We start from the raw sequence: 230,686 nt of genomic DNA on the forward strand, positions 1-230,686 counted from the left end.
GTCGCGGGACCCGGCACCCCGGCGTCGCGGGACCCGGCACCCCGGCGTCGTAGGACTCAGAGCCCCGCGCGGTACTCCCGCAGGATCTCCCGCGTGCGGCGCGCCGAGGCGGCACGGGCCGTCATATGGTCCAGCACCTCCAGATGCGCGGCGACCTCCCGCCGCGCGTCCAGGTAGAGGGCGCCGGTCAGGTACTCCGTGAACACCATGTCCGGCAACTCCGGTTCGGCGAACCGGAACAGGGTGAACGGCGCGTACGTCCCCGGGTGCGGGCCCGCCGCGAACTCCGCGATCTGGAGCGTGACGTGGTCCCGGTCGGCGTACTCGATCAGCCGGTCCAACTGGTCGCGCAGCACGTCGGGGGAGGTGCTCACCGGGCGACGGAACACCGTCTCGTCCATGATCACCCACAGGTGCGGGGGATCCTCGCGCTCCAGCAGTCGCTGCCGCTCCATGCGCAGCGACACATGCCGCTGCACGGACTCCGGCTCGCTCTGCCCGATGGTCCCCGCCTCCAGCACCGCCCGCGCGTACGCCTCCGTCTGGAGCAGGCCGGGCACGAAGTGCGGCTCGTAGGAGCGGATGATCCGGGCCGCGCCCTCCAGGCTGACGTAGAGGCTGAACCAGTCGGGCAGCACATCGTGGAACCGCTGCCACCAGCCCGGCTGGTTGGCCTCCTCCGCCAGCCGCACGAACGCGGCCGCCTCCTCCCGCGCCACCCCGTAGGTCTCCAGGAGTACCTGCAAGTACGGTATTTTCAGTCCGACTTCGGCCGTCTCCATGCGCCGTACCGTCGCCGCCGCCACCCGCAGGACCCCGGCGGCCTCCTCACGGCTGAGCCCCGCGGCCTCCCGCAGTTCCTGCAGCCGCTTGCCGAGCACCACCTGACCCACGGTGGGTGCAGCCCGCCGCTCACTCACGCCACGCCCTCCCCTGCCGTCTTCGGCGCGCAGCAGTCTGTCACGGGACTCCGTTTCGCACAGCGGATCGAGCGGAAGCGAAGATCACAGGATCGTCAACCCTCAAGTCCCTGGAGGTACTTGGCGGTCGCCGGGTCGGCCGGCAGGAAGGTCTCGATCGCCAGTTCGGCGACGGTGACGTCCATCGGGGTGTTGAAGGTGGAGATGGACGACACGAACGACAGGATGCGGCCCTCGTGCTCGATCCGCATCGGCAGCGCGAAGTACGGCACCGGCTCTTCCGGTTCCTCGCCCGGCGCGTCCCCGGCGACCGGATAGGCCGTCACCTCCTCGTACAACGTCCGGAGTTGGTCCGAGCGGTGCAGCGCGAGCTGGCGCTCCATCTGCGCCACGAGATGCCCGCGCCACTCCCGGAGGTTCCGGATCCGCGGCGCGAGGCCCTCGGGGTGCAGCGTCAGGCGCATCGCGTTCGGCGCCGGCCGCAACAGCTTCTCCGGCACGCCGTCCAGCAGCATGGTGATCCCCCGGTTGGCGGCGACGACCGTGTACCCGGCGTCGACCACCAGCGCCGGGTAGGGCTCGTAGCCCTGGATGAGCCGCTCCATCCCGTCGCGCAGGGCGTCGAGCGCGGGATCGTCCAGCGGGGTCTCCGGGTAGCGCGGGGCGTAACCGGCGGCCAGCAGAAGGGCGTTGCGCTCCCGCACGGGGACGTCCAGATGCTCGGCGAGCCGCAGCACCATCTCCTCGCTCGGCCGGGACCTGCCGGTCTCCACGAAACTGATGTGCCGGGCGGAGGAGTCGGCCCGCAGGGCCAGCTCCAGCTGGGAGATGCGGCGCCGCTCCCGCCAGGCACGGAGCAGCGGACCCACCCCCCTGGTCTCGGGTGCGGCGGTGGACACGGAAGCTTCGGTGGCGACCATGGTCATACCTCGACCCTAAACGAGGAGTACGCACCACAACGACCTCGCGCCCGCGGACGCGCCCGGGTCGGGCGGGAAGAGCGGTGCGGCCCCGCCGGTATCGGCCCGGGCACGGACGCGTCGACCGGCTGTCCAGGCCCGGCGCGTGGCAGGCTGGGCGCAGACCCGCCCCCACCCCGAAGGGAGCCCGCGCCATGGCCGTCGCACCGCTGTCGCAGAAGGAGATCGAGGACCGGCTCGCCGAACTCCCCGGCTGGTCCGCGGACGGCGACCGGCTCACCCGCACCTACCGGCTCGCCTCGCACTTCGCCGCGGCCACGCTGGTCATGCACATCGCCGGCATCCAGGACGAGCTGGACCACCACTCCGACTGCACCCTCGGCTACCACTCCGTGGAGCTCGCCATCACCACCCACAGCGCCGGCGGAGCGCTCACCGAGAAGGACTTCACCCTCGCCCGCAGGGTGGAGGACATCGCCCCGGGCCACGGCGCACACTGAGCGATGTGCTGGACTACGACAAGGAAGCCCGTGTCTACGACGCGTTACGCGGCGGCGAGGCCCGCGCCGAAGCCGCCGCGGACGCCGTCCTCGACCTGATACCCGACCGCCCAGGCCGCCTCCTCGACCTCGCCTGCGGCACCGGCATCGTCACCCGCCGGCTCGCAGCGGCCCGCCCCGCGCTCCGGGTGAGCGGCGCGGACCTCGCCCCCGGCATGATCCGCCGGGCCGCCGTCCGCCTGCCCGGCGCGGTCGTCCGCGCCGACAGCCGCCGACTGCCCTTCCCCGGCGCCACGTTCGACGCCGTCATCAGCATCTGGCTGCTCCATCTGCTGACCGATCCGGACGATCTGCGTGCCGTCATCGCCGAGTGCGCCCGCGTCCTCAGGCCCGGCGGGGTGTACGTCACCACCGTCGACAAGGCCGCCGCGCACGACGTGGGCAGCGACATCGAGGCCGCCCTCGCCGGCCGCCCGATCCGCCCGGCCGCGGACGCCGCCGCCCTCGTCGCGGCGCACGCCGCCCGGCACGGACTCGCGCCCGCGGGGCGCTCCGCCTTCCGCGGCGTCGGCCAGGGCCGCAGCCCCCGCAGCACCATCGCCGATCTGCACCGGGGCTGGTTCAGCCAGCTGCCGCCCGGCGATCCCCGCAGGGAGACGTTTTCCGCCCGGCTCGCCGCGCTCCCGGACCAGGACCGCCCGCGCGCGGACCCGACGTTCACCCTGCACGCCTTCCGTAAACCCTGACGGGCACGAGCGGGCGCGAGGATTCGGTGGGCCGTCGCCGTCGCCGTCGCCGTCGCCGTCGCCGTCGCTGCGGCTGCTGCTGCCGGTATCGCTCTCGCTATCGCCCGAGCCCTCGGCGGATGGCCGACTCCACCGGCGAGTACGCCCCGTCCGGCCGCTCCAGCTCGTACGGCACCGCCGGCTCCAGCGGAGGCTGGGCCATGAAGCGCGGCCGGGTGCCATGGTGCGGCTGCGCCGCGTGCACCAGGAACGGATGGCACAGATAGACATCGCCGGGGCGGCCGGTGGCCAGGACGAGCGGCCGGTGCTCGCTCGCCGTGACCAGCGCGGGTGCGATCTCCAGCCCCGAGACACCCGCCTCGCCGTACGGTTCGAGGATCGGCGGCACGTCCAGATGCGAGCCGACCCGGATCCGCGTCGGGGCGTCCTCCTCGGTCACCTCGCTGAACAGGAACAGCATCAGCAACGCCCGGTCCCGTGAGCGCAGATTGGTGTGGAACCAGGTCGCGCCCTCGGGCAGGTAGCTGCCCTCTATGTGCCAGCCGGCGTCGCCCGGGTCGTCGGGGTGCGGGAAGCGCAGCGGGAACGTGCCCAGCGAGTACCGCGACAGCCACCGCCGCTCACCCACCAGCAGGTCGAACGCCTCGTGCAGGACGGGGGAGTTGGCGGCGGCCGCGAACGGGCCCTGCGCCATGCCGCCGATCCGCACCACCGGTTCCTTCCAGGTGCCGGGGTCCTCGGGGTCGTACCCCGTCTCCCGCCACAGCAGCCGCGCGCAGTCCTCGGCGACCCGGGGCGGCACCGCGCCCTCGATCTTCACGAACCCGTCGGCGAGGAACCGCTCCACCATGTCGTTGCCCATACGGATGATGGTGGACGAGGGGAGCGGCCCGGGGCATCGGGATTTCCCCGGCCGCCAGGCCGGGGATTTGCCGGGTCGGCAACGGAACTGGCCCCCGCCCGGTGTGCCGTCGCACCCTGACGGCATCCGGAAGAGAGGCTGACCACCATGGCGCACGACCACAACAGCGATCACGGCCACGGACACGGCGACGGACAGGGCCGCGACCAGGGACCGGGCCACGGCCACAAGCACGGCCACGGTCACGGACACGGCACGGACATCGACTGGAACGAGATGGCCCCCCTCCTGGAGGCCCAGGCCGAACTGTTCACCCCCCTGTACCGGCAGGCCCTGTCCTGGCTCGCGGGCGAGGTCGCGGAGCCGGGACTGATCGTGGACGCGGGCAGCGGGCCCGGGGTCCTCTCCTGCCTGTTCGCCGAGACCTTCCCCGGCGCCCGGGTCATCGCCGTGGACGGCACCGCGCCGCTCCTCGACCGGGCCCGAGCCCGCGCCGGCCGCCAGGGCTTCGCGGACCGCTTCGGCACCCTCGCCGGTGAACTCCCCGAGGTGCTCGACCAACTGGAGAAGCCGGCCGACCTGCTGTGGGCGAGCCGCAGCCTGCACCACCTCGGCGACCAGCGGGCCGCGCTCACCGCCTTCGCGCAGCGGCTCGCCCCCGGTGGCACCCTGGCCCTGCTCGAAGGCGGCCTGCCCTCCCGCTTCCTGCCCCGGGACCTCGGCATCGGCCGCCCGGGACTCCAGGCGCGGATCGACGCCCTGGAGGAGGAGTGGTTCACCCGCATGCGCGCCGAACTGCCCGGCTCCGTCGACGAGACCGAGGACTGGCCGGCGCTGCTGACCGCCGCGGGCCTGCGGCACACCGGCACCCGCAGCTTCCTGCTCGATCTGCCCGCCCCGGCCGACGACCGGACCCGCGCCTACGTCACCGCCTCCCTCACCCGCCTGCGCGAGGGCCTCGCCGAGGGTCTCACCGCCGAGGACCGGGACACCCTCGACCGGCTCCTGGACCCCGCCGACCCCGCGAGCGTCCACCAGCGGCCGGACGTCTTCGTGCTGTCCGCCCACACGGTGTACACGGCCGTGCGCCCGTCCTGACCGTACGGGGCACTTGACTTCGAGAGCGCTTCAAGTGGTGGACTTCCCCCCTCGTCCGACGACATCCAAGGGGGAAACCATGAACGACTCTCCGGTCGCGCTCGTCACCGGCGGCGGCAGCGGCATCGGGGCGGCCGTCGCCCGGCAACTGCTGGAGGCGGGGCACCGCGTCACCGTCACGGGCCGCACGGAGCGGCGGCTGCGGGACTTCGCCGAGGGCCTGGGGAATCCCGAGGCGCTGCGGACGGTCGTGGGTGACGCGGCGGCGTACGACGACATGCGGAACGCGGTCGACGGGACGCTCAAGGCGTACGGCCGACTGGACACCGTCGTCGCCAACGCCGGCGTCGCCACCCACGACTCCGTCGCCGAGGGCGACCCGGCCGGCTGGTCCGAGATGGTCCTCACCAACGTCCTCGGCCCGGCCCTGCTCATCCGCGCCTCGATCGACGCGCTGAAGGAGACCCGCGGCCGGATCGTCCTCGTCGGCAGTGTCGCCGGGTTCGTCAACACGCCCGGCAACCTCTACGGGGCGACCAAGTGGGCGGTCACGGGACTCGCCGAGAACACCCGGCGCCAGGTCACCGAGTTCGGTGTCGGGGTGACGCTGATCGCCCCCGGCCGGGTGGAGACCCCGTTCTGGGACGGCTACGGCAGCCTGCCCCCGGGGCACCTGCTGACCGCCGACCAGATCGCCGACTCCGTGGTCTGGGCGATCCGGCAGCCGGCCGGGGTCGACGTCAACACCGTGGTCGTACGTCCGCTGGGTCAGCCCAACTGACGTACTGTCGGCGTCAGTTGTTCGCTATGAACTGCTGGGCCAGCTGATCGCCGAGGGAGACGGCGGCGCTGTGGCTCTCGATGGGGGAGACCTTGGAGTTCTTGAACAGGATGTAGGTCACGCCCGAGTCCGCGCCGCCGGTCGCCGGGTCGGGGTCGATCCCGAGCGCCTTGGCGGTGGCGTACGACGCCTCGCCGATGATCTTCGTGGGACCGGTGTCGCCGACGACGGCGTACTCCACCTTGTTGTCGTAGATCACGGCGACCACACCGCCGCCCTTGATCCCGGCGTTCGAGTAGTTCCAGATGCTGCTGGTGCTGGGCACCACCACATAGGGCAGCGACTCGGACTTCAGCGGCTTGCCGTCGGACTGGTGGAAGGCGGTGTCGTCCTGGAACCAGGGGTCGCGGTCCTCGTTGCAGTTGGTGGTGCGCTGGCCGTCGCAGTCGATGTCCATGTCGGCCTTCCAGAACACCGCGCCGTTCTTGCCGCACACCGGGACCGTGGCCGAGGTCTCGTCGTCGGTCTTGTACTTGCCGTTGGAGATCTGCGAGCAGGACTTCACCTTGGCGAGCAGGTCGGCCGCGCTGACCGAGCCCTCCCGGGCGGCCTTCGGCGCCGGGGTCGCGAGCGCGTGTGCCGGCATGAGTCCGGCGGCGAGCAGGGCGGCCCCGGAGGCCGCGGCGAGGGTCAGTGATCGAAGACGCACTGTGGGGGACCCTTCTGTTAGGAAACTTTCCTTACCGGGCGGTTCCACGGTGGCGCAGGCGCCATGTGCGCGTCAACCCTGGTGATGGTGAACGCGCGAAACTCACGCGTATTGCGGTGGTTTGCGCCCATGGTGAGACTGGAGTGACGGGAGGGATCGGCGTCATCCGCGCCCGGGAGGCGAGGCTTCATGTTCGTGCGCACCGTGTACACGACCGGGGATCCGGCCCTGCTCGGCTCGGCCCTGCGGGCCGTCAACAGCCGGGGCCACGAGCTGCTGGAGGAACGGCCCGGCTACCGGGGTGCGGGCGTCTTCGTCGACCGTGAGCTGGGCAAGCTGCTCACGGTCAGCTGGTGGGAGTCCGAGGAGGCGCAGGCCGACAGCGACGAGGTCATGCGCGAGCGGCGCCCGGCCCTGCTGGAACCGTTCGCCGCGTCGGTGGCGGTCGAGCACTATCGCGTCGCGGTCTTCCACGCGCTGCCCCGGCCGGTGGTGGGCGGCGCGCTGCGCGTCACCCGCCTGGAGTTCGACCCGAGGGACGCGGACCTGCTGGCCGACACCTTCCACGCGTCCGCGCTGCCACGGCTGGAGACGGTGCAGGGGCTCGCCCGCACGGCGCTGTTGCTGGACAGCGACCGGGGCAGGGGCATGGTGGGCACGGTGTTCACCGACCGCCGCGCCCTGTCCGCGTCCCGCGCCGCGCAGTCCACGATCCGCCGGTCCTGGACGGCGAAGGCACACGTCGCGGTGGTGGCGCTGGAGGAGTTCGACGTGATCCACGCGGACCCGCACACGCTCTGACCGCGACAGGCCCCTGGGGCGTCGCCGTGGTCCGCGGTGTCCGCCGTGGCCGGTCGCGCGGCGCCCCACGTCCCGGGGAACCGCGGCGCCGCCGCCCGCGCGGCGCCCCTGGCGCCGGCCCCGCGCGTCAGCCCATGTCGAACGTCGCCGGGTCGGGGCCGATCCGCCGGTCCTCGTTCAGCGCGCCGATCGCCGCCAGGTCCTCCTCGTCCAGGCTGAAGTCGAACACCTCGATGTTCTCCTTGATCCGCGACGGCGTCACGGACTTCGGGATCACGATCGTGCCCTGCTGGATGTGCCACCGCAGCACCACCTGTGCGGGAGTGCGGTTGTGCTTCTGTCCGATCGCCACGATCGCCGGCACCTCCAGCAGCCCCTTGCCCTGCCCGAGCGGCGACCAGGCCTCCGTCCGGATGCCCTGCTCCGCGTGGTACTCCCGCGCCGCGTGCTGCTGAAGGTGCGGGTGCAGTTCGATCTGGTTGACCGCGGGGATCACGGACGTCTCGTCCGCGAGCCGCCGCAGGTGCTCCGGCAGGAAGTTGGAGACACCGATGGCCCGGACCCGCCCGTCGGCGTACAGCTTCTCCAGCGCCTTGTACGTGTCGACGTACAGGTCCCGCGCCGGCAGCGGCCAGTGGATCAGGTACAGGTCGAGATGGTCGAGCCCCAGCTTGCCGAGCGACGTGTCGAAGGCACGCAGTGTCGCGTCGTACCCCTGGTCGCTGTTCCAGAGCTTGGTGGTGACGAAGATTTCCTCGCGGGGCAGACCGGAGGCCGCGATGGCCCGGCCGGTGCCCTCTTCGTTGCCGTACGCCGCGGCCGTGTCGATGCTGCGGTACCCGGCCTCCAGCGCCGTACCGACGGCCCGCTCGGCCTCGTCGTCCGGAACCTGCCACACGCCGAAGCCCAACTGGGGCATCTCGACGCCGTTGTTGAGGATGATCGGGGGGACCTTGCTGCTCACGAGCTGGTGATCCTTCGCTTGTCGACAACGTGGTACTCCATCGTCAACGATCACACACGGCGATCCATTCCTGACCCGCCCGGGATGTCAGGATCTGTACAGAGCCTCGACCTCGCGCTCGTACGCCTTTTCGATCGCCTTCCGCTTCAGTTTCAACGACGGTGTCAGCAGACCGTGTTCCTCGGTGAACGGCTGCGCCAGTATCCGGAACGTACGGATCGACTCGGCCTGGGAGACCAGCGTGTTCGCGGCGACCACCGCGCGCCGCACCTCCGTCTCCAGATCCGGGTCCCGCACCAGCTGCGCGGGCGCCATCGGCGGTTTGCCGCGCATCTGCAGCCAGTGCTCGACGGCCTCGTGGTCGAGCGTGACCAGGGCCGCGATGTAGGGGCGGTCGTTGCCGACCACGATGCACTGGCTGACCAGCGGATGATCGCGCACCCGCTCCTCCAGCACCCCGGGCGAGACGCTCTTGCCGCCGGAGGTCACGAGGATCTCCTTCTTGCGGCCGGTGATCGTCAGATAGCCGTCCTCGTCGAGGGAGCCGAGGTCGCCGGTGGCGAGCCAGCCGTCGTGCAGCGACCCGTCGGTCGCCTTCGGGTTGTTCAGATAGCCCTGGAAGACATTGCCGCCGTACAGCCAGACCTCGCCGTCGTCCGCGATGTGCACGGTCGTCCCGGGGATCGCCTGGCCGACGGTGCCGTACCGGGTGCGCTCGGGCGGGTTCGCGGTCGCCGCGGCCGTCGACTCGGTCAGGCCGTAGCCCTCGTAGATCTGCACGCCCGCGCCCGCGAAGAACAGCCCGAGCCGGCGGTCCATGCCCGAGCCGCCGGACATGGCGTTGCGGATCCGGCCGCCCATCGCGGCGCGGACCTTCGCGTACACCAGCTTGTCGAACAGCTGGTGCTGCATCCGCAGGCCCGCCGACGGCCCCGGCCCGAGTCCCCACGCCTTCGCCTCGACGGCCTCCGCGTACCGCACCGCGACGTCGACCGCCTTCTCGAACGGCCCCGCCTTGCCCTCCTTCTCCGCCTTGCGCCGGGAGGCGTTGAACACCTTCTCGAAGATGTACGGCACCGCCAGGATGAACGTCGGCTTGAACGACTGGAGGTCGGGCAGCAGGGCGGCCGCGTTCAGCTGCGGCTGGTGGCCGAGGCGCACCCGGCCCCGGATCGTGGCGACCTCCACCATGCGCCCGAAGACATGGGCGAGCGGCAGGAACAGCAGGGTGGAGGCCTCGTCGCCGCGCTTGGAGTGGAACACCGGCTCCCAGCGGCCCACCACACTGTCCGCCTCGAACATGAAGTTCCCGTGCGAGAGCACACAGCCCTTGGGGCGGCCGGTGGTGCCCGAGGTGTAGATGACGGTGGCCGCCGAGTCCGGGGTGACGGCCTGGCGGTGCCGGTGCACGACCTCGTCGTCCAGGTGCGCGCCGGCGTCGTACAGCTCCTGCACGCAGCCCGCGTCCAGCTGCCACAGCTGGCGCAGCCGTGGCAGCCGGCCGATGACCGTGGCGATGGTCATCGCGTGGTCCTCGTGCTCCACGACCGCCGCGGTGACCTCGGCGTCGTACAGCATCCAGAAGCACTGCTCGGCCGACGACGTGGGGTAGACCGGCACCACCTGGGCGCCGATCGTCCACAGGGCGAAGTCGAACAGCGTCCACTCGTAGCGCGTACGGGACATGATCGCGACCCGGTCGCCGAACCGGACCCCGCTCGCCAGCAGGCCCTTGGCCAGGGCGAGGACCTCGTCACGGAACTCGGCGGAGGTCACATCGCGCCACTCTCCGGCGGCGTCCTTGCGGCCGAGGGCGACACGCCCCGGATCCGTCAGGGCGTGCTCGAAGACCACATCGGCCAGACCACCCACCGGCGGTGCCGACGTGAGAGGCGGGTTGGTGAACTCGCGCAATCCTCGCTCCCCGATCCTCGCTGCCTGAACGCGCCGGTGATGCTCGGCACAGCGCCGTGAAAGCTACCTCACACCCTGACGGGAGGGGAGGGGGGCGGAAACAGAGCAAACCTCGCCTTCCACCCGAGCGTTGTCCGGAAAATGCCCGCACATGGGGAAGGGACGGACACAATACTGACGGGTCAGTAGGTTTCGGCGCCGTAATCTCCACTGAATCTGTACGCGCCGATTACCCCCCTGTACAGGGCGGTTACGGCCAAGACCACGGCGTGTGCGGGGCGGCGCCGCCCGCGGAACCCGCAGCCCCCGGGGCCCCCGGCGTCCGGGCCGCTGCCCGCACCCCTGTGAAGCGCGCCACACTGCCGTCAGCCCCCGTGGCGCCGCAGCCGCTCCCCGCCGGCCAGGACGGCCGCCGCCAGGGCGTCCGCCGCCTCCCGCGTCCCGGGTCTGCCCCGGCCGTGCACGAGGACGAAGTCGACCTTGCCCAGCTCCGGCAGCCCGGCGCGCTCCGGCAGCCGGATCAGCCCCGGCGGGACCAGCCGGCGGGAGTGCGCCATCACCCCGAGGCCCGCGCGGGCCGCGGCGATCAGCCCGTTGAGGCTGCCGCTGGTGCAGGCGATCCGCCAGTCGCGCCCCTGCCGCTCCAGCGCCTCCAACGCCCGCGCCCGGGTGATGCCGGGCGGCGGGTAGACGATCAGCGGGACCGGTCGGTCGGCGTCCAGGCGCAGCCGCTCCGCGCCGATCCACACCAGGTCGTCGCGCCACACCAGTGCCCCGCGCGGGTCCTCCGCGCGCCGCTTGGCCAGCACCAGGTCGAGCTTCCCGGCGGCGAGCCGCTCGTGCAGGATCCCGGACAGCTCGACCGTCAGCTCCAGATCGACCTCGGGATGGTCGGAGCGGAAGTCCTCCAGGATCTCCGGCAGCCGGGTCAGCACGAAGTCCTCCGACGCGCCGAACCGCAACCGGCCCCGCACCCGGGTCCCGGTGAAGAACGCTGTCGCCTGCTCGTGCGCCTCCAGGATCCGGCGCGCGAAGCCCAGCATCGCCTCGCCGTCCTCGGTCAGCTCCACGGAGTGGGTGTCCCGGGCGAACAGCGGCCGCCCCACCGCGTCCTCCAACCTGCGGACGTGCTGGCTCACCGTGGACTGGCGCACACCGAGCCGCCGGGCCGCCTGGGTGAAGTTCAACGTCTGGGCGACCGCGAGGAAGGTCCGCAGCTGGGTGGGGTCGTACACGCCCTCAGCGTACGCGGCTATCGCGTCTCATGATGACAGTGAGAATGGTGTGCTGGTTTCCCGATCGAGGCGGGGCGGGGGATCATGAGAGGGGTCCCACGGGGCCCGGACCGGACCGCCGTCGCACACCCATCGGAGCACCGTGACACGCCTGCGCTGGCCGAGCTGGATGCCCATCGACCCGTACATCGTGCTGCTCCTCGGCACGGTGGGCCTGGCCGCGCTGTTCCCGGCCCACGGCACCGGCGCCACCGTGGCCTCGGGCGCCTCGACCGCCGCGATCGCCTTCCTCTTCTTCCTGTACGGCGCCCGCCTGTCCACCCGCGAGGCGCTCGACGGACTGCGCCACTGGCGGCTCCATGTCACCGTCCTGGCCTGCACCTTCGTCGTCTTCCCCGCGCTCGGCCTGGCCGCCCGCGCCACCGTCCCGGTGCTGCTCACCCAGCCGCTCTACCAGGGCCTGCTCTTCCTGACCCTGGTGCCCTCCACGATCCAGTCGTCCATCGCCTTCACCTCCATCGCGCGCGGGAACGTGCCCGCGGCGATCTGCGCCGGCTCCTTCTCCTCCCTGGTCGGCATCGTGGTCACCCCGCTGCTGGCCGCCGGACTGCTCGGCAGCAGCGGCGGCGGCTTCTCCGCCGACTCGCTCGTCAAGATCGTGCTGCAACTGCTGGTGCCGTTCCTCGCCGGGCAGGTACTGCGGCGTTGGATCGGCGCCTTCATCACCCGGCACAAGAAGGTCCTCGGACTGGTCGACCGCGGCTCCATCCTGCTCGTCGTCTACACCGCGTTCAGCGAGGGCATGATCCAGGGCATATGGCACCAGGTCAGCCCCGCACGGCTCGGCGCGCTCCTCGCGGTCGAGGCCGCGGTGCTCGCCGTGATGCTGGTGGGGACCTGGTACGGCGGCAGCGCGCTGGGCTTCGGCCGGGAGGACCGGATCGCCATCCAGTTCGCCGGCTCCAAGAAGTCCCTCGCCTCCGGCCTGCCCATGGCGAGCGTCCTCTTCGGCGCCCACGCCTCGCTGGCCGTCCTCCCGCTGATGCTCTTCCACCAGATGCAGCTGATGGTCTGCGCGGTCATCGCCAAGCGCCGCGCCCACGACCCGGGGGCGGACGCCGAGGCCGCCGACGGGAGTGCCGGGGCGGAGGACGACGGCGCCGGCGGGGCTGAGGCGAGCGGCGCCACCGGGGGCGAGGAGCCGGGCACCGCCGGGCCCCAAGCGGGCGGTGACGCCGAGAAGTCAGCCGCTCACCCGGTCCAGGGGCAGCCACAGAACCGTGTCCTTCGGTGACCGCAGCGTCTTCGGGTCCGCCAGCTCCTCGTCGGTCAGCGCCCGGTCCCACACGTGCGCCTCGTCGATCGCTCCTGTGAAGAAGGCCCGGCTGTCCATGCGCTGACCTATGTGCACGCCGAACGGCGAGTCACGGCTCACCGAGCCCGGTACGTCGGCGACCGAAGCCCTCGTGGCGTCGACGAACAGCGACAGCGTGCCGCCGCCGCGGCGTAGCACCGCGTGGTGCCACCGGCCGTCGTTGTACGCCGTGCCGGTGCGCACGTACACCGTCCGCGGCGCCGCCGCGCCGTCGCGCACGGTGATCAGCCCCTGTATCCGGTGGTTCGCCGGCTCCCCACGCAGCCACACCTGCGGCTCGCTGGTCCCTGTCCCGCCCATCCACAGCAGCGGCTGCTCACCGGTCGTCGCCGAGTACCGGAACCACAGCGACGCGGTGAAGTCCTTCGACCCGAGCGGCAGGCTCGCGCGGTACGGCAGACGTACCGCGTCGTCCGTGCCGTCGAAGGCCAGCGCGCCCCCGAAGACGCCGTCGGTCTCCTGCGGGCCGCCGAGCACCGCGGCCGGCCGGGCCCGCGGGGTCAGATCCGGGGTGACCGGGTCGGGGCTCCGGCGCGGGGCGAGCCAGTCCTCGGTGAACCGGGCGAAACGGATCTCGTCCCGCGCGTCCACCGCCCCGCCCTCGTAGAGCAGGCCCACGGTGTCCCCGGTCGTCCGCACCAGGTCCGAGTAGCCCGACCAGTCGGTGGTGACGACCGTGCCGCGGTCCACGCTGTCCCAGGTGCGGCCGCCGTCGTAGGAGGAGCGGATCATCATGGTGCGGCGCCGGTCGGGGTCGGCGGGGCAGGCCAGCAGGATGCGGTCGCCCAGGCGCAGCATCGACCCCTGGACCTGCGGGGTGTACAGGTCGGGCAGGGCGTGGAACGGCGCGGTGAAGCTGTCGCCGCCGTCACGGCTGAGGGCCTGGGTGCGGTGGCCGAGATCGGTGCCGTCCGTCTCCCGCCCGTTGACCAGGATCGAGCCGTCGCCCCGCTCGGCGAGGGCCATCTCGGACGGCTTCTGCCGGAAGGTGCCGTCGTCCGCGATGGGCCAGGTGTCGGTGGCGCCGATCCGCCAGTGGCCGCCGTGGTCGTCGCTGACGACGAGCGCCGCGTGATCGGTGGTGACCCGGCTGCCGTTCCACGTCTCGGCGTTGACCCCGAACACCAGCCGTCCCGCGTACCGCCCCTTGGTCAGCTGTATCCCGTGCACCGGCCCGGTCGCGTACCAGGAGTTCCAGTCGGCGGGCAGGATCTCGGGGCTCAGATCGCGCGGCGCGGACCAGGTCAGTCCGTCGTCGTCGCTGTACTGCAGATGCGGGGTGCGGTCGCAGGGGACCGGGCAACTGGCGCTGTCCGTGCGGCCGGTGCTGTACGTCTCGGCGATCCAGACGCGGCCGGTCGTCCGGTCCACGACCGGCGCCGGGTTGCCGTGGGTGTCGCCCGCGCCGTCGTCGACGACGCGCAACGGGCTCCAGGTGCGGCCGTCGTCGGTGGATCGCTTGACCACGATGTCGATGTCGGCGGCGTCCCCGCAGTTGAGGACCCGGCCCTCGGCGAAGGCCAGGAGGGTGCCGTCCCTCGTCCTGACGATCGCCGGAATACGGAAGCAGGTGTACCCCGGGTCCTGGGACGCCCGGAACAGCACCTGCTGCTCGAACTCGGGGGATCCCGCGGCCTGCCGAGCCTGCTGGACCTGCCGGGCCGGTTGCGCGTGGGCCGGGTGGGCGGACAGCGGGGGCGCGAGGAGAGCGGCCGTCATGAAGGCGGCCGTGGCGAGTACGGATCTGAGTCGGGCGCGAAGACATGACGGCACGTGCGGCCTGCCTCTCGTCGGCCGGACATCTGGACGTCCGGACATCCCATGTCCAAGGTGCGCCCTATCGAAGGTAGTTGGGCCTTTGGTGTCATACAAGAAGTGTGCCGGGAGACGGCGCGGCAGACGATGGAGCCTCCCACCGGAAGCTTCCGGGGGTTTTCCGCAGGGCTTCCGCAGGGCTTCCGCAGGGCTTCCGGAGGGCTTCCGGAGGGCTTCCGGAGGTCATGGGCGCAGCACGACCTTGCCCAGGTTGGACCGGGTCTCGATCACCGCGTGCGCCCGCGCCGCCTCCTCCAGGGCGAACTCCGCGTGCACGACGGGCCGTACGGCACCCTCGGCGAACAGCCGCCACAGCTCCAGCCGCCACCGCTCGTACAGCTCGGGCCGGCCGCGGGCGATCAGCGCCATCTGGAAGCCGATCACCGACTTGGCGCCCACCAGCAGGTCGTACGCCCGGACCGTGCCGCCGCCCGAGCTGTAGGCGACGAGCCGGCCGTGCGGGGCGAGGGCGGCGACGGCGGGGGTGAGCAGGTCGCCGCCGACCGCGTCCAGGACGCAGTCGACGGGGTCTCCCCAGTTGTCGTCGGCGTACCGCACGCAGTCGTCCGCGCCGAGGGAGCGTATGAACCCCGCCTTCGCCGGATCGGACACGGCCCCCACCACCCGGCCCGCTCCCCGCGCCCGCGCCAGCTGGACCGCCAGGTGTCCCACCCCGCTCGCCGCCGCCGTCACCAGCACCGACTCGCCCGGCTCCGGGCGCGCCGCGCACAGGGCGCCGAACGCCACCAGCCCGCTGCGCACCAGCGCGACCGCGTCCACATCGGTGGCGCCCTCCGGCACCGGCGAGACCATGGCCTCCTCCAGCACCGCGTAGTCGGCGTACCCATGGCCGAAGCACAGCCCGGTCACCCGGTCGCCGGTCCGGAACCGGGTCGTTCCCACGCCGACCGCCACCACCTCGCCCGCCAGTTCGCCGCCCAGCGGGATCGGCGCGGCGCCCTCGGAGACCTTGCGGACGACCGGCAGCGTGACCCCGACCGCCGTGCAGCGCACGAGCAGCTGCCCGGGGCCGGGTTCGGGGACGGCGGCCTCCTCCGTGAACAGGGGACCGCCGGGGCGGTCGTACCGGACGCGACGCATCGCTACCTCCGTGGCCGGGCACACCGGCGTGATCGGTCGCGGGGAGGGGAGACCGAGGGACCCCGCGAAATCGTTGGGGGCCCCAACGGTAAAGCGAAATTCATGGGGACGTCCAACGATTTCTCGGATAGGCTTCCACCCATGGCCGCCGACCCCCGCCCGACCAGCGACCCCCGCCCGACCGCCGAACCGCCGCTGACCGCGATCCGCGCCCTGCCCAGCTGGATCCTCGGCCGGGCCGCCGCGCGGGGCCGCGCCCTCGTCGCCGAGGCCCTCGCCGCCGAGGGCCTGAAGATGTGGCACCACGTCGTTCTCTCCGCCGTCCGCGACCTCGCCCCCGTGGCCCAGGCCGACCTCGCGCGGGGGATCGCCCTCGACCCCAAGGACCTCGTCGGCGTCCTGAACGACCTGCAGAGCGCCGGACTGGTCGTCCGCGCGCCGGATCCCCGGGACCGCCGCAAGAACGCCGTGTCCCTCACCGAGGAGGGCGGCCTGCTCCTCGAACGCTGCGAGCGGGCCGCCCGTACGGCCAACGAGGAACTGCTCGCCCCCCTCTCCGCCGCCGAATGCGAGCTGTTCATGCTCCTGCTGACGCGGATCTCCGACGCGGAAGGCTGACGGGGTGCGGGCGCAGGCCGGTCCGCCGGAGGGCTCGACCGGGGCGACGGGTCGACGGGCCGAGGGGCCGGTTGAGTCGACAGGCCGACAGGCCGACTGAGCCGACGGGTCGACGGGCCGATCGGGCTGGCTGGGCCGACGGGTCGACGGGCCGATCGGGCTGGCTGGGCCGACGGGTCGGCCGCGCCGGCTGGGCCGCCCCGGCCGGTTGAGTCGACCGCGCCGGCTGGGCCGTGGAGCCCCTTCTCAGGCCAGCGTCCCGCCCCCGTCCACGACCACGACCGAACCGGTGCTGTAGCCCCCGCGCATCAGATACAGATACGCCTCCGCCACGTCCGCGGCCTCGCCCACCCGGCCCACGGGCAGCGACGCGGCCGACGCCGCGTACAACCCCTCGCGCTCCGCCTCCGGCAGCTCGCGCCACAGCTCCGTGCGGACGACGCCGGGCGCGACCACGTTGACCCGCACCGGCGCCAACTCCACTGCCAGCGCCCGGGTCAGCGACTCCATCGCCCCGCACAGCGCCGACACCACGCTCGAACCCGGCAGCGGCCGATGCCCCGCCGTCCCCGTGGTCAGCACCACCGAACCACCCTCCCGGATCGACCCGGCGCCGTACTTCACCGCCGTGTACGCACCCCACAGCCTGGTGTCCAGGAACCGCTGCGCCCGCCCCAGTTCGGTCTCCGCCACACTCGCCAGCTGCAGCGTCTCGCCCGCCGTGTACACCAGGTGGTCGAACGCGCCGAGCCGTTCGAAGAACCCGCGGACGGCGGCCTCGTCCGTCGTGTCCAGCACCTCCCCCCGCGCGCCCTGCGGCAGCCGCTTCAGCGCCGCGTCCACGCTCTCCTGCCGCCGCGAGGCGACGACCACCTCGGCGCCCTCGGCCGCCGCGCCCTCGGCCACCGCGAACCCGATACCGGACGTACCGCCGAGCACCACGACACGCTGTCCCCGCAGACCCATGGGAACTCCTTCTCCGCCCCTGTCGGACGGTTTCTCAGCCTTGTAAGGACGACCTCGCAGGACGGCCTTTCGGATGCCTCCCAGCCTGCGGTCCGGGAGACGGGTCCGTCCAAGACCTCTTCCGGCCGTGGCGATACCCTGACGGCATCGCCACCCGGACGACGGAAGGGGCGGGCCATGGACCTGGATCTGCGCAAGGTCCGCTACTTCACGGCAGTCGCCGAACTGCTCCACTTCGGGCGTGCCGCCGAGCGGCTGCACATCGCCCAGCCGGTGCTGAGCCGCCAGATCCGCGCTCTGGAGAAGGACTTGGGTGCCGAACTCCTCGTACGCGACAGCCACGGCGTGCGGTTGACCGATGCCGGACAGCAACTTCTCGACGACGGGCGGCAGTTGCTTGCCTCGGCCGACGGGGCCCGGCGCCGTGTGCTGCGTGCCGCGCACGGGTCCCGGCGGCTCCTCGTCGGCTTCCGCGCGGGCGTCGTCGTCGCCCCCGCGCTGCGTGCCTTCGCCGAAGCCCACCCGGACGCGCAGGGCAACGCGCGCCGGGTCGAGTGGGACGACCAGGAGCGACTGGTCCTCGACGGCACGGTCGACATCGCCTATGTACGACGGCCGGTCCGCGAGGAGGGGCTCCGGCTGCGGCCGCTGTACCGCGAGCCCCGCGTGGCGATGCTCCGGGAGGACCATCGGCTCGCCGGGAAAAAGGAGTTGAGCCTCGCCGACCTCGACGGCGAGCGGTGGCTGCGGTACTCCGATCCCCGCCCGGGGGATCTGCCGATCCGTACGATCGAGGAGAAGTTCGAGTGCATCGCGGCGGGCAGCGCCGTCACGCTCGTGCCGCGCTCGGTCGCCGAGCAGTACTCGCGCCCCGACATCAGCTACGTGCCCGTCACCGACGCCGAGCCCGACGAGGTGCTGCTGGCGTGGGCGGAGGGCCGGTGCTCCCCGCTGGCGGCGGCCTTCGCCGAGATCGCGGCCGAGGTGCACGAGGGAGCCGGTGGAGGTCGGGGGGAGGCCGGTTGAGATGCGGGGGAGCCGGTTGAGATGCCGGGGGGAAGCCGTTGAGATGCCGGGGGAAGCCGGTTGAGGGGTCAGCCCTCGGTCGTCTCCTCCGCCAGGACGATCCGGTCGTCCCCCGCGTAGACGTTCATCGAGCTGCCCCGCAGGAAGCCGACGAGCGTCAGGCCGGTCTCCGCCGCGAGGTCCACGGCCAGCGACGACGGCGCCGACACGGCCGCCAGCACCGGAATCCCGGCCATCACGGCCTTCTGCGCCAGCTCGAACGAGGCCCGGCCGGAGACCAGCAGGACCGTCCGGGACAGGGGCAGCTCACCGTTCTGCAGCGCACGGCCCACCAGCTTGTCGACCGCGTTGTGCCGGCCCACGTCCTCCTTGATGTCCAGCAGTTCGCCGTCCTCGCTGAACAGGGCGGCCGCGTGCAGGCCCCCCGTGCGGTCGAACACCCGCTGGGCCGCCCGAAGCCGCTCGGGCAGCTCGGCCAGCAGCTCGGGCGTGACGCGGAGGCGAGGGCTGTCGGCGATCGGCCAGTGCGCGGTCGTACGCACCGCGTCCAGGCTGGCCTTGCCGCACAGTCCGCAGGAGGAAGAGGTGTAGACGTTCCGTTCGAGGCTGAAGTCGGGCAGGGAGACGCCGGGCGCGGTCCTCACGTCGACCACGTTGTAGGTGTTCGAACCGTCCGCGGTCGCCCCGGCGCAGTAGACGATGTTCTCCACGTCGGACGCGGCGGCCAGCACGCCCTCGCTCACCAGGAACCCGGCCGCGAGCGCGAAGTCGTCGCCCGGGGTGCGCATGGTGATCGCCAGGGGCTTGCCGTTCAGCCGGATCTCCAGGGGCTCCTCGGCGACGAGCGTGTCCGAGCGGGTGGAGAGCGCGCCGTCCCGGATGCGGAGGACCTTGCGTCGTTCCGTGACTCGTCCCATGTCCTGATCAGCCCCGGTTCCTTTGCGTGCTGGTGGCCGCGGCGGCCCTTGATGCGGAGATCCCATTGTCCCGCACGGGCAGGGCGGCGCCGCGGCCCGCTGTGCGCAGGGGCTCGGTGGTGCTGAGGGGAGCCGACAATTCGTCTGCCCGTTTCCTGTGGCTTCACGTGCCGTCGTACTGCTGAGTCACTGACCAGACTGTGGATCCCGTTCACCGTGGCAACAAGGGGGGACCTCCGTCATGCACGGCTCACGCATCGCCGCCATCGGCCACTATCAGCCCACCCGGGTACTCACCAACGAGGACCTGGCCGGCATGGTCGACACCAGCGACGAGTGGATCCGCACGCGGGTGGGCATCCGCACCCGGCACATCGCCGGCCCCGACGAGCCGGTGGACGAGTTGGCCGCGCACGCCGCCGCCAAGGCCCTCGCGGCCGCGGGGCTCGGACCCGCCGACATCGACCTCGTCCTCGTCGCCACCTCCACCGCGATCGACCGTTCCCCGAACACCGCCGCCCGGGTCGCGGCCCGGCTCGGCATCCCGGGCCCGGCCGCCATCGACGTCAACGTGGTGTGCGCCGGCTTCACCCACGCCCTGGCCACCGCCGACCACACCGTCCGCGCGGGCGCGGCCACCCGTGCCCTGGTGATCGGCGCCGACGAGATGTCCGCCGTCGCCGACTGGAGCGACCGCAGCACCTGCGTCCTCGTCGGCGACGGCGCCGGGGCCGCGGTGGTGGAGGCGTGCGCGCCGGGGGAGGAGCCGGGAATCGGGCCCGTGCTGTGGGGGTCGGTGCCCGAGATGGGCCACTCGGTGCGGATCGAGGGCACGCCGCCGCGGTTCGCGCAGGAGGGCCAGAGCGTCTACCGCTGGGCCACCACCCGGCTGCCCGCCATCGCCCGTCGGACCTGCGAGCGCGCCGGTCTCGCCCCCGAGGACCTCGCCGGTGTGGTCCTCCACCAGGCCAACCTGCGCATCATCGAGCCCCTCGCCGAGAAGTTGGGCGCCGTCAACGCCGTGATCGCCCGCGACGTCACCGAGTCCGGCAACACCTCCGCCGCGAGCATCCCCCTCGCCCTCTCCAAACTCGTCGAACAGGGCACCCTGCCCAGCGGCGCCCCGGTGCTCCTCTTCGGGTTCGGCGGAAACCTGTCGTACGCGGGTCAGGTCATCCACTGCCCGTAGGAACGCCGCGCGCTTGTCCCGGAGGGACCCGTGATCACTCCGCGCGCACGGGTTATCGCTCCGCGTACAAGGCTGCCGCCCCACCCCGGCTCCCCGTCCGCCGGGCGAAATACGCAGGTGAAACGCACTCCGAAACCTTGGTATTGTTGTCCATGTCGCCGCGAGGGAAGCCCTCCGCAAGGCGGCAGACACCTGGTCCGGGTGGCGGAATGGCAGACGCGCTAGCTTGAGGTGCTAGTGCCCTTTATCGGGCGTGGGGGTTCAAGTCCCCCCTCGGACACAACCGTTGACGACACGGTGACGAGGGCCTCGACCTTACGGTCGCGGTCCTCGTTTCGTGTTCGTAGCCGACAGTGACGCCCCAGGGCTCCGTAGAGCGGGCCCTTTCTCGTCGTCGGCGGCGGCAGTCTGGATGCGTTGTGCAATACCTCCAAGACTCTCAGCGATCTGCCCGATCTGTCGCGTGTCGAGTGCTGATTCCTTCTCCCGGGGGGCGGGGCGCGCGTCGAGCTTCTTCTGTGTCGCGACCTTGTCCCGCTGAGCCTCGTCGATCCAGTGGGTGACGACGGCGGGGTCGGCTCCGGCGTCGAGGGCGGCTTGGCAGCGGGCGAGTCGGCGGCGCACGATGCCTCCCGCAGGTAGCCCGAAGCTTTGAGGGCGGTTCCGGCCGAAGTGGGCTGCCGTACTGGGAGTTGACGCGGCGATTGTTCAAGTACACAACTGAGACTCGCGCCAGGGGTGAAGGGCTTGGAGACCCGGTTCCAGTGCGGGAAGCCCGCGGGCAACCTCCGCCACCACGGGAGAGCGGAGGCGACGACGAAGCGGACATAGTCGGTGAAGGCGGACGCGGCCGTCGGCGCGGCCGCGCGTGGTGTCGGCGGCGGGGAGGTCTGGCAGGGCCAGGCGGCGACGAGCGCAGGAAGTCCTCCCGCGGACGAGCGCTCGTCCACCTGGTTCGCTTGTTACTTCGGTCCATCGCCTCGCAGGGTGTCGTCGCGCAAGGCCTTGTCCGTGGCCCGTCCGATGACAGCAGTCGCTCCCGCGTCCACAGCCCCTCCGACGAGGCCTCCCAGGATCGGGACCGCCTTGGCGAGCGTGATCGCAGCACGCTGGGTTCCATACTTCGCGAAGAGGAAGAATCCGACCTTCTTGTTGATCGCCCGGAGCATCGCAATCGGGATCTTCTTGATCATCTGCTCACCGATCTTCTGACCGACCTTCACCCCGAAGGCGGCCAGGACGCTCTGCGTGCTCATCCCGATCGCGAGCATCATCGCGACGGTCCGCACGTGTGGATCACGTATGTCCCACCCCCGAAGGTGCGCGATGGAACCAGCCATCCGCATGTTGATAGCGAAGGACGCGGCCACGTTCGCAGGGATCGTCACGCCTGCAGTGAGGAGACCTCCGAGCCCGGTGACGAACCCCTGGGTCCCGGCCGCGGCCACGGACTCCTTGATGAGGCGGGCGACGACCGCATCGATGTCATCCTTCATGTCCTCAGGAGAACGGCGCTCATCGTCGCCGGGTGCCCTGTAATCGGCGCCCTGCCGACGCGAAAGACGGTCCTCGGCCCAGGTCGCCGACCCCGTGAGTGGCCCAACACCGTGCACCATGACCTTCTCTGCGAGATCGGCGACCCATTTCCCCGCCTTCTCGGCCCCTCCTTCATCAGGAGTCTTCACGCCAGCCATCACAGCCCCTTCCGCGAGTGCCTCATCGATGGGCACCCCGCACTGCCGGGGGCAGGAGAAGGATTCCGGTTGCAGGCACCCCCGGCAATGGCTCGGGCGGTTGAACCCGCATCCCCCCTCGCTACCGCCCGTCCACCCCTTCGCGCCACGACGTCCTTCGCCGCGCCGCCTTCACGAGCTGAAGCGACTACAGCTTCGCATGCGAATGAAAGCACCGTCAAACAATCTTCGTTAGTTGGCGTCCGCTTATTCCAGGCATGGTGAGCGGACCGTGTCGGCTACCCAACCCCGCAGCCCGCCTCCACCAGGAACGGACTCGGCTCGCCCGACCACGACACGTACAGGCTGTCGCGCGCTCTCGTGCAGGCGACGAACAGCAGGCAGCGTTCCGCCATCAGGTCCGTCTCGTGCTGCTTGGCGTCCAGCTCGGCCGGCGTCACCGCCTTCGCGAACGGCACGGCACCGTCGTCGGCGCCGATCACCGCGACGCAGCGGAACTCGAGTCCCTTGAACGAGTGCATGGTTCCGACGCGTACGGCGTCCGCCGCGCCCGCGGTGTCGGCGGACCGCAGTGTTACGGCGGGGATGCCGGCGGCCTTGAGATGAGTCACCGCCTTGGCGCAGGTCTTGTTGAACCGGGTGCTCACCCCTATCTCCTCGGCGCCTACGCCCGCGTCCAGCCACGCCCGCACCTGGGAGACCAGCGCCGCGAGTTCGGCGTCCTCGTCCGCCGCCCCGAGCACGGCAGGCCCGTCGCCGTGCAGGGCGGAGCGGTAGCCGAGCAGGGTGTCGTCGCGGCCCTCGTCCTCCAACTGGGCGATGGGGCGGCCGATGAGCAGGGCGGTGGACCAGCGCAGGATCTCCTGGGTGCTGCGGTAGTTCTTGCGCAGCTTCACCGACCGCCCGGTGACCTTGATGCCCAGCGACTTCAGGGACACCTTCGAGTCGTAGATGCGCTGGTGCGGGTCGCCCGCGATGAACAGGTCGTCCGGGCGGGCGGGTACGGCCGCGCGCAGCAGACGCCACTGCGCCGGGTGCAGGTCCTGCGCCTCGTCCACCACCACATGCCGGTACTGCGGCCCCTTCTCCGCCAGCAGCCGCGCCGCCTCCGCGCAGGTCTGCAGCCAGGTGCGGGCCCCGTCCGCGGCCAGTCCGTCCGTGAACCGCTCCACCGTCTCCCACACCAGCGGCCGTTCGGCCGCCGTCAGCCGGCTTCCGCGCCCACGCCGGTCCGCCGACTCGTACTCGGCGAGGCTTCTGATGTCCTGGGCGAGGACGACGTGCCGGTACTCCTGGGTGAGGAACTGGGCGCTGCCGGGGAACCCGGTCGCCTTGGCGGCCTTGCCCCAGCGGCTCTCCTCCTCGTTGTTCATCAGCGGCCGCAGCGCCACCGCGCCCGGCGCCTCGGCGACGACCCGGCTCGCGAAGCCGTCCACCGTCGAGATGTCCACCCGCCCGCGCAGCTCCGGGTCCTCCACCAGTGACTCCAGGCCGGAGCGGAGCGCGTTGACGAGCGCGTTGGTGTAGGTGGTGAGCAGGATGCGGTCCCCGTCGCGCAGGTGCCCCAGCAGGTGCTTGACGCGGTGCAGGGCTACGACGGTCTTGCCGGTGCCCGGCCCGCCGGTGACCTGGGCGGGCCCCGAGTACGACGCCCGGTAGGCCACCTTGCGCTGCGAGGGGTGCAGGAACACCCGCCAGGCCGCGAACGGCTTCTCCAGGATGTCCCGCAGCTCCTCCGGCGCCGTGACCAGCGCGATGCGCGCCCGGGTGTGCCGGATCGCCGTCTCGTAGTCCTGCGTGTCCACCGGCCGCGTCGACGCCTGCAGGGCGGGCGCGACGATGTCCTGCCACACCTCCTGGATCGGGATCCCTTCGGCGAGGTACTGCAGCACCTCCCGCTGGTCCTGCGGCAGCAGCGGCGCGAACACTTCCAACTGCTCCTTGTCGACGAGCGACCGCGCCTGCCGCAGCGTCTCGTCGTCGATGCCGAGCGCCTTCAGGTCCCCGTCGGAGAACTCCGCGAACAGCCGCTTCTTCGGCGATCCCTCCGCGACCCGCTCGTACGCCGGCGTGAGCTCGTCCAGGGTCGCCGCGTCCCGGATCTCGACGGCCCGCGTCACCTCGTTGATGCTGGCCTTCTGCTTCTTCGCCCAGGCGATCGCCTTGTCGTGCTGCATGACCCGCAGCAGGATGAACGTGTCCCCGGTCGGCGGAGCGAGCACCACACCGCGCCAGAACTGGTCGATGCGGATCGTCCGGATCTGCTTGTCCTTCGCGTTCGTCAGGCTCTCCAGCTTCAGCCCCGGATCCTTGAAGAGCTGGTCGAGGGTGAGCCGGCCGAACTTCTCCCAGGCCTCCAGCACGCCCTTCCTGACCGGCGGCTGGAGCTTGGGGAGTTCGGCGAAGAAACCGATGTCGAAGGCGAGCTGCGGCATGAGGGGATCCTAGGGCCGGGCGGAGTGCGGTGCGGGCGGAATACCAGGTCAGGAGGAGGCGCCGGGGCTGCTGCCGTCGAGATCCAGACGGATCACGGCCAGCGTCTCGGCGACCTCGGCGGTGAGTTCGTCGTCCGGGCCGAACACCATGCACAGGTCCTCGTGCAGTGGTTCCAGGACGGCGAAGGCGTCCGAGGCCCGGCCCTGCGCGAGCAGCAGCATGCCGATGTCGCGCCGCAGTTCCACGGCCGTCTCGCTCACGTCGCCGTCCACGGACCGCACGACGTCGAGGACATCGTGCAGCCCCGCCAACGCCTCCGTCACCTGGCCGAGTTCGCCCCGGCAGCGCGCCGCCTGCGCCCGGCTGTCCAGCGCCTCCTCACTGCCCGGGCCGCTCACCCGCCCGTAGGCGTCGGCGAGCGCCTCGAACTCGGGCAGCGCGGCCCGGTGGTCGCCCGCGAGCTGGCGGCTGACCGCCCGGCGCATGCGCAGCCCGAGGACCGCCTTGTTCTCCGAGCCGAGGGCGCGCGCGGCGGGCTCGATCATCTCGCCCACCACCTCGGCGGCCTGCGCGTACCGCTCCTCCTCCAGCAGCGCTCGGTAGTGCGCGTGGACCTCCCGGATCCGCTCCCGCAGCGCCTCCCGCTCGGCCGCGGGAACGGCGGGCGGCACACCGGGCCCGGCGGCGGCCCCGGCGGGCCGCGCGCCCGCGGTGCCGGCGCGCGAGCGGGGCGCGTACGGGCGGCGGAAGATCCCGGTCGGGTCGGGCGTCCCCGCGGGCCCCGCCTCCTGCGGCGCGGACTCCTCGCCGGGCAAGGGCAGGAAGGGCCGCAGCCGCTCGTACACCTCCTGCACGTCCGCCGGGCGCGCCTCGGGCGCCTTGCGGAGCAGGTGCAGGACCAGGGCCTCCAGCTCCGCCGGCACCTCGGCCCGCAGGTGCCTCAGCGGCGTCGGGTTGGCGTTGACGTGCTGCATCATCAGCTGCCACTCGCTGTCCCCGGCGAACAGCGGCCGCCCGCAGAGCAGTTCGTGCAGCACACACCCCAGCGCGTACAGGTCGGCGCGCGGCGTGACCCGCCCGCCGCGCACCTGCTCCGGCGCCATGTACTGATGCGTCCCGATGGGGCTGCCGGTCGCGGTCAGCTTGGTGACGTCCGTCCGCAGGATCGCCGCGATGCCGAAGTCGAGCACCTTCACCGTGCCGTCCCGGGCGACGAGGATGTTGCCCGGCTTCAGGTCACGGTGGACGACGGGCACGTCGTGCGCGTACGACAGCACGGTCGCCACCTGCGCCGCCACGGCCACCGCCCAGCTCACCGGGAGCGGCCGCTCCGGGTGCACGTACGCGGTCAGCGGCACGCCGTCGACCAGCTCCATCACCAGGAACAGCTGCTCGTACGACTCGTCGAGCACTGCGTCGTACACCTGCGGCACGCCCGGGTGCTGGATCCGCGCGGTGATCCGCGCCTCGCGCCGGAACCGCCTCTCGAACTCCTCCGCCAGATGCGGCGACGCCACCGCCTGCGGGCGGATCAGTTTCACCGCGACCGGCCGGTCCAGGACGGCGTCGTAACCCCGCCACACGTCCCCCATGCCGCCGTGGCCGAACTGCTCCAGCAGCTCGTAGCGTCCCGCGATCCGCCGTGGCTCCGGCACCTGGTCCCCGCCCCCGCCCCCGTCGAGTTACCGAAGTGGTCTTCGATGCGCTGGGGAGCAGTTTCGCGGGTGCGGGTTCCGCGCGTCCAACCGGGTCGCGGGCGACCTACGTGATCAGGTCACGCGGAGTGGCGCGGTCGGCGGCGCACTCCGCCCAGACGGTCTTGCCGGGCCCACCCACGGCGCGCGGTGAGCAGCCCCACCGGTCGGCCAGCGCCTCGACGAGCAGCAGGCCGCGCCCGCCGTCGCCGCCCTGTGCCGTGGCGGTGGGAATGCGGGGGAGGCGTTCACCGCGGGTGTCACTGACCTCGATCCGTACGGTGCCGGTGGCCGGGTCGGCAGTGAGCAGGACGTGGAAGTCCCGGCCGGCGACGTGTCCGTGCCGGACGGCGTTGGCGCACAGCTCCGCCACGACGAGGGTGACGACATCGTGCGCATCGCTGCCGTACGGGATGCCCCAGGCATCGAGCCGGGTCCCGCACAGCCGCCTGGCCAGGCGGGCGCCGCGCGGGGTCGAGCTGAAGCACATCGCGAACTTGTGCACCGTGAGGGGTGATTGTGCTGCGGTCATGCACTCACGGTGGCGTCTCGTGGCATAGCGTCACCAGGGGTGACGCGCTGACGTCAGCTCTTCGTACGGGGCGGATGCGGGCGCTGTACGCGGACGTACTCGGGGGAAAGGCGGGTGGCAGGACGGTGACTGTGGTGCGAGATGCGCGAGACGAGGAGCCGGAGCAGCGGCCGGAGGACGAATCGGGGACGGGCGTGGTGATCGCGTTCGGGCGGCAGTTGAAGCTGCTGCGGGTGCGGGCGGGGCTGGACCGGGTGGAGTTCGGCAAACGGGTCGGCTACTCGGCGGACACGGTGGCGTCGATCGAGCAGGGACGGCGAATCCCGCAGGCCCGGTTCATCGAGCGGGCGGATGAGGTGCTGGGGGCAGAGGGGTTGCTCACGGCGTTGAAGGAGGAGCTGGGGCGGGCTCAGTATCCGGCGTTCTTCAGGGACATGGCTCGGCTGGAGTCAGAGGCGGTCACCCTGCACGTCTACGGTGCGTTGGCCATTCCCGGCCTGTTGCAGACCGAGGACTATGCAAGAGCCGTCTTCACCATGCGTCGTCCGCTTCTCGATGAGGAGACCGTGGAGCAACGCATCGGAGCGCGTCTGGCCCGCCAGGAGATCTTCTCGCGGAGGCCGCTCCCGACGCTGAGCTTTGTCGTCGAGGAGTCGGTGTTGCGACGGCCGGTTGGCGGACGGCCGGTGCTGCGCGGGCAGTTGGAACAGATCCTTCTGATTGGGCAGCGGCGGAACGTGGAGATTCAGGTCATGCCCACCGATGTGCAGGAGCACTGTGGATTGGCCGGACCGTTCACCTTGATCGAGAACCGGGACGGACGGAGGATGGCGTATGTGGAGGTGCAGCGGACCAGTCGCCTCTACACCGAGCGCGCAGAGGTACGAGATGCTGAGGAGCAGTACGGCATCCTGCGGGCTCAGGCCCTGACTCCGCGCGAGTCGCTGGCCTTCGTCGAAGGACTCCTGGGAGAGAAATGACCCATCGGGTGAGTGTGCTGACGGTTCCCGAGTCGGCGTGGTTCAAGAGCAGCTACAGCAGCGGCGAGGGCGGGGAATGCGTCGAGGTCGCCGCACATCCGGCCACTGCCGTAATGGTGCGGGACTCCAAGCGTCCCGCAGAGGCCCGGCTGTCCTTCGGGCCCGAGGCATGGGCAGGCTTCCTGCGCATGGCCACCGGCCGCTGAGGCGGTGACGTGGGCCCGGTGCAAGCGTGCTGCACCGGGCCCACGCCCCGCGTCAGATGTCGTCCAGCCCCTCCTCCCGGCGGATCATCCGCCAGGCCGCGCGGCGGGCGCTGCGGTCGAGATTGGACTTGAAGTCCCGGTCCGTACCGAAGTACCGCTTGCCGAGGGTGTCGATCGTGGAGACATGATCCATCATGTTCTCCTCGAACTTCTTGTCGAAGACGATGCCGAAGTTCTCCTCGTCGTTGACGAGGGCGGCGGCGCGGACCTTCGGGTCCTTCTTGGTGGCGTTGAAGGCCGGGAGGACATCCTCCTCGGTGAACTCCGTGCCGAACTTGGCGTTGAACTTCTCGATCAGCTCGGACAGCAGTGACTTCTCGGAGTCCTTCGCGCCGCCCGCCCCGTCCCCGAAGCCCTTGAGTTCGGCGGGGCCCTCCGGGTTGAGGGACACGTCGTACTCGCCGGTCTTCTCGACGCGCAGGTGGCTGAGGTCCACCTCGCCTATGTCGACTCCGCCGTCCGCGAGGCGGGGGAGCCGGTTGAGCAGGTAGCGCCCGTAGAGGTACAGGCGCTCCAACTCGGCGTCCTGGTAGGGCACGATCTGCGCGAGGAAGCCGTACTTGCGGACGTAGTCGTTGAGGTTGGCCCGGAAGTCCTCGGCGGCCTCGACGTCGTCCTCCTCCTCGCCCTCCAGGAGGTGGGTGAAGCGGGTGACGGCGGGGGAGAGGAGCCGGTACAGCTCGGCGTGCAGCTTCTCCCACTTGGACTGGGAGCCGGCGGCCTTCTCCTGCGCCTCGAAGTACGCGGCGACGAACTCGTCCATGTCCTGCTCCGAGATGACCGGGGCGGACATGACGCGGCTCTGGGCCGAGTACAGAAGGTTGGGGTCGGAGGGCAGGGTCTGCGCCTCCTCGAAGTACGGGCGGAACGCCTCCCTGATGTCCTCGGCGTCGTTGACGAAGTCCAGGACGGCGAGGTCGGCCTGGGTCTTGCGCTCGGCGGTGCGGTTGAGGCGTGAGAGGGTCTGCACGGCGGCGATGCCGGTCAGCGTCTTGTTGACGTACATCGTCGTGAGGAGCGGCTGGTCGAAGCCGGTCTGGTACTTCTCGGCGACGACGAGGATCCGGTACTCCTGTTGCCCCTTGCCGCCGGCCTTCGCTGCCTTGTCGTCGGCGCGGGTGTAGCCGAACGCCTTCGGCAGCGCGCTTTCCGACAGGCCGCCGTTCTCCTTGCTCTCGGTGGTCTCCTCACCGTCGATGGTGAGGGACCCGGAGAAGGCCACCAGGACACCCAGGTCGGGGTACTTGGTGTCGTACTCGCGATCGGCGATGTAACTGCGGATGGCGCGGGCCATCTGCACGGCGGAGAGGCGGGAGGCCGTGACCACCATGGCCTTCGCACGTCCGCCGAGCCGGCCGCGAGTGTGGGCGACGAAGTGCTCCACGATCACCTGGGCGTGCTGGGAGACCGTGTGCTCGTGCATGAGCGCGAACCGGGCGAGCAGGCTGTTGGCCTTGGAGGGGTCGACCTCCTTCTCGTCGTGGTTGAGGTTCGCGAGCTTCCAGTAGGTGTTGTAGGTGACGTAGTTGCGCAGCGGGTCGAGGATGAAGCCTTCCTCGATGGCCTGGCGCATGGAGTAGGTGTGGAAGGGGCGGTAGACGGTCTTGCCGTTCTCCACGCCTTCCGTACCGAAGAGTTCGAGGGTCTTGGACTTGGGTGTGGCGGTGAAGGCGAAGTAGGAGAGGTTGGTGGCCCGGGAGCGCGCCACCGCCTTCGCCTTCAGTTGGTCGTCCAGGGTGACCGTGGTCGCGCCCTCGTCGTCCGAGTCGGCGTCCAGGCCGAGGTCGCGCAGGGCGGACTTCACGGCGGTGGCGGCGTCGCCGGACTGGGAGGAGTGCGCCTCGTCGACGATGATCGCGAAGCGGCTGCCCTTGATCTCGGTGGGGTTGCGCTTGATGTAGTCGAGCAGCGCCGGGAACGAGTGCAGGGTGACCGTGACGATCTTCCCGGTGTCCCGGGAGAGGGCGCGGGCGAGCTGCTCGCTCTTCGCCCCGTGCTTCTCGTCGACCTTCACGACCAGGCCGTCGGTCTGCGAGAAGCTGCCGACGGTCGCCGAGAGCTGGGCGTCCAGCGCGCGGCGGTCGGTGATGACGATGACCTTGTCGAAGACCGGCTCACCGGGCTTGATGCGGCCGTCGGCGAGGGCGTCGGGCCTGAGGACATGCGGATCGGTACGGGCGTGCAGGTCGCTGAGGCGGTGGGCCAGCCAGCCGATGGTGTTCGACTTGCCGGAGCCGGCGGAGGCCATGACCAGGTAGTTCTGGCCGGCGCCGTGGACGGACGCGTGCGCGGTGAGTTTCCGGACCACGTCCCACTGGTGGAAGCGGGGAAAGATCGTCGACTTCGTGGTGCCGCCGCCGGGCGTCTTGTGCTTCTGCTGGTGCACGAAGCGCTGGAGCAGGTCGAGCCAGTTGTCCCGCTCCCAGACCTGTTCCCAGAGGTAGGACGTGGCGTACGTGCCGTGTGCCGTGGGCGCCGGGTTTCCGGCCCCGCCGGGCTGGCCGGGGCCGTTCGAGCCGGTGTTGAAGGGCAGGAACTGGGTGCTCTTGCCGCGCAGTTGCGTGGTGACGAATACCAGGTCCGGGTCGACGGCGAAGTTGGCGATGACGCGCCGCGTGAAGATCAGCTCGGTCGGGTCGCGGTCGGTCCGGTACTGCTCCTTGGCCTGCTCGACACCCTGCCCGGTCAGCGGGTTCTTCAACTCGGCCGTGGCGACCGGGATGCCGTTGAGGAACAGGGTCAGGTCGAGGCGGTGCCCCCAGTCGGCCTGCTTGGTGGCGTAGGGGAGTTCGCGGACGACGGTGAGGCGGTTGGCCCGGTAACCGTCGAGGACCGAGTCCGCGGAGATCAGGTTGGGCTTGAAGTAGGCGACATGGAGCCGCACACCGCGGTCCTTCACGCCGTTGCGGAGGACGTGCAGCAGCCCGTCATCGGCGATGGCCCGGTCGAGCCGCTGGGCGAATCCGCGCTGCGCCTCGTTGGGGTTGCCACCGTAGACGGTGAGCAGTTCGTCCCACTCGTCGGGCTGAGTCGCGCCGATGAAGGTGAACAACTCGTTGGTGTCGAGCCCGAAGTCGGCCTGGTAGTCCTCGGGGCGTGCTTCACTCCAGCCGCGCTCGCAGAGGGCAGCGACTATGGCGGACCCGAAGGAGGACTCGTCGTGCACGGGGCTCATACGGCGACTCCTTCGGTCACGTTGCGACCGCTGGCGGTGGACACGTCGAACTGGCCGGTTACGGCGGCGGTGATGAGGGCCTGTCGGCGCTCGGTGGCCAGAGCTTCAGATTGCCCGACTGCTCCACGAAGGGGGCGCAGCCTGGTGATCCATTCGCCGATCTCGTGTTGCTCTTTGGAAGGCACGGCAGGGATGGAGATCCGTCCGAAGAGGTCCCAATTTCGGAAGTCGACTGCCCGCTCACGCGTGCTGGTTGCGAAGTTGCCGAGGTACCCCTGGAGAGCCAGCAGGCGGAGGAGCCTGCCGAGGAAGCGGGAGTCGCCGTCACCCACGGGGACACACACGTGATAGACCGGGCTGCAGTTGCCCACGGCTTCGGAGGTTCCGATAGCTCCTGCGAAGCCATCAAGTCCGTGTACGACAACGTCACCCACCCGGACGCTCTGCCCCTGCGGGTCTGCGGAAGCTGAGAGTGTGTACCCCTCGGCCCGCCTCAAGCCTCGCTCGGTCACTTGCCCGTCGCGGTAGGCGGTGATCACGCCTGCATTGGCGAGGGCGGGTCGGACTACCTTGGTAAGAGCTCGACGGATGGGGAGTGCGGGATTACCCATTGAAGGGTGCACCAGTTGGCTGGCGCCAACGTGCTGGAGAATACGGCTGTCGATGCGCTCATCAAGGAGGGAAATGAGCTGGTGTTTCCTGGAAAGTAGGTCGTCGATCTTACTGATCTCGGCGTCCAGAAACTGGGTGATGCGTCGCTGTTCCTGCACTGAGGGAACCGGGATCCTTATTTCGCGCGCCATTTCTAGATTGATGCGCGCGCGGGTTGAACCTCGGGTCAACGTCGATACCTGATCGCAGACGAATGACGAGCTCAGCGCCCAAGCTGCATATCGATGAGTTAGTCGACTTTCATCGAGTCGTGCACGGAAGCAGTCTGCTTTGACGATGGCCGGTCCCAAATTGTTTGGTGCCACGCAGGCTCGACCGACAGGGTGGTTTCCATCGCCGAGTCCTGCAATGAGCAGGTCCCCGGGATGTACCTCATGGCGCCGCAAGTGCGCGAAATATTGCAGTGGGATATAGGCGGCATCGGCATCCTTGAAGTGGGCAAGTCCGATGTTTCCGAGGCGAATAACTCTTGCCCCATTGTCGGAGTAGTGGCTGCTGGTCAGGGAGCTACCGAAGGGGCCATCTGTGATCTCATAGATGTAACGCCTCAGCGCGATCTGAGGGAAAGCGACATGGGCTACCCCGGTCATCCTGTCACCTCGCCCAGCAGCGCCTGAATCTCCGCTTCCAGAGCCTTCAGATCTGAGTCGATCTCCGCCAGTGGCCTCGGAGGCTCGTACACGTAGAAGTGACGCGTGACCGGGAGTTCGTACCCCACCTTCGTCTTGCTGTGGTCGATCCACGCATCCGGCACATGCGGGTGGACCTCCCGCACCAAGTACTCCTCGACGTCGTCACCCAACGGCACGTTCTCGTAGTCCCGAAGCTCCGAATCCGGCTCAGGCTGCCCCTTGACGGTCTGCACCTCGCCCTCCGGGTCCCGCACCCCCACAACCTCCCGCAGTGCCTTGTTGAACGGCGCCCCCGTAGGCCACGTCCCGCCGGCCTGCACCACCGCGTCCTTCAACGCGAGCCAGGCCTCCTGCTTCGTATCCCAGCTCGTGCCCATCAGGGACTTGAAGGCCTCCGCCAGAGCCGCAGCCTGCGGAAGCTTCTGGATGACCTTGGAAGCCTCCAGCGCCGCCAGCGTCTCCTCCGTCACCTCGAACCGCAGCTTCAGCGGCCGCTCGACGGTGATCCGCTGGTACCCGAAGTCCTCGTTCCAGAGGACCTTCACCTTGCCGTGTAGCGGATGCTCCGCATCGCCCGCCACCGCCAGCGCCTCGCCGTACAGCTTGACCACCGTCGCGATGTGGTCCTTGCCCAGAGCCTTGCGCTTGTCGCCCAGCGACTTGCGCATCTTCTGCCACTGGTCGCGCGCGTCCAGCAGCACGACCTTGCCCTTGTGGTCCGGGCTCTTGCGGTTGGTCAGGATCCAGAAGTACGTCGAGATACCGGTGTTGTAGAAGAGCTGATCCGGCAGGGCGACGATGCCCTCCAGCCAGTCGTTCTCCAGGATCCAGCGGCGGATCTCCGACTCACCCGAGCCGGCCGCGCCCGTGAACAGTGGTGAGCCGTTGAAGACGATGGCGAGGCGCGAGCCGCCCCCGCCGTTCACGTCCACCGGCTTCATCTTCGAGATCATGTGCTGGAGGAACAGCAGTGAGCCGTCGTTGATGCGCGGCAGTCCCGCGCCGAAGCGGCCGGCCTCGCCGAGCGCCTTGTGCTCGTGCTCGACCTCCTCCTTGACCTTCTTCCACTCCACGCCGAACGGCGGGTTGGCCAGCATGTAGTCGAAGGACTTCCGCGCATGGCCGTCGTCGGAGAAGGAGTTGCCGAAGGCGATGTTCTCCGGGTCCTGGCCCTTGATCATGAGGTCGGACCGGCAGATCGCCCACGACTCGGGGTTGAGCTCCTGGCCGTACACCTCCACCGTGGCGTCCGGGTTCAGCTCCTTGATCAGGTCGTCCATCGCGGAGAGCATGCCGCCCGTGCCGCAGGCCGGGTCGAGCACCGTACGCACCGCGCCCGGCAGGTGCAGCGCGTCGCCGTCCGGGGCGACGAGCAGCCGCACCATGAGCTGGATGACCTCACGCGGCGTGAAGTGCTCACCGGCCGTCTCGTTGGACTGCTCGGCGAAGCGACGGATCAGCTCCTCGAAGATGTAGCCCATGTTGTGGTTGGGCACGACCTCGGGGCGCAGGTCCAGGTCCGTGAACTTGCCGATGACCTGGTACAGCAGCCCGGCGCCGTCCAGCCGCTTGATCTGCTGCCCGAACTCGAAGCGGTCCAGCACGCCCCGCGCGTTGTCCGAGAAGGCCCCCACGTACACCATGAGGTTCTTCGCCGCATTCTGCGGGTCGTCCGCGATCTTCTTCAGGGTCAGGCCGGACCGGTTGTAGAAGGAGTGGCCCGAGGCCCGGCGCAGGAAGCGGTCGGGGTCGATGCCGCTGTCCTTGTGCTGCTCCGCGATCTCCGTGACCTTCTGGCGGGTCGGCTCCAGTACGCACTCCAGTCGCCGCAGCACCGTGAACGGCAGGATGACCTTGCCGTAGTCGGACTGCTTGTAGTCCCCCCGCAGGAGGTCGGCGACGGACCACGCGTGGTTCGCCAACTCCGTGTGCTTACTGCTGTTCAACTGGATCCCCGGATTCCTTCCGAAATGTCCCAACCCCACCGTCCGGTCCGAGCCGGGCCGAGTCGATCGGCCAGCCGGCCGGGACGGTCCGACAAGTGTGGTCTATGCGTGACAGGACGCGTGCCTAATGGGGTGAATCGCCACCCCGTCCGCCCGCCTTCGCAGGCTCCGCCGCCCCCGCGGGCTCCCGCGACGGCAGCAACTGCCCGCCCGTGAGCCCGCTCGCCAGCAGCCGTGCCGTCTCCTCCGCCAGCCGTGTCGCCCGCCGGGCCTCCGCCCGCAGTTCGTGCACGTGCCGGAACGCCTTCCCGTACTGCCGCTGCTCCTCCAGCGGCAGCAGCGGCACGCGCAGTCGGCCCGGGTTGACCGTCAGGACGGTGCTGCCGGTCGACGCGCCCACGATGTTCTCCTCCGCGCCCAGGAACCCGGCGAGGAACCAGGGGTCCAGGCGGGCCGGGTCCGGACGGAAGAGGTGGACGTGGGGGCCGAGCAGCGCGCCGGCGTCCGCCTCGTCCGCCACTCGGGCCATCGGGCCGTCCGTGCCGGCCACCGCCCGTACGAGGACGTCGCCGACGGCGATCACGGGTGCCGTGTCGTCGTACAGCCCCATCGGGTCCCCGCTGGGGCCTGACCCGGTGGCGATGTCGGAGCTGGTGAGCACCGGCCGCGTCTCGGGCATGCCGCCCCCGCCGGTCCCGCCGCTCGCGGCCTGCGCGCGGGTGCGCACGCTGTCGGGCAGGTTCCGCAGCAGGGTGAGCGCTCCGCCGCGCGTGAGGTCGGACGCCGTCGCCGTCCGCCACGGGCGGGCCGTGACGCCCGCGGCGCTCCACCCCTCCTGACCGGCCGTCCGCCCGAGGGACTTCGCGGCCTCGACGAGACTCCGGCGCGCGGCGTCGACCTCGGCCGACAGCTTCGCCGGGTCGACCTCGGCCCGTGACGCCCGTACGAGTCGTGGCGGCGTCAGGTCCACCACGTCGTCGAGCAGGTCCACCACGCCGACGGCGCGCGCGACGCCGGGCTCGCCCTCGAACGTGTCCGGGCGCTCGGTGAACGCCCGCCAGGCGTTCAGGGCGCGCGCCGTGAGCCCGTCCCAGTCCAGGGCGGCGGACCTGCTTCCGCCCCGCGTCCGCGCGGGCACCGCCGTGCCGCCGGGCCCGGCCGCTGTCGCCGGTGTTGCTGTCGTCGTGTCGACGAACAGGACCGACTTGCGTTCGGGGCCGCCCGGTTCGGGTCGTTGCAGGAGCCAGATGTGGAGGCCGATGTGCAGGGGTACCGACGCGCCGGGCGGCAGGGCGATGACCGCGCGGAGGGCGCCGCTGCGGACGAGTTCGGCCCGTACGCGGCGGCCCGATGCGCGGCCCGCGGTGGCCGGCGGGAGGAGCAGGGCGGCGTGGCCGCCGGGGGTGAGGTGGGAGAGGGCGTGCTGGACCCAGGCCAGTTCGGGTTCGGCGCGGGGCGGTACGCCGTAGGCCCAGCGGGGGTCGTAGGCGAGTTCGTCGTGGCCCCAGTCGCGGTCGCCGAAGGGTGGGTTGGACAGGACGGCGTCTGCGAGGAGGCCGGGGAAGGCGTCGGCGCGGAGGCTGTCGGCGGCGCGCACCGTGACCGTGGCCTCCGGGGCCGTCAGCGTCAGGCTGACGGCGCTGCGGCGGGCCTGCACGGGGAGGGTGTCCTGGCCGTACAGCTCGCTCGCGCCCCGGCGGGCTGCGGCCGCCAGGAGGGTGCCGCTGCCGCAGGCCGGGTCCAGGACGCGGGCGGGGGTGCCGGGGATCAGGCGGGCGAGCAGGCCGGCGAGCGGGGGAGGGGTCTGGTAGGCGCCGGAGGCGGCGCTGTCCTCCAGTTCCCGTTCCGCGAGCACGGCCAGGGCGGCCTGGCCGCCCTCGTCGCGTACACACGCGTACAGCGCGCGCAGCACCGGCGCGTCGGCCGGCTCGAAACGGGCGGCGGGCTGCGTGGCCGGTACGGCGTCGGCCGCTGCGGCCGCGTCGAGCCGGGCGCGGGCGGCGAGGTCCGCGTCCGGCAGCCGCACGGCGGCCGTCAGATCCTCCGGTGAGCGGCCGGCCGCGGCGAGGACGAGCAGCAGCAGGTCCTCCGGTGTGCCGCCGCCGTCGTGTGTGTGCAGGCGCAGGGTGGTGCGCAGTTCCTCCGCGGGGCTCGCGGCCGAGGTGTGGCCGCGGGAGGCGAGCCAGGAGCGCACGGCCTCCAGGTCGTACAGCGGGCTGCTGTCCGTGCCGCCGGACGGTACCGGGAAGTCGTCGTGCCGACGGCGCCAGTTGCTGACCGTGGCCCGGGTGACGCCCGCGATGCGGGAGATCTCGGCGGCGGTCACCTGGGCGGGTGACGCGGATGACTGGGGCATGGGTGGAGTCCCTGGGCCTCTCGGGAGCGGACGTCAACAATCTACAGCACCCGTCAAATCCGTCGAGGCGTTTGACAGTGCTTTCACTGGCCTGCTTATCTGGTTGCGCTTGCTTCGGGGGAAAGCGTGAAACGGCCTCGTCCGAGAACTGATCCACTGACTGTTCGTCACTGTCCGGTTTCTGATAGTTGTTTCAGCGGGGTACGGGCCTATGCCCGTGGCGGTGTTCCCAGGCACCGCAGGGAGGACGCACATGAGCACCACGACTCGGGACGAGGTCCTCGCCGGCGAACAGCGGGCGGTGGACCACGCGTACGACTGCTACACCAGGAAACTGGCCGAACTGAGCGGCACTTCGGCCGCCACCGCCTCGGCGAGCGGCAAAGACGGAATCGCCAACCGGGCCGGGGCCGAGGCTCACGCAGAGGCATACGGGGGGCTCGGCGACGAAGCCCTGGTATTTGTCCGCGTCGACGCGCCGGAGGACCCGGGAGGAGACCCCCGTCCCTGGTACATCGGGCGCCGCGGCGTGCGCGACGCCTCGCACGAGCCGGTGGTCCTGCTGTGGACCAGCCCCAAGGCGAAGAAGTGGATCGAGACCCGGCCCGAGAACCCGGGCGAGGTGGTCCTGCGTCGGCAGCTCCGTTGCGTACGGCAGATCGTCGAGGGTTACTTCGACGAGATCTCCTTGCCGATGCCTGCTCCCGTGCCCTTGGCCGTACCCGAGCCTGCCGCCGTACCGGAGCCTCGTAAGGCCGCCGACGACAGCGTGGCGGGGGAGACAAAGGCGCCCCCCGCCCCGGAGAGTGCGTCGGCCCCCACGCCCGGCGATGTAGTACGACATCAGCGGCGGAAGGCGCTCCAGCCGGACGACTTCCTGCTGCGGGAGCTCCAGCGGTCGCGTGGCGGCCGGATGAGGGACATCGTCGAGACCATCCGCCGTGATCAGATGGAGCTGGTCACCGGCTCGCCCTCGGACATCCTCGTCGTGCAGGGCGGCCCTGGTACCGGCAAGTCGGCGGTCGGTCTGCACCGAGTGACCTGGCTCGTCAACAACGAGCACTTCAAGGCCCAGGACATCCTCGTCATCGGCCCTCATCAGCGGTTCCTCGACTACGTCGGTCAGGTCCTCCCCACTCTCGGCACCCGGGACGTCAACGCCGTCCAGCTGGATCGGCTGTGGGAGGGCGAGATTCTCGGTGCCGACTCGCCGAAGGCGCGTCTCGTGAAGTCGGACGAGCGCATGGCGGCTGTCCTGCGGCGTCGCGTTGAGAGCGACTACCGACCTGAGGCTCTCGATGCCCTCACCGTCGACCCTTCTTTCGAGGGCGATGAGCCCGCGATCGTCGTCACTGCCGGTAGTACGACCCTCCGCGTGCCCAAGTCCGAGGTCCTCGCCATCCTTGACCGGGCCCACGCCGGCGACGGGTCCTTCCGGGAGCGGCGCGACCGTTTCCGAGGCCTTTTCGTCGACCGGCTTCTCCAGGAGCTCGCCGACATCGCCCCACGTCGCGGGCAAACCGGCACGATCCGCCGTGACCTGGAGCGCAACCGCCGGGTTGAGCGTCTCGTCGAACGTCTCTGGCCGTCCCCCGGCCCCCGGGAGGCCCTGCGCAGCCTCTACGACTCGGCCGACCTTCTGCGGAACTGCGCCGACGGCATCCTCGACGAGGACGAGCAGGCGGCCCTGTTGCGACCCCGCGCCGCCAGCGCCGACGCCGACCCGTGGACCCTCGACGACCACGTCTGCCTCGAAGAGCTCAGCCTGCTGATCAGCGGCGATACCCCGCCGAGATACGGCCATATCGTCGTGGACGAGGCTCAGGACCTCACGCCCATGCAGGCCCGCTCCCTGCGGCGTCGCTGTGCCGTGGGCGGCTCTATGACCGTCCTGGGCGACCTCGCGCAGGCGACGGGTGCCCACATACCGACGAGCTGGGACCTGCTCGGCGCACTTCTCTCCGACCACGGCGACTGGAGCGTGGCTCAGCTCACCACGAGCTACCGCGTTCCCGCCGAGATCATGGAGTTCGTTGCTCCGCTCGCGCATGCGATCGCTCCGGCCCTGCCGTACCCGCAGGCTGTCCGGGAGGCGGGAGCGGACGCCGTACAGACTGTGGCGACCGAGCCGTGGAAGCTGCTCGACGACACCGTCGCCCATGTGGCCCGGCTGATGGACACCAGCGATGGCAGCACCCCCCGCTCTGTGGCCGTCGTCGTCCCTGACGACTCGGACTGGCTGGACGTCATCAGCCGCAGGATCGCCGAGGACGGCGACATCGGTGAGCGGAACGGCAAGGCTGTCTCCGTACTGGCCGCGGCTCAGGTCAAAGGCATGGAGTACGACCACGTCGTGGTCGTCGAGCCCGCCACGATCGCCGACCGCGGCCCCGCCGGTCAGCGCCAGCTGTACATCGCCCTCACCCGCAGCACCCAGAGCCTGACCGTCCTGCACACCGCCCCGCTGCCGGAGGCGCTCACTGGCGCCGGGGACGCCCAGGCTCCGACGGTGCCCGAGGCCGAGTCGGAGGGTGGCGGAGCCGGAAGGCTTCCCCGGATCGGCACCGACGTCCGGGTCGAGGTCGTGGACCGGGCCCCGGGCGGTCGCTTCAAGGTCAAGCCGTTGTCGCCGGTGATCGACCGTCCGCTCGTCCTCACCGTCCGCCATGGGTCGGTTCCCCCGCTGCGGGGGGAGAAGCTGGACTGCTGGGTGTTCGCCAACGAGACGACCCAGACGGTGCTTGCCGCCGACCAGCGTGGTCGGTCGCCCGTTTCGGAGCGGATGGCCGGGCGCTACCTCGCGGCACTGGACGTTCTTGGAGAACTGACCGAGAGCGGCAGCGACGTCCCCGACGCCCGCAGCCGTCTCTCCGAACTCCAGGGCATGGCCAACCGCATCCTTCGACGGGACCAGGCCGACTGGGTCGACGTGCTTCACCTGTTCGGCGATCCGGACAGAGAACGACTCGGAGTTCTTCGCGACCTCGCCGCGACGACCAACCGCGCGCTCAAGGAGGGCACTTTCGACGCGGGCCGGCTCGCGGAGGGGTTGGCGGCTTCCGGCTGGGCGGGGCCCCTTGCTGACGCGCGGCGAGAACTCCAGGAGCGCTTCGGCATGACGACGAAACCGAACTCCGACGGCGCGGTCCCCGCCACCCCGACGCAAGCCGACCAGAAGGAAGAAGTGCAGATGACCACCGCGGACACCACCGCCACAACACCAGCTGCGACCGCGAAGGACGGCTTCCTTCGCGCGCTGGAGACGGCCGCCGGCACCGACCGCGCGTGCAAGAAGCACGAGGCGGTTCGTCACGCGCTGAAGGCATCACTCCTCTGGGCGGACCTCCAGCCGGCCGACTCAGTGATCGTCGACGTCAGCTGCGTCACCCAGCACGGTCTCTTCCTCTACGAGGCCTTGGGCGCAGGCTGCTCCACCTATGCGGACCTGCGATCGGGCGCGACCCGTCTGCTCGAGATCAACCACACGCTGCCTGAGCCGGCTGACGGCCTCTACCTCGTTCTTGCCGAACCGCCTGCTGAGGACTGGTCTGTAGACATGATCCGCGACATCTTCCGTGTCCATGTCATCTGGCGCAGCCCGACCGGCTGGGGCGGCGAGAACGCAGACGTCGTTCTTGGAGCCTCTGGATGAGTTCCCCGCCAGGTGGCCGATGCGCCCGCCGCCTCTCAGTGCCACTGGCGGTCGGACGCCGGGCGTGGGCCGTGGGGGCGGCCGAGCCGGCCACGTTCCCGGATGCCCGGGAGGAGCTGCGCGGCGAGGCCGGTGCGTGGGAGTGGTCTACCTGGGCAGTCGAGAGCTACCTGGGCGCTCTTGAAAAGGACAGTCAGCCGCAGGCCACCTCTTCATGTGCCGACTTGCGGCTGACGCATGGCGTACGCGGACTTCGCGTAGCCGCGGTAGTAGGCGACTTCCGGTTCGCGCTCCATCCAGATGCTGCCGGTGGGGGTCTCCGTTGTTGCGTTGTCGGACCAGTCGCTCTGTTTCCGCTGCGCTCTTCGAGAGGCACGACGAATGGATCCCCTTACCTCGCAGCGACCTCCCCGAAGGCGATATGGGTGATATCCGCCGATACTCTCTTTTGGTTCCTCCGTGCTACCCAACGCACCGCAATGCAACCGCCAGTTGATTCCCAACACCAGGACGAGGGACACTACCTGGCGGATGCGTGTTCCCGGCCGAGCGGCGCTCGCTTCGGTATCCTCCCGTGCAGGTCATCGCAGGCCATTTACCCAAAGAGTACTGGGCAGTTGACCTCACGGTTTCGTGGTAGCGTCCTTGTTCGGAGGGACAGTGCAACCTGAAAGGGAAATCGTGAACACGGAGAAGATCGCCGCTCGCCGCCTCTCGTTGGAAGAGGTGACGAAGCTCGGCGTGAACGACAGGATCTTCGTTTCCGCCGACACGGCAGAACTCAAGCTTCCCGACTGCTATGTCCCTGCTTTTCTGACCAAGTCCGGTGAGGATTTCGAGGGCGGTTCGATCACGGCGAGAACCGTATTCCAGGAAGAGGTCTCCTGCCTTCCCGACGACGAGAATGAAGCCGGAATCTACTTGGCCGACGAGAACGGCTCGGTGACCATCGAGGTCATCCGGTCCGCCGGCGTCGTGCTGGACCTGGCGCTTTTCGTCCCTGGTGGGGACAAGGGGGCCCTCACGGCCCTTTACGCCGCGGCCCGGCAGGCGTTCGGCGCCGACGTCGTGCAGATCTGGCGCCAGGGCCTCAAGGAGGTTCCCGACGTGAAGGTCGACATCTTCGAGGAGCAGATTCCCCGGGGTCGCAAGGGGGGCGACAGCCCCAAGCGTGACCGTCGCGCGATCGACACCTACCCCACCCGTGCGGACTTCATCGAGTTCTCCCCGGGGTGGAAGCCGGTCGTCGAGATTCACAGGCCGGTTGTTGACGACACCCCGACCATCTGAGGCGGCGTTACCTCTCGGTCTCGGCCTGAGAGAACACCGAGAATGCATCCGCCGGACCCGGTCGACCCCTGAGCGGTCCAGGGAGCCATTGGGAAGACCAAGATCAAAGCCTGAGGTTATTCTGCGGCAGCCTCAGGCTTCGGCGTAGTCGATTGACGTCCATTTCGTGCTCGGGCGAGGCCGAGGAGCGTGACGGGTCGGCGGGCGTCACGCGCATTGCGGCGACGGCCGGAGGCGATGTTCTTCGCGCCGTTCAGTCGCAGGGCGCCGACCGCGGGGTTGCGCCAGGTCGCCGGCGCGGGGTGCGCTGTCGGTCCGTCACCGCGCCCGCGGTCAGGTCGAGGCTCGGGGTAGGTGTACGAGCACAGCAGGCTCCCCGGGTTGTCGTTCACGACGTGCCCTCGACTTCGAGATCGCCCGGCCGATCCACGTCGACAAGGCCGCCACGTCACGCAGATGGTGGCCGTCTCCCTCGGGATGGCGATGGAGACGACCGACCACGATCCGCAGAAGGCCGCCGAGCGCGACCGGATCGCCGCCAACCGCACCCCCGAGGAGCGGGAGGCCCAGAAGCGGCAGGCGTTCAAACCCCAGCCGAAGTTCGACCAGGGCGTGGTGGTTCGCACGCCGCTGCCGACGTTCAAGACGCTGCCCGACCGCGATGTGCCCCGCCTGGCCGGGTCGATCTTCCCCCAGCCGACGGCCACCGACGCCGACGGCGTCGAGATGCTGCTCGACGACGCGACCGGACAGGGCTGGCGGATCCTCACCTGGAACAACGACCCGACGGCGTTCCTGTCGGGCCCCCGGCGCGCCGCGCTCGACCGGCTCGGCGCCCGCCTCGTGCAGGTGGTGCCGAAAGCGCAGTTGCCGTGGGCGCGCAAGCATGCCACGGCCGGCGTCACCGTCATCGGCGACCTCGGCGGAGAGTCGGGCCTGCAGGCCTGGTTCGACGCGCGCCCGGTCGGCGCCGCCATCATCCGCCCCGACCATGTGATCGCCGCCGAGTGCCTGGCCCAGGAGCTCGACGACGTCGTTGCCCGGGTCCTCGGGGCCGCCTGCATCGCGTAATCCCGGTACGTCCCGGAGAGAACCCCGAACACGACGGAGGGTTGATGGCCGATCCGAGCGAGGCGGCCCCGATCGACGACGTGTACCGGCGTGACGAGCGAAATCATCGCCGCCGGCGTTGTCCGGGAGACCCTTCGGTCGATCAGGATCACGAGGCCGGTCGGGTCCGGCGCGAGCACTTGGATGAGCTGCCGTACCAGCAGGTTCGCCGCGTCGTGGCCCTCGGTCGCCCAGCAACCGGGCGGGCGGCCGTACCGCTTGCGGAACGCCTGGGCGACGGAGCGGACCTGAGCCGCGCCGGGCCCGATCGCTCCGGCCACGACCGTCCGGCCCGCCGCGCTCTCCTCGGCGGCGAACCGGGGGGTCGAGCGCGGGTTCGGCCGCGTACTTCGGCCCGCCGGAGCCGGCCGGCAACAGGCGTTGTGGCCGGTGGCCGGACCATCGACAGGTGATCGACGGGATACTGCACCGGGTGCGGACCCGGTGTGCAGGGGCGGGACCTGCCCGAGCGGTTCGGGCCGTGGAAAGCGGTCTGCGAACGACACCGGCTGTGGTCGGCCGACGGGTCCTGGGAGCGCCTCCTTCAGCAGGTCCGGGCTGAAGCGGACGCGGCCGGTGAGGTCGACTGGGACATCTCGGCCGACTTCACCACCGTGCGCGCCCACCAGCACGCGGCCGGCTCGCAGCAGATCCTGAGGCTTCCCTGGCCCAGCCCGCGGCCGGACCCGAGGCACGGAACGTGCGCCGGTAGGCCGAAGGGGAGACCCCCGCTTCGGCCGCCAGGTGCCGCCGCAGCGAGGTGGCGGTGGCGAAGCCGACCTCGTGGGCGACCCGTTCCACCGGCAGGTCGCTGGACTCCAGCAGGTGCCGTGCCCGCCGCAGCCGCTGCTGGGTCAGCCAGCGGACGGGGCTCAGACCGGTCTCCTCCCGGAAGCGCCGGGCGAAGGTACGGGTGCTCATCGCCGCGTGCGCGGCCAGGTCGTCCAGCGAGAGCGGCAGGTCCAGCCGCTGCAATGCCCAGTCGCGGGTCGACCCTGTGCCGGTTTCGCCCGTCGGCGGCAGCGGCCGCTCGATGTACTGCGCCTGCCCGCCGTCCCGGTACGGCGGCACGACGCAGCAACGGGCAACGTGGTTGGCCACCTCGCTGCCGTGGTCCCGGCGCACGAGGTGCAGGCAGACGTCGACACCGCTCGCCGCCCCCGCAGAGGTCAGCACGTCACCGTGGTCGATGAAGAGCACGCCGGCGTCCATCTCGACCTGGGGGAACAGTTCCTGGAAGTGGTCGGCGAGCGCCCAGTGGGTGGTGGCTCGGCGCCCGTCCAGGAGACCGGCGGCCGCCAGCAGGAAGGCGCCGGTGCAGATGGACACCAGACGGGTGCCGGGGCGGACGCGGGACAGGGCGGCGAGGGCCCGCGGGTCCGGGGCGGTGGCCGAGGCCCGGGAGATCGCGTACGGAGGGATGACCACGGTGTCCGCCTCGGCCAGCACCTCGGGACCGTGCCGGGGGGTGACGGTCAGGTCCGCGTCGGTACGCACGGGCTGCCCGTCCACGCTCGCGGAGAGCACCTCGTAGCGGCCATCGGCGGAACCCAGGACCCGGTGCGGGATGCCGAGTTCGAAGGGGTAGACGCCGTCGAGGGCCAGGACGACGACCTTGTGGGAGCCAGGCCGGGGGGCGGGGTGCATCCAGCGGTCCAGCTCCGCCGCGCGCTCGGCCAGGTCACAAGCCCGGAAGGGCGCGACGGCCGCGGGGCGGGCGGGGGGAGTGTCGATGGGCATGGCAAGAATGTATCGGAGGCTGACTTTCTTGCCATCGCCCCGGCCGGACCGTACAGCCAGGATCGAGGCATGACTTCGACGGAGACCCCTGAGAACCTCAACTCCCCGAACCCGGCCGCCACGGGCGCAGCGGACCCCGCCGCCTCGAACGGCGCCCCGGTGATGCTCGCCCTGCACCAGACGGACCTCGGCGGCCCCGAGGTCCTGCAGATGACCGAGCTTCCGCGGCCCACGCCCGGCCCCGGCGAGATCCTCGTCGCCGTGCACGCGGCCGGACTCAACCCCACGGACTTCAAGCACCGCGCCATGCGAATCTTCCTGCCGCCCCCGCCGCTGACCCTCGGCTGGGACGTCTCCGGCACAGTGGTGGAGACCGGCTTCGGCGTGGCCCTCTTCCGGCCCGGTGACGAGGTGTTCGGCATGCTGCCCTACCCGTACGGGGCCGGCTCCCACGCCGAGTACGTGACCGGCCCCACCCGCGCCTTCGTCACCAAGCCGGCCGGGATCGACCACGTTCAGGCGGCCGCTCTGCCACTGGCCGCGCTCACCGCCTGGCAGGCCCTCGTCGAGACCGCCGACCTCCAAGCCGGGCAGCGGGTGCTGATCCACGCAGCAGCCGGCGGCGTCGGTCATCTCGCCGTACAGATCGCCAAGGAGCGCGGCGCACACGTCACCGGGACGGCGAGCGCCCCCAAGCACGGCTTCCTGCGCGAGCTCGGCGCGGATGCCTGCATCGACCACCGCGCTGAAGACTTCACCGACACCGAGGAGCGCTACGACGTCGTGCTCGACGCCCTCGGCGGCCAGACCGCCACCCGGTCCGTGAGCGTGCTGCGCCCCGGCGGCGTCCTCATCTCCCTGCTGCCGGGCGCCGAGGACACCCTGGCCGCGGCGGAGAAGGCACAGGTCCGCGCCGTCACCCTGCTCGTCGAGCACGACTAGGCCGGGATGCGCGCCGTCGCCGAGCTCGTCGACCGGGGCAGGCTCCGCGCCCACGTCTTTGCCACCTTCCCCCTCGCCGAAGGCGCCCGCGCCCACGTTCAAGGAGAGACGGGTCGCACCACGGGCAAGCTGGTCATCACCGTGCGCTGAGGCGGGAGGGCCCGGGGATCGTTCCCGGCCTTCGTGTGAATGTCCGTGATCGCGCGCACGGATGAGCTGGGCGCTCATCGCCGAGCGCACTTCGGACGCTTCGAAGTCATGTGCGGTACGGCCGAATGGGCCGTAGGCGTGTGCGCGACGGACGGCTTCCGAACGGCGGACGCAGCGGCGGTCGTCCCGCCGCAATCGGCCCTGCCTGCGTGGACGCGGGATCAAGGCAACCATCCCGGTCCCCGCAGACCGCGTCCGCAACCGGCAGAAGCGAGGGTCCCGCGGCGGTCGTCCGTCGAAGTTCGACCTCCGAGCGCAGCGCGCCGCCGTACCGGCGCTGCGGATTCGACAGCCCGGACGAGCTCCTCGAACAGCCCGTCGAGCCCAGCTGAGCGAACCCATGCAGAAACTGCGCGGACGATACGAGGGCACCCAAGATCAGTCTGTGACGAACGACTTGGACACCCTCGCGACCGCACCCGACGGATCAGTTCGGCGGCCGTGCGCAGCCGCTTGTGCAGCCGGGCTCCTTCCGCCCCGGTGACGGTGCCGCCATTCGGGGGGGGCGATCCCCGGCCGGTTCCTCGCCGCAGCCGGCTCGTGTCACAACTGCGGGTCGGGCCGGTCCACGACGCGGGGCGGCAGCGCGAGCGAGCGGGTGTGCCGGGCGATGTCGGCCAGCGGAGCGAGCCAGGTGTCGGCGCAGCCTGCCACGCGTTCCACGAGTTCCTCCAGCGCGGCGGCCCTGGACGGGCGGCCGCTCAGGAAGGGGTGCGTCGTGAGGACGAAGCAGCCGCCCTCCTTTCTCATCGCCTCGAACTCCAGGGTCCAGATCTCCAGCGCCTTGCGAGGGCTCTCGATCAGCCCCGTCCCGGAGATGTCCGGCAGGTAGCAGTACTGCTCCCAGTCGTCCAACGCCCACTGGACGGGGACCTCCACCAGGGAACGGCCGCCGGGGACGGCCAGTTCGTAGGGCGTGTCGGCGTCCATGAGGCTGCTGTCGTAGAGGAAACCCCGGTCCGCGAGCAGGCCGGGCGACCGGTGGGTGATTTCCCACATGGGCGCCCGGTAGCCGACGGGCCGTACCCCGGCGACCTCTTCGAGCGCGTCGAGCCCCTTGTCCAGGAAGGACGCCTCGGTCGCGGCGTCGGTACCGGTGAGCGGTTCGTGCAGATAGCCGTGGTGGGCGATCTCGTGTCCGGCCGCGACGATGGCCCGCACGGTGCCGGGGTGGCGGCGCGCGGTCCAGCCGGGCACGAAGAACGTGGCTCGGACGCCGTGCCGTTCCAGCATGCGCAGGAGGCGGGGTACGCCGACCAGCGGGCCGTACGACTGATGACTCATCAGCGACATGCGGTCGGCGGCCTGCGGGTGGGTGCTGAGCACGGCCGATTCCGCGTCCACGTCGAAGGTGAACGAGGCGGCGGCCCGCTTGCCCGCAGGCCAGGTGACCGGCGGGGCGGGGGCGGGGGTCACGCGTCGGCCCCGGGGCGCAGGGCGGCCAGGGACACGAACTCGTAGGCGAGGTTGGCGGCGGCGACACAGGTGATGTCGGCGTGGTCGTAGGAGGGTGAGACCTCCACGACGTCGGCGCCCACCAGGTTCAGCCCGCGCAGGCCCCGGAGAATGCCGAGGAGTTCGCGGCTGGTCAGCCCGCCGGCCTCCGGGGTGCCGGTGGCGGGGGCGTGGGCCGGGTCGAGTACGTCGATGTCGACGGAGACGTACAGCGGCGCGTCGCCGATCCTCTCGCGCAGCAGCGCCACGACGTCGGCGACAGTGAGCCGTTCGAAGTCGGCGCAGTGCACGATGGTGAAGCCCAGTTCGGCGTCGTCCGTGAGGTCCCCAGGGTCGTAGAGCGAGCCCCGGATGCCGACGTGGGCGCTGGCCCCCGGCAGGAACAGTCCCTCCTCCGCGGCGCGGCGGAAGGGGGTGCCGTGCGTCAGTGGGGCGTCGTAGTAAGTGTCCCAGGTGTCGAGGTGGGCGTCGAAGTGCACCAGGGCCACCGGACCGTGCACCCTGTTCATGGCCTTGAGCAGCGGATAGGCGATGGTGTGGTCACCGCCGAGGGTCACCAGCCGGGCACCGTCACTGATCAGTGCGTGGGCGCTTTCCTCGATCTCCTTGGAGGCGGTGGCGATGTCGTACGGATTGCAGGGCAGGTCGCCCGCGTCGACGACCTGCTGACGGCCGAAGGGCAGCACGTCGAGTGCCGGGTTGTAGGGCCGCAGCAGGCGTGATGCCTGGCGGATGTACGAGGGGCCGAAGCGGGCGCCCGGCCGGAAGGTGACCCCGGCGTCGAAGGGCACCCCGGCGACGGCCACGTCGTAGCCGTCGACGTCCTCCAGCCGGGGCAGCCGGGCGAAGGTGGTCAGGCCCGCGTAGCGGGGGCTGGTCTGGCCGTCGGTCTGGCCGACGGGCGGGGTCATGCGCGGCACCGGCTGGTTCCTCCGTTGATCTGCAGTGTCTGGCCCGCCAGGGAGCCGATACGAAAGTCGGTCAGAAGAGCGACGGCCGCCGCGATCTCCTCCGGGCGCCCGATCCTGCCCAGCGGGATGCCGGCGGCGTAGGAGCGGCGCATCTCGTCCAGGGACAGGCCGGCCGCTTCGGCGTCCACCCGCAGTTGCGGGGTGTCGGTGACGCCCGGGGCCACGGCGTTGACGAGGATGCCCTGGGGTGCCAGCTCACGGCCGAGGTTCTTGGTGAGGGAGATCAGCCCGGCCTTCGATGCCGCGTAGGCGGTGGCCCCGGGCCAGCCGGTGACTCCCCACTCCGAGGACACCACCACGATGCGCCCGCGCCCGCGGCGCCGCATCCCCGGCAGCACGGCCTGGATGACGTGGAAGGTGCCGGTCAGGTTGGTGTCGACGACCTTCCACCAGTCGTCCTCGTCGTGCGTGGCGAGGTCGCCCATGGTCATGTAGGCGGCGTTGCACACCAGGACGTCGATGTCGCCGATCTTCTCGCCCAGCCGTGCCACGAGGCTGCGGACCTGGGCGCGGTCGCTGACGTCGGCGGGCGCGCACACGCCGCCCACGGCGGCCGCCGCCTCGTCCAGGCGGGGCCCTGGTACGCGGTCGTTGACGGCGACGAGGGCCCCGTCGGCGGCCAGCCGTGCCGCGATGGCACGACCGATGCCCTGGACCGCTCCCGTCACCAGGGCACGGGTTCCGACGTGCGGGCGCTTGGACTCGGTCGGTGGAGCCCCGGCCGGTGAGTTCACGGCCGGTGGGGTCCGGGTCGGCATCAGATCACCGCTCCGCTGTTCGGGGAGAGTACTTCTCCGGTGCAGAATGTGCCCTCGTCGAGCAGGAAAAGGACACAGGACGCGATCTCCTCCGAACGCGCGAGACGCCTGGTGGGCAGCGTCTCCAGATAGGCGGGGGCGCGCCAGGGCGAGTCCGGGGCGAGCAGTGGCGTGTCCGTGGGACCGGGCGCGACGGCGTTGACCCGGATGCCCCGAGCGGCCGTTTCGGCGGCGAGGCTGCGCACGGTTCCGATGACGGCGCCCTTGGCCGCCGCGTAGTGGGCTCCGTCCTCGCCTCCTCCGATGGCGAGTTCGGAGGTGATGGCCACGATGCTGCCGCCCCCGCGCTCCGTCATTCCGGGCAGCAACGCGCGCACCGGATTGACCAGCCCCCCGAGGTGCACCCGGAGCATCCGGGTCCACTGTTCGGGTGTGATGTCGTCGACGGCGGTGGCCTCGTAGTGGCCGGCCGCGGTCACCAGGGCGTCGACCGGGCCGAGCCGGGACTCGGTCAGGCGGACCGCTTCCCGCACCGAGGCCGGGTCGGCGACGTCGGCGGTGAGCGTCAGGGCGGTCGACTCCCCGGAGGAGCTGTGCAGGTCGAGGCCCGCGACGAGCCATCCGGCCTGTGCGAGGGCGGCGGCGCAGGCCGCTCCGATGCCGCTCGCCACGCCGGTGACCAGCGCGGTACGGCGCCGGGATGGTTCGAGGAATGCTGAGCTCATGGCTGCGCGGGCTCCTCGGCGGTGGACGGTTCGGCGGCGACGGGGGGCGCCTGCCTCGGAACCGCCACGGGTTCCGGCGCGGCGGCCAGGCGTTCGGCCAGCGGCTCCCTCATACGGGAGCGGACCGACAGGAAGACGACCACACCGACGGCGGCGAGGATCCCGGTGGTCAGGACCATGCTCCAGCGCAGGTACCACTCCTGGCCCATCGAGGCACGGGGCCAGGCGATGTTGACGGTCTGGGCGATCGTCCACAGCGCGGCGAGCACCGTGACGGGGGTGCCCCACCGGCCGAGGCTGAAGGCGCCGGGCCGCCAGGTGCCGCGCAGCCGGGCGATGAGGGCTCCGACGACGGGGATGGCGAAGGAGACCTGGAAGCCCATGGTGGTGAAGTTCACCAGCACGCTGTACAGCTCGGATCCCGCGACGAGGGTCAGGACTCCGGCCACCAGGGCGGTCAGCGCGATCGCGTTGACGGGCAGGCGTTCCGGGCCCGCGAGCCGGGCCAGCCAGCGCGAACCGGGCAGCGCGTGGTCCCTGGCCGAGCCCCACAGGCAGCGGGAGACGGCGGCCTGCACGGCGAGGAAGCTGGAGACGAAACCGATCACGAACATCAGCAACAGGGGCCGCCCGACGGCCTCACCGAGATGGCTGGTCAGCGTGTACGTCACCGGGTCGCCGGTCTTCTCGGCCATCACCCTGCCGAGGTCCGGGATCGAGAGGATGATCGCCATGCTGGAGAACATCACCAGGGCGGCGACGGACAGCAGGGCCAGGATGATCGCCTTGGGCACGTTGCGCTCGGGGTTCTCCACCTCCTCGGCGATCGCCCCGGCCGACTCGAAGCCCACGAACGACCAGCCGACGAAGGCGACGGCGATGAGCATGGGGCCGCCGAGCCAGGAGCCGGTGCCCTGGGTGCCGAACCCGTCGAAGAGCACGCCGACCGGGTTCACCCGGTGGAAGAGGAGCAGATAGGTGCTCAGTCCCACCGAGCCGACGATCTCGCACAGGATGCTGGCGATCACCATGACCTTCAGCACCTTGCGGCCGATCATATTGGCCAGGCTGCCGATCGCCAGGACGGCCAGCGCCGTGCCCGCCGTCTGCGCCCGGCTCGGTGCTTCCACCCCGAGCGCCTCAAGGAGGAACCCGGACGCGCCGTAGGCGAGGGTCGACAGGGCGATGGTCAGTCCCCAGGCATAGGCCCACGCGGCCGCCCAGCCCCAGGACGCGCCCCGCACGTGCCGTGCCCACTGGTAGACGCTGCCGGCGAAGGGCCAGCGGGAGGCCATCTCCCCGAAGACCAGGGCGACCATCAGCTGGCCCGCGAGCACGACGGGGAACGCCCAGAAGAACGCGGGACCCGCGGTGAACAGACCGAGTGTGAAGATCGCGTACAGGGCGACGATCGGCGACACGTCGGCGAAGGCCAGGGAGAACGCGGAACGGAAACTGAATCCACGGTTGAGCTGTTGCTCTCCGGCTCCGGCTCCGGCTCCGGCTCCGGCTCCGGCTCCGGCTCCGGCTCCGGCTCCGGCTCCGGACGCGGGAGCGCCGTCCGCACCCGCCACCGCTGGTGATCTGTTGCTCATGGGGTAGCTCCTCGTGTCGTCACTGGTCCTCGGTGCGAGGGTGGTCTGCGGTGGTGAGCAGTGTGATCGTGCTGGGGCCACCCGATCCACGAGGCGATCGCAAAGTCCGGGGATTGCTCTTTGAACGATCACATAGGAGTATTTCGGCGAAGAAACAAGCCAGGGGAAGTCAGGTAAGCCGGGGGCGATCATGAGGACGAGCGTCGCGGACCTCCTAGGGCTGCCCCACCTGCGCCTGAGCCTCTTCGCCGGCGGTGAAGGGCTCGGCCGCACCGTGTCCTGGGCGCACGCCTCCGACCTGGACACGGCACGGGACTGGATGGCCGGCGACGAACTCCTGATGCGCAACGGGTTCACGATGCCCTCCTCCGGTCCCGAACAGGCCCGGCTGCTGCGGGGGATCGCGGACGCCGGGGCCAGCGGCCTGGTCATCGGTGAGGATCCGCGTACGCCCCCGCTGCGCAATGAACTGGCCGTGGCCGCGGAAGCCTGCCGCGTGCCCGTCCTGATCGCCCCGTACGCGGTCAGCTTCGCGGCGATCTCGCGGGCCGTCGCCGACGCCAACTCGCGCGCGGACGCGGCACGGGTCGCCCAGGTGGAGCGCGTGTACGCCGCGGTGCGCGACGCTCTCGGCGGCACTCCCAGCGAGTCACCCGTCGTCCGCGTGGCGCGGGAACTGGGGTGCCGGCTGCACCTGCTGGACCCCCGCACCGGCCACCCGCTGGGCGCCTCCCGGCCGGAGCCCGCACCCGAACTGGTCCGGGCCGTGCTCGACGCCGTGCGGGAGCGAGACGGGAAGATGCCGGGTGTGGTGCACCTGCCGCTCCCCGGCGGGGCCCGTGCGCTGATGGTGGAGATCCCGGCCGCGGAGCCCACCGTGCTGGTCGCCGTGGACCTGCCCACCCCGGCGTCGGACACCTCGCTGCTGCACCACCTGGCGACCGTCGCGGCCCTTGAGGTCGCGCGGCACAGCATGACGATGGAGCACCGGCGGCGCATCGGGGCCGAGTTGCTGGCCCACATGCTCGATGCGCGGACCGACGAGGCGACCGCGGAACGGGAACTGGCGGACTTCGGGCTGGAACCGTCGGGCTGCGTGCTCGTGGCCGTACGGCGTGGCGACTGGGCCGGGCAGCGCGATCTGCACCTCATGTTGGAGCGGCACTGCATTCCCTGGCTCCTGCTCAGCCGGGCCCCGCTGCTGTACGCGCTGCTACCGGACGAGGACGACGCTCTGGCCGCCGTGCGCCGCAAGCTCGGGGACTCGGCGGTCTTCGGCATCAGCGACCCCCTCGGCACCACTCGGCGGATACCCGCCGCGCAGCGCGAGGCCATGTGGGCACTGACGGTGGCGGCGTCACGGCCCGACCGAAGCGCCCGCTACGGCGACGACCACGGGTACACCGTGCTGCGCGGCGTCGACGAGGCGCGCCGGCAGGTGGAGCGGACCCTGGGTCCCCTGCTGGCGTACGACGAGCGGCACGGCACGGAACTGGTGGCCTCCCTTGAGGCGTTCCTGCACTGCCGCCGGTCGTGGCAGCGCACGGCGGCGGCGCTGAGCGTGCACAAGCAGACCGTGATGTACCGGATGCAGCGGGTCGAGCAGATCACGGGCCGCACCCTGGCCGAGACCGCGGACCTGGCCGAACTGTGGCTCGCGCTGCAGGCGAGGGAACTGCTGGACGGCCCCTCCCGGCGATGGCCCGCCGCGCACGAACCGGACTGACCGGGCCCCGCCCGCCCCGGCGAAACGGACCGCCCCGCCCGCCGCGACACGAACTCGCCCCGGAAACGGTCATGTGACGTCACGTCATCATGGGAGCGGCATATCGTGGCACGGGGGTTGACCTTGGGGAAGTCACTGAACGCCTGAAGCCGTTCGGAGATTCGGATGTGACGATCAGCCAGTTCGGCGGTGCGAACAAGGCCTACCTGGAAGTTGGATTTCCCGACAGCCTCTCCGACATGCAGCGCGCAACGCTAGAGGGGCAGATGTCGGAACTGCCTGGTGTTGGCAGGGTCGCTCTGTGTCCGGTGCGCGACTGCGGATGAACAGGAACCTGTCCAGCCCCCGTTCTTCGAGCACATCCGCCGCCAGCCCGATCCGGTGCGCGACATCGGCGGCGCCCGGGTGCTGGCCGTACTCGGCGACTTCGTCACCACCGTCCATATCTCCCCGGTCGGCGCCACCGAAGCCGACTCCCCCGCGGGTGCGTACCTGCGCGAACACGGGGTTGAAGCAAGGGACTTCAACTTCTACGGCTCCCGACGCCGCAACCACGAAGTCATGAACCGTGACACCTTCGCCAACATCCGCCTGTGCAACCAGCTCGCCCCCGGCGCCGAAGGCGGCTTCACCCGCCACGTGCCCACCGGCGAACAGACCACCATCTTCGGCGCCGCCACCCGCTACGCCTCCGAGGGCACCCCGCTACTGGTCATCGCCGGCGAGGAGTACGGCTCCGGCTCCTCGCGCGACTGGGCGGCGAAGGGCACCGCCCTGCTTGGCGTCCGGGCCGTCCTCGCCGGGTCCTTCCAGTGCATCCACCGCTCCAACCTCATCGGCATGAGCGTCCTTCCCCTCCAGCTCGCCCCGGCGAGAACCGCGAAACGCTCGGCTTGACGGGCGAGGAGACCTACACCATCCACGGCCTGGCCGACCTGCCCCACGAGGTCACCGTGACCGCCGAGGGCCCTGCCAGCACCATCCGCTTCACCGTACGCCTGTGCATCGACACCCCCACCGAGGCCGACTACTACCGGCACGGCGGCATCCTGCCCTACGCGCTGCGCGCCCTCCTGCCGTCCTGACCCTCCCCGGTGGACCTCCACGGAGGGGCACCGGGACACCGGGGCGGTGACGCTGCCACACTCTCCGCATGCAGAAGTTCTCCCTGGAGGCACGGGCCCGTGAACAGCTCGAACGCGCCAGAGCCAACCCGGCCGGCCGTAGCGCCGAGACCGTCTACGGCGGCCACGAGCACCACCTGCGCCAGACCCTGCTCGCGCTGACGGCCGGCACCGAGCTGGCTGAGCACGACAGCCCGGGCGAGGCAACCGTCCTGGTCCTGCACGGCCGGGTCCGGCTGCTCAGCGGCGACGCCTCCTGGGATGGCATGGCCGGGGACCTGCTGGTCGTGCCGCCCGCCCGGCACAGTCTGCAGGCCCTGGAAGACGCCGCCGTCCTGCTCACCGTCGCCAAGGCGTGACGCCGCCGTCATCGGGGCCGCACGAGGCACCCGGCGGCGCCCCCGCCCGCGGACCGAGGCTGCTGACCTTCGGCCACGGGACGGCCGACCGCGCGGAGCTGACAACCCTGCTGCACGGCGCGGGAGTGCGCGCGGTCGTGGATGTCAGAACGGCCCCCGGCAGCCGCCGCAACCCCGACGCGAGCCGGCAGGCACTGTCCACCTGGTTGCCCGAGCAGGACATCGACTACCGGTGGGAGCGGCGCCTCGGCGGCTTCCGCAAGACGGCTCCGGACTCGCCCGACACCTTCTGGGAGAACGACTCCTTCCGCGGCTACGCCGGCCACACCCGCGAGCCGGAGTTCCTGGCGGCCATGGACGACCTGCTGAACCAGGCTGCCACCGCCGTGACCGCCGTGATGTGCGCCGAGACCCTGTGGTGGCGCTGCCACCGCCGGATCATCGCCGACTTCGCCGTCCTCATCCGGCACACCCGTGTCGAGCACCTCGGCCACGACGGCCGGCTGACCGAGCACCACCCGACCCCGGGTGCCCGGGTCCGAGCGGACGGCCTGCTCGTCTACGACCGCTGAAAGCCAACTCGCTCGTCATCTGAGTGGGCAACAGCAGAACCCGCACCGCGACAGAAGGTACGGCCGCTCAGGAGACGGGCATCAGCGGTCAGCTGACGATGGTGCCGCAGAACAGCAGGGCGGCCATGTCCTGGATCTGCATCTGCACCTGGTCGACGCCGCGTGGATCGTCACCCCGTCATCGAGCTCCGAGCCGATGCTCGGCGTCTGGCCCGGCCTGCCCGGACGGCCGCACGTCATCCACTCCGCGCGCGACTGGCTGACGAAGCTCCAGCCGGTGGCCGGCGGCTTCGGCGTGACCACGGTGCCGTCCGCGCTCTCACCGGTGCTGCCGCCCGGGGTGAGCCTGCTGCGCGTCGACGGCGCGCCTCCCGAGAAGCGCCGGGTGCTCGTGGCCCGCCTCTCCGGTCACCCGGCCCCGGCGATCACGGCCGTCACCCGGGCGTTCATCGCGACCGCCTGAACAGCCGTCGACCAGGGGCCGGCCCACGTCGGCGCCGGTGTGTGCCTGGGGACCATGGCCTCCGGCGCGAAGGGGGAGTCGAGGCTTCCGGTGCAATTTGTTTCAGCAACTTGCGGATGTGCCAGCCGCTGGCCTGGCGCTGGTCGCCGCCCTGTCCATGCCCGAAGCCCGTGAATCTGATCCTGCGAAAGCTCTTTACGCCCCTGTGGCGAGCCGGTAACTTCCCGGCGTGCAAGAGCTTGCAGCAATTTTCTCCTCTCCTTTCCTCTCGGTGAGGAGCTGCCGCTCGCCACGAAGCTGCGGCTCGCCAGGGCTCCCCGGCGGGAGATCCACACGGGGCAGCCTGCGCGGCCGCTCCGCCCTGTCGGTCACCGCGGCCTCGGCCGCGCGAACAGCTGGAGTCTTTGCGTGAGACGTTCCCTACGATGGCGTCTGAGACGGCCGCTTGCCGCGCTGCTTGCCGCCGTGGGCGCGGTCGTCCTGCTGACGGCGGCGCCTCGGGTCAGCAGCACGGTCACCGCATCCCCCGCGGCGGCGACGGCGGGCAACACGGCGACGGTGTTCTACTACACCAAGACCCGCAACTGGACCCAGTACTACCTGCATTACGCGCCCGACGGTGCGTCCTGGACCCAGGTGCCCGGCGTCGCGATGGACGCCGGGTGCACGGACTGGGTGAAGAAGACCGTGGACCTGGGGTCGGCCACGACCTGGCAGGCCACGTTCAACAACGGCAGCGGTACCTGGGACAACAACGGCGGGAAGAACTACGCCCTGGGCACGGGCACGATCACCGTCAAGGACGGGGTGATCGCGCACTCCGACCCGTGCGCGGGAGGTGACGGAGGCACCGGCACACCCACTCCGACCCCCACCGCCACGTCCGGCGGCACGGCGACGGTGTTCTACTACGCGCAGACCGTCGGCTGGTCGACGGTCAACCTGCACTACGCGCCGAACGGGGGCGCGTGGACGGCCGTCCCCGGGATCGGCATGGACCAGGTGTGCCCGGGGTGGTTCAGGAAGACCGTCGACCTCGGTGGGGCGTCCGGGCTGGCTGCCACGTTCAACAACGGCAACGGGACCTGGGACAACAACAACGGCGCCAACTACGCCCTGTCCACCGGCGTTTCCACGGTGAAGGACAAGGTGGTCACCGAGAACGCCGCGGACCCCTGCGCGTCCGTCGTGCCGGACACCACGCCGCCGACGGTCCCCACGGCGGTGAAGGCCACCGCCACGGACACCTCGATCGTGCTGACCTGGGACCCCTCGACCGATGACACCGGTGTCACCGGCTACCAGGTGACCCGTACCGGCGGCACCAAGGGCAGCCAGGTGACCACCGTCGGATCCACCGTGCTCAGCGAGTCGGGCCTGGAGGCGAACACCACCTACGCCTACACCGTGAAGGCCCTGGACGCCGCCGGCAACGTCTCGGCCGCCTCCGCCTCGGCGTCGGCGACCACCGGCAGCGCGCCGCCACCGGCGAAGCCGGGTACCCCGATCGGCACCGACCCGCGCAAGGACCCGATCTACTTCGTGCTCACCGCACGGTTCTACGACGGCGACAGCTCCAACAACCGCGGCGGCAACCAGGACGTGAAGTCCGGCAACGCCGCCAACAACGACCCCATGTTCCGGGGCGACTTCAAGGGCCTGGTGCAGAAGCTGGACTACATCAAGGCCCTGGGCTTCTCCGCGATCTGGATCACCCCGGTCGTCCTCAACCGCTCCGACTACGACTACCACGGCTACCACGGCTGGGACTTCTACCGTGTCGACCCGCGCCTGGAGTCGGCGGGCGCGTCGTACCAGGACCTGATCAACGCCGCGCACGCCAAGGGAATCAAGATCTACCAGGACGTCGTGTACAACCACAGCTCCCGCTGGGGCGCCAAGGGCCTGTACGTGCCGACCGTGTACGGGGTCCGGGACAGCCAGTGGTCCTGGTACTACGACCAGAAGCAGGACGGCTTCGAGTACGACGGCCTGACGATCGACCCCGCGACGGGCAAGTCGTACTACAACGGCGACCTGTGGTCCACCGCTGAACCGTCCGGGAACACCTGCATGAACTGGGGCACGCCCACCGGCCAGAAGAGCCCCGAGGGCTACACGCTCTACAACTGCCAGTGGCCGGGTCCCACCAACAAGCTCTTCCCCGCCTCGCTGTACCACCAGTGCTGGATCGGCAACTGGGAGGGCGAGGACTCCCGTTCCTGCTGGCTGGCCGACGACCTGGCCGACTTCAACACCGAGAACCCCACGGTGCAGAACTACCTGATCGGCGCGTACAACAAGTACATCGACATGGGCGTGGACGGTTTCCGCCTCGACACGGCCGTGCACATTCCACGGGTGACCTGGAACCGCCGCTTCCTGCCGGCGATCCAGCAGCGGGTGCTCCAGGACTGGGGGCAGGACAAGGCGCAGAACTTCTTCGTCTTCGGTGAGGTCGGGGCCTTCGTCAACGACAAGTGGAACCGCGGATCGGTCAACCACTCCGCGCAGTTCTACACCTGGAAGGAACGCAAGCAGTACACGGACGACGACGTCCAGGCGGCGCTCGACCAGTACACCTACGAGGAGCAGCTCGGCACGGCCAACCAGCCCACCTCCACCAACGCCTTCCTCCAGGGCAACAGCTACCACACCCCGGACCACTCGCAGTTCTCCGGCATGAACATCATCGACATGCGCATGCACATGAACTTCGGGGACGCGCACAACGCCTTCTTCAACGGCAAGGACTCCGACGACTCCACCAACGACGCCACGTACAACGTGGTCTACGTCGACAGCCACGACTACGGGCCCAACAAGTCGTCCGTGCGCTACGACGGCGGCCAGGACGCCTGGGCCGAGAACATGGCCCTGATGTGGACCTTCCGCGGCATCCCGACCCTCTACTACGGTTCGGAGATCCAGTTCCAGGCGGGCAAGACCATCGACTGCGGGCCCAGCTGCCCGCTGGCGACCACCGGCCGCGCCTACTACGGCGACCACCTGGAAGGCACGGTCACCGCCTCGGACTACGGCGTGGTCTCCGGCGCCTCCGGCGAGGTCGCCAACACCCTCGCGCAGCCGCTGGTCAAGCACCTGCAGCGGCTGAACATGATCCGGCGGGCCATTCCCGCGCTCCAGATGGGCCAGTACAGCACCGACGGCGTCAACGGCGGCATCTCCTTCAAACGCCGCTACACCGACGCCACCTCCGGGGTGGACAGCTTCGCCCTGGTCACCGTCACCGACGCGGCCACCTTCACCGGCATCCCCAACGGCCGCTACGTCGACGCCGTCACCGGCGACGTGCGCGACGTCACCGACGGCACCCTGTCCATCACCGCCCCCGGCAAGGGAGACATGCGGGTCTACGTCCTCGACCTGGGCGGCAAGAACGCCGCGCCCGGCAAGATCGGCACGGACGGCCCCTACCTCAAGTAGTCCCGCCTCCCCCCGATCCGTCCCCCACCCGGCCGTCCGGGTGGGGGACGGATCGGGGCTGCCCGATCTCCCGAACCATCCCGGGTTCGTGGCGGATCAGGATGACGCCGGATCCGCTGCGGGAGTGCGGACGCCGCCGTCGCCGCCCGGCCTTCCTGATTCCGGACCGTGCGCCGCGCAGATGTCGCGTACCCGCTCCATGCGGAGAACCTCAACGCCGCTGATGGTCGGCGTTCGGACTCGTGCACAGGGCGTCGTCGACCAGCTTGCTTTCGGCCTGTTCCACGTGCAGGACGTCGTCCGCCGATTGGGCGAACACGCCCGACAACGAGACCGTGACGCTGCGCCGGCCGTCGGCGGTGACACCGTCGGCGGTGATCCACCCGGAATCGCCGCCCTCGTGGCCCCAGTACCTGCCGCCGCACGACAGCGGGCGGGAGAAGAGCCCCAGCCCATCACGGACGCCCGGCATGAGCCGCTCGAACTCCTTGCTGACGGGGATGGTCTGTTTCATCTGCGTCAGCTGCGCCGGGGGCAGGAGCCGGCCGCCGAGCAGGGCACGGAAGAACCGGTTGATATCGGCGGTGGTGGAGACGAGTCCGGCCTCTCCGTTGGTGCCCGAGCCGACCTGCTCGGTGACGTCCACGGGCGGTTCGCCGGGCTCGAACCTTTGGTAGGTCTCGGCGTGTGGCTGGGGCAGCGTGGGAGAAGTACCCGGCCAGAAGGTGTGATCGAGGCCGAGCGGCCGGATGATCCGATCCTGTACCTCCTGATGCCAGGGGTGCCCGGTGGCCCGCTGGATGATCACGCCGAGCAGGACGTAGCCGGTATTGGAGTAATTCCAGTCCTTGCCGGGCTTGAAGTCCGGGCGGTGGCGCATCGCTCGGGCGACGGTCTGCTCGGGTGTGTAGGTGTCGTCGCGATGCTGGTGGAAGTTCTTCGCCGAGGTGTAGTCGGGGTAGTCGTCGTGGATGCCGCTGGTGTGCTGGAGCAGTTGGCGGATGGTGATCGCGCGGCCGTCGTTGCCGTTTCCGGACACCACGCCGGGCAGCCATCGCTCGACCGTGTCGTTCAGGGAGAGCTTGCCGTCGCCGGCGAGTTGCAGGATCACGGTGGCCACGAACGTCTTGGTGACGCTGGCTATCCGGAAGTGGCCGTTCGAGGGGACCGGCCGGCGGGCCGTCAGGTCGGCGACGCCGCTGGTGGCGGTCAGGTTCCGGCCGTCGGAGGTGACCAGGCGGGCCTGCACTCCCTTCACGCCGAGTGCGGTGATCGCGTCGGCGTCGCGCCGAAGCCGGGCCTGGCCGTCGTGGTGTCTGGCGGCGCTCGCGCCGGACGTGCAACTGGTGGAAAGGGTTCCGGCCATGATGGCGGCCAGCGCCAGGTTTCGTCGGATGGACCGGCCGCGTCGCCGTGGCGAACGAATCGGTGGAGTCGTCATGGGCGTTGACGCTAGGTCTGGCCGAGGTGCGCTGACGGTACCGCTCACCGGTGGGAAAAAGGGGTAGCGGGCTGTAGTGCCGGGCGCGACAGCCATGGCTCAGACTTTTGCGAATGAACTACCTTGAGGCCAGTCGCCTTTCGGCGATGTGGCGCGGTCTGGGATATCTGCTGGGAAGCCTGTTCACCGCTGCGGTCGCCCTGTTCGCGCTGCCCGTGCTCGTCGTCCCGAAGATGGCTCGCGCCTGGGCGTCGTTACATCGTCGCCGCGCCGACCAGCTACTGCTTTCTCCGTGTTCTGGTCCCGTCCGTGTCGGTACGTGGCGTGTTCTCGGGTGGCTGTGCACATGCATCGTGAGCAGTCTGGCGTTCGGGCTCGTCGTGGTGCTGTGCGCGGGTAACGCGGTGGCCACGGCCGTTACGGTGCCCTTGTGGTGGGCGTTGCCCGCCGGCACCCGCGCGGGCGGCTTCGCCGTCGGTGTTCCACTGTCCGGGTGGGGCACGGCGTTGACCCTGGGGACCGCGCAAATAGTCGTCTTCGCGGCCCTGACCTACTGGCTGGTTCCACTGCTGGCGCGCCTACACGCCCGGATCTGTGTCGCGTTGCTGTCCCCCTCGGCAGCCGAGAGGCTGGCGCAGCGTGTGGAGACGCTGACCGAGACGCGGGCCGGCGCCATGAACGCGCACGGCGCGGAACTCCGCCGGATCGAACGCGACCTGCACGACGGCACCCAGGCCCGGCTGGTGGCCATCGCGATGCGGCTGGGCGTGGCCCGTGAGTCGCTGAGCGAGGACCCCCAGCTGGTGGCCAGACTCCTGGAGGAAGCGCATGAGAGTACCGAGGAGGCCATGGCGGAGCTTCGTGCGGTGATCCGGACGATCTACCCGCCGATCCTCGCCGATCGCGGCCTCGCCGGGGCGCTGGCCGCGCTGGGGACCCGATCGGCGATCGACACCACCCTCGATATCGGCGACCTCGGCACGATCCCCGCCGCGGTCGAGGCCGTGGCCTACTTCACGATCGCCGAGGCGCTCACCAACGCTGCCAAGCACAGCCAGGCCACTCGGACCACCGTCCGCGTCGCACGCGACGGTGACCGGCTGTCGATCGAGGTCACCGACGACGGAGTCGGCGGCGCCGACGAGACGCTGGGTACCGGCATCGCCGGAATCCGCCACCGTGTCCTGGCGCTCGACGGCACCGTCCACATCCACAGTCCCAGCGGCGGCCCGACCACGATCACTGTGAGCCTGACGTGCGGGTCGTGATCGCCGAGGACAACGTCCTGCTGTCCAACGGGCTGGAACTCCTGCTGACCGCCAAGGGCTTTCACGTAGCCGCGATCACCCAGGACGCCCCCGGCTTCGTCGCTGCCGTCACCGAACACCGACCGGACGTCACCATCGTCGACGTACGGCTACCGCCGACCTTCCGCGACGAGGGCATCCACGCTGCCATCCACGCCCGCCGCCGGCACCCCGGCCTGCCCGTGCTCGTCCTCTCCCAGTACGTCGAGCAGCAGTACGCCGGCGAGCTGATCTCCGATGGACGCGGCGGCGTCGGCTACCTTCTCAAGGACCGGGTGAGCCGGGTGAGCGAGTTCATCGACGCGCTGCGGCGGGTCGCCGCCGGCGGTACCGTCATGGACCCCGAGGTGATCGGGCAGCTCCTCACCCGTCACGTCCACGACCCGATGGCCGCCCTCACGCCACGCGAACGCGAAGTTCTCGCCCTGATGGCCGAAGGAAAGGACAACGCCACGATCGCGGCCCGGCTCGTCATCACCGAGAACGCCGTCCACAAGCACATCGGCAACATCTTCGCCAAGCTCGGCCTCTCGCCGGCCGACAGCGGCCACCGCCGCGTCCTCGCAGTCCTCACCTATCTCAGCCGTCAGTAACCAAGTGGTTCGCCTTGGAGGTCATTCGGGGGTTGCCCCCGGAGCCGGCAGCGTGCTGTCGCTGTGTCAGATGCCGAAGGCGACGAGGTAAAGGCCGCAGGCACGATCCAATCGCGGGCCCAGGCCGCGAAGAAGACTTGACCCGGGCCGGCTGCACAGAAGTGCTGAACACTTACCCGAACGAGTGAAGATCGCTGTGCTCGTGCTGTGACCGGGATGGTTCACCGTGATCGGAAGGCGGCTCGTGGGACGAGCGCACGCGAAACGACTGGTATTACTGGGACATGCAGGAAGAGACCGCACGCTCCGCGATCGACACGTTCATCTCCGCGTTCAACGCCTCGAACGACAGTTATGTGACTGCCCTGCTCTCCCAGGCCCTGACCTCGGACGTGGTCTTCTGGGGACCGTTGGGTCGCAGCGAAGGAATCGCGGCGGTCGAGCGGTTCGTGCTGGACATCCGGCGCCACCCGGCGGGGACCGGCACGATGGTGCGCTGCTCAGCGGTGGACATGCCTGACGAATGGGCCCGGTACCAGTGGGTCTTCACCACGCCTGGTGGAGGCCCCCGCCTGGCGGGAACGGACGTCGTCCATCTGCGAAGGAGCCTCATCGACCAGGTCATCGTCTTCGCGGGGGAGATCGAGCCCTTCGCCTCCTGAGTCATCCTTCTGTCGCTGTCCTTCTCCTGAACTGCCCCGTCGGCGTTCGGGGGCTGCGGTTCACGGTTGGTCAGGCTGCGGGGTCGAGGGGGCGTCCGCCGCAGCGGATGCCCTTTTCGCTTGCACGGTGGTGAGTTCCGGGCCGGCGCGGAACTCACCACCGTGGCCGACCCCGGGCGGCGTCAGCCGTCCAGGGCCTCCCGCACCGCATTCCGCAGGATTTCGACGTACCGGCCGGTCCAGGATTCGACCGTCTCCCGGTCCCAGAGATCCGAGGAGTACTCCACGGCCCCCTCCAGCACATCCCCTGCGGGGGTGAGGACGACGATGAACTCGGAACGTGCCGCGGCGGGTGCCAGGTCCTCGACGGACGTGGTGACCCCGGGGAGGGACAGCCCGGTGTCCAGCGAGCTCTGGTAGGCGAACCCGAGGGGCAGCATGGCCGGCATCTCCGCCCCCGTGCGCTCGCGCATCGCGGGCGCGATGCGACGGGCCGGCAAGGCGTGGTCCATGCCCCGCAGCGCGGTGAGGGACACCCGGTCCACCAGGTCGCCGAAGGGACCGGCGGCCGCGTCCCTCACCCGCAGGGTGAACCCGGTGACCGTGCAGGCCACCAGTGCCTCGTCGTCAGTACTTTCCCGGTTGGCGTAGGAGATGTTCAGCAGAACGTCGGCCGCGCCGGTCTCCCCGGCGATCGTGCGGCCCAGGGCGGCCGCCGTCACCGCGAACGGGGTGGTGCCGCGCCGCGCGGCCAGCCGCTGCACGTCGGCCCGCACCTCGGCCGGCACCGTGAACGTCACCACGCCGCCCTGCCCGCTCAGGGTCTCGGGGCGTCGCCGGTCCGGTGGCACGGTCGCCGAGAAGTCCGCCCCGTCCAACTCCCGCAGCCAGTAGTCGAGCCGGCGCCCGAAGGTGGTGGCGTCCCGTTCGGCCTGGCGACGGGCGTGTTCGATCTGCTGGGGCGCCGACGGCAGCCCGTGGTCCGTGCCGTCCAGGAAGGCCCGGTAGAGCACGGCGAGTTCGCGCAGCAGCAGACTCACCGACCACCCGTCGCAGGCGCAGTGGTGCAGCACCAGCAGCAGCGTCCGCTCCCGTTCCCCGGCGCGCAGCAGCCTGGTGGACAGCACCTCCCCGGTGGAGGGGTCCAGCGGTGTCTCGGCGGCCCGCTCGGCCGCCCGGCGCAGTGCGGCCTCGCGGTCCGCACCGGACAGGCCGGTCAGGTCCTCCGTCGGCATGTCCACCGGGCGCGGGGCGAGCACCTCCTGCCGCCAGGCGCCGTCCCCGTCGCGCACCAGCCGCGTGCGCAGCGCCTCGTGACGCTCCACCAGCCCGTCCAGGGCGCGGCGCAGCACGTCCTCGTCGAGCGGTCCCCGGAGGGTGATCCGCAGGCCGACGTTGAACACCTGGGGCCGGTCGTGGACGGCATGCAGTTCGGCGAACCGGGCCTGCGTCTCGGTGGCCGGGCCCTCGCGCAGGGCGGGGGCGGCACTGCTCCCGGCGAGGCGGGCCGCCATCGCGCCGAGGGTGGGTTCCTGGTAGAAGAGGGCCATCGGGTAGTCGTCGCCCCACTCCTCGCGGACCCGGTTGACCAGCCGCATGGCGCTGAGCGAGTGGCCGCCGAGGTCGAAGAAGTGCGCGTCGGCACCGAGCTGTTCGGGCGGGAGACCGAACTCCTGGGCCCACAACTCCCACAGCCGCCGCTCGATCCGGCCGCGTTTCCCCGTGCCGGGCGTGCGTCCGCTCTCCGTGGTGCCGCGCTCGCCGTGGGAGCCGGTCGTTCCGTGCCCGCCGGCGTTCACCGGCTCGGTGGCCTTCACGAGCTCCGCGGGGCTCGTGGACCGGGCGGGGCTCGCGGGCCGGACGGCAGGGGTGACCAGGTCGGGCGCGGGAAGGGCGTCGCGGTCCAGCTTGCCGGTCCCGGTCAGCGGGAGCACCGGGACGATCCGCCAGGCGCGCGGAACCAGATGGTCCGGCAGGCGTGCGGCCAGCTCCGCCGCCAGACGTCCGGCGAACGCCTCCCGCTCCGGGCGGTCGTCGCCGAGCGCGCGGTCGGGTTCCACGTACGCGGCGAGATACGCCTCACCGTTCTCCCGCCGCAGCCCGAGGACCACGGCGCGGGCCACACCGGTCAGCTCGTTCAGCGTTCGGGCGGCCTCCTCCGGCTCGACCCGGAAGCCGCGGATCTTGACCTGGTCGTCGCGGCGCCCCACGAACTCCAGCCGCCCCAGGGGCGTCCACCGCACCAGGTCACCCGTGCGGTAGAAGCGGTCGCCCGCCGTGTCCCCGCCGACGGGGTCGGCCGTGAAGCGCTCGGCCGTGAGGACGGGAAGCCCGCGGTAGCCGAGTGCCAGCCCCGGTCCGCCCACCAGCAGCTCACCGACCGCGCCGACCGGGACCGGCTTGTCCGCGTCGTCCACCACCCGCAGGCGCACGTTGTCGGCCGGGCGGCCGATCGGGATGGGACCCTCGCCGTCCGGGGCGACCGTGTCGGTGGTGCACAGCACGGTCGTCTCGGTGGGCCCGTAGATGTTCACCGTCTCGTAGGGCGCCTCCGGGCGCGGTCTGGTGCGCAGTGCCTCGCCCCCCAGCATGAGGACCCGCAGCGGCGGCTGGTCCTCGGCGGGCAGGCGCAGCACCTGCTCACCGAGTGCGGTGGGGAGGAAGGCGACGGTGACACGCTGGGCGGCGTACCAGCGCGCCAGGTCGCGCGGGTCGCGACGGACCTCGTCGTCGGCCACGGCGACGGACGCCCCGGCCGTCAGCGCGGGCCACAGTTCAAGCAGCGAGCCGTCGAAACTCTGGCTGGAGACCAGCGCCGAGCGGTCGGTCTCCCGGAGGACGAACCGCCGGTGGTGCCACTGGCAGAGGTCGACGAGGCCCTGGTGGGTGAGCACCACCCCCTTGGGCACGCCGGTACTGCCAGAGGTGTACAGGACGCAGCAGGGGGAGGCGCCGTCCCGGGCCTGCGGGACGTCGGACACGGTGGCGCCGACCGGTCCCGTGGGGCCCGCGTCGGGTGGTACGACGGCGACCGTGGCAGGCAGACCGAGTTCGGCCGCGGCCTCCGGCCGGCACACCACCGCCCGGGCCCCGCACTCGGCGATCACCTGGGCCGCCCGAGCCGCGCCCAGGGACGGGTCGAGCGGCACATAGGCGCGGCCTGTCCTCAGCACGGCCAGTGCGGCGACGACCAGGTCCGCGGAACGGGGCAGCCGGACGGCGACCACCGCCGCCGGGTCGTCCGCGAGGGGGCCCTGCTCCCGGAGCGCGGCCGCGAGACGGCCCGCGCGCTCGTCCAGTTCGCGATACGTCAGCACCGAGCCGCGGTCGAGGACCGCCGGCGCGTCGGGCCGTTCGCCGGCCCGGCGTGCCACCCAGGCGTGGAGGGTGGTGGCGTCCACCGGACGCTCCGCCCCGTGCTCCCAGCTCTCCGGTACCGGGTCGCCGTCCGCCGCCGTCCGGACCGCCGCGGAGAGCGGGGTGTCCGGGGCGTCGACCGCCGCGGTGAGCAGATCGTCGAGGACCCGGAAGAAGCCGTCGACGGTCTCCGGGTCGAACAGATCGCTGTTGTACTCAAGGTGGCAGCGGATGCCCTGCGGCTGGTCGGTGAAGTAGACGGTGAGGTCGGTCAGCGCCTTGTCGGGGCCGGCGTCCAGCGGGGTGGCCGCGATCCCCGGGAGATCGAAGCGGAAGGGCTCGGCCGGCTGGAATTCGGCGAGCACCTGGAACACCGGGGTCCGGTCGGTCCGGCGTTCGGGAGACAGTTCCCGCACCACCGTCTCGAAGGGGACCCCCGCGTGGTCGTAGGCGTCGAGGGCCACGGACCGGACCCGCCGCAGCAGAGTGCGGAAGGACGGGTCGCCGGAGAGGTCGAAACGCAGGGCGAGGGTGTTGACGAAGAAACCGATCAGCCCCTCCGCACGCTCCGGCCGGTCCGAGACGGGCGTGCCCACGACGATGTCCTCCTGACCGGTGACCCGGCTCAGCATCGCGGCGTACCCCGCGAGGAGCGTCATGAACAGGGTGCTCCGGTTGGCGCGGCTCAGCTCCCGCAGCCTCCGGGACAGTCCGGCGTCCAGGGTCCGGAAGACGGCCCGGCCGTGGGAGGTCATCACCGGCGGGCGTGGACGGTCCGCGGGCAGGTCCAGCACCGGCAGCGGACCGCCCAGGACGCTCCGCCAGTGAGCGAGGTCGGCGGCGGCCGAGGGGCCGTCCCCGGCAGCCCGCCGTTCGGCCGCGTGTTCGGCGTAACTCCAGGTCAGAGGGGCGAGTTCGGCCTCCGTGCGGTCACGAGCGGCCTGGTACAGGGCGGAGAGATCGCCGCTGAGCACGGTCGCCGAGGCGGCGTCCACCACCAGGTGGTGGAAGGAGAGGACCAGCACGTGCCGGTCCGGGCCGGTGCGCACCAGGCGGGTGACGAACAGCGGGCCCTCGGCGAGGTCGTGGCGGCGTGCGCTCTCCTCCGCCAGGACGCGCGCGACGGCGGCGTCGCCGTCGTTCCCGCCGTCCACGACCGCGAAGTCCGGTTCGCCCGCCTCGCGGACCAGCTGACGGGGTTCGCCGCCGGACTCGCGGAAGACGGTGCGCAGGCTCGCGTGCCGGGCGACGAGCGCGCGCAGCGCCTCACGCAGGGCCGCGGTGTCGAGCGGGCCGTCGAGGCGGACGGCCTTCACCTCGTTGTAGGCGGTGCGGCCGGGCAGCAGGTTCTCGTGGAACCAGATCCGTTCCTGGCCCGGGGACAGGGGCGCCTCGGTCTCCGCGGCCCGCTGCCGGGTGCGGCGCCGAAGGGCGTCGAGGTGCGGCAGCCCGGACCGCAGCAGGCCGGGCGGGACGCCGAAGTCGACAAGCGCCACGATCTCGTCGGCGCCCGCCGCGGCGACCGCGTCCACCACGGGCTGCACGCTCTCCACGGTGCCGATCAGCGACCTCTGGTCGCAGTAGCGCCCGTAGGCCTGCCGGAAGAGGGCGTCGAGGTCGGCGTCGCTGAAGGTGGACAGGTCGACCTGGTGCCCGAGGCTGTTGGTCACCCCGTTGAACAGTGACAAAGACGCCCGCATGTAACGGGCCATCGGCTCGAACGCCTCGGCGCGGGCGGTGTCGTGACACTCCCCGAGGTAGGTGTGGAGAAGGACCGCGACCCGCCCGGCGTCGGGGTCGAGCCCGTGCTGCTCGCGGGCGTCCCGGTAGCGGGCGATGTTCTCCGCGAGCTGCTCGACGCTCTGGGTCATCAGGTTGGTGACGATGCCGAGGTCGTGGCGGGCCGCCTGCTCGTAGGAGGCCGGGTTGCCGACCACGGCGGTGTACAGGGGCGGGGCGTCCTGCACCGGGCGGGGGAAGAGCCGGACCTCGCGATCACCGTCCCCGGTGGCCCGCAGCAGGGGCTCGCCGCGCCAGAACCGGCGCACCTCGTCCAGCTGCCGGTACATCTCCTCCTTGTGGCGGCCGAACCGCTCGGGAAAGAAGACGAAGTCGTTGGCGTTCCAGCCGCTCGCCACGCCGAGGCCGACGCGGCCGCCGGAGAGGTTGTCGACCATCGACCATTCCTCGGCGACCCGGATCGGGTCGTGCAGCGGCAGCACCACGGAGCCCGCGTTGAGGCGGACCCGCCGCGTCTCGCGGGACAGGGCCGCGGCGAGCACGGCGGGGTTCGGGAACAGCCCGCCGAAGGAGTTGAAGTGGCGTTCGGGCATCCAAAGGGCGTGGAAGCCGTGCTCGTCCGCGAACCGGGCGGCCTCCAGCAGTAGTTCGTAGCGCCCTTCACGGTCGCCGTCGGAGGGCTGGGGGTAGTCGCCGAAGAAGTAGAGGCTGAAGTCCGGTGTGGTACGGCGGTGTTGGCGTCGGCGCGAGGGCGAGGACGGCGTCTCCGCCTCGGTTGTCGAGCCGGATCGCGGCGCGGCCACGGCCGGGACGGATGCGGCCGGGACGGATGCGGTGGCCGAGGCGGGCTCGGCGGCCGAGGGAGACGCGGAGAGCGAGGCAGGATCGGAGGGCGAGACAGGCGCGGGAGTCGGCGGCGGGGCGGGTGCCGTCGGCTGGGCGGGCGCCGGTGCCGGGGCGGGCGCGGGCTCGGCGGCGGGCGGCGTGGCGGAGCTTCGGTGGGCCGTCGGCGCGGAGGCGGACCCGAGCACCGACGCGGTGGCGCGGGGAGCCTGTCCGGAGGCGGCGGGACGGCGGGTGGGGAAGAAGCCCGCCGCTCTCAGCTCGCGCAGGGAGTCGCGGACCGCGTCGGCGACGAAGGCCACGTCCTCGTCCGTATGAGCCGTGGACAGGAAGAAGTTGCGCCATTCCCAGACGTACACCCCGCGCAGCAGCAGGTGGTGGTACAGCAACTCCATGTCCGCGTGGTGCTCGAAGCGGAACTGCGAGCCGAACCACCGTACCCGCAGCGGGAACTCCTCCTCTTCGAAGAAGGAGTTGAGTTCCGTGCCGAGGGTGGCGGTCCGGGCGTTGAGCCGTTCCTGCAGAGTGGGGCTGTGCTCCTTGAGGTGCCCCAGGACGGCCCGCGCGGCGGTCATCGAGACGGGGTGCTGGAGGTAGGTGCCGCCGAAGAAGGTGGTGTCGGCCGGTGGTGTGCTGTCGTCGCCGTAGTCCCAGTAGCCGCCGTCGACACCGTCCAGGATGTCGGCGCGGCCCGCGATGGCGCCGATCGGGAAGCCACCCCCGATCAGCTTGCCGTAGGTCGCCAGGTCGGGGACGACTCCGTAGAGCTCCTGCGCGCCGCGCGGCGCGGGCCGGAATCCGGTGAGCATCTCGTCGAAGAGCAGCACGATCCCGTGCCGCCGGGTCAGTTCCCGTAGCCGACGGACGAACTCCACCGGCTGCAGGGCCGGGTGGCGGCTCTGCACCGGCTCGACCACGACCGCGGCGATCCGGGAGGCATCCCGTTCGATCGCCTCCAGCGCCTCCTCGCTGCCGTAGGTGAGCACGGTGAGGTCCGCCACGGCGCTCTGCGGAATGCCCCGGGAGACGGGGACGGTGCCGTCGCCGGACGGGCGGCCCAGCACGTTGTCGGCGTGCCCGTGGTAGGCGCCCTGGAAGGTGACGACGCGGTCCCGGCCGGTGGCGGCGCGGGCCAGCCGGATGGCGGCGGCGTTGGCCTCCGTCCCGGAGTTGGCGAAGGCGACCCGCTCCATCCCGGTCAGCTCGGCCAGCAGTTCCGCGGCCTCGCCGGTCTCGGTGCTGCGGGGCCCGAGCCGGATGCCGCGTGCCAGGTGCTCGCGGACCGCCTCGCGGACGAAGCCGGGTTCGTGGCCGAAGAGCAGGACGCCGAAGCCCATGGTGATGTCGACGTAGGAGTTGCCGTCGACGTCCTCCAGCCGTGATCCGCTCGCGCCGCTGCCCGCCAGGGGGTACAGCATCTCCTTGGTGGCCCGGCGGAAGCCGACGACCGCGCGGCTGTCGGCCAGGACGCGGCGGTGACGGGCGGCGATGCTCTTGGAGGTGGGGGTCTTCGCGGTGAAGCGGCGGACCAGGTCGTCCAGGTGGGCGCGCTGCGACTGGGGCGAGGCGTCCCGCACCATGCCGGAACCGGGGGCGACGGTCACCCGGGGGCCGTGCACCTCGGCGGCGGGTGAGGTGGACGGTGCCTGCGGGGCGGGAGGTGCGGACGCGGGCGTGCCCAGTTGGCCGGCGATGTGCTCCGCCAGGTCGGCCATGGCCGCGAGGTCGCGGTCCAGGGAGGCGGTCAGTCCGTCGAGGTCGCTCACCGGGCCACCTCGGTCGGCCGGCCCGTCACCGCGGCGGCCTGCAGAGCGAGCAACTGCGAGAGCTGGGACATCATCTGCAGCTGTATCTGCGACAACTGTGTGACACGGCGGGCGAGTTCCTCCAACTCGCCGCGCGTCACGAAGTCTCCTGCGACCGGAGCGGGGACGACGCCCTGCGCGACCGGAGGGGCGGCCGCCGCCGTGGCCGCGGCGACGGGAGCCGGTGCCGTGACGGGAGCCGGTGCCGTGACGGGCGGTACGACCGGAGCGGAGGCGGTGGCCGGGGCGGGAGCGGGTGGCGCGTACGAGGCCGGGGCGTCCGTCGGGGCGGGGCCCTCCGCCGGCGCCGGCCCCGCCGCGGCCGTCAGCGCCCCCGCCGGGACACGCTCGGCGATGAGCCGGGCCAGCAGTCGCGGTGTGCCCGTCTCCTCGAACAGCTCCCGCATGGTGACCTTGACCTCGAACTCCTTCTCCAGCTCGCGCAGCACGTTGATCATCTGCAACGAGTCGGCCCCGAGGTCGAAGAAGGTCGTGTCGGCTGCCACCGCGGAGGGATCCTCACCGAAATTCCGGGAGGTCGACTCCACGATGGCCCCGAGTATCCGCTCCACCAGAGCCTCACGCTGTACCTGCTCCGCTGCCACGGCGGGTTCCTTTCCTGTGGTCGTTCCGTCCTGCGGGGCCCCGGGCCGGGGCCCCGTCCAGTGGTTCCGGTGCTGGAACCGGTAGCCGGGCAGGGGGATCCTCCGTCCGCCACAGCCGTCGAGGAACAGCTCCCAGCGGACGTCCGCACCCGCGCAGTGCAGTTCCGCCGCCGCGCCCCACAGCGCGCCGAGGCCGTCGCCCCGGCGCAGTGACGGGGCTGTGCGCACGTTCGGCAGGGCGCGCCGGGCCAGGGAGCTGAGTGTGCTGTGCGGCCCGATCTCCAGCAGGATGTCCGGCGACAGCTCGCCGACGGCGCGCAACGCCTCGTCGAAGCGCACCGGTTCCCTGGTGTGCCGCACCTGATGGTCCGTGTCGGGGACCCAGCCGGCGGGGCGGGCGATGCCGTCGAGGGCGCTGACGAACGTCAGACGCGTCGGCGCGAACGGCACCTCGTCCAGCACGGCCCGGAACGCCTCCAGCATCGGCCGCATCTGCTCGGTGTGGAAGGCGCGGTCCACCAGCAGCCGCTCGTGCGGGGTGCCCTGCGCTTCCAGCAGCGAGCACAAACGTTCCACCACGGCGACGGGCCCGGCGAGTACCTGTGCCCGCGCGCCGTTGGTCACGGCCGGCTCCGCTCCCGGGACCGACGCGGTGAGGGCGGCTGCGGAGTGGCGGTCGAGCGCCGCCGCCACCATCGCACCGGGCGGACACAACCGCCGCATCAATCGGCCGCGAGCGGTGACCAGCCTCAGGCCGTCGGCGAGGGGCAGCGCCCCCGCCGCGTACAGGGCGGCGTACTCGCCGACACTGTGACCGGTCACCGCGTCGGGCACCACGCCCGCCTCACGCCAGAGCCGCACCAGCGCGCACTGCAGCGCGAAGAGCGCGGGCTGCGCGAGATCGGTCCGCCGCAACGCCTCCCGGACGCCTGCCCCGTCCTCCAGGAGCACGGGCAGCAACGGGTCCCCGGTCTCTTCCCGGTGGGCGCGGTCGCAGACCTCCAGCACCTCCCGGACCACGGGGAACCGGTCGTGGAGGGCGGCGGCCATCCCCGGGTAGGGGGAGCCCTGGCCGGTGAACTGGAACACCACCCGTGGCGCGCCCTCGTGGGGCACCGCCGCGGTCGTGGCGCGCCCGGCCGCCGAAGCGGCCGCGCCCTCCAGCCAGGCGTCCAGGGCCTCGGCCAGCGCGCCCGGCCGGTCGCCGCGTACGGCGGCGCGGTGACGTCCGTGGGTACGGCCCAGCGCGGCGGTGGTCACCAGGTCGGCGGTCGGCAGGGCGGGGCGTTCCCGGAGCCGGTCGCGCAGCGCGCGGGCATTGTCGGCCAGGGCCTCGGCGGAGCTCCCGGACACCAGCAGCACGTCCGGGGCGGCGTGGCGTGCGGTGCGGGGCGCGGGGTCCGGGGGTTCCTCCAGGATCAGGTGCACGTTGGTTCCGCCCACCCCGAGCGAGGTGAGACCCGCACGGCGCGGGGTGGCGCCCTGGCGCCACGGCGCGGCCTCACGGGGGATGCGGAACGGGCTGCCGTCCAGGGCGAGCAGCGGGTTGGGCTCGCTGAACCCGGCCATCGGGGGGATCACACCGTGCCGCAGCACCAGGAGGGTCTTGACCAGTCCGGCCAGCCCCGCCGCGACGTCGAGGTGCCCGATGTTGGCCTTCACGGCGCCGAGCGCGCAGTAGCCGGTGCGCTCGGTGTCCTCCCGGAAGGCGGCGGTCGCGCCCTCGAACTCGATCGGGTCGCCCTTGAGGGTGCCGGTCCCGTGGGTCTCCAGGTAACCGATGGTGTCCGCGCCGACCCCCGCCCGCGCGAGGGCGTAGCGGATCGCCTCGCGCTGCCCCTCGGTGCTGGGCGCGGTGTACGCCCGCTTCCGGGAGCCGTCGTTGCTGACGCCCCAGCCCCGGACGACCCCGTGGACGGTGTCGCCGTCCGCCAGTGCCCGTTCGAGCCGTTTGAGCACCACGGCCACCACGCCGGTGCCTCCGACGGTGCCGTCCGCAGCGGCGTCGAAGGCACGCAACCGCCCCGACTTGGAGAGGATCGAGCCCTTGACGTAGTGGTAGCCGAGGACCTGCGGCAGGTGGATCGCGGTGGCGCCGGCCAGCGCGATGTCGCAGTCCCCCGACAACAGCGACTGCGCCGCCAGTTGCACGCCGACCAGTGAACTGGAGCAGCCCGTCTGGACGTTGACGGAAGGGCCGGTCAGGCCCAGCCGGTAGGAGGTCCGGGTGGCGGTGAAGTCGGCGTAGTTGCCGACCATGACCTGCATCCTGGACAGCCAGTCGGTCATCTCCCGGTCGGGAAGGACGTTGTTGAGCAGGTAGTTCTGCATGGAGTACAGGTGGTAGCCGGTACTGGCGAACACCCCGATCCGGGTGCCGCCCCGTTCGCCGGGGTAACCGGCGTCCTCCAGCGCGTGCTGCGCGCATTCCAGGAACAACCGATGCTGCGGGTCGGTGAGTTCGGCCTCCCGGGCGCTCATCCCGAAGTGCCGGGCGTCGAACCCCGCGATGTCGTCCAGGATCGCCGAGGCGCCGACGAAGTCGTCGCGGGTGTACAGCTCCGGCGGTACGCCGGCGGCCGCGAGTTCCTCCCGGCCGAAATGCGTGATGCGGATCTCGCCGTCGCGGACGATCCGCCACAACTGCTCGGGCGTGTCCGCCCCGGGGAGCCGGAAGGCCATGCCGATGACCGCCATGCGGGGGTCGGGGGAACCGCTCATCGGCCGGACCCCTCCGGCGTGGCAGTCCTCGGCAACCGCTCGGATCCGTCCGCCGCGAGTTCCCGCGGGACCGGCCGTCTGCCGCGGACGACCAGCCAGGCCAGCAGGGCGAGACAGAGCACGATGGCGACTCCGTGCAGCCAGGCCACCACCGTCAGCGGCGCGAACGACTCCATCAGGGCGCCGCTGACCAGCATGCCCAGGCCGAAGCCGCCGTTCTCGGCCGAGGCCGAGAGCCCGAACAGGCGCCCGCGCTGCTCGTCCGGCGCCGCCTGCAGCCGGGAGACGTACACCACCTCGGTGAACCCGTCCGCGCCCCCGGCGACCAGCGCGGCCGCGACGGCCGCGAGGGTGGGCAGCGAGCAGAACACCAGGATGAAGCAGGCCGACATCACACAGGCACCCAGCGCGAAGGCGCGTTCCCCGGGCGTCCGCCCGGAGCGGCGGGTGAGCACCGCCAGCACCTGCTGGGTGACGAGGTTGCCGATCGCCCAGGTCGCCCAGAACTGGCTGACGAAGGTGGCCGGGTGCGCCGGGTCCAGCATGCTGGAGTACACCGGCAGGGCGACGTTGTGCGAGGAGGAGCCCAGCCCGTCCACCGCGCGCACGGCGATCATCGCCAGGAGCACCGGACCGACCTCCCCGACCAGCAGCCGTGTCCGGCCGCCGGTCGGCGTCGCGCCGCCCCCGGCCTTCTCCTCGCCCGCGGAACCGGAGGCGGCCGCCCGGGTGCGGATCGGGAGCAGGAGGAGGACGGTCGCCGAGACCGCGAACGTCAGGGCGTCCAGGGTGAACGCGAAGTCGTAGCCGAGTCGGGCGACCGCCACACCGGCCGAGGCGAAGCCGGCGATCATGGCGAGCGAGCGGCCGGTGACCAGCAGTCCGTTGGCCCGGGTCCGGTGCTCCGCTCCGACGATCTCCGGCACGCTGCTGCGCAGCGCCACCTGGGACAGGGTCGAGCAGCAGCCGGTGACGAGGGCAAGGCCGTAGAGCAGGGCGACCCGGGCGCCGTCCGGAGCCAGCAGCAGCACCACCAGGGCGGCGCCCTGGCAGACGTCGGCGCCGACCATCAGCCGCTTGCGGTCGAACGACGACACCAGGCGTCCGCTCACGAATCCGGAGGCCACTCCGGACACCAGTCGAACGGCCATGAACACCCCGGCCGCCAGGGCGCTGTGCGTCACGTCGTAGACGAACACGTTCAGCGCCACCATGTTCAGGTAACTGCCGTAGGCGGATATCGCGTTGCCCGCGACCAGCAGCCGGAAGTACCGCATCCCATCCCCCCTCTTTCCACCGACACGGACCCGCGGTCGTGTTCGTCGTCCGTGTGTCGCGCCAACATTTCCCATGGGTCACGCCGTTCACACCCGGCGCACGGGAACGGGTCCGACTTAAGGCCAGGTAGTCAAGGGGCCTGGTCGGGGGAGGGGAGCGGCCCGGCATCGCACGGCGAGACCGTCGAACTCAGCGAAGCAGAGATTGCGAAGACAATTTGTGGCCGCGGGACTTCCTGCCCGCTCGTGCCTGTGCGGTCGCTGCGGGGACCGCGGACGGGCGATGCGGTGGCGAATGCTCCGCCGGCGCGGCCATCGGCGCGGGTGGGTCGTACCCGTGCCCTCGTCCGCATGCGATTTCACCGATCGCCGACGCCCCGGGGCCGTCGTGAGACCGAGGTGGTGCGATCGCAGCGTGCTTGATAGTTGGCTGGAAAGTGGCTTCGGCTCTTCGGGGCCCGTGTCTGGATAGTGTCTGTTTATCGCGTTCTGACGCGGCCTCCGACGCGCTCCGTGCCTCTGCCGCACTGGTCAGGAGGTTGAGGGGGCCCGCCATCTCCTCTACCACAACCGGAAGTTGGAGCGGCTGGTTCACGACGAACTCGGGTTATCGGCGCACTGCGCAGCTAGTCAGATCTTCTCGCGCGCCAGTGTGGCTAGCATGAGCAGGTACCCGGTCGGAAGATCGTCGTCCTCTTGGCGCGCCCCCGTTCCGACCCGCGGCTGCCGTGAGTCGGCTGCCCGTTTCTCCTGATCTCATGGACCGAGGGACCGCAGCATGTCACTCCCCGCACCACTCAGTCAGCAACGGCCGACGAAGCCGCCGCGCACCTCGCCGACCATGCCCTTGGTCGTGCTGGTGCTTGGTGCCGCGGCCGGCGGCGTGGCTGTCGCCCTGGCGCCGTCCGGCGCCGGCGTCTGGGCGCTGACCGTGGTGGCGGTCGCCTGGGGGTGCGTGGCCGCGGCCGTCCTCGTCGGCCACCGGCTCGTCCGGCAGGCCCGGTGCGCGGCCGCCGCGCAGACCTCCGAGACCGGCCGTCTCAAGGCGCAGGCGGCGCAGCTGTCGGCGGAGACGGCGCACCTGGGCAACATGACGCTGCCCGCCGTGACCGACCGTCTGCGAGCCGGCATGAGCGCGGTCGACGCGCTGGGCAGTGTCCCCCAGCCGTCCGACCCGCAGCTGGGCCGGATCGTGTACTCCTTCGCCGCCGCCGTCGAGGAATGCGTGCGGCACGCGGCCGTCCTGGACGGCGAGTGCCGGCAGGCCCGGAACGAGTTGAACGAGGCGGTCGCCGCGCTGGAGCGGGTGACGCGGGAGACCCTGCCCGCCGCCGTCGCGGGACTGCGCGAGGGCCGGTCCGCCGACACGGTGCTCGCCGAACTCGACCTGCCGCGGCTGCCCATGGTCCGCAGCGCGACCGAGTCGTACGTTCGCGAACTCGCCCGCAGCGAGCGGCGCGCCGCCGCGGCACAGGCCGCCTCCGCCAAGGCGCTCAGCCGCGTCCAGGCCAAGTCCGTCAGCATGCTCGCCGACCTGCGCGACATGCAGGAACGACACGGTGAGGAGGTCTTCGGCGACCTGCTGAAGCTGGACCACAGCACCTCGCAGCTCGGCCTGATGACCGACCGGCTCGCGTTGCTCATGGGCGGACGGTCCAGCCGCGCCTGGAACAAGCCGATCGTGATGGAGAGCATCCTGCGTGGCGCCGTCGGCCGGATCGCCGCCTACCAGCGGGTGCGCCTGCACTGCTCCACCACCGCCGCGATCTCCGGCTTCGCCGCCGAGGGCGTCATGCATCTCCTCGCCGAACTGATGGACAACGCGGCGAACTTCTCCCCGCCCATCGACGAGGTGCACGTCTATGTCGAGGACCGCAGCGCCGGACTGGTCGTCACCATCGAGGACAGCGGCCTGAAGATGGCCGACGCGGCCATGCGTCGCGCCGAGGAGGCGGTGTCCGGCCGCATGACCGACCTCGCCTCGCTTCAGGGGACCCGGCTCGGCCTCGCCGTGGTCGGACGGCTCGCGGTGAAGTACGGCATCAGCGTCAACTACCGCCCCTCGTCGCGCGGCGGCACCGGCGTCGTCGTCCTGCTGCCCCCGCAACTGATCGCCCAGCGGCGCGACGCGGTGTCGAGCGGGGCTGTCGGCCACTCCGCCGCGGGGACCGTGCCCACGCCGGGCCCCGCCCCCGCCGCCTCGCCCGCCCCGGCCCCGGTACCCGAGCCCACCTCCCGCCCCGGCGTCCCGGAGCGGCCCGCCGCCCGGCCGGAGCTGACCGAGCAGGGACAGCCCCCTCGTGCCGCCGCCTCCACCCCGAACGGCCTGCCGGTACGCGCGCCCGGCCGCACCATGGCCGAGGCGGAGCGGGAGCGCGAGCAGCGCCGGTCGGCGTCCCCCGCGGTATCCGGGGCCGCGTCCGAGACGGCGGACGGAGACCGCCCGGAGCAGCGCCCGGCACGCGACGCCGGCGCACGGTTCGGCGCCTTCCACCGCGGGCGCCGGTCCGCGAGTGGCGCCGCCGGGCCGGACGCCCGGACCGAGTCCGAGCCGCCGCCCGCCCCGTAGCCGACGACCCCTTCTCCGCACGGCGCCCAGGGCGCCGGCGCCCGCTTCCCGCCCGAGTTCCTGAGATTGGAGGAACGGGCCGGTGACCGGTCAACCGGGTACCACCGTCCCCTCACCCATCATGCAGACCACCGACAACAGCCTCACCTGGCTCCTCCAGAATCTCCTGGAGCGTACCCCCGGCACCCGGCACGCTCTGGCGCTGTCCCGGGACGGCCTGAAGCTCTGCTGGACCGAACACCTGACGCTCGACCAGGCAGACCAGCTGGCGGCGATATGCTCCGGCATCCAGGCCCTGTCCCAAGGCGCGTCCGTGGAGTTCGGCGACGGCACCGGCGGCGTCCGGCAGTCCATGACCGAGTTCCACGGCGGCCTGCTGTTCATCGTGGAGGCCGGCGAGGGAGCGCACCTGGCCGTCCTCGCCGAGGAGGACGCCGACCCCGGCGTGGTGGGCCATCAGATGACGGAGCTGGTGGAGCAGATCGGCGAACACCTGCGCGCCGAGCCCCGAGAGCCCGTTCCCGGGAGTGCCGCGTCGTGATGCGCAAGCCCGTGGACACCGGTGACCCCGACCGGCTCTACACGGTCACGGCCGGCCGGAGCCGTGGCGACGACTCCTTCGACCTGGTCACCCTGATCGTCAGTGAGTGCCGGCCCACGGCGGGAATGCAGTCGGAGCACGCCCGGATCCTGGAGCTGTGCCAACACCCCACGGCCGTCGTCGAGATCGCCGCGGAGCTGAAACTGCCGATCACCGTGGTGCGGATCCTGCTCGGGGACCTGCTCGACACCGGCCGCATCACCGCCCGCCGGCCGCGTGCGGCGCGGTCCGTCGCCTCGCTTCCCGACTCCGCCTTTCTCAAGGAGGTGCTCCATGGGCTCCGCAACCTCTGAGCTTCCGTCCCACCGCACGCCACTGGCCGATGCGGCGGAGACCGGACTGAAGATCGTCATCGTGGGCGGTTTCGGTGTCGGCAAGACGACCCTGGTCCGCTCGGTGAGCGAGATCCGGCCGCTGAACACCGAGGAGGTGATGACGCAGGCCGGCATCGGCCTCGACGAGACCAGCGCGGTCGCGGCGAAGACCACCACGACGGTGGCGTTCGACTTCGGGCGGATCAGCCTCAACGAGCGCATGGTGCTGTACCTGTTCGGAGCGCCGGGCCAGGAACGCTTCTGGTTCCTGTGGGACAGCCTGTTCTCCGGAACGCTGGGTGCCGTGGTGCTCGTGGACACGCGTCGGATGAACGACTCCTGGTACGCGATAGACCGGCTGGAGCACCACAAGACGCCGTTCGTGGTGGCCGTCAACCGGTTCGACGACGACACCCACCGGTACTCCCTGGAGGAGATCCGCCAGGCGCTCGCACTGTCCGAGCGGGTGCCGATGGTCGACTGCGACGCGCGGGTCCGGCAGTCCGGCAAGGACGTGCTGATCACCCTCGTGGACCACCTGTACGAACTGGCGATGGCCCAGGAGGCGACACCGTGACCGATCCCTCTTCCGCGCGACAGGCTCCGCCGGGCTGCCCCGCCCACCCCGACGCGGTGCGGCTGGCGGGACTTGAGTACCAGCAGACGCCCTCGCAGATGTACCGCGCGCTGCGCAGCGAGCACGGCACGGTCGCGCCGGTGCTGCTCGACGGGGACATCCCGGCCTGGCTGGTGCTCGGCTACTCCGAAGTCACGTACGTGACCAGCCACGACGAGCTGTTCGCGCGGGACTCCCGGCGTTGGAACCAGTGGGAGAACATTCCGGCGGACTGGCCGCTGCTGCCGTACGTCGGCTACCAGCCCTCGGTGCTGTTCACCGAGGGCGACGAGCACCGGCGGCGGGCCGGAGTGATCACTCAGGCGCTGGAAGGCGTCGACCAGTTCGAACTGGCGCGCAACTGCCAGCTGATCGCCGACCAGCTCATCGCCGCCTTCGCGGGCAGCGGTCAGGCCGAGCTGATGACGGGATACGCGCACGCCCTGCCGATGCGTGCCGTGGTGCAGATGTGCGGGATGCCGACCTCCGGCGAGGACACCCGGCGTCTCGTCGAGGACCTGCGGATCTCGCTCGACGCCGCGGAGGGTGACGACCCGGTGGCCGCGTACGGGCGGGTGGGCGAGCGGCTCCGGCAGTTGGTGAAGGACAAGCGGGAAAGCCCCGGTCCGGATGTCACCTCGCGCATGCTGCTGCATCCGGCGGGACTGACGGACGAGGAGATCGTCCAAGACCTGATCTCGGTGATCGCCGCGGCGCAGCAGCCGACCGCGAACTGGATCTGCAACACGCTGCGGCTGTTGCTGACGGACGAGCGGTTCGCGGTGAACGTGTCGGGGGGCAGGCTCAGTGTGGGCGAGGCGCTCAACGAGGCGCTGTGGCTGGACACGCCGACGCAGAACTTCATCGGGCGCTGGGCCGTTCGGGACACCCAGCTGGGCGGGCGGCAGATCCGGGCGGGGGACTGTCTGGTGCTGGGGCTGGCCGCGGCCAACACCGATCCGCAGATCTGGCCCGATTCGCACGTGGGCGCGGAGAACTCCGCGCACCTCTCGTTCAGCAACGGTGAGCACCGCTGCCCCTATCCGGCACCGCTGCTCGCGGACGTGATGGCGCGGACGGCGGTGGAGACGCTGCTGGAGCGGCTGCCCGACCTGGTGCTGTCGGTCGAGCCGGAGACGCTGACGTGGCGTCCGTCGGTCTGGATGCGAGGGCTGACGGCGCTGCCGGTGCGGTTCACGCCGGTGGTGCAGTAGGGCGGGCGCTCGATGATCAGGTAGGACGGGCGCCCTGTCCCGCCCGGCGGTTGCGGCGGCACGGGCACATGGGCCCCTGGGCGGGGCCCATCGCCTCGGCGGTGGCGCCGGTCAGGCGGCCGTCACGGGCGTGAACCGCACCGGCAGGCGCTGCGGTCCGCGGGTGAAGACGCCTTCCTCGACCGGGTCGAAGCCGTCTGCGAGACGCATGTCGGGCATGGCGTCCAGCAGTTGGCTGACACCGATCTCGACCTCCGCCTTGGCGAGCAGCGCGCCGACGCAGAAGTGCCGGCCGAGCGCGAAGGCGAGGTGGTCGGCGGCGGCGGAGAAGGCGGTCGTCGTGGTCAGGTCGTCACGGAAGATGTCGAAGCGGTCGGGATCGCGGTAGCGGCTCTCGTCCCGGTTGGCGGCGCCTATCAGGCAGGTGACGGTGACGCCGGCGGGTATGGTGCCGCCGCTGAGCTTCACCTCGGTCGCGGACTGCCGCATGATCATGTGGACGGGCGGGGTGTACCGCAGGGTCTCGGCGAAGGCCCGCGGGATCAGGTCGCGGTCCGCGCGGACGGCGGCGAGCTGGTCGGGGTGGCGGAGCAGGTTCGCGAAGATGCTGGCGATCGCCTTGTCGGTGGTCTCGCCGCCGGCGGCGAGCAGCAGGCTGCAGAAGGCCTTGATGTCCTCGTCGCTCATCCGCACTCCGTCGACCTCGGCGGTGCACAGCGTGGACAGCAGGTCGTCGCCCAGGCTTTCGCGACGCTCCCGGATGATCGGCAGCATGTACTCGGCGAACTCGACACGGGTCCGCTCGCCCGCCGCGGCCACCTCAGGGTCGCCCGAGAGGTTGCCGAGGAAGGCGATGACGGTCGTGTACCAGCGGTGGAAGCGCGCGTGGTCCGCCTTGTCGAGCCCCAGCATGTCGGCGATCACGTTGACCGGGAAGCGGGTGGCGTAGTCGTTGACCAGGTCGGCGGAGCCGGAGTTCCGGAAGGCGTCGATCAGTTCGCGCGAGTTGCGCTCGATGACGGGGAGGAACTTCTCCTGGAGGTCGGCGCCGCGGAAGGCGGGAGCGACGAGGGCGCGGCGCACGGCGTGCTCACGGCCGCTGAGCTGGAGGATCGTCCTGCCGTGCACGGGCTCGATCTGCCAGTCGTAGTTGTCGGTGGTGAACTCGCCGTTCTTGTCCTTGAAGACGCGCTCGACGTCCTCATAGCGCGAGATGATGTAACTCTGCGTCGCCTCATGCCAGATGAGGGGCGCGGCGTCGTGCATCAGACGGTACGCCGAGTAGGGGTCCGCGGCGAATTCAGGCGAGAGGATGTCGGGCACCTGCGCGGTGGGCATGGGGCTCCCTCAGGGTCAGTGACTGGTGTGCGTCACACGGTAGTTGAATAATGATCAGCTGAAGCGGTCCTCACCGCCACCAGAGTCGGAGAGATCCTGGAACCGACAGGGAGGACCCCGACGATCCGTCCCCCGGACACCGCCCGCTCCGATCCCGGACGTGCGGGCGATGCGAACCGGCCACCGCCCGAACAGGACTGCCGTGTGCTGTGCCGGGTTTCCGGTCGGGCGGTTGCGGCGAACGAGTGTGTGTGCACGCCTCCAGGGGCGGTTCCTGTCGCCCTCGCTGGCGCGTTCGACTCGCCGTCCGTCCGAAGTGGCACAGCGTGTTCCGCTTCGCCGCACCGGCCTGGCCCCAGAACGATCGAGAGCGGCGCGGTCCGGCTCGGCTTCTGGATCCGGCGGGCCCGTGCCGCACCGTCGACGAAGGCTCGCTGCCGGATCCGAGAAGGGCACCATGCATTTCAGTCCCCATGAGCAGGAGCGCCTGCTGGTCCATGTGGCGGCCGGTGTGGCGCGGCAGCGCAGGGAGCAGGGCATCAGGTTGAACTATCCGGAGACGATGGCGTTGCTCACCGCCCACGTCTACGACCAGGCCCGGATCGGCCGGAGCGTCGGCGAAGGGGCTGGTCGACACGCAGGTCTTCGTCATCGACGTCGCGAGCGGTGACGACATCCCGCGCAAAGGCGGTCCCGGCATCACCACCGCCGACCTCCTCGTCGTCAACAAGACCGACCTCGCGGCGTACGTCGGCGCCGACCTCGGCGTCATGGCCCGGGACGCTGCCGAGCGGCGCGGCGGCCTCCCTGTCGTGTTCACCTCCCTCACCGACGACGACGGCGTCAGGCCCGTCGCCGACTGGGTGCTCGAACGTCTCGCCGCTTGGCGCCGGGCGACCACGTGGCCCGAACCCGCCGTCACCGCGCACCGACCGGGCCGGCAGGAGAGATGAGTACGCTCGCCGACGACCGCATGACGCCCCTCACCGCGGCCTCTTCGGACACCTCCGGCGTCGTGGCCACCGCACGGGTGCGTGCCGCCCACAACGGCCGCACCACCACCCTCCCGCTGCTCAGCGGTGACGGCCCCTTCCACCTTCAAAGACTCCGCCCCCGCGGCGACCTGGCCCGCGTCGACGTCATCGGCGCCATGAGCGGACCTCTCGGCGGCGACCGGCTCGCCCTGCACACCGACGTCGGCCCGCGTGCCCGCCTTCGGATCACCTCAGCCGCTTCCACCATCGCCCTGCGCGGCCCCACCGAGGACGCCGCCACCTACGACATCCGCCTCACCGTCGGCGACGACGCCACCCTGCACTGGCTGCCGCGGCCCCTGATCAGCACCGCCGGCAGCAACCTCCGCCAGACCTGCACCGTCGACCTCGCCCTCACCGCCCGTCTCATCCTCAGGGACGAACAGGTCATCGGCCGCACCGGCGAGACCAGCGGCCGGCTGAGTACGCGCCTCACCGTGCGCCGCGCCGGCCGCCCCCTGCTCGACCAGCACACCGGCTACGGCGACCCGCACCCCGCCTGGGACGGCCCGGCCGTCGTGGGCGCGTACCGCGCCTGCGGCCAACTGCTCGTCGTGGACCCGTCCCTCACCCCGGGGGCCTTCCCTCCGGTCCTCCTCGGCGACCCCGGCACCGAGGCCCGGGGCGTACTGGTCCCCCTGGCCGGCCCGGCCCTGCTCGCCACCGTGGTGGCCGACACGGCCACCGGGCTGCGCCGCCTCCTCGACGAGGCACTGCGACGAGCGCTCACCCCATAGGAGAGGAAGGGCGCAGACCTTGAGCCGGTGCGCCGACCCGGGCAAGGGGGAGCAGGAACGGAAGGCTCGGGTGAAGTCCGTCCGGGACGCGTGAAGTTCGCCGGGAGGGACGAACACGGGTCCACCAGGGGGCGACAGCCGTCGGCCGGACGCGTCGGCGCGGTGCCGAACGACGCGCTGCGAACTTCGCTCCCGAAAACTGCTGTTGACATCGTTGACAGGTCGTAAGCCCACGGGCTTCACTCGACACTTGTGGATGGCAACGTTGTCAGGGTGTTCGACCGAGCTGCCCGGCACCGTGGCCCCTCACGACGTCCCTGTCCTTCGGCACATCAGCACCTGTGCGAAGCACGAAACGCTGCGGAGGCAACCCGATGGTCCGACCCCGACGTTCAGCCGCGCCACGTAACCGAAAGAGACTTCGCCAACGCCTGGCCGTGATCTCCGTCCTGGGGATCGCGGCACTCCCGCTCCCGGCGATCGGGGACGCCCATGCCGCGAGTGCCGCACCACCGGCCCTGGTGAAGGATCCCGCGTCCCTCGTCAACCCCCTGATCGGCACCTCCGGAGAGGTGGACACCTTCCCCGGCCCCGACATGCCGGCCGGGATGGTGCAGTGGGGTCCGGACACGACGCCGGACCGGCCCTCGGGCGGCGGATACGAGTACAACGACAACAAGATCTCGGGCTTCAGCCTCACCCATGTCTCCGGACCCGGCTGCGGCGTCGCGGGCGACCTCCCGGTTCTTCCGGTGACCGGCACGCTCTCGGGCAACCTCGGCAACGCGTCCGCGGGCTTCCGCCACGCCGACGAGCAGACCGGCATCGGGTTCTACAAGGTCACCGACGCGAGCGGCGTCACGACCCGGCTGACCGACACCACCCGCGCGGGCCTCGGCTCCTTCACCTTCCCGGCGGGCAGCCGGGCGAACCTGCTGTTCAAGCTCAGCGGGGGTGCCACACAGGTGGACGGGACCCGCGTCCAGGTGGTGAACAAGAAGGAGATCAGCGGCGCCGTCGACAGTGGTCACTTCTGCGGTGCGAAAAACCGGTACACCCTGCACTTCGACATCAAGTTCGACCGGCCGTTCACCAGCAGCGGCACCTGGATCGGCGGCACCATCAACCCCGACGCGACATCCTTGAAGGCCGGCAAGGTCCGGCAGGAGCTGCGGACACACCCGTCGAAGCGGCTGAAGGAAGAGCACTTCACCGTTCCCGCGGCCCCGTCCCCGACCGTGCACGACAACGCCGGCGGGTCCTCCGGTACGCCGGCCCCGGCCCCGAGCGCCGGCGCCACGCCCTCCACGTCGGCCACGGGCAAGGCCGCCCAGCCGCCCACCACGGGCGCGAACGGGATGTACCTGACCTTCGACACCTCCTCCGACCCCACGGTGAGAGCGAAGGTCGGCATCTCGTACACCAGTGACGCCAACGCGGCGGACAACCTCACCACCGAGATCAAGGGCTGGAACCTCGACGCGGTGGAACAGGCGAACCACGACGCCTGGAACGCGGTGCTGGACAGGGTCCGGATCGGCGGCGGCACCCCGGACCAGCAGGTGCAGTTCTACACGGCGCTCTACCACGCGCTGCTGCACCCGAACGTGTTCTCGGACGCCAACGGCCAGTACATGGGCATGGACAACCAGATCCACAAACTGGCCAAGCACCAGCGGGCCCAGTACGCCAACTACTCGGGCTGGGACACCTACCGCTCCCAGACCCAGCTGATGGCGCTGGTCGAGCCCAGGGTCGCCGACGACGTCGTCACCTCCATGCTCAACGGCTACGACCAGACGGGTCTGCTCCCCAAGTGGGCCTCCAACAACGGCGAGAGCTACGTGATGGTCGGCGACCCGGCGGCCGGCATCATCGCCGGCGCGTACGCCTTCGGCGCCCGTGGCTTCGACACGGGCAAGGCCCTCGCCGCCCTGCGGCACGAGGCCACCGCCCCGAACAACGACCGCCCCGGCGAGTCGGTGCGGGACGCGAAGGGCTACCTCCCGCTGGACGAGAACGACTACGGGTGCTGCAACTTCTACGGCCCGGTCTCCACGCAGTTGGAGTACGATTCCGCCGACTACGCCCTCGCCGCCTTCGCCAAGTCGCTGGGCAGGACGGCCGTCTACCGGAAGTTCGCCACCCGTGCCCAGGACTGGATGAACGTCTTCAACCCGCAGACCGGCTATATGCAGGCGAAGGACAAGGACGGTCAGTTCGCGGGCGGTTTCACCCCCGGTACCTCCAGCGGCTTCGTCGAGGGCACGTCCGCCCAGTACACGCCGATGGTGCCGTTCAACCTGAGGCAGCTCATCCAGGCGCGGGGCGGTGACAAGGCGTACTCCTCCTTCCTGGACAGCCTGCTCGACAACATCACCGATCCCGGCAACACCGATGCCAACCTGAGCAACGAGCCCAGCGTGGAGATCCCCTGGGAGTACGCCTACACGGGTCAGCCGTGGAAGACCCAGGAGGCCGTCCGAGCGGCCCAGCGGAACCTGTACTTCAACGCCCCGGTCGGCTCGTTCGGCAACGACGACCTCGGCGCGATGAGCTCCTGGTACGTCTGGTCCGAGCTGGGCATGTACCCCGAGACCCCGGGCACGGACACCCTGGTACTCGGCAGCCCGGCATTCCCCGTGGCGAAGGTGACGCTCGCGGGCGGCAAGACGGTGCGGATCAACGCACCGCAGGCGGCGCCCGACGCCCCGTACGTGCACTCCCTCGACGTCAAGGGCAAGGAGTGGAGAACCTCCTGGCTGACGTACGAGCAGTTCAAGGGCGCGGGCACCCTGGACTTCACCCTCGGCACCCGTCCGGACGAGTCCTGGGCCTCCGGCCCGTCGGCGGTGCCACCGTCGGACACCACGGGCGGGGACCGCGTCCTGGCCGCGGCCGGCCCGTCCAGCGACGGCCTGGTGCTCCAGCCGGGTACGTCCGGTGACGGCACCCTCGACCTCACCAACCTCGGCGGCGAGGACGCCACCGTCGACTGGAAGGCGACGGCGCCATCGGGCGTCACACTCGACCCCGCGTCCGGCTCGGTGAAGGTGCCCGCCTCGGGCAGCGCCGAGGCGAAGGTCCATGTGACGGCGGGCGCGGGCGAAGGGACGTTCCCCGTCACCTTCGCGTTGACCGACCACGGCACCGGGGCGGCGCTGAACGGGGCGGCCCTCCGGGTCGCAGTGGCCAAGGCCGGCGAGCTGTGGCCGTACGACACCAACGAAGGCGTCTACCCCGACGGCGCGACCTTCTCCGGCGGCTTCGACAACGGCGGCTGGGCCTTCTCGCAGAACGCGCTGTCGGCGGCCGGAGTCACGAGCGGCTCCACCATCACGGTCGACGGCGTCTCCTACACCTGGCCGACGGTGGCGTCCGGTCGGCTGGACAACCTGGAGATGGCCGGCCAGACCATCCCGATGCCGGCCGGTACGTCGGGAGCGTCGCTGGGCCTGCTGGGCACGGCGACCGACGCGCCGACCGACGGCAGCGGAGTCTCGGGCACGATGACCGTCACCTACACCGACGGCACCACGTCCGAGGCGACGGTCGGCTTCTCGGACTGGACGCTCAACGCCGGTTCGAGCAAGCCGATGGCGGGTGACACCACGGCCGTCACGACGGGCTACCGGAACACCGGCAGAGGCGGCAGGGACGGCGTGAAGACCTACGTCTTCGCCACCAAGGTCCCGCTCGACGCGTCCAGGCAGGTGGCGTCGATCACCCTGCCGGTGACGGGCTCGACGGGCAGCGCCCATCTGTTCGCCTACGGCTTCGGCCGGTGAGACCGGGCAGACGCTGACGGGCCGGTTCCCGCGGTGCGAGCCGCGGGAACCGGCCCACCCGGCGTGTGAGCCGTGGCCGGGGAGGCCGTACGTCCTTGCTCGGCCACGCCCTTGACGGAGCGTGAACAGCGGGGTGCCGTCCCGTCGGGGCGCCGGCGGGCCGGCTCATGTCCGTGCGTCAGTGGCCGGCTTCGCGTCCGGGTGCAGGGCGGCGCGGGTGAGGGACGTCGCGGTCGCCACGACGCTGGCGATGGCGTCCTGCGGGTCCAGGCCGTACAGGTCGGTGAGGTTGAAGAGCGCCTCGGCGCTCACCACCACGGCAAGGCCGCGTCTGAGTTGCTCCAGCGCGGGGGGATCGATCGCCGCGGCCACCGCCTGCGGGGCCAGCGCGTGGTCGATCAGCCCGAAGCGCAGGCCGGGCCGGGCGGACCGTTCGGGCCGGGCGATGGTTCCGGCGATCATGGCGCGGACCACGCCCTGCCGGGCCAGCACGTGGCGCAGCAGGAACTCGGTCGCGGCGGCGACGCGTTCCACCGGATCGGTGGAGTGCTCGACACCGGCGAGAGCCTCGTCCGGATCGGGGAGCTGGCCGGCCATGGCCTCCTGCAGGAGGCTGACGAGATCGGGGAAGTAGCGGTAGGCCGTGGCCTCGGAGACGAGGGCCGCCACGGCGATTTCGCTCATGGTGACCTCGCGTCCGGTGCGGCTCAGTTCGGCCGCGGCCTGGACGATCGCCCGACGCGTACGCAGCTTCTGGTTCGCGCGGCCGGTCATGCCGGAGGTCGGCGAGGTCGGCGAAGTCGGCGGGGACATGGATCCACCTTTCGGTCCGCGGCGGGGAATCGTCCTTCCTGTGAGGAAGACTTGCATCATACGATGCGACCAGCCTATTTTCATGCGAGCTAACTCTCATGAAGGAGCCTGGTCATGAACAGCGTCGCGATCATCCCTCCTGACGGCGGCGAGGTGATCCAGTTGGGGCCGGCGAGGATACGCATCCTGGAGGACGGCGGCACGACCGAGCACCGCCTCGGGATCGGCGAGATCACTCTCGCCCCGCGCAGCGCCGGCCCGCCCCAGCACCGCCACGCCGAACACGACGAGGGCTTCTACGTGGTCTCCGGCACGGCCCGGTTCACCGTGGGCCACGACGAGCACGAGGCGCCCGCCGGAACACTGGTGATGGTCCCGCCGGGCGTACCGCACACCTTCGCGAACCCCGGCGAGGAGCCGCTGGTGATGATCAACACCTTCACCCCCGACCTGTATGTGCAGTACTTCCGGGACCTGCGCGACGCGGCGACGCGGGACGGGGAGCTGACGGGCCCGGCCACCGTGCGCGTCATGGCCCGGTACGCGACCGCGCCCGCCGCGGAGTACGACTGACCCGCCGCGGCCGCCGGCCCGTGCGTGCGGTGCTCCCGGGGGCCCGGCGACGCGGTCGGGTTCAGGCCGCGGCCGACCGGTTCGCCACGGTCTCGGCGAAGTCGCCGATGGCGCCGAGGGTGCGCCCCGGCTGCTCGATGTGCGGGAAGTGCCCGGCCTCGGGGATCGACGCGAAGTGGCCGTTGGGGAAGGAATCGGCGTAGTCGCGGCCGTAGGTTGCGGAGGCGATACCGTCCTGCTCGCCCCAGACGACCAGCACCGGCACGCCGACACGATGCAGGCGACCGCGCAGCTTCGGGTCGTGCGAGAACTTCTCACCCCCGTAGAGCGCCAGGGCCCGCTGGTTGGCGGCCCCCTGGGCCCGCTGCTCGTCACTGAGGGAGGAGAAGTCGGGGCGGAGGGCCGGATCGGCGAATGACAGCTCGGCGATCTCGGCCGGCGCCAGGGCGCGGGTGTCCACGACCGCGTCCTCCTTCCGCGCCGCGTGGATGCCCACCGCGTTGAGCAAGGTGAGACTGCCTATGCGGGCCCTGGTGTCGCGCAGGGCCATCTCGGAGGCGACCCAGCCGCCGAGCGAGCTGCCGATCACCATGACGTCGCTCAGGCCGAGGGCGTCGAGCAGGTCCAGGTAGGCGACGGCGAGGTCGGCCGGCGTATCGCACCACTCCGGGCGGGGCGTCCCCTGGAACCCCGGGTGGGTCGGGACGACGGTGTACGCGTGCTCGGTCAGCGCGCTCGCCAGGCCGGTCATCGTCCGGGGGCCCGCGCCGCCGTGCAGCAGGAGGAAGCCCCTGCCCCCGGAGTCGCCGCCGCGCTCTTCGATGGTCACGGACAGGCCGCCCGGGAGGTCGACGGTCCGGGTGTCGCCGGTGGGAACAAGAGAGGTCATTGCCGCGCCCTTCGTGAGAACTGACTCTCATGAATATAGACGGGTCGCATTCGTGATGCAAGTCGACTCTCATGACGAGGGTGCCTTCCCGTTGGTCGTATGGGGGTCCTCCGCGGGGGCGTGCCGGGGGAGGAGGCGGACGGTGGGGCGCAGGGACGGTGGGGCGCAGAGGGTGACGGCGGCACGGCGCCCGGCCGCGGACCGGGCGTTCTCGTGTGCTGTTCGTGGCGGGACGGCCATCGGCTACGGTTCGGGAACCGTCGGCGGCGACGGGGGATGTCAGGGGGCGTACGTGCGGGAGCTGGGACCGGGTCGGGTCAGACTGCTCCGGGCGTGGTCGCAGGGCGTGGGGGGCGCGTGGCGCGCGGCGTCCGTGGCCGCTGTTCTGGAGCGCTGTCTGGCCGTGCAGGCGCAGGATCTGAGGGCGGCCGCGCTCGGGGTCAGGGCGCGCGGCTCCGGGCTGACCGAGGCGGACGTGTACCGGGCGCTCGGCATCGAACGCACTCTGGTCCGGGGCTGGTTCATGCGCGGCACGCTGTACCTGGTCCCGGCCCGTGACGCGGCCTGGCTCCGCGAACTGCTCGCTCCGCTACTGCTGCGCCGCAGCGAGCGCCGGTACCGGGAGCTGGGGCTCGGACCCGCCGAGCTGGAACGGGGGGAGCGGGTGATCGCCGAGGCGCTCGCCGGCGGTCCGCTGACCCGGGACGAACTCGCGGCGCGGATGACCGAGGCGGGCCTCGACGCCTCCGGGCAGGTCCCGTTCCACCTCGTCCGCCGATCCGCTCTCCTCGGTACCGTCTGTTTCGGTCCGGTCCGGGAGGACGGCTCCGCCACCTACGTCCTCGCGAACGACTGGCTGCCCGCCTTTGCCGGACCTTCCGGCCCCGCCGCGGTCGAAGAGCTGCTGCGCAGGTATCTGGCGGCCCACGGACCGGCGACCGCGGCCGACTTCGCCACCTGGTCCGGGCTCGGCCTGCCCGCCGCCCGCTCCGCGTGGCGGGAACTGCTCGGGGCCGGTCTGATCGAGCCGTGCCGCGTCGGCGACCTGGACGGGCACGCGCTGCCGGCCGGCGCGCCGCCCGGCCCGGAGCCGGTGGGCGACGTCCGCTTGCTGCCGGCCTACGACAACTACCTGGTGGGATTCACGGATCGCCGGCTGTCCGTCGAGCCCGAGCACGAGCGCAGGGTCTGGCCGGGCGGCGGTCGGATCAGCCCCACCATCGTGGTGGACGGCCTGGTCCGCGGGGTCTGGCGCCGGGACCGGACACGTGCCGTCGCCCTGGAGCCGTTCGACGGCGTTCTGGACGGTGCGGGCCCGGCGGCCCTCGACGCGGAACTCCACGACATCGCCCGGTTCCTCGCCGCATGACCCCCGGCCAACCGCGCGGGACCTCCTGCTGCCCGAGCCGCCGCGCCCCTCGGCCCGGGTGAGCACGGCCGCGTCGGTCGCCGCCCCGGCTCCGGAGGCCGTCGAGGAGACCGCGGCTCCGGGGGCCGTCGTCGACGGTACGGCGCGGTACGGGGAGGCCGTCGCGAGAACTGGGCGGGATCGGGGGGCTACCGAAGGCACTGGGCCGGAGCCGGGAGCCGTCGAGGACACGTTCCCCCCTGCGGAGACCGTCGAGGACACGGTCCCCCCTGCGGAGACCGTCGAGGACAGCGCGCCGGAGTTGCCGGAGCGGGTCCGGCACGTCTGGCGGGAGGTCCTGGGCACGGACGACGTGCGTCCGCGCAGCGACTTCTTCGATCTGGGCGGCCACTCCTTCGCCGCGCTCAAGGTGCGCCGGCTGCTCGGGGGCGGCGTACCGCTCGCCGAGCTGTTCCGCCACCGGACCGCCGCCGCGCTCGCCGCCTACCTGGCCGACGGGGCGCGGCCGTCGACCGACCACCTCCTTTTCCGGCGTGCCGACGGAGCACCGCCGCGCCCCCGGACGCGACGGCGGCCACCCCACGACCGCGAACCGGTCCACCGCCTCCCGGAGATCAGGCCGGAGGCCGGCGTCGCCGGCCTCGACCCGGCGGGGTCACCGCCCACCTCGCCCCGGCCCGACTCCGGCGAGGTCCGGGCGGTCAGGTCCGGGCGGTCAGGCGGCGCAGGTGGCGTTCCAGGCCGTGGTGGACCGCCGCGGCGTGCTCGAAGAGGTAGAAGTGGCCGCCCGGGAACTCGGTCGCGCCGAGGAACTCGGCGCAGTGGTCCGTCCAGGCGGCCATGTCACCAGGGGTCACGATCGGGTCGGTGGTGCCGCAGTAGGCCGCGACCGGGCAGGGTGCCGGTTCGCCGTCCTCGCGCAGGCTGCCGGCGGCCAGGAAGTCCGCGCGCAGCGCCGGCATGATCGAGGCCAGGGTGGCCGCGTCGAGTGCCGTCCCCTCCGGCATCAGTCCGAGCCGGGCCACCCGGGCGAGGAGCTCGTCGTCCGACATGGTGGCGACCCGGGCGAGGTCGGCAGCCGGTTCCAGCGCCGGGGCCCAGGCCGAGACGCCCAGCAGCGCGGGCGCCGGCAGGCCGTCGGCCGCGGCGGCCACGGACAGGCGGTAGGCGAGCAGAGCGCCGAAGCTGTGGCCGAACAACAGATACGGGCGGCCGTCGAGTTCGGCCTCGAACGCCGTCAGCAGCGCTTCCACCAGGGGTGTCACATCGGTGAACGGCTCCTCCCCGAACCGCTCCTGACGTCCGGGCAGTTGCAGGGTGCGTACCTCCATGGTGGAGGGCAGGGTGGCGGCCCAGGCCTGGTAGGCGGGGGCCGTGCCGCCGGCGTGCGGGAAGAGGAACACCTGGTGATCGGCGTTCGGATCGGCTCCGGAGCTGGTGAACCAGCGGGCGCGCCGGGTGGTTTCGGTCGTCATGGGCTCTCCTGATCCGTCTGGCGGGCCTTGGACACCAGGACGTCCGCGAACTCCCGCAGGTGGGTCTCCGGTCGCAGCGATCCGATGCGGAGCACGATGTGGCGGGCGCCCGCCCGCACGTAGTCGGCGAGGCGCTGGGCGCAGTACTCGCTGGGGCCCCAGGCGTAGGTCTGGACGGCGGACATCTGCTCCAGGGTGCGGCCGTAGCAGAGCTCCAGGTAGTCGTCGAGTTCGACCCTGGCCCGCCGCTCGTCGGGGCCGACCGTGACCGTCAGGTAGAGGGCCGGGGTGACCGCGCCGGCCGGGCGTCCCGCGCGCCGGCACAGGTCCTCCAGGCGCCGCCGGGCACCGGCGTAGGCCTCGGCCGAGGTGCGGAAGGGCAGCCAGCCGTCGTAGCGGCGGGCCGCCCGCTCCAGCCCCCCTGCGGTGTCGTCGGCGGCGAGCCACAGCGGCGGCCCGTCGGGTACGGCGGGGCGGACCAGCCGGTCGAGGCCCTCCGCCCGCCAGTGCCGGCCCGCGAAGCGGTTCGGCGCGCCGGGCCGGGTGCTGCTCCAGGCCGTGCGCCACAGCTCGGTGATCTCGTCCAGCCGGCCCGCCCGGTCGCCCGCCCCGGCGCCGACGGCGGCCAGTTCCTCGTCGGTCTCCGGCGCCGGGAAACCCGCACCCACCCCCAGCACGAGCCGGCCGGAGCTGACGTGGTCCAGGCTGCTGACCATGTTCGCCGCCACGAGCGGGTGCCGCAGCGCCGGCGTCAGGGCCGCGGTGCCCAGGAGCACGCGGCGGGTCACGGCGCCCACGGCGGACAGCGCCACCAGCGGGTCGAGCCGAGGGCGCGCGGTGAGCGAGTCGCCCGTCCACAGGGAGTCGAAGCCGAGGCCCTCGGCCCGTCGCGCGAAGTCCAGCAGGGGCGAGGCGCCGTACTCGCCGAGGATCGCCTGCTCCCGGGTCGGCAACAGCACCCCCACGCGGAGCGGCTGACGGGCTGCCCCCATCGCGCACCTCTTTCCCGGATCGTGGTCAGCGGTCCCGTCGATCCAACCCGGCGCGCCTGACAGATTCCTGATCGACCGATGAAAGAAGGGCGCCCGGTGCGGTGGCGCCGAGACGGGTGATGAACCGGTCGCCCGCCCCGTCATATCAATTACCTGCGGGGTATTCGGAAAACCGTTAATGCGCTGCCTGAATCGGCCATGGCTAGGCTCGATAACCCGCACGTGGGCGTGGTCGACGCGTGCGTTTGCTGCCCGAGATGCACCGATCCGTCCAGATATAAACATCGAAAATCAGCTTCGTTGCAGTGGACATGCACTGGCCTGGATGCGACGACTGTCTCTTCTTGGTACTTGCGGCTGCGAACATGTCCGGAGTCAATAAAAGGAACCGCGCACGGCAGGGGAGAAAAAGTGATCAATTATTCGCAGTTAGAGGACGAGCAGCCGAACAACGGTATGAGAGTGCCGTCCGGCTCCCAGGTGCCGGCCACTTCCGGGACCGCTCCGGTCTTCACGTTCCTGGGGCCGCTGGAGGTGCGCGCGGGCGACCGTACGCACACCGTCGGCGGGAACCGGCAGCGCGCCCTGCTGGCGGCGCTGCTGGTGAGCCCGGGCCGCCCGCTGGCCGCCGAGCAGCTGTACACCGAACTGTGGGGGGAGAACCCGCCGCCCACCTTCGAGAACTCGCTGCAGGCCCACGTCTACCGGTTACGCCGGACCCTCCAGCAGCTGGCGGGCCCGCACGGCCGCGCACCCGAACTGCTCACCCGCTCGTCGGGGTACGTCCTGGAGCTGGGCGGCCAGGAGACCGACGCCGCGGCCTTCCGCCGGCTGGTCGGCCAGGCCCGCGCCCGCGCACGGCACAGCCCCGAGGAGGCGCACCGGCTGCTCGGCCAGGCGCTGGCGCTCTGGCGCGGCGCGCCCTTCCAGGACGTCAACCAGGGTCCGATGTCGCAGAGCGTGGCGCTCGCGCTGGAGGAGGAGCAACTGTGCGCCGTCGAGGACAAGCTCTGGCTGGAGATCCAGCTGGCGGACCCCGTGCACATCATCAGTGAGCTGAAACGCATGCGCACCATCCACCCCTGGCGCGAGCGCCTGACCGAGATGCTCATGGTGGCCCTGTACCGGACCGGACGGCAGGCCGAGGCCGTGGAGACCTTCAACAGCACACGGCGCCGGCTGGCGAACGAGCTGGGCATGGAGCCCTCGCTCAAGCTGCGCGAACGGCTGCGGGAGATCCTCAACCAGGCACCCTCGCTGGACGCGGCCGTGCCCGCGTAGGCGCCCGAAGGTCTCGACGAGACGAGGCTGCGGCAGTACGCCCGGAATCCGCCGGGGGCGTTCTGCCGCAGCCTCGTCGCATGCTGTCCGCGGGAAACTCTGCGCCGGGTCCGAAAATCCGCTGCCGCGTCAGCGGCGCGTCAGCGCGCTGCGCCAGAATATTTCACGCGCATACCCGTACCCGAGTGGGAGAGTTGTTCCCTGCGTCCCTCCTCTTTGCGATCGAAGAGGAGTAAATCCGGTTTCCCTTTTTCTTTTTCCGCTTCATCAAAGGCGTTATCTCGTTACGACTCATCAGTCTCCCTTCAGTCGTCGATCAGCAGCGCTGGTCAAGGTGGACGGCGAAAGAAGGACGACGAAGGGATGACTGTGGACGAGGACTTCGAGATCGTCATCATCGGAGCCGGGATGTCGGGCCTCGGCATGGCCGCCCGCCTCAGGGAAGCCGGACGGCACGACTTCACGGTGCTGGAGAAGGCCGCCTCCCTCGGCGGGACCTGGCGCGAGAACACGTACCCCGGCGCGGCCTGCGACGTGCAGTCCCACCTCTACTGGTACTCCTTCGGCGAGCAGCCCGACTGGAGCCGCACCTACGCCGGGCAGCCGGAGATCCTGCGCAACCTCAAGCGGTTCGCCACGAGCCAGGGACTGACGGAGCACATCCGCTTCGGCACGGAGGTCACCCAGGCCACGTGGTCGGACGAGGACGGCCGCTGGCTCCTGCGCACCTCGCACGGCGCACGGCTGCGGGCCCGCGTCCTGATCACGGCGTGGGGGCAGCTGGACCGGCCGGCCTGGGCGCGCATCGAGGGCGCGGACGACTTCGCCGGGACCCAGGTGCACACGGCGCGCTGGCCCGAGGCGCTGGACCTGACCGGCAAGCGGGTCGCCTGCATCGGCAGCGCGGCCAGCGCCGTCCAGCTGGTGCCCGCCATCGCGGAGACCACCGAACGGCTGACGGTGTTCCAGCGCTCCGCCAACTACCTGCTCCCGCGTCAGGACCAGGCCCTGGGCGACGACGAGCGTGCCGCGCTGCGCGCCGAGCCGCACCGCTACGCCGCGCTGCGCGAGGGCCTGTACCGGGAGCGCGACGGCTGGGCCGCCGGCCTGCGGGACGACGGCAACCCGGTGCGCGAGCAGTTCCTCGGCGTGGCGGCGGAGCACCTGGCCGCACAGGTCGCCGACGGACGGCTGCGCGAGCGGCTGACCCCCGACTACGCGTTCGGCTGCAAGCGGGTGCTGATCAGCGACGACTACTACCCGGCGCTGTGCCGCGACGACGTCGAGCTGGTGACGGAGCCCATCGCGCGGATCGAACCGGAGGGCATCCGCACCACGGACGGGCGGCTGCACGGCCTCGATGTGATCGTGCACGCCACCGGCTTCCAGCCGCTCGACCGCACCGGCGGCGTGGAGATCGTCGGACGCGACCTGCTGACGCTGCGCGACGCCTGGAAGGAGGGGCCCGAGGCGTACCTCGGCATGGCCGTCAGCGGCTTCCCCAACATGTTCATGCTCTACGGCCCGAACACCAACCTGGGCCACCACTCGATCCTGTTCATGGTGGAGTGCCAGATCGCCTACGTGCTCCAGGCCCTCGACGCCGGCCCGGACCGCGTCCTGGACGTCGACTCGGAGGTGCAGCGGCGCTACAACGAGCGGCTCCGGCAGGACCTCGCGGGCACCGCCTTCGCCGCCGGCTGCGGGAGCTGGTACAAGACGAGCGACGGCCGCGTGGTCAACAACTGGCCCGGCAGCATCGAGGACTACCGCGAGCGCACCGCCCGCTTCGCGCCGCAGGACTACACCGGATAGTCCCGCGCGCTCCGGCAGACGGAAGAACGGCCCGCCCCTCGGCCAGGGGCGGGCCGTCCTTCCGTGCGCGCGGGAGATCAGCCGCGCGCGGCGGCCAGTTCGTCGCGTACCGCCCGCCGAAGGATCTTCCCGCTGGGGTTGCGGGGCAGCGCTTCGGCGAAGTCGTACGACGTCGGGATCTTGAAGTCGGCGAGCCGGCCGCGCAGGAACAGCAGCAGGTCCCGCGCCCCGGCCTGCTGCCCGGGCTCCAGGACCACCCGGGCGTGCACGGACTCCCCCCACCGCTCGTGCGGCAGGCCCACCACGGCCGCCCCGGCCACGGCGGGGTGCCGTGCGAGGGCGTCCTCGATCTCCTTCGGGTAGACGTTCTCCCCGGCGACGACGATCATGTCGTTGACCCGGTCGCGGACGTGGAGGTACCCGTCCTCGTCCAGGTAGCCGGCGTCCCCCATGTGCACCCATCCGTCGACCACGGTGCGCCCCGTGGCCTCGGGCAGCCGCCAGTAGCCGAGCATCCGGGCGGGTGTGCGCACACAGACCTCCCCGACCTCGCCGGTGGGCAGTTCCCTGCCCTCGGGGTCCTCGATGCGCACCTCGATCCCCGGGTACGGGCGGCCCGCCGCGCGTAGCCGCGGGCTGCCGGGGACATGGTCGGCGGGCGGCAGGCAGAGGGCGAAGTTGCCGGTCTCGCTGCTGCCGTAGATCTGGAGGAAGTGGCAGTCGAGGACGTCGATCGCGCGGTTCAGCAGGTCCTCGCCGATCGGGGAGCCGCCGTAGACCACCTTGCGCAGTGAGCCGAGGGCGCCCCGGGCGGCGGCCGGTTCGAGGAGCATCAGCTCCAGCATGGCGGGCGCCACGATGGCGGTGGTGACCCGCTCCGTCTCGATCACCCGTACCGCGTCGGAACTGATGAAGGCGGGCAGCGAGACCACCGTGGCACCGGCGTTGAACGCCTGCATGCCGTAGGACAGGCCGCCGATGTGGAAGCCGGGCAGGCCGATCAGGGCGCGGTCGCCGGGAAGCCAGTCGAGCCAGTCGAGGCCGTTGTCCTCCATCGCCTCGGCGACGTTGAAGAAGCTGCGGTGGGCGAGGACGACGCCCTTGGGCAGGCCGCTGGTGCCGCTCGTGTAGATCTGCACGACGGGGCTGTCCTCGCCGCCGTCGCCGCCGTCCGCCCCTTCGCCCGCGGGCTCGGGCGCGCCGGACAGCGAGCCCTTGCGGGCGGCCAGGGACGCGGCGCCGGGGGTGTCGGCGTCCAGACACAGCACGGTGCGCAGCGTGGGCAGGCCCTTCTGCACCTCGGCGGCCACCGGCAGGTGCTCCTCGTCCACGAGGAGCACCTCGGTGGTGGAGTCGCGCAGGATGTGGTCCACCTCCTGCGCGGTCAGCCGCCAGTTGACGGGGACCAGGACCGCGCCCGTGCGGGCGCAGGCGAAGGCCAGCTCCCAGTACTCCACGGCCTCCTTGCCGAGGTAGCCCACGCGGGAGCCGGGTCCGACACCGCAGGCGCGCAGCACCCGGGCCGTGCGTTCGCTCTCCCGGTCCAGTTCCCGGTAGGTGAGGGTGCGGCCCGCGCAGACGACGGCCGGCTGGTCCGGCCGCAGCGCGGCGTGCCGCGCGATCACTGCCCGCAGGGTCCGCGGTCGTGTCGACGTGGTCATCGGTGTGCTCCCGTTCCTGCCTCGTGCGCCGGTGCCTCGGCACCGGACAGCAGCTGTTCGATGTACGCGCCGAGCAGGTCCACGGTGGGCCGGTCGAAGGTGACGGACGTCGGCAGCGTGACCCGGAAGGCGGCCTCCAGCGAGTTGCGGATCTCGACCGCGTTGAGCGAGTCCATGCCCAGGGCGGCCAGTTCGGCGTCGGGTTCGATGTCGTCGGCCGACTCGAAGCGCAGCACGTCCGCGAGCCGGGTCCGCACGATCGCGTTGATCCCGGCCGAGCGGGCGTTCGCGGGGGCGTCGGCCAGGGCGTCGATGCCGGTCGGCGCCCCGTCCGCGGCGGGCGCCGGGACCAGCTCGGCGAAGAGCGCGCTCGGCGCCCTGCGGGCCACGAAGCGGCCCCAGTCGCAGTGCCCCATGAGGACCTGGGTGCGCCCGGCGTCCAGCAGCGCGGGCAGCGCCTCGGTGGCCTCGTCCTGCTCCAGGAGGGTGATGCCCTGGCCCTCCCAGCTGCGGACCAGGGAGGAGCTGAGCTGCCGACCGGGCTCCCGGGGCGCCCACGGGCCCCAGTTGACGACGGTGGCGGGCAGGCCCGCGCCGGCGCGCCGTGCCATCAGGTGGTCCAGGAAGGCGTTGCCCGCGCCCGCGCCGGTCTGCGTGGCGGCACCGAGCAGGGCGCCGGCCGTGGAGCAGGCGAGGAAGAAGTCCAGCTCGGGCAGGCCGGCGGTCGCCTCGTGCAGCAGCCAGGCGCCGTAGACCTTCGCGCGGAAACCGGCGTCCAGGCTTTCCCAGGTCTGCTGGGCGAGCGGCAGGTCCTGCGCCCTCTCCTGGGCGGCGTGCACGATGCCGCCCAACGGGGGTGCGGTGTCGGCGAGTTCGGCCAGCACGCGGTCGACGTCCGGTGCGGAGCCGAGGTCGCAGGGGTGGACGCTCACCGTGACGCCGTCGCCGAGGGAGGGGGCCGGACCACCGGTGCGGCTCAGCAGCGCCAGGCGGCGGGCGCCGAGACCGGCCAGCCGGCGCGCGACGGCCCTGCCGACCATGCCCGTGGCGCCGGCCACGACATAGGTGCGGTCGGGACGCACGGCCAACGGCCGGGAAGCCGGGGGCACGGCGTCGGCCGCACGCAGCCTGCGCACCCAGCGCCCGCCGTCGCGGTGGACGATCTCCAGTTCGCTCTCCTGGGCCGCCAGCCACTCCCGCACCAGTCCGGCGGCGCCGTCGGCCTGGTCGCCGGCGCCGGTGCCCTCGGCGGCGGGCGCCAGGTCCACCAGAGTCACCCGGTACCCGGGGAACTCCACGCCCAGGGCCCGGCCGAAGCCCCACAGGGTGGCCGCAGCCGCCGGTGCGGTGCCCTTGTCGCCGGGCAGGTGCTGCGCGCCCGCGCTGACCAGCCACAGCCGCTGGCCACGGCCGAAGCCCTTGCGGGCCAGGGTGTCCAGCACGGCGAGCAGTTCACGGTAGTTGGCCTCGCACTCGGCCCGCAGTCGCGCCGCCACGCCCTCCTCGCCCGGCTGGGCGCCGTCGGTGCGCCACAGCCAGCACACGTCGGTGGGCGGCGCGCCGTCCAGGGCGTCGGCCAGGGCCGTCGGGCCGGCGGCGACGGCGAGGTCGACCTCCTCCGCGGCGGCGGCCTCGGCCAGCGCGTGCGGCAGCCGGGCCGGGTCGCCCACGACGAGCACCCGCCGTCCCTCCCGCCGGGTGGCGGGCAGGTCCTGGGACACCCAGTGCTGCTCGTAGTACAGGCCGCCGTTCGCGCCCCGCACGTCCTCGCCGGTCCGCTCCGCCTGCCAGGCGGCCTCGGCGGCGCGGCGCTGCGGGGTGGGCAGCCAGTACCGCTTGCCGTCGAAGGGGTACGACGGCAGGGTGATCCGGTGCCGGGGCGCACCCTCGTGGTAGCCGGCCCAGGAGACCGGCACGCCCGCCTCGTACGCCTTGCCCAGGGACCGGCGGATCATGTCGCCGTCGTGGTCGTCGCGGAAGGTGCTGCTCAGCCAGACGTGGTCCGCCTCACCGGCCGTGGCCCGGGCCAGCGCGGTGAGCGCGGCCGAGGGACCCAGCTCGACGAAGACGTGCCGCCCGCGCTGGTCCACCGCCCGGACACCGGCCTCGAACTGCACCGGTTCGAGCAGATGCCTGATCCAGTACTCGGGGTCCGCCATCTGCCGTCCGCGGGCCACGCGCCCGGTCACGTTGGACACCAGCGCCATGGTCGGCGTACGGAACTCGACGGTGGCGAGCACCTCGCGGAACTCGTCGACGATCTCGGCCATCAGCGGCGAGTGGTACGGCACCGCGCCGCGCAGCGGGGTGACCTTCACACCGCGTTCCGCCAGGCGCAGGCCCGCGTCGGCCAGCGACTCGTCGCCCCCGGTCAGCAGGCACTGGCCGGGGCCGTTGACGGCGCCGATGGTGAGGTCCGGGTAGCCGTCGAGGAGCGGGGCGACCTCCGCGGCCGGCGCGCCCACCGCCGCCATGCCGCCCTTGCTGCGCACCGCCTCGCTGAGCCGTCCGCGGGCGGCCACCAGCCGGGCCCCGTCCCGGAGCGAGAACAGGCCGGCCACCGCGGCGGCGGCGAACTCGCCCAGGCTGTGGCCCATCAGCACCGAGGGGCGCACGCCCCAGGACAGCCACAGCCGGGCCATCGCGTATTCGAGGCTGAACAGCGCGGGTTGCAGAAAGCGCGGTTCGTGGATGCGCTCGGGCGCCGCGCACTCCCCGCGCACCAGCTCGCCGAGGGGGACGCCGAGCAGCGGGGTCAGGATGCGGTCGCACTCGTCCAGCGCGGCCCGGAAGACCGGGTACTGCCGGTAGAGCGCGGCGCCCATGCCGGGGTACTGCGTGCCGGTGCCGGAGAAGAGGAACGCCACCTTCGGGGCGCTCGCCGAGCCGGCGCCGCGGGCGGTGCCGGCCGCCGGATCGGCGACGTGCCTGCCCAGCGCCCGTACGGCGGCGTCCCGGTCGCCCACCACCTCGGCGATCCGGTAGCGGAAGTGCGCGCGGCCGGTGTTGGAGGTCCGGCACAGGTCGGCGACCGGGACGTCGGGATGCCGCTCCAGGTGGTCGAGGTAGCGCTCGGCGAGGCGGCGCAGCGAGGTGCGGCTCTTGGCGGACAGGGTGAGCAGGGCGCTGGGGCGCGGATCGGCGGCCTCGTCCGCCTGCCCGCCGGCCTCGTTCGCCCGGGTGTCCGCCTCGGACGCCTGCGCTCCGGCCTCGTTCGTCCGGGTGTCCGCCTCGTCCGTCCGCCTGCCCGTCCCGGGCGGCCGCGCGCCGGTCGTCGCGACCGGTGCCTCCTCCAGGACGACGGAGGCGATCGTGCCCGTCACCCCGAACCCGTTCACCATCGCGCGCGCGGTGCCGGCCCCGGGCCAGGGGCGGCACTCGGTCGGGACGGTGACGGGGGCGTCGTCCCAGGCGATGCGCCGGGAGGGGGTGACGAGGTTCAGGTGCGGGAAGACGGTCCGCTCCCGCAGTTGCAGCACCGCCTTGATGAGCGAGCCGGCACCGGCCGCGCCCTCCATGTGCCCGATGTTCGTCTTCAGCGAACCCACCAGCACGGGGCGGTCGTTGCTGTGGGACTCCGCGAACACGTCGCTGATCGCGTCCATCTCGGTGGGGTCCCCGAGCGCGGTGCCCGTGCCGTGGGCCTCGACGTACTGGATGTCGCCGGGCGTCAGGCGGCACCGGGCCAGGGCGGAGCGCATGACCTGTTCCTGGGCGGCGCCGTTGGGGGCCACCAGGCCCGCGCTCTCGCCGTCCTGACCGACCGCGGAGCCCCGGATCACGGCGTGCACCGTGTCGCCGTCCCGCAGCGCGTCGGACAGCCGCTTGAGGACCAGCACCCCGCAGCCCTCGGCACGGGCGTAGCCGTCGGCCCGCTCGTCGAAGGTCTTGCACTGCCCGTCGGCGGAGAGCACCCCGCCCAGGGACAGGATGGTGTGGTTCTGCGCGTTGTGGATGACGTTGACGCCGCCGCTCAGCGCGATGCCGCACTCGCCGCCGCGCAGGGCCTGCACGGCCAGGTGAGTGGCGGTCAGCGACGAGGAGCAGGTGGTGTCGACGGTCATGCACGGCCCGCGCAGTCCGAGGAAGAACGACAGCCGGCCCGAGACCGCGCTGTGGCTCAGCCCGGGCGCGAGGTAGCCGTCGAGGTCCGCGGGGGCGAGACCGGTGGACTCGAAGATGTAGTCGAGGGTGGTGACGCCCATGAACACGCCCGTGTCGCCGTGCCGCAGCGAGGTCGGGTCGATCCCGGCGTGCTCCAGTGCCTCCCAGGCCGTCTGGAGGGCCAGTCGCTGCTGGGGGTCGATGTAGGGGGCTTCTTTGGGCGAGATCGAGAAGAAGGCGGCGTCGAACCGGTCGACGTCGCGTACGAAGCCGCCGCGCGGCCAGTCGCCGGCCGCTTCCCCGCCCGGGACGGCGTGCTCGGCCTCCGGGGCGCCGGCGGCCGCCGTGTCCGGGGCCATCTGACGGCGCTCGCCGGCGGGCAGGGGTCCGATGCCCGAACGGCCCTCGCGCAGGAACTCGGCGAAAGTGTCGACGTCGTCGTTCCCGCCCGGAATGCGCAGCCCCATGCCGACGACGGCGATGGGCTCGTATTTCTCCTTCTCAAGGGCGGCGAGCGCTTCTTCCGTGCGTCGCAGTTCAGCGAGTGCGGCGGCCAGCTCGGCCGCCGCGGGATTCGAGGTGTCCGACATTTATTCCCCCCGGTCAGGAAACGGATCGCGCGCAGAGATGGTCTATCAACTGTCCGGCGGTCGGGTGGCCGAAAAGAGCGGCCGTCGAAATCTCGCGCCCCAGCTTACGCTCCAGGGAAAGCTTCACCTCGCTGAGTCGCAGTGAGGTGAGTCCCAGATCGAAGAAGCCCACATCCAGCGAGAACTCCTCGCGGTCGGTCATGAAAAGGGCGTTCCTGAACTCCTCGACCACCAGGTCCTCGATGAGTTCCCGGCGCTCGTGATCCGGCAGGAAATTCAGCTCCTCCACGGCGGGAAAATCATGCGACACCCACGTCACCGCCTCTCTACGAATCGACTGCTTCAGCCCCACCGAACCAGCCCTTCCTGATAATGAACTGACAGTCGGCTGATGACGGTCCGGCTTTCGGTCGCACTGCCCCCGCCGTCAAACGAAAATAGCGCTCGATCGGTTTGACGCCACCAGATCGGTGCTATGTTTCCGGGCATGGAGGAAAACGAATTCGATCTGGTCGGTGAATTAGACAGGACACTGAAGACGCTGGGCCTGTCGCGCGACGACGCGGTCAGCGAACTCGTCGTGCGCGGACACGATCCGCTGGTGCCGTCCACCATCCGGCTGGGCTCGGCGATGGGCATAGCCCTGCTGTCCGCCGCCGTCGGCGCGGCACAGATCTGGCACGCCGCGACGGGCCGCCCGCAGCGGCTGGGACTGGACCTCGGGCAGGCGATGCACCAGCTGACGCCCTACCTCGGCGGCGGCAACACCCTGAACGGCTACGGCTCCAACATGGGCAGCGTCCTCGGACTCGACGGCTCCCTGGCCCCCGCCCTGTGGGACCTGTACCGCACCGCGGACGACCGCTGGGCCATCCCGATCGCCTGCTACCCGAGCACCCGGGACGCCTTCCTCGACCTGCTCGGCACCGCGCACACCCGCGAGCGCATCGGCGCGGCCGTCGCCCGATGGGTCTCCTGGGACCTGGAGGAGGCGGCGGCCGCCCGGGGCGTCCCCCTGGCGATCGTCCGCAGCAGGGAGGAGTTCCTCGCCCACCCCCAGGGCCGGGCCGTGCTCGCCGAACCCCTCGTGTCCGTCGAACGTGTGGGCGACGCCCCGCCGCGGCCGCTGCCGGCCGCCGCCCAGCCGCTGTCCGCGCTGCGCTCCCTGCAGTTCACCCACGTCTTCGCGGGCACCGCCACCGGCCGCGTCCTCGCCGAGCAGGGCGCCGACGTGCTGCACGTGTGCGAGCCGAACGCCTTCGACCACGACCTGTGCTGGAACGAGACGGGCGTCGGCCTGCGCTCCGCCCGCCTCGCCCTGGACACCGGCGGCGAGGGCCGGCGCGCCTTCGACGAACTGCTGCGCACCGCGGACGTCTTCGTGCACAACCACCGGCCCGCCAAGATGGCCCGGCTCGGACTCGGCCCCGAGGAGTGCGCCGAGATCTCGCCCGGCATCATCCACGTCTCCGTCCGCGCCTACGGCCACACCGGCCCCTGGCAGGACCGGGGCGGCTTCGACCAGCACGCCCAGGCCCTGACCGGGGTCAACTGGAGCGAACGGCGGGCCGGGCGGCCCCAGTTGCCGCCCGGCCGCATGCTCAACGACTACCTCGCCGCCTATCTCGCCGCCGCCGGCGTGATGAGCGCGGTCCTGCGACGAGCCCACGAGGGCGGCAGCTACCAGGTGCGGGTCTCCCTCGCCGGCGTCGCCAACTGGGCGTGGCAACTGGGCACCCTCACCCGCGAGCAGTGCGAACGGCTCCTGCCCCCGACCCCGCTGCCGCCGCCCCGCCGCCTCACCCGGCCCACCCCCCTCGGCGACCTCTCCCTCGTCGCCCCGCCCGTCAGTTTCAGTGAGACCCCGCCCGCCTGGCGCGGGCCGCTCCTGGTGCCCCGAGGCTCGTCCCGCCCCTGCTGGGACGAGAACCCCGCGTCGTCCTGACGTCCCGCCCGCGCGCCACGCCCGTACCCCACTCCGTCAGCCCACGCCTCGCCCACCGGGGGGCGCCCCGCCCCACCGCCGCCCCTGCCGGTCCTCGCGCACCGGCCCGTTCCAAGGAGTCGGATCATGTCCCGTATCCCCTGCCTCGACACCGAGGCCCTGCCCGAAGCCCTGCGCAGCCTCAGCCAGGGGCGCGTCATCAACGTGTACCGCGTCCTCGGCCACGCGCCCCGGTCGGTCACGCAGATAGCCCGGCTGGGCGCCGCGCTCTTCGCCGACGCCAGCCTCACCGCCATGGACCGCGAACTGCTCATCCTCACCTACGGCACCACGTTCGAGGCCGAGTACGAGTGGGCGCAGCACGTTCCCATCTCCCGCGCCGTGGGTGTCACGGACGACCAGCGCGCGGCCCTGCGCCAACGGCGCTACGACGCCGATGTCTTCACCCCCGCCCAGCGGGCGCTGCTGGGCTTCGCGGCGGCCGCGGCCGCGTCGCCCTTCGTGGACGAGGCCCTCCTCACGGCCGTGAGCGCCCACTACACGTCGGAACAGATCGTCGAGACCCTCGTCCTGGCGGGCTTCTACTTCCTCGTCGGGCGCGTCTGCACCGTCCTCGACGTCGAGATCGACGCGGCCGGAACCGACGAACTGGTCCGCATGGCACAGACCATGCACAGCCGCTGAACTCCCCGGCACCGGCGCGAGAGGAGGCGTGAAGTCCTGACCCGCTTGACCCTCACGCGGCGTCATGCCGCATGGTCGGTGGCGTGGAAGAGCACCTGACCGTGGGACGGGTGGCCGAGCTGGCCGGCGTGACCGTCCGCACGCTGCACCACTACGACGAGATCGGCCTCGTGCGGCCCGTCCGCGCGGACCGCGGCCGGGTACCGGGCCTACGCGGCGCCGGACGTGGAGCGGCTGCGGGAGGTGCTCGCCTACCGGCGGCTGGGGTTCGGGCTGCGCGAGATCGCGGATCTGGTGGACGACCCGGCGACGCACTCCGCGAGGACCTCTCCTCGGGCCGCTGGGCCGAACGCAACCGTGACCTGCTCGCCCTCGACGCGGCGGAACTCGGCCTCCGCCTGCTCGTGGCCTGAACCGTCGTGCGGCGGGCCGCCGGGCGAGGGGGAGCGGCGCGGTCAGGCCGGCCCGTGGTCGGCCGCTTCCGGTCGCCCACGATGCCGGAACCACTCCGGTGCCAGGATCGACATCACCACCGCGTCCACCCGCTCGCCCTCCCACAGCAGGGCGTCGCGCAACACGCCCTCGGCGACGAACCCCGCCTTCTCGTAGACACGGCGGGCCCTCGGGTTGAAGGCGTAGACCTCCAGGGAGACGCGGTGCAGCCCCAGTTCCTCGAAGCCGTGGCCGACGATCAGCCGCGTCGCCTCGGTGCCCAGGCCGTGCCCGTAGGTACCGGGGACGAGGCAGATGCGGAAGCCGCAGCTTTCGTTGCCCGGGTCCCACGCGTTGAGGACCGCCTCCCCGACGACGTTCCCCGTCGTCAGTTCGACCACGGCGAGGTCCAGCCGGTCGTCCTGGGCCCCACGGGTCTCGTACCAGGTGCGTATCCGTGCCTCGTCGGGCTCGCCGTCGCCATGACTGCCGGTCAGCCGTGAGGCCTCCGCGTCGCGGAACATGGGCAGCAGCGCGGGCACGTCGTCGACCGTGACCGGCCGGAGCAGCACCCGTTCCCCGCGCAGCGTGGGCTTGTCGAGGAAGCCGGGGCGCGTCGCGCGTCGCGCGTGATCAACCATGGCCGCATTGTGCCCAGCGCATGGCCAGGTGTCCTCCCGTTTATCCGCGCCACCGGGACGCGCGCTGCGGTGGGGTGCCGGGGGACGGCCACGACGCCGTGACCCTCACCTGTCGGTGATCTCGGAGAGCCATGCCGTGTCCTCCGGGCCCGGGGTTCCGGGGCGGGGTTCGGGGAGCCGGCGGAGTTCGCCGGTGCGCAGGGCGACCGTGGCCCGGGGACGCATCGGGCCGTCGCCCCGCCGTGCGAGCAGGACGAGTTCCCAGACGGTCGCGGTCATGGTGTCGAGCCGGGCGGCGCAGTCGGTGCCGACGCGCCGGGGATCCCGGGTCCGGCCCAGGGACAGATGCGGGATGAAGTGCTCGGCGGGCCCGTGGCAGCGCGGGAACCGCAGGCGCAGTGCGTGGTGCAGGGCTGTCCAGGGCGCCGCGCCGGCCGCCGCCGGGTCGAGCCAGACGGTGGAGTACGCCCGGTGCCGGAAGGTGCGCACGCCGTCCAGCCGGGCGGTGAAGACCGGGGTGGCGGCCATGGCCGCGGCGAGCAGGGGGGCGGCGCGCCCGAAGTCGGACTCCGGTACGAAGCCGAAGAGCACATTGACGTGCGGCGGCCAGCGGTGGATCTGGGGATCGTAGTCCTGGCGGATGTCCTGGATCGGCGGCCACAGCTCCGCGGGCGGGATCCAGGCCAGTGCCGTCCGGGGCGTCGGGGGCACGTCGAGGACGCCGACGGGCTCGCCCCCGCCGCAGCCCGTGCCGAGGACCGGGTCAGCGTGCGGGTTCCGTATCCGGCCGGCGCCCGAGGCGTCGACGCGGTCCACCCCCGTGGCCCGGTCCCAGACCACCTCGCCGTCCGCCTCGATGAACACCACCCGGTGCCACGGGATGTCGCCCCCGGGGACGAAGTAGGGCAGCGGGACGCGTGTGCAGCCGTCCCCGCGTTCGCTGATCCCCAGCACGAACCGGGCCGGGTCGAACCGCGCGTCCCAGCGGACCCGGTGGTAGATCTCGTCGCTGGTCCGCATCACGACTCCTCTCGCGCGCCGCGCCTTCTCCTCCAGGGTGCCGCTCGTGCCGTCCTCGGGGGCACGTTCACCGGCTTCCGACGGCTGTGCCCGCGGTGTGCCCGGTCCGCGTGGGACCGGGCACACCGTTGCCTCAGGGGCGGGCCGGGGCCTGGTCGGCCGCGGCCGGTCGCCGGTCGGCTGCCTCGGGCTCCTTGCGCAGGGACGGGATGAGCGAGGCGACGGCGGCGGAGAGGACGGCGACGCCGCAGCCGATCAGGAGGCCGGTGCGGAAGCCGTCCTCGGAGGCGATGGTGTAGCCGCCCAGGTCGACGGTCATGTGGGCCAGCACCACGCCGATCACGGCCGAGCCGATCGTGGTGCCGAGCGAGCGCATCAGGGTGTTGAAGCCGTTGGCCGCGGCGGTCTCGGAGACCGGCACCGAGCTCATGATGAGCGCGGGCATGGAGCCGTAGGCGAGGGCGACGCCGCTGTTGATGACGATCCCGGCGAGCATGATGCCCCAGGCCGTTCCCATGAGCGGCAGCGCGAGTGCGTAGCCCACCGCGATCACCAGGGCGCCGCAGACGAGCGCGATCTTCGGGCCGCGCGCGTTGATCAGTTTTCCGCCGAGCGGGGAGACGAGCATCATCATGATGCCGCCGGGCGCGATCCACAGGCCCGCCGCGAGCATCGACTGGCCGAGGCCGAAGCCGGTGGCCTTCGGGAACTGCAGCACCTGCGGCGCGATCAGCATGAACGAGTACATGCCGACGCCGATGAGGACCGACGCGGCGTTGGTGATCAGCACCCGCGGGCGGGCCGTGGTGCGCAGGTCGATCAGCGGGTCGCGGGTGCGCAGCTCCCAGAGGCCCCAGGCGGGCAGGGCGACGACGGCGACCGCGAACAGCCCGAGCGTGGTGCCCGAGGCCCAGCCCCAGTCGGCGCCCTTGGAGATCGCCAGCAGCAGCGCGACCAGGCCGATGGCGAGCCCGAGCGCGCCGAGCGCGTCGAAGCGCTGTCCCTTGGCGGCGGCGGGGACGTCCGGTACGACGACGAAGATCAGCACGCCGACGATCAGGGCGAGGACGGACGATCCCCAGAACAGCTGCTGCCAGTCGGCGTACTGCGCGACCGCGGCGGCGAGGGGCAGCCCGATCGCGCCGCCGATGCCCATGGACGCGCTGACCAGGGCGATGGAGCCGCTGAGCTTCTCGGCGGGGAGCACGTCCCGCAGCAGCGCGATGCCCAGCGGGATCATGCCCATGCCCATGCCCTGCAGACCGCGTCCGGTGATCATCGGCACGACGGACGTGGACAGGGCGCACACCACCGAGCCGATCACCAGCGGCACCACGCAGACCAGCATCATGCGCCGCTTGCCCACGAGGTCGCCGAGGCGTCCGGACACCGGCACGCAGACGCCGCCGACGAGCAGGGTGACCGTGACCACCCAGGCGGCGTTCGACGATGAGGTGTGCAGGATCTGCGGCAGCTCGGCGATGAGCGGGGTCACCAGGGTCTGCATGATCGCGGCGACGGTTCCGGCGAGCGCCAGGGCGGTGACGATACCGCCCGTTCTGCGGCTCGGCTGCGGGGCTTCCATGGGTGACTCCTCGTTTCGTCCGGTCGTCCGGGGTCGGCACACCCCAGGGGTGTGCATGATGCACATCGTATGCATTATTCATATCGCATGCGTCATGCACGTCGCCTGTGTGTGACACATGGGTGGCGGGGGAGCGCCGGGACGGGACACCTGCGCCGCGAGGCCCTGAGATACGGTCGACTTCCGAAGGAGGCAGTACATGGGCAAGCCGTCGCATCTGGTCGAGTTCGAGCACATGGTGCTCGGGCGGCATCAGCTGAGCAGTACCACCCGCCGGCATCACGAGGGCCGGCTGGAGCGGAGCGCGTACATCATGCTCAGCCGGATCCACGTCCAGGGACCGATGTCGATCGGGCAGCTCAGCGACGCCTTCCAGCTCGACGCCTCCACCGTCAACCGGCAGACCGCGCACGCGATGCGGGCCGGGCTCCTGGAGCGGATCCCCGACCCCGAGGGCGGCATGGCGCGCAAGTTCCGGCTGACCGAGGAGGGCGAGCGGAAGCTGCTGGAGGAACGCGACCTGCACGTCAAGGACCTGGACCGGGTCTTCGAGGACTGGTCGGCCGAGGACGTGGAGAACTTCGCCCGCTACCTCCAGCGGTTCAACACGAGCGTGGAGCGGATCACCGGCCGGCCGTGGCCCCGGACGTGAGCCCCGCCCGCCTTCGCCGCCGCCGTACTCACACGTGACCGGCTCCGGTCCCGCCCGGTGCCGGGGCGGGAGGTCCGCGCGTACGACGCCGCCCGCGCGCGGCGGCCGGCCCTCGGGAAGGGCGGTCGCGGCGTACTCGCCCCGGGCGTCCGTCAGCGTGGACACCAGCCGGCGGCCGGCGGGGCCCAGCACGGTCGCCTGCCCCCGGGGGACCGGCCGCTGGTCCGGACCGCGGACCGTGCCGACCAGGCCGGGCTCCGGTTCGCCGAAGTGACGGCGGTGCACGGGGAGCGCCGTGGGCGCCGGCGCCTCGGTGGGTCCGCCGCCGACGGGTCCTGGACCTCCTGACCGATGTCCGGCCACGCAGGGTGGTGCGCCGGTGCCGCCGGGCGTCCAGGCCCGACGAGGGCGGCGCCGGCGGCGATCCACGGGCACAGGACGCGGACCGGCCCGAGCCACGGTGTAGCCACGGTGAGCAAGGACCGGACGGGGACCACCGTGGTCTACTTCGGCATCGCCGTGGAGCGTGCCGGGCTGATGCCCCGACTCATGTGGTGCGCAGCGGCACCGGCAGGTGGTCCCACAGATTGACGTGGGCGAGGCGCCAGCGGCCGTCGGACCATTCGAGCGCGGTGATCCCGCAGTGGTAGAGCTTGAGGCAGAAGGTGTCGGATTCCGCGACCGCCCGGACGACCGTGCTGATCAGTCCGCCGTGGGCCACCGCGAGGACCGGTCGGCCCGACTCCTCGGCGCGGCGGGTGAGTTCGACCAGGGCGGTGCGCGCCTGGGAGCGGAAGTCCAGATAGCGCTCGGAGAGGAGCGTGCCGCGCCGCTTGGTGAACGGCGCGCTGGACGAGGGGAGTTCGGAGGGGACGGCGAAGTCGGCCTCGGCGAGCGTGGGTTGGACGTCGGCCGGCAGGCTCAGCGATGCGCGCAGGTGCTCGGCCGTCTCGCGGGCCTGCGTCAGCGGGCTGGTCACCAGGCTGCCCACCGTGAGCGAGGTGTCGCCGTCGAGGCGCCCGTCGCCCGCGAGCCACCGCGCCAGATGCCCGGCCTGGCTGTGCCCGAGCGGGCTGAGACCCGTGTCCCCTCCCCGGCGCCCCTGGCCGGCTCCCTGCCCCAGCGACTGACCGTGACGCACGAGATAGATCTTCACCGGACGTCCTCCACGAGCGGTTCCCGGTCCGCCGCGGCCCCCGGGCCCTCCTCGGCGGCTCCCGGCATGAGCGGCTTCCCCCCGGCCACGATCCGGCCCAGCCAGAAGCCCGCGAACTGGGAGGTGACGATCGACAGCAGCACGAGCGAGGTGAAGAAGTTCTCGTTGATGATCTGCGCGCCGAACGCCACGGACGCGAGCACGATGCCCGGACCGCCGCGGGCGTTCATCGCGACGGCGAGGTTCCTGGCCGCCGCGGAGGTCTCTCCCGCCAGCCGCGCCCCGAGCCAGACGCTGGCCGACTTCACCAGACAGGCCAGCGCCAGGAACCAGCAGAAGAACACCGGGTCGAAGTGGCGCACCAGATCCAGCTTGATGCCGACGATCGCGAAGTAGACCGGCACGAAGAAGCCGAGGGAGACCTGGCGCAGGGTCTCCTGGGACCGCTCCGCCCCGGCCCCGGACGCGCCCGCCACGCACATGCCCGCCACGAGCGCGCCGAAGATCGGGTCGATACCGAGTCCCGCGCAGGCGGCGCACAGCAGGAAGACGACGACCAGCCGGAAGGCGAGCGGGCTGCGCCGCTCCAGCACATTGGCCCGCGACCGCGCCAGCCGTTCGAGGAGCCGGGGTCCCAGCCACAGGGACAGCGCGAGGAACAGCAGGGGTACGACGGTGAAGTAGGCGACGGTCGGCGGCAGTTCGCCGGAACCGTACGACGCCCACAGGCCGTACGCGTCGGCGCCGCGCGCCTGTGCCATGCCGAGGACGATGGCGAGGACGACGTAGAGAAGGATGTCCTCGACCACGGCGACGGCCAGGACGATCCGCGCGAACAGGGTCCGCAGGATGCCGAGGTCCAGCATGATGCGCGAGATGACGGGCACGCTGGTGACCGCGACGGCCATGCCGAAGACGAGCGCGAGGGCCGCGGGCGAGCCGTTGGGGCCGGTCAGGCCGTCGGTGTGCACGGCGGAGGCGACGGCCAGCCCGAAGGCGAAGGGCAGGGCGAGACCGGAGACCGCGGCGTAGGCGATGGTGCGCCGGCCCCCGGCCCGGCGGCGGGCGCGCAGCTCGGTGCCGGTCAGGTACACCAGCAGCAGCATGCCGAGCTGGTAGAAGGCGCCGAGCACGTACGACGTGGCGCCCGAGGCCGGGAACAGCCAGTGCCATGCCCCCGGGGCGAACTCCCCGAGCACCGTCGGCCCGAGCACCAGGCCGCCCGCTATCTCGCCGATGACCTGGGGCTGGCGCAGGCGTGCGAACAACTGGCCACCGAGGTGGGCGGCGGTGAGCAGGAGGGTGAGCGCGAGGAGGAGGTGGGCCACCTCAGCGGCTTTGAGGGACACGGCTCCTCCTTCCCTGCGTACGTGCGCGGACAGGTGTGGAAACCACGGGTGTCCCTTCTGTCAGTCGTGCCCCTGGAACTACTCGTGCCTGGAACTGATCGTGACCCTGGAACCGATCGTGACCCTGGAACCGCTCGTGAACCCGGGAGCGGGCCGCACCCCTGGAGCCGGCCGTCGCCCTCCGGAGTGGGCCGCCCCCTACACGGCGACCACGCAGTCGTCGGAGCATCCGGCGCCCGCGACGCTGACGATCCCCGTCCTGCCGTCGCCGAAGAACCGCGCGAACAGGCCCGCGGGACGGCCGCCGAACATCAGCGGCCCGAACACCGGGGCCACCTCGGTGTCGTAGGGCTCGTCCACCCCGTCGGCCACCACCGCGAGCCGGCAGGTGCGCGGCGCCACGAACTCCTGCACCACACTGGTGCCGGTCTCCGCGGCAGCCGTCACCGCCGCCGCCCACTCGGCCTGGCCGGTCTGCCGGCCGATGACGACCTGCCGTCCGCTCATGCCGATGCTCTCCTTGAGCACCAGCGACTCGCGATGGGCGACGGCGAACTCCACCAGGTCGACCTTGCGTTCGCCCCGGGTCGTCCACCGGTGGGAGAGAACGCGGGTCCACGGCAGATAGGCGTCGACGAGGGCGCGTTCGGCCGCGCTCATCCACGGGCGGCCCTCCGACAGCATGCCCAGGGTCAGCTTGCTCGACAGGAAGGTGGAGGTCTGGGTGCCCACCAGGAGGCAGCCGTTGTCCAGCGCGGTCTGCACCGGCGCGGTGTCGATGCCGAGTTCGGCCCAGTCCGGGATGGTGAAGTCCCGCAGTCCCACGGGGTACCGCAGTCCGGGCGGGCAGTCCCAGGTCTCGTGCAGATCCTCCGGCTCGAAGAAACGCGCGAGCAGACCGTGGCTGTTGAAGTGGTCCACTTGCAGGTCGAAGTACCGCGTGCGGCCCCCCTGGTCGCGGGCGCTGCCCGCGATCGCCACCCGGGGCGGCACCCCCAACTCGGCACACAGCTGCCGGAACATCTCGGTGCGTACGGCGAACGGGTCCTGGTAGCCGAACGGCAACCGCCCCCGGGCGTCGGTGTAGAGCCGCCGCCAGACCTCCATACGGCAGTGGAACTCCACCGGTCCGCCGAGCGCTCCGCTGACGTTGAACTCCAGGAACTGCGGGCCGTCCGGACCGATCACGATGTCCGGACGGGCCACGCAGTCCGCGTACCGCTCCTCGGTGAACCGGTCGGCCAGGAACAGCTGTCGCTCGCTGTCCGGCATGCGGTACGCGGCCAGCCGCCCCTCGGTGGTGGCCGCGGCCTCCAGGGCGGTGCGGCGCACCAGGTCGAGCAGGGCCCGCGAGACGCGGAACAACTCGGCGTACGACGCGCTCGGCAGCGCGATCGGCGCGGCGGGCAGATGCGTCTGGTACCAGTAGCCCGTGTCCCGTATCTCGTGCCGCAGCATGTCGCGGAGCGTCGCGGCACCGGCCGCGGGCGCCAGCCGATGGCGGCCGAACCACGGGTGGCCCGTCGCCGGCGAGGGGTCCGCCTCCAGGAGCACGGTCATCCGTCTTCCTCTCTTTTCCTTCTTCTGATCACGAGGCGCGGCGCACCGCTAAGGTGTGCGCGGCGCCGCCGCACGACCGGCGCCCGCAACACCTCAACGCGCACGGGAGAAGGTCCTATGACACTGCGTCAGGTAGGCGACAACGAGTACGTCGAGGAACACGGCGGCGACTACGAGGACTTCGAACCGGGGATGGTGATCAAGCACTGGCCCGGCCGGACCATCACCGAGTCGGACAACACCTGGCTGACGCTGCTGACGATGAACCAGCATCCGCTGCACTTCGACAAGGCGTACGGCGAAGGAGCCGAGTACGGCCGGGTCCTGGTGAACAGCGGGATCACGATCTGCCTCATCAGCGGCATGACCGTACAGGCGCTGTCCGCGCGGGCCGTGGCCAACCTCGGCTGGGACCGGGTCCGCCTGAAGGACCCGGTGTACGTCGGCGACACCCTGTACGCGACGAGCCGGATCCTGGACAAGCGGCTGTCCAAGTCCCGCCCGGGACAGGGCATCGTCACCGTCGAGACGACCGGCACGAAGTCCACCGGGGAGACCGTCATCGTCTTCGAGCGGTCCTTCATGGTCCGCTGCCGCGAGACGGCCTGACGGCACCGCCGGGCACGTCACCGTGCGGTGTCCGCGCACAGGGCGGCCGCGGCGGCCGTGTCCTCGATGGCCAGACCCACGCCGCGGAACACCGAGGTACGGCCGTCCGCCGCGGCCGTACCGTCCACCAGTTCGCCCAGCTCGCACAGCGCCTCTGGGCCGATCAGGCCCGCGGCCAGCGCGGCCCGCACCTCACCGGCCTCCGCGTGCGCGGCCGTCCGCTCCTCCACGACGACCAGCGCGTCCGCGAGCAGCGCCGGGTCCACCTCCAGGGCGTCCTCGTGGGTGCCGCCGATGATGTTGAGATGGGCGCCCGGGGCCACCCAGCCGGCCTCGACCAGCGGTTCCGCCGCGTCGGTCGACGTCGTCGTGCAGATGACGGCGGCATCGGCGACGGCCTCCTTCACCGTGTCGCACACGGTCACCCGGAGCGCCCCGCCGGAGGTCTCCCGGACCCATCGCGCGAACCGCTCGGTGCGTTCAGGGGTACGGGAGAACACCCGGACCGTGCGGAGCGGGCGCACCGCGGACACGGCCCGCACCAGGGCACGCGCCTGCACCCCGGCGCCGAGGACGGCCAGATCGGCGGCGTCCTCGGGGGCGCACAGCCGGGTGGCCAGCGCGGCGACCGCGCCGGTGCGGACGGCGGTCAGCTCGGCTCCGTCCAGGAGCGCGGTGACACGACCCGTCGCCAGATCGGTGACGGCGACGACCCCGTGGATCAGCGGCAGGCCGCGGTCGGGGTTGCCCGGCGTCAGCGTGGTGATCTTGACGGTGCCCACGCCGTGCCGCTCCCACACGGAGGCCGCCGCCAGCAGCTCCCCTCCGCCCCGGTGCGGGACGACCGTACGCGGGGGAGAGGACGTGCGCCCGGCGGACAGGTCGGCGAAGGCCTCGGCGAGCGTGTCGACCACCCGCAGCAGCCGTTCGGTGCCGGTCATGTCCTCGGCCGCGAGGAACACGGGGGACGTCGGCCCGCTCACGCGACCGCCTCCCGCGCGCTCAACTCCGCGACCACGTCCCCGATCATGTCCTCCTGCCCGGCGATGGCCTGCCGCCTGCCGAGTTCGAAGAAGACGTCGCGGGGGTCGACGCCCGCCCGCTGGGCCTGCTCCAGGACCTGGTGCTTGAACCCGGAGAAGACCCCCGCCAGCCCGCTGACGATGCTCAGCGAACCGGTGACCGGGGGCGCCGGCATGAGCTTGTGCTCGGCGAACTCGGCGGCGTCCAGCAGCGCGTACAGGTCGATGCCGGTGGTGAATCCGGTGCGCTCCAGCACCGGGACCAGCACCTCCAGCTGGGTGTTGCCCGCGCCCGCGCCGAAACCGCGCGCGCAGCCGTCGATGATCCCGGCGCCGGCCTGCGCGGCGGCGACCGAGTTCGCCACCGCCATGCCGAGATTGTTGTGCCCGTGGAAGATCACCGGCACGTCGACGGCGGCCCGGATGGCGCCGATGCGCTCGCCGACGTCGTCGGGCAGGAAGTGCCCGGCGGAGTCCATGATGCCGACCGCGCGGGCCCCGTAGCCGACGGCGCGGGCCGCGTTCTCGGCGAGTTCGGCGGGGGAGGCCATGTGGCTCATCATCAGCACGCAGTGCGCCTCGGCGCCCTGCTCGGCGAGGAAGCCCAGGTGCCGCTCGGCGAGGGAGCCCTCGGTGCAGTGCACGCCGACGCGCACCACGTCCGCACCGTGTTTCAGGGCCCGGCGCAGATCGTCGGAGGTGCCCCAGCCGGGCAGCAGGAACACCGCCATCCGGCTGTGCTGGAGGGCCTCGCGCACGGTGGACAGCATCAGGTCGTCGGGCACGGCGGCGCGGCCGACCTGGAGGGAGGAGGCGCCGAGGCCGTTGCCGTGTCCCACCTCCACCACCGGGACCCCCGCGGCGTCGGCCGCCGCCGCGTAGCCGCGCAGCGCGTCCACGCCGAGCTGATGGCGCACCGCGTGCTGGCCGTCGCGCAGTGTGGGGTCGTGGATCACCACGGCGTTCACCGGCTCACCCCCTGCTGGGCGGCCGGGGCGAGCCGGGCCGCGTGCTGCTCGGCGACCAGCACCGCGGCCGCGTCGATGATGTCCAGGTTTCCCGCGTAGGCGGGCAGCACCTCGCTGTCGGCGTCGACTTCGAGGGAGACGACGATCAGCTCGCCGCGCACGTCGCAGGTGAGGACCCGGTAGCCGGGCGCGAACTCCCGGACCCGCTCGGCCGCTTCGGCCACCACGGCCCGCACCGTCTCGACGTCGGCCGCGGGCGCCAGCGCGTGCACGGTGGTGCGGAAGGCCGCCGGCGGCACGGCCGGGCTGATGTTGAGGATCGCCTTGGTGGCGGCCACGCCGGTGAACGCGGTCAGCGCCTGCTGGGTCGTCGCGACGTACTCGTCCAGGTTGAGCCGGGTGGCCCGGCCCGCGACGCCGCTGGCGACGGTCGAGACGACCTCGAAGTACCGCACGTCGAACCGGTCGGCGAGGGCGTGCGCCACCGGGATCGAGGCCTGGCCGCCGCAGCTGATCAGGCTGACGTTGCCCTCGGGCGGCGCGTGCACGCCGGTCACGGTCGGCACCACCATCTGCCCGATCTTGCTCGGGGTCAGGTCGATCAGCAGCGTGTCGTACGGCCGCAGCAGTCGCCAGTGCTCGGCGTGCGCCCGCGCGTTGGTGGCGTCGAAGACCACGTCGAAGGGGCGGGGCGCGGCGAGGACCGCGTCGATCCCTTCCGCGCTGGTCGGACAGCCGAGCCCGGCGGCGCGCCGCAGCCCCGCGGAGTCCGGGTCGCGCCCGGCCACCAGGGCGCACTCCAGCACGGGCGAGCGGCGGATCTTGGAGACCAGGTCCTGGCCGATGGCGCCGGTGCCGATGACGGCGACGGAGACGCCCGGGACCGCGCCCACGGTCCTGTCGTCGGTGACGCTCATCGCACCACCCCCGAGTCCGCCGTCCCCGGAGCTGTTGTCCCCGAGTCCGCCGTCCAAGAGTCCGCCGCCCGCGCGCCCGCCGTCCGCGCATCCGCCTTCTCCGCCGCCGACTCGCCGAACCGCGCGCTCCACGTGTCGCCGCGCTCCACCGTCGTCCGCGCCCTGCGGGCGAACGGCGGCCCGACCATGGCGCCGTCCAGCAGCGCCACGCCCCCGTCCGCCGCCCGGACCGCCTCGGTGACCCGGCGGGCCTGGCGCAGTTCCTCCGCGTCGGGCCGCAACGCCCGGTTGATCGGGGCGAGTTCGCCCGGGTGCACCGCCACCTTGCCGTGGAAGCCCAGCTCCCGTATCCGCTCGATCTCCTCGGCCAGCACCTCGGGCGCGTCGAGCCGGAAGTTGGCGGTGTCGATGCAGGCCGTGCCGTGGCGCGCGCAGGCCAGGGCCATCGCCTGGCGGGCGGCGAGCATGCCGGCCCAGGTGATCTCGACCCCCAGGGAGGCGGCCAGGTCGGCCGAGCCGAGGATCAGCCCGTCGGCGGCCTCGGCGATGCCGTCCACGGCGCGGACGGCGGCCGGGGTCTCCACCGTCACATAGATCTCCGGGTGCGCCCCGGCCGAGGCGAGGGTGTCCCGCAGCAGGCGTACCTCGACCGGCGACTCCACCATGGTCATCACCACGATGCCCGGCCGGACCGGCGACTCGGCGAGCAGCAGCAGGTCGTGTACGGCCTCCAGGGTGCCCATCGGGTTGACGCGCACCCCGGTGTTCGCCGGGGCGGGCGTCTTCTCCAGCGCCGCCCGGCACACCTCGCGGGCCGCCGCCTTCCCGGGCGGCGGGACGGCGTCCTCCAGGTCGATCACATGCACGTCGGCGTCGTACGACCAGGCCTTGACGACCCGGTCGAGGGAGAGCGCGGGCGTGTACAGGATGCTGCGCGGCAGCGCCCGGGTGGCGTCCGTCATCGGATGGCCTCCCCGGGCGCGGGTATCGCGGGGGAGGCGCCGACCTCGGTGAGGACGGCGCACAGCGAGCGGATCTGCTCCTCGGTCTGGCCCGCGCGCATCATCACGCGCAGGCCCGCTGTGCCGCGGGCGACGATCGGGAAGAACACCGGGGAGACGTAGAACCCCTCCTCGAAGACCCGCCGCCCGGCCTCGATCACCGTCTCGTCGGTCATCGGCACCAGCCGGATCGGATAGGTGCTGCCGGTCTGCTCGGTGTGGACGAGGGAGTCGAAGAGTTCGATGTTGCGGTACAACCGGTTCTGCAACGTCGTCAGTTCGGGCGTGCGGTGGATCTCGGCGGAGGCGAGGCCCGCGCCGACCGCGGCCGTGTTCAGCAACTGCGAGTAGTTCAGGGCGCCGCCGAACCGCTCGATGATCCGCAGCGTCTCCTTCTCGTACCCGTCCAGCACGATGGCCGCGCCGCTGGTGCCGAACGCCTTGTTCAGGGTGACCACCACGATGGTGCGCTCGTCCAGCACCGGGCTGTGCGTGCGCACGTACCCGACGCCTCGCTCACCGTAGGCCGACAGCGAGTGCGAGTCGTCGTAATAGACCAACAGGCCGTACTTGTCCTGGAGTTCGGCCAGCTCCTTGACCGGCGCGTAGCCGCCCAGGCTGTCGCTGCCGTCGCAGACGTAGGCGACGCGCGCGTACTTCCTGCACGCGTCCTCGATGAAGTCGAGGTCGTGGTGGGGCGAGGTGACGACCTCGGTCTCGTCCGCGCAGACCGGCTTGAGGTTCGCCATCGAGATGTGCGCGTTCTTGTCGAAGATCATCAACGGCCGGGTGCCGTCGCCCAGATGACCCGAGGCGATCAGCGGCAGCAGCCCGAACGTCGCCGTGCTCGCCGCGATGGAGCACACCACGTGGGCGCCGAACAGCTCGCCGAGCGAGTCCTCCAGCTCCAGCATCGCGGGGATCTGCACGCGGCTGCGGGCGATGCAGTGGTCCAGGACGCCGTAGCGGCGCATGGCGTCGATACCGCCCTCGATCACCTTGGGGTGGGAGTCGAGGTCGAGGTAGGAGCAGCAGCTGAAGTTGACGAACTCATGGCCGTCCGCCACGAACTCATGTCCCTCGGTGGTGCGCAGCACACCGGAGTCCAGGTCGGCCACGATGCCGGCCAGGCCGTTGCGCTCCGACATGTCCCAGAACTCGTTGCCGATGCCGATGAGTTTGTCGTTGTTGCGGTACCGGTGGGTGGGGGTGATGGAGATGCGCTCGGTCATGACGCCGCCTGTGCCGGTTCGTAGTTGTAGACGCCCTTGAGCTTGCGGAAGACCGCGGTGTAGACCGCCACCCCGAGCACGTACGGCCGGCGCAGGATCTTCGGGTCGCGCAGCCAGAAGTTCACGTTGATGTTCATCTCGTCCAGCGACTCCGCCTGGTGCCACCAGCCCAGCGGCAGATAGAGCATCTGCCCCGGCTCCAGGACGACTTCACGGCGCTGGGCGAGCTTGGCCGCGAGCTTCGGGTAGCGCGCCCGGTCCACGTCGTCGAAGTCGAAGACCCGCGACTTGTCGCCGAATCCCTTCTTCAGCGAGCGCGGGTAGTACTCGCGAAAGCCCGGGGGCGCGATGACGAACCGCTTGCGGCCCTCCAGGGCGACGTTGAAGTTCTCCAGCTCGTCGAAGTGGCTCTGGGTGAACACCCCGCGGTGGCTGATCCACAGGTTGGCCGCGTTGAGCGCGCGGCGGTAGTCGAACAGCTTCCCCGCGTCGAAGCCGAGGATTCTGTTCACGTCGGACGGCCGGTTGCGGATGTTGGACACGACGCGGTTCCAGGTGCTCGCGTCCTTCTGGTACGTGTCGTCGGCGAAGAACTCCGCGAGCCGGATCTCCCTGGTGGTCCAGCGCTCGGGGTTCTGCTTGTCGCTGGGCTCGGTGAACAGGGTCACCGGCAGCTGCCCGAGCAGCTCGGCCACCCCCTCCCTGCCCATGCCTCTGGTGCCGCCCGGCAGGGTGATCACCACGGGGACGTCGGCCCGGATCAGGGCGTCCCGTCCGAAGGCCATGAACTCCTCGAACGACAGCCGCGGCACGGGCAGACCGCCGAGACCGCTCTCCGTCCGGACCGGCTCGTTTGCGTCCACAACTCTTCCCTCTCCGCTCATTGTTCCTGCACCGCCCATTCCGGAGCGTGTTCCACCACCGGCCGTCCACCGCGCAGCGCCGGCTGCCCCAGGACGGCCAGCGCCAGGGCGAAGAGCCCGCCGCCGACCCCCGCCCAGGCCCCCGCCGCGGACCCGAAGGAGTCGGCCAGCCGGCCCCCCGCCGCCGTGCCCGTGGCGATGCTGAGGGCACCGGCGCTGGTGAGCCAGGAGAATCCCTCGGACAACGCGCCCTTGGGGCAGACCGATTCGAGGAGCGTGCTGCCCGCGATCAGCCCCGGGGAGATCGCGACCCCGGCGAGAACGGCGAGGAAGCCCATCACGAGGGAGGAGGGGGCGAAGGCGAGCGGGAGCACGCCCAGCGTGAGCACGCCGCAGGTGACCGTCAGCAGGCGGGCCTGGGTCAGCCGCCAGTTGACGGCGCCGTAGACGGCGCCCGCGATCAGGCTGCCGACCGAGATCAGGGCCAGGAACACACCACCGAGCCCGGGTTCGTGCTGCTCCTTGGCGAACGCGATCATCGTGACGTCGACCGCGCCGAACTGGAAGCCCATCCCGGCGTAGCAGAGCATCAGGACCCATACGCCGGGCACCTTGATGGCGCGCTCGTCGCTCGGCCCGGCCGCTCCCTGCGGCGCCGGCTCGGAGCGCCGGTGCAGCGCGACCGCGACGGAACCGGCGAGCGTCAGCAGTCCGCAGGCGACCAGCCCGGCGGCCGGGTGCACGGCCGAGGCCAGCACGGTGACCACGAGCGGCCCGAGCAGGAAGATCGTGTCGTCCAGGATGGACTCCATGGCGTACGCCGTGCGCAGCACGTCCGCCTCGACCATCACCGCCCATCGCGCGCGCATGAACGAGGTGAACGACACCGAGGTGCAGCCGCACGCCACGGCCGCCAGGATCATCAGCAGCAGCGGGGCCTTGAGCGTGATGGCGAGGAGCAGCAGCGTCATGCCCGCGACATGCGCGGCGCCCGCGCCGAGCAGCACCCGCCGCTGGCTGATCCGGTCGGCCGTCCGCCCGAGCAGCGGGCTGACCACACCCTGTGCGAGCAGCATGGCGGCCGCCACGGTGCCCGCCCGGGCCATGGAGCCCGTCATCGCGGAGACGAGCATCAGGATGCTGATGGACCGCATGGCGATCGGGGCCCGGCCGACCACGCCCCACAGAGCCAGTGGCGTGGCGCCGGGTAACCGGAGCAGTCTCAGATAGGAACCGAACCCCGAATGCGACCCCGAAACCGCAGCGGACACAGCACTCCTGTCGGCATGAAATAGGCCATGTGGAAAGCTCTGGCAAATTCGGGTCGGAAACTCGGTTCCGCCACATGTCGGGAAACTATTCGCTTCCCCGCCGACCGTGCCGATCTGGTGCGCCCCCGCCCGCTGCCGTGCCGTGGTGATAGTAGGGTGATCACCGCAGGGTGTCAACGGCTTATATTCGTGGCGTGAGTTGGGAAAAGTGACGCCGGTGCCGGGACACGGACCCGGCCGTTCCGGACTTCCTGTGCGACGGTGATTTATTTCCCCATACGATGACGGACGACCGCGGGTGAACGGGCGGTCCCGACCGATTCGATGCAGGAGGAAAACGTGACCGAGCGGACGTCCGGCGGGCCAGTCAAACAGCGGAAGAACGGGCTCGACCGCGGGATCAGCGACGAACTCGCCGCGAACATGAACCAGGGCTGGGCCGACACCGAGCGCGACGATCTGCGGCCGATACCGCAGGCCGCCCACACCGCCCGCCGCCGCGCCGCGCTGTCCGCCCGCTTCCCCGGCGAGCGTCTGGTCGTCCCGGCGGGCCGGCTCAAGGTCCGCGCCAATGACACCTACTACCGCTTTCGGCCCTCCTCCGACTACGCCTATCTGACCGGCGACCAGACCGAGAACGGCGTGCTGGTCCTGGAGCCCCTCGCGGACGGCGGCCACACCGCGACCGCCTATCTGCTGCCCCGGTCCGACCGCGAGAACGGGGAGTTCTGGCTTTCCGACCGCGGCGAACTGTGGGACGGCCGCCGCAACAGCCTCACCGAGAACGCCCGGCTGCTCGGCCTGCCCTGCGAGGACGTTCGCGCCCTGCCGGACGCGCTGCGCGAGGCCACCGGCCCGGTCAGGGTGCTGCGCGGCCACGACACGGTCGTCGAGGACGCCCTCAGCGACAAGGTGACGGCCGAGCGCGACGAGGAACTGCGGGTGTTCCTCTCCGAGATGCGCCGGATCAAGGACGACTTCGAGATCGCCGACCTGCGCTTCGCCTGCGAGGCGACCGCGCGCGGCTTCGAGGACGTCGTACGGGTCCTCGACCGGGCGCAGGCCACCTCGGAGCGTTACATCGAGGGCACGTTCTTCCTGCGCGCCCGGGTCGAGGGCAACGACGTCGGCTACGCCTCGATCTGCGCCTCCGGCCCGCACGCCACCACCATCCACTGGGTGCGCAACGACGGCCCGGTGCGCCCCGGCGACCTGTTGCTCCTCGACGCCGGCGTGGAGACCCGCAACCTCTACACGGCCGACATCACCCGCACCCTGCCGGTCAGCGGGACGTTCACCCCGCTCCAGCGCAAGATCTACGACGCGGTGTACGAGGCCCAGGAGGCCGGCATCGCCGCGGTGCGGCCCGGCGCCGGGTACGGCGACTACCACCGCGAGGCGCAGCGGGTATTGACCGAACACCTCGTCTCCTGGGGCCTGTTGGGCGACCTCGCGGTGGACAAGGTCCTCGAACTCGGCCTCCAGCGCCGCTGGACGATGCACGGCACCGGGCACATGCTCGGCATCGACGTCCACGACTGCGCCGCGGCCCGCAGGGAGATGTACGTCGAAGGAACCCTGGAACCCGGCATGGTCCTGACCGTCGAGCCCGGCCTCTACTTCCAGGCCGACGACCTCACCGTGCCCGAGGAGTACCGGGGCATCGGCGTGCGCATCGAGGACGACATCCTCGTCACCGAGTCGGGCAACGAGAACCTGTCGCTCGCGCTGCCCCGCCGCTCGGCGGAGGTCGAGGCCTGGATGGCGGGACTCGGGGACTGACACGACCGCCGCCGGCCGGGTGTGAGCGCGGGCCGGCGGCAGTGGGCGGGCGTGGGCCGGCTGTCGGACGCGGGCGCGGACGGTCGGCCCTCCGCGGGCGCGGTTTCCCGGTGCCGGTCCTGGCGGTGAGACCCGTCTCGGGCGGGTCTCCTGCCCGACCGGTCCGCCCGGTGCCGCGGTGTCAGCGGGATCGCGCATAGAAGGCCGCCAGCAGGCGTGGTGTCTGATGTCGGTAGAGGTCGGCGAGGCGGGCCGAGGGGAGACCGGATTCGCGCAGGGCGGTGACGAGGCGCGCGGCGAGCAGGGAGTTGCCGCCGATGTCGAAGAAGTTCTCGTCCAGGCCCGCCTCCAGGCCCGTCGCCCTGTCCCAGCAGGCGAGGACCAGGGCCTGGGTGTCGTCCACCGGGTCCTCGGTCCGGCCGGCGCGCGGGACGGGGAGGGCCGACACGTCGAGCTTGCCGTTGGGGGTGAGCGGCATGGCCGGTACGGCGGTGAGTGTGGCCGGGAGCATGTAGTCGGGCAGGGCCGCGGCCAGCCCGCGCCGGACCCCCTCGGCGTCCCAGGGGCCCGCGTCCGGGGCGGGCACGACATAGGCGTCCAGCCGGTCCAGGGCCGGGTCGCCGGGTACGGGCCGGCAGACCACCACGGCGGCGGCGAGCACCTCCGGCCGCGCCAGCAGTACGGCACGGATCTCGCCCAACTCGATCCGATGGCCGCGGAGTTTGACCTGCTGGTCGAGGCGGCCGAGGTGCTCCAGGGAGCCGTCGGGCAGCATCCGCCCGAGGTCGCCGCTGAGATAGATCCGCTCCCCGCTCACCGGATCGGCGACGAAGCGCCGCGCGGTCAGCTCCGCGCGGTTGACGTACCCGAGGGCGACACCGGCCCCGCCCACCGCGATCTCACCCGACGCGCCGGGCGGCAGCGGCCGCCGGTGCCCGTCCACCACGCGGACGGACCAGCCGGGCAGCGCCGGGCCGACCGACCGGGAGGCGGCGGCCACCAGCTCCTCGGTGATCTCCTGTGCCGTCACATGGACCGTGGTCTCCGTGATGCCGTACATGTTCACCAGCCGGCACTCGGCCGCCGGATGCACCGCGAGCCAGCGTCCCAGGCCCGCCGTGTCGAGGGTCTCCCCGCCGAACACGACCAGTCGCAGGGCGAGTTCGGTGCGCGCGCGGCATTCCAGTTCCACCAGTTGCAGGAAGCTGGAGGGCGTCTGGTTCAGCACCGTCACCCCCTGCTCGGCCAGCAGCGCGCGGAACTCGTCGGGTGCGCGTCGTACGGACTCCGGTACGACGACCAGCCGCCCGCCCGTGAGCAGGCACCCCCAGATCTCCCACACGGAGAAGTCGAACGCCACGGAGTGGAACCAGGTCCACACGTCGTCGGGGCCGAACCCGAAGGACGGGGCGGTCGCGGCCACCAGACCGAGCACGCTCCGGTGTGCGACCTCGACGCCCTTGGGCCGGCCCGTGGAGCCGGAGGTGAAGATGATGTACGCCGGGTCCGCACCGCCGCCGGCCGCCCGCTCCGGCACCGGCGCCGAGGCGGTGTCCCCGAGCCGCCGGGCGGTGACCGCGGGCAGGCCGAGGGGGCGTACCCGCTCGGCGTCCTCGGTGACGACGAGCGCCAGACCGCTGTCCTCGGCCATGAACGCGAGCCGCTCGTCGGGTACGTGCGGGTCCATGGGGACGTAGACCGCGCCGGACTTGAGAACGGCCAGCAGGGCGGCGACGGTCGCCGCGGAACGGTCCAGGAGCACGCCCACCCGGCTGCCGCGGACCGCACCGGCCGCCCGCAGCCGGACGCTGATCTCGTCGGCCCACTCGTCCAGTTCCCGGTAGCCGACGTGCCCGCCGGAATCCGTCACGGCCACGGCGTCAGGGGTGCGCCCGGCCTGCGCGGCGAAGGCGGCGGGGATGCTCGACGGAAGGTCCCCGGAAAGCTCCGGAGCGCGGCCGAGCGCCACGGACTCCCGCTCCTCGTCCGGCCCTTGGAGCGGGATCTCGGCGAGCGTCCGGCGCTGCCGCGCGGGGTCCGTGAGCTGGTCGCGCAGATGGCTCACGGCGGCGTCCAGCCGCTGTGCCAGCCACGCGGGTACGTCACCCGGCCCGGCGGTCACCGAGGTCCGGCCGCCGTCGGGGTCCCGGGTCACGACGAGGGACGGGTGCCCGGCGTCCTCCTCCGCGGCTTCCACGAGAAGCCGGGCGGGGACGTCCTGACCGGCCGGTGCCATGATCTTCTCGTAGTGGCGCAGCAGGGCTTCCCGATACGCGCCGACGGTCGTCCCCTCCTTTGCCCGGACGTCCACCGCCTGGTAGTCGCCGAGGCCCACCCGGGCCTCGACGTCCCGCTGTCCGGCGAAGCGGGATACCGCGAGCACGGCCGCCGCCAGTAAGTCCTGTGGTGGGTCGACCGGGGTGCCGGCCTCGGCGTTCGACGACCGCTGTGCGCGCATCCGCTCCAACTCCCAACGTCCTGTGAGATCGTGTCGCCCGCGCGGCGGAACCGCGGCGCGTGGATCAGGCGCTGCCGCCGAGTTCCTTCTCCATGTGGGCCATCAGCGGCCCCCACTGCTCGGTCAGGTACATGTGGCTGCCGGGAAGCTCGAAGGACCCGAACCGGCCCGTCGTGAAGTCCCGCCAGCGCCCCGCCGCTTCGGCGTCCACGAGCGCGTCGCGCTCACCGCGCACGGTGACGACGGAGCACGAGGCGAGGGGGTCGGCGGGGGGCTCGTACGACTCGTGCGCGGTCACGTCCGCGCGCAGGGCCGGCAGGATCAGTTCGCGCAGTTCGGGGTCCTCGGGGATGGACTGCGGCTCGCCGGCGTTCAGGCCGACCTGGTTCAGGAGGCCCTCGTCGGGCAGGTCCGCCGCACGCGTCCAGGGGATCTCGCCGGGGGCGGCGGAGCCGCTGGCGAAGAGGACCAACTCCCGGGTGGGGCATTCCACTTCGAGCAGCCGGGCCAGCTCGTACGCGACGATCGCGCCGAAGCAGTGCCCGAAGAGGGTGATCCGGCGCCGGTCGGCCACCGCCGTGATCGCGGCCGGGAGGATGGCGCGGGCGAGCCGCGGAACGGTGTCGAAGGGCTCTTCGAACAGCAGCTTCTCCTTTCCCGGGAGATCGATCGGCGCCACGTCGAAGACGGACGAGGCACCGCTCCAGGGGGCGAAGAAACTGGGGCCGCCACCGGCCGGCGGAAAGCAGAGCAGGATGTCCGAGCGGGAACCGTCCATGCGTGGTCAACCTTCCGAAGGGCTGAACGTGTCGAGGTAGAGGCGCAATTCGGCTTTGAGCGCGGCGATGATGTTCTCCTCGCGGCGGAATCCATGGCCTTCGCCCTCGAACAGGAGATGGGTGCGCACCAGGTCCGGGTTCTTGACGCGGGCCAGGAAACGATCGCACTGGGCCGCCGGGCAGACCGGGTCCTCGGCGCCGTGGAAGAGCGCGAAGGGCGTCGTGACGCGCTCGGCGTGATGGATGGGGGAGCGTTCCACGAAGCGTTCCGGGACCTCGTCGGGGCGGCCGATCAGCCCCTCCACGTAACGCGATTCGAAGTCGTGCGTCTCACCCGTGACCGTGGCGGCCGCGTCGAGCAGCGGGTAGTAGATCGCCGCGCAGGCGTAGCGGCCCCCGGCGAGCGGAGAGGCCAGGGACGCCGCGGCGGTCCAGCCCCCGGCGCTGCCGCCGCGGATCGCCACCCGCGCCGGGTCGGCCAGTCCCTCCGCCACGAGCGCCGAGACGACATCGGCGCAGTCCTGGACGTCGCCGACCCCCCACTGGCCGCGCAGCCGTTCACGGTAGGCGCGGCCGTAGCCGGTGGAGCCGCTGTAGTCGACGACCACGACGCCGATGCCCCGTGAGGCGAAGTACGCGATCTGGAGGTCGAGGGCCTTCGGCGTCCGTGCGGTCGGGCCGCCGTGCACCCACACCACGAACGGTGTCCTCTCGCCCTGCGGGCCGGTGAAGCCGGGGTTGCGGGGACGGTAGAGGCACGCCTGGATGTCGCGTCCGTCCGCGCCCTCGAAGGTGCGCGGCTCCGGCAGCGGGCAGTAGGCCGGATCGAGGCCGTCCCCCTCGGAAGCGGAGACGACCTTCGCGGCCAGGGTGCGGGCCGACGTCTCCACGACCTCGTAGCCGGACGCGGGTCCCGCGGCCACACCGAAGACGCGGTCCCCCCGTACCGCCAGCGTCGGCGCCCACTCGGTCCACGGCCCCGCCACATCGGTCAGCGTCCCCGTCCCGGGGTCGAGGATGCCGAGGGTGAGCCGGCCGTGCCCGTGCAGGACGGCGATCCGGCCGTCCGGAAGCACCCGGAACCACTCCATGCCCACCTGCCACAACGCCCCGGCGAACTCCTCCCGGGCCGGGTACAGGTTGCGCGCCCGCCCGGTGGTGGCGTCCACCCGGTGCAGGTTCCACCAGCCGCTGCGGTCGGTGCTGACGATCAGTTCGTCGGCGGTGTACCACTCCACCTGGGCGATGGACTCGACGGACGCGACGGCCTCCCCGGCCCCGTCCGAGGTGAGCGCCAGGGTCCGCTGCTCGCGCAGGCCCCCGCCGGGATCGACCTCGGCGAGGTGCAGCGCCGTCGCGTCCCACGGCATGTCCGGGTGATCCCACGACAGCCACGCCGCCCGTCCGCCGTCCGGTGACAGCACCGCACCCGTGAGGAACCGCGGCCCGTCGTCCGTCAGTTCCCTGATCCCGGCGCGATCCCCGGCGGCCGATCCGTCCAGCGGCACGGCCGCCAGGACGCGGCGGACATCACCCGGCCGCGGACCCGTGTGCTCCTCCAGGACGCACCAGACCTCACCGCCGCCCGGCCCGACGCGGGGCGCGCACCAGCGCAGTCGGCGTCCCTCACCCGCCGCGGCCTCCGGCGTCAGCGCCCGGGGCGCCTCGTCCTGCGCCGGGGCGTACGCGTACAGCCGTTGGTCCGCGTGATGGGTGAACACGACGAGCGGGCCCCCGGTCGCGCGCTCGTGGCAGGTCCAGGGCCGGCCGCCGTACTCGTGCACGCTGTTGCGGACGTTCCAGGGTGCGGGCAGCACGTCATGCCGCTGTCCGTCGCGCAGGCACAGCAGGGCCTGCCGCCCGCCCTCGCTCGGGCGCAGCTCGGTCCACCACACCTCGTCCCCGACGCAACCGAGCCATTCGGCCCGGCCGGGGTGCGAGGCGGCCGCCTCCTCGGTGACGGGGGAGGACCAGGTCCCATAGGGGGCCGGGTGCGGGGGGCGGGTCATGGTGAGCCTTTCGTCGGCGGCTTCGAAGTCAGCCTTCGAACCAGATGGCGCTGCGGTCATGGAATTCCTGGTCGCGGTCGTGGCAGCAGACGTCCTTCTTCCGCGCCAGCAGATGGGTGCCCGCCCGGGGGTCGTCGCTGTCGTGCAGTCCGCAGGACGCGAGCAGCTCCCGTACCTCCCCGCACCGCTCCGGACCCGCGAGGAGGACGGCGCCGTGCGGGACGACGAGGTCGGCCAGCGAGCCGATCAGCCGGGCGGCCGGCACCGCGTCCAGCTGCGGGCAGGCAGGCTCGACGTAGGCGCCGGGGAAGCGCGGATGGCCGCCGAGGCCCGCCGGGTCCTTGCGGACGACGTCGTGCGCGGTCACCTCCAGCACGGCGAGCCCGCGCCGCGCGAGCGCCGCGCCGAGGGCCGCCCCGACCTCGCCGACGGCGAGGACGCGGGGGGCGATGCCCGGATTGGCCTGGGCGGACATCGAGGCGAAGAGGGCGAACTTGTTGAACGCGAGGGCGAGGGGGCCGGCCCCGGGGGCGGGCGCGGGCTCAGTCTGCTGAGGGTTCACCGATCTCCTTGAGGAATTCCAGGATCGCGGCGGCGATCGTGGCGGAGTGGCCGGTCGGGACGTGCGCAGCGCCGTCGATCTCCAGGTAGCGCGCGTCCGGCATCGTCTCGACGGCGCGCCGGAGCAGCGCGGGCGGGAACATGCGGTCCCACTCGGAGGCGACCACCAGGGCGGGGACCGTGAGCCCGGCGAGTTCGGTCAGATGGTCCTCGCGGGCCCACTGAAGGGTCGCGGCGGTCTGCCCGACCACGCCGGCGTCGGCAGGCCCGGCGATGATCTCGGCCGTCAGCTCCCGTGCCTCGGCCACCGCGCGGGCGTCGTGCCACCGCGTGGGCGGGACCAGCCCGTCGGCGGCCAGCCAGCGCAGCGCGGCCGGGGGCGGCGGGTCCAGCGTGTACAGCTCCGCCGTGGCTTCGAGCACCGGTACGGCGGCGGGGGAGAGGTCACCGCAGCCCTGGAGGAAGGTGACGGAGCGGACCAGGTCGGGTCGGCGCAGGGCCACCGCCTGGGTGACGAGGCCACCGAGCGACGACCCGATCACATGGAAGGGTCCCATGCCGAGGTGTTCCATCAGGCCGATGGTGTCCCCGACCAGGTCCTCCCAGGTGTACGGGGCGGCGGGCACCGCCGAGGGCGGCATGCCCCGGTTGTCGAAGACGACGGTGCGGTAGCCGGCCGCCAGCAGTGCCGGCACGGTCTGCATCTCCCAGACGACCGACGACTGACCGGACCCGGCGACATGGAGCACCGGAGCGCCCCGGTCGCCGTCGACCGCGTACGAGAGATCCGTTCCGTTGATCCTGGCGAGTGGCACGGCGGCGAACTCCATGGGGGCTGGGCGGTGGGGGGTGGTTCGGCACGGCTCGGTTCCCGTGCCCGGGGCGGATCGGACGGCGGAGGGCGCCGCGTATCACCTCGTACCCGGTGCCGGCCCGGAGCTCCGGGCGATGGTGCGCAGGAGGCCGGCCAGGGTCGGCGACCGCAGGAAGTCCCGCAGCCCCACCTCGACCCCCAACTCCCTTCTGAGCAGCCCGACCAGACGGACCGCGCGGGTCGAGTTGCCGCCCACGTCGAAGAAGTTGTCGTCGTCGCCCAGCTCGTCCCGCTCCAGGACCTGGCAGAGGAAGCGGGCGACCTCGGGCCGCCGTGCGTCCTGTCCGGCCGGCGCGGCGGGCTCGGCCACGGCCACCCGGCCGAGTCCGGCGAGCCGGGCGCGGTCGGTCTTGCCGTTGGCGGTCACGGGGATCTGGTCCACGATCGCCCACAGCCCCGGCACCATGTACGCGGGCAGCCGCTGGTCGAGGAACGCGCTGAGTTCGGCCGTCGAGGGGGCCGAGCCGGTGTCCTCGGGGACACAGGCGGCGAGGAGTTGCCTGCTCACGCCGCCGTCGTCGGCGACCACCACGGCGGCGTCCCGCACCCCGGGGTGTTCGCGCAGCGCGGCCGCGATCTCGCCGGGTTCGATCCGGAAGCCGCGGATCTTGACCTGGTCGTCCACCCGGCCGAGGAACCGCACCCGGTCCCGGGAGTCCAGGCGGACCAGGTCGCCGGTCCTGTAGAGGCGCTCGGGGACGTCCGCAGAGAAGTGCCCGAAGCGCTCCGCGGTCCCGGCCGGGTCGCCCGCGTAGTCGAGGGCCAGCCCGTCCCCGCTCACGTACAACTCCCCCGCGGCTCCGGGCGGGAGCAGCCGGCCGCGCTCGTCCAGGACGTGCACGCCGGAGCGGGGCACCGGGACGCCGATGGGCAGCGGGTCCTCGACGTCCTCGGCGCGTCCGACGGTGTGCACGGTGGAGAAGGTGGTGTTCTCCGTCGGGCCGTACCCGTTGGTGACGAGCAGATGCGGGTGGCGTCCGAGGAGTTCGGCCACCTGTCGGGCGGGCACCACGTCCCCGCCGGTCAGTACGTGCCGTACACCGGTGAACCCGTCCGGGGCGAAGTCGGCCACGAGCCGGAACAGTCCCGACGTCAGCCAGCACACCGTCACCCCGCGCCGCCGCAGGAAGCCGCCGATCTCGGCCGGCGTGGGCAGCCCGGCCGGCAGGACCTCGATCGCCGCGCCGGACAGCAGCGGGCCCCAGATCTCCAGGGTCGACGCGTCGAAGCTCAGCGGCGCGAACCGCAGCACGCGCTCGCCGGGGCCGAGCCGCAGGTAACGGACGTCGTGCACCAGCCGGGCGACCGCCCGGTGCGGGACGCGCACGCCCTTGGGCGTTCCGGTGGAGCCCGAGGTGAACGCGAGATACGCGACCCGGTCGGGGTCCCCTTCACCGGCCGGCCGTACGGCGGCGTCCTCGGCGCCGGCCGGCCACGGCTCCACCAGTGGCAGCCCGATCTCGCCCAGCCGTCCCAGCTCCGCCCCGGGCCGCGCCACCACCGCGGCGGGCTTCACGCGCTCGAACATCTGGTCGACGCGGTTCGCGGGCAGGGCCGGGTCCATCCCCAGGTAGGAGGCGCCGGCCCACAGGGCGCCCAGGACGGCCACGATCTCGGCGACCGACCGGTCGAGGGCGATCACCACGGTGTCCCCGGTCCTGACCCCGACCGCGTGCAGCCGCGCCGCCTGGCGGGCCGCCGCCTCGGCCAACTCGGCGTAGGTGAGCGCGTGTCCGCCCTCGCGTACGGCGGTCGCCGACGGCTGCCGTTCGACCTGGGCGAGGAACAACTCCTCGACCGTCCGCGCCGGATACGGCTGCTCGGTCCGGTTCAAGCGGTCGAGCCGGGCCCGTTGGGGCGGGGACACGGCCCGTACGTCTTCGAGGACCGCCGCCAGCGGGTCCCGCGCCAGACGTACGACGGCCTCCCCGAAGTCGGCGAGGAACGCCTCCGCCTCCGCCGGAAGCAGCACGGCGGTCGCGTACTCCAGACTGCCCGCGTAGGACGGATCGCTGTCGCTGACGAACAGTGTCGCGTCGAACTGCGAGCCACCGCCGTGCAGTTCCTCGATCCGGACGGCGAGCTCACGGGTGGCCAGGCGCCGGGGCACCAGCTGGTCGTGCATGCCGAAGCAGAACTGCACCAGCGGGTGGCGGCTGGTGCTGCCGCCCATGCCCAGCCGGGTGACCAGCGTGTCGACGGGCAGCGAGCCGTGTTCGAGGCTGAGGGCCAAAGAACGCTGCACGGCGCGCAGATAGTCGCCGACGCCTTGGTCGTCGTCGATGTCGATCCTGACCGGCACCAGATTGCCGGTCACCGCGACCAGTTCGCGCAGCTCGGGGGTGGTGCGGCCGGCAAGGGGCACGCCGATCAGCAGCCGGCGGGCGCCGGTGTGGCGGCTGAGGGTGAGGGCGTAGCCGCCGAGGAGGAGGGCGAAGGGGGTGACACCGCACTCCCTGGCCCGCGCGGTGATCCCGGCGGAGGCCGCGGTGCCGAGGTCGAAGGGGGCGCGGGTGCCGGACGGGTCCTGCAACTCGGGACGCCGGCGGTCGGTCGGCAGCTCCAACACCGCCGGGACGCCCGCCAGATGCCGCTCCCAGAACGCGCCCTGCCGGTCCCACACCCCGCTGCCGGACAGGTGCTCCTGGTGGTCCAGCAGGGACTGGAACCGGGGGGCGGGCGGGAGCGACCGGTCCGGGTGGTCGTAGGCGTCGAACAGCTCGCGCAGCAGCAGGCCGACCGACCAGCCGTCGAGCAGCAGGTGATGGGCGATCAGCACCAGGGCGTGGCGGTCGCTTCCGGCGGACGCGAGGAGGAAGCGCAGCGGGGGAGCGACGGCGAGGTCGAACACCACCCGCCCCTCCCGGGCCGCCGCCGACCGCACGAAGGACTCGAAGTCGCCGTCACGCTCCGCCTCGTAAGCCAACTCCTCGACGGACACGGTGAATTCGTCGCCCACCTGCCGGTCGACCCGGCCGTCCACGTCCACGAAGCGGGTGCGCAGGTTCTCGTGCCGGCGGCCCACCGAGGCCACCGCCTCGGCCAGCGGTTCCCGTCGGAGGGGGCCCTGCGCGAAGGCGAGGAAGACCAGGTTGTACGGCGAGCCGCCGACCGCCCGCTCGGTGAGCCACATGCCCTGCTGCGCGTGCGACAACCGCCCCTCGCCGCAGCCGGGTTCGGCGACCGGGCGCCGCCCGTCGGCGGGAGCGGGCCCGGCGCCCGGACGGCGCGTCCCGGGACCGGTCGCCGTCCCCGCTCCAGCCGCGTCCGAGAGGACCGTGTGCAACGGCTCGTCCGCCAGCAGCCGCCCGAGGGGAACGGCGACACCGAGCTTTTCCTCGGCGAGCGAGACCAAGTGCATCGCCCGCAGGGAGTCACCACCCAGTCGCACAAAGCTCAGTTCGGCGAGTGCGGCCGTGTCCGCCTCCCCGGGGAGTACCGAAAGCGCGAGTTCCTCAAGGAGATGAGCCATCCTGCGACTCCTTAGGGCGTTCAGATGCTCAGGTGGGCAGGAATAAATGTTTTGACAAATCCCGAGTGGCCGCACGCATCAGGGCAGGCCGGGCCGGCAGGGGGAAGAGGAGATTAGTGGCAGATGGTTCGGGAGCTAATCACGGACCGTCGCGGGGAGTCAACAGCCGCCCAGTCAATAGCCCGAGGCGACTCCACCCAAGGCGAAGTCGACATAACGGGAAATCTGGACATCTCTGTGCGGTCACGGGTTTGGCGATGATCCTCTTGCCTCGCTCTCGGCTGTGTGTTTGACTGCATCGATCATTCGGGCCGGTGTCTGTGACGGATCTGTGCGCGACGGGGGATCTACCCATGCCTCATGTTCGGCAGCTTGGCGAGCCAGAAACGACGAAAGCCGCGTTAGCGATTGAAGCGGAGCCAGGTGTTCCTGGCTCCTGGGACGACATTGTCGCCGCTACTCCCGCACCCGTCCCCGCCACCACGACGGATCGCTGGTTGCGGCTCGCGCCGAAGCGTCTGCCGGGAGAACGTGTCACCATCTCTCTGCGTGGGATGTCGGGTGAGCCTGAATTAGCGCTCCATGGCTCGGTCATGACGGGTCCCTCACCGAATACGCGCATCGATCCGTATTCGATATTCTCGGGAGCCTCGTCCTATCAGGGCCTGGCGACCGAGGGCCCGCACCCTTGGCGGGCGCTCGAACCCGGGGACGTCTATCCCTGTCTGCTCGTGCTGATGCCACATTACGAGGCGCTCCCGGTGGGCAGGCTCGCGAAGGACCCCGAGGCCTGCGCCGTGCTGCTGGAGCGGCTACGGCAGTGGGCCGGCGAACAGGGGCTGCGGAGCATCGCCTTCGAGTACCTCGCCCCGGAGGCGGCGGTCCTCACGGACGCCCTGCGTGCGGCGGGGTGGCCGGTGGTGGAGTTCGCGGCCCGCTGCGACCTCCACGTCACCTGGTCCGACTTCGACGGCTACATGGACACCCTGTCCTCGCGCCGCCGGGTGCGGGTGCGCCGTGAGCTGCGCGCCCTGGCGGAGGCCGGGGTGCGCGTCGGCACCCGCGCCCTGCGGGACGAGGAGGCCGAACTGGTCGACCTGCGCTGCCAGCTGGTCGTCAAGTACGGGGGGACCGCGGACCACGCCAAGGAGGCGTCGATGATCCGCCGGCTCCGGTCCTGCTTCGGCGACGACGAGATCACCGTCGTCACGGCCGAACGCGAGGGGAAGACACTGGGATTCGGCGTCTTCGTCCAGGACGGCGGGACGTGGATGCCCACCCTCGCCGGGGCGGACTACACCGACCCCCACTCCCGGCTCACCTATTTCGCCACGCTCTTCTACAAGCCCATCGAGCTGGCACCCGAGCGGGGCATCCGGATCATTCCATACGGCCTCGGCTCATGGCAGGCCAAGCAACTGCGAGGATGCGTCGCCGCCCCGCTGTACGGCGCCGCTCTGCGCCTTGACGGCCACCTATAGCGATCCTTCACGGGCATATACAGGGAAAGGCCCCATGACAATCGAAGACGAACGGGCCATTCGAGAGGGACAGTCTTTCGATGAATCGGTCTGGCAAACTCACGCGTTCTGCCTGATCAGTCCGGACAGTCTGCGCGAACAGCGAGTCGGCGCCATACTCGACCATCTCGCGGTCGCGGGTTTCAGGCCCGTCGGATGGCGGGAAGTGAGAGTGACCGCCCAGCAGATCGACGCGATTGCCGAGATTCAGAACGTCGGCGCCGGGAGCACATTCCGCTATCGGGCCCTCGACGCCCTCTTCTCTCTCGGGCCCTCGGTGGCCGTCCGGCTGATCGACGAAGTCCCCCGCACGGCCGAGGAGCGATACGCCGTTCTCCACGAAATCAAAGGCGGCACACCGCCCCGAACGCGTCCCGGTTCGATCCGTCACGAGGTCGGCTCGGTGAACGCCATTCTGAGCCTGCTCCATCTGTCGGACAGCCCCGCGAACGCCGCCCGGGAATCGGCCGCGATACTCGGCCCCGAACCGCTCGCGGCATTCCACGACGGCGGGACGCTCGACGGATACCTCTCGCTGCTCGCCCGGACCCAGCCCCGGGAATCCCGCGACCACGTCGCCGTCCTCGGCGCGCTGCGCGGCCGTATCGTCGCCGCGCTGTGGACCGACCTCACCGACGAAGGCCGGGCCCTCGCCGACCGGTTGGCCGCCCGCGGCGAACTCGCCCGGCCGGACGCCGGCGCCCGGCTCGCCGGACTGGTCCGTCCCGAGGCCGCCGCCCACCCGCTGCTCGCCGTCCTCGCCCACCCCTTCGACCCGAGCGCGGCCCCCTGGGACCTGTCCGAGGTGGACCTCGTGCTCCGGCGCCACGGCTGCGCGTGCGACTCCTGGGAGACCGCGGTCCTGACCACCTCGCAGTACTTCGAGCCCGTCCTCACCACGAAAGGCGCGCATGGACACGCAGACCGCGATCATGACCTTGGGACGGACTGAGCCGCCGTCCTCGACCGTCGACGCCGCCCTGAACACGCTGGACGGCGAGATCACCCCCGAGGATCTGTACGCGATCCTCTCCCGCTCGAAGGTCACGCGCCTCGCGCACGCCGCCCTCGACGGCCACACCGGCTCCGCCTGGGCGGCCCGGCTGTACGAACTCCTCGCCGACGAGGTCCGCCAGGACGACGCCTGGCAGGCCGAGGCCGCCCCGAAGATGCGCGAGGTCGTCGCGGCCGTCGAGGAGTTCGGCGGACGCATCATCAAGGGACTGTGCGCCCAGTCGGTGTACCCCCGCCCGGAGCTGCGCCATCTCGGCGACGTGGACGTGCAGTTCCCGCAGTGGGCCGCCGCCCGGCCGCTGGTCGACTGGCTGCGCGAGCGCGACTGGGTGTACGACACCGACGAGATGCCCTGGCTCAAGTGGCACGACAACGGTTCCCTGTACGGCCAGGTCTCGCTCGTCTACCCGGACAACAAGAACCCGTACGCCCGCGTCGACCTGCACATCGGCGCCTTCTCGGTCGGCCACGCCGGACTGCTCCCGCTCGTCGGCTGGCGCTCCGGCACCGCACTCGGGCTGCCCGCCACCGTGCCCAGCGTCGAGACCTCGATCGCGATCACCGCCGCGCACGCCCTGTGCGACCAGATGCTGTCCGTCAAGGACGTCAACGACCTGCACGCGCTGGTCGGTCACACCACGCCCGACTGGGTGTCGGTGAGCGAGCTGTGCCGCTCGGTGCAGGCCGAGGGCGCGCTCGCCCGGGTGGTCAACGCGGTCCGCCAGGCCTACCCGGAGAGCACCGCCGTACTCCCCCCGGACCTGGGGGAGGAGACGGGCCTGGAGCTGACCCCGCCGGGAGCCGAGGCGCGGGCCGAGGCGTTCGCCTCCCTCGCGTACGAGGACGAGCGCGCACGCGGCGCCGGAGAGGCGGCCGCGACCGCACTCGCCGACTCCGCGCGCCACTACTTCTCCGCCGACCTGAGCCCCCGTGTCGCGGACCCGGACGGGGGCGCGGCCCCGGGCGATCCGGGGCGGGACCGCTGCTGGCGGCTGGTGCCGCGCGAGGTGTGGGAGCCGCTCGCCGAGACCGGGGCCGGGGCCCCAGCGGAGGTCACGAGCATCGAACTCGCCGCCGGCATCACCCTGTTCAGCGGCGCGAACGCCTGGGCCGTCCGGTACGGGAACGACGTGCTCGTGCCCACCGTCTGGGGTGAGATCAGCCGGGAGAGCCTCGCGCTCGCCCGCCGCCTCACGGCAGGGCCGGCGTGATCGACCTCAGCGGATCTCCCGCCCCCTGGCCGGACGAGGCCACCCGGCTGTGGGCCGACCGGGTCGCCCTGGCGGCCCGGCAGGCCGACCTGTGGACCGTGCCCGCGCCACGGGGCGACGAGGTCCTCCGGGAGGCGCTGGCCGGACAACTCGGTTTGCCGGTTGAGCAGTTGACCATCACATCCAGCCTGCGGGCCACCGCGTTGACCTACGCCAGGCGCTTCGGGCACGTGGTGCTGGAACGTCCCACCTACCCCGGCGTCGTACCCGTCCTCGCGGGCGCCGGCGCCAAGGTCACCCGGGCCTCCTGGGACGAGCTCCTCAACGGCGCCGTCGGCGGCGCGCCGCAAGACACCGTGCTGTGGCTCACCTCCCCCGGACGCAACCCGGACGGAGCCACGCTCACCGACGAAGGCCGCGCCCGGATCGCGGAGTTGGCCGCCGAGGGCTACCGCGTCGTCGTCAACGAGACGTACGCCTGGTTCTGCGGCCACGCCGGCACCCCCGCCGGGGCCGACAGCGCCGGCACCCTGCACAAGCTCCGGGGCGTCGGCGCGCGCCTCGGCTGGACGGCCGGACCCAGCTGCTTCGAGGAGGCGTTCCCGGAACTGCTGGGCACACCGCCCTCGCCGGTCTGGCAGCGGGCCTGGGGCCTGTTCTTCCGGGACGGCGGCCTCGACCTGCTGCGGGACGGCCTGCTGGCCGAAGTGGACGCCGCCAAGGCCGCGTTCAGGGACCGGCTGGCCTCGGCGCACGGCATCGCGTTCCCCGCCTTCGACGGGCCCAACGCGCTGATCCCGCTGGCCGCCCAGGCGCCACCGGAACCCGGGGCCCCGGCCGCCGAGCACGTGGAGGAGTCCGCGCTCGCCGCGTTCCACGAGGAGGGATTCAAGGTCGTGGCCGCCCGGCACTTCGACGCCGACCGCCCCGCCCTGCGCGCCACCTTCTTCGGGGTCGGCGCCGCCGAGGCCATACGCTTCGCCGACGCGGTGGCCCGCTCGCCGCGCATCGCACTCCGGCTCCGATGTCAGGGACACACATGACCGACACGACACCAGCACTGCCCGCCGACCTCCTCGACCGGGCGCTGCGCGGCCGGGGCGTCGACCGGTTCGCGGGCGTCCCCTGCTCCTACTTCGCCGGACTCATCCCCCTGCTCCAGCGGGACGGCCGCTACGTGGCCTCCGCCAACGAGGGCGCGGCCTTCGCCACCGCCTGCGGCTTCTCCCTGGCGGGTTCGCCCGGCGCCGTGCTGGTGCAGAACTCGGGTCTCGGCAACCTGGTCAACCCCCTCACCTCGCTGGCCGCCCCGTACGACATCGGTGTGCTGATGTTCGTCAGCCACCGGGGCGACCCGGACGGCCCGCCCGACGAGCCGCAGCACCGGCTGATGGGCGCCGCGACCGTCCCGCTCCTCGACGCGCTCCGGGTACCGCACTGGCAACTGTCCGGCGACGTCGACGACTTGGGATCGACCCTGGACGCCGCCCTCGACGCGGTCCGGTCCGGGCGCACCGCCGCCCTGGTCGTCCCGCGCGGGGTGATGCAGAAGCCGGGCCCCGCCGAGGAAGCCCCCGAGACCTCCGAACGACCGGGCACCCAGGACGTGGTGGCGGCGCTCGGCGCGCTGCTCGGGGACGAACTGGTCGTCTCCACCACGGGGTTCACCTCCCGCTGGCTGTTCGCCGGCGCCGACCGGCCCGGCAACTTCTACATGCAGGGCTCCATGGGCCACGCGATCTCCCTCGGCCTCGGCCTGGCACTGGCCCGCACCGACCGGCGGGTGTTCGTGCTCGACGGCGACGGCGCGTGCCTGATGCACATGGGCGCGCTCGGCACCGTCGGCGCGCAGGCCCCCGGCAACCTCGTGCACGTGGTCCTGGACAACCAGCAGTACGAGTCGACCGGCGGCCAGCCCACCGCGGGCGCCCGCACCCGGTTCGAGGACGTCGCCCGCGCGAGCGGCTACCGCTGGGGCGGCCGTGTCACGGCCCTCAGCGAGCTCAAACCCGCCCTGGAAAGCCTCGGTTCGCAGCCCGGGCCCGCTCTGCTGGTCATCGAGACCACGGCCGGCGCGGGCGCCGCGCCCCCGCGGGCCACGGCCAGTCTGGAGCCCGAGGCGATCCGCACCCGATTCATGACCGCGGCCGCCGGCTGAGCACCGTACCCGCCCGCCGCGGCACCACCGGCCCCCCCACCCTAAGGACTTGAGACCATGACCGTGCACGACACCACCCTGAGGCCGGCTCCCGCCACGTCCATCGGAGTCGGCGTCCACGACGCGCTCACCGCGCGGATGGTGCAGAGCGCCGGCTTCGACCTGCTGTGGCTCGGCAGCCTGGAGGTCTGTTCGCGCTTCGCCATACCCGACCGCAACCTGCTCACCCCGACCGAGATGACCTCCGTCATCCGCGAGGTCAAGGCGGCCACGACCCTCCCCGTCTACGTCGACGCCGACAACGGCTACGGCAGCGACCTCACCGCCGCCCGCGCGGTGCGCGCCTTCGAGGACGCCGGCGCCCACACCGTCGTCATCGAGGACAACGTCTTCCCCAAGCGCAACTCGCTCGCCGCCGAGGAGTCCCGCGACCTCATGGACACCGAGGAGTTCGCCCGGCGCCTGGAGCGGGTGACCGCCGAGCGCAAGAACCTGCGCATCGTCGCCCGCTGCGAGGCCCTGGTCGCCGGACTGGGCGTCGACGAGGCGGTGCGCCGCATGCGCCGCTACGCCGAGACCGGCGTGGACGGGCTGTTCGTGCAGGTCAACAAGAAGTGCAAGGACCAGCTCTTCCCGGCCCTGGAGCAGGTCCGCGGACTGCTGCCGATCACCCTCGCGCCCACCTCGCTGCCGGAGGTGCCGTTGGAGACGTTCGCCGAGTACGGCGCGACGACCGTGCTCTTCGCGAACGTCGTCGTGCGCCGCATGCTGGCGACGCTCCCCGGCATGCTCGCCACCCTGCGCGACGAGTGCCTGCTCTCCGCCGTCGAGCCGGACATCGCCCCGGTGGAGCAGGTGCTGCGCATGACCGACGAGCGAGTGGGCTAGCCCTGCGATGCCGGCCACAGGCATACGGATCTCCTCCCACACCCGGATCCCGGACCCGCTCGGCTGGGACGCCGTGGTCGCCGCCGCGGGCGCGCCGGTCTTCTACCGGTCCGCACTGCTCACCTCGTACGCCGCCCGCCCCCTGCAACCCACCCTCGACGTCCGCTACCTCACCGTCGGCTCCGGTGACGACCTGGCCGCCGTCATGCCGCTGTACCTGGTACCGGCCCGGGACCCGTTCGGCAAGCAGACCACCGACGGCCCGCCCTGGGCGGTGAGCCACTTCTGGCACTGCTACGACACCCGGCTGCCCCTGCGGCACGGGGAGAAGGAGCTGGTGGAGCCGCTGTGGGACGCGATGCGGGCGCAGGCCCGTCAGTGGGGCGCGGCCGAGTTCGGGTTCATCAACATGGCACTGGACTCACCGCTCACCCCGCTCATGGAAGGCAGGGCGCGCCGGGTGCCGCGCAACCACCGCTTCCGCATGCCCCTGACGGCCGTCGGAGGCTTCGCCGAGCACCTCGAACGGCTTCCCGGCCGGGTACGGCAGGACGCGCGCCGGCAGCTGCGGCTCGCGGCCAGAGCGGGGATCACCGGACACGTCTACCGCGACCCGCTGCCCGAACGCGTCGTGCGGGACGCGTGCCGGCTGCTCAAGCTGACCGCCGACCGCTACAACCCCGGCTACTACGAACAGGGGCCGCTGTCCCACCTGTTGACCAACGTGGGCGCGCCCGCGTGCGTCTTCACCCTGGAGGACGCGGGGCACGTCGTCGCCGCCTCGGTCTCCTTCATGGACGGACGGACCCTGCACAACTGGGCCATCGGTGTGGAAGGCGAGGTGCGCCGCGACTTCAGCCCCTACCTGGTGCTGCTGGACCTCTCCGTCGACTACGCGGTGTCCCAGGGCTGTGAGGTCATCGAGCTGGGCCGCACCAACCCGGCGTGGAAGCAGCGCTTCGGCGCGGAGCCCGTCGAGCTCGTCTCCTGGATGTGCAACTCGGAAGATCGAAAGGAATTTTCATGACGAAGCCGGCCACAGCGCTCGCTGAGGTCTTCGACCAGGGCATACCGGTGCTCGCGGTGCTCGGTGCCCAGCGCGCCGGCCTCCTCGCGGCGCTCCTCGAACGGGCCGCGAGCGCCGAGGAGTTCGCGACCGACCTCAAGCTGGACCCGCTGGCCACACGGCTCACCCTCAACGTCCTCGTGCACAGCGGGGCGGCCGTCCACGCGGACGGCCGGTACCAGGCCTCACCCGAGCTGGCCGAGCGCGCCCGCAACGCCCCGGGCGGCGTCGAGCTGCACCTGAACCTCTTCGACCACCTGCCCGAACTGCTCGTCTCCGGCAAGCCGCTGCTGTCCATGGACGGCACGCTGGAGGAGCGGGGCCGCCACTACGCCCAGGTCGCCCAGGGACTGGGGCACATGTACCCGGCCGCGGCGGCCGAGCTGGCCGCGGCGCTGGAAGGAGAGCCCTACGGCCTGGGCCGGGGCGCCCGCTCCGTGCTCGACCTCGGCGCCGGCTCCGGCGTGTGGAGCCTCGCCGTCGCCGCCCGGATGCCCGAGGCCCGGGTCACCGCCGTGGACCTGCCGCCGGTCCTCGAAGGACTGCGGCACAACGCGGCCGACGCCGGCGTCGAGGCACGGGTCGCCACGCTGGAGGGCAGCTACTTCGACGTCGACCTGGCCGAGGCCGCCCACGACCTGGTGATCCTCGGCAACATCCTGCACCTGGAGACCGCCGGGGACGCCGAGCGCCTGGTGCACCGGGCGGCCGCCGCCGTCAGGCCGGGCGGGACGCTCGCCGTCATCGACATCCTCGGCGACGGGCCGTACGAGACGAATCCGGTGCGCGCCCAGTACGCCCTGTTCCTGGCCGCCCGCACCAGCAGCGGGGCCATGTACTCCCGCGCGGAGGTGACGGACTGGCTCACCGAGGCGGGCCTCACCGGCATGCGGACGGTCGAACTCCCCAGCGCCCCGCCGCACTTCACCTGCCTCACGGCCGTACGACCGCTCTGACGAACCGACCCCTGAGAGATCGAGTACATGACGGACTCCAAACCCAGCATGTTCCTGCCGCTCAAACACCGGGACTTCGCCTTCCTGTGGACCGGGCAGTCCCTGAGTTCCATCGGCAACGCCATGTTCCCGATCATCCTGGCGATGGTCGTCCTGGACCGCGACGCCGGCGCCACCGGACTCGGCGTGGTCCTCGCGGTGCAGGGCATCGCGCTGGCCGTGGGCACGGTCCTCGCGGCCTCCATCGGCGACCGCTGGCGCCGCACCCGTGTGATGATCGGGGCGGACGTCGTGCGCGCCGTGGGCGTCGCCGCCATCGCGATCGCCCCGGTCCACCTGAACACGGCCGTCTTCATGGTCCTGGTGATCGCCATCGGCATCGCCGAGGGCCTGTTCCTGCCCGCGTACAGCGCCGTGCCCCCGCGGCTGCTGCCGGAGGACGCCCTCCAGGGCGGCAACGCGCTCAGCGCCCTGTCGCAGTACGTCTCCATGGTGGCCGGGCCGACCCTGGCCGGTCTCGTGATCGCCGGGGTCGGCCCTGGGCCCGCGCTGTGGATCGACGTCGGCACCTTCGCCGCCAGCCTCGCCACCCTCGTGTTCATCAGGGAGACCGACGCCGCCGACGCGCGCGACGAGTCCCCCGGCGACGAGGAGCCCGGCGGCATCATCCGGCGCGGCCTGCGCGACTTCAACGAGGGCATCCGGGAGATCCGCTCCCGCCCCTGGGTGGGCGCCTCCATCGGCATGGCGACCATCGTCATGACCTTCTGCGTGGCCCCCGCCTTCCTCGCCGCGCCGATCGTCGCCGAGAAGAGCCTCGGCGGGTCCGCCGCCTACGGCGGTGCGTTCGCCGCCCTCGGCGTCGGCTCGATCATCGGCTCGGTCGTCGGCGGCAGGATCCGCACCCGCCGCCCGGGAACCGTCGCGGTCTGCGGCATCTTCACCATCTTCGGATCGGTGGGCTCGCTCGCCGTGCTGCCGCTGGTCGGCGTCCTCATCTGCTGGGCGATCGCCGGCGTCGGCGTCACCGTCTTCTCCATCCTGTGGATGACCGCCCTGCAACAGGACGTCCCCGACCGGGTCCTCGGCCGCGTCATGGCCCTGGACTGGCTGGGCAGCCAGGGCCTGATGCCGCTCGGCTACGCGGCGGCCGGCGTCGTCGCGGCCAGCATCGGAACCCGCGACATGCTCATCGTGAGCGCCTTCATCGTGCTGGTCGCCGCCCCGCTGCCACTGCTGGTGCGCGGCGGTTCGACGTTCTCCTCCCGGCCCGCGGCCGTGGAGAACGAGCCGGCCGAGAGCACGGTCTGACGAGGCCCGACGCGGTCCGACCCTGCCCGGCTCCGTCCAGCCCGGCTCGACTCGGTTTGATGCCTAAGGAGGCAGCATCATGCTCGGTGCACAGATGCAGTTCGAACTCAGCAGACTGGTCGACGCGGCCTGGGCCGTCGCCGCCTACGCCGCGCAGGGCCGCGACGACCTGACACCGCAGCAGCGCGCCGCGGTGGAACGGGCGCTCACCCTGTCCGGGCTGCCGGTCGGCTCCCACGATCCGGAGTTCGCCGCCGCCCTGACCAGCCAGCTCGCCCAGGCCGCGGCGTTCGCCGAGGGCCCCACCAAGGGCTGGGGCGACATGCCCGACGAGGTCCTGCTCGCCCAGGGGCGCGGCTCGCGCCAGGTCGCCGACTGGATCGTCGACGAGGCCGCCCCCGTCCTCGGCCTCACCGGCATCGCCGAGCGGACGGACGCCGTCTTCCTCGACGTCGGCGTGGGCACCGGCCAGCTCGCCGCGCGCATCGCCGAACGCTGGCCGCGCGCCCGCGTCGTCGGCGTGGACCGCATGGAACGCGTGCTGGGTCTCGCCCGCACCGTGATCGACGAGGCGGGCTGCGCCGACCGGGTCGAGCTGCGGCACGGCGACGTCACCGACCTCGCCGACGACGCGGTGTACGACCTGGCCTGGCTGCCGCTGAGCTTCATGTCCCCCGACGCGATCCCGAAGGCGTTGGAGGCGGTGCGCCGGGTGCTGCGGCCCGGCGGCTGGGTGATCGCCACCACGTTCGCCGCCGACTCCGAACTCCCGATCGTCAACGCGATGTCCGACCTGGTCACCGCGGTCAACGGCGGCAGCTCCGTGACCCAGGAGGACCTTCTGGTGGAGATCCGCGCCGCCGGTTACAGCGAGACCGTGTCGCTGCCGTCCACCCCGCTGACCGGCGCGCTGACCGCCGCCCGCGGCTGAGCCAGCACGAGGAGAGAACATGACGAACCACGAGACCGGCTTCGCACCCGTCAACGGCACCGAGCTGTACTACGAACGCGCGGGCTCCGGCGACGCCGTGGTCCTGCTGCACACCGGCAACGGCAACACCACCATCTGGGACGGCCAGTTCGAGGAGCTGGCCAAGGACTACACCGTGGTCCGCTACGACTGCCGGGGCTTCGGCCGCTCCGGGTACCCGGACGAGCCGTACCAGTCGGCCGACGACCTCGCCGCCCTCCTCGACCACCTGGGCATCGAGCGCGCCCACGTCATCGGCCCCTCCTTCGGCGGCCGGATCGCCGTGGAGTTCGCGGTGCTGCACCCCGGCAAGGTCCGCTCCCTGCTGCTCGCCGCGCCGGTCAGCCGTGAGCACGTGTGGACCGACGAGGTGAACACGAACCGGATGGCCGAGGAGGACCTCATCTGGGCCGGGGACTACGACAAGGCCCTCGACATCAGCCTCGGCAGCTGGGTCGCCGGACCCAAGCGGACGCTGGCGGACATGGACCCGACACTGATCGCGCGGCTGCGGGTCTCCGCCACCATGGGCTACGACCGCCGGCGCAGGACGGTCGCCGAGACGGGCAACGAGCCCGACGAACTCGAACTGGTGCCCAACGCCGCCGAACGCCTCGGCACCATCCAGGTCCCCACGCTCGTCCTGATCGGCGGCATGGACCAGCCGGACGCCATCGAGATCGGCGAGCGCCTCGCGCGCGACATCCCCGGCGCGAGCGCCGAGTACATAGCCGACCTGGGCCACATGATCACCATGGAGCGGCCCGAGGAGTTCCTGGAGAAGGCCCGTGCCTTCCTCGCGAGGGCGGCACGATGACCGGACTGCTCGCGCCCCGCTCGCTCACCGCCGCGGAACTGTCCGCCGTCACCGCAGAGCTGGACGCCGTACCGGTGCCCTTCCGCTTCGCCCTGTCGGCCGCCCGGCTGCCCAGGGCGACGTTCGGGCGGATGTCCCGCACCTGGCAGACGTTCCGGCGCGGCGTCGAGGCCTTCATCGACCGTCACGACGGTGACGCCGGCCGGATGGCCAAGGCCCTGGGCCTGCCCGAGCGGCTCGTCCCGATGTGGGAGTCGCTGCCCGCGCGGGACTGGCACCTCATCGGCCGGCCCGACATGATCCTCGGCGGTACCGACGGCACCGGCCCCGAGCGCTGCGTCATCGTCGACGTCAACGCGGGCTCCCTCGCCGGGCTGTTCCCGCTCAACGACATGCTGCTGCGCGCCCACCAGGCCGACGTGCTCAGGCCGGAGTTCGGCGCGTGCGGCGAACCCCGTTACCTGATGGGCCGGTTCGCGGACGTGCTGCGCCGGCACATGACGCACGAGGACGGACTGATCGCCCTCACGTACTACGCGGACGAGGCGGCCGGGGACGACCACTTCGACAACTGGCACTACCGCTCACTGGCGTTGGAGCTGGCCCGGCACGGACTCACCGCCCGTTCCGTGCACATGGAGGACATCGAGATCCACGAGGGCGCCGCCTGGCACCAGGGACGGCGCATCGGGCTGGTCCACCGCTACTTCCTGCCGGACGTGGAAAACCCGCACCACATGGCGGAGTTGGCGAGGATATCCGCCGCTGCCCGGGACGGCGCCCTCAGGTCCGTCACCGGTCTGTGGGGAGAGATCCTCGCCACGAAGGCGACCCTCGCCATGCTGTCCGACGAGGAGTTCACCGGCGGGCTGCCGCCCTCCCTCGCCGCCGGCCTGGCCGAGGCGGTCCCCTGGACCAGGCGGCTCACCGAGCGCCACACCTTCTGGCGCGGCGAGCGCGTCGACCTGCTCGACTGGTCCCTGCGCAACCAGCACCGGCTGGTGATCAAGCCCGCGCTGGGGGAGAAGGGCCGGGACGTCCTCATCGGCCGCGAACTCACCGCCGCCGACTGGTCCGGCCTGATCGAACAGGCCGCCACCGCCGAGCGCCCCTGGGTCGTCCAGGAGCTGATGACGCCGACCCCGAAGCCCCTCTCCTTCCAGGACGAGGCCGGCGACCTGCACGAGATCACCGTGCCCGTCGTCTACGGCTCGTACGTCCTGGACGGCGAGTTCGTGGGCGCCATCCGCCGCTACGGCATCAAGGGCGACGGTCACCTGATGATCAACGGTCTTCAGGGCGCGATCCCGGCACCGGTCTACTGGAGCGACGATGAGTGACCTCGTCCTGCTCAACCCGGGGCCCGCGTGCACCTCCCCGGGGGTGCGTGAGGCCATGCTCCGAGGCGATCTGTGCCACCGCGAGCCCGAGTTCGCCGACCTCATGGGCCGCCTGCGCACCTCGGTGGCCCGGTGCCTCGGGATGGCGGACACCCACGAGACCGTGCTCATCACCGGCTCCGGCACGGCGGCCATGGAGACGGCCGTGATCGGCTCGGTCCGCGCCGGACGCAAACTGCTGGTGGTCAACAACGGGGTGTACGGGGCCCGGCTGCTGTCCATGGCCGAGGCGCACGGCGTGGAGACGGTCGTGGTGGAGGCTCCGTGGACCAGACCGGTCGATCCGGGCGCCGTCGCCGACCTGCTGCGATCGGACGGTCGCATCGACGCCGTCGCCTGCGTCCATCACGAGACGACCACCGGAATGCTCAACCCGATCGCGGAGATAGGTGCGATCGTCCGTGATCACGAAGCGGTGTTCCTGGTCGACGCGATCAGCTCGACCGCCATCGAGTCACCCGATCTCGCCGAGGTGCACGCCGACATCGTCTGCGGGACGGCGAACAAGGGGCTGCACGGCGTTCCCGGCGTCTCCTTCCTGCTGCTGTCCACCGCCAAGGGCACGGGCCGGGTCGCGGCGGCGCCCCGGCGCAGCGTCTACCTCGACCCGGCGGCCCAACTGAGGTCCCAGCGCGCCGGGGACATCCCGTTCACCCCGGCGGTCCAGACGTGCTACGCGCTGGACGAGGCCATCGCACAGTACGAGGGGGCCGGCGGGTACGAGGCGCGCCTTGGGCTGTACCGGGAACGCGCGGCCGTGGTGCGCGCCGGGTTCGCCCGGCTCGACCTGCCGGTCCTGATCGAGGAGCCGTACCGCGCGAACTCGGTCACGGCTCTGGGCCTGCCCACCGGCATCACCTACCGTGCCCTGCACGACGAGCTGAAACAGCGCGGCTACGTCATCTACGCCGGGCAGGGGCGCCTGTCGCAGACCCACTTCCGCATCGCCACCATGGGCGAGATCCCGATGCCCCGGCTGGTCGAGCTGGAGGGGGCGCTGGAGGAGTCGATCCGGCACCTCACCAAGGCGCGGGGCGAGTAGGAGCCCTGCACGACGGCGGGCCCCGCCGGGCATCGACCGGCGGGGCCCCTGTCGGTCCCGGGTCCTCAGTCCTGTGCGTCGACCACGCGGAAGCGTTCGGCCACGACCAGGGCGTCGTCGTCCACGACCGGCGTGTACCCGAGCAGTTCGGTCACCTGCGCGCCGCGGAAGAAGTCCCGGTGGGCGGCGGCCCACTCCTGGACGTCGGCGTACCCGCGGCCCTCGTCCAGCGCGAACCGGTCGTCCACCTCGCGGAACGGGATCACCCGGGCCTCGGTCAGTTCGATCACGACGGCCGTGCGGTCGTCCGAGTCGAGCACCGCGTACCGCTGGCCGACCTCCGGGATGGGCTGCCCTATCTGCTCCAGGATCTCGACCAGCGCCGTCATCGCGGTCTTGCGGCCGCTGATGATGGCCTCGACCCCGCTGTCGCGCTCCGGACCGGGGAAGGCAAGGGCAAGCTTGGGGAGATCGTCAGCGCTCATGCCGTCGAGCGTACCCGACGGCATCCGTCAACTCGTTGATTGAAAAGCCGAGTTGGCGTGCCGACGGAACGCCGGTCCGTCCGGCCCGCGGCGGGGGCGGACGGACCGGCGTGAGCGGTCACGCGGTCCGGATCATTCCCGGACTACTGGGTGAAGGCCGCGGTCCCGTTCGGGGTGCCGAGACCCGTCGGGCCGTCGTAACCCGTGCCCGCCTGGCACAGGTAGGAGACGTCGCACGACCCGTTCGAGCCGCTGGTGACGTCGTTGAGCTGGTCCGGGTGCGCGTAGGGGTACGACGCCGGGGTGTCGCTCGCGCCCGGGGTGCCCGCGAGGGCGTAGACGCCGGCGATGAACGGCGCGGCGGCGCTGGTGCCGCCGTACACGTTCCAGCCGCTGGCCTGGTACGTGTCGTAGACGGCGAGACCGGTGGCCGGGTCGGCCACGGACGCGACGTCGGCGACCGCGCGCTTGGCGCAGCCGGTGTCCTGCTGCCAGGACGGCTTGGCGGCGTACTGCGAGCAGCCCGAGCCCGCGCCGTCGCCGCCGGCCGAGGTGCCCCAGACGGTCTCGGAGTAGCCGCGGGCGCTGCTGTCCTTCGTCAGCGAGGTGCCGCCGACCGCCGTCACGTACGGGGAGGCCGCCGGGTACTCGACGCCGTAGCCGCTGTCACCGGAACTGACGGTGATGGCGACGCCGGGGTGCTTGAAGTACTGCTCGTCCGCGGTGGCGTCGTCGGACCCCTCGCTGCCGCCGTAGCTGTTGGACACGAACTTGGCGCCCTGCGAGACGGCCTGGTTCACGGCCGTGCCCAGGTCGTCCATGCCGGCCGAGTCGGCCTCGACCAGCAGGATCTTGCACTGCGGACAGGCCGCGCTGACCATGTCGACGTCGAGGGAGATCTCACCCGCCCAACCCGCGTCCGGGGAGGGGTAGTTGGTGCCGCCGTTCTGGTCGATCTTCTTGAAGCAGCCGTTGGCGGTGCTGCACTCGGGAAGGTTGTACTGGGAGCGGTAGGCCGCCAGGTCCTTCTCCGCGTTCGGGTCGTCGTTGGCGTCCACGATCGCGACCGTCTGGCCCGAACCGCCGTCCGTCGGGAGGTTGTAGGCGGCCTGGAGGTCGGACGGCCCGAAGCCCTGCGGGGTGTCGTCGGGGCCGAGGGACTTGTGCTGGGCGATGTCGGTGCGCTCGACCGACTGGCAGGCCATGTAGCCGGGCTTGCTCGGCTGCGAACACAGCCGGTGGGTGTGCACCGTCGTGGCCGCCGAGGCGCTCGCCGCGTGGGAGGCGGCGGGGGTGGTGGCGAAGGCCGACGTCTGGGTGGCGACGGCGACGCCGCCGGTGATCAGAGCCGCCGCGGACAGCAGCGCGGGAGCGCTGCGGCGTATCCGGTTCCTTCTGCGGTGGGAATGCAAAGAACTGCCCTCCGTGGGGGGATGGTCGACTCCGGCGCGACGGCCGGCAGGCATGTCAAGGGCATGACAATCCGCCGTTGGGGGCGGCCGGACGGAGTCCGTTTCCGGGCATCTTGATGGATGTGCCACCTCGGTCAGTGGTGGCCACGAGCGAGGTTATTGACTGTTTGCCGTTGAGAACAAGGGCAGTTGGTAAAACCTTGGCCCATGCTCTTGGGGTTGGCCGGATGTCTTGTGTGGCCATGGAGGTCCGGCGCGACCGTCAACCGTCTGATGTCGGTCCGGCGCGAGACGGTCGACCGCCGGAGCGCGCCCCAGGAACTGGCCGGATCGCTCGGCCCGCTCCGGACCCAGGGGCGGTGGCACGCCCGGCTCCCCGGACCGCGTCGAGATCCTGTGCGACCCGGGGGCGATCGGTGAACGTTTCGCCGACATCCGGCGCCAGGACCGTCACGAACTCCTCACCTTCTGCAAACTCTCTTCGTCGCCCCGACCGAGCACACGGCGGGCGTCACCGCCGTCCGCCGCCTCCACCGGTCCGGCGGCACGGCACGCGCGATCCATCTGTCCGAGGCCCTGACCGACGCCGGCACCGTCGCCCACGTCCGCCGTTTCGCCGACGCCGGCGAGGAGGCCCGCCTCGCCGCCGCCCCCCGCCGGGAGCGCCGGCCGTGCCCGCAGAGGCCGGTTCCGACGCTCGACCGGACGCCCCGCGCGCCCTGCTTCCTGTACGCGGAGGTCGTCCGGGCCCATCGGGAGCGGAGCCGCGGCGCGGACCGATCCGCGGCCGGCGGCTCCCGCGAGCAGCCGGCTCGGCCGGACGCCACGCGCACGGCGCGCGCCCCTTTGCGCCGTGGGAGGATCTCTCACTGTGAGCGCATCCCCGGCGGTGAGAGGCCTGCGGGCCGCGGTGTTCGCCGCGGTGTGCGTGCTGCTCGCCGCCGCCGGCCATGGACTGGCCATGGGGGAGATGCCGTCGCCGGGCTCCGACGGGGCCGGTTTCCTCGCGGTGTTCGCGCTCGGCTGGACGCTGGGCGGGCGGGAGCGGTCGGGGAGGGGCATCGGCGCGGCCATGCTGCTCACCCAGGCGGGCCTGCACGTGTGGTTCGACGCGGACCGCACCGGCTCCCCGATGGCAGCCATGCCAGGCATGACCGGGCCCGCCGCCATGCGGATGACGGCCGCCCCCGCGCACACCACGGCCCAAGCCGCCGCCGCCCACCTCCTCGCCGCCCTGGCCGTCTCCTGGTGGCTGCGGCGGGGCGAGGCCGCGCTGTGGGCGCTGCTGCGGCGCACCGCCGCACTCGTCCCCGGCCTCCCCACCCGGTGGCACCCCGCCCCGCTGCCCACCGCCGAGCCGGTCCCGCGGAACCGAGCCGGTCATGAGCCGCTGCGCCGGGCCCCGCTGCGGCACGCGGTCACCCGGCGCGGACCGCCCGCCCCGATCCCGTACTCGCCCTGACCCCTGACCCGTGTCACACGTCACCCGTACGGAGATCGACTCACCCATGTCCGCAGCACGCATCACCCCGCGCCGCGCCGGAACCGTCACCGCCGCCGCCCTCGCCTCGGTCCTGCTCGCCGCCGGCGTCGCCGAGGCCCACGTCACCGTCCACCCCGAGAGCTACGCCAAGGGCGCCACCGACGGCGTGCTGACCTTCCGCGTGCCCAACGAGGAGGACCACGCCTACACCAGCAAGGTCCAGGTCTTCCTGCCCACCGACCACCCCGTCCTCGGCATCATGGTCCGCCCGCAGAACGGCTGGACCGCCAAGGTGACCACCACCAAGCTGAAGACGCCGGTCAAGACCGACGACGGCACCCTCACCGAGGCGGCCTCCGAGATCACCTTCACCGGGGGAAGGATCGCGGCCGGGCAGTACGAGGACTTCGACGTCGCCTTCGGTGAACTGCCCGAGGACACCGGGCAGTTGGTGTTCAAGACCCTCCAGACCTACTCGGACGGCAAGGTCGTCCGCTGGATCGGGCAACCGGCCTCCGGCGACGACGAGCCGGACGACCCGGCCCCGGTCCTGAAGCTCACCGCGGACGACCCCACGCCCGCCGCGGCCCCGGCCGGCGCGGAGAGCGCCGGCGCGAGCGACTCCACCGCGCGCGGGCTCGGCACCGCCGGGCTGGTCGTCGGCGTCCTGGGTCTGGCCGCCGCCGCGTTCGCGCTGGTACGGAGCAGGTCCGCGGGGCGCTCGTAGGAGGGCGGCCGGTGGGCCCGCACGTCGCGCGGGCCCACCACGGACCGTCACCACGGTCGGCGCCGCCCGCACCGGCCACCGCCGGTACGGCACCGACCCCCGCGGCACGGAGCACCTCGCCGCCGGGAAGCGGTGACGACTCCGGCGGGCGGGGCCGGTGCCCGGCGCGGTCCGCCGCTGCCCACCGGGCGAGTCCGCCGAGCAGCGCGGGCGCGGCGGTACCGGGCACAGCGTCGCGGAGACCGCCCTCAGCGGCGCGCACCGCGCGCCTGTGCCCCGTGCCGCGCGCAGTCAGCGAGTGGACATGGCCGCCGGCCGGTCGCGGACGGTGTCCACGAAGGGGCCGCCGGGTCCGCCGGACGGCGTACGGCCGGGAATGCGCCCCCGCCCACGGGCGGTTGATCCCTGCATGACTCAGGACTCCACGCAGGACGCGCTCCTCCCGCTGCTCTCCGAAGGACACGGCGGCGTACTGGTCACCCTCCGCCGCGACGGCCGCCCCCAGCTGTCCAATGTCAGTCACGCCTACGACCCCGACGAGCGGATCATCCGCGTCTCCGTCACCGACGACCGCGCCAAGACCCGCAATCTGCGCCGCGACCCCCGCGCCTCGTACCACGTCACCAGCGACGACCGCTGGGCGTACACCGTCGCCGAGGGCACGGCCGAACTGTCCCCGGTCGCCGAGGACCCCCATGACGAGACCGTGGAGGAGCTGATCCGGCTCTACCGCGCGGTGCTCGGCGAGCACCCGGACTGGGACGACTACCGCGCCGCGATGGTCCGCGACCGCCGCCTCGTGGTCCGGCTGCACGTCGCACGGGTGTACGGCATCCCCAAGCGCTGACCCGTGTAGCCCCGAGCGCCGGCCCGGACTACGCCGCGCCGTCCGTCCGTGCCTCGATGGCCTTGAGCACGGCGACCATGTCCTCGCCGCCGTGCCCCGCGGCCACCGTCTCCTCGAACAGGGCGTGGCAGACGTCGAGGAGCGGGGACGCCGAGCGGGCCTTGCGGGCGGCCTCGGCGACGAGCCGGTTGTTCTTCAGGACGTCGAGCGCGGCCGCCTGCACGGCGAAGTCCCGCTCGCGCAGCTTGGGCGCCTTCATCCGGGAGACCGGGCTGGCCATGGGGCCCGCGTCGAGGACGTCCAGGAACAGGCGGGGGTCCAGGCCCTGCCGTTCGGCGAAGTGGAAGGCCTCGGTCAGCCCGGTCACCAGGGTGATCAGGAACAGGTTGACCGACAGCTTCATCAGCAGGGCGCCGGGTGCCGCGCCGCACGCGAACGTCTCGCGGCACATCGGGGCGAGCAACGGCCGCACGGCGTCCACGGCCGCCGGCTCGCCCGCGAGCAGGGCCACCAACTTCCCCTGTTCCGCGGGCACTCGCGACCCGGAGACCGGTGCCTCGACATAGCGGCCGCCGACGGCGCGGACGTCGGCCTCCAGGGCGCCGGAGTACTCGGGCGAGGTGGTGCCCATGTGGACGACGGTCCGCCCCGCGACCCGCGCGGCCAGCTCCGGGGTGCCCCGGCCGAGGACCGCGTCCACGGCCGCCTCGTCGGCGAGCATCAGCAGGACCACCTCGGCCCGCGCGAACACCTCGGCGGGGTCCGCGGCGACCTCGGCGCCGGCCGCGCGCAGCGGCTCGGCGCGGTGCGGGGTGCGGTTCCAGACCACCAGGGGGGTACCGGCGCACGTCAGGCGCAGGGCCATGGGCCCGCCCATCACTCCGAGACCGATGAATCCGACGTGCACGGGGCCGCCCCTCGTCCAGCGAGCCGATTATGACAGCGGTCATAGTAGCGGGCGTTATGACGGCGGTCATAGAGTCGCCTCGGTCATAGAGTTGTCCCAGGTGAGGAACGGAGGCATGGAATGAGCGAGCGGCAGCGCGGGCCGCGCGAGCGGATGGTGTTCAGCGCGGCCCAGCTCATCCGGCGCGACGGGGTGCACGCGACCGGTATGCGCGAGGTCGCCGCGCACGCCGGGGCGCCCCGCGGCTCCCTCCAGCACTACTTCCCGGGCGGCAAGGAACAACTGGTCGGTGAGGCCGTCGCGTGGGCCGGGCGGTACGCGGGCAAGCGGGTCGGACGCTTCGTCGAGGGGCTGGCCGAGCCGACGCCGAGCGCCTTGTTCGCGGCGATGTGCGCGCAGTGGACCGACGAGTACCAGCGGGACGGTTTCGTCGCGGGCTGCCCGGTCGCCGCCGCCACCGTCGACTGCGCCGCCACCGACGACGCCACCCGCGCGGCCGTGGCCGCCGCGTTCACCACCTGGCGGACCCCGCTCGCCGAGGCGCTCACCGCCATGGGCGTGCCCGCCGACCGGTCCCTGGCCCTGGCCACGCTGATGATCAGCACCCTGGAGGGCGCGATCCTGATGGCGCGGGCCGAACAGGACGTACGGCCCCTGACGACGGTGGTGCGCGAACTGGGCCCGCTGCTGGACGCCGCGGTGACCCGGCCGGCGCCGGGCGAGCCGGGCATCAGCGGCCGGCCGGGTCCGCCCCCTCGCTCGTGAGGTACGCGACCACCATGTCCCCGACCATCGTCCGGTAGTGCTCCCGCCACTGCGGATCCGCCAGGTCCCGCCCGAACAGCGCGTCGAACGTGCGCCGGTTGACCGTACGGAAGAAGCAGAACGAGCTGATCACCGCGTGCAGGTCGACCGCGTCCACGCCCGCCCTGAACACCCCCGCCTCCCGCCCCGCCGCGACGATCCCCCGCAGCACGTCGAGCGCCGGGGATCCGATCGCGCCGAGTCCCCGGGTGGCCGTGATGTGCTCGGCGCCCTGGAGGTCCTCGATGCTCAACAGGCGTAGGTAGTCCGGGTGTCGCTCGTGGTGGTCGAAGGTCAGCTCGGCCAGGCGCCGGATCGCCGCGACCGGGTCCAGGTGGGCGACGTCCAGTCGCCGCTCGGCCTCGCGCAGCGCGCCGTGGGCCCGTTCCAGGACGGCGGTGAACAACTGCTCCTTGCCGCCGAAGTAGTAGTAGATCATCCGCTTGGTGGTGCGGGTGCGGGCGGCGATCTCCTCCACGCGGGCGCCCTCGTAGCCGGCCCGCGCGAACTCCCGGGTGGCCACGTCGAGGATCTCGGCCTTGGTCCGGGCGGCGTCGCGCGCCCGCCCGTCGGGCCGTGCCGGTTCTTCGACGCTGGTCATAGGGTGTTTCCTTCGGGCCTCGGTCCGCCGCGGTGGTGTGGTCGCTGCCGACGATTCTAGGACGCGAACATGACAGTACGGTCGCCGTGGCCCGGATGGCGTGGGCGACGGGCACCACATCACCGTCGTCCGCGCGAGCGCGGCGTCGACGCGGGCCGTACCCGGTCGGCTCCGGCCCCGCCTCGGCCGGTGACCCGCCCGGGTGTTCTCCGGCCCCGTCGGCAGGCAGGGACAGGAGCGGGACGAGGGACGTGGCCCGTTCCTCGCGCGGTCGGTGAGGGCAGGCCGGTGCAGCCGGTGTGCTGCCCCGACCTGCCCCGCCGGTCCACCCGTGGCGGACCGGCGGAAGGTCCCCCGCGGTCAGCCCTTCTTCTCGACCGCGTGGCCGCCGAACTGGTTGCGCAGCGCCGCGATCATCTTCATCTGCGGCGAGTCGTCCTGCCGGGAGGCGAACCGGGCGAACAGCGAGGCGGTGATCGCCGGGAGCGGCACCGCGTTGTCGATGGCGGCCTCGACGGTCCAGCGGCCCTCGCCGGAGTCCTCCGCGTAGCCGCGCAGCTTCTCCAGGTGCTCGTCCTCGTCCAGCGAGTTGACCGCGAGGTCGAGCAGCCAGGAGCGGATGACCGTGCCCTCCTGCCAGGAGCGGAACACCTCGCGGACGTTCTCCACCGAGTGCACCTTCTCCAGCAGCTCCCAGCCCTCGGCGTACGCCTGCATCATGGCGTACTCGATGCCGTTGTGGACCATCTTGGAGAAGTGCCCGGCGCCGACCCGGCCCGCGTGCACATAGCCGTACGGGCCCTCCGGCTTGAGCGCGTCGAAGATCGGCCGGAGCCGGTCCACGTGCTCCTTCTCGCCGCCGACCATGAGCGCGTAGCCGTTCTGCAGGCCCCACACACCGCCGGAGACACCGGCGTCCACGAATCCGATGCCCTTGATGCCGAGCGCCGCGGCGTGCTTCTCGTCGTCCGTCCAACGGGAGTTGCCGCCGTCGATCACCGTGTCGCCGGGCTCCAGCAGATCGCCCAGCTCGTCCACGACCGTCTGGGTGGCGGTGCCGGCCGGGACCATCACCCACACATGCCGGGGCGCGTCCAGCTTCTCGACCAGTTCGGCGAGGCTCTTGACGTCGGAGACCTCAGGGTTGCGGTCGTAGCCGATGACGGTGTGGCCGGCGCGGCGGATCCGCTCGCGCATGTTGCCGCCCATCTTGCCGAGACCGATGAGACCGAGCTGCATGATCAGTTCTCCTGAACGTTCTTGAGAGTGCGGTAGGCGGCGACGAGGGCCGTGGTGGACGGGTCGAGACCCGGCACGTCGGCGCCCTGGGTGAGGGCGGGTTCGACGCGCTTGGCGAGGACCTTGCCCAGCTCCACGCCCCACTGGTCGAAGGAGTCGATGTTCCACACCGCGCCCTGCACGAACACCTTGTGCTCGTACAGCGCGATCAGCTGGCCCAGTACGGACGGGGTCAGCTCGGCGGCGAGGATCGTCGTGGTCGGGTGGTCGCCGCGGAAGGTGCGGTGCGCCACCTGCTCCTCGGGCACGCCCTCCGCGCGGACCTCCTCGGCGCTCTTGCCGAAGGCGAGCGCCTGGGTCTGGGCGAAGAAGTTGGCCATCAACAGGTCGTGCTGCGCCTTGAGTTCATCGCTGAGCTCGCCGACCGGGCGGGCGAAGCCGATGAAGTCGGCGGGGATCAGCCTGGTGCCCTGGTGGATCAACTGGTAGTACGCGTGCTGCCCGTTGGTGCCGGGCGTACCCCACACCACGGGGCCCGTCTGCCACTCCACCGGGCGCCCCTGCCGGTCCACCGACTTGCCGTTGGACTCCATGTCCAGCTGCTGGAGATAGGCGGTGAACTTGGACAGGTAGTGGCTGTACGGCAGTACGGCGTGCGACTGGGCGTCGTAGAAGTTGCCGTACCAGATGCCCAGCAGGCCGAGGATCAGCGGGGCGTTGGCCTCGGCGGGCGCGGTGCGGAAGTGCTCGTCGACCAGCCGGAAGCCGTCCAGCATCTCCCGGAACCGGTCGGGCCCGATGGCGATCATCAGGGAGAGGCCGATCGCGGAGTCGTACGAGTAGCGGCCGCCGACCCAGTCCCAGAACTCGAACATGTTGGCCGTGTCGATGCCGAACTCGGTCACTTTGGCCGTGTTGGTCGAAAGCGCCACGAAGTGCTTCGCCACGGCCTTCTCGTCGCCGTCGAACGATTCGAGCAGCCACGAACGCGCGGAAGTCGCGTTGGTGATCGTCTCGATCGTCGTGAACGTCTTGGACGCGACGATGAACAGGGTCTCCGCCGGGTCCAGGTCGCGCGTCGCCTCGTGCAGATCGGCGCCGTCCACGTTGGACACGAAGCGAACGGTCAGCTCCCGGTCGGTGTACGGGCGCAGCACCTCGTACGCCATCGCGGGGCCCAGGTCCGAGCCGCCGATGCCGATGTTGACGACATTGCGGATCCGCTTGCCGGTGTGCCCGGTCCAGACTCCGGAGCGGACCCGCTCGGCGAAGTCGCTCATCCTGTCGAGGACGGCGTGCACCTTGGGCACCACGTTCTCGCCGTCGACCTCGATCACCGCGTCCCGGGGCGCGCGCAGCGCGGTGTGCAGCACCGCCCGGTCCTCGGTGATGTTGATCCGCTCGCCGCGGAACATGGCGTCCCGCAGGCCGGACACCCCGGTGGCGTCGGCGAGTTCCTGGAGCAGGGCCAGGGTCTCGTCCGTGACCAGGTGCTTGCTGTAGTCGATGTACAGGTCACCGACCCGGACCACGTACCGCTCGGCGCGGCCGGGGTCCGACGCGAACAGGTCGCGCAGGTGCCGGGTCCCCTCGGCGCGGTGGTCGGCCAGCGCCGTCCACTCGGGCCGATGGGTCAGGTTGGGATAAGGGGCGTCTGCCATCTCAGGCGTTCTCCTTGGCGGCCTCGCCGGTCAGGGCGATGGCGTACATCTCGTCGGCGTCGAGGCGGCGCAGCTCCTCGGCGATGAGTTCGGAGGTGGGACGGACCTTCAGGGCGAGGGTGCGCGGCGGCTGGCCCGGCAGGGTGAGCGTCGCGAGCGGGCCCTCGGGGCGGTCCAGGACGATCTCGCCGTCGCGGGTGCCCAGCCGTACGGCGGTGACCACCGGGCCCTCGGTGACCACGCGGTCCACGTTCACCCCCAGCCGCGCCTCCAGCCAGCGGGCCAGCAGCTCGGCGCTGGGGTTGTCCGCCTCGGCCTCCACGGCCGCCGACGTCACCTTCGTCCGGGCCTGGTCCAGCGCGGCGGCCAGCATGGACCGCCACAGCGTCAGCCGGGTCCAGGCGAGGTCGGTGTCGCCGGGGGCGTAGTTGCGGGCGCGGGCCTCCAGGACCTGCATCGGCCGCTCCACCGCGTACAGATCGGTGATCCGGCGCTGGGCGAGCGCGCCGAGCGGGTCCGCGGAGGGGGTGTCGGGCGCGTCCACCGGCCACCACACGACGACCGGGGCGTCCGGCAGCAGCAGCGGCAGCACCACCGAGGCGGCGTGGTCGGACACCTCGCCGTAGGTGCGCAGCACCACGGTCTCGCCGGTGCCGGCCTCGGAGCCGACCCGGACCTCGGCGTCCAGGCGCGAGTGGGTGCGGTCGCGCAGGGTGCGGGCGTGCCGCTTGATGACGACCAGAGTGCGCGAGGGGTGCTCGTGCGAGGCCTCCTCGGCGGCCCGCATCGAGTCGTAGGCGTTCTCCTCGTCCGTGACGATGACCATCGTCAGGACCATGCCCACGGCCGGGGTGCCGATCGCTCGGCGGCCGGTCACCAGCGCCTTGTTGATCTTGCTTGCCGTGGTGTCGGTCAGGTCGATCTTCATGGCCTGCGCCAGCTCCGTCCGTCTCGTGCGAGCATCTCGTCGGCTTCCCTCGGTCCCCAGCTGCCCGACGCGTACTGCGCCGGACGGCCGTTCGCCGCCCAGTACTCCTCGATCGGGTCGAGGATCTTCCAGGACTGTTCCACTTCCTGGTGGCGGGGGAACAGGTTGGCGTCGCCCAGGAGCACGTCCAGGATGAGCCGCTCGTACGCCTCCGGGCTGGACTCGGTGAACGACTCGCCGTAGGCGAAGTCCATCGACACGTCCCGGATCTCCATGGAGGTGCCGGGCACCTTGGAGCCGAAGCGGACGGTCATGCCCTCGTCCGGCTGGACGCGGATGACGATCGCGTTCTGGCCCAGCTCCTCGGTGGCCGTGGAGTCGAACGGGGAGTGCGGGGCCCGCTTGAACACCACCGCGATCTCGGTCACCCGGCGGCCCAGGCGCTTGCCGGTGCGCAGGTAGAACGGGACGCCCGCCCAGCGGCGGTTGTCGATGCCGATCTTGATGGCGGCGAAGGTGTCGGTCTTCGACTTCGGGTCGATGCCCTCCTCCTCCAGATAGCCGACGACCTTCTCGCCGCCCTGCCAGCCGCCCGCGTACTGCGCCCGCACCGTGTGCCGGCCCAGGTCCTCCGGGAGCCGCACCGACTTCAGCACCTTCAGCTTCTCGGTGAGCAGCGCCTCCGCGTCGAACGCGATGGGCTCCTCCATGGCGGTGAGCGCCATCAGCTGGAGCAGGTGGTTCTGGATGACGTCACGGGCGGCGCCGATGCCGTCGTAGTAGCCGGCCCGGCCCCCGATGCCGATGTCCTCGGCCATGGTGATCTGGACATGGTCGACGTAGCTGCGGTTCCAGATCGGCTCGTACATCTGGTTGGCGAAGCGCAGCGCCAGGATGTTCTGGACGGTCTCCTTGCCGAGGTAGTGGTCGATCCGGAACACCTGGTCCGGCTCGAACACCTCGTGCACGATCGAGTTCAGCTCGCGGGCGCTGGCCAGGTCGTGGCCGAACGGCTTCTCGATGACCGCGCGCCGCCAGGAACCCTCGGGCGGGCTCGCCAGGCCGTGCTTCTTCAGCTGCTGCACGACCTTCGGGAAGAACCTCGGCGGCACCGAGAGGTAGAACGCGAAGTTGCCGCCGGTGCCGCGGGAGGCGTCCAGCTCCTCCACGGCGTCCTTGAGCTGCTTGAACGCGGTGTCGTCGTCGAAGTCGCCGGGGATGAAGCGCATGCCCTCGGCGAGCTGCTGCCACACCTCCTCGCGGAACGGGGTGCGGGAGTGCTCGCGCACCGAGTCGTGGACGACCTGCGCGAAGTCCTGGTCCTCCCACTCGCGGCGGGCGAAGCCGACCAGGGAGAAGCCCGGCGGCAGCAGACCGCGGTTGGCCAGGTCGTACACGGCCGGCATCAGCTTCTTGCGGGACAGGTCACCGGTCACACCGAAGATGACCAGGCCCGACGGACCCGCGATGCGCGGGAGCCGGCGGTCCCGGGTGTCCCGCAGGGGGTTCACCCACTCCGCGGCCGGGGCGATGGGCACCCGCACGTCCTCGGGCGCCGGGGCGGGGCTCGCCTGGTCGGTCATCGCGCGTCAACTCCCTTGCTCTCCAGGGACTTCGCCACCGCGTCCAGCAGGTCCTGCCAGGCCGCCTCGAACTTGGCGACGCCCTCGTCCTCCAGTTGCTGGACGACCTCGTCGTAGGAGATGCCGAGCCGCTCGACCGCGTCGAGGTCGGCACGGGCCTGCGCGTAGCCGCCGGTCACCGTGTCGCCGGTGATCTCGCCGTGGTCGGCGACGGCGTTCAAGGTGGCCTCCGGCATCGTGTTGACCGTGCCCGGCGCGACGAGGTCGTCCACATACAGGGTGTCCTTGTACGCGGGATCCTTCACACCGGTGGACGCCCACAGCGGACGCTGCTTGTTCGCCTTGGCACCGGCGAGCGCCAGCCAGCGGTCCGCCGCGAAGACCTCCTCGTACGCCTCGTAGGCCAGGCGCGCGTTGGCGAGGGCCGCGCGGCCCTTGAGGGCGAGGGCCTCGTCGGTGCCGAGGGCGGTCAGCCGCTTGTCGATCTCGGAGTCCACGCGGGAGACGAAGAACGACGCCACCGAGTGGATGGTGGACAGGTCGATGCCGCGCTCGCGGGCCTTCTCCAGACCGGCCAGGTAGGCGGCCATGACCTCGCGGTAGCGCTCCAGGGAGAAGATCAGGGTCACGTTGACGCTGATGCCGAGCCCGATGACCTCGGTGATGGCCGGCAGACCCGCCTTGGTCGCCGGGATCTTGATCATCACGTTCGGGCGGTCGACCAGCCAGAACAGCTGCTTGGCCTCGGCGACGGTCGCCGCGGTCTCGTGCGCCAGCCGGGGGTCGACCTCGATGGAGACGCGGCCGTCGCGGCCGTTCGTCGCCCGGTACACGGAGTCCAGGACGTCGGCGGCGGCCCGCACGTCGGCGGTCGTCATCATCCGTACGGCCTCGTCGACCGTCACGCCGCGCACGGCCAGGTCGGTGAGCTGCTCCTCGTACCCCTGGCCGGAGCCTATGGCCGCCTGGAAGATCGACGGGTTGGTGGTGACACCGACGGCGCTGCCGCTCGCCACCAGGTCGGCGAGGCTGCCCGAGGTGATCCGCCCCCGCGACAGGTCGTCCAGCCAGACGGACACACCCTCGTCGGCAAGGCGCTTGAGGGCTCCCGGGGTCGCGATTGCTTCGGTCACAGTGATCATCTTTCTTCGTTGTGTCGGTGTCAGGCGCGCGCGGCGGCGAGCGACTCGCGGGCCGCCGCGGCGACGTTCTCAGGGGTGAAGCCGAACTCGGTGAACAGGGTGTCGGCGTCGGCGGAGGCGCCGAAGTGCTCCAGGGAGACGATCCGGCCCGCGTCGCCCACATAGCGGTACCAGGTCAGCCCGATGCCGGCCTCCACCGCGACCCGGGCCTTCACGGCCGGCGGCAGCACTCGCTCGCGGTAGGCGCGCGGCTGCTCCTCGAACCACTCCACGGACGGCATCGACACCACCCGGGTGCCGGTCCCCTCGGCCTCCAGCCGCTCCCGCGCGGCCACGGCGAGCTGCACCTCGGAGCCCGTCGCGATGATGATCACCTCCGGGACCTCCGTCGAGGACTCGCGCAGCACGTAGCCGCCCTTGGCCGCGTCCTCGTTCGGCGCGTAGACCGGCACGCCCTGGCGGGTGAGCGCGAGCCCGTGCGGGGCGGGGCTGGTGGCGTGCCTCTTCAGGATCTCGGCCCAGGCGATCGCGGTCTCGTTGGCGTCCGCCGGGCGGACGACGTTCAGACCGGGGATCGCGCGCAGCGAGGCCAGGTGCTCGACCGGCTGGTGGGTGGGTCCGTCCTCGCCGAGGCCGACGGAGTCGTGCGTCCACACGTACGTCACCGGCAGCTGCATCAGCGCGGACATGCGCACGGCGTTGCGCATGTAGTCGGAGAACACCAGGAAGGTGCCGCCGTAGACGCGGGTGTTGCCGTGCAGGGCGATGCCGTTCATCTCCGCCGCCATGGCGAACTCGCGGATGCCGAAGTGCACGGTACGACCATAGGGGTCGGCCTCCGGCAGCGGATTGCCCTCGGGGAGAAAAGAGCGGGACCTGTCGATGGTCGTGTTGTTGGAGCCGGCGAGGTCGGCGGAGCCGCCCCACAGCTCGGGCAGCACCGGGCCGAGGGCCTGGAGCACCTTGCCGGAGGCCGCGCGGGTGGCGACCGCCTTGCCCTCCTCGAAGACCGGCAGGACGTCCTCCCAGCCCGCGGGCAGCTCGCCCCGGCTGATCCGGTCGAACAGGGCGGCCCGCTCCGGCTGGGCGGCGCGCCACTCGGCGATCCGCTTGTCCCAGGCGGCGTGCGCCTCGGCGCCCCGGTCCAGGGCCCGCCGGGCGTGCTTCAGGACCTCGTCCTCGACCTGGAAGGACCGCTCGGGGTCGAAGCCGAGAACGCGCTTGGTGGCGGCGATCTCCTCCGCGCCGAGCGCCGAGCCGTGGGAGGCCTCGGTGTTCCGCGCGTTCGGGGCGGGCCAGGCGATGATCGTGCGCATCGCGATGATCGAGGGCCGCTCCGTCTCCTCCCGCGCCGCCTTCAGGGCCGCGTACAGGGCGGGCGCGTCCACGTCGCCGTCGGCGGTGGGCTCGACGCGCTGGGTGTGCCAGCCGTAGGCCTCGTACCGCTTGAGCACGTCCTCGGAGAAGGCGGTGGCCGTGTCGCCCTCGATGGAGATGTGGTTGTCGTCGTAGAGGAAGACCAGGTTGCCGAGCTTCTGGTGGCCGGCGAGCGAGGATGCCTCGGCGCTGACGCCCTCCTCCAGGTCGCCGTCGGAGACGATCGCCCAGACGGTGTGGTCGAAGGGGGAGGTGCCCGCGGGGGCCTCCGGGTCGAACAGGCCGCGCTCGTAGCGGGCGGCCATCGCCATGCCCACCGCGTTGGCGGCGCCCTGGCCGAGCGGTCCGGTGGTGGTCTCCACTCCCGCGGTGTGCCCGTACTCGGGGTGGCCGGGGGTGCGGGAGCCCTGGGTGCGGAACGCCTTCAGATCGTCCAGCTCCAGCTCGTACCCGGCCAGGAAGAGCTGGGTGTACAGCGTCAGCGAGGTGTGGCCGGGGGAGAGGACGAACCGGTCACGGCCGGTCCACTCCGGGTCCGCCGGGTCGTGTCGCATCACCTTCTGAAAGATCGTGTACGCGGCAGGCGCCAGGCTCATCGCCGTGCCCGGGTGACCGTTGCCCACCTTCTGCACCGCGTCGGCCGCCAGAAGACGGGCGGTGTCCACGGCACGCCGGTCGAGATCGGTCCACTCGAAGTCACCGGAGGTCTGCGTGCTCATCTTCAAGAAGTCCTCGTTCAGTGCGGAAAGACTGGCCTGATGTGTTCAAACTTAAAAGTCTGACTTTTTCGACGGAAGGGCGGGGTGTGTCACCCTGTGGTGAATCTGGGACAGTGCTCGCAGAGCAGGGACGGCGCGAAAAGGACATGGCTGACACAACGCCCCGAGGCGGTGCCGCCGGGGCCGGCGGCGGGGGCGGCACGGCCGGCGACGGCATCAGAACCCTCCCCTTCCCGACCGAGCTGGCCGTCGGCGGCGTCGGCATGCGGATCGCCCGCATGGGCGCCGACCGCGCCTGGCACGCCGACGCCCCGCTGGACCGCGTCCACCGCATCGACTTCCACGTGGTCCTGCTCTTCACCGAGGGCCCCGTACGCCACATGGTCGACTTCACCGAGTACGAGGCCGCGGCCGGCGACCTCTTGTGGATACGCCCCGGACAGGTCCACCGCTTCTCCCGCGACTGCGTGTACCGCGGAACCGTGCTCACCATGCAGCCCGGCTTCCTGCCGCGCGCCACCGTGGAGGCGACCGGCCTGTACCGCTACGACCTCCCGCCGCTGCTGCACCCCGACGCGGCCCAGCTCGAAGCGCTGCGGGCGGCGCTGGAACAGCTGCGCCGTGAGTACCAGGACACCGCGACGCTCCCGCCGAGCCTGCACGCGGCCGTCCTGCGGCACGGCCTGACCGCGTTCCTGCTGCGCCTCGCCCATCTCGCCGTCAGCTCGGCGCCCGGCTCACGGCAGCAGCCGGACAACACCTTCACCCTGTTCCGGGACGCGGTCGAGCAGGGCTTCGCCACCAACCACAGCGTCAGCGCCTACGCGGACGCCCTCGGCTACTCCCGCCGCACCCTGGTGCGCGCCGTCCGCGCGGCCACCGGGGAGACCCCGAAGGGCTTCATCGACAAACGCGTCGTCCTGGAGGCCAAGCGCCTGCTCGCCCACACCGAGCTGCCGATCGGCCGGGTGGGCGCCGCGGTCGGCTTCCCGGACGCGGCGAACTTCTCCAAGTTCTTCCAACTGCACACCGGCAGGACGCCGGTGGCCTTCCGCGCGGAGCTGCGGTAGCCGTCGCCGCCGGGCCCGCCGCCGCTCTTGACCTGGAGCGCGCTCCAGATCCGAGCATGGGCCGCATGGACACCACCGACCCCGGGATCGTCCTCGGGACAATGGACTTCGGCACCCGCGTCGACCGCGACCGGGCCTTCGCGATCCTCGACTCCTTCGTCGCGGGCGGCGGACGCTGGCTCGACACCGCCAACTGCTACTCCTTCTGGGCCGATCCACGCGGCGTCGGCGGCGCCGGCGAGCGTGTCCTCGGCGCATGGCTCCGGGCCCGCCCACGGGCGCGCGACGCGGTGCGGATCGCCACGAAGGTCCGGCAGAACCCGCTCGTGCCGCACTCCTGGCCGCGGAGCGCGGAAGGACTCTCCGCCCGCGCCGTCCACGCGGGCCTGCGGGAGAGCCTGCGCCGCCTGGGCGTCGACCGCGTCGATCTGCTCTGGGCCCACGCCGAGGACCGCACCGTGCCGCTGGAGGAGACGGTCGGGGCCTTCGGCGAGTTGGTCGAGCGGGGAGTGGCCCTGCGGGTCGGGGCGGCGAACCACGCCGCCTGGCGCGTCGAGCGCGCCCGGTCGCTCGCGCGGCAGCGGGGCGTGGCGCCGTGGACGGCCCTGCAACTGCGCCACTCGCTGCTCCAGCCGCGCCCGTTCACCCCCGTCGCGGAGGCCGGCCACCGCATGCTCACCGCCGAGGACCTGGACCTCGCGCGGTCCGAGGGGCTCACCGTGTGGTCGTACAGCTCGCTGATGTGGGGCTCGTACGTGCGCGCGGACAAGCCGCTGCCGCGCACCTATGATCACCCCGGGACCGACCGGGTGCTCGCGGTCCTGGACACCGTCGCCGGTGAACTCTCGGCCACCAGGAACCAGGTCGTCCTCGCGTGGCTGATGCGGCAGGGGATCGACCCCATCGTCGGTGCGAGCCGGGTGGAACAGGTCGAGGAGGCGCTCGGCGCGCGGCGGGTGCGGCTCGGCGAGGAGCATCTGGCGCGCTTCGCCGAGGCACGGTAGCCGCAGCCGCCCGTTCTCGAAGGAGCCACGTGACCGCAGAACGCCCCCGCGACCCCGAGGAGCCCCGTGACCGCACAGCGCCCCACGACCCCGAGGAGCACCGTGACCGCCCTCTCGCCGGCCGCCGCGGCGGACCGTACCGGCGTCTCCGTCGACACCCTGCGCTACTACGAGCGCGAGGGGCTCATCGGCCCGATCCGGCGCTCGGCCGGCGGCCGCAGGGAGTACACCGAGGACGACGTCTTCCGGATCGGCCTGGTCACCTGCTTCCGCGAGGCCGGTCTCGGCATCGCGGACCTGCGGGGGTTCGTCGCCCTCCTGCGCGCCGAGCGACCCCCGCGGGACCGGGTCTCCTACCTGCGCGGGCGCCGCGCCGTCCTGGAGCAGCGGGTGGCCGCCCTGCACCGGGCCATGGCGGTCCTCGACGAGAAGATCGCCCACTACGGCTGAGCGTCGGGGAAACCGCGTCCGGCCCGTGCCACCCGCTCCAGCGCCTCGCGGGCCGCGAGGTACCCCGCGACCCTGAACGCCCGCTCGCTGGAGCCGACGGTGTCCGCGCGGGCCTGCCGCAGCACCACCTTGGCGGCGGCCACGACACCCTGGTCCGGCAGACCCAACCGCTCCTCGACGCCCGCGGCGACCGCGGCGAAGAAGCGCGGCAGGTCCTCGGCGGGTTCGTACTCCACCGTCAGCCCCTTTGCCACCTCCAGGGCGACGCCTTCGGCCGCGGGCTCGAAATCCACCGTGATCAGCGCGAACTGCGGCGCGCAGTTCTGCTTCCGGTGCAGCACGCGCACGCCGCGGATCGGATACGGCGGAAACCGGGGCGGTCCTGACGTCATGCCAGAACGCTACCCCGGCCGCCGCGGGCGGGTCAGTGCCCGAAGTCGAACCAGTTGACGTTCACGAAGTCGGCCGGCTGCCCGCTGGTGAACGTGAGGTACACGTCGTGCGTGCCGGTCACGGACCCGATGTTGGCCGGAACCGTCCGCCAGGACTGCCAGCCCCCGGTGTCGCCCACCGCGAAACTCCCGATGGGCGCGTTGGTACGGCTGTCCAGCCGCACCTCCACCAGGCCGCTGACCCCGCTGCCCGCGCCGCTCGCCACCCGGCCGTAGAACTGGGTGGCCGCCGTGGAGCCGAAGTTCACGCCCTTGTAGAGCGCCCAGTCACCGTTGGCGAGGTAGCCCATGTCCTGCCCGCCGCCGGTGTCCGTGGTGGTCTCCGTGGCCACGCCGGACTGGTCGTCGTACGACTCCGCCTGGATCGCGCTGTAGGCGTCCCGGTTGCCGGTCGGCGGCGGGGGAGTGGTGCCGCCCCCGTCGCCCGAGGACTGGAGCACCTGGACGTAGTCGACGACCATCGGGTGGCCCGGCTCGGTGGCGCTGGTCGGGCCGCCGCCGAAGGCGCCCGGGAAGCCGCCGCCCATCGCCACGTTCAGGATGACGAAGAAGCCGTGGTTCGTGGCGTTGGTCCAGGTGGCCGCGTCCATCTGGTTCGCCGTGACCGTCTGGTAGTTGACGCCGTCGACGTAGAAGCGGATCGCCTCCGGGCTGACCGAGCGGTCCCACTCCATGGTGTAGGTGTGGAAGCCCGACTGGCACGTGGTGTTCGGGCAGGCGGTCGAGTTGCCGATGCCGCTGGTCTCGTTGCAGGGGCCGCCGGGGCTGGTCCCGCAGTGCATGGTGGCCCAGGTCTTGTTCAGGCCCTGGACGTTCTCCATGATGTCCAGCTCGCCGACGCTCGGCCAGTTCTGGTAGTTGCCGCGGAAGGGCGCGCCCAGCATCCAGAACGCGGGCCAGTACCCGGCGGCCGCGTCGCCGGTCACGTTCGGCATCTGGAGGCGGGCCTCCACGCGCAGCTTGCCGCCGGCCGGGGGCTGGAAGTCGGTGCGGGTGGTCTCGATCCGGCCGGAGGTCCAGTTGCCGGACGCGTCGCGACGCGGGGTGATCAGCAGATCGCCGTTGCCGTCGAGGGAGACGTTGCTGGTGCTCGACGTCATCGACTCGACCTCGCCGGTGCCCCAGTTGCCGGCCCCGCCGGGGTACGAGGTCCCGGTGTCGAACTGCCAGTCGGAGGTGTTGACGCTGCTGCCGGCCGCGCCGTTGAAGTCGTCCAGGAAGACCTGCGACCAGCCGGAGGGCGGCGCCGGGGCGGAGGCGTCGGCGGACCCGGTCGCGGCGGTGGCGACGGCCGCGGCCAGACCGAACGTGGCGACGGCCGCGACGAGGGCGCGGCGCAGGGGGCGGGAGCGGGGTCTGGGGGTGCCGGAGGATTCACTCATGGGTGGCCTCTCGGGGAGCGGGGGGGTTTGCGGGGAACCCGTTGAGAGCGCTCTCAAGGTGCCGCCAATGTGCCCCCCGACTCGGTGGCCGTCAAGACTTGAAACAGCGAAAGTCCGGCGGACGCACGAGAGTTCACCGGCTGAAGGGGGCGGACGGCGGCCGGCTCCCGGCCGCCCGCCGCCCGCCGGGGCGCCCCTACTCCAGCCGGTACGCGTACACGGTCGTCGCCGCCGCGCACACGCCCGGTGCGATCACCTCGGCGCGCAGGGTGCCGGTGCCGGGGTCGTAGTCGACGCCCTCGGCCTCGAACGTGCCCTTGCACACGCTCTGCTGCGGGAGGCCGAAGAGGCTGCTCACCCGGCCGGTGACCGGCTCGCCGTTCAGCGGGTGCGGCAGGTCGACCTGGAGCAACGGCCTGCTCTGCGGGAAGAGTTCGCCCGAGCCGTCGTCGGACGCGCACACCAGACGGGTGGCGGTCACGAAGTCGCAGCCCTGGATGTCGCGCACCGGCCTGTCCAGGCTGATCTGCCCGGCCTGGGCCAGCGCCCCGCCGGTGCGCGGGGTGGCCGGGTTGAGCAGCGGCGCCGGGAACACCTGGAGCCGGTCCTGGTCCTCCCACTCGCCCGACACCAGCCACTGCCCGTCGGGCGAGACGGCGGCGAAGGAGTTGTTCACCTTCTCACCCGGGTCGAGCGGGTGCACATAGTCGTACCGCTTCCCGCCCGGCGTGGTCACCGCGAACATCTTCGACGTGGCCGTGTCGGCGCCCTGGTAGGCGTCGAACACATACCCGCGCGCGATGTCCGGGTCGCCCACGTGGTTCCAGCCCTTGATCCGCAGATCCAGCGGGATGTCGAGCAGCCCGCGGTGCAGCAGCGAGCCGTCGGCCCGGCTGGCGAGGCCCTGGCCGCCGCCGAGGGTGTCGGTGTACGACGTCCCGGCCGCGGTCCACCGGGCCGGCTCGGCCGCCGACGCGTTCGGAGCGGCACACACGAGCGCGCCCACCAGTGCGGTGAGCGCGGCGATTCGACGCTTCATCAGGCTCCTGTCACAGCTGTGGAGTCGGGGTTCGCATGCAACCACGGATCGGCGGACAGCGGGTCACGGCGACGCGTCCGCCGTACCGGTTCCGGCCGATGCCGGGTGCTTTTGCGAGCCGGGAGGGGCGGGAGCGTGCGCCGGACGGCGGTGCCGGGGATGATGGGGCGCGACGGCCGGTCGGGACTCGGGAAAGGCGCGTGGGACGTGAGGCTGACGATTCTGGGCGGTGGCGGCTTCCGCGTGCCGCTCGTGTACGGCGCGCTGCTGACCGATCGCGCCGAGGGCCGGGTCACCGAGGTCGTCCTGCACGATCTGGACGCCGACCGGCTGCACGCGGTCTCCCGGGTGCTGGCCGAGCAGGCCGCCGGGACCCCGGAAGCACCCCGGGTGAGCACCACCACCGACCTCGACGAGGCCCTGCGCGGCGCCGACTTCGTCTTCTCCGCGATCCGCGTCGGCGGCCTGGCGGGGCGGGCGGACGACGAGCGGATCGCGCTGGCCGAGGGCGTCCTCGGCCAGGAGACGGTCGGCGCGGGCGGCATCGCCTACGGGTTGCGCACCGTGCCCGTCGCGACCGGCATCGCCCGCCGTGTGGCCCGCCTCGCCCCGGACGCGTGGGTCATCAACTTCACCAACCCGGCCGGCCTGGTCACCGAGGCGATGTCCCGGCACCTCGGCGACCGCGTCATCGGCATCTGCGACTCGCCGGTCGGCCTCGGCCGGCGCCTCGCCCGCGTCCTCGGCGCCGACCCGCGGGACGCCTTCGTGGACTACGTCGGCCTCAACCACCTCGGCTGGGTGCGCGGTCTGCGCGTCGCCGGGCGCGACGAACTCCCGCGGCTGCTCGCCGATCCCGCGCTGCTCGGCTCCTTCGAGGAGGGCCGGCTCTTCGGCCCCGACTGGCTGCGCTCGCTCGGCGCGATCCCCAACGAGTACCTGCACTACTACTACTTCAACCGCGAGACCGTCCGCGCCTACCAGGAGGCCGAGCGGACCCGCGGCGCCTTCCTGCGCGACCAGCAGGCGCGCTTCTACGAGGAGGCCCTGCGCCCGGACGTCTCCGCGCTCGACGCCTGGGACCGCACCCGCGCCGAGCGCGAGGCGACGTACATGTCGGAGAACCGCGAGACGGCGGGGGCCGGCGAACGCGAGGCCGAGGACCTCTCCGGCGGCTACGAGAAGGTGGCCCTGGCCCTGATGCGCGCCATCGCCCGCGACGAGCGTACGACCCTCATCCTCAACGTCCGCAACAGCGGCACCCTCCCCACCCTCGACGCCGACGCCGTGGTCGAGGTCCCCTGCACGGTCGACGCGAACGGCGCCCACCCGCTGGCCGCCGCGCCCCTGCCCGCCCACGCGGCGGCCCTGGTCGGCGCGGTCAAGGCGGTGGAACGCGAGATCCTCTCCGCCGCCGAGTCCGCCTCCCGGGCGACGGCGGTCAAGGCCTTCGCCCTGCACCCCCTGGTCGACTCGGTGAACGTGGCCGGCCGGCTGACGGACGGCTACATCGCGGCCCACCCGGGCCTGGCGTACCTCAAGTAGGCGCGCGCGAGAGGCCCTTGAACGCCGCTCGCAATTATGTTGTTGTGGATCCGACGATCCGCTGATCGGAAGGGGAGACGGGGTGGAGCCCAGGGCCGGTACCGGCCAGTTGCTGGCCATCAGTGATCTGCACATCTCCTATCCGGAGAACCGCACCCTGGTCGAGCAGCTGCACCCGACCGACGACGAGGACTGGCTGATCGTCGCGGGCGACATCGCGGAGACCGTCGAGGACATCCGCTGGACCCTCTCCACCCTCGCCGCCCGCTTCCGCAAGGTGCTGTGGACGCCGGGCAACCACGACCTGTGGACCCACCCGAAGGACCCCGTGCAACTGCGCGGCGTCGCCCGCTACGAGCACCTGGTCGAGGTCTGCCGCGGCCTCGGTGTCCTCACCCCCGAGGACCCCTACCCGGTGTGGCACGGCCCCGGCGGCCCGGCCGTCGTCGCCCCGCTGTTCCTCGGCTACGACTACACCTTCCTGCCCGCCGGCTGCTCCACCAAGGCCGAGGGCCTCGCCTACGCCGAGGGCACCGGCATCGTCTGCAACGACGAGTACCTGCTGCACCCGGACCCGTACCCGAGCCGTGAGGCCTGGTGCCGCGACCGGGTCGCGCAGACCGAGGCGAGGCTCGCCGCGCTGCCCGGCGACCTGCCGACCGTGCTGGCCAACCACTACCCGCTGGACCGGCACCCCACCGAGGTGCTGTGGCACCCCGAGTTCGCCATGTGGTGCGGCACCGAGCTGACCGCCGACTGGCACCGCCGGTTCCGCGTCGCCACCATGGTCTACGGCCATCTGCACATCCCCCGCACCACCTGGCACGACGGAGTCCGCTTCACCGAGGTCTCCGTGGGCTACCCCCGTGAGTGGCGCAAGCGTCCGGAGACCCCGGGCAGGGCGCGCCGCATTCTGCCGATGGAGGTGGAAGCCGGTGATCGAGGAACTGCTCCCGGAGTCGGTCGTGGCCGTGGAGGCACTCCGTGACGACCCGTTGTGGGACACGCCGCTCCATCCGGAGGAGGAGGTGCTCGTCGCCCGCGCCGTGGCCAAGCGGCGCCGCGAGTTCGCCGCCGTACGCGGCTGCGCCCGGCGCGCCATGGAGAAGCTCGGCATTCCGGCGCGACCCGTGGTCAGCGGCGAGCGCGGCGCCCCGCAGTGGCCGGCGGGCATCGTCGGCAGCATGACCCACTGCGACGGCTACTGCGCCGCCGCGCTGGTCCGCGCCACCGACCTGGTCTCCCTCGGTATCGACGCCGAACCGCACGGCCCGCTGCCCGACGGCGTCGGCGCCTCCGTCTTCCTGCCCGCCGAGGCGGCACGCCTGGAGCGGCTCGCCGGGCAGCGGCCGGAGGTGCACTGGGACCGTATCCTGTTCAGTGCCAAGGAGTCGGTGTACAAGGCATGGTTCCCGCTCACCCGCGAGTGGCTGGACTTCTCCGAGGCCGACATCACCCTGTGCCCGGCTCCGGACGGTACCCCGCACGGCACCCTGCATGCCGAACTCCTCGTCCCCGGCCCCCTCGTCGGCGACCGCCGCCTCCAGGTCTTCGACGGCCGCTGGGCCGTACGGGACGCCCTGGTGACCACCGCGGTCGTCATCCCGCACCCCGCCTGACACTCCTGCGCAGCCCCGCCCGCGTCCCCGGTGACGGGCTCCCGCCACCGCGCCCCCTGGTCGTGCGGCTCCCGGGTGATCGTGCCGGTGGCCGGTCCGGGCCTCCTGGTCGTTCCCGGAGCCCGGGGACGACGCGCGCCGGCACCGTCCCGGTCCGGCGGCCGGTGGGTCGCCGGCGCCGCGTCCCGGTTTCGGCCGCGGCGCGTCGTGCCACCGCGTCCGGATGCCGGCGGCAGCCCCCGTCGCCGTACCCCCACGCCGGCGACGGGGGCCCCGGTTTCCGGTCCTGTCCGCTCACCCGGACGGTGGGCACCAGTCACCCAGCATCCGGAAGAACTCCTCCTCGTTTCCCGCGAGGCCCGCCTCCGCGAGGGCCGTCTCCGCCTCGGCGAGCACGGAGGGCGGCACGAGGGCGGGCGGCGCTCCGTCCGGTGGTCCGTCGAAGGCGGCGCGCACCGTGTGCAGCAGTCGCAAGTAGGCCTGGACGGCGGTGCGCTCATGGTCGGTCAGTACGGCGGTGGGCATCGGTCGTCTCTCCCCGAGTAGGCGTCACGGTCACGCGCGCTGCGGCGCACGCATCCAGCTTGCCGCCCACCACTGACAATCGGGCGAAACCGCACCCCGGCGACCCGCCCGACCCGCCGTCAGGCCTCCGGCCGCTTCACGCTCTCCAGGAGCATGTCCAACCACTCCGCGACCTTGTCCCGGTGCTGGTCGGTCGGCAACTGCGCGGCCCGCCAGGCGATTCCGCGCACCCCGTGGTCCTGGAGCAGCCGCTCCAGCGGATCCTCGACGGGTCCGGCCGCGGCCCGCTCCCGGTCGGCGAGCTTCTGCAGCAGCTCCTGCTCGGTGCGCTGGAGCGTGCCTGCCAGCGCCTCCGGGTCCTCCGCCGTCAGGAACCCGGCGTGCACCCGGAAGAAGCGCTGCAACGCGTCGCAGTGCTCCATGGTGGGCCGCCGGTCGCCGTTGATCAGCGCGCCGGCCTGCTGCCGTGACATGCCCGCGCCGTCGGCTATCTCCTGCTGGGTGTACTTGCGGCCGTTCGGCTTCAGCCGGGTGCGCCGCAGCAGCCCGAGGCGCTGCAGGAACCGTGCCTGGACATCGGGCTCGCCCGCCGGGCGGCCGCTGAGCAGCGCCTTGACGACCGGCTCCGGCACCCCGCAGGCGACCGAGAGCCGCGCGACGTCGAAGACCTCGGCCTGGGGCACCCCGAGCCGCTCGGCGAGCGCGGTGACGCGGGCGACGACGGCCGGCAGCTGGGCGGTCGCCGCGGCGCCCGGATCCTCGTAGCCATCCGTCACCGACAGAACTCCTACGTCTCTCAAGGGCAACAGGTGCGTCCGTGCATCCCGCATGCTCGGTACCAGGACCGGCGGTCGCCGTGAACTTCCCGGAGATTAGCCGGTGCCCCGAACCCACATCCAGGTGTCGCCACAACTGTGGCGAATTTCAGCCGTCAACCGGCGTGGAATGCCACGATAGTTGACATCACTCCTCGCGGGGAAGCAGGATCGCATCGCCGCGTGAAGGCCGCAGAGGCAAGAGGGGTGACCTCCCGATGGCACATCAGGCAGGAGGGCAGTGGCCGGCGCCGCGGCCCGTCCCCGAGACCTCCGAGACCCAGTCGTACCTACAGGACTACGGCGCGCTGCTGGACGCCGTGCCCTTCCCGTCCCTGGTCGTCGACCACCGCTGGGACGTGGTGCTGGCCAACGACGCCTTCGCCACGCTCTTCGGCGGGGCGCGCCCGCACCCCACGGCCATGCCCGGGGACAACTTCCTGCGCTTCGTGCTGTTCCACCCGGACGCGGGGCTCGTCCTCGGCGACCACGAGGCGGGCTGGTGCCTGCCGATGCTGGCCCAGCTCAAGGGCGCCATGGACGCGTACGGCCACGATCCCGAACTCCAGTCGATCCGCCGGGACATCGGGCAGGACCCGCTCATGGAGGCCGCCTACCGGCAGGGCCTGCCGCACTGGATCGGCGCCGTCGGCGAGCGCGGCACCCGGCTCGACGGGGCCGTGCGGCTGCTGCTCCACCCCGACCCGCGCCGGGGCCCCACCGAGTGCCGGATCGTGGACGAGACCCCGCCCGCCCTGCACGAGCTGGGCTGCCGACGGCTGACGCTGGTCCTGCGCGACTCCCGCCGGGCCACCGCGCCGGTCCGCCGCCCGCGGGGGCAGCGCGCCATGCCCGCGCACCTGACGGTCGTCCCGCCGCCCGAGGGCTGACCCCACACCGGTCCCGTGGTTTCATCTCGGCGCCACCTCACCCTTCCCTGACGTTCGCCGCGCTTGGAACACTCGGCGCGGCACCACGGACGTCAGACGAGAGGACCCACCCCCCATGCCCGAAGTCAACCGGCGGCACTTCCTTCGGATCGCGGGCGCCACGACGGCGTTCACGGCGCTGTCGAGCAGCATCCAGCGCGCGGCGGCCCTGCCCGCGAACCATCGCACCGGATCGCTGGAGGACGTGGAGCACATCGTCGTCCTGATGCAGGAGAACCGTTCCTTCGACCACTACTTCGGCTCGCTGCGCGGCGTCCGGGGCTTCGGCGACCCGCGCCCGGTGAGCCAGAACGGCCGCTCGGTGTGGCAGCAGTCCGACGGCACCCGGGACGTCCTGCCCTTCCGTCCGGACGCCGACGACCTCGGCCTCGCCTTCATCCAGGACCTGCCGCACGGCTGGAACGACGGCCACACCGCCTTCAACGGCGGCAAGTACGACAAGTGGGTTCCCGCCAAGTCCGCGACGACGATGGCGTATCTCACCCGCAAGGACATCCCGTTCCACTACGCCCTCGCGGACAGCTTCACCATCTGCGACGCCTACCACTGTTCGTTCATCGGTTCCACCGACCCCAACCGCTACTACATGTGGACGGGTCACACCGGCAACGACGGCAAAGGCGGCGGCCCGGTCCTCGGCAACGACGAGAAGGGCTACGGCTGGACGACGTACCCCGAGCGCCTGGAGCGGGCGGGCGTCTCCTGGAAGATCTACCAGGACGTCGGCGACGGCCTGGACGCGAACGGCGGCTGGGGCTGGATCGAGGACGCCTACCGGGGCAACTACGGCGACAACTCGCTGCTCTACTTCGACCAGTACCGGGGCGCCCAGCCCGGCGACCCGCTGTACGACAAGGCCCGCACCGGCACCGATGCCCGGCAGGGCGAGGGCTTCTTCGACCGGCTGAAGGCGGACGTCAAGGCCGGGACACTCCCGCAGGTCTCCTGGATCGTCGCCCCCGAGGCCTTCACCGAGCACCCCAACTGGCCCGCGAACTACGGCGCCTGGTACGTCTCCCAGGTCCTCGACGCGCTCACCTCCGACCCCGAGGTGTGGTCGAAGACGGCCCTGTTCCTGACCTACGACGAGAACGACGGCTTCTTCGACCACGTCCTGCCGCCCTTCCCGGCCGCCTCCGGGGCCCAGGGTAAGTCCACGGTGGACGTCTCGGCCGACGTCTACCCGGGCGGCTCCGGGTACGCGGCGGGACCGTACGGCCTCGGCCAGCGGGTGCCCATGCTGGTCATCTCGCCGTGGAGCAAGGGCGGGTACGTCTGCTCCGAGACCTTCGACCACACCTCGATCATCCGCTTCATCGAGCGCCGCTTCGGGGTGCGCGAGCCGAACATCTCGCCCTGGCGGCGGGCCGTGTGCGGCGACCTCACCAGCGCCTTCGACTTCTCCCGCAAGGACACCCGGCCCGTCGCGCTGCCCTCGACGGCCGGTTACCGGCCGCCGGACCACGACCGGCACCCCGACTACGTGCCCAAGCCGCCCGCGCACCCCGAGCTGCCCCGGCAGGAGCGCGGCAGCAGGCCCACCCGCCCGCTGAAGTACGTGCCCGCGGTGGACGGTTCGGCGGACACCTCGGCCGGCACGTTCACGCTCACCTTCGCCTCGGGGGCCAAGGCCGGCGCGGTCTTCCTCGTCACCTCCGGCAACCGCGCCGACGGCCCCTGGACCTACACCACCGAGGCCGGCAAGTCCCTGTCCGACACCTGGAACTCGGCCTACTCCGGAGGTTCCTACGACCTCGCCGCGCACGGCCCCAACGGCTTCCTGCGCGTCTTCAAGGGCGGCAACAAGGCGGCGGGCCCCGAGGTCACCGCCCGGCACACCGGCGACCGGGTCGAACTGACCTTCACCAACAAGGGCTCCGGGACCGCCCGGCTGAAGCTGGCGAACGGCTACGGCGGCGCCCCGGTCACCGTGTCCGTACGCCCCGGCGCGACCGTACGGCGCACCGTGGACCTGACGAGCAGCCGGCTCTGGTACGACCTGACGGTGACCTCGGCGGACGACCCGGCCTTCCTGCGCGGCTTCGCCGGTCACGTGGAGAACGGGCGGCCCGGCGTCAGCGACCCGGCGCTCGCGACGGAGTGAACGGGCGATGAACAGCGCCCCCGGCGGGCTGGTCAGGTACCGGTCAGAGCAGGGTAGTGTGCCCCGGTGACCACGCAATCAAACACTCCTCCAGGCTGGTACCCGGACCCGCACGGGGCGCCTCAGACGCTCCGTTACTGGGACGGCAGCCAGTGGACCGAGCACACGAACAACCAGGCCCAGCAGGGCCAGCAGACGCCGGGGGCCCAGCAGGGCATGCCGCAGCAGCAGGCCCAGCAGGCCCAGCAGGCCCAGCAGGCCCAGCAGGCGCCGCAGCAGCAGTTCCCGCAGCAGCAGGCACCCGACGCCCGGGTGCAGCGCCAGGTGCAGCAGCAGGCCGGGGTCGTGGCAGGCGGTCCCGGCGGCGGCACCCTGTTCACCGAGCCGGTGCTGGTGGTGAACCAGAAGGCCAAGCTGATCGAGCTGACCAACGAGTACAAGGTCATGGATCAGAACGGCCGCGAACTCGGCTCGGTCACCGAGGTCGGGCAGAGCGCGCTGCGCAAGATCCTGCGCTTCGTCTCCAGCTGGGACCAGTTCCTGACCCACAAGCTGGAGATCCGCGACGCCTACGGCCAGCCTCAGCTGCTGCTGACCCGGCCCGCGAAGATCTTCAAGTCCCGGGTGATCGTGTCCCGTCCGGACGGCTCGCAGGTCGGCGAGATCGTCCAGCAGAACATGATCGGCAAGATCAACTTCGCGATGAACGTGAACGGCCAGCAGGTCGGCGCGATCAAGGCGGAGAACTGGCGGGCGTGGAACTTCGCGATCGTCGACCACGCGGACAACGAGGTGGCCCGGATCACCAAGACCTGGGAGGGCCTCGCCAAGACGCTGTTCACCACCGCGGACAACTACGTCCTGCAGATCCACTACCAGCTGCCCGAGCCGCTGCTGAGCCTGGTGGTCGCGACGGCCCTGACCGTCGACACCGCGCTCAAGCAGGACTCGCGGGGCTGGAACTGAGTGCGTCCCGTACGGGGGCACGCAACCGCACGGTAGAGAACACGGAGTACGGCGACGGCGGTCGGTGCGCGCGAGAGAGCGCGTACCGACCGCCGACGTCTGCGAGCGCCTCGGTCACAGCGCCGTGAGATGCCCTGGCTGTTCGGGCTGCTCCGGCAGCCGGGACCGCAGGAACGGTTCGGCCGCCGCCGTCTCGGGCTCCAGGGCGAGTACCGCGGCCACCGGGTGGCCGTGCGGCTCCCGTGCCCCGGCCACTGCCGCGGTGACCCGGGTGAGCAGCGTCACGCCCCGGGCGGCGAGACCCGCGCCCGCGAGCGCCAGCAGCACACCACCGGCGCCGCCGGTGAGGCCCTGTCCGAGCAGGGTGAGTCCGATCAGCGCGGCGGCCACCGGGTTGGCCAGCGTGACGACCGCCAGTGGGGCGCCGAGGCCGCCGCGGTAGGCGGTCTGCGACAGCAGCAGCCCGCCGACGGCGAACGCCGCGACCAGCACCGCGACCACGACCACCTCGGTGCCCAGCACCGGCCCCGAACGGTCGGTGGCGGCCACGGTCACCGTCTGGGTGAGCGCGGAGGCGACTCCCGAGGCGAACCCCGAAGCGGTCGCGTGCCGCAGCCCCGGACGGGCACCGGGCCAGGACAGGGCACCCACGAGCGCGGCCGTCGCACCGGCGACCGCGAGGGCCTCCGGCAGACTGAGCACCCGGGAGGGCGCGGGTCCGGACGCGGTCACCAGGACCGCGCCGAGACCGAGCAGCGTGAGCGCCGTACCGCGCCACTCCACCGCGCTGACCCGCCGCCCGGCCGCCCGCGCGCCCAGCGGCACGGCCGCCACCAGCGTCAGCGCGCCGAGCGGCTGTACGACGGTCAGCGGACCGTACTTGAGGGCCACGACGTGCAGCAGCGCGGCGGCGGCGTTCAGGCCCACCGCCGACCACCAGGCGCCCGTGCCGAGCAGCCGCAGCAGCCCGGCGCCGGTGTCGCGGGCGGCCAGCCGCTCCTGGGCGACGGCGGCGAGCGCGTAGGCCGCGGCCGAGACCAGGGACAGCGAGACGGCGGCCAGGGCGGCGGCGCTCATCGGGCCGCTCCCGCCAGGACCCGCTGGCGCGGGACGATCCGGCCGGTGCCGCGGTCCGCCGTGCCGGTGCTCCGGCGCGGCGGACGGATCAGCGCGAGGGTGACGCCGAGCATGGCGGTCGCGGCGAGCGCGTCGAGCCAGTAGTGGTTGGCCGTGCCCACGATCACCAGCAGGGTGAGCAGCGGGTGCAGCAGCCACAGCCCGCGCCAACGGGAGCGGGTGGCGGTGATCAGGCCGATCGCCACCATCAGCGCCCAGCCGAAGTGCAGCGAGGGCATCGCCGCGAACTGGTTGGAGAGATGGTCGTGGGCCGGCGGGCCGTACACGGAGGGGCCGTAGATCCGGGCGGTGTCCTCCAGACCGGTCTCGGCCAGCATGCGCGGCGGGGCCAGCGGGAACGTGAAGGGCAGTACCAGGGCGGCCGCGGTGACCACGGCGAGGACCCGGCGGGCCCAGACGTAGTGCGCGGGCCGTCTGACGTAGAGCCAGACCAGGAAGGCGAGCGTGGCCGGGAAGTGGACGGTCGCGTAGTAGGTGTTGGCCACGCGGACGAGGGTGTGGCCGTGCAGCAGCGCCGCCTGGACGGCGGTCTCGTGGGGGAGGCGCAGGGTCCGCTCGAAGTCCCAGACGCGGTGGGCGTTGTGGAAGGCGCGCGCGGTGTGGCCGGTGGCCAGCTGCCGGCCGAACTTGTAGACGAGGAAGAGCCCCGCGACGAGCAGGAACTCGCGTATGAGACCCGGACGCGCGGACGCGTCCGGCTCCGTCTCTGCCTCGGCAGGCTCGGTGAGCGCAGTCATCCCCCGGCCCCTTCGCTGACGGTCTTGACGTGTGGCAGTGCTTCGGTGCTGCGTGGCGACGCTCCGCGGCGCGGAGGTGCCGAGGTACGCGTCCGTATCGATACGCTGATGTACCGATACGCCAGTGTACCGATACGATGGAGTACCGGTACACTGGCGTATCGATTGAAGTGCGACACACTGGAACCGGGCACAGGGACACCGGCGCCCACGAGCGAGGGGAAGCAGCACATGACGTCGCAGGCCGCGGAGGGACCGGAGACGGTCGTCGCCTCGCGCCGCTCCAAGATCACGCCGGAGCGTGAGCGGGAGTTCTTCGACGCCGTGCTGGAACAGATCCGCGAGTGCGGCTACGAGTCCGTGACCATGGAGGGCGTCGCCTCCACTACCCGGTGCAGCAAATCGACGCTCTACCGGCAGTGGAAGAACAAACCCCAGTTCGTGGCCGCCGCGCTGCGCGCCCGCGGACGGGTGCGCTTCGCCGGCATCGACACCGGATCGCTCGCCGAGGACCTGCGCCGAGCGGCGCGGGCCGCGGGCGACTGGTCCGGCAAGGACACCAAGCTGCTCCAGGCGCTCGGCTCCGCGGTCACCCAGGACGAGGAGCTGGCCCAGGCGCTCCGCGAGGCGCTGGTGTACCCGGAGATCGCCGCGCTCCAGGAGATCCTCGACCGCGGCGTGGCGCGCGGCGAGGTCGGCGCGGACCATCCCGCGCTGGAGTTCGTCCCCACCATGATGTTCGGCGTGCTGCGCGTACGGCCCGTGCTCAGCGGTCAGTACGCCGACGCCGACTACCTGGTCCGGTTCGTGGAGGCCGCCGTGCTGCCCGCACTCGGACTGGAGTGAGACCCAGGCCGCCGTTCACGGGATGACTGAACGGCGGTCTGCCCGCGCCGCACCGTGGGGACGGGGGCGGCGCGCACCCCCGGCCGGGCGGGGTCCCCCTTTGAGCGGAGGGGACCCCGCCCGGCCGAACTCTTCGGTCCCGGGAGCTGTCGGGGTACCTGTGCCGGGGTCAGACGTTCTGGCCGTTCCCGCCGCCTGCGGAGACCTTGATCCCCTTGAGGATCTCGTCGATGACCGACGCGTCCTGTCCCACGTCGACGCCGAAGCGCACGACGACCATCTGCCGGGCGTCGTTCGGCGAGGGGAAGGCGACCGACTCGACCAGACCGTCGGCGCCCTTGCTGGTGACCGCCTTCCAGCGCACCAGGTAACCCTTCTGCCCGGCCACGGTCACCGCCTGGGAGGCCACCTCCTGGTGCGAGGTGATGCTGCCGTACGTGCTGCCGCCGTACGACTCCTTCGCGTTCGCCGCGATGTCCGCCTTCGCGACCTGCTCCGCCGTGTCGCCGTCGGTGCCCAGCGCCGCGGCGGGCGCGGTGTAGGCGCCGCCCGCCGTGCAGGTCTGGGAGCTGTTGCCCGGGCACTTGTAGGAGTCGTCCGAGGTCACCTGCGCGCCGACGCTGATCGCCTGCCCGGTCCAGCCCTTCGGCACGGGCAGGCTGATGCCGTCGATGGCGTCGGGTACGGTGCCGCCACCCTTGATCTTGGGCGCGGGCGAGCGCTCGGGCGAGGGTGACTGGCCGTCGGACCCGCCCGAACCGCCCGAACCGCCCGGCCCGTCCGGTCCGCCGGAACCCCCGTCGGAGCCACCGGGTCCTCCCGGCCCGCCGAAGCCGCCGCCGTCCTGCCCGCCGCTCGCGCCGTGCTGCGCCCCGGCGCGCTCGCCGCCGTGGCCGTCGTCATGGGTGAGCGCGTACACCCCGACCCCGATGCAGGCCAGCACCGCGACGGCCGCGGTGACGGCTATGCCGGTGCGCAGCCGGCCCCGGGACGGGGGAGCGGGCGGGGCGGGGTACGAGGGGTAGCCGGTGTAGGCCGGGTAGCCGGGCTGCTGGGGAGGGTAGGCGCCGTAGACCGGGGAGGCGGGGGGCGGTTGACCGGGCCCCTGGCCGACGGGGGGCAGGGGGGTGGTCTGCGGCGTCTGACCCGCCGGGGCGGCGTGGCCCGCGGGTGGCACGGGGTCGGACTGCGATGCCCGCGCGGCCTGGTCGGCCCGCGGAGCCGCGTCGGCCGGTGCCGCCGGGGTCGACTGGTCGGCGCCCGCCGCCGGCTGATCCGCCGGAGGCACCTGTGCCGGGGGACCCCACGTGGCGGCCGTCCCGGCGGGGCGGATCCGGTCCGTCCAGGCCTTGCCGTCCCACCAGCGCTCGGTGGGCGGACCGTCATGCGTCTGCCCGGGGTCGGGGTACCACCCGGGAGGAGTCACCTGCGTCATGGCCCCACCGTATGAGGCAACAGTGAAAGTGCGATGAGAGGATCTGCCGCCAATCCCGTCGAACCGGCGTATTTCACTCCGGGAATTCTTCGGCTACCTCCCGTCCCCGCCCTCCACCACCAACCGCGCCGGCGCACCGGCCGCGGGCGCCGGCGCCGGGAACCCGTCCCGCCCCGGCGTCACCGACCCCAGCACGCTCGGCCGCCGCGCCCCCGTGCTGCGCGGATCGGTGCCCGCCAGGCCGTGCGCGGTGAGGAAACCGAGCACCGCGAAGGCGTACGCCTCCTTCGCGGCGGCGGGCAGCCCCAACTCGTCCGAGGAACGCAAGGGCACCTCCCCGAGCAGATCCCGGAGCAGGCGCACGAGCGCCGGGTTGCGCACGCCCCCGCCGGACGCGATCACCTCCGTCGCGCCGACGGACCGCACCGCGTCCGCGACCGTCCGCGCCGTCAGCAGCGTGAGCGTGGCGAGGACGTCCTCCGGGCGGCTCCCGTCGAAGGCGCCGGCGGCCCGCAGGTACCCGGCGTGGAACAGCTCCTTGCCGGTGGTGCGCGGCGTCGGCAGGGCGTAGTACGGCTCCGCGAGCAGCCGTTCCAGCAGCCGTGGGTCGGGCCTGCCGCGCGCGGCCAGGGCGCCGTCCGCGTCGTAGGCGAGCCGTCCGCCGCTGAACTCCCGTGCCGCCGCGTCGAGGAGCGCGCATCCCGGCCCGGTGTCGAAGGCGGTGCCGTCCGGCGCGGTCAGGTTGGCGATGCCGCCGATGTTGAGCGCCACGGGGCGGCCCGGCCGGCCGCGCAGCCACAGCAGGTCGACCAGGCTGACCAGGGGCGCGCCCTGTCCGCCCGCCGCGACGTCCCGGGCCCGGAAGTCGGCCACCACGGGCAGCCCGGTCGCCTCGGCGATCCACGCGGGCTGCCCGAGCTGCAAGGTCCCGTGCACCCGCCCGCCCGCCACCCAGTGATAGACCGTCTGCCCGTGCGAGGCCACCAACTCGGCCCGTCCGCCGCACAGTTCACGGTTCGCCCGCAGCGCCGCCGCGGCGAACGCCTGCCCGATCCCGGTGTCCAGCCGGCACACCGTGTCGAGCCCGGTCTCCGCGGGCGGCAGCGCCTTCGCGAGCGCCGTGCGCAGCGGCTCCTCGTACGGCGCGCCGACCATCCCGAGCGGTCGCAGCGTCAGCGTGTCCCCGTCCAGCCGCAGATCGCAGGCCGCCGCGTCGACGGCGTCGTACGACGTCCCCGACATCAACCCGATCACTCGCACCGTTTCCTCCGACTCTCTTCCCCCGGCGCCCTTTTCAGCAGCGCCAGTACGCTGACCGCGCACGCCGCCGCCGCGTAGTACCCGGGGACGTCCGGGTCCCCGGTCCTTCGTACCGCCTCCGTGATGATCAGGCCCGCGCAGCCGGAGAAGACCGCGTTGGACAGGGCGTAGGCGAGGCCGAGGCCCGTCCAGCGGACGTGGGAGGGGAACATCTCGGCGAGGAGGGCGGGGCCGGGGCCCGCCATCAGGCCCACCACCGCGCCGGCACCCGCCAGCGCGCACGCCTTCACCACCGGTGAAGTCCCGGGGTCCTGAAGGAGGTTGAGCACCGGGAGCGCCGTCGCCGCGACCAGCACCGCGCCCGCGACCAGCACCGGCCGCCGCCCCACCCGGTCGCTGAGCGCCCCCGCGGGCAGGATCGCCGCGGCGAACCCGGCGTTGGCCACCGCCGCGGCCAGCAGTGCCTGCCCGAAGCCCGCGTGCAGCGCGGTCTGGAGGTAGGACGGCAGCACCACGAGGAAGGTGTAACCGGCCGCCGCCCAGCCCGTCACCCGCGCCGCCGCCAGCACGATCGCTCCCCGGCCCGGCCTCGTCCCAGGGGACTTCGGCCGCCTGAGGAACTCCGGCGTCTCCGCGAGACCGGTCCGCAGCCACAACGCCAGCAGGCCCAGCGGCACGGCCGGCAGGAACGGCAGCCGCCATCCCCACGCGGACAGCCGGTCCGTGCCCAGCACCGCGGCCGTCACCGCCGTGACGCCCGCACCGCCCAGCAGGCCCAGCGCCACCGTGAAGGACTGCCACGCCCCGTACAGCCCGCGCCGCCCCGGTGGGGCGAACTCCGTCAGCACCGCGACCGCGCCCCCGAACTCCCCTCCGGCGGCAAGCCCTTGGACGACCCGCAGGAAGGTGAGCAGCCACGGCGCGAGGGCGCCCACCGTGCCGTACGTCGGCAGCGCGCCGATCAGCGCCGTCGCGCCCGACATCAGCGCCACCACCCCGATCAGCACCGGCCGACGCCCGTACCGGTCGCCCAGCCGGCCGAACAGGACCGCGCCGAGCGGCCGGAAGAAGAACGCGAGCGCGAAGGAGGCGTACGTCCGCACCAGTCCCTCCACCGCGCCGCCGCCCGCCGGGGTGAAGAAGCGCTCGGCGAGCACGGTGGCGAGAAAGCCGTAGACGGCGAACTCGTACCACTCCACGAAGTTGCCGACCGATCCCGCCGCCACCGCCCGCACCCCGGGGCCGCGCCGCACCGTACGCCCGTGCGGAACCCGCCTCGTCTCGGTCACCGTTGACGCTCCGTCCGCCGACGATCCGATGATCGGGGCGGCCCCGCGTCGCCCGGCCGCCCCCGCTTTCACCCTGCGGTGCAACAGCTGCCCCGACCCGCCACCACATATCCCACCGGACGACTACGCTCGGGGTCTGTACGTCGTTCGGGCGACCTGGGGAGGTAACGGGATGACGGAGGGACGGCCGCCGGCGGCCGCTTCGGCTCCCCTGTGGGAGCGGGACGCGGAGATCGCCACCGTCGCGCGGGCCATCGACGAGCTGCGCGCCGACGAGTCCTCCGCGGGCGGGCTGCTGGTCTTCCGCGGCGAGGCGGGCCTCGGCAAGACCGCGCTGCTGACCGAGACCCGCCGCATGGCCGAGCGCAGCGGCTGCACCGTGTGGTACACCCGCGGAGCGGAGACCCTGAGGTCCGTACCCTTCAACGTCGTACGGCAGTTGCTCCAGCCCGCCCTGCTGTCACTGCTGCCCGAGGAGGCCCGCGAGTACCTCGGCGACTGGTACGACATCGCCGGCCCCGCCCTCGGGATAGCCGAACCGCAGGAGGAGAGCGCCGACCCGCAGTACGTGTGCGACGGTCTCGTCGCCGCCGTGCGCCGACTCGCCCGCCGCGAGTGGCCGCTCGTGCTGCTGATCGACGACGCGCACTGGGCCGACCAGGAGACCCTGCGCTGGCTCGCCGCCTTCGCCGAACGCCTGCACGACCTGTCCGTGCTCGTCGTGGTCGCCCGCCGGCCCGGCGACGTCAGCGGGGAGAGCGCCCGCCACCTCGACGCGATCGCCGCCGCCGCGGGCCGCCCCGTCAACAACCTGCGCGCCCTCACCCCCGACGCCGCGGCCGGGCTCACCCGTGCCACCCTCGGCCGGCACGCCGACGACGCGTTCTGCCGCGAGGTCTGGGCCGTGACCGCGGGCAACCCGTACGACGCCGTCGAACTCCTCGCCAAGGTGCAGGAGAGCGAACTGGCGCCGGTGGAGGCCCGCGCCGGGGAACTCCGCGCCCTCAACCGCGCGGCCCGCGGTGGCGGACTGGTCGACCGGATCAGGGAACTCGGCTTCCAGGCCACCCAGTTCGCCTGGGCCGCCGCCGTCCTCGGCACGGGCATCACCCTGGAGTCGGTCGCCCGCCTCGCCACCATGGACGACGACACCGCCCAGCACTGCGCCGGCCTGCTGCGCACCGCCCGCATCCTCACCACGCCCGACCCCGCGGCCACCGAACACCGGGGCGCCGAGCTGGAGTTCGTGCACCCGCTCATCGCCTCCGCCGTCTACAACTCCATCCCGCCGGGCGTGTGCACCGCCATGCACGGCGTCGCCGCCGAGATCGTCACCGAGCTGGGCCGGGGCGCCGCCGAGGCCGCGCGGCACCTGCTCGTAGTGCACCCGGAGGCCGACGAGAGACTGGTCGAGCGGCTTCGCGAGGCCGCCCGCGAACACCTCGCCGTCGGCGCGCCCGACGCCGCCCGCGTCTGTCTCGAACGCGCCCTCGAAGAGCCGCCCCGGCCCGACATCCACGCCCATGTCCTGTACGAACTCGGCTGCGCCACGCTGCTCACCGCGCCCGCCGTCACCGTCTGCCATCTGCGCAACGCCCTCGGCATGCGCGGGCTCGACGGCCGCGACCGCGTCGACGCCGTGGTCCGCCTCTCCCAGGCCCTGCTCCACAACGACCAGTTGGAGGAGGCCGTCCGCACCATCGAGGCCGAGGCCGCCCGGCACGAACCGGGTCCCGTGCGGATGCGGTTGCAGGCCTTCCAGTACATGTGGGAGGGAATCCACGGCGAGACCGTCGCCCCGGTCCGCTCCCGCAGCCTCGCCGAACTCGCCGCCACCTGCGCCGGCCGCGACAACACCGAACGCGCGCTGCTGGTCCTGCGCGGCTTCGACGCCATGACGCACGGCGAGAGCGCCGCCGAGATCGTCGAACTGTGCGACCGGGCCCTCGTCAACGGCCGCCTCGCGCCCGGCCTCGGCTGGACCGACCGGGAGTGGGGCATCGAGCTGCTGATGATGCTCGGCAGCGCCTACGTCTACACCGACCGGCTCGACCGCGCCGAAAGCCTGTTCTCCGAGGCACTGCGCGTCTACACCGGCGCGGGCTGGCACGGCGGACACCTCTCGCTGGCCAACGCCTACCTGGGCCTCGCCTACCGCAGACAGGGCCGGCTCAGGGACGCCGAGGCGAATCTGCGCGAGGCCCTCGTCCTCGCCGAACGCGTCGGCCGCCGACTGCCGTTGCACTGGTCGGCCACGTGCGGCCTGGTCGACACCCTGCTCGCCCGCGGCCGGGCCAAGGAGGCATGGTCGGTCGCCGAACAGTACGGCTTCGCGCCGCCCTACCCCTCCACCATCGTGCTCCCCGACGTCCGCTCGGTGCGCGGCCGCCTGCTGCTCGCCGTCGGCCGTACCGAGGAGGGCGTCAACGAACTGGAGGCCGCCGAGAAGACCGCCGTCTCCCGGGGCGGCCACAACCCGGTCCTCGCACCCTGGTCGGTCGACCTCGCCAGGGCCCTCGCGGGCCAGGACCCGGCGCGCAGCAAGCGGCTCGCCGCCGACGCCCGCCGGCAGGCCGAGCGCTTCGGCACGGACACCGCCATCGGCGAGGCCCTGCGCTGTGCCGCAGCCCTCGAAACCGGCAGCCGCGCCCTCCAGCTCGCGGGCCGCGCCGTCACCTACCTGGAGGCCTCACCCTCCCAGTACGAACACGCGGCCGCCCGCATCGAGTACGGCATCCTCGCCCGCTCCGCCGCGGACCTCAACCGGGGCCTCGACCTGGCCCGTTCCTGCGGGGCGGACGGCCTGGTGGCACAGGCGCGGGAGGCGCTGGCGACGGGCAGGATGCTGTGAAACCCCGGTCCTGCTCACCGCGCCCGCGCGAAGACCACCCACACCTGCCCGGCGGCGAAGTCCAGCGGCGCGCCGTCCGGCCCGGTGAACGTCGTACCGCCGTTCGCCGCCGGCCGTGACCAGCCGGCGGAGAAGGAGCGTCCGTCGCGCAGCACCTCCGCCGTCCCGGAGCCGACCGTCTCGGTGTAGGGGGTGGGGTTGCCGAGGACGTCGTGGTACCGCGAGTCGCGGATGTCGACGTACTGGACGACGACCGTCGGCGGGGCCGGGCGGGGGCCGTCCGTGGTGACCATGGGGGTGCCGTCCATGGTGATCAGCCAGCCGTGCCGGGCGGGAGACCAGGCGAAGGTGAAGCGGGCCGCCGGGTAGCGCACGGTGCGCGAGGCCACCGGGGTGCCGCCGGCAGGGGCGGGGCCGTAGCGGAAGCCCGTGGTCAGCGCGCCCTCGCCCGGGGCGGAGCGCAGCAGACGCGCGGGGTGCACGAACAGGTTGTGCGGCGCGGCCCGCGCGCTGTCCCGGTCGTAGGCGCCGGGGGCCGTGTCGGGTGACTCGGGCCGCACCGGGGCCCGGTCGATCAGCGGCAGCAGCTTGCGCTGGGCGCCGGAGAAGGCCAGATACGGACGGTCGAACTGGCCGAGCAGCTCCAGATCGGACTCGCGGGCGCTGCGCACCGGCCCGACGGCGCTCGGCAGCCTGCTCGCGTACACCGCCATCAGCCGGCTCAGACCGCCCTCGACCTGCTCCGCGTAGACCACGTCGGCGGCGTCGAGGCCGGTCTGCGGGCGGGCCGCCGGCACGTTGTCGATCTTCACCGCGAGGGGGGAGCCGCCCGCGGAGGTGGAGGCCGGGGGCCGGGTCGGGACCGGGCCGGTGTCATGCCGCCCGCCGTGCCCGCCGCACCCCGCCGCCAGGGCGGCGACCAGGACGACCGCCGTCGGCACACCCCTTCGCGGACCGTGTCTCCCGCTCACCATCGCCACCCCGTTCGCCCTTCGACCGTGCGTGCACGCGGGTCATACCCCTTCCACCCCCGTCCCGCACCGCACCGCGCCCACCAGGAGGTTCGCCGCCCGGAGGCACGGGTACCCGGAGGCCGCCGCGAAACGGAAGCGCCAGGGCGTACCGGCGCACACGCGGCGAGCAGAAGCGGCCGGTGCGAACGGCCGGCACACGCGACCAGTACACGCGAGCGAGGGAGCGCGACCCCATGAAGGCAGTGACCTGGCAGGGCAGGCGGGACGTGCGGGTGGAGGACGTGCCCGACCCCAGGATCGAGGAACCCACCGACGCCGTCATCCGCGTCACGTCCACCGGGCTGTGCGGCTCGGACCTGCACCTGTACGAAGTGCTCACCCCGTTCATGACCCCGGGCGACATCCTCGGCCACGAACCCATGGGCATCGTGGAGGAGGTCGGCTCGGGGGTGCCTGGCCTGCGGCCCGGCGACCGGGTCGTGGTGCCGTTCCAGATCTCCTGCGGGCACTGCTTCATGTGCTCGGCCGGGCTCACCACCCAGTGCGAGACCACCCAGGTCACCGGCGAGGGCATGGGCGCGGCCCTGTTCGGCTACACCCGGCTGTACGGCGCCGTGCCGGGCGCCCAGGCCGAGTACCTGCGCGTGCCGCAGGCACAGTTCGGCCCGATGAAGGTGCCCGAGGGCCCGCCGGACGACCGCTTCGTCTACCTGTCCGACGTGCTCCCCACCGCCTGGCAGGCGGTCGAGTACGCGGCCGTCCCGCCCGGCGGCAGCGTCGCGGTGCTCGGCCTCGGGCCGATCGGCGACATGTCCTGCCGGATCGCCCAGGCGCGCGGCGCGGAACAGGTCTTCGGCATCGACCTCGTGCCCGAACGGCTCGCGCGGGCGGGCCGGCGGGGCGTGAAGACGTACGACCTCAGGGCCTTCGACGACGAGAAGGCACTGGTCCACGCGATCAGGGACGAGACCGGCGGCCGGGGCCCGGACGCGGTGATCGACGCCGTCGGCACCGAGGCCCACGGCAGCGCCGCCGCCCGCCTCGCCCAGCAGGCCACCGCCCTCATGCCGCGGGCGATCGGCGCCCCCCTCGCGGAACGCTTCAGCGTCGACCGGCTCGGCGCGCTGCACATGGCGATCGACCTGGTGCGCCGGGGCGGCACCATCTCGCTGAGCGGCGTGTACGGCGGCATGGCCGACCCGATCCCGCTGCTCACCCTGTTCGACAAGCAGATCCAGATGCGCATGGGGCAGGCCAACGTCCGCCGCTGGAGCGACCAGATCATGCCGTACCTGACCGAGGAGGACCCCCTCGGCGTGGACGAGTTCGCCACGCACCGGCTGCCGCTGTCCGAGGCCCCGCACGCCTACGAGATGTTCCAGCGCAAGGAGGACGGCGCGATCAAGATCCTCATGAAGCCGTAGCTCATCCCCGGCCCCTCTCCCCGAGGATCTCCCCGAGGTCGTAGCGCACCGGTTCCTCCAACTGGGCGTAGGTACAGCTCTCGGGGGTGCGGTCGGGGCGCCAGCGGCGGAAACGGGCGGTGTGCCTGAAGCGCTGCCCGTTCTCCATGTGGTCGTAGGCGACCTCGGCCACCCGCTCGGGGCGCAGCGGCACCCACGACAGGTCCTTCTTGCCGGACCAGCGGCTCGGCGCGCCGGGCAGCCGGGCCGTCTCGTGGGCGGCCTCCTCGGACCAGGCCGCCCACGGGTGCCCGGCGACATCGTCCATCCGCAGCGGTGCCAGCTCCTCGACCAGTTCGGCGCGCCGCTTCATGGGGAAGGCGGCCGACACGCCCACGTGCTGGAGCCTGCCGTGGTCGTCGTACAGGCCCAGCAGCAGCGAGCCCACCACCGGGCCGCTCTTGTGCAGCCGGTACCCGGCCACCACGACATCGGCCGTGCGCTCGTGCTTGATCTTGAACATGGCCCGTTCGTCCTGCCGGTAGCGCAGGTCGAGCGGCTTGGCCACGATCCCGTCGAGCCCGGCGCCCTCGAACCGGTCGAACCACTGCTCGGCCACCGTGAGGTCCGTCGTCGCGGGTGCCAGGTGCACCGGCGGCGTGGCGTCGGCGAGGGCCCGGTCCAGCAGGGCTCGGCGGTCGGTGAGCGGCACGTCGAGCAGGGCGTGGTCGTCCAGCGCGAGCAGGTCGAAGGCGACGAAGGACGCCGGGGTCCTCTCCGCGAGCATGCGCACCCGGGAGGCGGCGGGGTGGATCCGCTCGGTCAGCGCGTCGAAGTCCAGCCGCCCGGCCCGCGCGATCACGATCTCCCCGTCGAGCACGCACCGCTGCGGCACCCGCTGCGCGAGCGCCTCGACCAGTTCGGGAAAATACCTGGTCAGCGGCTTGCCGGTGCGGCTGCCCAGTTCGATCTCGGCGCCGTCGCGGAACACGATCGAACGGAACCCGTCCCACTTCGCCTCGTAGTGCATGCCCGGCGGGATGCTCGCCACCGACTTGGCGAGCATCGGCTTCACGGGCGGCATGACGGGCAGCTCCATGGCTCTGATTCTGCGCGTGCGCGCCCGTGTGCGCCCGGTGTGCGCGCCGCGCGGGGGGCGCCTACGGTGGCCGCATGGCCGAAGCGGTGGAACTGGAGGTGGCCGGGCGGACCGTGCGACTGTCCAGCCCGGACAAGGTGTTCTTCCCGGAGCGGGGCTTCACCAAGCTGGACCTCGCGCGGTACTACACCGCGGTCGGCCCCGGCATCCTGCGCGCCCTGCGGGACCGCCCCACCACCCTGGAGCGCTACCCGGACGGCATCGAGGGCGAGTGGTTCTTCCAGAAACGCGCCCCCAAGGGCATGCCCGACTGGATCCCGACCGCCCACATCACCTTCCCCAGCGGCCGCAGCGCCGACGAGATGTGCCCCACCGAGGAGGCCGCCGTGGTGTGGGCCGCCCAGTACGGCACCCTCACCTTCCACCCCTGGCCCGTGCGCGCCGGCGACGTCGACCACCCCGACGAACTGCGCATCGACCTCGACCCGCAGCCCGGCACCGACTACGCCGACGCCGTCCGCGCCGCCCATGAACTACGCTCCGTGCTCGACGAGTTCGGCGGGCTGCGCGGCTGGCCGAAGACCTCCGGGGGCCGGGGCCTGCACGTCTTCGTGCCCATCGAACCGCGCTGGACCTTCACCCAGGTGCGGCGCGCCGCCATCGCCGTCGGCCGGGAGATGGAACGCCGGATGCCCGAGCAGGTCACCATCAAGTGGTGGAAGGAGGAGCGCGGCGCCCGGATCTTCCTCGACTACAACCAGACCGCCCGCGACCGCACCATCGCCTCCGCCTACTCGGTACGGCCCCGCCCGGACGCCACCGTCTCCGCGCCGCTGAGCTGGGACGAGGTCGGCTCCGCCCGGCCCCGCGACTTCGACCTGGCCACCATGCCGGCCCGGTACGCCGAACTCGGCGACGTGCACGCCGACATGGACGACCACGCCTACTCCCTGGACGCCCTGCTGGAGCTGGCCCGCCGCGACGAGCACGACCACGGGCTCGGCGATCTGCCGTATCCGCCGGAACACCCGAAGATGCCCGGCGAACCCAAACGCGTCCGGCCGAGCCGGGCCCGGCGGGACCCGGCGTCCTGACCGCGTCCTGACCACGTCCTGGGCGCGCCGCACCCTCGTTATCCTGGGCGGCAACCGCCCGATGAGGAGTCCCCTGGTGCCCGAGGCAGTGTCGCGTCCCACGCTGGAGGCCGTGGCCGCGCGCGCCGGGGTGTCCAGGGCCACCGTGTCCCGGGTGGTCAACGGCGGGTACGGCGTGCGGGAGCCGCTCGCCGAGCGGGTACGGCGGGCCGTGGCGGAACTCGGCTATGTGCCCAACCAGGCCGCGCGCAGCCTCGTCACCAAACGGCACGACGCGGTCGCCGTCGTCATCGCCGAACCCGAGACCCGGGTCTTCGCCGACCCCTTCTTCGCCCTCCAGTTGCGCGGCATCAGCAAGGAACTGACCGCCCACGACAACCAGTTGGTGCTGCTGCTCACGGAGGGCCGGGACGACCACGCGCGCGTGGCCCGGTATCTCGCCGGGGGCCATGTCGACGGGGCGCTGGTCTTCTCCCTGCACCTGGACGATCCGCTGCCCGGACTCATCCACGACGCGGGCGTGCCCACGGTGTTCGGCGGCCGGCCGGGCTGGCGGGACCGCACCGGCACCCCGGTGTACGTGGACAGCGACAACCGGGGCGGCGCGCGCACCGCCGTGCGCCATCTCGTCTCGCTCGGCCGGACCCGGATCGCGCACCTCACCGGCGCCCTCGACCAGACGTCGGCAGTGGACCGGCTCGACGGCTACCGGGACGTCATGGCCGAAGGCGCGGGCGGGAGCGGTGCGGGGACAGGCGACCCCGCCCTGGTCGTGGAGAGCGACTTCACCCCGGCCGGCGGCGAGCGGGCCATGCGGGAACTCCTCGACCGCCGCCCCGACGTGGACGCCGTGTTCGCCGCGAACGACCTCACCGCGCTGGGCGCGCTGCGGGTGCTGCGGGAGCGGGGGCTGCGGGTGCCCGAGGACGTGGCCGTGGTCGGCTTCGACGACATGCTGCCGCTGGCCGAGCAGTCCGACCCGCCGCTGACCACGGTCCGTCAGGACATCGAGCGGATGGGCCGCCTGATGGCCCGCCTCCTGCTGCACGGCACCGCGGCCCCGGACGACGCCGGGTCGGCCCCGGACCACGCCGGGTCGGCCTCGGACGACCCGGCGGACGCCCCGGGGCCCGGCCTGATCCTGCCGACCACGCTGATACGCCGGGCATCCGCCTGACCCGCCTCCGGCCAGGGCCGGTCTCGCCCCGGTCGGCCCCCTGACACCCGTTTCACCCCTGCGCGGACGCGCTCCTGATCACCCCGAACCGCGCCCCGTACGGATCGGTCAGCCGGGCGATGCGCCCCACACCCTCGACCGTCACGGCCGGGGCGCTCACCGCCCCGCCGAGTTCCCGGGCCCTGTCCACCACCGCGTCGGTGTCCTCGACCTCGAAGTACGGCAGCCAGTACGGCTCGTCGCCCGCGCGGGCCAGCGGCACCATCCCGCCGAACATCGCGTCCTCACCGGTGCCCTCGGGGTTGACGCACGTGTACGTGCCGCCCGGGAAGGACACGCCGGAGGTCTCCAGGCCCAGCACCCGGTGGTAGAAGGCGGCGGCCGCCGCGATGTCCGCGGTGTGCAGCTCGGCCCAGCACAGCGCGCCCGGCCCGTTCACCATGTCCACGCCCTTGGTGCGGCCGGGCTGCCAGACCCCGAACCTCACGCCCGCCCGGTCGGCGAGGACCGCCATGTGTCCCTGGCCCAGCACGTCGACCGGCCCGAACAGCACCTGGCCATGGGCCTGTTCGACCGCCTTGGCGGTGGCCGCCGCGTCCTCGCTGCGGAAGTACAGCGTCCAGGCCGGCGGGCCCTGATCGGGCCCGCACCGCATGCCGCCCGCGACGGTCTTCCCGTCCAGCCGGAAGAAGCCGTAGCCCCCGGCGTCCGGTCCCGCGGACTCGAAGCGCCAGCCGAAGAGGCCGCCGTAGAAGGAGCGCGCTCCGTCGAGGTCCGGCGCGCCGACGTCGAGCCAGTTCGGGGCGCCGTCGACGAAATCGGTGGTGAGCATTGCCGCCCTCCTCGAAGGGTCCCGTCCCGTGCACTGCCGAGTCTGGCACCGCCCACCGACAATCGCCGCCGGAGCACCGCCGGACGCGCCCTCACCTTCGGTGACGTGGCGTGTCCGTTGGGTTTTCGGAAGTTCCGCGCGCCGTCGTGCAACCGGCGGGACCCGGGGCGCATCATCGAGGTGGCCGGAGGCCCCGACGACGGCGTTGAGCGCGCGTTGATCGAACGTTTTTCGCCGGACGGCACGATCCAGGCCATGCACATCGACACCATCACCCCGGCCGACCGGACCTGGCAGGCACAGGCCCTGTGCGCGCAGACGGGGCCGGACTTCTTCTTCCCCGAGCCGGGCAGCTCGGTGCGCGAGGCGAAGCGCATCTGCGGGATGTGCGAGCTGCGCCCGGCCTGCCTGGAGTACGCGCTCGCCAACGACGAGCGCTTCGGCGTCTGGGGCGGGCTGTCCGAGAAGGAACGCCTCGCCCTGCGCCGTACCTCCGGCTGACCGGCCGCCCGCCCCGGCCGAGGGCCGGTCGCGCGCCGTACGCCTGCCTACGGCCCCCCCCGAGGGCCGCGCCGTACGCCTGGCCTCACCGGGGCCCGGCCCCGTGGTGACCGCCTCGCTCAGCGGCCGGCGGTGCGCGCCGCCATCCGTGCCTTGCGCGCCTCCAGCTTCTCGTCGAAGCGCGTGGCCTCCATGTCCAGACCGCCCATGAAGAGGCCGAGTTCCTCCTGTGCCTGGCGCCCCTCGGGCCCGAGGCCGTCGAGCTGCATGATCTTCAGGAAGCGCAGCACCGGCTGGAGCACGTCGTCGTGGTGGATGCGCAGGTTGTAGACCTCGCCGATCGCCATCTGCGCGGCGGCCCGCTCGAAGCCGGGGATGCCGTGTCCGGGCATCCGGAAGTTGACGACGACGTCCCGCACGGCCTGCATCGTCGGGTCGGGCGCGAGCTCGAACGCCGCCTTGAGCAGGTTGCGGTAGAAGACCATGTGCAGGTTCTCGTCGGTCGCGATCCGGGCGAGCATGCGGTCGCACACCGGGTCACCGGACTGCTGGCCGGCGTTGCGGTGCGAGATCCGGGTGGCCAGCTCCTGGAAGGCGACATAGGCGACCGAGTGCAGCATCGAGTGCCGGTTGTCGGACTCGAAGCCCTCGCTCATGTGCGCCATGCGGAACTGCTCCAGCCTGTCCGGGTCCACCGCGCGCGAGGCGAGCAGATAGTCCCGCATCACGATGCCGTGCCGGCCCTCCTCGGCCGTCCAGCGGTGCACCCATGTGCCCCAGGCGCCGTCGCGGCCGAACAGGCTGGCGATCTCGTGGTGGTAGCTGGGCAGGTTGTCCTCGGTCAGCAGGTTCACCACCAGGGCGGTGCGGCCGATCTCGGTCACCTTGGACTGGCCCTTGTCCCAGGCCTCCCCGTCCTCGAACAGGGCCGGGAAGTTGCGTCCGTCGCCCCAGGGCACGTACTCGTGCGGCATCCAGTCCTTGGCGACCTTCAGGTGCCGGTTCAACTCCCCCTCCACCACTTCCTCCAGTGCGTACAGCAGCCGGGCGTCGGTCCAGGCGGACGGGCTGCCGAGGTGGGGAGAGGTGATCGTCACGGGAACTCCAGGGGGACGCGCCGAACTAGGGAGACACACGGGGGTACCGGCGAGCGGTGCCGGAAAACCTACGTGATCGTAAGCTACGAAACCGTAGGTTACGAAACCGTAGGTTAAGGCCGCCGTAAGAGAGCCCCAGATCAGCCCGTACGGCAGGGCCGTTCCGACACGCCGGACGGCCCCGGGACACAGCGGTCCCGGGGCCGTCGAAGGGAGGGGGCCACCAGGTCAGGCGTACAGCTCCCGCAGGCGTACGGACAGGCACGTCACCGAGCCCTCCAGCTTCTCGAACTCGCCGATGTCCACCGTGACCACCTCGTGGCCGAGGTCGGTCAGCAGTTCGGCGGTCTTCGGGGCGCTTGCCGCCATCAGCAGCTTGTGCCCGCCGAGCAGCACCACGTGCGCGCCGGACTCCTCGGGCACCGAGAGGAACCCGGGGAACAGCGAGGGCCGGTCCACCTTCGGGATGTGCCCGATGACGGTGCCGTCCGGCAGCGCGGTCACGGCCGACTTCAGGTGCAGCACCTTGCTCACCGGTACGGCCACCACCCGGGCGCCCAGCGGCTCGAACGCGGCCCGGACCTGCTGCACCCCGGCCGCGTCGGTGCGCCCGCTGCGGCCGACGTAGAGCGTGTCGCCGACCTTGAGGACGTCGCCGCCGTCCAGGGTGCCCGGCTCCCATATCCAGTTCACCGAGCAGCCGAGGCTCGCCACCGCCTCCTCCACACCGGCGGTCTCCGCGCGTCGGGACCCGCTGCCCGGCCGGGTGATCAGGGCGACGTTGCGGAACACGACGACGGTGTCCTCCACGAACACCGAGTCCGGGCAGTCGTCGGCCGGTTCGACCTCGAACGTCTCCCAGCCGTGCGCGCGCAGCGCCTCGACGTACGCCTCCCACTGCTCGGTGGCGAGCCCCACGTCGACCTTCTGCCGCTCGATGTGCGTCACCAGGCCCTCGGCGAGACGTGGGCTCGGGCGGCGGACGAGGGCCTTCTTGCTGGGCACGACGGGCCTTTCCGGTCGGGGATGGGGTGCCTGCGCCGCATTTGCGGCGCTGGTCCGCCATCATGCAGTCCGACGTGGCCAGGGCAAAAGCCTCGTCATCAGGCTGTGCCCCTCCTGAGATGCTCCGTCGTGCCCCCGGCCGGCCGGCCCACCTCCTCCGGCGCGGCCTCCGTCAGCTCCCCGTCCGCCATCAGCAGCCAGCGGGTGATGCCGATCGACTCCAGGAAGGGCAGATCGTGGCTGGCCACCAGCAGCGCGCCCTCGTACGACTCCAGGGCCGAGGTGAGCTGCCGTACGCTCGCCAGGTCGAGGTTGTTGGTCGGCTCGTCCAGCAGGAGCAGCTGGGGCGCCGGTTCGGCCAGCATCAGCGCGGCCAGCGCGGCCCGGAAGCGTTCGCCGCCGGAGAGGGTGGCCGCCTGCTGGTCGGCGCGCGCGCCCCGGAACAGGAAGCGGGCGAGGCGCGCCCGGACCCGGTTGTTGGTGGCGCCCGGCGCGAACCGGGCCACGTTCTGGGCGACCGTCAGCTCGTCGTCCAGCACGTCGAGGCGCTGCGGCAGAAAACGCAGCGGCACATGCGCCGTGGCCGTGCCCGCCACCGGCGCCAGCTCCCCGGCGACCGTGCGCAGCAGCGTCGTCTTGCCCGCGCCGTTGCGCCCGACCAGCGCGATCCGCTCCGGCCCGCGCAGATCGAGCACCCCCGCGACGCGCGCCCCGTACGCCGTCTCCAGGTTCTCCAGGGTGAGCACCTGCCGCCCCGGCGGTACGGCGGTGTACGGCAGGTCGACGCGGATCTCGTCCTCGTCGCGCACCGCCTCCACCGCGTCGTCCAGGCGCTCCTTGGCCTCGGCGAGCCGTTCCTCGTGCATGATGCGGTGCTTGCCCGCCGACTCCTGGGCGGCGCGTTTGCGGTTGCCCATCACGATCTTCGGCTCGCGCCTGGAGTCCCACATCTTCTGCCCGTACCGCTTGCGTCGGGCCAACTTGACCTGGGCATCTGCCAGTTCTCGCTTCTGCTTGCGCACATCGGCCTCGGCGACCCGCACCATCCGTTCGGCCGCGTCCTGTTCGACGGCCAGGGCCTCCTCGTAGGCCGAGAAGTTGCCGCCGTACCAGGCGACCTCGCCGGTGCGCAGTTCCGCGATCCGGTCGACCAGGTCGAGCAGTTCACGGTCGTGGCTGACCACGACCAGCACGCCGGACCAGGCGGCGACGGCCTGGTGGAGGCGGCGGCGCGCGTACAGGTCGAGGTTGTTGGTGGGTTCGTCCAGGAGCAGCACGTCCGGGCGGCGCAACAGCAGCGCGGCCAGCCGGAGCAGCACCGACTCGCCGCCGGACACCTCGCCGACGGTGCGGTCCAACCCGATGTGTCCGAGGCCGAGTTCGCCGAGCGTGACCAGGGCGCGCTCCTCGACGTCCCAGTCGTCGCCGACCGTCTCGAAGTGCCGCTCCGCCACGTCGCCCGCCTCGATGGCGTGCAGCGCGGCCCGCCGCTCGGCGATGCCGAGGGCCTGGTCGACGCGGAGCGCGGTGTCCAGGGTGACGTTCTGCGGGAGGTGGCCGACGTCTCCGGTGACCTTGACCGTGCCGTCGGCCGGGGTGAGTTCACCCGCCAGCAGCTTCAACAGGGTCGACTTCCCCGATCCGTTGACGCCGACGAGCCCGGTCCTGCCGGGGCCGAAGGAGAGGTCGAGCCCGTCGAACACGGCGGTGCCGTCGGGCCAGCCGAAGGACAGGGACGTACAGGTGAGGGAAGAAAGGGAAGAAGATGACATGGAGGCCTCGCGGGGGAGTGGGTGCGGATTCGCGGACGCGTCACGAGACACCGCGGGGCGGGGAACCGAAGGATCACCCGGAGGCCGTGAGAAGAAGAAGGGCCTGTGCCGGAGGACGGCTCGGACGCCGAGGTCGTACGCCACGTACACACCTCACCGGTGTGATGACGCGGTGTCTCCGAACCTCAGACGAGCAACGTCCTTCTCCGATCGACGGCAACAGAACCGAGGTAAACGTTAGGAGCACCGCCGGCGGGAGTCAAAGTATTTGTCGGCGGCGCGGCGCGTCCGATCCACGCCGATGCCGGGCGGCCGGCCGGGGAGGCGGCCGGAGTCTCCTGCACGGCGCGGGCCGTGCTCGCCGCGGGCACGGTCGGCGTCGGCGTCGAGGCGCCCGACACCTTCGCGGGGCCGTCGGCCGGAGGCGCCGAAGGAGGCGGCCGCGCCCGGCGTCGCCCGGATCGGCGCGGGCGCGGGGCTCGCGGGTACGACTACGGGGAGCTGAACGCGCGGTTCCCGCGCGAGTGAACGGCGGCGCCCGCCGTCCGTCAGGCGTCGCGCATCAGTTCGGCGAGACCGTGGTCCAGGTCGAGCTGGAGGTGTTCGAGTCCCACGGGCACCAGCTCGGCGGCAGCCTCCAGGAAGCGCCGTATCTCGCCCGCGCGCACATGGACGACGGCGGTGCCCTCCGGGGCGTGGAACTCCAGCACGATGCGGTCGTAGCCGTACGGCCGCACGCGCACGTCGCCCTGGCCCTCGGGAGCCAGGAGCCCGGCGGCGAGCAGGTCGCGGGCGAAGGTCCAGCAGACCTCGACGCCCTCCAGGGTGGCCGGGGCCGGGAAGGTCATCCGCACGGCGAACGGGTCGCAGCGGTCGTAGCGCAGCGTGGCGGGGATGCTCGGCATGCGCGGTGCGGCGGCGACGAGGCGGGCCTCTACGGGCTGCTCGATGACGGTGGACAACGCATTGCTCCCTCGTGACGGCTGGACTGCGGCCCGGTGGCTCCCGGCACCGGGTGAGACGGCGAAACGGGCCGGGGCGTGCACCTGGGCAACGAGTGACCTCGGTCACCGCGTTCATGCACGCGCGGCCTCCCCGACCGGTACGGGAGTCGGCACCCTGGACGGCGACCGGGCGGTCGGCTAGCTTCGCCCGCCATGAGGCGCATGGGGAGCACGAGGAGCACGCTGGGCACGCTGAGCACGCGCGGGAGGGGCCGGACGCGCCGGACGGGCAGGCTGGTGGCGGCGGGTGTCGCGTGCGGAGCGGCGCTGGCGGCGCTGACCGTCCCGTCGGCCGCGGCGCTCGGCGGGCGGGACGGGGACGTGCACTGGGCCGTGAAGGACCCGGGCACCCCGCAGGTCCGCTTCCGGGGCCTCGCGGCGGTCGACCGGCGCACCGCCTGGCTGGCCGGCACCGGCGGCACCGTGCTGCTCACCCGGGACGGCGGCGCGTCCTGGCGCGACGTCTCCCCGCCCGGCGCGGCCGGTCTGGAGTTCCGGGACGTCGAGGCCTTCGACGCACGGCGCGCGGTGGTGCTGGCCATCGGCGAGGGCGAGGCGTCCCGGGTGTACCGCACCGAGGACGGCGGGGCGACCTGGACGGAGTCCTTCCGCAACACCGACCCGCGTGCGTTCTACGACTGCCTGGCCTTCTTCGACCGCCGCCACGGCCTCGCGATGGGCGACCCCGTGGACGGCGCCTTCCGCATCCTGTCCACGAGCGACGGCGGCCGCTCCTGGCGGGTGCTCCCGGCGAAGGGGATGCCGCCCGCCCTGGAGGGCGAGGGGGGCTTCGCGGCGAGCGGGCAGTGCCTGGTCGCGTCCGGGTCCAGGGACGTCTGGCTGGCCACCGGCGGCGGCGCCCGGGCGCGCGTCCTGCACTCCGCCGACCGCGGGCTCACCTGGACCGCCACCGACACCCCGGTCCCGGGCGGGGACCCGGCCCGTGGCGTCTTCGCCCTCGCCTTCCGCGACCGCGCCCACGGCCTCGCCGTCGGCGGCGACTACCGTGCCGGCCGGCCCTCGCCCCGGGCCGCGGCCGTCACCTCGGACGGCGGCCGCACCTGGCAGCCCGCCGCCACGCCCCCGCCCGCGTACCGCTCCGGCGCCGCCTGGCTCCCGCACAGCCGCACCGCCGCGCTCGCCGTCGGTCCCACCGGCACCGATCTGACCACGGACGGCGGCCGCACCTGGCGCACCATCGACACCGGCTCGTACGACACCGTGTCCTGCACGCCCGACCTCGGCTGCTGGGCGGCCGGCGAACAGGGGCGGGTGGCCCGGCTGGAGCGGTGAGGTAGGAGCACCGGGAGCCGGGTACCCGTGCCCTGCCGCGAAGGAGCCGTACCGCCTTCGCGGGGAAAGGAGCGATCATGCCGGCCGGTTCCAGCCCCAAGCGCGAACGCCAGTACGAGCACATCAAGGAGAGCGCGCAGGACCGGGGCGAGAGCGAGGGACGCGCCAAGGAGATCGCCGCGCGCACCGTCAACAAGGAGCGCGCCCGCTCCGGCGAGTCGAAGACCGCGAGCCGCAGTTCCACGCAGGACATGTCGTCCGGCAGGCGCGGCGGGCAGCGGTCGGGCAACCGGTCCGGTCCCCAGGGTCCGACCCGCGACCAGTTGTACAACGAGGCGAAGCAGCGCGGCATCGAGGGCCGCTCGAACATGAACAAGGACCAGTTGCAGCGCGCGCTGAACGCCAAGAAGGGCTGATCCGCCGAGCGTCCTCGCCGACCCCGCGAGCGGGGTGGTGCGACGCGGGCACGTACAGTCGGCCGTCATGACGACCGTAGGCGTACCGGCGGGCTGGCCCACCAGCGAGGAGGAGGCCCGCGCGGTCCAGGACGAGTTGCGCGGCCGGGTGGTGCTCGACGAGCCGGGACCGCCGCCGGGGACGGGCCATGTGACGGGGGTCGACGTGGCCTACGACGACGAACGCGACCTGGTCGCCGCCGCGGCCGTCGTCCTGGACGCCGCCACCCTGGAGGTCGTCGCCGAGTCGACCGCCGTCGGACGGGTGTCCTTCCCCTACGTCCCGGGCCTGCTCGCCTTCCGCGAACTGCCCACGGTCCTGGCCGCGCTGGCCGCCCTTCCGTGTCCGCCCGGCCTGGTGGTGTGCGACGGCTACGGCCTCGCCCACCCCCGCCGCTTCGGCCTCGCGAGCCACCTGGGTGTCCTCACCGGCCTGCCCGTCATCGGCGTCGCCAAGAACCCCTTCACCTTCACCTACGACGAGCCCGCCCCGGCCCGCGGCAGCTCCACCCCGCTGCTCGCCGGCACCGAGGAGGTCGGCCGGGCCCTGCGCACCCGCGACGCCGTCAAACCCGTCTTCGTCTCCGTCGGCCACCGGGTGTCCCTCTCCGGCGCCCTCGCCCACACCCTGGCCCTCACCCCCGCATACCGCCTCCCGGAGACCACCCGCCACGCGGACAGCCTGTGCCGCACGGCGCTCAAGGAGGCGACGCGGGGGACGGCCGGCGCGGCCGCTCAGCCGCCGACGAGCCGCCGGACACCGGCTTCCTGATCCCCGGAGCCGTGGTCGGCCGAGCCGCCACCCGGCTCCGGCGCGTGGTGGTGCGGACCCGCCACCCGGCTCCGGCGCGTGGTGGCGCGGACCCGCCGCCCGGCTCCGGCGCGTGGTGGTGCGGACCCGCCGCCCGAGGAGCGCAGCGGAGGCGGCCCGGCTCGGCGGCCCGGTCCCGCGCCGGCGCGTTCCGGGTACTACCGCCGCGCCGCCACCCGGAACGTGATCCCCGCCGCCCGCAGCCGTTCCGTCAGCGCGTCCCCCATCGCCTGGGCCGTCGTCACCTGGCCGGCGGTCGGGGGGAGGTCGTCGAAGGCGAGGCAGAGGGCGGCCTCGGCGAACATCTTGGCGGTCTCGCCGTAGCCGGGATCGCCGCCCGCGACCTCGGTGTACACGCGGCGGCCGCCGCCCTCGCCGACGAAGCGGACCGTGAACCAGCTCCTGGCCCGCTTCTCCGCGCCGGGTCCCTCGCCCGGCCGGAGCCGGTCGGACAGCCAGCGGCGGGCGGGCGGCAGCTGGGCGGCGGCCACCGTCGCGCCGACCGCGGCCACCCCGCCGAGGGCGACCGGCAGATGCCGGACCGCGGCGAAGTGCCGGTAGCGGAAGTCGGGACCGTACCGCTCCAGGGCCCGCGCCGAGCGGCTCACGATCTGCGGGTCGATGGTGGGCAGCGGCACCGCCCACGCGCCGACCTCCCGGGCGAACCGCGGCACGCCCGCCGGCGCGCTCACCCGCCGCCCGTGCAGCCGCGGCTCGTGCCGGGCCCGGTCGCGTGCGGCGGCCAGCATCTGCCGCCCCCGGGCGAACTGGTCGAGTGCCGAGGCCAGCGTGCCGCCGGAGAGGGACGCGTCGGCCGTCACATAGCCGTCCACCCGCAGCGGCACGTCCCGTGGCAGCTGCCGGACCGTGAAGTACACGCCGAGGTCGTGCGGCACGGAGTCGAACCCGCACGCGTGCACCAGGCGCGCGCCGGTCTCCCGGGCGCGGGCGTCGTGCCGCACGTACATCAGGTCCACGAACTCCGGCTCACCGGTGAGGTCCAGGTAGTCCGTCCCGGCGTCCGCGCAGGCGGCGACGAGTTCCTCGCCGTGGCGGAGGTACGGCCCCACGGTCGTGGCCACCACCCGCGCCTGCCCGGCGAGCTCGCGCAGCCCGGCCGGTTCGGACGCGTCGGCGCGCAGGACGCCGATGTCCGCGCCCCCGGGCAGCCGCTCGCGCAGTCGACGCAGCTTCGTCTCGTCGCGCCCGGCGATCGCCCAGCGCAGTCCCTCCGGCGCGTGCGCCGCCAGGTACTCCGCGGTCAGGGTGCCGACGAAGCCCGTCGCTCCGCAGAGCACCACGTCGTAGGGACGGTCCAGCCTGCTCATGACCCACCTCGCCTGCTCATGACACCCCCGGGGGGCGCAGCCCGCGCCGCTGTCGGTGGCCGAGGCTAGCGTGAGGAGTGCCCGCCCACGCGACCGGGTGATTTTCGGCCGGATGGGCACTTGGCTAAGCGCTTGCTCGTTCAGGTCTTGTGCCGGATGGAACGCGTTCATAGCATCACCGGTGTTACATCAGTTGTGTCACACGCTTGGGGGACGGGATGAGCACGGCGGCACCAGCAGAGCGGGGACCGCTCGGCGGCGTGCGCGTGGTGGAGCTGGCCGGCATCGGGCCCGGCCCGTTCGCCGCCATGCTGCTCGCCGACCTCGGCGCCGACGTGGTCCGGGTGGACCGCCCCGGCGGCCCCGGCCTCGGCATCGACCCCGCCCACGACATCACCAACCGCAACAAGCGTTCGATCGTCGTCGACCTCAAGTCCCCGGACGGCGCCGCCCGCGTGCGGGACCTCGCCGCGCGCGCCGACATCATCCTGGAGGGGTACCGGCCGGGCGTCGCCGAGCGTCTCGGCGTCGGACCCGCCGACTGCCACGCCCGCAACCCCCGCCTGGTCTACGGCCGGATGACCGGCTGGGGCCAGGAAGGCCCCCTCGCCGCGCGCGCGGGCCACGACGTGTCGTACATCGCGCTCACCGGCGCCCTCGGCATGATCGGCCGCCCCGGCGAACCCCCGGCCGTCCCCGCCAACCTCCTCGGCGACTACGCGGGCGGCTCGCTCTACCTGGTCGTGGGCGTCCTCGCCGCCCTGCACCACGCGCGCGCCACCGGCACCGGCCAGGTCGTGGACGCCGCCATCGTGGACGGCACCGCCCACCTGTCCGCGATGATCCACGGCATGCTGTCCGCCGGCGCCTGGCAGGACCGGCGCGCCGCCAACCTGCTGGACGGCGGCTGCCCCTACTACGGCACCTACGAGACCGCCGACGGCGGATACATGGCGGTCGGCGCCCTGGAGGAGCGGTTCTCGGCCCAGTTCCTGCGCCTGCTCGGCCTGGACGACCTCCTGGACGCCCGCGCCGACCTCACCCGCTGGCCGGAACTGCGCGCCCGGATCACCGACCGCTTCCGGGACCGCACCCGCGAGGAGTGGACCGCCCTGTTCGCGGACTCCGACGCCTGTGTGGCCCCCGTCCTGTCGCTGCGCGAGGCCCCGCGCCACCCGCACCTGGCCGCCCGCGGCACCTTCACCGACCACTCCGGCATCACCCAGCCCGCCCCCGCGCCCCGCTTCTCCGCCACCCCCACCGCCGTGCGCACCGGACCCGCCCTGCCCGGCGCCGACACCGAGGCCGTGGCCCGGGACTGGGACATACCCGCGCTCCTCGACGGCGACCGGCCGACCCCGGCCGCCGACTGAGCCCAACCGACCCATCCGCCGCGCAACCGAACCGCTCGGCCGACCCTCCCGAAAGGCATCCCAGTGAGCACCGAAGCGTACGTGTACGACGCGATCCGCACCCCGCGCGGCCGCGGCAAGGCGAACGGCGCCCTGCACGGCACGAAGCCCATCGACCTGGTCGTCGGCCTCATCCACGAGATCCGCGACCGCTTCCCGAACCTCGACCCGGCCGCCATCGACGACATCGTGCTCGGCGTCGTCGGCCCCGTCGGCGACCAGGGCTCCGACATCGCCCGCATCGCCGCCATCGCCGCCGGCCTGCCGGACACCGTCGCGGGCGTGCAGGAGAACCGCTTCTGTGCCTCGGGCCTGGAGGCCGTCAACCTGGCCGCGTCCAAGGTCCGTTCCGGCTGGGAGGACCTGGTCCTCGCGGGCGGCGTGGAGTCGATGTCCCGGGTCCCGATGGCCTCGGACGGCGGCGCCTGGTTCAACGACCCGATGACCAACCTCGCCGTCAACTTCGTGCCCCAGGGCATCGGCGCCGACCTGATCGCCACCATCGGCGGCTTCACCCGCCGGGACGTGGACGAGTTCGCGGCCCTGTCGCAGGAGCGTGCCGTCAACGCCTGGAAGGAGGGGCGTTTCGCCCGCTCGGTCGTCCCGGTCAAGGACCGCGCCGGCCTGGTCGTCCTGGACCGTGACGAGCACCCGCGCCCCGGCACCACCGCCGACACCCTCGCCAAGCTCAAGCCGTCCTTCGCGGACATCGGCGAACTCGGCGGTTTCGACGCCGTGGCGCTGCAGAAGTACCACTGGGTGGAGAAGATCGACCACGTCCACCACGCGGGCAACTCCTCCGGCATCGTGGACGGCGCCTCGCTCGTCGCGATCGGCTCCAAGGAGGTCGGCGAGCGCTACGGCCTCACCCCGCGCGCGCGGATCGTCTCCGCCGCCGTCTCCGGCTCCGAGCCCACCATCATGCTCACCGGCCCCGCGCCCGCCACCCGCAAGGCCCTCGCCAAGGCCGGCCTGACCATCGACGACATCGACCTGGTCGAGATCAACGAGGCGTTCGCCGCCGTCGTGCTGCGCTTCGTGCAGGAGATGGGCCTGTCGCTGGACAAGGTCAACGTCAACGGCGGCGCCATCGCCCTCGGCCACCCGCTCGGCGCGACCGGCGGCATGATCCTCGGCACCCTCATCGACGAACTGGAGCGCCAGGACAAGCGCTACGGCCTCGTCACCCTGTGCGTGGGCGGCGGCATGGGTATCGCCACCATCATCGAGCGCATCTGAACTCCCCGCGGAAACAAGCGACTTCAACGGAGACGACTGTCATGACCGAGAGCACCACCATCCGCTGGGAACAGGACGACACGGGTGTCGTCACGCTGGTCCTGGACGACCCCAACCAGTCCGCGAACACGATGAACCAGGCCTTCAAGGCCTCCATCGAGGCCATCGCGGACCGCGCCGTGGCCGAGAAGGACTCCATCCGGGGCATCATCTACACCTCCGCCAAGAAGACCTTCTTCGCGGGCGGCGACCTCAAGGAGATGATCCAGGCCGGCCCCGAGGACGCCCAGGCCGTCTTCGACACGGCGACCGCCATCAAGGACGCGCTGCGCCGCATCGAGACCCTCGGCAAGCCGGTCGTCGCGGCCATCAACGGCGCGGCCCTGGGCGGCGGTTACGAGATCGCGCTCGCCTCCCACCACCGCATCGCCCTGGACGCCCCCGGCTCCAAGATCGGCCTGCCCGAGGTCACCCTCGGCCTGCTGCCGGCGGGCGGCGGCGTCACCCGCACCGTGCGTCTGATGGGCATCACCGACGCGCTGCTCAAGGTGCTGCTCCAGGGCACCCAGTACAACCCGCGGCGTGCCCTGGAGAACGGCCTGGTGCACGAGGTGGCCGAGACGCCGGAGGAGATGCTGGCCAAGGCCCGCGCCTTCATCGACGCCCACCCCGAGTCCCAGCAGCCCTGGGACGTGCCCGGCTACCGGATCCCGGGCGGCACCCCGGCCAACCCGAAGTTCGCCGCCAACCTGCCGGCCTTCCCGGCCAACCTGCGCAAGCAGACGGGCGGCGCGCCCTACCCGGCGCCGCGCAACATCATGGCCGCGGCGGTCGAGGGCTCCCAGGTCGACTTCGCGACCGCGAGCACCATCGAGACCCGCTACTTCACCGAGCTGGTCACCGGGCAGACCGCGAAGAACATGATCCAGGCGTTCTTCTTCGACCTCCAGGCGGTCAACTCCGGCGCCAACCGGCCCAAGGGCATCGAGTCCCGCCAGGTCCGCAAGGTGGCCGTGCTCGGCGCCGGCATGATGGGCGCGGGCATCGCCTACTCGTGCGCCCGCGCCGGCATCGAGGTCGTCCTCAAGGACGTCTCCCTGGAGGCCGCGCTCAAGGGCAAGGGCTACTCCGAGAAGCTGTGCGCCAAGGCCGTCTCCCGGGGCCGTACCACTCAGGAGAAGGCGGACGCGCTGCTCGCCCGGATCACGCCCACCGGGGACGCCGCGGACGTGGCCGGCTGCGACGCGGTGATCGAGGCCGTCTTCGAGGACACCGCGCTCAAGCACAAGGTGTTCCAGGAGATCGAGTCCGTGGTCGCGCCCGACGCGCTGCTGTGCTCCAACACCTCCACGCTGCCCATCACCACCCTCGCCGAGGGCGTGCAGCGCCAGGCCGACTTCGTCGGTCTGCACTTCTTCTCGCCGGTCGACAAGATGCCGCTGGTCGAGATCATCAAGGGCGAGCGCACCGGCGACGAGGCCCTCGCCCGCGCCTTCGACCTGGTCCGGCAGATCAGCAAGACCCCGATCGTCGTCAACGACTCGCGCGGCTTCTTCACCTCCCGGGTGATCGGCCACTTCATCAACGAGGGCGTCGCCATGGTCGGCGAGGGCATCGAGCCCGCCTCCGTGGAGCAGGCCGCCGCCCAGGCCGGCTACCCGGCCAAGGTCCTGTCCCTGATGGACGAGCTGACCCTCACCCTGCCGCGCAAGATCCGGAACGAGACGAAGCGGGCCGTCGAGGAGGCGGGCGGCACCTGGACCGCGCACCCGGCCGAGGCCGTCATCGACCGCATGGTGGACGAGTTCGGCCGTCCCGGCCGCAGCGGCGGCGCCGGGTTCTACGACTACGCCGAGGACGGCAAGCGCGCCGGACTGTGGCCGGGCCTGCGCGAGCACTTCACCAAGGCCGGGTACGAGATCCCGTTCAAGGACATGCAGGAGCGGATGCTCTTCTCCGAGGCGCTCGACACCGTGCGCCTGGTGGAGGAGGGCGTGCTGACCTCGGTGGCCGACGCCAACATCGGCTCCATCCTGGGCATCGGCTTCCCGGCCTGGACCGGCGGCGTACTCCAGTACATCAACGGGTACGACGGCGGCGCCGGGACCGGTACCGGGCTGCCCGGCTTCGTGGCCCGCGCCCGGGAACTCGCCGAGACCTACGGCGAGCGGTTCCAGCCGCCCGCGCTGCTGGTGGAGAAGGTGGAGAAGGGCGAGACCTTCACGGACTCAGCCGCGTCCTGACCCTTCCCCGCCGAGCAGTTCGCTCAGCTCTTCCCGCAGCGAGCGCTGGAACGTGGTCAGCAGCGCCTGCACCACCAGCGGGTGGACGTGTGCCGACAGGTCCCGCACATCGCGGGTGTCCCGCTCGGCCACCTCGCCGCGGAAGAGCCGGGCCAGCTCACGGGCCGCGGCGCGCGAGTGCTCCATGAGCACCTCGCGCGCCGCGAGGATCGTGCCCCGCGACAACGGCACGTCGAGCAGTTCGAGCCCGAGCCGCAGCAGCCCCGAGTCGACCCGGAAGCCGTCCTCTTCGTCCTCGTCGGCGACCAGGACTCCCGACGCCTTCAGCCGCGCCAGCTCCTCGTCGGCCAGCTCCCGCCCCGCCCGCCGCTCCAGTTCGGCGCGCGAGACCGTCTCCACCGCGTCCGGCGCCCAGGAGGCGACCACGGCCCGGTGGATGGCCAGGTCGTAGGCGGACAGATCGGACGGCAGCTGCCGCAGGTACCGCTCGATCGCCGCCAGCGTCATCCCCTGCCGCTGCAACTCCTCGATCAACGCCAACCGCGCCACGTGCGTCGCCCCGTACCGCCCCACCCGCCGCGGCCCGATCACCGGCGGCGGCAGCAGCCCCTTGCTCCCGTAGAACCGCACGGTCCGCACCGTCACCCCCGCCCGCGCGGCCAGCTCGTCGACGGTGAGGCTCATCTCCCCGGCATCGGTCGTCATGTGCAGCAGTATCGCTGTCACACCACTACTGTGAAACCCGTCTGCCGCCGTCGCGCGGCCCGCCCGCCCGCTGTCCCGCCCCTCGCCCCGGGGTGCTCCCGGCCGTCGTGTACGCAGCGTGGTGAACATCATGTGGACACTGGGCGGATCGTGTGAGAAGTAACGCTCTGTGACCTAGGCCACCGCGTAGGGGTGGAACCGTCTGGGAAGCTGCTTGCTTGGTCTGTACCGCGACTCACCGGGGTGGTGCGGGCCAAGCCCTGCACGACCCCCGGGCTCACGAGGCCCGGGCGCACCAGGAAGTGGTACCACCCGTGAGCAAGGACGCCGTGGAATCGGCACAGGCCGTCGCAACCGAGCAGGCGGCACGCACGCCCGCCGACGCGGGCGACGCCGGCTACAGCAAGGACCTCAAGGCCCGCCACGTCAACATGATCGCCATCGGCGGGGCCATCGGCACCGGCCTGTTCCTCGGCGCCGGAGGGCGCCTGCACAACGCGGGACCCGCGCTCGCCCTGGCCTACCTGGTCTGCGGCGTCTTCGCCTTCTTCGTCGTGCGCGCCCTGGGCGAGCTGGTCCTGTACCGGCCCTCCTCCGGGTCCTTCGTGTCGTACGCGCGTGAGTTCCTCGGCGAGAAGGGCGCCTACGTCGCCGGCTGGATGTACTTCCTGAACTGGTCGACCACCGGCATCGCCGACATCACGGCGATCGCGCTGTACACGCACTACTGGAGCTTCTTCACGCCGATCCCGCAGTGGGTGCTGGCGCTGATCGCGCTCGCGGTGGTGCTCACCGTGAACCTGATCTCGGTGAAGATCTTCGGCGAGATGGAGTTCTGGTTCGCGATCATCAAGGTCGCCACCCTCGTGGGCTTCATGTTCATCGGCATCTTCCTGCTGGCCACCCAGCACCACGTCGACGGCTACACGCCCGGCATGAGCCTCATCAGCGACCACGGCGGCGTCTTCCCGCACGGCATGATGCCGGTCGTCCTCGTGATGCAGGGCGTGATCTTCGCGTACGCCGCCCTCGAACTCGTCGGCGTCGCCGCCGGTGAGACCGAGCAGCCGGAGAAGGTCGTGCCGCGCGCGGTGAACTCGATCATGTGGCGCGTGGGCCTGTTCTACGTCGGCTCGGTCGTCCTTCTCGCCCTGCTGCTGCCCGGCTCGGTGTACTCCGCCGACCAGAGCCCGTTCGTGACGGTCCTGTCCAAGATCGGCGTTCCCGCGGCCGGCGACGTGATGAACCTCGTGGTCCTCACCGCCGCCATGTCCTCGCTGAACTCCGGCCTGTACTCCACCGGCCGCATCCTGCGCTCCATGGCCATGGCGGGCTCCGCGCCCAGGTTCACCCGCGTCATGAGCCGCAGCCAGGTGCCCTACGGCGGCATCCTGCTGACCTGCGGCATCTGCGTCCTCGGCGTCGGCCTGAACTACCTGGTGCCCAGCCAGGCCTTCGAGATCGTGCTGAACGTCGCCTCGCTCGGCATCATCAGCACCTGGGTGATCATCATGGTCTGCCACATGGTCTTCGTCCGCCGTGCCCGCGCGGGCCTGGTGGCCCGGCCGCACTTCCAGCTGAAGTTCTCCCCGGTCACCGAGATCGCCACGATCGTCTTCCTGCTGGTCTGCCTCGGCATGATGTGGGACGACCACGCGGTCGGCCGCAAGACCCTGCTGCTCATCCCGGTGATCGCCGTCATGCTCGTCGCCGGCTGGTTCGGCGTCCGCCGCCGGGTGAACGCCGGCACCGACCGGGAGCTGTCCAGGCTGACGGACTAGCCGTCACCGGAGACCGAGGAGAGGGCCGTGTCCTGTCCAGGGGCGCGGCCCTCACCGCTGGGCGGATCACCCGGCCGGCGGCGCGGTCGCCGCGGCCTCGCGCACCGCGTCGTCGTAGCGGCGCAGCACCAGCCGGGCGACCGACTCGTGCGCGCCGAGCGGTGGCGCGGTGACACAGGCGCCCGCCGCGGCGGCCCGGCCGCCGAAGAAGCCGGGAGCCATCAGGTACCGGGCCACCGCGACCCGGTCGTGCCCGCGCCGCCGCAGTTCGGCCACCGCCTCGGCCGGAGTGGGCGCGCCGGCGCACAGGTACGACGGCACCACGGGGTCGCCGAGCCGCCGGGCCAGCAGCCGGGCCATCCGCGCGGTGTCCGCGTTGGCGCCCGGGTCCGTCGACCCGGCCGCGGCCAGGACGACCGCGCCGCCCGGGGTCCAGCCCGCTTCCGCCAGCCGGTCGCACAGGGCGTCGGCGAGCAGCGGGTGCGGGCCGAGGGCGCGGGCCACCCGGGCCCTCGTGCCCGGCGCGGCGGCGACCACGGCGGGGATGTCGACGCGCACGTGGTAACCGGCGCCGAGCAGCAGCGGCACCAGGACCGCGGGGGCGTCGAGGCCCGCCAGCACCTCCGCGAGCGGCGGCCGCACCAGGTCGAGCCACCCCGTCTCCACGCGCAGCCCCGGCCGCAACCGGCGTACGCCGTCGAGGAGCCGGCCGATCGTCCGTTCGTGGTGCGGGCCCCTGCTGCCGTGGCCCACGGCGACGAGGACCGGGCTGTCGCTCACCGCGTTCCCTCCGTTCGCTTCGTCGTCCGTCGGCGTGTCGCTCGGGCGGGTGGTGGCGGGAGCCATCGCGCTCACACCGCCACCGCCAGTCGGTAACCCCGTTTGGGCACGGTGCGGATCAGGCCGGAGTGGGGGCCGAGGGCCGCGCGCAGGCGGGCGACCGCGGCTTCCACGGCGTGCTCGTCGGCGCGGTCCGCCAGCCAGACGCGGCGCAGCAGTTCGGCGCGGCTGAGCACATGGCCCGGCCGGTCGGACAGCGCCCGCAGCACCGCGGCGAGCACCGGCGGCAGCGTGACCTGGACGTCGTCGGCGAGCACCGCGCTGCCCTGGAGCACCACCCGCCGTCCCTCGTACACCAGTTCCCGGCGCATCCTGGCCGGCAGTACCTCGGCGAGCGTGCGCACCAGCGCGCCGAGCCTGCCGCGCTCCGGCCAGACCGGCTCGATGCCGAGGTCGCGCAGCGGCCGGGCGCACACCGGCCCCACGCACACCGCGAGCACGTCACCGCGCAGGGCGGCGAGCACCTCGGCGCGCCGGTCGAAGCCGTCCGCGCTGGCCAGCAGGGCCTCGATCGCCTGCGCGCTGGTGAACGCGAGGGCGTGCAGCTCGCGCCTGACGGTCAGCTCGACCAGCCGGCGCACCGCCTCCGGGTCGTCCGGCGGGCCCCAGCGGTAGACCGGCACCTCGATCACCTCGGCGCCGCGTTCGCGCAGCGCGGCGGCGAAGCCGTCCAGCGGCACCCCGTGCTCCTGCACGGCGATCCTGCGCCCCTGGAGCGGACGGGCCAGCAGCCAGGTGAGCAGTTCGTCGTTGGCCTCGGAACGCGGCGAGAACGCCTCGTCCAGGCCGCTCGCCCGCACCGCGCCGGTGGCCTTGGGACCCCGGGTGAGCACCACCGCCGCACGGCAGGCCGCGGCGAGCCGCCCGCCGGTGCCCCAGCCGTCGGCGGCGCTCATCCAGCCGCGCCAGCCGACGCCGGTGGTGGCGACGACGTAGTCGAGCGGCCCGGCGAGGCACCGTTCGGTCGCTCTGCGCAGCGCGGTGTCGTCGCCGAGCGGGACGATGCGCATCGTGGGCGCCTCGACCACCCGGGCGCCGCGCCGTTCCAGCAGCGCCGTCAGCTCCTCGCGGCGACGCGTGGCGGTCACACCGACCGTGAATCCGGTCAGCGGTTCGGTCCGCCGCGCGGCCGTGGTGCCTGTCTCGGTGCCCGTTGCCATGCCCATCAAAGTCCGTCAGTCACGTTGCGGGCCGATTGCCCGCACGTCACGGTGGCGTAAGCGGGTGTCCGGCGTACGTTACGGAAGATGTCGGTGACGTCACCCCGTACCCCCGACGTTGTGAGACAGCCTTACCTCGGGCGCAATACGACCGACCCGGCCGCGAAACACGCGCTGGCGACGCTCCCGGCATGACGACGACCACCACCTCGGCCGTGGACACCCACTGTCCGTACTGCGCGCTGCAGTGCGGCATGCGGCTGGCGCCCACCGGCGGGCCGGACGGCGCTCCGGTGGATGTGCTGGAGCGGCCCGCGTTCCCGGTCAACCGGGGCGCGCTGTGCGGCAAGGGACGCACCGCGGCCCAACTGCTCGCACCCGGCGCGCGGCTGACGGCGCCGTTGGTACGGGACGCCGGCGGGCTGCGCGAGGCGACCTGGGAAGAGGCGCTCGACCGGGTGGCCGCGGGGCTCGCGGACGCCGGGCGGCGCCACGGCCGGGACGCGGCCGGCGTGTTCGGCGGCGGCGGGCTCACCAACGAGAAGGCCTATCTGCTGGGCAAGTTCGCCCGCGTGGTGCTGCGCACCGCGAACATCGACTACAACGGCCGTTTCTGCATGTCCTCGGCGGCCGTGGCGCTCAAGGCCGCCTTCGGCCTCGACCGCGGCCTGCCGTTCCCGCTCGCCGACGTCGCCCGCGCAAAGTGCGTGCTGCTGGTCGGCGGCAACCCGGCCGAGACGATGCCGCCGGCCGTCCGCTATCTGCGCGAACTCAAGGAGAACGGCGGCCGGTTGATCGTCGTCGACCCGCGCCGCACCCGCACCGCCGACCTCGCCGACCTGCATGTGCAGCCGGTGCCCGGCACCGATCTGGCGCTCGCGCTCGGCCTGTTGCATCTGATCATCGCCGACGGGCTGCTCGACGAGGCGTTCATCGCCTCGCGCACCACCGGGTTCGAGCAGGCCAGGGCGGCCGCGATGGCGCACTGGCCGGAGCGGGTCGAGCGGCTGACCGGCGTCCCGGTGCCGGTGCTGCGCGACGTGGCAGGGCAGTTCGCACGGGCGGCCACCGGCATCGTGCTCACCGCGCGCGGGGCCGAGCAGCACAGCAAGGGCACCGACACCGTCGCCGCCTGGATCAACCTGTGCCTCGCCACCGGCAAGGCGGGCCGCCCCGGCTCCGGCTTCGGCTGCCTGACCGGGCAGGGGAACGGCCAGGGCGGCCGCGAACACGGCCAGAAGGCGGACCAGTTGCCCGGCTACCGCTCCCTCACCGATCCCGCCGCCCGCGCCCACGTCGCCGCCGTCTGGGGCGTCGACCCGGACACCCTGCCCGGACCCGGCCGCTCGGCCTACGAGATGCTCGACGGTCTCGGGCGGCCCGGCGAGGTGCGCGCCCTGCTGCTGATGGGCTCCAACCCGGTGGTCTCGGCGCCGAACGCGGCCCATGTCACCGCCCGGCTGCGGGAGCTGGACTTCCTCGCCGTCAGCGACGTGGTGCTCTCCGAGACCGCCGAGCTGGCCGATGTCGTCCTGCCGGTCGCCCAGTGGGCGGAGGAGACCGGCACGGTGACCAACCTGGAGGGCCGCGTCCTGCTGCGCGAGGCGGCGCTCGCCCCGCCCGAGGGCGTACGCACCGACCTGTACGTGCTGCACGAACTGGCCGCCCGTCTCGGCGTGCGGCGCGGCTTCCCCGAGGACCCGCGGGAGGCCTTCGAGGAGCTGCGCGCCGCCTCGTCGGGCGGCCCCGCCGACTACGCGGGCATCACCTACGAACGCGTCCGCGCGGAGGACGGCGTCTTCTGGCCGTGCCCGGCCGAGGACCACCCCGGCACCCCCCGGCCGTTCCTCGACCGCTTCGAAACGCCCGACGGGCGGGCCCGGTTCGCCGCCGTCTCGCACCGGCCGGCCGCGGAGGAGCCGGACGCGGACTACCCGCTGAGGCTGACGACCGGGCGGGTCCTCGCCCAGTACCAGAGCGGCGCCCAGACCCGGCGGGTGCCGGAGCTGGCACAGGCCGCGCCCGCGCCCTTCGTGGAACTGCACCCCCGCCTCGCCGAGCGGCTCGGGGTCACCGACGGCGACCGGCTCACCCTGACCACCCGCCGCGGCCGCGCCACCGCAGCGGCGCGCATCACCCGGGGCATCCGCCCCGACACGGTCTTCGTCCCCTTCCACTGGCCGGGGCTCGGCCGCGCCAACTCCCTCACCAACCCCGCCCTCGACCCGGTGTCGCGGATGCCGGAGTTCAAGGTGTGCGCGGTCAGGGTCGAGCGTGCCGAGGACGCCCGGTGAGCGGGCGGATCGCCGTCGTGGGCGCCGGGATGGCCGCCGCCCGCCTGGCCCAGCAACTGGTCGAGCGGGGGCGGGGGGACGACGTGACGCTGTACGGCGCGGAGCCGCACCGCCCCTACAACCGCACGCTCCTCGCCGACGTGCTCACCGGCCGCCTCGACGCCGCCGCCGTCGCGCTGCCGTGCGGCGCGCCGCGCGTCGCCGTGCGCACCGGGTGCGAGGTCGTCGCCGTCGACGTGCGCTCCCGCACGCTGACGCTGGCCGGCGGCGAGGAGGCCGGCTACGACGAGCTGGTGCTGGCGACCGGGGCCAACCCGGTGCTGCCGCCGATCCGGGGCCTGCGCACCGCCGACGGCGGGCTGAAGGCCGGGGTGCACGCCTTCCGGGGCCTCGCCGACTGCGCGCGGCTCGCCGAGGACGCGGCGCGGGCCACCCGCGCGGTGGTGATCGGCGGGGGAGTGCTCGGCGTGAGCGCCGCACGGGCGCTCGCCGCGGTCGGCCTGCCCACCGAGATCGTCCACCAAGCGCCGTACCTGATCGAACGCCACCTCGACGAGGGGGCGGGCCACGCGCTGCGCCGGGCCCTCGAACGGCTGGGCGTGCACACCTACCCCGACAACCGCGCCCGCGCCCTCACCGGCGACACCCGCGTCACCGGCGTCCGCCTCGCCACCGGCTACCTGCTCGACGCCGACCTGGTGGTCCTCGCCTGTGGGGTGCGCCCCCGCACCGGGCTCGCGCACGCCGCCGGGATCGCGGTACGGGCCGGCGTCGTGGTGGACGACCGGCTCGCCGCCCGCGCCCCGCACGTCTTCGCGATCGGCGACTGCGCCGAGCACGCCGGCGTCACGCACGGCCTCGCCGGACCCGCCTGGGACCAGGCCGACGTGCTCGCCGCGCGGCTCTCCGGCGCCGGTCCGGACACCGTCTACGGCGGCTCGCGGCCGCTCGTCCGGCTGACCGCGGGCCCGCTGGAGTACGCGGCGTTCGGCGAGACCGGCGACGCGGCCGGTACCGACGTGCTGCGCATCGCCGACGCCACCCGCGGGCCCTACGGCTCCTACAAGAAGCTCGTGCTGCGCGGCGACCGGCTCGTCGGCGGCATCCTCCTCGGCGACCTCACGACGGTCGGCGACCTCACCCGCGCCTACGAGTGCGACGAAGCGCTCCTTGACGACCCGCTCCACCTGCTCACCACCGAAGGAGCCGCGTGATGCACACCGCGACCGCACCACACCGCCACCTGGTCCTCATCGGCCACGGCATGGTCGGCCAGCGTTTCCTTGAGGCGTTCCACGAACAGGCCCGGCCCGGCTGGCGGGTGACCGTCCTCGCCGAGGAACCGCGTCCCGCCTACGACCGGGTCCACCTCACCTCGTGGTTCTCCGGCACCACCGACGACGAACTGTCCATGTGCGCAACGGAGTTCATCGCCGAGCACGGCATCGACCTGCGTCTCGGCGAACCGGCCACCGCCATCGACCGGGAGCGCCGGGAGGTCACCACCTCGGCCGGGCGCACCCTCCACTACGACGCCCTCGTGCTCGCCACCGGCTCCTACCCCTTCGTGCCGCCGGTGCCCGGCCACGATGCCGACGGCTGCCACGTCTACCGGACCCTCGACGACGTCGCCGCGATCAAGGCGGAGGCCGCTCGGGCGCGGACCGGCGCGGTGGTCGGCGGCGGACTGCTCGGCCTGGAGGCGGCCGGCGCGCTGCGCGCGCTGGGAGTGCGCACACACGTCGTGGAGTTCGCCCCGCGGCTGATGGCGCTCCAGATCGACGACGCCGGCGGACACCTGCTGCGCCGCAAGATCGAGGAGCTGGGCGTCACCGTCCACACCGGCGCCGGCACCGAGGCGATCACCGCGGGACCCGACGGCCGGGTGCGCTCGATGACCCTGTCCGACGGCACCGAGCTCGACGTCGACCTGGTCGTCTTCTCCGCCGGAGTGCGCCCCCGCGACCAGCTCGCGCGCGCGTGCGGCCTGCCCGTCGGCGCCCGCGGCGGCATCGTCGTGGACGCCGCCTGCCGCACCGAGGACCCGCACATCCTCGCCATCGGCGAATGCGCCCAGGCCGTCGACGGCAGGGTCTACGGACTGGTCGCCCCGGGCTACGCCATGGCCGAGGCCGCGGCCCGCCAACTCCTCGAACGAGAAGGTGAGTTCACCGGAGGCGACACCTCGACCAAGCTCAAGCTGCTCGGCGTCGACGTCGCCAGCTTCGGCGACGCGCACGGCACCACCGACGGCGCCCTCGACGTGGTGTACGCCAACAGCCGCGCCGGGGTCTACAAGAAGCTGGTCGTCGGCGCCGACGGCCGGCTCCTCGGTGGCGTCCTCGTCGGCGACACCGACGACTACGCCACCCTGCGCCCGCTGCTCGCCGGCGCCCCGCTCGCCGTACCGCCCGAACGCCTGCTGCTGCCCGCCCTGGCCGGCGCGGGGGGCCCGGCACCGCTGCCGGACGAGGCGATCGTCTGCTCCTGCCACAACGTCAGCAAGGCCGCCGTCCGCCAAGCGGTCGCCGACGGCAACACCTCGGTACCCCAGGTGAAGAAGTGCACCAAGGCCGGTACCGGCTGCGGCAGTTGCGAGAAACTGCTCGGCACCATCGTCTCCGACGAGCTGGCCGCCCGGGGCGTCGCCACCGACCGCGGTCTGTGCGAGCACTTCACCCACACCCGCGCCGAGCTGTACGAGATCATCCGGGTCAAGGGGATCACCGATTTCTCCCGGCTGATCGACGAGCACGGCCGCGGCGAGGGCTGCCAGATCTGCAAGCCGGCGGTCGCCTCGATCCTCGCCGGCCTGGCGAACGGCCACATCCTCGACGGCGAGCAGGCCGCGCTCCAGGACACCAACGACCACTTCCTCGCCAACATCCAGCGCGGCGGCTCGTATTCGGTGGTGCCGCGCATCCCCGGCGGCGAGGTCACCCCCGAAGGGCTGATCACCATCGGCGAGATCGCCCGCGACTTCGGCCTCTACACGAAGATCACCGGAGGGCAGCGCATCGACATGTTCGGCGCCCGCGTCGACGACCTGCCGCGTATCTGGCGCCGCCTGGTCGACGCCGGCTTCGAGTCCGGCCACGCCTACGGCAAGGCGCTGCGCACCGTGAAGTCGTGCGTGGGGGAGACCTGGTGCCGTTACGGCGTGCAGGACTCGGTCGGCCTCGCCGTCGAACTGGAGCTGCGCTACCGCGGCCTGCGCTCCCCGCACAAGATCAAGGCGGCGGTCTCCGGCTGCGCCCGCGAGTGCGCCGAGGCGCAGAGCAAGGACTTCGGGGTGATCGCCACCGCCGAGGGCTGGAATCTCTACGTCGGCGGCAACGGCGGCACGAGCCCGCGCCATGCCGACCTGCTCGCCGCCGACCTGGACCGCCCCACGCTGATCCGCACCATCGACCGCTTCCTGATGTTCTACATCCGCACCGCCGACCGGCTGGAGCGCACCGCCCCCTGGGTGGCGCGGCTCGACGGTGGCCTGGACCGGCTGCGCGACGTCATCATGAACGACTCCCTCGGCATCTGTGCCGACCTGGACGAACTGATGCAGCGTCACATAGCGGCCTACGAGGACGAATGGGCCGCCACCCTCGCCGACCCCGACCGGCTGCGGCGCTTCGTCTCGTTCGTCAACGCCCCCGGTGTCCCCGACCCCGCCGTGCGCTTCACCCCCGAGCGCGGCCAGATCCGCCCGGTCCGCGTCGCCGGTCCGCGGCTGGAGGTGCGCGCATGATGCCCGCCGACCAGATCCGAGTCGCCCACGAGATCCAGCTCGACCACGAGGGCGCATGGCACACCGTCTGCCGTTACGGCGATCTGCTGCCCGGCCGCGGCGTGGCCGTACTCCTGCGCGGCGAGCAGGTCGCGCTCTTCCGGGACCGCGCGGGCGAGGTCTACGCCGTCCAGAACTACGACCCCTTCGGCGGCGCCTACGTCCTCTCCCGCGGTCTCACCGGCAGCCGCGGTGATGTGCCGGTGGTCTTCTCGCCCATGTACAAGCAGGCCTTCGACCTGCGCACCGGGGTGTGCCTGGACGAGGAGACCGCCCCGGACGGCACCCCGGCGCGGCTGCTGGTCTGGCCGGTGCGGATCGCCCCGCCCGCCGCCGGCTGAGCCCCCACACCCGCACGGCCCCACCCTTCACCGTCCCCGCGGGAGTCCACCATGCCCTCGTCCCCCTCGTCCCCCTCGTCCCCCTCGTCCCCCTCGTCCTCTTCGTTCGGCGTCGCGTTCCGCCGACTCGGTGCGCTGGCCTCCGTCCGTGGCCGGTACCGCGTCCTGCACCTGACCACGCTGGCGTTCTTCCTCAGCTTCCTCGTCTGGTTCGACATGGCGCCGTTCGCCCAGCAAATCGGCGATGAACTCCATCTGACCAAGGGGCAGTTGCTCACCCTCTCGCTGTGCAACCTGGCGCTGACCGTGCCCGCGCGGATCGGCGTGGGAATGCTCCTGGACCGCTTCGGCCCACGCCGGGTGTACGCGTCGATCCTGATCTTCGCGGCCGTCCCCAACACGCTCTTCGCGACCGCGTCGAGCTTCCCGGCCCTGGTCCTCAGCCGTCTGCTGCTCGGCGTCGTCGGCGCCGGGTTCGTGGTCGGCATCCGCATGGTCGCCGAATGGTTCGGCCGCGAGGAGATCGGCACGGCCGAGGGCTTCTACGGGGGCTGGGGCAACTTCGGCTCGGCCGCGGCCTCCCTCGTCCTGCCCGGTCTCTCCGTGCTGCTCGCCGGGCACGCCGGCGGCTGGCGCTGGGGCATCGGCCTCGTCGGCGCGCTGTCCGCGCTCTACGGCGTCGTCTACCTCTTCGCCGTGCGCGACACCCCCGAGGGCTCCGCCTACCAGCGGCCGCGCCGGCAGGGCGCCCTGGAGGTCACCAGCCGCGGGGCGGTGTTCGGACTGCTGGCGGTGCAGCTTCCGCCGATCGCCGTCCTCGGCCTCGTCGCCTACCGCATCCACGGTGCCGGAGTGCTCCCCGAGTCCGGCTTCGTCGCCGTCCTCGTCGTGCTGGTGGCCGGCTACGCGGTACAGGCGGTGCGCACCCTGTCGGTGAACCGCCCGGCGCTCGCCGACGCCCACCCGCCGGCCGATCGCTACCCCTTCCGGCTGGTGGCGCTGCTGTCACTGGCGTACTTCGTGACGTTCGGCACCGAGCTGACGGTGGTCTCCCTGCTCCCCACCTACTTCGCCGACACCTTCGGCCTCGGCGTCGCGGCCGCGGCGGCCGCGGGCAGCGCCTTCGCCTGCACCAACCTGATCACGCGTCCCGCCGGCGGGCTGCTGTCCGACGCGCTTCCCCAGCGGCGGACGGCCCTGCGGATCCTGCTCGTCGGCGCCGTCGTCGTCTTCCTCGTCCTGTCCCGGATGACCAGCGGCTGGGGGATGTGGGCGGGTGTCGCGCTGGTCGCGCTGGCGTCGGTCTTCATCCAGGGGGGCAACGGCGCGGTCTATGCGATGGTCCCGCTGGTCAACCGCCGCTCCGGCGGCCAGATCGCCGGCCTGGCGGGTGCGTACGGCAACGTCGGCGGACTCGTGTTCACGTCGGTCCTCGTCCTCGACGGCGGCGACGTACCCCTCCTGTTCCTCGTCATCGCGCTGTGCGCGGCGACGATGGCCCTGCTGACCGTGTGGCTGCCGGAACCGCAGGGAACCACGGGCACGACCCCGCCCGCCACGCCGTCACCGCGGTCGTCCCCCGTCGCCACGCGCACCTGAACCCGCACGGCGCGAGCGGCCGGCACTCCCTTCGACGAGTGTCGGCCGCCCGGCCTTGCCCCGGCACCACCAGGAGACGCGTACCACCCCGCAGAGGCCACCCGTGATCACACCGACCCCGCATCCGCCCGGCCCCGCACACATCCGTCGTCCTCCCCGCGGGACCCACCGCGCGGACGCGACGGACCGGGACGCCGCCACCCGCGGATCGCCGGGCGGATCACGCCGCGGCGGTTCCCGGGTCGTGTCGCCTGCCTGACCTGTCCGGCGTGCCCGGCCCGACCGACGGGCCATACCGCCCCGACTGACGGGCGATACCGCCCCGCCCCGCCCCGGCCGGCCGGCCGACTGGCCGGACGGCCGGCGCCGTCCGCGTCCCCGTCCTCCGTCACCGGTCCCCCTCGCCCCGCCTCCCCGGCCCACCGCGTGTCCGCCCCGGGCTCCGGCCCTCCCGGCCCACCGCGGCGACGCGATGAACCGGGACGGTGTCACCCGCGGAACGCCGGGCCGATCACACCGCAGCGGCCCGGCGGCTCAGCGGCCGTGGCCTCCGTGTGCCGCCTCGATCTGCTTCCAGGACTTCGGCAGAGGCGCCGTCGAACCCGCCGCCGCGAAGGACCGCGCCGCGCCCGCCCCCGGCTTCGTCGGCTCGTACAGCCACGTGTCGAAGAGCCCCGCGAGCGGTTTGCCGGAGATCTTCTCGGCGTACCTCTCGAAGTCGGCCACGGAGGCGTTGCCGTAGGCGTGCGCCTTCGGCCAGCCCTTCAGGATGCGGAAGAAGGCGTCGTCGCCGACCTCGTCGCGCAGCGCCTGGAGCGCGGCCGCGCCCCGGTCGTAGACGGCGTCGTCGAACTGGTCGTCCGGCCCGGGATCGCCGGGCTTGACGGTCCAGAAGGGGTCGTCGGCCGGGTGCGAGGAGTACACGTGGTCGGCGAGCTGCTGCGCCGTGCCCTCGCCCTCGTGCTCGGACCACAGCCACTGCGCGTACGTCGCGAAGCCCTCGTTGAGCCAGATGTCCTTCCAGCCCTTCAGCGAGACGTCGTCGCCGTACCACTGGTGGGCCAGCTCGTGCACGACCAAGGAGGTGTTGGAGCCCTTCGCGAACTGCTTGGGGCTGTAGTAGACGCGGGTCTGGGTCTCCAGCGCGTACCTGGTGGTCGTGTTCGGGACGTAACCGCCCGCCGTGGCGAACGGATACGGCCCGAAGTAGTCGCTGAGCCAGTCGACGATCTCGCCGGTGCGCTCCACGCTCGCCCGCGCGGCCCCGTCGTTGGCACCCAGGTCCTTGCTGTAGGCGTTGATCACCGGCACCCCGCGCTCCGAGCGGCTCGTGGTGATGTCGAACTTCCCGATCGCGAGAGTGGCCAGATAGGTCGCCTGCGGCCGGTCCTGCCGCCAGGAGTAGCGGGTCCAGCCCCGCTTCGAATCGGCGGACTGCAACGTGCCGTTGGAGACCGCCTGGGTGCCGTCCGGCACGGCCACCGAGACGTCGTACGTCGCCTTGTCGCTCGGGTGGTCGTTGCTCGGGAACCACCACCACGCCGACTCGGGCTCGTCCGCCGCGACCGCGCCGTCCGGCGTGCGGTGCCAGGTGGTGAAGCCGTAGGCGCTCTTCGTGGACGGCACCCCGCGGTAGCGGACCACGACCGTGAGCGGCGTGCCCTTCGGCAGCGGCCTCTTCGGCGTGACCACCAGCTCGTGCTGCTCGGCACGGTCGAAGGAGGCCCTGGCGCCGTTGACCCGCACCTCGCTCACGTCCAGCAGGAAGTCCAGGTCGAAACTGGACAGGTCCTGCGTGGTGCGCGCCTGGATCGTCGCGGTGCCCTGCAACTCGTCCGTCGTCGGCTGGTAGCGCAGCCGCAGGTCGTAGTGCGAGACGTCGTAGCCGCCGTTGCCGTAGTACGGGTAGTAGGGGTCGCCGATGCCCGGCGCGCCGGGGGAGTAGCTCGCGGCCGATGCCGGGATCGCCAGCAGGAGGGAGGCCGCCGCCAGTGCGCCCGGCGCGATGATTCTGCGGTGCACGTCAGCTCCAAGTCGTCGGGACTGCGGGTCCGTTCGTAAGACCTCGGCGTGAAGGACGCGTTCGGAGTACTCCGCGCGGAGATCTCTGTCCGGAGCCTATTCACGCCCGGTGCCCTGTGCGCTGTCCATGCCCCCCGCTGCCACACGATCGCCATTCGGCCGCAATGAGCCACCCGGGTGCCGCAACGCGCTCTTCTGCACGGGAGTTGACGGGAGTACCGTCCGCGCATGCCGAAGAGCACACCTGTCCGGGCGCCGCTGCGCACGCGCCGCACCCTCTGGCGAGCGCTCGCCACGGCGGCCGTCGCCGCCCTGCTGGCCGCCTTCCTCACCCCGGCCGCCGCCGAGGCCGCGCCGCCCCGGGAAAGCCGGCCGGTCTACTCCTACGCCCACGCCGTCCGCGAGTCCGTGTGGGTGGACACCGGCCTGGACGAGGACGGCGACGGCACGTCCGACCGCGTGGCCGCCGACATCGTCCGCCCCGCCGAACCGGCCCGCGAGGGCCGCAAGGTGCCGGTCGTCATGGACGCCAGCCCGTACTACTCCTGCTGCGGGCGCGGCAACGAGAGCCAGGTCAAGACGTACGACGCGAGCGGCCATGTCGTCGGGATGCCGCTGTTCTACGACAACTACTTCGTGCCCCGCGGCTACGCCTTCGTCGGCGTCGATCTCGCCGGCACCAACCGCTCCGACGGCTGCGTCGACGTCGGCGGCCGCTCCGACATCCAGTCCGCGAAGGCCGTGATCGACTGGCTCAACGGCCGCGCCAGGGCGTACACGAGCCGCACCGGCACCCGGACCGTCAAGGCCACGTGGACCAACGGCAGGACCGGCATGATCGGCAAGAGCTGGGACGGCACCATCGCCAACGGCGTCGCCGCCACCGGCGTGAGGGGCCTGAAGACCATCGTGCCGATCAGCGCCATCTCCTCCTGGTACGACTACTACTTCGCCCAGGGCGCCCCGCTCTACGACGGCGGTCCCGCGGACCTCGCCGGTTACGTCGAGAGCGACGCGGCCCGCGCCCACTGCGCGGCCGAGCAGAAGAAACTCGCCGACGGCAGTCCGCGCAGCGGCGACCGGACCCCGCTGTGGACCGAGCGGGACTACGTCAAGGACGCGGCCGAGGTGCGCGCCAGTGTGTTCGTGGCCCAGGGCATGCAGGATCTCAACGTCCGCACCAAGCACTTCGGCCAGTGGTGGGACGCGCTCGCGAAGAACGGTGTCGAGCGCAAGCTGTGGCTGTCCCAGACCGGCCACGTCGACCCCTTCGACTACCGGCGCGGCGTCTGGGTCGACACCCTGCACCGCTGGTTCGACCATGAACTCCTCGGCTACGACAACGGCATCGACCGCGAGCCGACCGCCGACATCGAGCGCCACCCCGACCAGTGGGTCACCTCCGCCACCTGGCCGCCCACCGGCACCCGTGCCACCACCCTCCACCCGGCCCCCGGCACCGCGCCCGGCCTCGGCACCCTCGGCCCGCGCCCGGCCGGCGGCACCGAGACCTTCACCGACGACCCGAAGCTCGGCGAGACCGACTGGGCGGCGCACCTGACCACCTCCACCCCGGAGAAGACCGGCTTCCTCACCGCACCGCTCACCCACGACCTGCGCGTGTCCGGCATGTCCCAGGTGACGGTCACCGCCACCCCGACCACCACCTCGGCCCACCTCTCCGCCGTCCTGGTCGACGTCGGCCCGGACACCATCCGCGACTACGCCGACGCCGCCGAGGGCATCACCACGCTGAAGAACCGCACCTGCTGGGGCGCGAGCACGGCCGGCGACAGTGCCTGCTACCTGGAGACCGCCGCGAAGACCGCCGACGTCGACTACACGGTCCTCAGCCGCGGCTGGGCCGACCTCGGCCACTACGCCTCCCTCACCAAGGGCGTCCCGCTCACCCCGGGCAGGTCCTACACCATGACCCTCACCCTGGCCGCCACCGACCACGTCGTCCCCCGGGGCCACCGCCTCGCCCTGATCATCGCGGGCACGGACCGGGGCCTGATCGACCCCCCGTCCACGAAGCCGACGGTGGCGGTCGAACTGGCGGGCACCTCGGTCCGGTTGCCCCTGGTGGGCGGGGCGCGGGCGTTCACCCGCGCGACGACGGGCACGCCGACGACTCCCGCCCCGACCCACCTGAAGGGCGTGCGCGCCCCGCGTACGGCCGGCCACATTCCGGGTGACTGACAACCGGCCTTCGCGCGGTTCCCCGAGGCGCGGGGAGCCGCGCGACCGGCCCGCGGGGACCCGGGGTCCTACGGCGGCAGCACGCGTCCCGAACGCTTACCCGCTCGTCCCCGGAACCAGCCCGGCCGCCTCCCGGGCGCATCCCCAGGCCACCGTCACACCGGCACCGCCGTGGCCGTACGAGTGCACCACCGTTCGCCCGCCGGGCAGCGGCTGCCGCTCCAGCCGCACCACGTCCCGGTACGGCCGCAAGCCCACCTTGTGCCCCAGCACCCGCGCCCCCGCGATCTCCGGCCGCACCCGCGCGCACCGGGCGATGATCTCCTCGGCCGTGGCGGGATCCGGCTCCAGGGACCAGTCGCCCTCCTGCGCCGTCCCGCCGAGGACCAACCCGTACGGCTGCGGGATGAAATACGCGGCGACCGGCGACGAATGGTCCACGGACGTGTAGTATGTGCCGATCCCGGGATTCTCCACCAGCACCAGCTGCCCCCGCACCGGCCGCAGGGTGGTGTCCCCGGTCAGCGAACGCGCCCCGAGCCCCGCGCAGTTGACCACCGCATCGGCGGGCACGTCGGCGAGATCCGCCACCTCGCGCAGCGACACCGTGCCGCCGGCCTTCACGAGCCGCTCCCGCAGCCACGCCAGATGCGTCGGCATGTCGATCACCGGCAGCCGCGCCGCCACGCCGTCCGGCACGGCCCGCAGCCCCGGCACCCGGGCCGCCCAGCCGCCCAGCTCGTCGAGCCGCGCCCCCTGGTGGACGCCGTCGACAAGGCGTACGCCCGTCTCCTCGGGCCGCTTTGCCAGCTCCTCGTACACGGCGAGGGTTTCCAGCGCCCAGTCGCCGACGAGCCGCTCCGGTTCGATGCGGTACGGCCACCACAGGCCGCCGGCGACCGCCGACGTGGTCCGCTCGGCGGGCTCGCGCGTCCACACCTGGACCCGCCGCCCGGCCTCGGCCAGCACCACGGCCGTGGTGAGCCCGACGACCCCGCCGCCGACCACGATCACTTCGTCATCCGTCTCACGGTTCACGCTGTTCATGCTGTGCACGCTGTTCACATGCGGACCATAGGCCCTGTCCAGCGGCGGGCGCACTAGGATCGTCATCCTGATGACTGCCACCCTCGTCGCCAAGAACCTCGCCGCCGGGCACGGCGACCGCTCGCTCTTCGCCGGGCTCGACCTCGTCGTGGCGCCCGGCGACGTGATCGGGCTGGTCGGCGCCAACGGCGCGGGCAAGTCCACGCTGCTGCGGATGCTCGCCGGACTCGTCGCGCCCGAGCAGGGCGAGCTGCGCCTGTCCCCGCCCGCCGCGACGGTCGGCCATCTGCCGCAGGAGCCCGAGCGCCGGCCGGGGGAGACCGTGCGGGAGTTCCTGGCCCGGCGCACCGGCGTCGCCGAGGCGCAGCGGCTCATGGACGAGGCGACACAGGCGCTGGTCGACGGCGCGCCCGGCGCGGACGACGCCTACGCGGTGAGCCTGGAGCGCTGGCTCGGCCTCGGCGGCGCCGATCTGGACGAGCGAGCGGAGGAGGTCGCCGACTCCCTCGGCCTCGCCGTGGGTCTGGACCAGCCGATGACCTCCCTCTCCGGCGGCCAGGCGGCCCGCGCGGGCCTCGCCTCCCTGCTGCTCTCCCGCTACGACGTCTTCCTCCTGGACGAGCCCACCAACGACCTCGACCTCGACGGTCTGGAGCGCCTGGAGCGGTTCGTCACCGGGCTGCGCGCCGGCACCGTCGTCGTCAGCCACGACCGCGAGTTCCTCACCCGCACCGTCACCAAGGTCCTCGAACTCGACCTGGCACAGCGGCAGATCAACCTCTACGGCGGCGGCTACGAGGCCTACCTGGAGGAGCGCGAGACGGGCCGGCGGCACGCCCGCGAGGAGTACGAGGAGTTCGCCGACAAGAAGGCGGCCCTCCAGGACCGGGCGCAGATGCAGCGGTCCTGGATGGACAAGGGCGTCAAGAACGCCCGGCGCAAGGCGGGCAACGACAACGACAAGATCGGCCGCAAGTTCCGCAGCGAGGCCAGTGAGAAGCAGGCCGCCAAGGCCCGGCAGACCCAGCGGATGATCGAGCGCCTGGAGGTGGTCGAGGAGCCGCGCAAGGAGTGGGAGCTGCGCATGGAGATCGCGGCCGCCCCGCGCTCGGGCGCCGTGGTGGCCACGCTGCGGGACGCCGAGATCCGGCGCGGGGACTTCACCTTCGGGCCGGTGAGCCTCCAGATCGACTGGGCCGACCGGATCGCGGTCACCGGGGCCAACGGCGCCGGCAAGTCGACCCTGCTGGCCGCCCTGCTCGGCCGCGTCCCGCTGGACGCGGGGCACGCGGCCCTCGGCTCGGGCGTGCTGGTCGGCGAGGTCGACCAGGCCCGGGGCCTGTTCCACGGACCCGAGGCCCTGCTCGACGCCTTCTGCGCGGCCGTCCCCGACACCGAACCGGTGGAGGTCCGCACCCTCCTCGCCAAGTTCGGCCTGAGGTCGGACCATGTGCTGCGCCCGGCCGCGACCCTCTCCCCGGGCGAACGCACCCGGGCCGCCCTCGCCCTGCTCCAGGGCCGGGGCGTCAACCTCCTCGTCCTGGACGAGCCGACGAACCACCTCGACCTGCCCGCCATCGAGCAGCTGGAGTCCGCCCTGGACGCCTACACGGGCACCCTCCTGCTGGTCACCCACGACCGCCGCATGCTGGACGCGGTCCGGGTGACCCGGCGCTGGGAGGTCGCGGCGGGCAAGGTGACCGAGCGCTGAGGCGCCGGGCCCCGGGGAGTCCCCGCTCCCCGGGGCCCGGCGCGTGACGGAAGGTCAGGAGGGCAGCACCTTCCAGGAGCCGGTGCCGGTGCCGCGGTCGCTGTACGGGCTGGTGGACACCCTGTACTTGGCGCCGCCGCCCTGGTGGGAGACGCCGTTGGTGTCGAGGAAACCGCCGTTGGCGGAGCCGTAGTCGTTGAGCAGATGCACGATGTCGTCGGTGCGGATGTGGCCGTCGTTCGGCGAGGACCGCACGCCGAAGATGTGCCACTTGCCGGTGCCCGGACCGCGGTCCTTGGTCGTGGTGGCGGAGACCTTGTACTTGGCGCCCGCCTGGTCGGAGACGCCGTTGGTGTCGAGGTAGGTGTGGTGGCTGCCGTACTGGTTGATGAGGTAGACGACGTCACCGCTGAGCACACGGGAGCCGGCGGCCTTCCCGGTGGCGGAGACGACCCGCCACTCCGAGGTGGCCGGACCGCGGCTGTTGGGCCGGTTGTTGGTGCTCACGTCGTAGGTGGCGCCCGGCTGGCCGGAGACGCCGTTGGTGTCGAGGTAGCCGCCGTCGCCGCCGTACTGGTTCTGGAGCAGGATGATGCTGCCGTACGTCAGCTCACCTCGGGCCGCGGCGCCGGTGGCCGCCGTCGGAGCGGCGAACGAGGCCGCCGCGGCGGCGAGTGCCGCGGCGGTCGTGCAGGCCGCCAGGCGCTGCTTCGTGGTGCGGAACACAGAGTCCTCCCCATCGTTTCGCGTGCACCGTCACGTGCACGGAAGCGAGTGTGGAAGGAGCGGATAGGCGCTGTGTCCGCTTCGTGTATTTCCTCGGGCTAAACCCATCGATACGGGGAAAAGTCTGTTTCTTTCGATGCTCACTGGGGCGCGGGACGCGCAAGGGCCGGAGCCACGGGGGCTCCGGCCCTTCATCCGGAACGGGTCTGCTCGCGCGCGGGTCAGCGCTGCTTCGGGTTCAGCAGGCCCGCGCGGCGCAGCGCGTCCGCCATGGCGCTGTTGGCCGGAGCCGGCGCCTGCCGTCCGCCCCGGTCGCCCCCACCGCGGCCCTGCCGCTGGCCACCCTGTCCCTGGCCGCCCTGGCGCTGGCCCTGTCCCTGGCCGCCCTGCCGTTGCTGGGGCGGCCGGGCGCCGCCGCGCTGGCGCTTGCCGCCGGGCTGCGCCTCCGGGGCCGCCTCGTCGTCCAGGCGCAGGGTCAGGCCGATCCGCTTGCGCGGGATGTCCACGTCCAGGACCTTCACCTTGACGATGTCACCCGGCTTCACCACGTCCCGCGGGTCCTTGACGAACGTCTTGGACATCGCCGACACATGCACCAGGCCGTCCTGGTGGACGCCGATGTCCACGAACGCGCCGAAGGCCGCCACGTTCGTCACCACGCCCTCCAGGACCATCCCGGCGGACAGGTCGGAGATCTTCTCCACGCCCTCCTTGAAGGTGGCCGTCCTGAAGGCCGGACGCGGGTCGCGGCCCGGCTTCTCCAGCTCCTTGAGGATGTCCGAGACGGTCGGCAGACCGAAGGTGTCGTCCACGAAGTCGGCCGGCCGCAGCGAGCGCAGCACGCCCGTGTTGCCGATGAGGGAGGCCACCTCCTGGCCCGTGGTCTTCACCATCCGCCGCACCACCGGGTAGGACTCCGGGTGCACGCTGGAGGCGTCCAGCGGGTCGGCGCCGTCGCGGATGCGCAGGAAGCCCGCGCACTGCTCGTACGCCTTCGGGCCGAGCCGCGCCACCTTCTTCAGCTCCGAACGGGAGGTGAAGGGGCCGTTGGCGTCCCGGTGCGCCACGATGTTCTCCGCGAGCCCGGCCGAGACACCCGACACGCGGGCCAGCAGCGGCACGGACGCGGTGTTGACGTCCACGCCCACGCCGTTCACACAGTCCTCGACCACCGCGTCCAGCGAGCGGGACAGCTTCACCTCGGACAGGTCGTGCTGGTACTGGCCGACGCCGATGGACTTCGGGTCGATCTTCACCAGCTCGGCCAGCGGGTCCTGAAGCCGCCGGGCGATGGAGACCGCGCCGCGCAACGACACGTCCATGTCCGGCAGTTCCCGGGAGGCGTACGCCGACGCCGAGTACACCGAGGCGCCGGCCTCCGAGACCATCACCTTGGTGAGCTTCAACTCCGGGTGTTTGGCGATGAGTTCGGCCGCGAGCTTGTCGGTCTCGCGGGACGCGGTGCCATTGCCGATCGCGACCAGCTCGACCGCGTGCTCCTTCGCGAGCCGCGCCAGCTTGGCGAGCGCCTCGTCCCACTTGTTGGCCGGGACGTGCGGGTAGATCACGTCCGTGGCGACGACCTTGCCGGTGGCGTCGACCACGGCGACCTTCACCCCCGTGCGGAAACCGGGGTCCAGGCCCAGGGTGGCGCGGGTGCCGGCCGGGGCGGCGAGCAGCAGGTCGCGCAGGTTGGCCGCGAACACGTTCACCGCCTCGTCCTCGGCGGCCGTCCGCAGCCGCAGCCGCAGGTCGATGCCGAGGTGCACCAGGATGCGGGTGCGCCAGGCCCAGCGGACGGTGTCCGTCAGCCACTTGTCGGCGGGGCGGCCGCGCTCGGCGATGCCGAAGCGGTGCGCGACGATGCCCTCGTACGACGACGGACCCGACGGGGAGTCGGCGGGCTCCTCCGGCTCCAGGACGAGATCGAGCACCTCCTCCTTCTCGCCGCGCAGCATCGCCAGGACGCGGTGCGAGGGCAGCTCGGTGAACGGCTCGGCGAAGTCGAAGTAGTCGGCGAACTTGGCGCCCGCCTCCTCCTTGCCC

The 230,686-nt window shown here is 72.3% G+C and carries 176 protein-coding genes, 1 tRNA gene and 6 pseudogenes (1 of these 183 only partly in view); 92 read left to right on the forward strand and 91 right to left on the reverse strand.

Annotated elements, in window-relative coordinates; all coding sequences use genetic code 11:
- Positions 1 to 56: 56 nt before the first annotated feature.
- Positions 57 to 920 carry a helix-turn-helix domain-containing protein gene (locus ACWDD7_RS06870; RefSeq protein ID WP_351866896.1) on the reverse strand — a complete coding sequence of 288 codons (864 nt, stop codon included), beginning with the start codon at positions 918 to 920 and terminating at the stop codon, positions 57 to 59.
- Positions 921 to 1,015: 95 nt separating this feature from the next.
- Complete coding sequence (locus tag ACWDD7_RS06875; protein ID WP_450456607.1) at positions 1,016 to 1,846, reverse strand: helix-turn-helix domain-containing protein; 831 nt, start codon at positions 1,844 to 1,846, stop codon at positions 1,016 to 1,018.
- A gap of 188 nt (positions 1,847 to 2,034) precedes the next feature.
- On the opposite strand from ACWDD7_RS06875, the gene ACWDD7_RS06880 reads away from it, so the two are divergent.
- On the forward strand, positions 2,035 to 2,340 hold the full coding sequence (locus tag ACWDD7_RS06880; protein ID WP_351866902.1) for a 4a-hydroxytetrahydrobiopterin dehydratase: 306 nt from the start codon (positions 2,035 to 2,037) through the stop codon (positions 2,338 to 2,340).
- Between the two features lie 5 nt (positions 2,341 to 2,345).
- A complete protein-coding gene (locus ACWDD7_RS06885) occupies positions 2,346 to 3,086 on the forward strand; it encodes a class I SAM-dependent methyltransferase (protein WP_450456608.1) in 741 nt (246 codons plus the stop codon).
- Positions 3,087 to 3,183: 97 nt separating this feature from the next.
- Here the strand turns inward: ACWDD7_RS06885 and ACWDD7_RS06890 are convergent, their stop codons facing one another.
- A complete protein-coding gene (locus tag ACWDD7_RS06890; protein ID WP_450456609.1) occupies positions 3,184 to 3,948 on the reverse strand; it encodes a phytanoyl-CoA dioxygenase family protein in 765 nt (254 codons plus the stop codon).
- Between the two features lie 147 nt (positions 3,949 to 4,095).
- Here ACWDD7_RS06890 and ACWDD7_RS06895 point away from each other — a divergent pair, with 147 nt between their 5' ends.
- Together ACWDD7_RS06895 and ACWDD7_RS06900 are read left to right on the forward strand one after the other, a co-directional pair.
- Positions 4,096 to 5,046, forward strand: a complete 951-nt coding sequence (locus tag ACWDD7_RS06895; RefSeq protein WP_450456610.1) for a class I SAM-dependent methyltransferase — start codon at positions 4,096 to 4,098, stop codon at positions 5,044 to 5,046.
- Positions 5,047 to 5,125: 79 nt separating this feature from the next.
- Positions 5,126 to 5,827 (forward strand): SDR family oxidoreductase, encoded by a 702-nt coding sequence (locus ACWDD7_RS06900; RefSeq protein ID WP_450456611.1) that lies wholly within the window; start codon positions 5,126 to 5,128, stop codon positions 5,825 to 5,827.
- Between the two features lie 13 nt (positions 5,828 to 5,840).
- Here ACWDD7_RS06900 and ACWDD7_RS06905 read toward each other — a convergent pair whose 3' ends face one another.
- Entirely contained in the window at positions 5,841 to 6,536 is a 696-nt protein-coding gene (locus ACWDD7_RS06905; RefSeq protein WP_450456612.1) for a glycoside hydrolase family 75 protein, read from the reverse strand.
- A gap of 189 nt (positions 6,537 to 6,725) precedes the next feature.
- Between ACWDD7_RS06905 and ACWDD7_RS06910 the strand changes: the two genes are divergently transcribed.
- On the forward strand, positions 6,726 to 7,337 hold the full coding sequence (locus ACWDD7_RS06910) for an antibiotic biosynthesis monooxygenase family protein (RefSeq protein WP_450456613.1): 612 nt from the start codon (positions 6,726 to 6,728) through the stop codon (positions 7,335 to 7,337).
- A 127-nt stretch (positions 7,338 to 7,464) separates the two neighbouring features.
- On the opposite strand, the gene ACWDD7_RS06915 is transcribed toward ACWDD7_RS06910, so the two are convergent.
- The 3 genes from ACWDD7_RS06915 to ACWDD7_RS06925 form a co-directional block, all read right to left on the reverse strand.
- Positions 7,465 to 8,301 (reverse strand): aldo/keto reductase, encoded by an 837-nt coding sequence (locus tag ACWDD7_RS06915; protein WP_450456614.1) that lies wholly within the window; start codon positions 8,299 to 8,301, stop codon positions 7,465 to 7,467.
- An 87-nt stretch (positions 8,302 to 8,388) separates the two neighbouring features.
- Positions 8,389 to 10,215: an AMP-dependent synthetase/ligase gene (locus ACWDD7_RS06920; protein ID WP_450456615.1), complete on the reverse strand. Its 1,827-nt coding sequence runs from the start codon at positions 10,213 to 10,215 to the stop codon at positions 8,389 to 8,391.
- Positions 10,216 to 10,580: 365 nt separating this feature from the next.
- The gene (locus tag ACWDD7_RS06925) at positions 10,581 to 11,450 is read right to left on the reverse strand and encodes a LysR substrate-binding domain-containing protein (protein WP_450456616.1); all 870 of its coding nucleotides are present in this window, start codon (positions 11,448 to 11,450) and stop codon (positions 10,581 to 10,583) included.
- Between the two features lie 169 nt (positions 11,451 to 11,619).
- Here ACWDD7_RS06925 and ACWDD7_RS06930 point away from each other — a divergent pair, with 169 nt between their 5' ends.
- Positions 11,620 to 12,744 (forward strand): bile acid:sodium symporter family protein, encoded by a 1,125-nt coding sequence (locus ACWDD7_RS06930; RefSeq protein ID WP_450456732.1) that lies wholly within the window; start codon positions 11,620 to 11,622, stop codon positions 12,742 to 12,744.
- On the opposite strand, the gene ACWDD7_RS06935 is transcribed toward ACWDD7_RS06930, so the two are convergent.
- Together ACWDD7_RS06935 and ACWDD7_RS06940 are read right to left on the reverse strand one after the other, a co-directional pair.
- Positions 12,694 to 14,598, reverse strand: coding sequence for an exo-alpha-sialidase (locus ACWDD7_RS06935; protein WP_450456617.1), 1,905 nt, complete (start codon positions 14,596 to 14,598; stop codon positions 12,694 to 12,696). The genes ACWDD7_RS06930 and ACWDD7_RS06935 overlap by 51 nt on opposite strands.
- A 225-nt stretch (positions 14,599 to 14,823) precedes the next feature.
- The gene (locus ACWDD7_RS06940) at positions 14,824 to 15,741 is read right to left on the reverse strand and encodes a quinone oxidoreductase family protein (protein WP_450456618.1); all 918 of its coding nucleotides are present in this window, start codon (positions 15,739 to 15,741) and stop codon (positions 14,824 to 14,826) included.
- Positions 15,742 to 15,882: 141 nt separating this feature from the next.
- Here ACWDD7_RS06940 and ACWDD7_RS06945 point away from each other — a divergent pair, with 141 nt between their 5' ends.
- Entirely contained in the window at positions 15,883 to 16,359 is a 477-nt protein-coding gene (locus ACWDD7_RS06945; RefSeq protein ID WP_450456619.1) for a MarR family winged helix-turn-helix transcriptional regulator, read from the forward strand.
- Positions 16,360 to 16,605: 246 nt separating this feature from the next.
- On the opposite strand, the gene ACWDD7_RS06950 is transcribed toward ACWDD7_RS06945, so the two are convergent.
- Entirely contained in the window at positions 16,606 to 17,325 is a 720-nt protein-coding gene (locus ACWDD7_RS06950; protein ID WP_351866939.1) for an SDR family oxidoreductase, read from the reverse strand.
- Between the two features lie 177 nt (positions 17,326 to 17,502).
- Here ACWDD7_RS06950 and ACWDD7_RS06955 point away from each other — a divergent pair, with 177 nt between their 5' ends.
- Complete coding sequence (locus ACWDD7_RS06955) at positions 17,503 to 18,351, forward strand: LysR family transcriptional regulator (RefSeq protein WP_450456620.1); 849 nt, start codon at positions 17,503 to 17,505, stop codon at positions 18,349 to 18,351.
- A 68-nt stretch (positions 18,352 to 18,419) separates the two neighbouring features.
- On the opposite strand, the gene fdhD is transcribed toward ACWDD7_RS06955, so the two are convergent.
- Complete coding sequence (fdhD, locus tag ACWDD7_RS06960; protein WP_450456621.1) at positions 18,420 to 19,268, reverse strand: formate dehydrogenase accessory sulfurtransferase FdhD; 849 nt, start codon at positions 19,266 to 19,268, stop codon at positions 18,420 to 18,422.
- A gap of 241 nt (positions 19,269 to 19,509) precedes the next feature.
- Here fdhD and ACWDD7_RS06965 point away from each other — a divergent pair, with 241 nt between their 5' ends.
- Both ACWDD7_RS06965 and ACWDD7_RS06970 read left to right on the forward strand, forming a co-directional pair.
- On the forward strand, positions 19,510 to 20,457 hold the full coding sequence (locus ACWDD7_RS06965; RefSeq protein WP_351866948.1) for a beta-ketoacyl-ACP synthase III: 948 nt from the start codon (positions 19,510 to 19,512) through the stop codon (positions 20,455 to 20,457).
- A 195-nt stretch (positions 20,458 to 20,652) separates the two neighbouring features.
- Positions 20,653 to 20,737, forward strand: a tRNA-Leu gene (locus ACWDD7_RS06970).
- Positions 20,738 to 21,419: 682 nt separating this feature from the next.
- On the opposite strand, the gene ACWDD7_RS06975 is transcribed toward ACWDD7_RS06970, so the two are convergent.
- The 4 genes from ACWDD7_RS06975 to ACWDD7_RS06990 form a co-directional block, all read right to left on the reverse strand.
- Positions 21,420 to 22,187 carry a hypothetical protein gene (locus ACWDD7_RS06975; protein ID WP_392211921.1) on the reverse strand — a complete coding sequence of 256 codons (768 nt, stop codon included), beginning with the start codon at positions 22,185 to 22,187 and terminating at the stop codon, positions 21,420 to 21,422.
- A 242-nt stretch (positions 22,188 to 22,429) separates the two neighbouring features.
- Positions 22,430 to 24,586 carry a UvrD-helicase domain-containing protein gene (locus ACWDD7_RS06980; protein WP_450456622.1) on the reverse strand — a complete coding sequence of 719 codons (2,157 nt, stop codon included), beginning with the start codon at positions 24,584 to 24,586 and terminating at the stop codon, positions 22,430 to 22,432.
- A gap of 48 nt (positions 24,587 to 24,634) precedes the next feature.
- The gene (locus tag ACWDD7_RS06985) at positions 24,635 to 26,242 is read right to left on the reverse strand and encodes a protein kinase domain-containing protein (protein ID WP_450456623.1); all 1,608 of its coding nucleotides are present in this window, start codon (positions 26,240 to 26,242) and stop codon (positions 24,635 to 24,637) included.
- 106 nt (positions 26,243 to 26,348) lie between these two features.
- Positions 26,349 to 26,813 carry an ATP-binding protein gene (locus ACWDD7_RS06990; RefSeq protein ID WP_450456624.1) on the reverse strand — a complete coding sequence of 155 codons (465 nt, stop codon included), beginning with the start codon at positions 26,811 to 26,813 and terminating at the stop codon, positions 26,349 to 26,351.
- A 125-nt stretch (positions 26,814 to 26,938) separates the two neighbouring features.
- On the opposite strand from ACWDD7_RS06990, the gene ACWDD7_RS06995 reads away from it, so the two are divergent.
- Both ACWDD7_RS06995 and ACWDD7_RS07000 read left to right on the forward strand, forming a co-directional pair.
- Positions 26,939 to 27,793: a helix-turn-helix domain-containing protein gene (locus ACWDD7_RS06995; protein WP_450456625.1), complete on the forward strand. Its 855-nt coding sequence runs from the start codon at positions 26,939 to 26,941 to the stop codon at positions 27,791 to 27,793.
- Complete coding sequence (locus tag ACWDD7_RS07000) at positions 27,790 to 27,999, forward strand: DUF397 domain-containing protein (RefSeq protein WP_450456626.1); 210 nt, start codon at positions 27,790 to 27,792, stop codon at positions 27,997 to 27,999. Before ACWDD7_RS06995 ends, ACWDD7_RS07000 begins: the two co-directional genes overlap by 4 nt.
- 52 nt (positions 28,000 to 28,051) lie before the next feature.
- Here the strand turns inward: ACWDD7_RS07000 and ACWDD7_RS07005 are convergent, their stop codons facing one another.
- The 4 genes from ACWDD7_RS07005 to ACWDD7_RS07020 form a co-directional block, all read right to left on the reverse strand.
- Complete coding sequence (locus tag ACWDD7_RS07005; RefSeq protein ID WP_450456627.1) at positions 28,052 to 31,234, reverse strand: type I restriction endonuclease subunit R; 3,183 nt, start codon at positions 31,232 to 31,234, stop codon at positions 28,052 to 28,054.
- Positions 31,231 to 32,496 (reverse strand): restriction endonuclease subunit S, encoded by a 1,266-nt coding sequence (locus tag ACWDD7_RS07010; RefSeq protein WP_450456628.1) that lies wholly within the window; start codon positions 32,494 to 32,496, stop codon positions 31,231 to 31,233. The genes ACWDD7_RS07005 and ACWDD7_RS07010 overlap by 4 nt, the downstream gene beginning before the upstream one ends.
- Positions 32,493 to 34,484, reverse strand: a complete 1,992-nt coding sequence (locus tag ACWDD7_RS07015) for a type I restriction-modification system subunit M (protein ID WP_450456629.1) — start codon at positions 34,482 to 34,484, stop codon at positions 32,493 to 32,495. Before ACWDD7_RS07015 ends, ACWDD7_RS07010 begins: the two co-directional genes overlap by 4 nt.
- Positions 34,485 to 34,608: 124 nt before the next feature.
- Positions 34,609 to 36,840 (reverse strand): N-6 DNA methylase, encoded by a 2,232-nt coding sequence (locus tag ACWDD7_RS07020; protein ID WP_450456630.1) that lies wholly within the window; start codon positions 36,838 to 36,840, stop codon positions 34,609 to 34,611.
- A gap of 253 nt (positions 36,841 to 37,093) precedes the next feature.
- Between ACWDD7_RS07020 and ACWDD7_RS07025 the strand changes: the two genes are divergently transcribed.
- The 3 genes from ACWDD7_RS07025 to ACWDD7_RS07035 all read left to right on the forward strand — a co-directional run bounded on the left by ACWDD7_RS07025 (position 37,094) and on the right by ACWDD7_RS07035 (position 42,853).
- Complete coding sequence (locus ACWDD7_RS07025) at positions 37,094 to 40,492, forward strand: ATP-dependent DNA helicase (protein ID WP_450456631.1); 3,399 nt, start codon at positions 37,094 to 37,096, stop codon at positions 40,490 to 40,492.
- Positions 40,493 to 41,173: 681 nt separating this feature from the next.
- Positions 41,174 to 41,782 carry a hypothetical protein gene (locus ACWDD7_RS07030; RefSeq protein WP_351866954.1) on the forward strand — a complete coding sequence of 203 codons (609 nt, stop codon included), beginning with the start codon at positions 41,174 to 41,176 and terminating at the stop codon, positions 41,780 to 41,782.
- A 456-nt stretch (positions 41,783 to 42,238) separates the two neighbouring features.
- Positions 42,239 to 42,853, forward strand: a complete 615-nt coding sequence (locus ACWDD7_RS07035; RefSeq protein ID WP_450456632.1) for a hypothetical protein — start codon at positions 42,239 to 42,241, stop codon at positions 42,851 to 42,853.
- 645 nt (positions 42,854 to 43,498) lie between these two features.
- Here the strand turns inward: ACWDD7_RS07035 and ACWDD7_RS07040 are convergent.
- Positions 43,499 to 44,632, reverse strand: coding sequence for a GlxA family transcriptional regulator (locus tag ACWDD7_RS07040; protein ID WP_450456633.1), 1,134 nt, complete (start codon positions 44,630 to 44,632; stop codon positions 43,499 to 43,501).
- 69 nt (positions 44,633 to 44,701) lie between these two features.
- On the opposite strand from ACWDD7_RS07040, the pseudogene ACWDD7_RS07045 reads away from it, so the two are divergent.
- Positions 44,702 to 45,724: pseudogene (locus ACWDD7_RS07045) on the forward strand (NADP-dependent oxidoreductase).
- Between the two features lie 603 nt (positions 45,725 to 46,327).
- Here the strand turns inward: ACWDD7_RS07045 and ACWDD7_RS07050 are convergent.
- The 5 genes from ACWDD7_RS07050 to ACWDD7_RS07070 form a co-directional block, all read right to left on the reverse strand.
- Positions 46,328 to 47,200, reverse strand: coding sequence for a polysaccharide deacetylase family protein (locus ACWDD7_RS07050; RefSeq protein WP_450456634.1), 873 nt, complete (start codon positions 47,198 to 47,200; stop codon positions 46,328 to 46,330).
- The gene (gene speB, locus ACWDD7_RS07055) at positions 47,197 to 48,150 is read right to left on the reverse strand and encodes an agmatinase (RefSeq protein WP_285555533.1); all 954 of its coding nucleotides are present in this window, start codon (positions 48,148 to 48,150) and stop codon (positions 47,197 to 47,199) included. The genes ACWDD7_RS07050 and speB overlap by 4 nt, the downstream gene beginning before the upstream one ends.
- A complete protein-coding gene (locus ACWDD7_RS07060; protein WP_450456635.1) occupies positions 48,147 to 48,878 on the reverse strand; it encodes an SDR family NAD(P)-dependent oxidoreductase in 732 nt (243 codons plus the stop codon). Before ACWDD7_RS07060 ends, speB begins: the two co-directional genes overlap by 4 nt.
- 89 nt (positions 48,879 to 48,967) lie before the next feature.
- Positions 48,968 to 49,693, reverse strand: a complete 726-nt coding sequence (locus tag ACWDD7_RS07065) for an SDR family NAD(P)-dependent oxidoreductase (protein WP_450456636.1) — start codon at positions 49,691 to 49,693, stop codon at positions 48,968 to 48,970.
- Positions 49,690 to 51,288 carry an amino acid permease gene (locus ACWDD7_RS07070; protein ID WP_450456637.1) on the reverse strand — a complete coding sequence of 533 codons (1,599 nt, stop codon included), beginning with the start codon at positions 51,286 to 51,288 and terminating at the stop codon, positions 49,690 to 49,692. The genes ACWDD7_RS07065 and ACWDD7_RS07070 overlap by 4 nt, the downstream gene beginning before the upstream one ends.
- Positions 51,289 to 51,478: 190 nt before the next feature.
- Between ACWDD7_RS07070 and ACWDD7_RS07075 the strand changes: the two genes are divergently transcribed.
- From ACWDD7_RS07075 to ACWDD7_RS07105, 7 genes and pseudogenes are all read left to right on the forward strand, one after another.
- On the forward strand, positions 51,479 to 53,014 hold the full coding sequence (locus tag ACWDD7_RS07075; RefSeq protein ID WP_450456638.1) for a PucR family transcriptional regulator: 1,536 nt from the start codon (positions 51,479 to 51,481) through the stop codon (positions 53,012 to 53,014).
- Between the two features lie 167 nt (positions 53,015 to 53,181).
- Positions 53,182 to 53,340 (forward strand): hypothetical protein, encoded by a 159-nt coding sequence (locus ACWDD7_RS07080; protein ID WP_450456735.1) that lies wholly within the window; start codon positions 53,182 to 53,184, stop codon positions 53,338 to 53,340.
- A 13-nt stretch (positions 53,341 to 53,353) separates the two neighbouring features.
- A pseudogene (acnA, locus tag ACWDD7_RS07085) lies at positions 53,354 to 54,099 on the forward strand (aconitate hydratase); the annotation flags it as partial.
- Positions 54,100 to 54,167: 68 nt separating this feature from the next.
- On the forward strand, positions 54,168 to 54,497 hold the full coding sequence (locus ACWDD7_RS07090) for a cupin domain-containing protein (RefSeq protein WP_351866974.1): 330 nt from the start codon (positions 54,168 to 54,170) through the stop codon (positions 54,495 to 54,497).
- Positions 54,494 to 55,069 (forward strand): DUF488 domain-containing protein, encoded by a 576-nt coding sequence (locus ACWDD7_RS07095; protein WP_450456639.1) that lies wholly within the window; start codon positions 54,494 to 54,496, stop codon positions 55,067 to 55,069. Before ACWDD7_RS07090 ends, ACWDD7_RS07095 begins: the two co-directional genes overlap by 4 nt.
- 196 nt (positions 55,070 to 55,265) lie before the next feature.
- On the forward strand, positions 55,266 to 55,532 hold the full coding sequence (locus ACWDD7_RS07100) for a hypothetical protein (protein ID WP_450456640.1): 267 nt from the start codon (positions 55,266 to 55,268) through the stop codon (positions 55,530 to 55,532).
- A 408-nt stretch (positions 55,533 to 55,940) separates the two neighbouring features.
- A complete protein-coding gene (locus tag ACWDD7_RS07105) occupies positions 55,941 to 58,979 on the forward strand; it encodes a carbohydrate binding domain-containing protein (protein ID WP_450456641.1) in 3,039 nt (1,012 codons plus the stop codon).
- Positions 58,980 to 59,190: 211 nt separating this feature from the next.
- On the opposite strand, the gene ACWDD7_RS07110 is transcribed toward ACWDD7_RS07105, so the two are convergent.
- A complete protein-coding gene (locus ACWDD7_RS07110) occupies positions 59,191 to 60,345 on the reverse strand; it encodes a serine hydrolase domain-containing protein (protein WP_450456642.1) in 1,155 nt (384 codons plus the stop codon).
- Between the two features lie 188 nt (positions 60,346 to 60,533).
- Between ACWDD7_RS07110 and ACWDD7_RS07115 the strand changes: the two genes are divergently transcribed.
- The 3 genes from ACWDD7_RS07115 (at position 60,534) to ACWDD7_RS07125 (ending at position 62,982) form a co-directional block, all read left to right on the forward strand.
- A complete protein-coding gene (locus ACWDD7_RS07115; protein ID WP_450456643.1) occupies positions 60,534 to 61,688 on the forward strand; it encodes a histidine kinase in 1,155 nt (384 codons plus the stop codon).
- Complete coding sequence (locus tag ACWDD7_RS07120) at positions 61,676 to 62,320, forward strand: response regulator transcription factor (RefSeq protein WP_351866988.1); 645 nt, start codon at positions 61,676 to 61,678, stop codon at positions 62,318 to 62,320. Before ACWDD7_RS07115 ends, ACWDD7_RS07120 begins: the two co-directional genes overlap by 13 nt.
- 284 nt (positions 62,321 to 62,604) lie before the next feature.
- Entirely contained in the window at positions 62,605 to 62,982 is a 378-nt protein-coding gene (locus ACWDD7_RS07125) for a nuclear transport factor 2 family protein (RefSeq protein WP_351866991.1), read from the forward strand.
- Positions 62,983 to 63,164: 182 nt separating this feature from the next.
- Here ACWDD7_RS07125 and ACWDD7_RS07130 read toward each other — a convergent pair whose 3' ends face one another.
- The 3 genes from ACWDD7_RS07130 to ACWDD7_RS07140 are packed head-to-tail and all read right to left on the reverse strand — an operon-like array spanning position 63,165 to position 75,330.
- Positions 63,165 to 70,688 carry a MupA/Atu3671 family FMN-dependent luciferase-like monooxygenase gene (locus tag ACWDD7_RS07130; RefSeq protein ID WP_450456644.1) on the reverse strand — a complete coding sequence of 2,508 codons (7,524 nt, stop codon included), beginning with the start codon at positions 70,686 to 70,688 and terminating at the stop codon, positions 63,165 to 63,167.
- Positions 70,685 to 74,053 (reverse strand): type I polyketide synthase, encoded by a 3,369-nt coding sequence (locus ACWDD7_RS07135; RefSeq protein ID WP_450456645.1) that lies wholly within the window; start codon positions 74,051 to 74,053, stop codon positions 70,685 to 70,687. The genes ACWDD7_RS07130 and ACWDD7_RS07135 overlap by 4 nt, the downstream gene beginning before the upstream one ends.
- Positions 74,050 to 75,330 (reverse strand): MFS transporter, encoded by a 1,281-nt coding sequence (locus ACWDD7_RS07140; RefSeq protein WP_450456646.1) that lies wholly within the window; start codon positions 75,328 to 75,330, stop codon positions 74,050 to 74,052. The genes ACWDD7_RS07135 and ACWDD7_RS07140 overlap by 4 nt, the downstream gene beginning before the upstream one ends.
- An 841-nt stretch (positions 75,331 to 76,171) precedes the next feature.
- On the opposite strand from ACWDD7_RS07140, the gene ACWDD7_RS07145 reads away from it, so the two are divergent.
- The 5 genes from ACWDD7_RS07145 to ACWDD7_RS07165 all read left to right on the forward strand — a co-directional run bounded on the left by ACWDD7_RS07145 (position 76,172) and on the right by ACWDD7_RS07165 (position 80,644).
- Complete coding sequence (locus tag ACWDD7_RS07145) at positions 76,172 to 77,899, forward strand: ATP-binding protein (protein ID WP_450456647.1); 1,728 nt, start codon at positions 76,172 to 76,174, stop codon at positions 77,897 to 77,899.
- A gap of 121 nt (positions 77,900 to 78,020) precedes the next feature.
- On the forward strand, positions 78,021 to 78,440 hold the full coding sequence (locus ACWDD7_RS07150; protein WP_351867005.1) for a roadblock/LC7 domain-containing protein: 420 nt from the start codon (positions 78,021 to 78,023) through the stop codon (positions 78,438 to 78,440).
- Positions 78,437 to 78,793 carry a DUF742 domain-containing protein gene (locus ACWDD7_RS07155; RefSeq protein ID WP_351867008.1) on the forward strand — a complete coding sequence of 119 codons (357 nt, stop codon included), beginning with the start codon at positions 78,437 to 78,439 and terminating at the stop codon, positions 78,791 to 78,793. Before ACWDD7_RS07150 ends, ACWDD7_RS07155 begins: the two co-directional genes overlap by 4 nt.
- On the forward strand, positions 78,774 to 79,391 hold the full coding sequence (locus tag ACWDD7_RS07160) for a GTP-binding protein (protein WP_450456648.1): 618 nt from the start codon (positions 78,774 to 78,776) through the stop codon (positions 79,389 to 79,391). The genes ACWDD7_RS07155 and ACWDD7_RS07160 overlap by 20 nt, the downstream gene beginning before the upstream one ends.
- Positions 79,388 to 80,644 carry a cytochrome P450 gene (locus ACWDD7_RS07165; RefSeq protein ID WP_392211946.1) on the forward strand — a complete coding sequence of 419 codons (1,257 nt, stop codon included), beginning with the start codon at positions 79,388 to 79,390 and terminating at the stop codon, positions 80,642 to 80,644. Before ACWDD7_RS07160 ends, ACWDD7_RS07165 begins: the two co-directional genes overlap by 4 nt.
- 111 nt (positions 80,645 to 80,755) lie before the next feature.
- Here ACWDD7_RS07165 and ACWDD7_RS07170 read toward each other — a convergent pair whose 3' ends face one another.
- Complete coding sequence (locus tag ACWDD7_RS07170) at positions 80,756 to 81,982, reverse strand: cytochrome P450 (RefSeq protein ID WP_351867017.1); 1,227 nt, start codon at positions 81,980 to 81,982, stop codon at positions 80,756 to 80,758.
- Between the two features lie 457 nt (positions 81,983 to 82,439).
- On the opposite strand from ACWDD7_RS07170, the pseudogene ACWDD7_RS07175 reads away from it, so the two are divergent.
- The 4 genes and pseudogenes from ACWDD7_RS07175 to ACWDD7_RS07190 form a co-directional block, all read left to right on the forward strand.
- Positions 82,440 to 82,604: pseudogene (locus ACWDD7_RS07175) on the forward strand (urease subunit gamma); the annotation flags it as partial.
- Positions 82,600 to 82,935, forward strand: a pseudogene (locus ACWDD7_RS07180) (GTP-binding protein); the annotation flags it as partial. The pseudogenes ACWDD7_RS07175 and ACWDD7_RS07180, both read left to right, overlap by 5 nt.
- Positions 82,932 to 83,753 carry an urease accessory protein UreD gene (locus ACWDD7_RS07185; protein ID WP_450456649.1) on the forward strand — a complete coding sequence of 274 codons (822 nt, stop codon included), beginning with the start codon at positions 82,932 to 82,934 and terminating at the stop codon, positions 83,751 to 83,753. The pseudogene ACWDD7_RS07180 and the gene ACWDD7_RS07185, both read left to right, overlap by 4 nt.
- Before the next feature lie 437 nt (positions 83,754 to 84,190).
- The gene (locus ACWDD7_RS07190; protein WP_450456650.1) at positions 84,191 to 87,541 is read left to right on the forward strand and encodes a lectin; all 3,351 of its coding nucleotides are present in this window, start codon (positions 84,191 to 84,193) and stop codon (positions 87,539 to 87,541) included.
- A 165-nt stretch (positions 87,542 to 87,706) separates the two neighbouring features.
- Here the strand turns inward: ACWDD7_RS07190 and ACWDD7_RS07195 are convergent, their stop codons facing one another.
- Positions 87,707 to 88,354, reverse strand: a complete 648-nt coding sequence (locus ACWDD7_RS07195) for a TetR/AcrR family transcriptional regulator (RefSeq protein ID WP_450456651.1) — start codon at positions 88,352 to 88,354, stop codon at positions 87,707 to 87,709.
- A 114-nt stretch (positions 88,355 to 88,468) separates the two neighbouring features.
- Between ACWDD7_RS07195 and ACWDD7_RS07200 the strand changes: the two genes are divergently transcribed.
- The gene (locus tag ACWDD7_RS07200) at positions 88,469 to 88,927 is read left to right on the forward strand and encodes a cupin domain-containing protein (protein WP_450456652.1); all 459 of its coding nucleotides are present in this window, start codon (positions 88,469 to 88,471) and stop codon (positions 88,925 to 88,927) included.
- Between the two features lie 61 nt (positions 88,928 to 88,988).
- On the opposite strand, the gene ACWDD7_RS07205 is transcribed toward ACWDD7_RS07200, so the two are convergent.
- Positions 88,989 to 89,816, reverse strand: a complete 828-nt coding sequence (locus ACWDD7_RS07205; protein WP_450456653.1) for an alpha/beta fold hydrolase — start codon at positions 89,814 to 89,816, stop codon at positions 88,989 to 88,991.
- Between the two features lie 373 nt (positions 89,817 to 90,189).
- Here ACWDD7_RS07205 and ACWDD7_RS07210 point away from each other — a divergent pair, with 373 nt between their 5' ends.
- Positions 90,190 to 91,185 (forward strand): winged helix DNA-binding domain-containing protein, encoded by a 996-nt coding sequence (locus ACWDD7_RS07210; protein ID WP_450456654.1) that lies wholly within the window; start codon positions 90,190 to 90,192, stop codon positions 91,183 to 91,185.
- 58 nt (positions 91,186 to 91,243) lie between these two features.
- Positions 91,244 to 91,663, forward strand: a pseudogene (locus tag ACWDD7_RS07215) (acyl carrier protein); the annotation flags it as partial.
- Between the two features lie 223 nt (positions 91,664 to 91,886).
- Here ACWDD7_RS07215 and ACWDD7_RS07220 read toward each other — a convergent pair.
- Complete coding sequence (locus ACWDD7_RS07220; protein WP_450456655.1) at positions 91,887 to 92,660, reverse strand: thioesterase II family protein; 774 nt, start codon at positions 92,658 to 92,660, stop codon at positions 91,887 to 91,889.
- A complete protein-coding gene (locus ACWDD7_RS07225; RefSeq protein WP_392211958.1) occupies positions 92,657 to 93,652 on the reverse strand; it encodes an LLM class flavin-dependent oxidoreductase in 996 nt (331 codons plus the stop codon). The genes ACWDD7_RS07220 and ACWDD7_RS07225 overlap by 4 nt, the downstream gene beginning before the upstream one ends.
- Before the next feature lie 411 nt (positions 93,653 to 94,063).
- Here ACWDD7_RS07225 and ACWDD7_RS07230 point away from each other — a divergent pair, with 411 nt between their 5' ends.
- Both ACWDD7_RS07230 and ACWDD7_RS07235 read left to right on the forward strand, forming a co-directional pair.
- Complete coding sequence (locus tag ACWDD7_RS07230; protein ID WP_450456656.1) at positions 94,064 to 94,933, forward strand: AfsR/SARP family transcriptional regulator; 870 nt, start codon at positions 94,064 to 94,066, stop codon at positions 94,931 to 94,933.
- Between the two features lie 363 nt (positions 94,934 to 95,296).
- Positions 95,297 to 96,748, forward strand: a complete 1,452-nt coding sequence (locus ACWDD7_RS07235; protein WP_450456657.1) for a flavin-containing monooxygenase — start codon at positions 95,297 to 95,299, stop codon at positions 96,746 to 96,748.
- Between the two features lie 77 nt (positions 96,749 to 96,825).
- Here ACWDD7_RS07235 and ACWDD7_RS07240 read toward each other — a convergent pair whose 3' ends face one another.
- Genes ACWDD7_RS07240 through ACWDD7_RS07250 form a run of 3 tightly spaced genes read right to left on the reverse strand, consistent with a single transcriptional unit; the run spans position 96,826 to position 103,455 of the window.
- Positions 96,826 to 98,409: a long-chain-fatty-acid--CoA ligase gene (locus ACWDD7_RS07240; RefSeq protein ID WP_450456658.1), complete on the reverse strand. Its 1,584-nt coding sequence runs from the start codon at positions 98,407 to 98,409 to the stop codon at positions 96,826 to 96,828.
- Entirely contained in the window at positions 98,406 to 103,103 is a 4,698-nt protein-coding gene (locus tag ACWDD7_RS07245; protein WP_450456659.1) for a type I polyketide synthase, read from the reverse strand. The genes ACWDD7_RS07240 and ACWDD7_RS07245 overlap by 4 nt, the downstream gene beginning before the upstream one ends.
- A 13-nt stretch (positions 103,104 to 103,116) precedes the next feature.
- A complete protein-coding gene (locus tag ACWDD7_RS07250; RefSeq protein ID WP_392211963.1) occupies positions 103,117 to 103,455 on the reverse strand; it encodes an acyl carrier protein in 339 nt (112 codons plus the stop codon).
- 135 nt (positions 103,456 to 103,590) lie between these two features.
- Here ACWDD7_RS07250 and ACWDD7_RS07255 point away from each other — a divergent pair, with 135 nt between their 5' ends.
- The 3 genes and pseudogenes from ACWDD7_RS07255 to ACWDD7_RS07265 all read left to right on the forward strand — a co-directional run.
- A complete protein-coding gene (locus ACWDD7_RS07255; RefSeq protein WP_450456660.1) occupies positions 103,591 to 105,048 on the forward strand; it encodes a CoA transferase in 1,458 nt (485 codons plus the stop codon).
- Positions 105,049 to 105,174: 126 nt separating this feature from the next.
- Positions 105,175 to 105,732: a carboxymuconolactone decarboxylase family protein gene (locus ACWDD7_RS07260; protein ID WP_450456661.1), complete on the forward strand. Its 558-nt coding sequence runs from the start codon at positions 105,175 to 105,177 to the stop codon at positions 105,730 to 105,732.
- Between the two features lie 71 nt (positions 105,733 to 105,803).
- Positions 105,804 to 106,077, forward strand: a pseudogene (locus ACWDD7_RS07265) (MerR family transcriptional regulator); the annotation flags it as partial.
- Positions 106,078 to 106,187: 110 nt separating this feature from the next.
- On the opposite strand, the gene ACWDD7_RS07270 reads toward ACWDD7_RS07265, so the two are convergent.
- The 3 genes from ACWDD7_RS07270 to ACWDD7_RS07280 all read right to left on the reverse strand — a co-directional run bounded on the left by ACWDD7_RS07270 (position 106,188) and on the right by ACWDD7_RS07280 (position 109,410).
- Positions 106,188 to 106,805: a GNAT family N-acetyltransferase gene (locus ACWDD7_RS07270; protein WP_450456662.1), complete on the reverse strand. Its 618-nt coding sequence runs from the start codon at positions 106,803 to 106,805 to the stop codon at positions 106,188 to 106,190.
- 105 nt (positions 106,806 to 106,910) lie between these two features.
- A complete protein-coding gene (locus ACWDD7_RS07275) occupies positions 106,911 to 107,825 on the reverse strand; it encodes an RNA repair domain-containing protein (protein WP_450456663.1) in 915 nt (304 codons plus the stop codon).
- A gap of 133 nt (positions 107,826 to 107,958) precedes the next feature.
- Positions 107,959 to 109,410 carry an MFS transporter gene (locus tag ACWDD7_RS07280; RefSeq protein ID WP_450456664.1) on the reverse strand — a complete coding sequence of 484 codons (1,452 nt, stop codon included), beginning with the start codon at positions 109,408 to 109,410 and terminating at the stop codon, positions 107,959 to 107,961.
- Between the two features lie 199 nt (positions 109,411 to 109,609).
- Here ACWDD7_RS07280 and ACWDD7_RS07285 point away from each other — a divergent pair, with 199 nt between their 5' ends.
- Positions 109,610 to 110,062, forward strand: coding sequence for a MarR family winged helix-turn-helix transcriptional regulator (locus ACWDD7_RS07285; RefSeq protein WP_351871839.1), 453 nt, complete (start codon positions 109,610 to 109,612; stop codon positions 110,060 to 110,062).
- 547 nt (positions 110,063 to 110,609) lie between these two features.
- Here the strand turns inward: ACWDD7_RS07285 and ACWDD7_RS07290 are convergent.
- From ACWDD7_RS07290 to ACWDD7_RS07300, 3 genes are all read right to left on the reverse strand, one after another.
- On the reverse strand, positions 110,610 to 111,218 hold the full coding sequence (locus tag ACWDD7_RS07290) for a histidine phosphatase family protein (RefSeq protein WP_450456665.1): 609 nt from the start codon (positions 111,216 to 111,218) through the stop codon (positions 110,610 to 110,612).
- Complete coding sequence (locus tag ACWDD7_RS07295; RefSeq protein ID WP_351871833.1) at positions 111,215 to 112,567, reverse strand: cation:proton antiporter; 1,353 nt, start codon at positions 112,565 to 112,567, stop codon at positions 111,215 to 111,217. The genes ACWDD7_RS07290 and ACWDD7_RS07295 overlap by 4 nt, the downstream gene beginning before the upstream one ends.
- 198 nt (positions 112,568 to 112,765) lie before the next feature.
- Positions 112,766 to 114,127 carry a hypothetical protein gene (locus tag ACWDD7_RS07300; protein WP_450456666.1) on the reverse strand — a complete coding sequence of 454 codons (1,362 nt, stop codon included), beginning with the start codon at positions 114,125 to 114,127 and terminating at the stop codon, positions 112,766 to 112,768.
- A gap of 117 nt (positions 114,128 to 114,244) precedes the next feature.
- On the opposite strand from ACWDD7_RS07300, the gene ACWDD7_RS07305 reads away from it, so the two are divergent.
- Positions 114,245 to 114,736, forward strand: a complete 492-nt coding sequence (locus ACWDD7_RS07305; RefSeq protein ID WP_351871828.1) for a MaoC family dehydratase — start codon at positions 114,245 to 114,247, stop codon at positions 114,734 to 114,736.
- Between the two features lie 17 nt (positions 114,737 to 114,753).
- Here ACWDD7_RS07305 and ACWDD7_RS07310 read toward each other — a convergent pair whose 3' ends face one another.
- The 7 genes from ACWDD7_RS07310 to ACWDD7_RS07340 form a co-directional block, all read right to left on the reverse strand.
- Positions 114,754 to 115,719 (reverse strand): ornithine cyclodeaminase family protein, encoded by a 966-nt coding sequence (locus tag ACWDD7_RS07310; RefSeq protein WP_450456667.1) that lies wholly within the window; start codon positions 115,717 to 115,719, stop codon positions 114,754 to 114,756.
- Complete coding sequence (gene dmpG / locus ACWDD7_RS07315) at positions 115,716 to 116,726, reverse strand: 4-hydroxy-2-oxovalerate aldolase (RefSeq protein WP_450456668.1); 1,011 nt, start codon at positions 116,724 to 116,726, stop codon at positions 115,716 to 115,718. Before dmpG ends, ACWDD7_RS07310 begins: the two co-directional genes overlap by 4 nt.
- Positions 116,723 to 117,643 carry an acetaldehyde dehydrogenase (acetylating) gene (locus ACWDD7_RS07320; protein ID WP_450456669.1) on the reverse strand — a complete coding sequence of 307 codons (921 nt, stop codon included), beginning with the start codon at positions 117,641 to 117,643 and terminating at the stop codon, positions 116,723 to 116,725. Before ACWDD7_RS07320 ends, dmpG begins: the two co-directional genes overlap by 4 nt.
- On the reverse strand, positions 117,640 to 118,605 hold the full coding sequence (locus ACWDD7_RS07325; RefSeq protein WP_450456670.1) for an HpcH/HpaI aldolase/citrate lyase family protein: 966 nt from the start codon (positions 118,603 to 118,605) through the stop codon (positions 117,640 to 117,642). The genes ACWDD7_RS07320 and ACWDD7_RS07325 overlap by 4 nt, the downstream gene beginning before the upstream one ends.
- A complete protein-coding gene (locus tag ACWDD7_RS07330; protein WP_450456671.1) occupies positions 118,602 to 119,876 on the reverse strand; it encodes an 8-amino-7-oxononanoate synthase family protein in 1,275 nt (424 codons plus the stop codon). The genes ACWDD7_RS07325 and ACWDD7_RS07330 overlap by 4 nt, the downstream gene beginning before the upstream one ends.
- The gene (locus ACWDD7_RS07335) at positions 119,873 to 120,694 is read right to left on the reverse strand and encodes a cupin-like domain-containing protein (protein ID WP_351871889.1); all 822 of its coding nucleotides are present in this window, start codon (positions 120,692 to 120,694) and stop codon (positions 119,873 to 119,875) included. The genes ACWDD7_RS07330 and ACWDD7_RS07335 overlap by 4 nt, the downstream gene beginning before the upstream one ends.
- A 62-nt stretch (positions 120,695 to 120,756) precedes the next feature.
- Complete coding sequence (locus tag ACWDD7_RS07340; protein WP_450456672.1) at positions 120,757 to 121,893, reverse strand: MFS transporter; 1,137 nt, start codon at positions 121,891 to 121,893, stop codon at positions 120,757 to 120,759.
- Positions 121,894 to 122,334: 441 nt separating this feature from the next.
- On the opposite strand from ACWDD7_RS07340, the gene ACWDD7_RS07345 reads away from it, so the two are divergent.
- A complete protein-coding gene (locus ACWDD7_RS07345; protein ID WP_450456673.1) occupies positions 122,335 to 123,792 on the forward strand; it encodes an aminopeptidase P family protein in 1,458 nt (485 codons plus the stop codon).
- Between the two features lie 181 nt (positions 123,793 to 123,973).
- On the opposite strand, the gene ACWDD7_RS07350 is transcribed toward ACWDD7_RS07345, so the two are convergent.
- The 6 genes from ACWDD7_RS07350 to ACWDD7_RS07375 all read right to left on the reverse strand — a co-directional run bounded on the left by ACWDD7_RS07350 (position 123,974) and on the right by ACWDD7_RS07375 (position 133,945).
- Entirely contained in the window at positions 123,974 to 126,250 is a 2,277-nt protein-coding gene (locus ACWDD7_RS07350) for a non-ribosomal peptide synthetase (RefSeq protein ID WP_450456674.1), read from the reverse strand.
- A gap of 64 nt (positions 126,251 to 126,314) precedes the next feature.
- Entirely contained in the window at positions 126,315 to 127,028 is a 714-nt protein-coding gene (locus ACWDD7_RS07355; protein ID WP_351871804.1) for a thioesterase II family protein, read from the reverse strand.
- Between the two features lie 6 nt (positions 127,029 to 127,034).
- Complete coding sequence (locus ACWDD7_RS07360; RefSeq protein WP_450456675.1) at positions 127,035 to 129,038, reverse strand: prolyl oligopeptidase family serine peptidase; 2,004 nt, start codon at positions 129,036 to 129,038, stop codon at positions 127,035 to 127,037.
- Positions 129,039 to 129,066: 28 nt separating this feature from the next.
- Complete coding sequence (locus ACWDD7_RS07365) at positions 129,067 to 129,600, reverse strand: hypothetical protein (protein WP_450456676.1); 534 nt, start codon at positions 129,598 to 129,600, stop codon at positions 129,067 to 129,069.
- The gene (locus ACWDD7_RS07370; protein ID WP_351871798.1) at positions 129,581 to 130,414 is read right to left on the reverse strand and encodes an alpha/beta fold hydrolase; all 834 of its coding nucleotides are present in this window, start codon (positions 130,412 to 130,414) and stop codon (positions 129,581 to 129,583) included. Before ACWDD7_RS07370 ends, ACWDD7_RS07365 begins: the two co-directional genes overlap by 20 nt.
- Before the next feature lie 96 nt (positions 130,415 to 130,510).
- Positions 130,511 to 133,945 carry a non-ribosomal peptide synthetase gene (locus tag ACWDD7_RS07375; RefSeq protein ID WP_450456677.1) on the reverse strand — a complete coding sequence of 1,145 codons (3,435 nt, stop codon included), beginning with the start codon at positions 133,943 to 133,945 and terminating at the stop codon, positions 130,511 to 130,513.
- Positions 133,946 to 134,538: 593 nt separating this feature from the next.
- On the opposite strand from ACWDD7_RS07375, the gene ACWDD7_RS07380 reads away from it, so the two are divergent.
- The 13 genes from ACWDD7_RS07380 (at position 134,539) to ACWDD7_RS07440 (ending at position 148,298) form a co-directional block, all read left to right on the forward strand.
- The gene (locus ACWDD7_RS07380; protein WP_450456678.1) at positions 134,539 to 135,426 is read left to right on the forward strand and encodes a GNAT family N-acetyltransferase; all 888 of its coding nucleotides are present in this window, start codon (positions 134,539 to 134,541) and stop codon (positions 135,424 to 135,426) included.
- A gap of 34 nt (positions 135,427 to 135,460) precedes the next feature.
- Positions 135,461 to 136,417 carry a nucleoside-diphosphate kinase gene (locus tag ACWDD7_RS07385; RefSeq protein ID WP_450456733.1) on the forward strand — a complete coding sequence of 319 codons (957 nt, stop codon included), beginning with the start codon at positions 135,461 to 135,463 and terminating at the stop codon, positions 136,415 to 136,417.
- Positions 136,377 to 137,690, forward strand: coding sequence for a nucleotidyltransferase family protein (locus tag ACWDD7_RS07390; protein WP_450456679.1), 1,314 nt, complete (start codon positions 136,377 to 136,379; stop codon positions 137,688 to 137,690). The genes ACWDD7_RS07385 and ACWDD7_RS07390 overlap by 41 nt, the downstream gene beginning before the upstream one ends.
- On the forward strand, positions 137,687 to 138,733 hold the full coding sequence (locus tag ACWDD7_RS07395) for an aminotransferase class I/II-fold pyridoxal phosphate-dependent enzyme (RefSeq protein ID WP_450456680.1): 1,047 nt from the start codon (positions 137,687 to 137,689) through the stop codon (positions 138,731 to 138,733). Before ACWDD7_RS07390 ends, ACWDD7_RS07395 begins: the two co-directional genes overlap by 4 nt.
- The gene (gene aepY, locus ACWDD7_RS07400; protein ID WP_450456681.1) at positions 138,730 to 139,848 is read left to right on the forward strand and encodes a phosphonopyruvate decarboxylase; all 1,119 of its coding nucleotides are present in this window, start codon (positions 138,730 to 138,732) and stop codon (positions 139,846 to 139,848) included. The genes ACWDD7_RS07395 and aepY overlap by 4 nt, the downstream gene beginning before the upstream one ends.
- A gap of 57 nt (positions 139,849 to 139,905) precedes the next feature.
- Positions 139,906 to 140,736, forward strand: coding sequence for an isocitrate lyase/phosphoenolpyruvate mutase family protein (locus ACWDD7_RS07405; RefSeq protein WP_351877419.1), 831 nt, complete (start codon positions 139,906 to 139,908; stop codon positions 140,734 to 140,736).
- A gap of 7 nt (positions 140,737 to 140,743) precedes the next feature.
- Positions 140,744 to 141,763 (forward strand): GNAT family N-acetyltransferase, encoded by a 1,020-nt coding sequence (locus tag ACWDD7_RS07410; protein ID WP_351877417.1) that lies wholly within the window; start codon positions 140,744 to 140,746, stop codon positions 141,761 to 141,763.
- Positions 141,760 to 142,758, forward strand: a complete 999-nt coding sequence (locus ACWDD7_RS07415) for a class I SAM-dependent methyltransferase (RefSeq protein ID WP_450456682.1) — start codon at positions 141,760 to 141,762, stop codon at positions 142,756 to 142,758. Before ACWDD7_RS07410 ends, ACWDD7_RS07415 begins: the two co-directional genes overlap by 4 nt.
- 27 nt (positions 142,759 to 142,785) lie before the next feature.
- On the forward strand, positions 142,786 to 144,069 hold the full coding sequence (locus ACWDD7_RS07420) for an MFS transporter (protein ID WP_351877413.1): 1,284 nt from the start codon (positions 142,786 to 142,788) through the stop codon (positions 144,067 to 144,069).
- 79 nt (positions 144,070 to 144,148) lie between these two features.
- Complete coding sequence (locus ACWDD7_RS07425; RefSeq protein ID WP_351877411.1) at positions 144,149 to 145,000, forward strand: class I SAM-dependent methyltransferase; 852 nt, start codon at positions 144,149 to 144,151, stop codon at positions 144,998 to 145,000.
- A gap of 19 nt (positions 145,001 to 145,019) precedes the next feature.
- Entirely contained in the window at positions 145,020 to 145,856 is an 837-nt protein-coding gene (locus ACWDD7_RS07430) for an alpha/beta fold hydrolase (RefSeq protein ID WP_351877409.1), read from the forward strand.
- The gene (locus ACWDD7_RS07435; protein ID WP_351877407.1) at positions 145,853 to 147,196 is read left to right on the forward strand and encodes a glutathionylspermidine synthase family protein; all 1,344 of its coding nucleotides are present in this window, start codon (positions 145,853 to 145,855) and stop codon (positions 147,194 to 147,196) included. The genes ACWDD7_RS07430 and ACWDD7_RS07435 overlap by 4 nt, the downstream gene beginning before the upstream one ends.
- On the forward strand, positions 147,189 to 148,298 hold the full coding sequence (locus ACWDD7_RS07440) for a pyridoxal-phosphate-dependent aminotransferase family protein (RefSeq protein ID WP_450456683.1): 1,110 nt from the start codon (positions 147,189 to 147,191) through the stop codon (positions 148,296 to 148,298). Before ACWDD7_RS07435 ends, ACWDD7_RS07440 begins: the two co-directional genes overlap by 8 nt.
- A gap of 65 nt (positions 148,299 to 148,363) precedes the next feature.
- Here the strand turns inward: ACWDD7_RS07440 and ACWDD7_RS07445 are convergent, their stop codons facing one another.
- Together ACWDD7_RS07445 and ACWDD7_RS07450 are read right to left on the reverse strand one after the other, a co-directional pair.
- Positions 148,364 to 148,783: an ASCH domain-containing protein gene (locus ACWDD7_RS07445; protein WP_351877403.1), complete on the reverse strand. Its 420-nt coding sequence runs from the start codon at positions 148,781 to 148,783 to the stop codon at positions 148,364 to 148,366.
- 143 nt (positions 148,784 to 148,926) lie between these two features.
- Positions 148,927 to 150,195 (reverse strand): S53 family peptidase, encoded by a 1,269-nt coding sequence (locus ACWDD7_RS07450; protein WP_450456684.1) that lies wholly within the window; start codon positions 150,193 to 150,195, stop codon positions 148,927 to 148,929.
- 871 nt (positions 150,196 to 151,066) lie between these two features.
- On the opposite strand from ACWDD7_RS07450, the gene ACWDD7_RS07455 reads away from it, so the two are divergent.
- The 3 genes from ACWDD7_RS07455 to ACWDD7_RS07465 all read left to right on the forward strand — a co-directional run bounded on the left by ACWDD7_RS07455 (position 151,067) and on the right by ACWDD7_RS07465 (position 153,252).
- Positions 151,067 to 151,657: a hypothetical protein gene (locus ACWDD7_RS07455; protein ID WP_450456685.1), complete on the forward strand. Its 591-nt coding sequence runs from the start codon at positions 151,067 to 151,069 to the stop codon at positions 151,655 to 151,657.
- Positions 151,658 to 151,703: 46 nt separating this feature from the next.
- Entirely contained in the window at positions 151,704 to 152,405 is a 702-nt protein-coding gene (locus ACWDD7_RS07460) for a YcnI family copper-binding membrane protein (protein WP_450456686.1), read from the forward strand.
- Positions 152,406 to 152,814: 409 nt separating this feature from the next.
- Positions 152,815 to 153,252 carry a PPOX class F420-dependent oxidoreductase gene (locus ACWDD7_RS07465; RefSeq protein WP_351876508.1) on the forward strand — a complete coding sequence of 146 codons (438 nt, stop codon included), beginning with the start codon at positions 152,815 to 152,817 and terminating at the stop codon, positions 153,250 to 153,252.
- A 28-nt stretch (positions 153,253 to 153,280) separates the two neighbouring features.
- Here ACWDD7_RS07465 and ACWDD7_RS07470 read toward each other — a convergent pair whose 3' ends face one another.
- On the reverse strand, positions 153,281 to 154,159 hold the full coding sequence (locus ACWDD7_RS07470) for an NAD(P)-dependent oxidoreductase (protein WP_450456687.1): 879 nt from the start codon (positions 154,157 to 154,159) through the stop codon (positions 153,281 to 153,283).
- Between the two features lie 120 nt (positions 154,160 to 154,279).
- Between ACWDD7_RS07470 and ACWDD7_RS07475 the strand changes: the two genes are divergently transcribed.
- A complete protein-coding gene (locus tag ACWDD7_RS07475) occupies positions 154,280 to 154,924 on the forward strand; it encodes a TetR/AcrR family transcriptional regulator (RefSeq protein ID WP_450456688.1) in 645 nt (214 codons plus the stop codon).
- Here ACWDD7_RS07475 and ACWDD7_RS07480 read toward each other — a convergent pair.
- The 7 genes from ACWDD7_RS07480 to tkt all read right to left on the reverse strand — a co-directional run bounded on the left by ACWDD7_RS07480 (position 154,890) and on the right by tkt (position 164,213).
- Positions 154,890 to 155,564 carry a TetR/AcrR family transcriptional regulator gene (locus ACWDD7_RS07480; RefSeq protein WP_351876511.1) on the reverse strand — a complete coding sequence of 225 codons (675 nt, stop codon included), beginning with the start codon at positions 155,562 to 155,564 and terminating at the stop codon, positions 154,890 to 154,892. The genes ACWDD7_RS07475 and ACWDD7_RS07480 overlap by 35 nt on opposite strands.
- Positions 155,565 to 155,924: 360 nt before the next feature.
- A complete protein-coding gene (gene gnd, locus ACWDD7_RS07485) occupies positions 155,925 to 156,803 on the reverse strand; it encodes a phosphogluconate dehydrogenase (NAD(+)-dependent, decarboxylating) (RefSeq protein WP_450456689.1) in 879 nt (292 codons plus the stop codon).
- Positions 156,804 to 156,805: 2 nt separating this feature from the next.
- Positions 156,806 to 158,464 carry a glucose-6-phosphate isomerase gene (pgi, locus tag ACWDD7_RS07490; RefSeq protein WP_450456690.1) on the reverse strand — a complete coding sequence of 553 codons (1,659 nt, stop codon included), beginning with the start codon at positions 158,462 to 158,464 and terminating at the stop codon, positions 156,806 to 156,808.
- A gap of 1 nt (position 158,465) precedes the next feature.
- Entirely contained in the window at positions 158,466 to 159,392 is a 927-nt protein-coding gene (gene opcA / locus ACWDD7_RS07495; protein ID WP_450456691.1) for a glucose-6-phosphate dehydrogenase assembly protein OpcA, read from the reverse strand.
- A complete protein-coding gene (gene zwf / locus ACWDD7_RS07500) occupies positions 159,389 to 160,975 on the reverse strand; it encodes a glucose-6-phosphate dehydrogenase (RefSeq protein WP_351876515.1) in 1,587 nt (528 codons plus the stop codon). Before zwf ends, opcA begins: the two co-directional genes overlap by 4 nt.
- Positions 160,972 to 162,117 carry a transaldolase gene (gene tal / locus ACWDD7_RS07505; RefSeq protein ID WP_450456692.1) on the reverse strand — a complete coding sequence of 382 codons (1,146 nt, stop codon included), beginning with the start codon at positions 162,115 to 162,117 and terminating at the stop codon, positions 160,972 to 160,974. The genes zwf and tal overlap by 4 nt, the downstream gene beginning before the upstream one ends.
- 20 nt (positions 162,118 to 162,137) lie before the next feature.
- Positions 162,138 to 164,213, reverse strand: a complete 2,076-nt coding sequence (tkt, locus tag ACWDD7_RS07510) for a transketolase (protein WP_450456693.1) — start codon at positions 164,211 to 164,213, stop codon at positions 162,138 to 162,140.
- A 146-nt stretch (positions 164,214 to 164,359) separates the two neighbouring features.
- Here tkt and ACWDD7_RS07515 point away from each other — a divergent pair, with 146 nt between their 5' ends.
- The 3 genes from ACWDD7_RS07515 (at position 164,360) to ACWDD7_RS07525 (ending at position 166,737) form a co-directional block, all read left to right on the forward strand.
- Positions 164,360 to 165,283, forward strand: coding sequence for a helix-turn-helix domain-containing protein (locus ACWDD7_RS07515; protein ID WP_351876518.1), 924 nt, complete (start codon positions 164,360 to 164,362; stop codon positions 165,281 to 165,283).
- Between the two features lie 65 nt (positions 165,284 to 165,348).
- The gene (locus ACWDD7_RS07520) at positions 165,349 to 166,287 is read left to right on the forward strand and encodes an aldo/keto reductase (protein WP_450456694.1); all 939 of its coding nucleotides are present in this window, start codon (positions 165,349 to 165,351) and stop codon (positions 166,285 to 166,287) included.
- 102 nt (positions 166,288 to 166,389) lie between these two features.
- Positions 166,390 to 166,737, forward strand: a complete 348-nt coding sequence (locus tag ACWDD7_RS07525) for a MerR family transcriptional regulator (protein WP_450456734.1) — start codon at positions 166,390 to 166,392, stop codon at positions 166,735 to 166,737.
- Here the strand turns inward: ACWDD7_RS07525 and ACWDD7_RS07530 are convergent.
- From ACWDD7_RS07530 to ACWDD7_RS07540, 3 genes are all read right to left on the reverse strand, one after another.
- Positions 166,728 to 167,129: a hypothetical protein gene (locus ACWDD7_RS07530; protein ID WP_392212010.1), complete on the reverse strand. Its 402-nt coding sequence runs from the start codon at positions 167,127 to 167,129 to the stop codon at positions 166,728 to 166,730. The two genes, ACWDD7_RS07525 and ACWDD7_RS07530, sit on opposite strands and share 10 nt — an antisense overlap.
- A gap of 32 nt (positions 167,130 to 167,161) precedes the next feature.
- A complete protein-coding gene (locus tag ACWDD7_RS07535) occupies positions 167,162 to 168,571 on the reverse strand; it encodes a glycoside hydrolase family 16 protein (protein WP_351876519.1) in 1,410 nt (469 codons plus the stop codon).
- Positions 168,572 to 168,767: 196 nt separating this feature from the next.
- Complete coding sequence (locus ACWDD7_RS07540) at positions 168,768 to 169,610, reverse strand: hypothetical protein (RefSeq protein WP_351876520.1); 843 nt, start codon at positions 169,608 to 169,610, stop codon at positions 168,768 to 168,770.
- Between the two features lie 207 nt (positions 169,611 to 169,817).
- Here ACWDD7_RS07540 and ACWDD7_RS07545 point away from each other — a divergent pair, with 207 nt between their 5' ends.
- The 3 genes from ACWDD7_RS07545 (at position 169,818) to ACWDD7_RS07555 (ending at position 172,774) form a co-directional block, all read left to right on the forward strand.
- On the forward strand, positions 169,818 to 171,155 hold the full coding sequence (locus ACWDD7_RS07545; RefSeq protein ID WP_450456695.1) for a 6-phospho-beta-glucosidase: 1,338 nt from the start codon (positions 169,818 to 169,820) through the stop codon (positions 171,153 to 171,155).
- An 82-nt stretch (positions 171,156 to 171,237) separates the two neighbouring features.
- Entirely contained in the window at positions 171,238 to 172,143 is a 906-nt protein-coding gene (locus tag ACWDD7_RS07550; RefSeq protein WP_351876522.1) for a metallophosphoesterase family protein, read from the forward strand.
- Positions 172,091 to 172,774 (forward strand): 4'-phosphopantetheinyl transferase family protein, encoded by a 684-nt coding sequence (locus tag ACWDD7_RS07555; protein WP_351876523.1) that lies wholly within the window; start codon positions 172,091 to 172,093, stop codon positions 172,772 to 172,774. The genes ACWDD7_RS07550 and ACWDD7_RS07555 overlap by 53 nt, the downstream gene beginning before the upstream one ends.
- Before the next feature lie 294 nt (positions 172,775 to 173,068).
- Here ACWDD7_RS07555 and ACWDD7_RS07560 read toward each other — a convergent pair whose 3' ends face one another.
- Both ACWDD7_RS07560 and ACWDD7_RS07565 read right to left on the reverse strand, forming a co-directional pair.
- Positions 173,069 to 173,299, reverse strand: a complete 231-nt coding sequence (locus ACWDD7_RS07560) for a hypothetical protein (protein ID WP_351876524.1) — start codon at positions 173,297 to 173,299, stop codon at positions 173,069 to 173,071.
- 119 nt (positions 173,300 to 173,418) lie between these two features.
- On the reverse strand, positions 173,419 to 174,075 hold the full coding sequence (locus ACWDD7_RS07565; protein ID WP_450456696.1) for a helix-turn-helix domain-containing protein: 657 nt from the start codon (positions 174,073 to 174,075) through the stop codon (positions 173,419 to 173,421).
- A 257-nt stretch (positions 174,076 to 174,332) separates the two neighbouring features.
- Between ACWDD7_RS07565 and ACWDD7_RS07570 the strand changes: the two genes are divergently transcribed.
- From ACWDD7_RS07570 to ACWDD7_RS07580, 3 genes are all read left to right on the forward strand, one after another.
- Positions 174,333 to 175,004 carry an MmyB family transcriptional regulator gene (locus tag ACWDD7_RS07570; protein ID WP_351876526.1) on the forward strand — a complete coding sequence of 224 codons (672 nt, stop codon included), beginning with the start codon at positions 174,333 to 174,335 and terminating at the stop codon, positions 175,002 to 175,004.
- A gap of 115 nt (positions 175,005 to 175,119) precedes the next feature.
- Positions 175,120 to 177,168 carry a phosphocholine-specific phospholipase C gene (locus ACWDD7_RS07575; RefSeq protein ID WP_450456697.1) on the forward strand — a complete coding sequence of 683 codons (2,049 nt, stop codon included), beginning with the start codon at positions 175,120 to 175,122 and terminating at the stop codon, positions 177,166 to 177,168.
- A gap of 66 nt (positions 177,169 to 177,234) precedes the next feature.
- On the forward strand, positions 177,235 to 178,134 hold the full coding sequence (locus tag ACWDD7_RS07580; protein WP_450456698.1) for a phospholipid scramblase-related protein: 900 nt from the start codon (positions 177,235 to 177,237) through the stop codon (positions 178,132 to 178,134).
- 114 nt (positions 178,135 to 178,248) lie between these two features.
- On the opposite strand, the gene ACWDD7_RS07585 is transcribed toward ACWDD7_RS07580, so the two are convergent.
- Together ACWDD7_RS07585 and ACWDD7_RS07590 are read right to left on the reverse strand one after the other, a co-directional pair.
- Positions 178,249 to 179,211 (reverse strand): hypothetical protein, encoded by a 963-nt coding sequence (locus tag ACWDD7_RS07585; RefSeq protein ID WP_450456699.1) that lies wholly within the window; start codon positions 179,209 to 179,211, stop codon positions 178,249 to 178,251.
- Complete coding sequence (locus tag ACWDD7_RS07590) at positions 179,208 to 180,008, reverse strand: phosphatase PAP2 family protein (protein WP_450456700.1); 801 nt, start codon at positions 180,006 to 180,008, stop codon at positions 179,208 to 179,210. Before ACWDD7_RS07590 ends, ACWDD7_RS07585 begins: the two co-directional genes overlap by 4 nt.
- Before the next feature lie 231 nt (positions 180,009 to 180,239).
- Here ACWDD7_RS07590 and ACWDD7_RS07595 point away from each other — a divergent pair, with 231 nt between their 5' ends.
- Positions 180,240 to 180,854, forward strand: a complete 615-nt coding sequence (locus ACWDD7_RS07595) for a TetR/AcrR family transcriptional regulator (RefSeq protein WP_351881636.1) — start codon at positions 180,240 to 180,242, stop codon at positions 180,852 to 180,854.
- Positions 180,855 to 181,023: 169 nt separating this feature from the next.
- On the opposite strand, the gene ACWDD7_RS07600 is transcribed toward ACWDD7_RS07595, so the two are convergent.
- From ACWDD7_RS07600 to ACWDD7_RS07610, 3 genes are all read right to left on the reverse strand, one after another.
- Complete coding sequence (locus ACWDD7_RS07600; RefSeq protein ID WP_450456701.1) at positions 181,024 to 182,289, reverse strand: DUF2510 domain-containing protein; 1,266 nt, start codon at positions 182,287 to 182,289, stop codon at positions 181,024 to 181,026.
- Positions 182,290 to 182,382: 93 nt separating this feature from the next.
- The gene (locus ACWDD7_RS07605) at positions 182,383 to 183,549 is read right to left on the reverse strand and encodes an anhydro-N-acetylmuramic acid kinase (RefSeq protein ID WP_450456702.1); all 1,167 of its coding nucleotides are present in this window, start codon (positions 183,547 to 183,549) and stop codon (positions 182,383 to 182,385) included.
- Positions 183,540 to 184,838 (reverse strand): MFS transporter, encoded by a 1,299-nt coding sequence (locus ACWDD7_RS07610; RefSeq protein ID WP_450456703.1) that lies wholly within the window; start codon positions 184,836 to 184,838, stop codon positions 183,540 to 183,542. The genes ACWDD7_RS07605 and ACWDD7_RS07610 overlap by 10 nt, the downstream gene beginning before the upstream one ends.
- A 172-nt stretch (positions 184,839 to 185,010) precedes the next feature.
- On the opposite strand from ACWDD7_RS07610, the gene ACWDD7_RS07615 reads away from it, so the two are divergent.
- A complete protein-coding gene (locus ACWDD7_RS07615) occupies positions 185,011 to 187,689 on the forward strand; it encodes an ATP-binding protein (protein ID WP_450456704.1) in 2,679 nt (892 codons plus the stop codon).
- A 14-nt stretch (positions 187,690 to 187,703) separates the two neighbouring features.
- On the opposite strand, the gene ACWDD7_RS07620 is transcribed toward ACWDD7_RS07615, so the two are convergent.
- Positions 187,704 to 188,663, reverse strand: coding sequence for a DUF3048 domain-containing protein (locus ACWDD7_RS07620; RefSeq protein WP_450456705.1), 960 nt, complete (start codon positions 188,661 to 188,663; stop codon positions 187,704 to 187,706).
- Positions 188,664 to 188,896: 233 nt separating this feature from the next.
- On the opposite strand from ACWDD7_RS07620, the gene ACWDD7_RS07625 reads away from it, so the two are divergent.
- Entirely contained in the window at positions 188,897 to 190,087 is a 1,191-nt protein-coding gene (locus tag ACWDD7_RS07625; RefSeq protein WP_450456706.1) for a zinc-dependent alcohol dehydrogenase, read from the forward strand.
- A gap of 1 nt (position 190,088) precedes the next feature.
- On the opposite strand, the gene ACWDD7_RS07630 is transcribed toward ACWDD7_RS07625, so the two are convergent.
- Entirely contained in the window at positions 190,089 to 191,165 is a 1,077-nt protein-coding gene (locus tag ACWDD7_RS07630) for an ATP-dependent DNA ligase (protein WP_450456707.1), read from the reverse strand.
- Positions 191,166 to 191,239: 74 nt separating this feature from the next.
- Between ACWDD7_RS07630 and ligD the strand changes: the two genes are divergently transcribed.
- Both ligD and ACWDD7_RS07640 read left to right on the forward strand, forming a co-directional pair.
- Positions 191,240 to 192,259, forward strand: coding sequence for a non-homologous end-joining DNA ligase (gene ligD / locus ACWDD7_RS07635; RefSeq protein WP_351877612.1), 1,020 nt, complete (start codon positions 191,240 to 191,242; stop codon positions 192,257 to 192,259).
- A 76-nt stretch (positions 192,260 to 192,335) separates the two neighbouring features.
- Positions 192,336 to 193,436 (forward strand): LacI family DNA-binding transcriptional regulator, encoded by a 1,101-nt coding sequence (locus ACWDD7_RS07640; protein WP_450456708.1) that lies wholly within the window; start codon positions 192,336 to 192,338, stop codon positions 193,434 to 193,436.
- Positions 193,437 to 193,488: 52 nt separating this feature from the next.
- Here the strand turns inward: ACWDD7_RS07640 and ACWDD7_RS07645 are convergent, their stop codons facing one another.
- On the reverse strand, positions 193,489 to 194,268 hold the full coding sequence (locus tag ACWDD7_RS07645; RefSeq protein WP_450456709.1) for a VOC family protein: 780 nt from the start codon (positions 194,266 to 194,268) through the stop codon (positions 193,489 to 193,491).
- Between the two features lie 255 nt (positions 194,269 to 194,523).
- On the opposite strand from ACWDD7_RS07645, the gene ACWDD7_RS07650 reads away from it, so the two are divergent.
- Positions 194,524 to 194,769: a WhiB family transcriptional regulator gene (locus tag ACWDD7_RS07650; protein ID WP_351877606.1), complete on the forward strand. Its 246-nt coding sequence runs from the start codon at positions 194,524 to 194,526 to the stop codon at positions 194,767 to 194,769.
- Positions 194,770 to 194,888: 119 nt separating this feature from the next.
- On the opposite strand, the gene ACWDD7_RS07655 is transcribed toward ACWDD7_RS07650, so the two are convergent.
- The 4 genes from ACWDD7_RS07655 to ACWDD7_RS07670 all read right to left on the reverse strand — a co-directional run bounded on the left by ACWDD7_RS07655 (position 194,889) and on the right by ACWDD7_RS07670 (position 199,605).
- Positions 194,889 to 195,866 (reverse strand): acyl-ACP desaturase, encoded by a 978-nt coding sequence (locus ACWDD7_RS07655; RefSeq protein ID WP_351877604.1) that lies wholly within the window; start codon positions 195,864 to 195,866, stop codon positions 194,889 to 194,891.
- A gap of 228 nt (positions 195,867 to 196,094) precedes the next feature.
- Positions 196,095 to 196,871, reverse strand: a complete 777-nt coding sequence (gene ddaH, locus ACWDD7_RS07660; RefSeq protein ID WP_351877602.1) for a dimethylargininase — start codon at positions 196,869 to 196,871, stop codon at positions 196,095 to 196,097.
- 98 nt (positions 196,872 to 196,969) lie between these two features.
- Positions 196,970 to 198,643, reverse strand: a complete 1,674-nt coding sequence (locus ACWDD7_RS07665; RefSeq protein ID WP_450456710.1) for an ABC-F family ATP-binding cassette domain-containing protein — start codon at positions 198,641 to 198,643, stop codon at positions 196,970 to 196,972.
- 548 nt (positions 198,644 to 199,191) lie between these two features.
- The gene (locus ACWDD7_RS07670) at positions 199,192 to 199,605 is read right to left on the reverse strand and encodes a spore wall synthesis regulator SsgD (RefSeq protein WP_351877596.1); all 414 of its coding nucleotides are present in this window, start codon (positions 199,603 to 199,605) and stop codon (positions 199,192 to 199,194) included.
- A gap of 195 nt (positions 199,606 to 199,800) precedes the next feature.
- Here ACWDD7_RS07670 and ACWDD7_RS07675 point away from each other — a divergent pair, with 195 nt between their 5' ends.
- From ACWDD7_RS07675 to ACWDD7_RS07685, 3 genes are all read left to right on the forward strand, one after another.
- The gene (locus ACWDD7_RS07675) at positions 199,801 to 200,940 is read left to right on the forward strand and encodes a WD40/YVTN/BNR-like repeat-containing protein (RefSeq protein WP_450456711.1); all 1,140 of its coding nucleotides are present in this window, start codon (positions 199,801 to 199,803) and stop codon (positions 200,938 to 200,940) included.
- Positions 200,941 to 201,017: 77 nt separating this feature from the next.
- Positions 201,018 to 201,356, forward strand: a complete 339-nt coding sequence (locus ACWDD7_RS07680) for a plasmid stabilization protein (protein WP_351877592.1) — start codon at positions 201,018 to 201,020, stop codon at positions 201,354 to 201,356.
- Positions 201,357 to 201,423: 67 nt separating this feature from the next.
- Entirely contained in the window at positions 201,424 to 202,167 is a 744-nt protein-coding gene (locus ACWDD7_RS07685) for an endonuclease V (RefSeq protein ID WP_450456712.1), read from the forward strand.
- Positions 202,168 to 202,364: 197 nt separating this feature from the next.
- Here the strand turns inward: ACWDD7_RS07685 and ACWDD7_RS07690 are convergent, their stop codons facing one another.
- Positions 202,365 to 203,534, reverse strand: a complete 1,170-nt coding sequence (locus ACWDD7_RS07690) for a saccharopine dehydrogenase family protein (RefSeq protein ID WP_450456713.1) — start codon at positions 203,532 to 203,534, stop codon at positions 202,365 to 202,367.
- 218 nt (positions 203,535 to 203,752) lie between these two features.
- On the opposite strand from ACWDD7_RS07690, the gene ACWDD7_RS07695 reads away from it, so the two are divergent.
- From ACWDD7_RS07695 to ACWDD7_RS07705, 3 genes are all read left to right on the forward strand, one after another.
- Complete coding sequence (locus ACWDD7_RS07695) at positions 203,753 to 204,907, forward strand: CaiB/BaiF CoA transferase family protein (protein ID WP_351877586.1); 1,155 nt, start codon at positions 203,753 to 203,755, stop codon at positions 204,905 to 204,907.
- A gap of 63 nt (positions 204,908 to 204,970) precedes the next feature.
- Entirely contained in the window at positions 204,971 to 206,185 is a 1,215-nt protein-coding gene (locus ACWDD7_RS07700) for an acetyl-CoA C-acetyltransferase (RefSeq protein ID WP_351877584.1), read from the forward strand.
- Positions 206,186 to 206,226: 41 nt separating this feature from the next.
- Entirely contained in the window at positions 206,227 to 208,428 is a 2,202-nt protein-coding gene (locus ACWDD7_RS07705) for a 3-hydroxyacyl-CoA dehydrogenase NAD-binding domain-containing protein (protein ID WP_450456714.1), read from the forward strand.
- Here the strand turns inward: ACWDD7_RS07705 and ACWDD7_RS07710 are convergent.
- Complete coding sequence (locus ACWDD7_RS07710) at positions 208,414 to 209,133, reverse strand: MerR family transcriptional regulator (protein WP_392212067.1); 720 nt, start codon at positions 209,131 to 209,133, stop codon at positions 208,414 to 208,416. The genes ACWDD7_RS07705 and ACWDD7_RS07710 overlap by 15 nt on opposite strands.
- A 314-nt stretch (positions 209,134 to 209,447) precedes the next feature.
- On the opposite strand from ACWDD7_RS07710, the gene ACWDD7_RS07715 reads away from it, so the two are divergent.
- Positions 209,448 to 210,914: an amino acid permease gene (locus tag ACWDD7_RS07715; RefSeq protein ID WP_351877319.1), complete on the forward strand. Its 1,467-nt coding sequence runs from the start codon at positions 209,448 to 209,450 to the stop codon at positions 210,912 to 210,914.
- Positions 210,915 to 210,980: 66 nt separating this feature from the next.
- Here the strand turns inward: ACWDD7_RS07715 and ACWDD7_RS07720 are convergent, their stop codons facing one another.
- Positions 210,981 to 211,694, reverse strand: coding sequence for a sirohydrochlorin chelatase (locus tag ACWDD7_RS07720; protein WP_351877318.1), 714 nt, complete (start codon positions 211,692 to 211,694; stop codon positions 210,981 to 210,983).
- A gap of 71 nt (positions 211,695 to 211,765) precedes the next feature.
- A complete protein-coding gene (locus ACWDD7_RS07725; protein WP_450456715.1) occupies positions 211,766 to 212,914 on the reverse strand; it encodes a uroporphyrinogen-III synthase in 1,149 nt (382 codons plus the stop codon).
- Between the two features lie 191 nt (positions 212,915 to 213,105).
- Here ACWDD7_RS07725 and ACWDD7_RS07730 point away from each other — a divergent pair, with 191 nt between their 5' ends.
- From ACWDD7_RS07730 to ACWDD7_RS07750, 5 genes are read left to right on the forward strand one after another with little or no spacing between them, the layout of a single operon-like run.
- Positions 213,106 to 215,208 carry a molybdopterin oxidoreductase family protein gene (locus ACWDD7_RS07730; protein ID WP_450456716.1) on the forward strand — a complete coding sequence of 701 codons (2,103 nt, stop codon included), beginning with the start codon at positions 213,106 to 213,108 and terminating at the stop codon, positions 215,206 to 215,208.
- Complete coding sequence (locus tag ACWDD7_RS07735; RefSeq protein WP_450456717.1) at positions 215,205 to 216,422, forward strand: NAD(P)/FAD-dependent oxidoreductase; 1,218 nt, start codon at positions 215,205 to 215,207, stop codon at positions 216,420 to 216,422. The genes ACWDD7_RS07730 and ACWDD7_RS07735 overlap by 4 nt, the downstream gene beginning before the upstream one ends.
- Positions 216,422 to 218,953: a nitrite reductase large subunit NirB gene (gene nirB / locus ACWDD7_RS07740; RefSeq protein ID WP_450456718.1), complete on the forward strand. Its 2,532-nt coding sequence runs from the start codon at positions 216,422 to 216,424 to the stop codon at positions 218,951 to 218,953. The genes ACWDD7_RS07735 and nirB overlap by 1 nt, the downstream gene beginning before the upstream one ends.
- Positions 218,950 to 219,333: a nitrite reductase small subunit NirD gene (gene nirD / locus ACWDD7_RS07745; protein WP_351877313.1), complete on the forward strand. Its 384-nt coding sequence runs from the start codon at positions 218,950 to 218,952 to the stop codon at positions 219,331 to 219,333. The genes nirB and nirD overlap by 4 nt, the downstream gene beginning before the upstream one ends.
- A 51-nt stretch (positions 219,334 to 219,384) precedes the next feature.
- Positions 219,385 to 220,932 carry an MFS transporter gene (locus ACWDD7_RS07750; RefSeq protein WP_450456719.1) on the forward strand — a complete coding sequence of 516 codons (1,548 nt, stop codon included), beginning with the start codon at positions 219,385 to 219,387 and terminating at the stop codon, positions 220,930 to 220,932.
- Positions 220,933 to 221,466: 534 nt separating this feature from the next.
- On the opposite strand, the gene ACWDD7_RS07755 is transcribed toward ACWDD7_RS07750, so the two are convergent.
- Positions 221,467 to 222,954, reverse strand: coding sequence for a M1 family metallopeptidase (locus tag ACWDD7_RS07755; protein ID WP_351877311.1), 1,488 nt, complete (start codon positions 222,952 to 222,954; stop codon positions 221,467 to 221,469).
- A 228-nt stretch (positions 222,955 to 223,182) separates the two neighbouring features.
- Between ACWDD7_RS07755 and ACWDD7_RS07760 the strand changes: the two genes are divergently transcribed.
- Positions 223,183 to 225,156: a Xaa-Pro dipeptidyl-peptidase gene (locus ACWDD7_RS07760; protein ID WP_450456720.1), complete on the forward strand. Its 1,974-nt coding sequence runs from the start codon at positions 223,183 to 223,185 to the stop codon at positions 225,154 to 225,156.
- A 96-nt stretch (positions 225,157 to 225,252) separates the two neighbouring features.
- On the opposite strand, the gene ACWDD7_RS07765 is transcribed toward ACWDD7_RS07760, so the two are convergent.
- A complete protein-coding gene (locus ACWDD7_RS07765; protein WP_450456721.1) occupies positions 225,253 to 226,203 on the reverse strand; it encodes an FAD-dependent oxidoreductase in 951 nt (316 codons plus the stop codon).
- A gap of 70 nt (positions 226,204 to 226,273) precedes the next feature.
- Here ACWDD7_RS07765 and ACWDD7_RS07770 point away from each other — a divergent pair, with 70 nt between their 5' ends.
- On the forward strand, positions 226,274 to 227,914 hold the full coding sequence (locus ACWDD7_RS07770; RefSeq protein ID WP_392212041.1) for an ABC-F family ATP-binding cassette domain-containing protein: 1,641 nt from the start codon (positions 226,274 to 226,276) through the stop codon (positions 227,912 to 227,914).
- Between the two features lie 54 nt (positions 227,915 to 227,968).
- Here ACWDD7_RS07770 and ACWDD7_RS07775 read toward each other — a convergent pair whose 3' ends face one another.
- Both ACWDD7_RS07775 and ACWDD7_RS07780 read right to left on the reverse strand, forming a co-directional pair.
- Positions 227,969 to 228,640 (reverse strand): hypothetical protein, encoded by a 672-nt coding sequence (locus tag ACWDD7_RS07775; RefSeq protein WP_351878732.1) that lies wholly within the window; start codon positions 228,638 to 228,640, stop codon positions 227,969 to 227,971.
- A 221-nt stretch (positions 228,641 to 228,861) separates the two neighbouring features.
- Positions 228,862 to 230,686, reverse strand: partial view of a Tex family protein gene (locus tag ACWDD7_RS07780; RefSeq protein ID WP_450456722.1) — the 3' portion only. 605 nt of this gene lie beyond the right edge of the window; 1,825 of the gene's 2,430 nt are visible here — the last part of the coding sequence; the start codon falls outside the window, past its right edge; the stop codon is at positions 228,862 to 228,864.

The sequence above is a fragment of the Streptomyces sp. NPDC001056 genome (assembly GCF_053598955.1).

What these genes read in the sequence shown, in the direction of transcription:
- ACWDD7_RS06940 (WP_450456618.1), bottom strand. Translation starts at nt 15,741, where the DNA reads ATGCGTCGCGTCCGGTACGACCGCCCCGGCGGTCCCCTGTTCACGGAG.
- ACWDD7_RS07065 (WP_450456636.1), bottom strand. Translation starts at nt 49,693, where the DNA reads ATGAGCTCAGCATTCCTCGAACCATCCCGGCGCCGTACCGCGCTGGTC.
- ACWDD7_RS07590 (WP_450456700.1), bottom strand. Translation starts at nt 180,008, where the DNA reads ATGACTGCGCTCACCGAGCCTGCCGAGGCAGAGACGGAGCCGGACGCG.
- nirB (WP_450456718.1), top strand. Translation starts at nt 216,422, where the DNA reads ATGCACACCGCGACCGCACCACACCGCCACCTGGTCCTCATCGGCCAC.
- ACWDD7_RS07005 (WP_450456627.1), bottom strand. Translation starts at nt 31,234, where the DNA reads ATGAGCCCCGTGCACGACGAGTCCTCCTTCGGGTCCGCCATAGTCGCT.
- ACWDD7_RS07615 (WP_450456704.1), top strand. Translation starts at nt 185,011, where the DNA reads ATGACGGAGGGACGGCCGCCGGCGGCCGCTTCGGCTCCCCTGTGGGAG.
- ACWDD7_RS07480 (WP_351876511.1), bottom strand. Translation starts at nt 155,564, where the DNA reads ATGACCAGCGTCGAAGAACCGGCACGGCCCGACGGGCGGGCGCGCGAC.
- ACWDD7_RS07445 (WP_351877403.1), bottom strand. Translation starts at nt 148,783, where the DNA reads ATGAGCGCTGACGATCTCCCCAAGCTTGCCCTTGCCTTCCCCGGTCCG.
- ACWDD7_RS07000 (WP_450456626.1), top strand. Translation starts at nt 27,790, where the DNA reads ATGACCCATCGGGTGAGTGTGCTGACGGTTCCCGAGTCGGCGTGGTTC.
- ACWDD7_RS07240 (WP_450456658.1), bottom strand. Translation starts at nt 98,409, where the DNA reads ATGACCACGTCGACACGACCGCGGACCCTGCGGGCAGTGATCGCGCGG.
- ACWDD7_RS06880 (WP_351866902.1), top strand. Translation starts at nt 2,035, where the DNA reads ATGGCCGTCGCACCGCTGTCGCAGAAGGAGATCGAGGACCGGCTCGCC.
- ACWDD7_RS07200 (WP_450456652.1), top strand. Translation starts at nt 88,469, where the DNA reads ATGAACAGCGTCGCGATCATCCCTCCTGACGGCGGCGAGGTGATCCAG.
- ACWDD7_RS07440 (WP_450456683.1), top strand. Translation starts at nt 147,189, where the DNA reads ATGAGTGACCTCGTCCTGCTCAACCCGGGGCCCGCGTGCACCTCCCCG.
- ACWDD7_RS07520 (WP_450456694.1), top strand. Translation starts at nt 165,349, where the DNA reads ATGGACACCACCGACCCCGGGATCGTCCTCGGGACAATGGACTTCGGC.
- ACWDD7_RS06895 (WP_450456610.1), top strand. Translation starts at nt 4,096, where the DNA reads ATGGCGCACGACCACAACAGCGATCACGGCCACGGACACGGCGACGGA.
- ACWDD7_RS07625 (WP_450456706.1), top strand. Translation starts at nt 188,897, where the DNA reads ATGAAGGCAGTGACCTGGCAGGGCAGGCGGGACGTGCGGGTGGAGGAC.
- opcA (WP_450456691.1), bottom strand. Translation starts at nt 159,392, where the DNA reads ATGAAGATCGACCTGACCGACACCACGGCAAGCAAGATCAACAAGGCG.
- ACWDD7_RS07205 (WP_450456653.1), bottom strand. Translation starts at nt 89,816, where the DNA reads ATGACCTCTCTTGTTCCCACCGGCGACACCCGGACCGTCGACCTCCCG.
- ACWDD7_RS07435 (WP_351877407.1), top strand. Translation starts at nt 145,853, where the DNA reads ATGACCGGACTGCTCGCGCCCCGCTCGCTCACCGCCGCGGAACTGTCC.
- ACWDD7_RS07260 (WP_450456661.1), top strand. Translation starts at nt 105,175, where the DNA reads ATGTCCCGTATCCCCTGCCTCGACACCGAGGCCCTGCCCGAAGCCCTG.
- ligD (WP_351877612.1), top strand. Translation starts at nt 191,240, where the DNA reads ATGGCCGAAGCGGTGGAACTGGAGGTGGCCGGGCGGACCGTGCGACTG.
- ACWDD7_RS06910 (WP_450456613.1), top strand. Translation starts at nt 6,726, where the DNA reads ATGTTCGTGCGCACCGTGTACACGACCGGGGATCCGGCCCTGCTCGGC.
- ACWDD7_RS07340 (WP_450456672.1), bottom strand. Translation starts at nt 121,893, where the DNA reads ATGCGGTCCATCAGCATCCTGATGCTCGTCTCCGCGATGACGGGCTCC.
- ACWDD7_RS06950 (WP_351866939.1), bottom strand. Translation starts at nt 17,325, where the DNA reads ATGGGTCTGCGGGGACAGCGTGTCGTGGTGCTCGGCGGTACGTCCGGT.
- ACWDD7_RS06955 (WP_450456620.1), top strand. Translation starts at nt 17,503, where the DNA reads ATGGACCTGGATCTGCGCAAGGTCCGCTACTTCACGGCAGTCGCCGAA.
- ACWDD7_RS07350 (WP_450456674.1), bottom strand. Translation starts at nt 126,250, where the DNA reads ATGCGCGCACAGCGGTCGTCGAACGCCGAGGCCGGCACCCCGGTCGAC.
- ACWDD7_RS07090 (WP_351866974.1), top strand. Translation starts at nt 54,168, where the DNA reads ATGCAGAAGTTCTCCCTGGAGGCACGGGCCCGTGAACAGCTCGAACGC.
- ACWDD7_RS07630 (WP_450456707.1), bottom strand. Translation starts at nt 191,165, where the DNA reads ATGGAGCTGCCCGTCATGCCGCCCGTGAAGCCGATGCTCGCCAAGTCG.
- tal (WP_450456692.1), bottom strand. Translation starts at nt 162,117, where the DNA reads ATGATCACTGTGACCGAAGCAATCGCGACCCCGGGAGCCCTCAAGCGC.
- ACWDD7_RS06900 (WP_450456611.1), top strand. Translation starts at nt 5,126, where the DNA reads ATGAACGACTCTCCGGTCGCGCTCGTCACCGGCGGCGGCAGCGGCATC.
- ACWDD7_RS07300 (WP_450456666.1), bottom strand. Translation starts at nt 114,127, where the DNA reads ATGACCGTGCTCCTGGAGGCGGACCCCTCGCCGGCGACGGGCCACCCG.
- ACWDD7_RS07280 (WP_450456664.1), bottom strand. Translation starts at nt 109,410, where the DNA reads ATGGAAGCCCCGCAGCCGAGCCGCAGAACGGGCGGTATCGTCACCGCC.
- ACWDD7_RS07325 (WP_450456670.1), bottom strand. Translation starts at nt 118,605, where the DNA reads ATGACGGACGCCACCCGGGCGCTGCCGCGCAGCATCCTGTACACGCCC.
- ACWDD7_RS07115 (WP_450456643.1), top strand. Translation starts at nt 60,534, where the DNA reads ATGAACTACCTTGAGGCCAGTCGCCTTTCGGCGATGTGGCGCGGTCTG.
- ACWDD7_RS07040 (WP_450456633.1), bottom strand. Translation starts at nt 44,632, where the DNA reads ATGCCCATCGACACTCCCCCCGCCCGCCCCGCGGCCGTCGCGCCCTTC.
- ACWDD7_RS07570 (WP_351876526.1), top strand. Translation starts at nt 174,333, where the DNA reads ATGGCACATCAGGCAGGAGGGCAGTGGCCGGCGCCGCGGCCCGTCCCC.
- ACWDD7_RS07620 (WP_450456705.1), bottom strand. Translation starts at nt 188,663, where the DNA reads ATGGTGAGCGGGAGACACGGTCCGCGAAGGGGTGTGCCGACGGCGGTC.
- ACWDD7_RS07530 (WP_392212010.1), bottom strand. Translation starts at nt 167,129, where the DNA reads ATGACGTCAGGACCGCCCCGGTTTCCGCCGTATCCGATCCGCGGCGTG.
- ACWDD7_RS07750 (WP_450456719.1), top strand. Translation starts at nt 219,385, where the DNA reads ATGCCCTCGTCCCCCTCGTCCCCCTCGTCCCCCTCGTCCCCCTCGTCC.
- ACWDD7_RS07390 (WP_450456679.1), top strand. Translation starts at nt 136,377, where the DNA reads ATGGACACGCAGACCGCGATCATGACCTTGGGACGGACTGAGCCGCCG.
- ACWDD7_RS06890 (WP_450456609.1), bottom strand. Translation starts at nt 3,948, where the DNA reads ATGGGCAACGACATGGTGGAGCGGTTCCTCGCCGACGGGTTCGTGAAG.
- ACWDD7_RS07195 (WP_450456651.1), bottom strand. Translation starts at nt 88,354, where the DNA reads ATGTCCCCGCCGACTTCGCCGACCTCGCCGACCTCCGGCATGACCGGC.
- ACWDD7_RS07690 (WP_450456713.1), bottom strand. Translation starts at nt 203,534, where the DNA reads ATGAGCAGGCTGGACCGTCCCTACGACGTGGTGCTCTGCGGAGCGACG.
- fdhD (WP_450456621.1), bottom strand. Translation starts at nt 19,268, where the DNA reads ATGGGACGAGTCACGGAACGACGCAAGGTCCTCCGCATCCGGGACGGC.
- ACWDD7_RS07430 (WP_351877409.1), top strand. Translation starts at nt 145,020, where the DNA reads ATGACGAACCACGAGACCGGCTTCGCACCCGTCAACGGCACCGAGCTG.
- ACWDD7_RS07665 (WP_450456710.1), bottom strand. Translation starts at nt 198,643, where the DNA reads ATGTCATCTTCTTCCCTTTCTTCCCTCACCTGTACGTCCCTGTCCTTC.
- ACWDD7_RS07075 (WP_450456638.1), top strand. Translation starts at nt 51,479, where the DNA reads ATGAGGACGAGCGTCGCGGACCTCCTAGGGCTGCCCCACCTGCGCCTG.
- ACWDD7_RS07685 (WP_450456712.1), top strand. Translation starts at nt 201,424, where the DNA reads ATGACGACCGTAGGCGTACCGGCGGGCTGGCCCACCAGCGAGGAGGAG.
- ACWDD7_RS07460 (WP_450456686.1), top strand. Translation starts at nt 151,704, where the DNA reads ATGTCCGCAGCACGCATCACCCCGCGCCGCGCCGGAACCGTCACCGCC.
- ACWDD7_RS06930 (WP_450456732.1), top strand. Translation starts at nt 11,620, where the DNA reads ATGCCCATCGACCCGTACATCGTGCTGCTCCTCGGCACGGTGGGCCTG.
- ACWDD7_RS07385 (WP_450456733.1), top strand. Translation starts at nt 135,461, where the DNA reads ATGACAATCGAAGACGAACGGGCCATTCGAGAGGGACAGTCTTTCGAT.
- speB (WP_285555533.1), bottom strand. Translation starts at nt 48,150, where the DNA reads ATGACCCCGCCCGTCGGCCAGACCGACGGCCAGACCAGCCCCCGCTAC.
- ACWDD7_RS07330 (WP_450456671.1), bottom strand. Translation starts at nt 119,876, where the DNA reads ATGACCGAGCGCATCTCCATCACCCCCACCCACCGGTACCGCAACAAC.
- ACWDD7_RS07035 (WP_450456632.1), top strand. Translation starts at nt 42,239, where the DNA reads ATGGTGGCCGTCTCCCTCGGGATGGCGATGGAGACGACCGACCACGAT.
- ACWDD7_RS07465 (WP_351876508.1), top strand. Translation starts at nt 152,815, where the DNA reads ATGACTCAGGACTCCACGCAGGACGCGCTCCTCCCGCTGCTCTCCGAA.
- ACWDD7_RS07575 (WP_450456697.1), top strand. Translation starts at nt 175,120, where the DNA reads ATGCCCGAAGTCAACCGGCGGCACTTCCTTCGGATCGCGGGCGCCACG.
- ACWDD7_RS07535 (WP_351876519.1), bottom strand. Translation starts at nt 168,571, where the DNA reads ATGAGTGAATCCTCCGGCACCCCCAGACCCCGCTCCCGCCCCCTGCGC.
- ACWDD7_RS07135 (WP_450456645.1), bottom strand. Translation starts at nt 74,053, where the DNA reads ATGAGCGGTTCCCCCGACCCCCGCATGGCGGTCATCGGCATGGCCTTC.
- ACWDD7_RS07185 (WP_450456649.1), top strand. Translation starts at nt 82,932, where the DNA reads ATGAGTACGCTCGCCGACGACCGCATGACGCCCCTCACCGCGGCCTCT.
- ACWDD7_RS07275 (WP_450456663.1), bottom strand. Translation starts at nt 107,825, where the DNA reads ATGCGGACCAGCGACGAGATCTACCACCGGGTCCGCTGGGACGCGCGG.
- ACWDD7_RS07770 (WP_392212041.1), top strand. Translation starts at nt 226,274, where the DNA reads ATGACTGCCACCCTCGTCGCCAAGAACCTCGCCGCCGGGCACGGCGAC.
- nirD (WP_351877313.1), top strand. Translation starts at nt 218,950, where the DNA reads ATGATGCCCGCCGACCAGATCCGAGTCGCCCACGAGATCCAGCTCGAC.
- ACWDD7_RS07170 (WP_351867017.1), bottom strand. Translation starts at nt 81,982, where the DNA reads ATGCCCACCGCGCAGGTGCCCGACATCCTCTCGCCTGAATTCGCCGCG.
- ACWDD7_RS07145 (WP_450456647.1), top strand. Translation starts at nt 76,172, where the DNA reads ATGCCCTTGGTCGTGCTGGTGCTTGGTGCCGCGGCCGGCGGCGTGGCT.
- ACWDD7_RS06980 (WP_450456622.1), bottom strand. Translation starts at nt 24,586, where the DNA reads ATGCCGCAGCTCGCCTTCGACATCGGTTTCTTCGCCGAACTCCCCAAG.
- aepY (WP_450456681.1), top strand. Translation starts at nt 138,730, where the DNA reads ATGACCGACACGACACCAGCACTGCCCGCCGACCTCCTCGACCGGGCG.
- ACWDD7_RS06990 (WP_450456624.1), bottom strand. Translation starts at nt 26,813, where the DNA reads ATGACCGCAGCACAATCACCCCTCACGGTGCACAAGTTCGCGATGTGC.
- ACWDD7_RS07695 (WP_351877586.1), top strand. Translation starts at nt 203,753, where the DNA reads ATGAGCACGGCGGCACCAGCAGAGCGGGGACCGCTCGGCGGCGTGCGC.
- ACWDD7_RS07255 (WP_450456660.1), top strand. Translation starts at nt 103,591, where the DNA reads ATGGAGGAAAACGAATTCGATCTGGTCGGTGAATTAGACAGGACACTG.
- ACWDD7_RS07425 (WP_351877411.1), top strand. Translation starts at nt 144,149, where the DNA reads ATGCTCGGTGCACAGATGCAGTTCGAACTCAGCAGACTGGTCGACGCG.
- ACWDD7_RS07405 (WP_351877419.1), top strand. Translation starts at nt 139,906, where the DNA reads ATGACCGTGCACGACACCACCCTGAGGCCGGCTCCCGCCACGTCCATC.
- ACWDD7_RS07765 (WP_450456721.1), bottom strand. Translation starts at nt 226,203, where the DNA reads ATGAACAGCGTGAACCGTGAGACGGATGACGAAGTGATCGTGGTCGGC.
- ACWDD7_RS07245 (WP_450456659.1), bottom strand. Translation starts at nt 103,103, where the DNA reads ATGTCGGACACCTCGAATCCCGCGGCGGCCGAGCTGGCCGCCGCACTC.
- ACWDD7_RS07710 (WP_392212067.1), bottom strand. Translation starts at nt 209,133, where the DNA reads ATGACGACCGATGCCGGGGAGATGAGCCTCACCGTCGACGAGCTGGCC.
- ACWDD7_RS07705 (WP_450456714.1), top strand. Translation starts at nt 206,227, where the DNA reads ATGACCGAGAGCACCACCATCCGCTGGGAACAGGACGACACGGGTGTC.
- ACWDD7_RS07730 (WP_450456716.1), top strand. Translation starts at nt 213,106, where the DNA reads ATGACGACGACCACCACCTCGGCCGTGGACACCCACTGTCCGTACTGC.
- ACWDD7_RS07515 (WP_351876518.1), top strand. Translation starts at nt 164,360, where the DNA reads ATGGCTGACACAACGCCCCGAGGCGGTGCCGCCGGGGCCGGCGGCGGG.
- ACWDD7_RS07725 (WP_450456715.1), bottom strand. Translation starts at nt 212,914, where the DNA reads ATGGCAACGGGCACCGAGACAGGCACCACGGCCGCGCGGCGGACCGAA.
- ACWDD7_RS07235 (WP_450456657.1), top strand. Translation starts at nt 95,297, where the DNA reads ATGACTGTGGACGAGGACTTCGAGATCGTCATCATCGGAGCCGGGATG.
- pgi (WP_450456690.1), bottom strand. Translation starts at nt 158,464, where the DNA reads ATGGCAGACGCCCCTTATCCCAACCTGACCCATCGGCCCGAGTGGACG.
- ACWDD7_RS07320 (WP_450456669.1), bottom strand. Translation starts at nt 117,643, where the DNA reads ATGAGCGTCACCGACGACAGGACCGTGGGCGCGGTCCCGGGCGTCTCC.
- ACWDD7_RS07420 (WP_351877413.1), top strand. Translation starts at nt 142,786, where the DNA reads ATGACGGACTCCAAACCCAGCATGTTCCTGCCGCTCAAACACCGGGAC.
- ACWDD7_RS07595 (WP_351881636.1), top strand. Translation starts at nt 180,240, where the DNA reads ATGACGTCGCAGGCCGCGGAGGGACCGGAGACGGTCGTCGCCTCGCGC.
- ACWDD7_RS07410 (WP_351877417.1), top strand. Translation starts at nt 140,744, where the DNA reads ATGCCGGCCACAGGCATACGGATCTCCTCCCACACCCGGATCCCGGAC.
- ACWDD7_RS07645 (WP_450456709.1), bottom strand. Translation starts at nt 194,268, where the DNA reads ATGCTCACCACCGATTTCGTCGACGGCGCCCCGAACTGGCTCGACGTC.
- ACWDD7_RS06965 (WP_351866948.1), top strand. Translation starts at nt 19,510, where the DNA reads ATGCACGGCTCACGCATCGCCGCCATCGGCCACTATCAGCCCACCCGG.
- ACWDD7_RS07140 (WP_450456646.1), bottom strand. Translation starts at nt 75,330, where the DNA reads ATGCGGTACTTCCGGCTGCTGGTCGCGGGCAACGCGATATCCGCCTAC.
- ACWDD7_RS07415 (WP_450456682.1), top strand. Translation starts at nt 141,760, where the DNA reads ATGACGAAGCCGGCCACAGCGCTCGCTGAGGTCTTCGACCAGGGCATA.
- ACWDD7_RS06945 (WP_450456619.1), top strand. Translation starts at nt 15,883, where the DNA reads ATGGCCGCCGACCCCCGCCCGACCAGCGACCCCCGCCCGACCGCCGAA.
- ACWDD7_RS07560 (WP_351876524.1), bottom strand. Translation starts at nt 173,299, where the DNA reads ATGCCCACCGCCGTACTGACCGACCATGAGCGCACCGCCGTCCAGGCC.
- ACWDD7_RS07650 (WP_351877606.1), top strand. Translation starts at nt 194,524, where the DNA reads ATGCACATCGACACCATCACCCCGGCCGACCGGACCTGGCAGGCACAG.
- ACWDD7_RS07540 (WP_351876520.1), bottom strand. Translation starts at nt 169,610, where the DNA reads ATGAAGCGTCGAATCGCCGCGCTCACCGCACTGGTGGGCGCGCTCGTG.
- ACWDD7_RS07680 (WP_351877592.1), top strand. Translation starts at nt 201,018, where the DNA reads ATGCCGGCCGGTTCCAGCCCCAAGCGCGAACGCCAGTACGAGCACATC.
- ACWDD7_RS07375 (WP_450456677.1), bottom strand. Translation starts at nt 133,945, where the DNA reads ATGGCTCATCTCCTTGAGGAACTCGCGCTTTCGGTACTCCCCGGGGAG.
- ACWDD7_RS07285 (WP_351871839.1), top strand. Translation starts at nt 109,610, where the DNA reads ATGGGCAAGCCGTCGCATCTGGTCGAGTTCGAGCACATGGTGCTCGGG.
- ACWDD7_RS07110 (WP_450456642.1), bottom strand. Translation starts at nt 60,345, where the DNA reads ATGGCCGGAACCCTTTCCACCAGTTGCACGTCCGGCGCGAGCGCCGCC.
- ACWDD7_RS07380 (WP_450456678.1), top strand. Translation starts at nt 134,539, where the DNA reads ATGACGGGTCCCTCACCGAATACGCGCATCGATCCGTATTCGATATTC.
- zwf (WP_351876515.1), bottom strand. Translation starts at nt 160,975, where the DNA reads ATGACCGACCAGGCGAGCCCCGCCCCGGCGCCCGAGGACGTGCGGGTG.
- ACWDD7_RS07225 (WP_392211958.1), bottom strand. Translation starts at nt 93,652, where the DNA reads ATGGGGGCAGCCCGTCAGCCGCTCCGCGTGGGGGTGCTGTTGCCGACC.
- ACWDD7_RS07100 (WP_450456640.1), top strand. Translation starts at nt 55,266, where the DNA reads ATGCTCGGCGTCTGGCCCGGCCTGCCCGGACGGCCGCACGTCATCCAC.
- ACWDD7_RS07220 (WP_450456655.1), bottom strand. Translation starts at nt 92,660, where the DNA reads ATGACGACCGAAACCACCCGGCGCGCCCGCTGGTTCACCAGCTCCGGA.
- ACWDD7_RS07270 (WP_450456662.1), bottom strand. Translation starts at nt 106,805, where the DNA reads ATGGTTGATCACGCGCGACGCGCGACGCGCCCCGGCTTCCTCGACAAG.
- ACWDD7_RS07585 (WP_450456699.1), bottom strand. Translation starts at nt 179,211, where the DNA reads ATGAGCGCCGCCGCCCTGGCCGCCGTCTCGCTGTCCCTGGTCTCGGCC.
- ACWDD7_RS07600 (WP_450456701.1), bottom strand. Translation starts at nt 182,289, where the DNA reads ATGACGCAGGTGACTCCTCCCGGGTGGTACCCCGACCCCGGGCAGACG.
- ACWDD7_RS07355 (WP_351871804.1), bottom strand. Translation starts at nt 127,028, where the DNA reads ATGGACGGTTCCCGCTCGGACATCCTGCTCTGCTTTCCGCCGGCCGGT.
- ACWDD7_RS07125 (WP_351866991.1), top strand. Translation starts at nt 62,605, where the DNA reads ATGCAGGAAGAGACCGCACGCTCCGCGATCGACACGTTCATCTCCGCG.
- ACWDD7_RS07760 (WP_450456720.1), top strand. Translation starts at nt 223,183, where the DNA reads ATGCCGAAGAGCACACCTGTCCGGGCGCCGCTGCGCACGCGCCGCACC.
- gnd (WP_450456689.1), bottom strand. Translation starts at nt 156,803, where the DNA reads ATGCAGCTCGGTCTCATCGGTCTCGGCAAGATGGGCGGCAACATGCGC.
- ACWDD7_RS07475 (WP_450456688.1), top strand. Translation starts at nt 154,280, where the DNA reads ATGAGCGAGCGGCAGCGCGGGCCGCGCGAGCGGATGGTGTTCAGCGCG.
- ACWDD7_RS06875 (WP_450456607.1), bottom strand. Translation starts at nt 1,846, where the DNA reads ATGACCATGGTCGCCACCGAAGCTTCCGTGTCCACCGCCGCACCCGAG.
- ACWDD7_RS07305 (WP_351871828.1), top strand. Translation starts at nt 114,245, where the DNA reads ATGACACTGCGTCAGGTAGGCGACAACGAGTACGTCGAGGAACACGGC.
- ACWDD7_RS07020 (WP_450456630.1), bottom strand. Translation starts at nt 36,840, where the DNA reads ATGCCCCAGTCATCCGCGTCACCCGCCCAGGTGACCGCCGCCGAGATC.
- ACWDD7_RS07345 (WP_450456673.1), top strand. Translation starts at nt 122,335, where the DNA reads ATGCAGGAGGAAAACGTGACCGAGCGGACGTCCGGCGGGCCAGTCAAA.
- ACWDD7_RS07160 (WP_450456648.1), top strand. Translation starts at nt 78,774, where the DNA reads ATGGGCTCCGCAACCTCTGAGCTTCCGTCCCACCGCACGCCACTGGCC.
- ACWDD7_RS07360 (WP_450456675.1), bottom strand. Translation starts at nt 129,038, where the DNA reads ATGACCCGCCCCCCGCACCCGGCCCCCTATGGGACCTGGTCCTCCCCC.
- ACWDD7_RS07675 (WP_450456711.1), top strand. Translation starts at nt 199,801, where the DNA reads ATGAGGCGCATGGGGAGCACGAGGAGCACGCTGGGCACGCTGAGCACG.
- ACWDD7_RS07025 (WP_450456631.1), top strand. Translation starts at nt 37,094, where the DNA reads ATGAGCACCACGACTCGGGACGAGGTCCTCGCCGGCGAACAGCGGGCG.
- ACWDD7_RS07010 (WP_450456628.1), bottom strand. Translation starts at nt 32,496, where the DNA reads ATGACCGGGGTAGCCCATGTCGCTTTCCCTCAGATCGCGCTGAGGCGT.
- tkt (WP_450456693.1), bottom strand. Translation starts at nt 164,213, where the DNA reads ATGAGCACGCAGACCTCCGGTGACTTCGAGTGGACCGATCTCGACCGG.
- ACWDD7_RS07150 (WP_351867005.1), top strand. Translation starts at nt 78,021, where the DNA reads ATGCAGACCACCGACAACAGCCTCACCTGGCTCCTCCAGAATCTCCTG.
- ACWDD7_RS07070 (WP_450456637.1), bottom strand. Translation starts at nt 51,288, where the DNA reads ATGAGCAACAGATCACCAGCGGTGGCGGGTGCGGACGGCGCTCCCGCG.